The following is a 185,321-nucleotide window of genomic DNA, read 5'->3' as shown; positions in this document are numbered from 1 at the left end:
AGCGAATCCAGGGAGAAAGATAGTAGATGCCGAGCGTGATCAGCATCACGATCCATTTGAATCGCCGGAACCGACCCTGCGCCCGCTTTGGAAACACTTTCTTTCGTGCAGCATAGAGTGGCTGACGATTGCGCCGTGCATTGACCGCCTCGGCATCGAGCCGTTCGACATGAGCGTCCCGCGGGTCTGGAGCTGTATAGAGGTTCATCGCTCGGCGTCCTGTTGATGATCCTCATCTCGCATCCGGCTGACCAAACGTCCTTGACGTAGGTCAAGGAATGGCTGACCGGTCTTCAGCTCGGTCAAAAAACGAGAGCCACGCCCCGCAGGGACGTGGCTCAGAGGAACTACGGGGGAGCCCGTAGGGAACGTCCTCTACCTTTGAATGCTAACGGCTCGCGGTATTGTGATCTTTGAGCGAAATCAAACTGGCCATGGAATTGCCGAGCTTCTCCAGGCTGTCTTCCTCCCGCGTGGAAGGGAGCGGATGTGCCCGCGCGGCAACCCGCGTATGAACGATGGCTCGGGGGTTGCCGTACAAGCGGAGAAGGGGATTTTGGTCGTGGGCAGTCATTTCATTCCTCCTATTTTCCACCGCCCAGCGAATGAACAAACACGGACAGCTCCTTCACGGTGGTTTCGCCCAGCCGGGCCGACCAAGCCGGCATCACGCCATGTTTCGGCGCAGTCACCTGGCGGATGATCGCATCCTCTCCCCGCCCCTTTAACCAGATCGCATCGGCGAGATCCGGCGCTCCCATCTCCTGCTTGCCCTTGGCGTCCTCGCCGTGGCAAGCAGCGCAATTGTCGAGGAATACCTGCCTTCCAGCCTTCGCCAGCGCCGGATCGGAAGGTGTGTTCGTCAGTCCCCAGACGTAGGCGGCAACTTGCCGAATTTGCGTATGATCGAGCATATCGCCGAAGGCAGGCATTTCCGACGAATGCGTCTCGGGGTCGGCATCGAAGCGGATGCCATGCGAGACGGTCTTTTGGATCGCTTCGAGGTCGCCACCCCAGAGCCATTCGTCGTCGTTCAGATTGGGAAATCCCGGAGCGCCGGTGGCACCGGAGCCATGACACGGCGCGCAGTTGACCTTGAAGGCAGAGGCGCCGCCAGCGATGGCAAACTCGCGCAGCGTCGGATCGGCATCGATTTCTCTGACGGTTTTCGCGGCGATGAGATCGTGAAACCGAGTTTGTCCGACCTTGGCCTCTTCCACTTGCTGCTGCAGTTCGGCCCGGCTCGAAAAGCCGAGCAGTCCTTTGGTGGTATCTCTGATCAGGGGTATGGAGGGATAGGCGATGGCATAGCCGACGGCCCAGAGGATCGTGACATAGAATGTCCACACCCACCATCGGGGCATGGGATTGTTGAGTTCACGGATGCCGTCCCATTCATGGCCCGTTGTCTCGACGCCGCTGAGTTCGTCTATATGTTTGTCCGACATCTCAATCATCCTTCAGAGGTATGTCAGCGGCTTCGTTGGCGATCTTTTTGCTACCTGGCCGGAGCGTGAAGGCGATAGCCCCTACGAAAAACAAGGCCATTGCGAGGAGCCCCCAACTGTCGGCGAAGTGACGCATTGCAGTATATGTTTCCATGGAAGCACCTCAGCGATAACCGGTGGCATCGTCATAGGTCGAGAAATCAACCAGTGTTCCGAGCATCTGCAGATACGCGACGAGCGCGTCCATCTCGGTCAGCCTGGTGGGGTCGCCGTCGAAATCGCCGACCTTCGCTTTCGGATATCGCGCCAGCAGATCGGTCGTATTTGCGTTCGGATCGGCTTGCGCCCGCATGTCGGCTTCCGCATTCGCCAGCATGTCTTTGCTATAGGGCACGCCGACATCCTCGTTAGCCTTGAGATCCATGCCGATATCCTTAACCGTGACGTCCCTCTCTTTGAGGAAGGCATAAGTGGGCATGATCGACTCCGGCACGACCTCGCGCGGGTTGGACAGATGCTGGACGTGCCATTCGTTGGAATAGCGACCGCCGACACGCGCCAGGTCCGGTCCCGTGCGCTTCGAGCCCCACTGGAACGGATGGTCATACATGGACTCTGCGGCGAGCGAATAATGGCCGTAACGCTCCACTTCGTCCCGGAACGGGCGGATCATCTGGCTGTGGCAGAGGTAGCAGCCTTCGCGGATGTAGATATTGCGCCCTGCCAGCTCGAGAGGCGTATATGGGCGCATGCCTTCCACCTTCTCGATCGTGTTCTGGAGATAGAACAGCGGCGCGATTTCGACGATGCCGCCAATGCTGACCACCAACAGCGACCCGACGAGCAGCAGGGTGGCATTTTTCTCGAGGATCTGGTGTTTCTCTAGGATAGACATCTTGCTTTACCTCACTCGGCAGCCTGGGCGATGAAAGCGCTCGGGATCGCGGCTTCGTCGCGCTGGCGCCCCCGGATAGTCATTGCGACGTTCCAGGCCATGATCACTCCCCCCGCCAGATAGAGAGCACCGCCGACGGCGCGCAGGAGGTAGTAGGGGAACATCGCAGCCACGGTCTCTGCGAAGGAATAGACGAGGAAGCCCTGGCTATTGTATTCGCGCCACATCAGGCCTTGTTGGATGCCGGCGACCCACAGCACCGCCGCGTAGATAACGATGCCCAGCGTGGCGAGCCAGAAATGCCAGTTGACCATGCGGAGGCTGTAAAGCCGCTCACGTCCCCAGAGCTTTGGCGTCAGGTAGTAGATGGCGCCGAACGTGATCATGCCGACCCAGCCGAGCGCGCCGGAATGAACGTGACCGATGGTCCATTCGGTATAGTGACTGAGCGAGTTGACCGTCTTGACCGACATCATCGGGCCTTCGAAGGTCGACATGCCGTAGAAGGCGATCGCGACGATCATCATGCGGATGATCGGGTCGGTGCGGATCTTGTCCCAGGCTCCCGAAAGCGTCATCAGACCGTTGATCATGCCGCCCCAGGAAGGCATCCACAGCATCACCGAAAAGACCATGCCCAGCGTCTGCGCCCAGTCGGGCAATGCCGTGTAATGCAGGTGATGTGGGCCAGCCCAAATGTACATGAAGATCAGGGCCCAGAAATGGATGATCGACAGGCGGTAGGAATAGACTGGGCGGTTCGCCTGCTTCGGCACGAAATAGTACATCATGCCAAGGAAGCCCGCCGTCAGGAAAAAGCCGACAGCGTTGTGGCCGTACCACCATTGCGTCAGAGCATCCTGCACGCCCGAAAACAGCGAATAGCTCTTCGAGCCAAGGAAAGAGACCGGCATCGCCAGATTGTTGACGACGTGCAGCATGGCGATGGTGACGATGAAGCCCAGATAGAACCAGTTCGCCACATAGATGTGCGGCTCCTTGCGCTTCAGGATCGTCCCCAAAAAGGTGACAAGATAGGCGACCCAGACAATGGTGAGCCAGATGTCGACATACCATTCGGGCTCGGCATATTCGCGGGCCTGTGTGATCCCGAGAACATAGCCGGTCGCGGCCATGACGATGAAGAGTTGATATCCCCAGAACACGAACCAACCGAGATTGCCGCCGAAGAGCCGGGCTCGGCAGGTGCGCTGGACGACGTAGAAGGAGGTCATTATCAACCCATTGCCGCCGAAGGCGAAGATGACGGCAGAGGTGTGCACCGGGCGCAGACGACCGAAGTTCAGATATGGCGCAAAGTTCAGATCCGGATAGGCTAGCTGGAGAGCGATGACCACGCCCACCAGAAAACCGACAACACCCCAGAAGACGGTGGCGATAAGCCCATATCGAATGACTTCGTCGAAATAGGGCGTTGGCTCGCTTCTTATACGAGACGCCTCCGGCGAAAAGTCGACACGGCGAACCAGCAGGATCGTGCCTGCCAGAAGACAGAAGAATAACACCCACATATGGGCGGCAAAAAGCTGATCATGAGCGGCGCCGGCACCCACCAATGCCAGAAAAGCGCCGACCGCGACCAGCATGGTTTCAGCGGTGTAATTCATGTCGTCGTCCCCAGAGCGCAGATGACCGCACTTAGGAAGGTCATCTTTCTCGCACTTTGAGCGACAGGTCCCACGTGCGCGGCGACCGATCCTTGATCTAGGTCAACAAACACCGCGGATTCCTCATTGCCGGGCGCGTTGTTGCAAAAACACCGCCCGGCAAGACCACTCCGTGCCATACAGAGAATGCTCGCGGCAATTTGATCAACCTCAAAGAAGGTCCGCCCGCCGGCCCATAAAACCGAACCGACGGCTAATAAGGCTGTCGGTAAAGGAGATATGGAATGCGTTTCAAAATCGGTCTGGTCGTCGCAGCGGTGGCGCTAGCCACTTCGGCTGCGCCACTCTTGGCGGCGGACCACCAAATTCAAATGCTCAACAAAGGTGCTGATGGTGCCATGGTGTTCGAGCCGGGCTTTGTGAAAATCGCGCCCGGCGACACCATCACCTTCATTCCCACCGACAAGAGTCACAATGTCGAAACATTCAAGGGCCTGATCCCAGACGGTGCCGCCGAATTCAAATCCAAGGCGAGCGAGGAATATCAGGCAAAATTCGACATTCCGGGCTTCTATGTAGTGAAATGCACGCCTCATGCCGGCATGGGCATGGTGGCGCTCGTTCAGGTTGGCGATAACCCGACCAATCTTGAGGTCATCAAGACCGCGAAGGTTCCGAACCTGGCGCGCAAGCGCCTCGATGCCGACCTGGGGCAAATCACCCAATAGCGCTCGGCTGGTGCAAACTCGCAAACGAAAGCGGCCGAATTCGGCCGCTTTTCGTTTGTTTGGCGTTACTTGATAGCCATGGTCAGACGCAGGCTCTCCCTTGTTCCTCAAGCAGCCTTGCTATGCGTGCGTCCAGATGCGCCGAGATAAGCGTCGAAGGCCGCGGCAACAGCCCTGACCATGAATCGCGACTCCTGGCAAACCGTGACCTTGCCGCCGTCAATGGTTACGACTCCGTCCGCTGCGAGCTCCAGCAGTCTCTCATTGCCATCCAACAGAAGACCGGCATCGAAGCCCGACCCTTCCGCAACGCGGACCAAATCGACGGCAAAATCGCACATGAGCCGTTCGATTACGCGCGCGCGCAGCCTGTCCTCGTCGGTGAGCCGATAGCCTTTGACCGTTGCCAGAACACCCGCACTGATGCGGTCGGCATAGCTGCCAATGGGAACCTGGTTCTGGACATATCCCATCGGCAATTTTCCGATGGCGGACGCCCCGAGGCCTATCAACGTATCGCAGGTATCGGTGGTGTAGCCTTGGAAATTTCTCCGCATGCTGCCTTGCGATGCGGCAATCGAAAGATCGTCATCCGGCAGCGCAAAGTGATCAAGCCCGATGCGGACATAGCCTGCCGCCACGAGTTCCGATGCGATTGCTTCCGCCTGGGCATTTCTTTCTTCGGCGCGGGGAAGCACTGCGTCATCGATCAGCCGCTGATGCTTCTTAAAGGCTGGAACATGAGCATAGCCGAACACCGCGAAACGTTCTGGCCGCATCCGGATCGCCGTCCGGACGGTTTCGACGCAGGATTTTACTGTCTGATGCGGTAGTCCATAGATCAGGTCGAAATTGATACTGCCGACCGCCGCGCCCCGCAACAAAAGGACCGCCTCCTCTGTTTGTTCCGGGGTTTGCCTGCGATTGATAGCCGCCTGCACAACGGGATCGAAGCTTTGGACACCGAGGCTGGCACGGTCGACACCACTCTCGCCCAACGCCTCCACCATCGCCGCCGAAAGCGTCCGAGGATCGATCTCGAGCGCAACGCTGCTATCATCCCGGAAATCAAACACGCTTCTGAGTTTCTTCATGAGGGCCCGGAACTCGTCCGGCTTCATAATTGTCGGCGTCCCACCACCAAAATGCACGTTCTTGACCTGCGTCGGATGACGCGCGGCAAAGCCAACAAGCTCTATCTCCTGGTCCATCACATCCAGATAGTCGACGATGGGACGATCCTGCCTCGTGATGGTCGTGTGACAGCCGCAATACCAGCACATCGCGCGGCAGAATGGCACATGCAAATAGAGCGAAACAGGATCGTCCTCGGCAAGCTTTGCCAATGCTTCCGCATATGCATCAGGCCCGACCATTGAGGAGAAGGCAGGCGCTGTCGGATAGCTTGTGTAGCGGGGCAATCGCGCCTCACCATATTTCGCGACCAGACGATTGAACATGAATAATGCCCTCATTGAATCCTTGAGAGGTTCTGGCGGCGGCAAACGGTCTTGTCCTTGTCCTATGTCAATGACGGAGCGCGCGACCATCCAGAGAAACGGGGGAATTATTTGCTCCTGGTCAAAGTGTTCTGAACGCACCGGCTTTAAGTTCCGAGCATCTGGTGGCCAAGGCTGCAGTCATGCCAGGACCTCGAAGTCACGCAGCCGAAGGATTGATTCAATGAATGAAGGAGCAATTGAGTTCGTAGAAACGCCTGCCGGTGACGTGCGCATCCTCACATCCGGTGAAGGACATGCACGCATTTTCCGTGTCCTTCGAAGCCTTCCCCCCGGCGGCTTGCTGCGTATTAAGAGCGATCACGATCCTCGCCCGCTCCACTATCAGCTTGAGGCGGGCTACCCTGGAAAGTTCGCTTGGGAGTATCTCGAACAGGGCCCGAAAAATTGGCGTATTGAGATATCACGCCTGGATACCGGATGCGATTGCTGCTGCGGTGAGCATTGAAGGCGGGCGTCTGCGATGCTGGTCCCCGGTGCAACTCTGTCTCGATGGACGATGTCGTATTTCGCCGCTGCGCTCCTGTGTTTACTGCTGGAGCAAACGATGCTTGCAGCGGGCTGGTGGCAGCCGTCCGTCGATATTGGCGAGCCCCGGGTGCTCATCATCGTCCATTTCGTGACCATCGGTTGGTTCGGTCTTTTGATGATCGGAGCTTTGCTGCAGTTTTCACCGGTTCTCACAGGATTGGGCCTGCCGACCGAACGATTGAACCTCGTATGCCTCTTGGCGCTGATTATCGGCTTAGCAACCCTTTCTTTCGGCTTTGAAGCGATAGAACGCGAATGGCCGTTCGCGGGGACATTGATGGTGGCCGCCGTGTCCATGCTGGCGAGCGCGTTCCTCGCCATCGCCATGGTACTGTTCATAGGACTCTGGCGGGGCCGAAGCGTTCATACGGCATCCCCGTTTGTCATGATGGCGATTGTCTGTCTCGCCGCGACCGTTACGCTGGGCGCGATCTTCGCGCTGGTGATCTCCGGCGTGACGCAGACCCGCTACTTGGTCGAATTGGTTCTGGATGCGGTTCCGCTGCATATGAGCTTCGGCCTGGCAGGTTGGATGACATTCGCCGCTATCGGAGTGAGCTACAAGCTTCTTCCGATGTTCCTGCTTTCGCCCGATACTGGAAAATCCGGCCTCGTGCGAAACAGCGGCGCATCGGCCCTCGCCATCCTCTGCCTTGCCCTGGTCCTTTCGACCGCAGGCTCCGGGTTGGTTCAGCCGCTTATGCTCGCAGCCGCGATCACCTTCGCCATAACCCTTACGGCATATCTCGTCGACGTGACTGCAATGTACCGGCGCCGGCGACGCAAAATTCCGGAACTGAACACACTGGGGTCGATTCCGGCATTTGCGCTATTGGCCGCATCGGCTCTGGCCTTCGTCGTCTCGATCCCGCTTGGCCTCGGCCCAAACGTGCGTATCGCGCTGATCTACGTTTTTGCGTTCGGTTGGCTGACAGGGCTCGGTCTGGCGCAATTGCTCAAGATCGTCCCCTTCCTGACTTGGATCGAAGCCTTCGGGCCGCTGCTCGGCCGTCGGCCGACACCGCGCTTGAGCGAGCTGGTCAGAGAACGCCACGCGGCTGTCTGGCTCGCCCTCTTCTATCTCGGAGTGATCCTGGCCGGGGTCGCGATCGCAGGAAATTCCGATAGCGGCTTCCGTGCCGCGGCTGTCTTGCAGGCTTTCTGCACGGCAGCCTTGGCGTTCGAGCTGTTCCGTGCGCGTGCCCTCTTAAATATCGATGGCTCCGCAAAGACCGCACCCTTTCGTCAACCAGCGCTTTTGGTCGCAAAACAAATCCAGAGAGGTAACGCGAATGATGCCGCTTCGTGAACTCGATGTCCGCCAAATCCTGAGGGAAGGAGGGTTGCCGTTCCAGCTCATAATGGACACCATCGCATCGCTTGAGCCGGACGAAGGCCTTCGTCTGCTCGCAATTTTCGAGCCCCTGCCCCTCATCAGACAGCTCAAGCAGCGAGGCTACATCCATGCGAGCAGACAGATTGATGATGACGATTGGGAAATCGTTTTCACTCCGCAAACGGCATCGTCCACCAAAACGCAAGCGGATGCATCGCCGGCCTCGGCCGATATCTGGCCGGATCCGGTCTGGAACATGGATCTTACCGATCTCACGCCGCCGGAGCCGATGGAGCGGATACTCGCTCGGCTGGAGACGATGAAAGCGGGCGAGGTGCTATTTGCACTTCTTAGCCGTGAGCCGGTTTTTCTCTTCAACGAATTGAAATTGCGCGGCCATGAATGGGTTGGGAATTTCGATTCGACCGGAAGCGTTTTTCGCATCATGATCCGCTTCAATCCTTCGGAGGCGGCCGCATGAGCCAGGCGGGAACGATCACCATTCCGGCTGTTGTGCAGTGCCTTCGCGGCATAGAAGATCCGGAGATCGGCATCGACATCGTCGAGTTGGGATTGATATACCTCATCGAGATCCTGCCGATTGGCACCGTGCGGATCGTCATGACGACGACGACAAGGGCCTGCCCCGCCTCCGCCTTCATCATCGACGCCGTGAGGGAGCGACTGCAGGCGATCGAAAGCATCGGCAAAGTGGAGATAGACCTTGTCCACGAACCGCCATGGTCGCCTGACATGATCGGCAAAGCAGTCATCGACCGCTTACCGGCATCAAGCTGCGCGGAAATCTGAACGGGCATTTTTGTCGCGAGGAACAGTGCCGGTGACCGGGTTCGTGAACTTGATCGCCTTCGCCAGACTGGAGCCGGGCGCGTGGCCCGGCTCGCCTTTTTCACCGGAGGGGTTTTCTTTCCTTGCAAAGAAACGGGGCATGTTCGACCGCGAACAACCCGAATGCAGCAGTCCACCCCGCCGCAGCAAGCATCAATATTACGTCGGCATAAGGCGGCATCAATTCGGCGAGCGGCCGCACGACCGCAACCGTCACAAGGATTGTGTAGGACACGGTGGTGGTCAAACTGGCCTTCAGCTTCCTTCCCGTGTGGCCACGACTGGCACGGGTCATGACCGCCAGCATCATGAGGCTGACGACGCCGATCGCCAAAATGTGGAGGATCGCGATCTGCTCCAGGCCTACGGCACCAGCGGCAATTGCGGCAAACCCAATCGGAACGAACAGATAAGCAATATGCAGGACCACAAGCATTGGATCTCGCCAAGTCGTCCATCCCCGCCAGCGCCCGAGGCGTACCGCATTCAGGATTGCCGTACCGGCAGCGAGCAGGCCCGTCGCCACCGTCGTCGGTGCAAGTGTCCAAGACACCAAGGCCAGCATGCCTGCGGCGATCGAGACCGCATCGAAGCGATCGTGGGGCGCGGGAAAATCCATGCGGCCGGACCGGTTCAGCCAGTTGCGCGTGAAGCTCGGAAGAATGCGCCCGCCAATGATCGTCACTAGCAAAACATAGGCAGCTAGGCCAAACCGAATGGCAATGTCAGGTGTGACGCCCTTCAAGACTTGAAGGTGAAAGCAAATGTTGGCGACGGAAAGAGCCGCCAGGCCTGCGATAACCTTCAGATCTTTCCATTTCCTGCCGGCTATGACCTCCCGCGCGCAAAGCACGAGCAGGACCGGCAAGAATATGCTGTCGGCAGACACGGCGGGAATTGCGCCAATCCAGTCGATAAGCAGCAACGCTGCGCGGCCCGCGAGCCATATTGCGAACAAAGCCATGAGCGGCCGGCCCGAAATGGGTAAGCGGCCGGTCCAGTTCGGGATCGCAGTGAGGAGGAAGCCTGCGAGAATTGCAGACGCGAAGCCGAAGAGCATTTCGTGCGCATGCCAGTAGATTGCTCCATATGCTTCGGCGATAGGCAGGCCCCTCGAAAGAAACAGGACCCACAAATCGATGCTGATGATCGCCCAGACGGCCGCCGCAAGAAAGAACGGGCGGAAACCATAGGAAAAGAGAACGGGCCGCGAGCGCGACAATCCGCGAACAATATGTTCCCCGGATGTGGCGTGAGGATGCTGTTGCATAAGCGATATCTCCGAATTGGCCATTCAGCCATAAGGGAGCTCACAGCGACCGTCGTTGCGAATACGCAAGGATCGTGTCCCAGGACTTTGGCTGTCCCAATGCTGAATTTGCGCCATGTCAAAGAGGATCGGCACGGATCTTTTATTGTATCGTCGGCGGTCGAGGGGCACTGTCGACGTCAAAGGATCAAGCATGACGAATAATCCGGCCAGCCGCCTTTCCGACTTGTCCGTCAACCGGACCCCGATGACGGCATGCGGAAGCGGGGCTGGATGTTCACGCTTTGCGGCCTGCTTCATCACGCATTCGGAGCCGCCAATAACAGAGGCCCATTCCTGGTGAAAATCGACCCGACAGTACTGAAGTCTCTACCCTTGTTCGATCGGATGTCGGACCGTGACCTGAACGCAATGCTGGAACATGCCGTTTCGCGTCGCGTCATGCCGGGCGATGCCGTATTCGAACAAGGCGCCCCGGCCAAGTCGTTCTTTCTTCTTCTCCATGGGCGGCTCAAAGTGACCCAGGTCACTCCAGACGGCCAGCAAATTATCGTTCGGATGGTCCATCCGGGCGATTTGTTCGGTTTTGCGATGGCGCTCCAGCGCGCCGACTATCCCGGCACCGCCATAGCGGCGGCCGAAAGCCTCACTCTGGCGTGGCCCACGGAGATGTGGTCACGGTTCGTGGAGCAGAATCCCCGTCTCGCCGTTACTGCGATGCAGACCATCGGGCAGCGGCTGGAGGAAGCTCACACCCGCATCCGGGAAATGTCGACGGAAGAAGTCGAGAGGCGCGTTGCGCATGCGGTCCTGAGACTGTCAAGACAGGCAGGCAAGCAGGTGGACACAGGTATCCGTATCGATTTTCCAATCTCGCGGCAGGATATTGCGGAAATGACTGGCACCACATTGCACACGGTCTCCAGAATCTTGAGCGCATGGGAGGCGAGAGGCATCGTGGAAGGCGGCCGGCAGAAGTTGACGATCTGCGATCCCCAAAAGTTGCTCAATCTTGCCGATCGGGCGCGCAGTTGAACCGCGATTGAACGCCAGCTTCTGGACCGAAAAATGCATGAATTCATAACCGCCTTCGTGGCTTTCGTCACCTTTCACTCGATCCCCGCCATTCCGGCCATCCGCGGGAGCATTGTCCAGCAAATAGGCCGGCCGGCCTATTTGCTTGTCTATTCCGCGGCATCGATCGCGGCATTGATATGGGTATTCCGCGCCACACTGGCTTTGGACTATATCCCGCTCTGGGACTTTCAACCCTGGCATGCCGGAGTGACATTTGTTCTGGCTCCAGTCGGGTTGTTCCTGGTCCTCGGCGGGCTTCTGAGCCGCAACCCATTGTCGGTATCCATGCGCACAGCGGGACAACCCGGAGCGATCGTTCGCATAACACGCCACCCGGTCCTTTGGGGATTCGCTCTTTGGGCCATTGGCCATCTGGCCGCGAATGGCGACTTGCGCTCCCTCCTGCTTTTTGGAGGATTCGCGTTCTTTTCGCTCGGCAGCATTCCGATGGCGGAGATGCGCGCCAGGCGTCGCTTGGGAACGACATGGAAGAACGTGGCGGCTCGGACCTCTATCGTGCCCTTAGGCGGTCTTGCCCGCGGGAATAGGTTGAGTGTCGACGCGCCGATCCTGATTGGCGCGATAGCGGCGGCCGCCCTCACCATCTGGCTGCTCCTCTGGGGCCATCGCTTCCTTTTTGGCGCCGACCCGCTGTCGATTTTCATGTAAGGCGCTGGCCTTCGTAAACTGGGCGCTTACGAAGGACGAAAGGTCGCAACGATTGCCGGGTCAGTTTCGATGCGGCCGGCGCCGATCAAATCAAGACAATAGGGCACCGCCGGAAACACTGTGTCCAGGCAAAGGCCGATCGATGACGGTTTTCCCGGCAGATTGATGATCAGCGTGCTGCCGCGTATGCCGGCCGACTGTCGAGAGAGAATTGCCGTAGGCACGCTCTGGAAACTCGCCCGTCGCATGACCTCGCCGAAGCCCGGCAACTCCTTTGTGATCACGGCGCGAAAGGCTTCCGGCGTCTCATCCCGTGCAGACGGACCGGTTCCGCCGGTCGTCAGGATAAGATCGGTCCGCTCTTGATCGCAGAATTCGATCAGCGCCTCGCGGACGCTTTCGAAACCGTCGGGGATTATCTTCGAAATAGCTATCCACGGCGATGTGATCGCCCGATTCAGCCAATGCCGGATCGCCGGGCCCCCGAGATCGTCATATTCGCCGCGGCTTGCTCGGTCGGATACGGTGAGGATGCCAATGCGCACCATGGATCAGCCTCCAAGCGCGGACATATGACGGGCAAGCGTCGGCGTTCCGCGGCGATCAATTCTGAAATCATGGCCGCGCGGCTTCGCCTTGATGGCCGCGTCGATGGCCGTGTGCAGCGCTTGGTCAGATTCGAACCCGCGCAACGCTGGACGCAGATCAATCTTGTCCTCCTGGCCGAGGCAGGTATAGAGCACGCCGGTCGCGCTGACGCGTACGCGATTGCAGGTCTCGCAGAAGGAATGACTCATCGGCGTAATGAAGCCGATCCGTCCGCCAGTCTCGGCCACACGGACGTAACGCGCCGGCCCGCCGGTACGTTCGCGTATGTCGGTGAGCGTCCAGCGCGTCTCGATCAGCCGCCTAAGATCGGTCAGCGGCAAATATTGATCGGTCCGGTCCGCGCCAACATCCCCAAGCGGCATGGTCTCGATCAGCGTCAGGTCCATGCCGCGGCCATGAGCGAAGGCGATCAGGTCATGGATCTCGTCTTCCGTGACGCCTTTGAGCGCAACGGCATTCAGCTTGACGGCAAGGCCCGCGTCCTGTGCCGCCTGCAATCCGTCCATCACCACACCAAGGCTTCCTCGCCGCGTGATCTCCCGAAAGCGCGTCGCGTCAAGTGTGTCCAGGGAGACATTCACACGCCGAACACCCGCGCGCGCCAAAGCTTCGGCATACTTGGCAAGCAGCGTTCCGTTCGTCGTAAGTGTCAGTTCCTTGAGCGCTCCTCTCGTCAGATGTCGCGACAACGCTTCGAACAATGTCAGGATATCCTTACGCACTAAGGGTTCGCCGCCGGTGATGCGGATCTTCGAAACACCGCGCGCGACAAAGGCCGAAGCCAAACGATCCATTTCCTCCAGCGTCAGCAGATCCCTACGCGGCAGGAAGGTCATGTTCTCGGCCATGCAATAGACGCAGCGCAGGTCGCAGCGGTCGGTTGCAGACAGCCTGAGATAGGTGATCCGGCGACCGAAAAGATCGGTCAGTGGGCAGGACGAGGCATTGGTGACAAAAGATGCAGTCATGCCGCCGCCCCGGACAAAGCCTTTTCGAGAATGGCGCGAAGGGCTGAAAGACCCGGATCCTCGGCGCGGTTCATGATGCCGATCAATTGAACGAAATGATCGTCGGACGCCGTCTCCATGAAAGAACGGACGACCATGGCGAGATAGGCCGCCGGTTCCACTGCTTCCAAACTGGCCGCCTCTTTGAGCCGATCTGCGAGGCCCTCCATCCCGAGCGTCTCAATGACCGTCGCCGCGGTTTGAGGATTGTCGAGCGAGGCAATAAGTGTTCCGAACATGCTTTTTCCTCACTGCACCAAGGGTGTTGTGGCACCTTCAAGAGCAATCCCGCGGATATCGGCGCGCCCGATGAGCAGCGAAATATACTGCGCGGTCGCCTGTCGGAGTACATGCTCCTCCAGATAGCGGGCAATCCGATCCCTGACCGCCTCGAATGGTAGACGCCTGCCCTCGATCCTCCTCACCAGTCGGATGAGATGGACACCGTAGCGCGTCTCAACCGGGGCCGATATCTCCCCTGGGGTAAGCCCGGCTAGCGCTGCCTCGAATTCCGATGTCGTTTCCACGGGGCTGATCTGACCGAGGCTGCCGCCGACTTCCCTTGATGGGCAGTCGGAACAATCCCTGGCGAGGGCAGCAAAGCGCTCCGGCTGCTCCGCCAGAACGGCAGCAAGCGAGGCAGCCCTCTCACGGGCTTCACCAAAAGCGGCGCCATCCTCTCTTCTTGCGGCAATCAGGATATGATCCGCCTCGTAGAGCGGCGGCGTGACAAAGCGTTTGCGGTTGTTCTCGTAGAAACGAACCAGCATTTCATCGTCCGCCTTCGGAGTTTCCACTTCGCGTTCGACGAGCGCGCGCAGCAATGCATCCTCTTCGGTCTCCACCCGTCCGTCCGCGTCTCTTTGCGGTTCGGCGGTCATGCCGAGGCGACTTGCTTCCTGCATCAGCAACTGACGGATGACGAGCGCCCGCGTTGCCGCATACCAAGCCGCACCAGGATTGACGGCAGGAAAATTCTGCGTCTCCGCGGCGATGTCCTTACGGGAAATCGAAACGCCGTTGACGCTCACCGGCGGCATGGTGAGAGGTTCGGACGATCCATTGCGGGCCGGGGCAGACACATGCTCATGTCGATGGTTATGGCCCTCACGGGCGCGCGCTGCCGTGCGATCGATGACGATAGAAACCATGTTTGTCACTCCGCCGGATGTCTGTAGGAACGGGCCGGATGCCGCTCCCGCGTGAAACGGCTGCGCACGACCTGATACCCTGGGCGGCCGAGATACCAGACCGGTGCGCTCCAGACATGGACCAGCCGGGTAAAGGGAAACAGCAGAAAGATCGTCATGCCCAGCAACAGATGCATCTTGAAGATTGGATGCACGTCCGCAACGTAAGCGGCCGAAGACGGCTGTAACGTCAGGATGCCTTGCGCCCAATTCATGAACTTCACCATTTCATGACCGTCCATATGGCCGAGGGACACGAAAATCGTGGAGAGGCCGAGCGTCAGTTGCAACCACAGAATGAGCAGGATCGCCATGTCGCCGAAGCTCGAAGTGGCTCGGATGCGCGGATCGAAGAACCGGCGATGGGCTAGAAGGGATATCCCGACAAAGCAGGCGATGCCGGCGATGCCGCCGACGACGATCGCGAGCCCCTGCTTGAAGCTGTGAGCGATACCGAGCGCATCGAAGACGGCAATCGGCGTGAGCAATCCGCCGGCGTGACCGAAGAAGATCACCAGTATGCCGACGTGAAACAGGTTCGAGCCCCACCGCAACTGGCTGCGACGAAGCAACTGAGAGGAGCCTGTCTTCCAGCTATATTGTTCGCGGTCGAAACGGATCAGGCTACCGAGCAGGAACACGGTGAGGCAAAGGTACGGATACCAGCCGAAAAACACGGAATTGATGGTCTCGGACATCATCGTTCCTCCTTCAACGGGCATTGGCGCGCACGTCGCGACGTGCTGCACGGAGACGGGTCTGAAGCCGTTCGCTGGAACAGCTATCCATTCCACCGCTTCCAGGGCCAAAGGTGACAGCCGTCTCCTCCCATTCCGAGTCGAGCGCGGCGAGATCACCAACCAATGCTTCGCCGGCATCGGCGTTGGAGATTTCGGCAGATGCACCCGCCATCACACGGATCGCGGTCAGAACGGCAGCATATGGAGAATTCCGGGACAAAAGGCGTTCTTCGAGCGCTCCCAGAATGTTGGCGGTCTCGGCAAGAAGATTCAGTGCCTCTTTGCGTGGTCTCGTCGACAGATATTCCAAGAACAGCGGGAGATAGTCCGGCAGTTCGTTGGCGGCGAGTTCCAGCCCGCCTTTCTCATAAAGCGAGGCGAGATCGACCATAGCCTGACCCCGATCCCTGCTCTCGCCATGCACATGCTCGAAAAGATGCAGCGAGAGGCGGCGCGTTCTGTCGAAGAGTTCGACATAGCGCTCCTGCAACTCAAAAAGATCGAGCGAGACAAGGTCGTCGAGAAGCGGCCGAAGCGATTTTGCAGCGGGGGCCGGCAGGAGCCCTTCGGAGACGATCACGCCTTCGATCTCTGACACCGCCGCGCAAAGCTCCTCTGTCGGATAGGTTAGAAGAGCGGAAAGCGCCCGCAAAGTGAGAATTCCATGTTCTTCGGCCATCATGCGATCTCCATCGGGTTCGATGCCTTCTTCGTCTGCTTGGTGCCGAAGAGATTGGTTTCGCTCGTGCCGCCGGAGCAACCGTTGCCGAAGGAGAAGCCGCAGGAACCGCGCAGGTCATAGGCGTCTTCGCTCCATTCGCGGCGCGCGGTCGGGATGACAAAGCGATCCTCATAGTTGGCGATCGCCATGATCCGGTACATGTCCTCAATGTCGGCTCCGGTAAGCGCAACCTTCTCGGCAATGCGTTCATCGATACGGCCGTCGATGGACTTGGCTCGCATATAGGACCTCATGGCAAGCATGCGCTCGAGAGCCAGCGCCACGGGTTCCTCGTTGCCCGCGGTCAAGAGGTTGGCGAGATATTGCAGCGGGATGCGGAGGCTCCGCACATCCGGCATGTCACCGTCGAGGCCCATCTTGCCGGAGGCAGCAGCCGACTGGATCGGAGAAAGCGGCGGCACGTACCATACCATTGGCAGCGTGCGGTATTCCGGGTGCAGCGGGAACGCGACTTTCCAGTCCATCGCCATCTTCCAGATCGGCGACGTGCGGGCCGCCTCGATCCAGGTCTCCGGCACGCCGTCGGCGCGCGCTTGCGCGATCACCTTCGGGTCCTTCGGATCCAGGAACAGGTCGAGCTGTGCCTGATAGAGGTCCTTTTCGTCGGGAACGCTGGCCGCCTGCTCAATGCGGTCGGCATCATAAAGAAGGACGCCGAGATAGCGGATGCGGCCCACGCAAGTCTCCGAACAAACGGTCGGCTGGCCTGCCTCGATACGTGGATAGCAAAAGATGCACTTCTCCGATTTGCCGGACGACCAGTTGTAATAGATCTTCTTATAAGGGCAGCCGGAAACGCACATGCGCCAGCCGCGGCACTTATCCTGATCGATCAGAACGATGCCATCCTCTTCGCGCTTGTAGATGGCACCCGACGGACAAACGGCCGCGCAAGCCGGGTTGAGGCAGTGCTCGCAAAGCCGCGGCAGATACATCATGAAGGTATTTTCGAACTGCCCGTAGATATCCTTCTGGACCCCTTCGAAGTTCACGTCCTTAGAACGCTTTTCGAACTCGCCACCAAGAATTTCTTCCCAGTTCGGACCCCATTCGATCTTCTCGATGCGCTCTCCGGACACGAGCGACCGTGGCCGGGCTGTAGGAAAGGCCTTCGATTCCTTCGCCGTGTGCAGGTGTTCGTAGTCGAAGGTGAAGGGCTCGTAGTAGTCGTCGATTTCGGGCAGATCCGGATTGGCGAATATATTGGCCAAGATGCGCCATTTCGCGCCGATCTTCGGCTCGATCTTGCCGTTCCGCTTGCGCCGCCAGCCGCCGTTCCACTTCTCCTGGTTTTCCCATTCGCGGGGATAGCCGACGCCGGGCTTGGTCTCGACATTGTTGAACCAGGCGTATTCGACGCCTTCGCGGCTGGTCCAGACGTTCTTGCAGGTGACCGAACAGGTGTGGCAACCAATGCATTTGTCGAGGTTCAGCACCATCGCGATTTGTGCACGGATCTTCATTCTGCGGCCTCCTTCGGCGCCTTGGTTGAATGCAGCGGCTCCTCAAGCCAATCGATGTTGGACATTTTGCGCACAACGATGAATTCGTCGCGGTTGGCGCCCACGGTTCCATAGTAGTTGAAGCCGTAGGCGAGTTGGGCATAGCCGCCGATCATGTGGGTGGGCTTCAGCACCGCGCGCGTCACCGAATTATGGATGCCGCCGCGATTGCCGGTCATCTGCGAGCCGGGCGTGTTTATGATCTTTTCCTGCGCATGATACATCAGCATCATGCCCTGCTTGATGCGCTGGGAGACAACGGCGCGCGCGGTCAGCGCACCGTTTGTGTTGAACACTTCCACCCAGTCGTTGTCGACGATACCCGCAGACTTCGCGTCCAGTTCGGAAATCCAGACGACCGGCCCGCCGCGATTGAGGGTCAGCATCAGCAGGTTGTCGGTATAGGTGGAGTGAATGCCCCACTTCTGATGCGGCGTCAGGAAATTGAGGACAATTTCCTTGTTTCCGTTCGGTCGGTGGTCCTTGACGGCCGCGATCGTCTTCAGGTCGATCGGCGGCTTCCAGGTGACGAAACCTTCGCCGAAGGCCCGCATCCAGAGGTGATCCTGATAGAGCTGCTGACGGCCGGTAAGCGTGCGCCAGGGGATCAGCTCATGAACATTGGTGTAGCCGGCATTGTAGCAGACCTTCTCGCTCTCGATGCCCGACCATGTGGGCGATGAAATGATCTTGCGCGGCTGCGCCTGGATATCGCGGAAGCGGATCTTTTCGTCTTCCTTGGGAACGGCGAGATGGGCATGGTCGCGGCCGGTTGCCGCAGACAGGGCATCCCAGGCCTTCACCGCCACCTCCCCGTTGGTCTCCGGTGCGAGCATCAGGATGACCTCAGCCGCATCAATGTCGCTCTCGATTTTCGGCAGGCCCTTTGCCGCACCCTCCGAATGCACGCCGTTGAGTGCCCCAAGCGCTTCGACCTCGTGTTGCGTCTGCCAGTTGATGCCCTTGCCGCCATTGCCGACGGATGTCATCAGCGGCCCGAGCGCCGTGTATCGTGCATAGATATTGGGATAGTCGCGCTCGACGACGGCGACGGACGGCATCGTGCGGCCTGGAATGGCTTCGATCTCACCATGCTTCCAGTCCTTCACATCGAAGGCCTGGGCCATCTCGCCGGCACTGTCATGCTGGATCGGTGTGAGGACGACGTCCTGTTCGATGCCGAGCACCTCCGATGCAACCCGTGAGAAGGTTTTGGCGAGGCCCCTGTAAATTTCCCAGTCGGAACGAGCTTCCCACGCCGGGTCGACCGCCGCCGACAGCGGATGGATAAAGGGATGCATGTCGGATGTATTGAGATCGTTCTTTTCGTACCAGGTCGCGGTCGGCAAGACGATATCCGAATAGACGCAGGTGGTGGACATGCGGAAATCGAGTGTCACCAGCAGGTCGAGCTTGCCGCGCGGCGCGTCGTCGTGCCAGACGACCTCCTTGTTGCGCACCGCGCCTTCTGTCCCGAGATCCTTGCCCATGACGCCGTTTTCGGTTCCAAGCAGGTGCTTCAGGAAATATTCGTGCCCCTTGCCAGATGAGCCAAGCAGGTTCGAGCGCCAGACGAACATGTTGCGCGGCCAGTTCGCGGGGTCGTCGGGGTCGTGGCAGGACAGTTCCAGCTCGCCGGACTTGAGTGCGCCGGCGACATAATCCCTTGGCGCCAGCCCCGCGGCTTTCGCCTTTGCGGCGATGTCGAGCGGATTTTGCTTGAGCTGAGGCGCCGATGGCAGCCAGCCCATACGCTCAGCCTTGACGTTATAGTCGATGAAGCTTCTGCTCCAGTCGCCTTCCGGTGCCGTCGGCGAGAGGATCTCCTCCGCCGTCAGTGTCTCGTAACGCCATTGATCCGTATGCGCGTAGAAGAAGGAGGTAGAGTTCATATGGCGGGGCGGCCGGTTCCAGTCGAGCGCGAAGGCCAGCGGCGTCCAGCCGGTCTGTGGGCGCAGCTTCTCCTGCCCCACATAATGCGACCAACCGCCGCCCGACTGGCCTATGGCGCCGCAGAACACCAGGAGATTGATGATCCCTCGGTAGGTCATATCCATGTGGTACCAATGATTGACGCCCGCGCCGAGGATCACCATCGAGCGACCGTTGGTCTTTTCGGCATTGGTGGCAAACTCGCGCGCGACAGTAATGATCGCATCACGTTTCACCCCGGTGACACGTTCCGCCCAGGCCGGCGTAAACGGCATGTCCTCGTCATAGCTGCGAGCAACGTTGGCGCCGCCGAAGCCGCGGTCGAGACCGTAATTCGCCATCATAAGGTCATACGCGGTCGCGACCGTCACGGGCTCGCCATCCACACCGGCGATGGTACGGACCGGAACGTTGCGGGTCAGGATTTCGTCATGTGCAGTCGCAACGAAATGTTCGGTGGCACGTCCGCCGAAATAGGGGAAATCGACCGCCCTGATTTCCGCTCCGTCCCCTGCAAGCGTGAGCTTGAGGCGGATATCGCGACCGTGGCCATCCTTCTCCTCAAGGTTCCATTTCGCCTGTTCGCCCCAGCGGTAGCCGACCGAACCGAGCGGGGCGACCAGATCACCGGTATTCTCGTCGATGGCAACCGTCTTCCATTCCGGATTGTTGGTCTCTCCGAGCGCGCCTTTGAGCTCCGAGGCGCGAAGCAGGCGCTCAGGCACCAGCTTGCCGTTCCGCTCGGCAAGACGCACCAGGAACGGCATGTCGGTGTAGCGCCGCGTATAATCGTCGAAATAGGGAACCGAACGATCGAGATGGTATTCGCGCAGAATGACATGGCCCATGGCAAGCGCCAGCGCGGCATCCGTTCCCTGCTTTGGATTGAGCCAAATATCGCCAAACTTGGTCGCCTCGGCATAGTCCGGGCTTACGACAGCGCTCTTGGTGCCCTTGTAGCGGACCTCGGTGTAGAAATGGGCGTCCGGCGTGCGGGTCTGTGGTACGTTCGAGCCCCAGACGATGATGAAGCCGGCATTGTACCAGTCGGCCGATTCCGGCACATCCGTTTGCTCGCCCCAGGTCTGCGGGCTTGCTGGAGGCAGGTCGCAATACCAGTCATAAAAGGACATGCAGACGCCGCCGAGCAGCGACAGATAACGTGACCCGGCTGCATAGGAAACCATCGACATGGCGGGAATCGGCGAGAAACCAATGATGCGGTCGGGGCCGTGCGCCTTGATCGTATAGGCATTGGCGGCGGCGATGATCTCGTTGACCTCATCCCAGGTGGCTCGCACAAAGCCGCCATGGCCGCGGATCGAGATGTAGGACTTTCGCTTCTCAGTGTCTTCTACGATCGAGGCCCAGGCCGCTACCGGCGACATGGTTTTCCGTGCCCTGCGCCAGAGCTTCAGCAGCCGGCCGCGGATCATCGGATATTTCACCCGTGCACCGGAATAAAGATACCAGCTATAGGAAGCACCGCGGGCACAGCCCCGCGGCTCGTGGTTCGGCAGGTCGGGTCGCGTGCGCGGATAGTCCGTCTGCTGGGTCTCCCAGGTGACGATCCCGCCCTTGACATAGATCTTCCATGAACAGGAACCCGTGCAATTCACCCCATGGGTAGAACGGACGATCTTGTCGTGCTGCCAACGCTTGCGGTAGCCATCCTCCCAGGAGCGGTCCTCGCTGGTGACGATCCCATGCCCGTTGGAGAACTGACCAACATTCTTGCGAAAGAAGGTCAGACGGTCGAGGAAGTGCGACATATATTTCTCCCTGTTATTCGGCCGCGGCGGCTTGGCCGGCGGTGCGGCGCTTGCGCCGCTCGATGTCATGAAGAAGGCCGCCCTTGCGGGTGTAGACGACCCAGGTAAGGACAAGGCAGCTCACGTAGAAGACGAGAAAGGCCCAGAGCGCTGTCTCGGCGCTGCCGGTCAACGCGATCGAGGTGCCAAAGCTCTTCGGAATGAAGAAGGCTCCGAAAGCGGCAATCGCCGAGGTGAAGCCGGTGATGGCGGCCGCCTCCTTCTCCCCTTGACGACGACGCATCTCGGCGTCGGCACCGGGCATCAGCCGCTCCATCTCCCTGGCGCTGATCGCCGGTATCATCTGGAAGGTGGAGGCATTGCCGACGCCAGTGGCGAAGAAAAGGACGAGGAAGCTGGCAAAGAAGCCCCAGAAGGCGCCGGGCTGATCTCTCATGCCCGTGAACCACAGCACGCCCGCAACACCGGCCATCATCAACGCGAAGACCCAGAAGGTGACGCGCGCGCCGCCATAGCGATCGGCAAGCCAGCCGGTAGCTGAGCGCGACAGCGCGCCGACCAGCGGTCCGAGAAAGGCGAACTGCAACGCATTGATCTCCGGAAACAACATCTTCGACAACAACGGGAAGCCCGCGGAATAGCCGATGAAGGAGCCGAACGTACCGGTGTAGAGCCAGCACATGATCCAGTTGTGTTTCCGCTGGAAGATGATTGCCTGCTCTGCGAACGAGGCCTTGGCCGAGGCGATGTCATTCATGCCGAACCAGGAGGCGCAAGCCGACAGCACGATGAAGGGCACAAAGAAGAAACCGGCATTCTGCAGCCAGAGCGGCGCAACTCCGGCTGTGCTGGCTGCCATTTGAGGTGTACCGCCGAGCGGCCCGAAGAGACCTACTGCAATGACAAGCGGCACGGCGAACTGCACGACGCTGACACCAAGATTGCCAAGTCCGGCATTGAGCGCAAGCGCATTGCCCTTCTCCGATTTCGGGAAGAAGAAGGAGATATTGGCCATGGAAGAGGCGAAATTGCCGCCGCCGAAACCGCAAAGCAAGGCCAGGATCAGGAATACGACATAAGGCGTTTCGGGATGCTGCACGGCGTAACCGATGCCCACCGCCGGGATGATGAGTGACCAGGTGGTGAGCGTCGTCCAGAGCCTGCCGCCGAAGATCGGCACCATGAACGAGTAGAAGATCCGCAGCGTAGCACCCGACAGGCCCGGCAATGCGGCGAGCCAGAAGAGTTGGTCGGCGCTGAAGGTGAAACCCGCGAGCGGTAGCTTGGCGACCACGACCGACCAAACCTGCCAGACGGCAAAGGAGAGAAGCAGCGCCGGGATTGACAGCAAGAGATTTCGGCGAGCGACTGCCCGGCCGATCTTCTGCCAGAACACCGGATCTTCGGGGCGCCAGTCGGTCAGCACCGCCTTGCTCGGACGGGTCTGAACCACTGGTTCAGGCAATCCCTGCATTTCCGGGAAGGGCGGCAACCGAGAAAGGGGCACGCCGGCGGCCCCGCGCTCCATCTGGCGGATCGCAAGATGCATCCAGACGAGCGCACCGCCGACAAGCACGAAGAGCGCCATAAAGCAGCTCGTCCACAGACCCGTTAAGTCGAGCAGCACGCCGAAGAGGATCGGCAGGACAAAGCCGCCGAGGCCCCCGATCATACCTACGAGGCCACCGACCGAGCCGACATGGTTCGGATAGTAGGCTGGAATGTGCTTGTAGACGGCTGCCTTGCCGAGCGCCATGAAGAAGCCGAGCACGAAGATCGTGACGACGAAGCCGCCAAGGCCCATTTCAAGATGGAATGAGGTCGTACCGTTTGCGCCGTGGACCACATAGTCGGTCGGCGGATAGGAGAGTATGAAAGTCGCCGCTGTGCAGACAAGGAAAGTCCAATAGAGGACGCGGCGCGCGCCATAGGTATCCGACAGATGACCGCCATAGGCGCGCAACAGGCTCGCCGGCACCGAGAAGAAGGCAGCGATCATGCCTGCCGTCTCGATATTAAGGCCATAGACCTTGATCAGGTATTGCGGCAGCCAGAGTGCCAGTGCGACGAACGCACCGAACACAAAGAAATAGTAAAGTCCGAAGCGCCAGATCTGCACATTCTTGAGCGGTTCGAGTTCGAGCCAGGCGCTCGTCGGCCGGATGCCGGAGCGACGCCGCTCGGCGGTTACCGGATCATCCTTGGTGGTCAGCCAGAACAGAATAGCCATGACGGCAAGTCCGGCAGCCCAAATCTGCGCGACCGCCTGCCAACCGAAGGCGACGAGGACGAAGGGAGCAAGGAACTTGGTGACGGCCGCGCCGACATTGCCGGCGCCGAAAATGCCGAGTGCGGTTCCCTGTTTTTCGGGCGGATACCAGCGCGACACATAGGCAACACCGACGGCGAAGGAGCCGCCTGCGATGCCAATCCCAAGCGCGGCCACCAGCATCTGCGGGTAAGTGTGCGCATAAGATAGCAGGAAAGTCGCGGCCGCACCGGCGAGCATGGTTGCGGTGAAGACGAGCCTCCCGCCGTAAAGGTCGGTCCAAATGCCAAGCAGGACGCGGATCAGCGCGCCGGTGAGGATGGGTGTGCCGACCAGAAGCCCGAATTCAGTTTCGCTTAGTCCGAGTTCCTGTCGGATGCGGATGCCGATGATCGAGAAGATCGTCCATACCGCAAAGCAGGCCGTGAACGCGGCTGTGCTCATTCCCAAAATTTGACCGGCCTTGGGTCGTGCCGTTTCCTGTGTCATGGGCTGCCCTCGATGAAAAGTTCGCGCTTGGCGCGGTTGGGAGCTATCGACAGCAGGATGGCAACACAGTCAGTTGCACTCCTTGATCCACATCAATCATCGGCGTGATTTTTATCACATACTGTTTTGATGTGAGCCGCGTTGGGCGGCCGCCGAAGGTGAGCGCACGGGTCCCGTTCTGTTCTAAGAATCGCGGACCGTTGCCGGTGGGACGGAGATCGATGAGAAAAGGAGAGTACGGCGCATCATTCCGGGGCATGCTGGAAGAACTGCCATTGTTTCAGTCGCTGCCCGACGCAACACGAAAGGAGCTGCTTGGCAATTCGGTACAGCATAGCGTGGCGCCAGGCACCGTGCTTTTTGAGCAGGGTGACATACCAAACTTCCAGATCGCACTTCTTTCGGGGTCGGTCCAGTTGTTTGGCCAGTCGCGGGAGGGACGCGAGGTATTGATCGAAGCGGTGCGCGAGCCGGGGCTCCTCATTCCCGCTGCCGTCGCAACGGGCGCGCCCTACCTCATGCAGGCGCGTGTGCCGGAACTCTCGCGTTTTCTGCTAATCCATGCAGAAACATTCCGCCGGGCCGTGGCGCGCGAGCCGTTGCTTGCGCATGCCGTGATCGGAAGCCTTGCTCATCAGTTCCGCCGAATGGTGCGGCAGATCAAGAATCTAAAGCTGAGGTCTTCCACCCAACGCATTGGCTGCTACCTGCTCACCTTATCGGCGCGGCAGGGAACGCCCGACAAGGCCATCCTTCCTTATGAGAAGACCCTGATCGCCTCCGAACTCGGCGTTACCCGCGAATCCTTTTCCCGTGCTCTGTCCGGTCTCGAAAAGGCGGGGATCAGGGTCGATGGTCAGACGATCGCCATCCTTGATTCTGCCAGGCTTGCGGCCGAGTGCGGCTTTGATTCCTATATCGACGGCAGCGACGAATTTGACCTGACCCAACTTCCCTATCCACTTTAGCCGGTAGAAAACGCGAGGCCGAGGCTTGACCCTTCTCGTCGCCCAAAACTTTCCCTCAAGCGCGCTAAAGGCTTCCAGCCAACAGCCGGAAGCCTTTGCATAGCGCTTGAGAGGAGATCAGAAGAAGCCAAGCGCCTTCGGGCTGTAGCTCACCAGCATGTTCTTGGTCTGCTGGTAGTGATCGAGCATCATCTTATGTGTCTCGCGACCGATGCCAGATTGCTTGTACCCGCCGAAAGCAGCATGGGCGGGATAGGCATGATAGCAATTCGTCCAGACGCGGCCGGCCCGGATCTCCCGCCCGAAGCGATAGGCGCGGTTGCCGTCGCGGGTCCAAACGCCGGCACCGAGGCCGTAGAGCGTGTCGTTGGCGATTTCCAGCGCCTCCTTCTCGTCCTTGAAGGTGGTCACGGACACCACTGGGCCGAAGATCTCCTCCTGGAAGATGCGCATCTTGTTATGACCCTTGAAGATCGTCGGCTTGATGTAGTAGCCGCTTGAAAGCTCACCACCGAGATCATTACGACCGCCGCCCGTCAGCACTTCGGCTCCTTCCTGCCTCCCGATGTCGAGATAGGAAAGGATCTTCTCCATCTGCTCGCTGGAAGCCTGGGCACCGATCATCGTAGCGGAATCGAGCGGGTTGCCCTGCTTGATCTGCTCGACCCGCTTCACGGCCTTTTCCATGAAACGATCGTAAATGGATTCCTGGACCAACGCCCTGCTGGGGCAAGTGCAAACTTCGCCCTGGTTCAACGCGAACATGGCGAACCCTTCGAGCGCCTTGTCCAAGAAGTCGTCGTCTTCCGCCATCACATCCGCAAAGAAGATGTTCGGCGACTTGCCACCGAGTTCGAGCGTGACGGGTATCAGGTTCTGGCTAGCATATTGCATAATCAGCCGACCGGTCGACGTTTCGCCGGTGAAAGCAATCTTGGCGATACGCGGGCTGGTCGCGAGCGGCTTGCCGGCCTCCAGGCCGAAGCCGTTGACGATATTAAGCACGCCGGGCGGCAGCAAATCCCCGACGATTTCCGCCCAGACGAGCAGCGAAGCGGGCGTCTGTTCGGCGGGCTTGATAACGACGCAATTGCCGGCCGCAAGGGCAGGCGCCAGCTTCCAGGCGGCCATGAGGATCGGGAAGTTCCACGGGATAATCTGGCCGACGACGCCGAGCGGCTCATGAAAATGATAGGCGACGGTATCTTGGTCGATCTCGCCGATCGAGCCTTCCTGAGCGCGAATGCAAGAGGCGAAATAGCGGAAATGGTCGATCGCGAGTGGAATATCGGCGGCCATTGTTTCGCGAATGGGCTTGCCGTTGTCCCACGTCTCCGCCTCGGCAAGCGTTCCGAGTTTGTCTTCCATCCGCTGGGCGATCTTCATCAGAATGTTCGAGCGCTCAGCGGCTGATGTCTTGGCCCAATTGTCCTTGGCCGCGTGGGCGGCGTCCAGCGCCGCGTTGATGTCGTTCTCGTCCGAGCGTGGAATCTCGCAGATCTTGCCGCCGGTCACCGGCGTGATGTTGTCGAAATATCTGCCGCCGATCGGCTCGCGCCATTCGCCGCCAATATAATTCCCATATTTGAGCTTGAACGGAGATTCGACGATTTTCTGATGCAGCATGTCATCCTCCCTTGGTCGACAATTCCGGGCTGCAAACCCGATGGGAGAAATCTGCGCGTCTTTATCGCCGGACGACAGGGTGCGTGGTCCATACCGCAGCGCACAGTGTCGCAACTCTGCGACACTTTCGATCGGTCAATGCAGATCCAGCTTCCTCATCTTGCGATGAAGAGTGGCACGGTTCATGCCAAGGGAGAGTGCGGCTTGCGTCACATTGCCATTGGCGCGTGACAGTGCCCTGAGAAGAGCGGCACGTTCAGCCTCCTGAAGAGCTTTTCCATCGTCCAGATGCTTTTCCCGCAATGCATCGGTGGCTGGGACGCCAGCGGAAATGCGTTGGTCGTCGAGCTTCAACGCCACGCGCGCGGCTCTCGTCGCACCAAGCACCATGTCGTTCCGATCGACGGCGAGAAGCGCCGAGGTCGAACCGCTATCGGTCGGAACCAAAACAAAACGAGCTCCGGCAAAGGCGCTGCGGAAAAGACCGAGTTCGATACGCATGGCCGCCTCGCGAACCGTTTGGGAGATGATCGCCAGCGTCACCTCGTTGACATCCTCGCGGCATGTTGAAACGTCCAGCGCACCGGCCATCTGGCCGCGATGGTCGCGGATCGGCGCCGTGGTACAGCTCAGATTGATATTGGAGCAGAAAAAGTGCTGATCCCGAACGATCGCCACCGCCCGATCGTCAGCAAGCGCGGTGCCGATGCCGTTCGTGCCGATGCTCGCCTCGGTCCACACCGAGCCGGTCCAAAGGCCGAGATTCTGGAACTCCTTATCGTCGCCTGCCGTGCCGCGTCGCTCCAGCGCAATGCCGTCACGATCGGTCAGAAGCAGGCAGCAGCCAGCCTTTCCGACTGTCGAGAAGAGCCGACCGAGTTCATCAGCCGCTTCCACCAGCAGCCTTTCCGACTGTTGACATGCCGTTCGAAATTCCTGGTCGCTCAGACGAACAGGCAACCGCTTTTCCTCCGGTGCCAATCGATGCATGGTCATGCAGCGCCGCCAGGAGGCGACGATCGTAGAACTTGCAGCAACAGACTGCGCGGATGCATAAACCTGATCCGCATGCGCAGAATGCTCGTACATTGGGCTCCTCCCACCGAACGTCAGATCAATTCTTGCTAAAAAAGGGCGACGTGGCAATCCTGAGCATGCTGCCGCCAAGACCAGTTTCCGGCCCAATGGATCGCTGTGTCCCAGAGATCCGCCAAACATCTCGAGCGGCAGACAAGCACAGAGCACGTCATGTCAGCCGTATTCCTTGGCACGTCCGCTTATGCACAATTTTCCAAAATGTAGATCAGGCGATAGCGAATACCTTGATCCTCATCAATGTGCCCTTGATCAAATCTGATTTGGTAGAGAAGCCCCAGAGGCATAGTTCCAATGGGGCAGTCGAGCCGCCGCTTTCACCACGTTGGGGGCAAATGGGAAAGCGGCGGTTCGATTTGGGAATGACTGTCAGGAGCGGGAATCGATGCCGCGTCTCCGGATCCTACGCGGCCACGGCGACGGCAATCAGCTTCAAGCCGTTGAAATGGGGACGTCTCAGCGATGCTCCATCATCTCGTCCTACCATGGCCGCGATGACGAAATTTCGAAGCCGGCACTAAACAATAGCGCGCATGAAACGCGCCCTTCAGACCGAACGACGTCCATTTGGCATCAATCCCGATCAGACCTCAAGAACTGCGGCAGCTTCACGAATTCGGCTTTTGGCACGGGCTTGCTGTACAAGAACCCTTGTGCCGCGTCGCATCCGTTAGCCCTTAGGAACGCCGCCTGTTCGACCGTCTCGACACCTTCCGCCACGACGTTTTGCCCAAGGCAACGGGCGATCGAGAGAATGGCCTTGACTAGCTCTGCGCTGCGCTTGTCTCCACTGCTGATGAATGATCGATCGATTTTCAGGGTGTCGATGGGAAAGCGAGCCAAATAATTCAACGCCGAATAGCCGGTACCGAAATCATCGATGGCAATTGAGATTCCCATCGTCCGAAGGGCACAAAGAGTGGCCAGTGTCTCGTATTGTTGATCCAGCAGAAGGCTTTCCGTGATCTCAATCTCGATCCACTCAGGGTGGCAGGCGGTTTCATCGAGAATCTGGGTTACCATCTCCAGCAGATCAGATCGCTGGAACTGCCTGGATGAGACATTGATCGCCATTTTGTGAGACGCTGGGCTGTCGCCGTTCAATTCTGCCGCGGTTCGACAGGCTTCGCGAAATACCCATCTGCCCAAATCCGCGATTAATCCAGTGTCCTCGGCAATCGGAATGAACTGAGCCGGAGGAACCATGCCCATCTTTCCGTGATGCCATCGCAGGAGAGCCTCCGAGCCGACTATCCTGCCGTTTTCGACGAGTACCTTGGGTTGGTAGTACACTTCCAGTTCGCAGCGCTCGATGGCCCGGCGCAATTCCGATTCCAGCATCAGGCGGTGTTGCGCGTCTGCTGTCAGTTGCCTCGAATAAAATTGGAAGCCTCCCCGCCCAAGACGCTTTGCCAAATACATTGCGGAATCGGCATATTTGACGAGATCGTTTGCATCAGTGCTATGCTCGGGATGGAGCGCGATCCCGATGCTGCATGAGACGAAGACTTCCCTGCCGTCGAGCAGGAAGGGTTCGTCGAATGTTTTGAGCATCTTGGTGGCGATATCGCGCAAATCGTCCGCGTGCCGGATGTCTGGCAAGAGGATGGCGAATTCATCGCCGCTGAGACGGGCCACGGTGTCGGCGCTGCGCACGCTTGCCTGGAAGCGTCTGGCCGCCTGACAAAGCAGTTCGTCGCCGACGGGATGTCCCATCGTGTCGTTTACGGCTTTGAAATGGTCGATGTCCATCATCATGACGCCTACAACTTGGCGATGGGACTCAGCATCTGCCATCGCTTGCCGCAACCGCCCAAAGAACAGTTCCCGGTTGGGCAAGTCCGTAAGCGAATCGTAGAAGGCCATCCGATGAATTTTTTCGCGGGAGGCGTTCAACTCGGTAATGTCGCGGGCCACGCCGAGAACACCCGTTGTCTTTCCCTCGGCGCCAACGATTGGGACCTTTCGTGTTTCCAGAAGTATGCGTTGTCCACTGTCGTGGTGTGTGACCCATTTCTCATTGATCACGACGCCTCCGGCACGGATCGCTTCCAGCTCCCTTTCGCGGAAAAGGCGTGCGACGTCGGCGTCAAACAGGTCTAGATCCGTTTTGCCAACAATTTCGGACTCCGACTTGCCGATCAGACGCTCATAGGCGTGATTGCAAAGGAGATAGGCGCCCTCGATATCCTTCAACCATACCATGTCGGGTATAGTCTGAAGTACCGTGAGGAGGCGTGTTCGCGCTTCATCTAGAATATGCTCTCCCAGCTTCCGTTCGGTAACATCCCGTGACAGAACAAGAAACGTTTGGGAGGATGTTTCACTGCCCGCTTTCTTTGCAACATGATGCTCGAACCATCGGGACTCGCCGTTCTGTTGGACGATGCGAATGACGTGACAATCGCTGGCGCCTTTCTCGTCGGCCTCGCGGATGGCGCGCAACGCAGCCGCCGCGTCTTCAGGCGGGAGGACGTCGTTTACCGTTTTGCCCAGCAGTTGTTGTTTGGTCGCAGCCAGAAGTTCCGGATGCTTTGTCCATATCTGGAGATACCGTCCGTTTCGGTCCATCTCAAACAGAATATCAGGGATGGCGGCGATGATCGTTTCCGCGAATTCAAGCGCATCTTCAAGCCTCTGCTTCTCGTGCCGGCTAGACTCGTCCACGCGGGCAATCGCGCCGGGCTGAGCAACTGCATCGCTATCCGCAAACGAACCATCCGCCTGCCAGTTATGGGAGAGAGATAGCAGCATCACATGGATCCTCCTGCCGGCAAAGGGACAGGAGGTGTCATACATCCGGTCGAACTTTCATCGGGAAGAACCGCACAATTCATTCGAGCGGAGTTGAAGGCTCAGCGAATTCATCGATCAGGAAAGAAGATGAATAGGCGCAATGCAGTTTGAGTACAGAGTCCTTAACAAAGTACATCGCCGATTGCGGCAAACACAACTTGTTGCGCAATTTGGACTGCAGATCGTAAAATGGACAGCCTTGCGCAGGCAACCGCAACCATGCACAAGTGCGCGCTTGGCGGAAATTCCTTCTTCTATTGCTCCCTGAAGAAACGTCGTCTGTGCGCTCGCTGCTACAGCCGACAGCGCTGCAAGGTAGCCTAAGCCCCGACGGCGTGCTATTCTGTCACAAACTTTAGGGTGAAAGCTATGCGCCGGTTTCTTACATCGGTAGCGTTGTTTTTTGCAGCGACAATGGGGGCCGCGGGCGATCCCTTGTTCGATGCCGTTTCAGCGGGAAACACCGTTGCCGTGGAACAGTTTTTGGCTTCGGGCGCCGATGTCAACAGCCGCACTCACGACCAGGCGACACCACTCATCAACGCCGCGCTCGAAAATCAGCTTGCCGTAGCCGAGCTGTTGATAGGCAGAAATGCCGATGTCATGGCAAGGAATGCAGGCGGCTTTACACCCCTTCATGCCGCGGCATTTTCGGGTAGCCTACCCATCTGCAAGCTGCTCCTGGACCACGGAGCAATTCTCGACGATGCATCCAACAAAGCCGGTGTTACGCCGCTCATGGTTGCGGGCGAAGAGAACCACGTCCTCCTCGCGGAGTTTTTGCTTGCGAAGGGGGCTGACGTCACCCACGCCGAGGTTCACGGCTACGCGCCGATCACGAGGGCCATGTGGAAAGGCAATGTCGATATCGTCCGTCTGTTCAAGCGGCATGGCGTGACGTGTCCTCCGGCCAGCGTTCTCGGCGAGGATAATTACGCTAAGTGCATGGAAATCCACGATTAAACAGGAGGCGCAGATGCACTTTGGAAACGGGGGACAATGCATTGGTCACTCTTTGGCAATGATCGGTCTGGCTGTCGCAGGCGCTGTCAGTGGATCACCAGCCATGGCCGACGACTCGGTAAACACGGGGTACTTCGGCGGCGTCGCCATCATGGGATACGACACGGTCGCCTACTTTACCGAAGGCAAAGCGACGAAAGGCTCGGAAAAAATCTCCTACGAATGGATGGGGACGCCGTGGCATTTCGCCAGTGCTAAACATCGCGAGATGTTTATGAGCGAACCGCTTAAATACGCGCCTCAATACGGCGGCTATTGCGCGGGCGAAGTAAGCAGCGGGTCCGTCACGGTCAACATCGATCCAGAAGCCTTCAAGATTATCGAAGGCAAGCTTTACCTGATGTATGACCAGGCGTATGCGGAGGAGTTTGCCGCGCATCCGGCGGACACTGTGACCAGGGCCGATGCCAAATGGCCGAAGGTCGCGGCCGATCTCGAACTGGATCAGTATCACTGACCACTAAAAAGGCTCTATTGGGCAGGCGAAAAATAGAAGACCTTGGTCGAATTCACGTAAGCATAGCTGGTTTCGTCGGCCGGATTTGCATGTCTATAGACCGGGCCGCAATCGGGTCGGCCAAATGCATTTTCACTTTGCTCGCAAAGCAGGTCCCCTTTGACAGAAACCTTCTCGGTCATCATCTGGGATGCCGAGCGGAATGCGGCCTTGCCGTCCAGTTGGACTTGCATGAGCGCAGGGCTTTCGGTCGGCTCGGTCTTTCCCCGCAGAAGTTTGCCCATGACGGCGGCCGCGATCTCGGGACCCTTCAACCGATATTGCTCGTCGCCCTGGAAGCCGAACGGCCATTCCGGCAGCCCGGCCTCGCGCAGCGCGTCTAGGATAAATGCCAAATCCTCTTCCCTGAAATGGGCATTGCCGAGCCGCCAGGCCGCGATGCTGTCGCGCCCCCCGAGAAGACGTTCGGCTTCGGCGACAGTCGCTCGAGCCTCATCAATGCGACCGACACGGACATAGGCCATGGCGAGTGGGGTAACGAACTCGCCGTTGCCTTGAGAGCCGTAGCCCGCGCGTTTGAAACTATCTATCGCCCTCTCGTAATCGCGCTGCAGATAAAAAATCATGCCAGCCGTGTATCGATCGATGGCGGAGAGGTTCGGATCGAACCTGAGCGCCTTCTCGACGGCCGCAGCGGCGTCGGCGTGATTGCCCGAGATCATTTGAACATATGCGACCGCCATATGGGCTTCGGCATCGGCGGGGCCGAGCGACACGGCCTTCTGCGCCGAGGCGATAGCCTGCTCGTAACGTCGATCCACGACCTGCATGATGGCGAGGACCGCATACGGCGACGGTAGTTCAGGATCGAGGGCAAGAGCGCGACTTGCCTTGTCATAGGCCCTTTTTCGCGCCAGGGCGCTCTGGAGGACGTCATCATACGCGCTTCGCCAGACATAGGCCGTCGCGTGCGCATCGGACGCGAAGGCTTCGGCAAAGCCGCTGTCCAGTGCCTCAGCCTTGTCAAACAGCGCCAATGCCTCCAGCATCAGGGAACGACGTCCGGTACGGGCCGCCTGCTCGGCACGCAGATAATAATCATATGCCTCGAGATTGGCGGTCGGCGGACGCGCAATTCGCTCCGCCTCGGACGACGTCAGCTTCAGACCGAGTGCATTGGCGATCTGGCGGCTCATCGAGTCCTGCACGGCAAACACGTCCGCCCCGCTGCGGTCAAACCGATTGGCCCACAGATGGTCGCCGCTGTTAGTATCGATCAGTTGCGCGTTGACGCGCATCAGGTCGCCAATTCGCTGCACGCTGCCCTCCACAACAAAGCGCACGCCGAGATCACGGCGTATGTCTGCCAGAACGTGGGGCTTACCCTTGTAGGCAAAGACGGAATTCTGGGAGATGACGTCAAGTTTCGACAGCCTGGTTAGATCGGTAATCAGGTTGTCGGTAATACCATCGGCGAAATAATCCTGAGTTTGGTCACTCAAGTTGGCAAAGGGCAGCACTGCGATCGATGGGCGTTGCTTGTAAAGCCATTGCCATGCGACGACAGCCGCGGTGGTTGCGATCAATAGCGCTGCGAGAGCCAACAGCGCCATACCTCGCGACTTTGCCCGAGGGGCAAAGACGACCTTGCCAGTGTGGACTGGGTCAAGCAGAACGCGGTAGACGCGAACCCGATCCGCTATGTTCTTCAGCCGATGCTCGCCGAGCGCCGAAAAGCCGACATCGACCTTGTGTGCGACTTGGTCGAATGCGGCGCCGGATATGAAAATTCCGCCAGGTTCGGCAATGCCTTGCAGGCGGGCGGCTATGTTGACGCCGTCGCCATAGATGTCATCGCCTTCAACAATGATGTCGCCGAGATTGACCCCGATGCGAAACCGAATGCGCTGTTCCTCGGAAACTCCCTGGTCTCTGCTGGACATACTCCGCTGGATTACGGCCGCGCATTGAACCGCGTCCACAACACTAGCAAATTCGACCAGCGCGCCGTCGCCCATCAGCTTGATGATCCGGCCATGGTGCTCTTTGATGGCGGAATCGATGAGGTCCCGACGGCATGCCTTCAACCGCTCAAGCGTACCGCCCTCATCCACTCCCATGAGGCGACTATAGCCAACGACGTCAGCGGAAAGTATCGCGGCGAGACGCCTCTCCATTTCTCTGCCCACCCCTTCGATACAGAGAGCTGAGCATCCTACCACGGTCTTAGGCGCGCTGGCACCGGAGCCCGGTCGTTTACGGCATAACTGTCGTCTCTGAATAGAAGAAGCTGGCCCCAAACAAAGACCGGAAGCCTTTGCGCCCCTCGCTTTCTCAGTAACTCCGGAGATGCCAGGGGGACCGGAAACCGGTCAGGGGCCAAGAGGTTGAATTGATCAACTTTGGCCATGAATGCCGGTCCGCAGCGCGCACGGATCCACTTGCATTATCCGCCTTCGGGGCAGCCGGAAAGGGTATCGCAGTCCCGCCATCAAACATTTAGTTCGTTGACGGTTCTCAGCTTGATGCATCCGCTGTGGCGCTCTTGTCTTGATCAACGATAGTTCATATTGACTAACGTGCTGGCCACCTAAGAAACGAGTTGTTCATGACTTTCGTCTCCCGCCTTCGCGTGCTTGTTGGTCTCGGTTGTGGTCTTTTTTCGACGGTCTGCCACGCGCAATCTTTTGATTGCAGCAAGGCACAGACCGTTATCGAAAAGGCGATTTGTACTTCTCCAGCCCTAATTGCTCAGGATACCGCCTTGGCGGTCGCCTATCGTCAGGCGCTGATGGATCTAAGCGGAGACCCGACAAAACTGAACGACCTGCGCCAGCAACAGCGCCGCTGGTTGGCGGACCGTAATAAATCCTGTGTGGACACCGACCCGGTCCGGCTGTCGACATGCCTGGCAACAAGCTATCAGACACGTCTTGCGGCGCTGAAAGCTACGAGCGCTCCTCCAAGCCAGCAGCCTCCCGAAGCTGCCCAGGGCGTCGAACCTGCGGCATCAACAGCACCGGCGACACAGTCGGCGGCGGCACAAGATACACCCGCGCCATCGGTTGCCGCGGCATCTCAACCAGCGTCCCCCAAAGCCCTGCCCCGGCCCGTGTCGCAGCCGCATTTGGCGTTGGATCAATTGCCTGCCGATCAAGATGGCAGCACCTTGCTAACCGTCGACACGCCCGGCCATATCACCATCCGCACACAGAGCACGTCCGGTGTGGCACTGCAGCTTGTCGATATGATCGCGGGACCAGGGGACCGCATGGGCGCACCTGGCGTCAGCGACGGCCGGATCGATGCGCTGCTCGACAAAGGCATCTATAAGATCCGTGTGTTCGGAGCCAAGGGAGCCGCTGGCGAAGCCAAGCTTACCGCACAAGCCTACCAGGAGCTTGAACAGCCTGACGCCGCTTTGACCTCCATCACCCCCATCCATGCCGATCTAAGCGACCTGCAACAAAGATCCTACTGGATCGACATTCCCGAATCCGGGCGCGTCGATATAGAAGCGGTCGGACGCTCGCTTCAGGATCTGCGCTTGTGGCGAAACGGCACCGACATTGTCGATCTCTCTCCGAAAATGTCGATCTTTGAACTGAAGCCGGGTCTCCCCATGACCCGGGCAACGCTGACGGGAACGGTCGAGCCCGGGCATTACCTCGTGACGGCCTATGGCGGCCAGAAGCTTGTCTGGACCAACTCGGACATGGCTGAGCCATTCCATATCCGCACCGGCACGCAGAGGTCGCTGGCCGGAGGGATTGCCGAAGGCGACATCGGGCCTTTTGGGTCGATACGCTTTGACGCTCCGGCGGATCTCGATACCTTCCGGCTCGAGCTGCCGCAATCGGCACCGGCGGTGCTCCGGGCCGGTCGGATTTCCAGCACGGCGACTAGCTTTCAAAGTGCTGCAATCGGCAAATCGAATCGTGAACCGACCGCCACGCTTTCGCTATCGACGGACAGTCAGCCGAGCATTGTCGAAGTCTCCGGTTATGAAGGCCAGCATTTCCAGGTTCGGGGGCTGCGGTTCAGCAACCAGACCCAATTCGACGGCTCGGTGCCCAATCTCATCAGTCTCGACGTTGCTGGCGAAGGCGGCGATGAAATTCCGGCCACGGCTCTGCTCTTGCGCCAGGATGCCAGCGGCAAAGCCACCATCGTGGCCTCTGACACGCCTCATCTGGGTCCAGGCCAGGCTTGGCGGCGGCGCTTCAATTTGCGCGGGCCGACCTCGCTGCTGTTCGAGATGACACAAGCAGGCCAGATCGCGATCCGCACCTCGGGCGTTGCCGTGCATGCCGACATCAGCCCGATTCTGGTTGGCAATGCCCCGCGCGCCGATGGCCGCAATCCCGATCGTTTCGATCTAAACGCCGGCTACTATCTGCTGCGCCTGCTGCCCGACAATGATGCAATCGGCATCGTCGACCTCACCTTCGGCACACCGGGTCTTGCGCCGCCGCCACAACCCGCCGCCCCGGCTCGCACGACTATTTCGTTTGGCATCCGGGAAGCCGAAAAGGCCACGCGCTATGAGATCATCACCAATGCCGCGCCCGGCCTGCTGACCGGGCCTCGTGCCGTTGCCCTGCCCGCAGACCTGCAGGCGCGGCCCCTGGCGCTTTGGCAGCCCACAGATGCTTCTGCTCAGCCGCAGCCCCTGCAGAACCAGCCCAATTCGAATATCCCAGCGCCCGTGCCGCAGGTGAAAGGCAGCGCCTCCGATGATGCGAATGCCCTGTCGCGACCGGCATCACCAGCAGATTTGCGCATCGACGTCCATGTGCCCGCCGGGGGGACTATCGCCGCCGTCGACATGCACAATATGCCGGTCGCTTTTGCTACCAGCAACCAACGGGTAGATGCAAAAGGCCGGACGTTGACGCTGCGCTTCCCTGCTCCGGCCGCTGCCCGGTCCATAGTCGTCACCTGGCAGGCTGATGCCGCTGCGGCGCGGAAGAGCGTGCAGCCAGCACCCGCATCTCCGCTGATTGCCGGTCAACGCCTGTTTCTCGATCTCGCCGAAAACGCGCAGAAAACCTACCGGGTGGATGTTGCGGAAGGGGGGCTTTATCGCGTCGAGACCCTCGGCCGTTTGCAGACGTCACTGCGTCTTGGCACGTCATTCCTGCCGGGGCTGGGGGAAGCGTCCGATAATGGCGATGGCCACAACGCGCTACTGCAAACCTATCTGCGCGCGGGAACCTATCAGGTCGATGTGTCCGCGCAGAATTCTTCCGGGCATCTTGGCATTGCCGTTACCCCGGCTTCGCTTTTGACGGCCGCAACCCTGGTCGCCGACGGCACCAGCCGCGGAATTCTCTCCGGCGGACGCGGCGCCATCGTGCCGATCGAGATCGCGAGCGCGGGATCGTATCAGCTTGATCTCTATTCCCTTGGCGGCGATCTCACCGCTCGCCTGGAGGATGAGGAGGGTTGGCCACTCACCCCGCCAGGCCCACTCTCCAGCCTTAATGAGGATTTTACGCCCGGGCACTACCGCCTCGTGATCTTGCCGCGCGACGTCGACACGCGGTTTGTCGCGCGGCTGAGGCCCGTGATCGACCCGCCGCAGCTACAGGGCCACGGACCACACCCGCTAGCCTTCAATCAGCCCCAGGCATTTCAATGGCGCGAGCCTCAGAGCAAGGGCGACGCGCGGGTTCCCGATAGCTGGACTTTCGATCTCCTTGCCGATGCGGATATCAGCATCGATCTGACCGAAGGCATGATCGGCACCCTGTTTCGCGACGATAAGGAGCAGATCGCCCGCTTCGTCGCCGCTCCGCGGTTCACCGGCAAGTTGAAGGCCGGACATTATCGGATCGATCTCATGAGCCTCGCTCACGATGACCGATTGGATTACCAGATTTCCCTGAACACCAAGGACCTCCAGCCCGGCGAGGCGCGCTTCGTCAACCTTCCCGCCGAGCTTTCCTTCAATGTCGGGACGGACCGTGTCGTCAGCCTCGGTACGTTCGGCCACAGCGAAATCAAGGGCGTGCTGAAGGATGAACATGGCACCGTCCTGGAGCGGCTGACTGGGCGCAGTGATGACTGGAACATCGCGCTGTCGACCCGTCTACCGGCCGGATCCTATACACTCGCCCTCGATCAAGCAGCAGCCGCGGGCACGGGCAACCAATCGGATGACAATTCCGACAATTCGGAAGCAGACTCCAACGGCGATGGCCAAGAGGCAGCAGGCGACGATCAGGCCAATGCCTTGGACATCGAGGTTCAATTCGCCCTGCCGCAGGAGCAGCTACAGCCAGCGCTTGCCGAGAATGGCACAGCCGAAGTCACAGGCGCTTCCGTCTTTATATTTCCCCTGCCGGCCAATGGAAAGGACCAACTGGCGCTGGTGGCGGCTCAATCCACCAGCGACCTTGTTCTCTCCGTCGAAAAGCGGGACGGCGACGGCAATTGGAAGCCACAAGCCTTTGCCCGTGGCCGCTCGCCCGTTATCGCCTGGCCTGCATCCGAGAAAGAAGCACAATGGCGCGCATCGGTCTGGACCCTTGATGGCGGAACCGCACCCATCAAGATCGCCGCGCGCAGTATCGCCCGCGATATGCATGAGCCCGGCGATGTCTCTCTGGAGCCCACCACCATCGACGGCCTTGGGCTTTCGCTGAACGTCGGACTCGCGCATGCACCATCGGCAGGCATTGTAGACCTCGGCGCCACTGCGGATTTGCTTGTGGGCGCAAGCGCCGATCGCCCGCTTACGGCAGCCACGTCAGGATTGTTTGCTCCGCAGTCGGATCGTCTATGGCTAGTCTCGCGCGCAGCAGGACATGTGCAGGTCAGCCCTGCACAGACCAATGCCGAGATCGCGCTGACACTTGCGCCGGGAGATCAGGCGGTTGTTCCCGCCACATCTCCGATGCCAGGCAAAGTAAGATTGTGGCGCGCGGATTCGGCCTTTGGACAGCCGGGACTGACGGCCGGACGCGGTATGGGTGTCAGCCTCAACAGCGCTGTCGCCCTCGCCGATAACCGGGATCTGCGTGTCTGGAACGCGGCAAGCGACGAAAGCCTGCAGATGCGGCTTAGGCCAATCGATGCGGCGGAACTCGAGGTGGTGCAGCTAAATGGCACCTATACGGCGACCATTCCAGCCCTTAGCGCGCGGCCGGTGAAGCTGACGAATGGGGTGAAACGGCTCACGCTCGACCTGGCGCCCGGGATCGCCGTCGTTTCTGCCCCTTCAACCACTCAGTTGTTGAACGTCTGGTCCGGTGCGGCGCCCCTGTCGCGCAGCATCGCGACGTCAGCCGAAGAAATCTGGCTGGTCAACCTGACGAATGATGCAGCCTCCGCGCGCGTCAGCCTGTCGCCGGGACAGGCCATTACCCTCGGCAACGATCAGATCAAGCGCCGCTTCTTCGGCACGGTCGGATCGGAAGAAATCGCGGTTGATGCCATGAAGGGAGATGTCCTGAACGTCTCCGGCGGCGCGGCGACCTTTGTTGAGGCCGACGGTCGGGTCTTACGTGGCGACCACATCCCGGTGTCCGGTCCCGGCCAGTTGATCGTCGATCACAATGCCGGACTTGTGGCCCTGTGGCTGGAGCGTGGCGGCAAGTCGCCCTGGCCGAAGCCCGAGCCAAAAACGACGACCCTGCCGCAGAGCGTAACGCTTGAAGGCGAGGCCATGGCCTTCCGCCTCGATCCGGATCCGCCGATCGTGCTTGATGTCAGCACCGACGCCCCTGTCATTGTCGGATTGGAGCAAAATGGTCACCGAGACTTGCAGCTTTTTCCGACGGGCGCCGAATTCCACCGCTATCTCGCGGCGGGCGAGGCGGTCCTGACGCTCTATTCCACGCACGAAGGCCCCTTGTCGGGCAGTCTGGATATGACGGCAACACCGGTCGTCCCGGTGAATGACGGCGTCGGAGCCCCGGTGGTGCTAGCGCCGGGTGCGACGGCCTTGTTTGGCTTCGAGGTCAAGAATAGCGGCAATATCGGTGTCGGCCTGCGTTCCGATCCGGACCTTGCCATCGGCCGCCTGCTGGATGCCAAAGGCCAGGTGCTCGGCGAAGGCGTCAATCAGCTCAAGCAGCTAACGGCAGGCTATTACCTCCTGGAGGCGCGTGCACCGGCCGACGCACCGACGCTCGTCGTCAGGCCCTCGGTGGTTGGATTATCACCACCGCCAGCAGGTCCGCCGCCTGAAATTATCAATGATTATCTGCAGCGCGCCGGTTTGAAGCCCACGGGATTGAAGTGAAAACCAATGAAAAAGATTGTATTTCTCATTGCCCTCGCCCTTGCGTCTTCAACGCTGATCTCAAGCAGCCACGCGCAGCAAAGCGCTACTTCGCCGACGCTGGATGTTCTGCAACGCGCCGACGGCGTCAAAATCGTGCCGGAGAAGTTCCTTCGCGCCTATGATCCGGTAACGATCTTCTTTCCCACGGACACCGGCCCCGCAACCGGTGGCCCGGAAGACTCGCCCGAGCGTTTTGTGACGATGGAACCGGCGGCCGCCGGTGCCTGGCAATGGCTGGGCCCGCGCGCCCTGCAATTCAGGCCCGCCGACAAATGGCAGCCTCTCGCACGCGTCAAGATCAAGATGCTGGGTCACGAAAAGGACGCTGGCGGCGAGACGGAATTGATACCGCTGCTGCCGGTACCGGTATCCACCGTCCCGGCCGCGGCCGGTGATCCCATCAACGAGCTTGACCAGATCACGTTGACCTTTGCCGAACCCGTCGACGTAGCGGCGCTGAGCCGCCTTCTGTCGATAGAACTGCGGCCGGCGCCAGGCATCGGCGACGAAGGCGGTTTGATGTTGGGAGCGCAGGATTTCGATATCCAGCCGCTTGAACGCAACAGCCGCAGCGACCAGCAATCCTATATGGTGAAACTGCATGCGAGCGTGCCCGATGGCCGCATCGCCATTCTGCGGCTGAAGCTTGCCGATACGCCAGATTTCAGCGATCAGACCTTTGAGCTGCGTGTGCGCACCGCCGTGCCCTTCACCATGATCAGCTCCGATTGCGGGCGAGGCTTCGACGCCACCACAAGCGATGGCATCATGCGCTGCACGTCCAACGCCACCGTCAGCGATTCCGGCGGTGCAGTCGATGATAATGGCAACCCCGTCGACAATGCCGATGCGGCACCGGCCACGCGATCGGGCGAAGCTCGTGGGTTGATCTTCCGATTTTCCAGCAATCCAGTGGCTGGCGAACAATTGTCTGTGCGGGACTCGCTGCGCATTTCTCCGCCCGTGGACGATCTGACGGCAGATGCAAGCAACGGGCGTCTTTATATCCATGGCCGCTTTCTTACAGACAAGATCTATACACTCGATGTAGCCGCCGGTGCCCTGACCGACGACCGTGGCAGACCGCTGGCTACCGGCTTCAGCCGGAAATTCGCCTTCGCGCCGGAACAGGCCTCGCTTGTCTGGGACGCGTCGCAGGGCGTGGTCGAGCGCTTTGGCCCGCAACTCGTGCCGTTGCGCGGGCGCGGCTATGACAGGGCCGATGTGCGCATCCATGCGATTGATCCGCTATCCCGCGATTTTTGGCCTTTCCCGCAAGCCGGCCTCGATACGAACGACGACGAAGCACCACCCTTGCCTGGCAAGGAGCCGCAGAAATGGGCTGAAAGCGATGAGATCTCAGCCGACGCGATCCAGGCACGCGTCAAGGCCCTGGGTTCGCCCGCTATTTCCCAATTCATGGACCTGCCGATTCACAGAGGCGGCGTCGACACCAAATTCGGCCTGGATCTGAAATCCTCTTTTGCCAGGATTGCCGGAGCGGACCAACCCGGGACTTATCTCGTCGGCCTGCGCGCGGTAGACAGTCAGACCCGCCATTGGCTTCGCGTGCAGGTCACCGACCTGACCTTGAGTGCGGTCGAGGAGCAGGACCGGGTTCGCTTTGCCGTCACCTCTCTTGCCAAGGGCAATCCGATCGACGGCGCACAAATTCGGCTCGACGGCTTGAGAGACGGCAAGTTCGTCACACTCGCAACCGGCACGACGGACGCGCAAGGCTTCTTCTCCTGGGAGCTGCAGCAGCGCGCCGAGGCTAAGATCCGGCGTGTCGTCGTGACGAAGGGGCTCGATACTCTCGTCATCGACCCCGATAACGCGCCAGCCCAATATGCCCAGGATAATTGGACCAAGCCGTCGACCTCCTGGCTGGATTGGACCACCAATCCAGAGGAAAATCGCGCCGAGCAGGCCCGCACCCTATGCCACGTCTTCACAGAGCGGCCGATCTACCGACCAGAGGAACCGGTTCATATCAAGGGATATGTCCGCAGCTATCTCGGCGGCCACCTGACGCTGCCGACACAAGGCGGGCAGATCGTGATCACCGGCCCCGACAAGCAGGAATGGCGCGTACCCGTAAAGCTGGACGCCTTCGGTGACTTCTACCACAAATTCGACGCCGAGACGCCGGCGACCGGTGACTACAAAGTGCACTTCGAACCGGGTGACACGGCGCAGGCCACGGACCAGGCGCAACCGGAGCAAAAATCCGGTAATGACGACGAAAATGCAGACGATCAACCAAGCGACAGCAACGCAGATGATGGTCAGGCAGACGACGCTCAAGCCGATTCTGCGCAGACCGCCGATAGTGCCGATGACGCGGCTGACAACATGACCCAATGCGGCAGTATCTCCTTCAAGAAGGAAGCCTATCGCCTGCCGACGTTTGAAGTCGTGCTCAACAATCCGCAAACGGTGCCGCTCGATTCCTCCTTCAACGTTGACCTGATCGCGCGTTATTTTGCCGGCGGTCTGCTGGCAGATCGCCCCATTCGCTGGCGAGCCGTGCAGTATCCTTACAATTGGACGCCGCCGGGCCATGAAGGCTTCCTGTTTTCGACGGATTCCCGCTATTCCGGCGGCGATGAATTCAAATCCTCGCCGGCGCTTGAGCGAGATGGCAGCACGGATGCCGGCGGTGCCTCGCGCATCAGCTTCGACACGACGATCGAGCCTACGGCCCAACCGCGCCGCTACATGATTGAGGCGACCGTTACCGGCGACGACGATCTGCAGGTCCGCAGCATCACCAACGTCTATGCCGTCCCGCCCTTCGTGCTTGGTCTCAAGGTGCCACGCTATGTGCCAAAGCCCGGTGCCATCGAGCCTGAGATTCTTGCTGTCGATGGCAATGGCGATCCCGTCGCCGGGCTGGAGATGACGGCGCGCCTGATCCATCGCAACTGGACGTCGACGCTGCAGGCGAGCGACTTCAGCCAGGGCTCGGCGAAATACGTCACGCAGGAAATGGATGAGACCGTCCTGGAGCGCAAGATCACCAGCACGAAGGACATCCAGACCCTGGCGCTCGAGGCGAAGGATGCGGGCGTCTATATCATTCAGCTCGAAGCCAGCGACCGTATCGGTCGCCGCCAGCAGGTCAGCGTCGACTTCTTCGTCGGCGGCACCACGCCGGTCACCTGGGCTCAGGCGCCCGCTCGCACCGCGGTCGTCACCACGGACAAGGACAGCTACATTCCCGGCGAAACCGCCAACCTGCTGATCCAATCCCCCTTCCAGACAGCGCGCGCCCTGGCCGTCGTCGAAGAGCCCGAGGGGAAGTTCCGCTATGACTGGGTCGATATCGCCGATGGATACGGCCATTATGCGCTGCCCGTCCGCAAGGAATATATGCCGGAAATTCCCGTGCACTTTCTCATCATGCGCGGCCGGCTGGAGACCAGCATCCCATCGCCGAACGCGCCCTTCGACCAGGGCAAGCCTGTGACAATCGCCGCGACGAAGACGGTGACGGTGAAGCCGGTGAAGAACACCGTCACCGTTACCATGGATTATCCAAAGAAGGCCCGCCCCGGCGATGAAGTGGAGGTCACGCTGCATCTGGCCGACGACACGGGCCAGCCGATCGCTGGCGATGCCACCTTCTGGATGGTCGACCAAGCCGTGCTGTCGCTTGCAACCGAACAACCGCTGGACCCGCTGCCGAATTTCATCGTCAAGCGCCAATCCACCATGGCGCTGCGCGATACCCGCAACATGGCCTTCGGCATCATTCCCCTGGATGAGGTGCCGGGCGGCGACGAGCGCGAAGACTGGGGCACGGACAACAATATTTCCGTCCGCAAGAATTTTACGCCGGTGCCGATCTATCTTCCCGACGTAAAGGTCGGTCCGGATGGCACCGCCAAGATCAAGGTGAAGCTGCCGGACTCGCTGACTGTCTTCAAGCTGCGCGCCAAGGCCGTCAGCGGTCCCGACCGCTTCGGCTACGGTACGGGCGAGATGCTGATCCGGCAGGAAATAGTGGCCCAACCCGCCCTGCCCCGCTTCCTCCGGTATGGCGACCAATTCGAGGCAGGCGTCATTGCCCGTGTCGTCGAGGGCGGTGGCGGCACCGGCGCGGCATCCATCGTTTCCGATGGACTGACATTGGAGGGCAATAAGGATTTCTCGTTTAACTGGGAACAGAACAAGCCGGCTCATATCGGCGTTCTCGCATCGGTGCCGGAGCCAAAGCCCGGCAAGGACGACGTGCGGCTGCGTTTCGGAGTCGAGCGGGTGGCCGACCATGCCCGGGATTCAGTCGAAGTTGCGCTGCCGTTGAAATTCGACCGCGTGCCGATCAAGCATTACGAGATCGTCGAAATCCCGGCCGGCGGTTCGAAGACGCTGTCGACGCCGCAGGAAAACGTCCGCCCCGGATCGTTTCAGCGCGCGATCACGCTCGCTTCCGATCCGGCATTGGTCAAGCTGGTCGCCGGGCTCAACACTCTGGTGGAATCCCCTTACGGCTCCACCGAACAACGGATCTCCTTGGCCTCCTCCGGCGTGGCCTTCAAAAGTTTCGAACCCATTCTGGCGGCGGCGAAGCTTGACAAGCGCATCGACGGCGACGTGCACAACACGGTGTTGGCCATCAGCCAGGCGGTCGATGCCGATGGCCTTGTAGGCTTCTGGCCGCACAGCAAGGGCAATGTCTCGCTGACAGCCTGGGCCTATTCGTTCCTGGTCGCAGCCGAGAAGGCAGGCGAGCCCACCGACAAGGCGCTGACCGACCGCCTCGCGAGCGTGCTGAAACTATCGCTGCGCTCGGATTATCCGCATCTACTCACCGGCGACGAGATTCGCGAACGGGTCGAGGCTCTGACGGCGCTCGCCGAAGGCGGCAAGCTCGACCCTGCCTATACGGCGGAACTGGCCCGTTCGGCTGCCCTGATGCCGAATGTCAGCGTTGCCCGAATGACGGCGGCGGCCGCCGCCGCGCCGGATGCCGACCCACGCCTTGTCGGCGGTTTGGCCGACGCCATGTGGTCGCGCGTACGCATCCTCTCTCGCGATGGCCAGTTGGTTTACAATGGGCAGGCACAGGATGGGGGCAATCCCATTATCCTGCCTTCGGAAACCCGCAGCCTGGCCGAAATGGTGCGCGCGGCGGCTTTGACCTCGGAAACGGATCCGCGCTATCCCGCCTTGAAAACCGCCCTGTTGCGATTGGGCGAAGGTGACGGCTGGGGCTCGACCAACGCCACTTCGGCGGCAATCCGAGCACTTTCAGCCGCTTGGCAACGGCCGACGACGCCGTTGCCGTTGACGCTTAGTCAGAACGGCAGCGTCCAAACGCTGACGCTGGACGCCAACACACCCGTGCTGCGTCAGGTCACGCTGGATCCGGGCGCCATCACCATCAGCAATACCGGGTCTACATCTGCGCTTGCTTTGGTGGAAACCAGCTATCTGTCGGCCGAAGCCGGCTACAAGGCGCAGGTCCAGAGCCGGGGCTTTGCCCTTACCCGCACGCTCTACCGCGTCCCCGCAGGCAACGCACCGCTGGAAAAGCTGGCCCCCGATGCCAACGGTGCCATCCAGCTCAAGGTCGGCGATGTCCTGGAAGAGAGGGTCGAACTGGTCGTATCTGAAGATCGGACCCATGTGGCTCTCACTCTGCCGCTAGCGGCAGGGCTCGATCCTCTGAACCCCAATATAGCCACGGCCCCGGCAGAAGCGACGCCGGCAATAGCGTCGACCTTGCCGACCGATTGGGTTTCCTATGGCGACGACCAAGTATTCTGCGCTTCCGACAGGCTTCCGAAGGGTAACTATATCTTTGCCTACCGGACGCGCGCCTTGATCCCCGGCTCGTATACGCAGCCGCAGGCCTTCGCCGAAACCATGTACCAGAAGGGCGTGCAGGGAATGAGCGCGGCCGTGCAGATCGTGGTGGCGAAATAAGCCGCCACGATCGGATGGATATCAGACAAGGAGCCAGGCAACCGGGCAATGACATTTTTGGGAAGCCGCCGATCGAAGCTCGTTCTTTTCCCCCTGCTGATCCTCGCAGCTGGTGCCTCGGTCTTTGCCTGTCTCATCAATCAGCGCGCTCACCTGGATGCACCCGCCCCGACACCGATACTTTATGATCGCGGCGGCGCGTTCCTCGCCCAGATCGGCCATGCCGACAAGGAGAGCGGGCGCATCGATTATGGCTATTGGCCGTTGGAGCAACTGCCTGACCGCGTCGTGAAGGCAACGCTTGCACTCGAGGACAGGCGGTTCTACGGGCATGCTGGCGTCGATCCCTATGCCATCGGCCGCGCCGCCTGGCAAAATCTTGAGGGCATGGGACGCCGCTCGGGCGCCTCGACCATTGCCATGCAAGTGGCGCGGATGCAGCGGCCGGAATCGCGCACCTTCATGCACAAGATCCTCGAGGCCGGCACCGGTGTGTTGCTGACCCTGCGCTACGGCCGCGAGGCGATGCTGGCGCAATACTTACGGCTGGCACCCTACGGCAATGGCAGCCACGGCATCGCCCATGCGGCACGGCTCTATTTCGACAAGCCGGTGGCCGATCTTTCCTGGGCTGAGATCGCACTGCTATCAGCCATCCCGCAATCACCGACCCGGATGAACCCGCTGCGGCCGGAAGGCTTGCGCCGGGCGATTCAGCGCGGCCACCAAATGCTGAACACGCTGGCGCAGCAGAAGATCATCAATGCCGACGAGGCAGAAATCGCCCATCGCCAGCTCGCCGACATGCGCATGCCCGACCTGCCGCGCCGCCCGGATGCTCTGCATCTCATATTGCGCTATCACGACCTCATCGAGAACGGCCAGATAGCACCAGCCTCCGCAAATACGCCGCTGATCCACACGACCATCGACCTTGCGCTGCAGACAGACGTTACCGCTCTCGCACGCCAATATCTCGATGGCTGGCGCTCCGCAGGCGCACAGCAGGTCGGCGTCATGGTGGTGTCGCGTCAAACGGGCGAGGTCCTCGCCCAGGTGGGTTCGAGCAATTATTACGGCAGGCATGCCGGCGCGTTCGACTACACCCGGACACAGCGCTCGCCCGGGTCGACACTCAAGCCGTTCATTTATGCGCTGGCCTTCGAACGCGGCGTGCTGAAGCCGACCGACATGTTGCTCGATTTGCCGGAAGGCGCGTCGGGCATCGGCGATGCAGACCGCGAATTCCTTGGGCCAATGCTGCCGCGCCAGGCACTGGCCAATTCGCGCAACGTGCCCGCCACTAATCTGCTGCGCAGCATCGGTCTTGAGACGACATTCCGCTTTTTGCGCGATCTCGGCCTGCACGACCTTGAAACCCCAGCCGATCATTTCGGCCTCTCGATGGCGATCGGCTCGCTGCCGACACGCCTGGACAGGCTGATGCGGGCCTATGGCGCGCTGGCCAATGACGGCCAATTGCAGGATCTGCGCTGGGCGCGCGAGCAGCCGCAATCCCAATCCGTGCGGATCATTTCGCTCGATACGGCCCGGTTGATCACGTCCTTCCTCTCCGATCCGCAGGCCCGGCTGCCGAGCTTCCACCGCTATGGCACGCTGGAATATCCTTTCCCCGTCGCGATCAAGACCGGCACCTCCCAAGGCTACCGGGATGCCTGGGCGATGGCCTATTCCGAAAAAGTCATCGTCGGCGTCTGGATCGGCCGCGGTGATGCCGGCACCATGAGCAGGATGACCGGCGCCGGAAGTGCCGCCCGCCTCGCGCACGCGATCATCGACCGGGTTCATGGCAACAAGCCCGGAGACATCGCCGATGCGCGCTTTCCGACGCCGCCAGACCGCAAACCGATGGAGGTTTGCGTCGTCAATGGACAGTCAAATGACAACACCTGCAGCCAGACGCTGGTGGAATGGCTTAAGCCTGACGAGATGCCGAAGGTGGCAGCGCCGTCGCTTCGTCCGGACGCCAACCTCAAATCTTTGCCGATCAGTGCAGCAGCCGGGAGGAGCCATTCACTCGCCGGTGCCGATGCCTCCGACCCGCAGATCCATCTCGCCATATCAACACCTGCGCGCAACAGTCAGATTTGGCGCAATCCGGAACAGCCCGCCGCCTTCGACCGTCTGCCTCTGAAGGCCGATGTCCAGCCGCATGTGCCGCAAATCGTCTGGTATGTCGACGGCCAGCCCTTCGCCGTCACCGACCCCGACCGGCCTGTCTTCTGGCCCATCCAGAGCGGCGAACACCGCTTCCAAATCCGCCTGCCCTACCGCGACGAAACCTCTGCAGTCGTACCGGTGTATGTGCAATGAGACCGGTTGAAAACCAATCGCCTTAGCGCAGGTCCGCCGTCTGCGAGAGAAACCATTCCACTAGGATGTTGAGCTTATCCTGTTCGGTTCGACGCTCGTTGGCCACCAGAAAGAAGGCGCCTCCCGTCTTCACCGAAACGTCTAACGGCCTCACCAGAAGCTTGTTTTGAAGCAAGAGCTGGGCGGAGAAATTCCATCCAAGGGCAATCCCCTCCCCCGATAGGGCTCCCTGCATGACCAATTGATAGTCATTCAGCACCATGTTTGGTGCTGCATCTACCGATCCCGCCCCCACGAGGTTGAACCACTCTCCCCAACTGAGCCGCTTGCGGTGCGGATCGAACGAGTGAAGCAGGTGATGGTCGGACAAATCCGCCACAGCGGTAACGGGAGCATGGTTCGACAGATAGGCGGGCGAGCATACAGGGAACACCACCTCGTCAGAGACAAACCAGCGGGACGGCGGAACAGGCCATTCATTCAGAGAGCGTTCGATGGCCATATCTGCGGCCGCCTAAATCGTCGCTTCCATTCCTAAATGCCCGCTGCGGCGGGCCAAGATGAAGGACGCCGAGATCGTCCCACCTGCGATTAAAGCGTTCGGTGTACCTTTCGCAAAAGATAGCCCCCTTCACCGGCTCCAAGGTGGAACAACATCGTCGGCCCCTTCGCTACCCACCGCAATCCAGGTCCAGCCACATCGCCTTATCGAAATCCTCGACGGACGCGACGCCCGTCTTGATGAGGTGGATCGCGTTGACAAACCAGCTCAGAGGATATCTCCCATCGCCACTCCGCGAGGCTGGTGTCCTTGTTCCGAAGCAGCAAGATCCGTCAGAACGAAATCGATGAATTCCTGCACATGCGGCTTGTCCAGGGATGCTCGGTTCACCTTCAAATAATATCCCCGATCGACGCGAAGAGGGGCATCGAACAATGTGCGGAGCGCGCCTTCGTCCAGCAGCGATCGTACGAGATGATGCCACCCCAGAACGATTCCCTCGCCCTTGATCGCTGCGTTCACGAGAAGCGGATAATTGTTGCTGATCATGATGGGCGATAAGTGCGGCACATCGAGACCGTTCGCCCGAAACCAATCGTCCCAAGTGACTGGATGCCAGCCGATGGCATCAGAAGTCCAGTGCTTGCGATGCAGGTCCAGCAAATCGGCGTGCCCCAGGCTTAGGGGGTCCGGAAATGGCCCGTGGCGTTCGAGATAATTCGGGCTGCAAACCGGTTGAACAATATCCGGAAAGAGATAACGGAGATTTTCCCCGACCTCGCAGCGTTCGTTTCCACAAATCAGGGAAAGATCGACCTCGTCGAAGTTCCTCAATGTGTCGTCCTCGTCCGACGCCAGAAGAACGAACCTCACGTCAAGCCGCTCGGAACGGAACCTGTCCACAAGGGATTTCAGCCAGAAAGCGATCGCCGCATTGGTACCCGAACAGGTGATCATGGGAAGATCAGACGGAGCATTAATATCGTTGATCGCATCGCAAATCTTGTCCAGCCCGCCGCTGACGGCAGTCAAGAGCCGTTGGCCATCGAATGTCAGTTCGAGGCTGTTGTGCTTGCGGATGAACAAGGTAACACCCAGCGATTTTTCGAGGCCGCGGATCTGCTGACTAATGGCGGCCTGGGTCACGTTGAGCTCGTTCCCGGCGAGGGTAAAGCTGAGATGCTTCGCCGCAACTTCGAAAGTGGCGAACGAACCGAGGGAGGGAAGGTAACGGCGTTTGATTAGCATCCAATAACATCGTCGTCAGAGGGATCGTCGATAACAAAGTCGCATGTCTTTTCCGACACGCAAAGGCCGCTGCGACATTTCATAGTCGCGACAGAAGAACTATGTCGCGAGGCATCCGAATTGCGATTCAGCACCGATCTTGGGCTATTGAGACTTTCTGTGTGAGAGTGGGATGCGACACTCCACCTCACACAGAAGCCTATCACGCAATAGCCACTAACGGCTTTGAACACTTGCCAAAACAATCTGCCAGCTAGTGCGAATACCCCGCGGCCGTTTCACTAAGGCTTTTCCCTCTTGTCTCAGGCGCCCACAATTGAGACACCAGCGCGCCGCTGAAGACGACACCCGCCGCGACCAGCATGGCCGCCGAAACCCCGAATTTCTCCACGCCTATCGGCAACAGGAACGTACCCATACCCGCGCCGATCCGGCTGACAGCGGCGGCAAAACCGGTGCCGACGCCACGAACCTCGGTGGGGAACACCTCGCCGGGATAGATACTTGTCAGCGTCCCATTCATCGCATTCAAGAACGAGAAGACGAGGAAGAGGCCCAATACCACGGCTGGAGGCGCGCTCGACCACAGGCCAATGACGAGGAAGACGACCATCGTGATCCACTGCGGCGGGACTGTGAACAACCGGCGACCGGCCTTGTCGATCAGCGCCACCGTGACGGCGACCCCGATCACAGCAACCATCGACAGTCCCACACCACCGGCGAGCCCGCCGTTGAGGCCGTAGTGCTCCAACACATTGTCTGCGAAGGTCGCGATCGCGAAATATGGCAGGACGTTGCAGAACCAGAACCACGAAACGAAAGCAGTCATTCGCCAGTACTTCGCGGAGAAGAGTTCCGAGAACTGGCCATGACGAACCTCTTCGTTCTCCATGTCCGCCATATCCCCGGCGCTCTCCAGATATTTGCGCGCGATGGCGCGGGCCTCATTCTTGCGGCCCTTGCTCCACAACCAGCGCGGCGACTCCGGCAGGCCGAGCCGGGCGACGAACAAGACGACCGCGATAAGCGTGCTCGTGCCGATGATGAAACGCCACGGCAGCGGTGTCGGCAGGTTCAGAATGTAGCCCGCCGTGTACCCGATCATGAATCCGCCATACCAGGCGAGGATCGTGACGCCCATCAGCCGCCCCCGCAAACGGGCGGGCGCAAACTCCGACATCAGCGGCCAGCCGACCGAGTACTCCGCACCTATGGCAACGCCCATCAGCAGCCGCACCACAAACAACATCTCAACCGAATTGATGAAGAACTGCATCGCCGATGCGATCACGAACAGCGCCATGTCGATCATGAAGAGCGGCTTTCGGCCGAACTTGTCGCCAGCCCATCCGCCGAGCGGCGAGCCGATCAATATCCCGAACAGCGCAGCGGACGCGATCAGCCCCATGTCGGCCGTCGACATACCCATATCTTGCTTCATCACGGTGGTTACAGGGCCGATGACCCCGAGGATGTAACCATCGAGCAGCATTCCGCCCGTGAGAACGGCTATCATCCTTATCATGAAGCGTCTTTTGAACGCGGTGGATGTGTCCTCCCCGATGGTCACGCCTGCAACGGCTGCTTCCCTCTCCAGTAACATTGTCTCCTCCTTTGGCTAGCGATAAACATTTCCTATTGCTGCGGCTTGTCTCAGGGATGGGGATGCCACACCGGCCGATCCAGTGATCGCCAGAGGGGCTCTTCCCAAATGCACTGATTTCTCAAAGGCCGCGGTAACTTCGTGGACAGCGGCTACGTCGAAGCCATCGGTGCGCATAGGGTCGATGGCTGCCGCGGCAATATCCCGACAATCGAGGAACATGTCCGTGATGCCTGCTGGACATCGGTGCCGCCCCTTCGTCCAGGCAAGGAAACGTCGCCGATCGGCACGGTATGCGGTCAATCTCCGGACACGACGATGTCGTTCAGATCTCGGCAATGAGAATGGAATTGCGGATTACAGCCATGGGTATGATGTTGATGGCAAGGCCCGTCGCAATGTGATGCCTGATCATTGGCACTCCTCCGAGTGGTAAAATTCCTGATGAGCGACGGTCCGACAATGTTGCATTTTGGGTATTGGGGCCGGTTATGGCAAACGAGGATCTTCATGAGCGCGGCATAAGGCGCGCGTTATCCTGTCCGCTCCGGGCCAATGTTGATATTAGTGGGAATGTTCAAGCGTAATGAATAGGATTTAGCGCAGCCGCCTGATTATACAGTCCCGTAACAGGTTTGGCACCGCAACGGCAACGTTCGGTGCTTTCTTCGTAGGTTCTCTGCTATAGCCACGCGCCGGCAAATCCCGCCCGGCGCAGTCCGCGGACGACTGGCTCGCAATTGCGCGTCAGTTTCCAGAGGAAACCGGTTCTATAGTTCTCGATCATCAGCGCCACCGGACCCTGATCGATCCCAAAATGGTAAGGGCTGGTCCACCACCCCGTTGGGCTGTTCTCATCCTTGAACGTCTGATTGAAAGATGGCTTGAAACCATAGAGCCGCGTCATCCCCAGCTTCAGGGCAGCGAAATTGCGGACGGTTGGAATGACGATCTCAGGCGCAAACGGCAGGGACGCAACGACGACCCAGGGCGAGACGGTACCATCGTCCGGTCCGAAGGGTGCGCCACGCGCGACATAGTCGAAGAATTCGCGGCGCTGACCGCCAATATCCCTGGTCAGCCAGCCGGGGCCGTCGCTTGCGGTGAATCCCCAGCAGTGCTCGCCATATCCCTCGAACCCCAAGGGATTCCGGATCGCATATTCCTGCTGTACGAAGGTGGCTTGCCGACTGTTTTGGAAATAATCGCTGTCATGCTCCCGCATGAATTCATCGCGAATGTCTCGGAAATCGATCCACATATGCGAAAGCTGATGCGTGAAGAGAGGACCGGAATAAAGCAATTCGCGCCCGAAGATGTTTCGCCACTCGTAGCTTTCCGTGTAAGCTGCATAACTTTCCGGCGGTAGCGGATGGGTCGGCGAGCCAAGTCCGAGTATGTAGAGAAGCAAGCCTTCGTCATAGCCGCGCCAACGATAGGGAATGAAACCGTTTTCCGGTCGCCAGCCATGGGTCAGCGTCGCGCCGTGGTCGCACGCCCAGTTCCAATCCGCCCGCTCGTAAAGCGCCGTGGCGAGTTGCCTGACCTTCACCTCATCTTCCGAGTCCCCATCGAAATAGGTGGCGACGGTCAAAGCACCGGCAAACAGAAAGGTCGAGTCGATCGTCGACAATTCGCATTGCCACACCCGCCGCCCTGTCTCGATGTCGAGGAAATGATAGAAGAAGCCCTTGTAGCCCGAGGCATCAGGTTCCGGCCCCTGGTGGCAATGCATCAGAAATTCCAGTCGCCGCCGAGCGATCTTGGCGGCAAACTCGCGAATGACGACGCCGCGCTCAACCACGACCGGGATAGTGGCAAGCCCCATGCCGACAGCGGCGATGCTTGCCGGTGCGCCCGCTTGTGTCTTGTCGCGCACTAGCCCGTTGTCTGGGTTGGTGCATTGGAGATAGTAAAGCAACGTCGTGAACTGAAGGCGACCGAGATCCTCTTCGGTTGGCATTCGGTTCAGATCGGGATCGGTCGACTGTAGTTCCGACATGACCGACCCATCACCAAAACGCAATCGGAAGGCGGACGGCTGGTTGGCCTCCAGATGTTTCAATTGCGGTCGACCGCAACATATGTCCGCCTCCTTGTTTAACGGTCATCGGCTTATCGCCATTTAAGTATTGTCGCCTTCCGTGGACGTCGTTCCCTTCACCTGCTCCATACTCTTGACGCCCCATTTCCAGCCGCTGATCTGAGGCATGTCATCGCCATGCTCCTCGATGTACTGCCGGTGCTCAATCAGCTTCTCGCGGATCGCCTGCTTGAAGTAGGCCGCGCGAGCGCCGAGTTGCGGCAGTCGATCGATGACATCTTCGACAAGGTGGAAGCGATCGAGCTGGTTAAGAACGACCATATCGAACGGCGTCGTCGTTGTTCCCTCCTCTTTGTATCCTCGAACATGCAGATTGTCGTGGTTGGTGCGCCGGTAGGTCAGGCGATGAATCAGCCAGGGATATCCATGGAACGCGAAAATGATCGGCTTATTCTTGGTGAAAAGCGCATCGAAATCGCGATCGGGAAGCCCATGCGGGTGCTCGTTCGAAGGCTGCAGCTTCATGAGGTTGACAACGTTGACGACGCGCACCTTCAATTCGGGGATATGCTCACGGATGAGTTGGACTGCCGCAAGCGTCTCCAGCGTCGGCACGTCGCCGCAGCATGCCATCACGACGTCGGGCTCCGATCCCCGATCGTTGCTGGCCCACTCCCAAATACCGACACCTTCGGCGCAGTGCTTGATCGCCTGATCCATTGTCAGCCATTGCGGAGCCGGTTGCTTGCCAGCCACGACGACGTTCACGTAGTTGCGGCTGCGCAGGCAATGATCGGTGACGGAAAGCAGCGTGTTTGCATCCGGCGGCAGATAGACGCGGATGACCTCGGCCTTCTTGTTGACAACGTGATCGATGAAACCGGGATCCTGGTGGCTGAAGCCGTTGTGGTCCTGCCGCCAGACGTGCGAACTCAGGAAGTAGTTCAGCGAGCCGATTGGCCGTCGCCAGGGAATGTGGTTGCACACCTTCAGCCACTTGGCATGCTGATTGAACATCGAGTCGATAATGTGGATGAAGGCCTCGTAGCAAGAGAAGAAGCCGTGGCGCCCCGTCAGCAGATAACCTTCCAGCCAGCCTTGGCATTGATGTTCGCTCAGCACCTCCATTACACGACCGTCGGGCGACAGATGATCGTCCTCCGGATAAATCTCCGCCATGTAGCAGCGGTCGGTGACCTCCAGCACGTCCTGCCAGCGGTTGGAGTTGTTCTCGTCAGGGCTGAACAGCCGGAAGTTCTTGCTGCCCATGTTCAGCTTCATGATATCCCGCAGGAACTTGCCCATGACGCGAGCGGATTCCGTCGTTGTCGATCCGGGGCTCGGCACCGAGACGGCGTAGCTGCGGAAGTCCGGCATCTTCAAATCGCGCAGCAGCAGCCCGCCGTTTGCATGCGGGTTGTCGCTCATCCGGCGATGACCGCTTGGCGCCAAGGAGGCAAATTCGGCGCGCAACTTGCCATTCTCATCGAAGAGTTCTTCAGGCTTGTAGGTTTTCATCCAGTGTTGAAGGATCTGGATGTGCTCCGGTTTGTTCATGTCGCCCATCGGAACCTGGTGCGACCGCCAATAGTCTTCGCATTTCTTGCCGTCGATTTCGCTTGGGCAGGTCCACCCCTTGGGGGTGCGGAAGACGATCATGGGCCAAGCCGGACGGCTGACATTCCCTTTGCCTCTAGCTTCCGCCCAGATCCTCTTGATCTCCGCGATCGCCGTGTCCATGGCTGCGGCCAGTTGCTGCTGAACCTGGTCGGGCTCATGCCCTTCGACGAAGAGGGGGGCATAACCCATCCCCTCGAAGAATTTCCGCAGTTCCTGCTCTGGAATGCGGGCGAGGAAGCACGGATTGGCGATCTTGTAGCCGTTGAGATGCAGGATCGGCAGCACGCATCCGTCACGCGCGGGATTGAGGAACTTGTTGCTATGCCATCCCGTGGCGAGCGGCCCTGTCTCCGCCTCTCCATCCCCGACGACGCAAGCGACGATAAGATCCGGGTTGTCAAAGGCTGCGCCGTAGGCGTGGCTCAGGGCATAACCCAGCTCACCCCCTTCATGAATGCTTCCAGGCGTTTCCGGAGCGACGTGGCTCGGAATGCCGCCAGGAAAACTGAACTGCTTGAACAGCCGCTGCATGCCCTCCGCGTCCTGCCCGATATTCGGATAGACTTCGCTGTAAGTCCCTTCCAGATAGGCATGTGCGACGAGCGACGGTCCGCCATGGCCAGGCCCGATCACATAGATCATATTGAGGTCGTCGCGCTTGATCACACGGTTCAGATGCACGTAGAGCATGTTCAGGCCGGGCGACGTCCCCCAATGGCCGAGCAGACGCGGCTTGATATGCTCCCGCTTCAGCGGCTCTTTGAGCAACGGATTGTCGAGCAAATAGATCTGCCCGACAGACAGATAGTTCGACGCCCGCCAGTAGGCGTCCATCAAGCGGAGTTCCTCGGCTGATAGCGCACTTTCTACCTGGGACTTGCCTGAAAATTTCTCGTTTCTCACTGCGGTTTCAAGTGAAGTCATCTGAGCCTCCCATCAAAATGGCAATGCAGAATCTCTCCAGTTACTGTCACGCAAGCGAATGCAGCCTCACTACTCTACGATCATCGATCTTGCTGTTTCCATATGTGGAAAATGTCGTCGATGCTCTCCGGGCTCTCCATGGAATAGTGGGCGCTGCCGGCTTTAGCGGCCAATCATGGCTCGCCGCGTGCATGCCGTTAGAGGGACACCCATCACCTCATTTTTCACGGCTCATGTTCGGCTTGGGGAATTGGAACTTCCATGGCGAGTGGGCAGGGAACTGCCGAACGACATCGCCTCCATCACCCATACCATTTCGAATTGCCCCCATCCCGTTTGATTTCAGAGATATTTCTGCAACTTACCAAGCGTAAGCGGGGCGCGACAGAGGATGAGCCGAAGGCGGCGCCTGTATCATCGGAGCCAAGTGCCATGCTGGCCATTAACCCAACGCCCGATTGAAAAAATTCCACCTTCGGATCAGATCGCCCTCACTGATGAGCCCTGCCCTTCAGCGTTAATGACAGGAACGCCGCCTTCGTGATGATCGAACTTGAGCTTGGCCGCCTGTCTGACGCCGATGTCAGGCAGCGGTTTCAAAACCTTGATCGTCATCACATCTTAGGCGAGCATTCCAGTCTAGGCCAACCATACCCCACGTTGCGCCATTAGTGAAATCTAAAGTAAACCTGTTGGAACCATTCCGCAACTGCTTCCATGCCGGGTTTTTTCGTGTTGAGGGCCATTTCCCGCCGATCTGCCCGGCCCGCACTATGGATCGAGAGCGGCCGGCCGACCCCTCGCCGCAGTCATTTTGCAATTGAATTCGCCATAGTCTTCTCCTTATATAGGACGAATTCTAAAATCTCGGAGAGACCCATGCGGCAAGAAGATATCGAGGAAACCGTCGCCGAGAGCAGTTACAGGCAGATTCGTGCCGATATCATCTTCGGACGGCTTTCGCCGGGGCAAAAGCTGAAACTGGAAAATCTCAGAGGTGCTTATGGGACCAGCGTCAGCACGCTTCGCGAAATCCTCAACCGGTTGACCTCGGAGGGCCTCGTCGTCGCGGAGGGTCAGCGGGGCTTCGAGGTGGCGGGGGTCTCCGTTGCCGATCTCAGGGAGATTGCCGCACTTCGGCTTTTACTTGAGGAACATGCGCTGGAGCAATCCTTCGAACAGGGCGATGTGGAATGGGAGGCGCAGCTCGTGTCGGCCCATTACAAGCTGGCGCGCATGGAAGCGATGATGGCCTCTGGCGATACAGCCCGGGCCGAAGACTGGAAACGTTATGACTGGGAATTCCACCAGGCGCTGATAGCCGCTTGCGGCTCGCGGCTGTTGATGGAAACGCATTCCTCCGTCTTCGACAAATATCTGCGCTATCAGATGGTTGCGCTCTCCTATCGCGGCGGCGTTGCCGAAGAGGAGCACAAACAGCTATTGGACGCAGCACTCAGGCGCGACAGCAAGACGGCCAAGACGATCCTTCAGCGCCATATCCAAGCGGGCGTCGAGCATGCGCTCGGCAAGGGCCTGCTCTCCTCATCTGCCAGACTGACGAAATAACAATGGCTGCGCCGCGCAACATAGACAAACCGATGCTCAAGGCCACGGCCGAAGCCTGGGAGACCATCAGCGATGTTGTCTTCCGGCAGATCCGGCAGGACATCATTTCCGGGGCGTTGGCGCCTGGGACCAAGATCAAGCTGGAACAAGCCAAGGAGCATTATTCGATCAGCGTCTCCTCATTGCGCGAGATTCTCAGCCGCCTTGCCATGGAGAATCTCGTACTTGCCGAGGGCCAGCGTGGCTTCGAGGTGAGCCAGGCGTCGCGCAAAGAGCTGGAGGAGCTTGCCGATCTCCGCACCGTGCTCGAGACACATGCGATCGGGCTATCCTTCGCGTCCGGCACATTGGAATGGGAAGGTCGCATCGTCGCCGCCCATCACAAGCTCGCGGCGGCCGAACGCAAGCTGCTGGCGGGTGACGCTTCGCGCACCATCGACTGGGTGCGCTACGACTGGGAATTCCATCAGGCGATCGTCTCGGCCTGCAATTCGGCAACACTGATGGCCACACTTTCGTCCGTCTTCGACCGCTTCCAGCGGTATCACATGCTGGCGCAGAGCTTTCGCGGCAAGGCGGTGGTCGACGATCACAAACTGCTATTCGAGCTTGCACTGAAGCGTGATGTCGAGGGCGCAAGAGCGGTCATTCGCAGGCATATCCAGAGTGGTGTAGAGCACGTGCTGACCAGCGGCCGGATCGGCTGAGGTCACATCGCATCCTTCGGAACCCCCTCGGGCCGCATCTGCTTCTTCAGCGCCGCAATCCTGAAAATCGCATTTGGTGCCCCATAACCGCGGTAAGCACGACGTTGCACCACCTCGAAGAAGAATCCCTCGCCATAGGTGCCGCTATAGAGCTGGAAATACTCCCCCTCATCATCGCGGTCATACAGAATGTTTTCTTCCTTCAGCCGTTCGGTGAGCTCCGGCTCCAACCCGAAGCGGGCTTCGACGTCGTCGTAGTAATTGGGCGAGATCGGCAGGGGCTTAAAGCCATTGGCGCGCAGGCGTTCGGCGGTTGAAAAGATATCATCCGTCGAGAAAGCCAGATGCTGGATCCCGGAGCCGAATTTTTCGGCAATGAAGTGGCCGGCGAGTGTGCGGCGGTTTTCAGCGCCGTTCATGGTTATGCGCAAGCTGCCCGACTGGTTTTCGATTGCCTGGCTGCGCACCACGCCGGAGGGATCGATGATATCGACCATGGGGGTTTTGCGGGTCTCGAAGATCGAGGTGTAGAAGAGCAGCCAGGTCAGCATCTCGTCATAGGCGACGGTCTGGGCGATATGATCGATCTGCCGCAGGCCGGCGTCCGTGGTGGTCCCTTCTTCATTCACAGATTCAAAATCGATCTCCGAGAATCGCCCGAGCGGGCTCTTCTCATCGATGAGATAGATAAGTCCACCGCCGACACCGCGGATCGCCGGCAGTTGCAGCTCGCCCTCTGCGACGGCCTGGGCGAAGGGTTCGGCATCGAGCGCCAAGGCGCGGGCATAGGCCTGCCCGGCATCATCGACGATAAGCGCCATCGCGTAGGCAAACGTGCCATGAAGGGCATAGGCGGCATTGGCAAATCCGGCGGGATCGACATTGACGAGGATACGGATCTCGCCCTGCTGGAAGAGCGTCACCTTCTTGGAACGATGCACCGCCACCTTGCGGAAGCCGAGCGCCTCGAGGATGCCGACGAGCTCCACGGCCTCCTCGTCATCGGTCGCAAACTCGATGAAGCCGATGCCTTTGACAGCCGCACGCGCAGGCATCTCGATGCCGACAGGCGTCTCCACCTTCCGGCGGATTTGGTCGGCCAGGTAGATCAGTGAGCGATGGCCATCGGCGGCGATCGCCCGCGTCGAGCCGCCGCGGAACTGGTCGTTGAAGATCTCCAGCGAGAAGAAGCCGTCATAGCCGGTGGAGGCCACCGCCTCGGTGAATTCGGTAACGGGAAGATCACCCTCGCCCGGCATGTTGCGGAAATGCCTGCTCCAGTAGAGCAGTTCCATATCGATCAGCGGTGCATCGGCAAGCTGCACGATGAAGATCTTTTCCTTGGGGATCGAGCGGATGGAGTTGATGTCGATCCTGCGCGACAGCGAGTGGAAACTGTCGAGAATCAGCCCGACATTCTGGTGGTTGGCGCGGCGCACGATCTCCCAGGCATCGCGGTGGTCGTTGACAAAGCGCCCCCAGGCGAGCGCCTCGTAGCCCACTTTCAGCCCACGTTTTGCCGCCCGCTCTCCCAGCTCATGAAAGTCGGCGGCGGCCCGGTCGATGCCGCCAAGGGCTGCCTGCGAGACATTGGAACAGACGAGCACCATGTCGGTGCCGAGCTCCTGCATGATGTCGAACTTGCGCTCGGCACGGTCGAACGTGCGCCCGCGCAAGGTATCCGGCATGCCCTCGAAATCGCGGAAGGGCTGAAAGAGCGTAATCGTCAGGCCGAGATCCCGCGCCATCCTGCCGACATCGGCGGGACTGCCGTCAAAGGCCAGGAAATCATTTTCGAAAATCTCCACGCCGTCGAAGCCGGCGCGTGCAATCGCTTCCAGTTTTTCCGGCAACTCGCCTGAGATCGTGACAGTCGCAATCGAGGTCTTCATGGCTCTCAAATCCTCCTCGTTGGGCCGCAACGGACAAAATCATCGACCCTTATGATGGGCATTATGGTGAATGTCGTGAGGATTTCAATTCAATTGACTAAATCAAAAGTATCATATGATTTTAAAAAACTATGTTGATTTATGGGTTCTTCTCTGGCAAACATTATTGGGAACAGTCGGGAGAGGATGACTGTGAGGTCGCTTTCTACGACCGTCTAAGAGGGAGGATTTTATGCTGAAGTCTTTGCTGACGCGGCGTGGCGCCATGCTGGGCGCCGCCGCTCTCGTGGCCGCCATCGGGCTTGCAAACCCCGCTGCCGCCGTCACGCCCGAAGAAATCAAGGCCCGCGGCAAGCTGATCGTCGGCATCCAGGGCGATAATCCGCCATGGGGCTTCGTCACCAGCGCCGGAAAGCAGGATGGGTTTGATGCCGATATGGGTGCGCTCTTCGCCAAGGAACTCGGCGTTGAAGTCGAATTCGTTCCGCTCGAAGTCAATAACCGCATCCCGGCGCTGACAAGCGGCCGCGTCGATGTGCTGTTTGCGACCATGGCCATGCTGCCGGACCGCGCCAAGGCCGTCCAGTTCAGCCAGCCTTACAATGCCAATGCCATCGTTCTGATCGGCCCGAAGAACAAGTCGATCAAGACCAACGAAGACATGGCGAACCTGACCATATCCGTTGCCAAGGGTGCGGCGCAGGACACGCAGGTCACCAAGAATGCGCCGACTTCCGCCACCATCCGCCGCTTTGACGGCGATGCGGCCAGCGTCCAGGCACTTGTTTCCGGCCAGGTCGATGCCCTCGGCGGCAACATCTTCTACATGGACCGGGTGGAAAAGGCCCGCCCCGGCGAATTCGAAAACAAGCTGGAGTTCCAGAAGCTCTATAACGGCGCCTGCACGCGTCTGGGCGAAAAGGAAATCAACGCCGCGCTCAATACATTCATCGACAAGATCAAGGCCGATGGCGAATTGAAGAAGATCTACGACAAGTGGATGAAGGTGCCGGTTCCGGAATTCCCGAAAAGCCTCGACGGTATTCCGTTCGCGGCGAACTGAGCAACACGCTCCAGGCAATCCAAGCAATAAGGCGGGCATTGCAATGCCCGTCCACACCACCTTTTTGCCCAAGACCAAGAAACTAGGCTACCCCGGGTGAGGTGCATATGACCAGAACCATCTTCGTCCTCAACGGACCGAACCTCAACCTGCTGGGCGAGCGCGAGCCGCATATCTATGGCTCGACGACACTCGCAGACATCAAGCAGATGTGTCTCGCCAAAGCCGACAGCCTCGGCTTTACGATCGATTTCCGCCAAACGAATTTCGAAGGCGAGCTGGTAGAAAGCGTGCATCAGGCCCGGAAAGAGGCCTGCGGCATCATCATCAATCCCGCCGCCTATACGTTCACCTCGATCGCGCTGCTCGATGCGCTGAAAACCTTCGAGCCGCCGAAGATCGAGCTGCATATTTCCAATGTCCATGCCCGGGAGGAAATCTACCATAAATCCCTCGTCTCGCGCATCGCCACCGCCATCATGATCGGCTTTGGCGCCCGTGGTTACGAGCTTGCCATAGAGGCGATGGCCGGCATGGTGGTGGCAGCGAAAACATGAACTATCACCTGGATTTCACGCCCGTCATCGATGGCCTGCCGAGCCTGCTGCTCGGCTGTCTCGGCACATTCCTGCTTGCCATCTGCGGCATGATTCTCGCTGTCATCATCGGTATCGGCGGCGTGGCGCTCAGGGATTCGCCGATCAAACCCGTGCGCTGGCTGGTGATCGGCTTCGTGGAGCTTATCCGCAACACGCCCTTCCTGGTGCAGATCTTCTTCCTGTTTTTCGCCCTGCCGCTGATCGGCATCCGCCTCGACCCGACGCCGACGGCGATCATCGCGCTCGGCATCAATGGCGGCGCCTATGCAATCGAGATCATCAGAGGCGGCGTGCAATCCATTCCCAAGGGGCAGATGGAAGCGGGCCTGGCGCTCGGCCTGCACAAGGTCCAGGTCTTCCGGCTGATCATTCTGAAGCCGGCGCTGAGGGCGATCTACCCCTCGCTGACCAGCCAGTTCGTGCTCCTGACGCTATCGACCAGCATCGTCTCGGCGATCTCGGCTTATGAGCTCACCTCGGTGGCACAGCGCATCGAATCCGACAGCTTCCGCAGCTTCGAGGTCTATTTCACCATCACGGTCTTCTACCTCGTCATTTCCTGGCTGATGATGCGCCTCTTTGCGCTTTTCTCGGCCCGCTATTTCACCTATCCGGTCAATTGAGGGCACCATGGGCAGCGAAGAATTCATCTTCCTTCTGATCGGCCTGAAATGGACCGTGCTTCTCTCGGCCGTCGGCTTCGTCTGCGGCTGCATCGCGGGCCTCGGCGTGGCACTGGCGCGCACCTCGGGCATACCGCTTTTGGAGCGGGCGACGGCGACCTACATTGCTGTCTTTCAGGGCACTCCGCTCCTGATGCAGCTCTTCGTCACCTATTATGGGCTGGCGCTCATCGGCCTCAAGCTCGATGCCTGGGAAGCGGTGGCAATCGGCCTGACGCTGCATGCCAGTGCCTATCTCGGTGAGATCTGGCGCGGCTCGATCGCGGCCGTGCCGCGCGGCCAGACGGAAGCGGCAAAGGCGCTCAGCCTGAAATATGTCTCGCGCATGAAGGATGTGATCTTGCCGCAGGCAATCCGCATCTCGCTGCCGGCGACGATCGGCTTCCTGGTGCAGCTCATCAAGGGCACGTCGCTCGCCTCCATCGTTGGCTTCACGGAACTGACGCGCGCCGGCAACATCATCTCTAACCAGATCTTCCAGCCGCTGACCGTCTTCGGCATCGTCGGCGCCCTTTATTTCCTGATGTGCTGTCCGCTGACGATCCTCGGCGCGCGTCTGGAACGGCGCTTCAACGCCGCCCACGCGCGATAATGCAGCCACAGAGATCGATGGAAACCAGACCATGACGACAGCAACCGCCCCAGTATCGAACACGACCGCTGGCGAAACCATGATCACCATGCGCCATGTGGAAAAATGGTACGGCGCCTTCCAGGCTCTCCACGACATCAACATCGAGGTGCGCAGAGGCGAGCGCATCGTGCTCTGCGGCCCCTCCGGCAGCGGAAAATCGACCCTGATCCGCTGCATCAACCACCTGGAGACCTATGAGAAGGGCGAGATCCACGTCGGCGGCATCCTGCTCGGCAATCAGGCGAAGGCGATCGATGCGATCAGGCGCGAGGTCGGCATGGTCTTCCAGCAGTTCAACCTCTTCCCGCATCTGACGGTTCTGCAAAACTGCATGCTGGCGCCGATGCGCGCGCTTGGCGTTTCGAAGTCTGAGGCGGAAGAGCGGGCGCGCAGCCTGCTGGCCCGCGTCAAAATCTCCGAACAGGCAGCCAAATATCCCGTGCAACTATCGGGCGGACAGCAGCAGCGCGTGGCAATTGCGCGCGCGCTCTGCATGCGGCCCAAGGTGATGCTCTTCGACGAGCCGACCTCGGCACTCGATCCCGAGATGGTCAAGGAAGTACTCGATACGATGATCAGCCTCGCCGAAGAAGGCATGACGATGATTTGCGTGACGCATGAAATGGGCTTTGCCCGCCAGGTTGCCAACCGGGTGATCTTCATGGCGAGCGGCGCGATCGTCGAGGAGGCCTCCCCCGCCGAATTCTTCACCAATCCCCACCATGAGCGCACCCGCAAATTCCTCGGCGAAATCCTGCGCAACTAGGGTCGAAAGGAAGCTTTCATGCTAGATTCGTCGTGCACACGCCCGCTCGAAATTGCCGTAGTTGGCGCCGGGCTGATTGGCCGGCGCCATATCGAGGGCGTGTTGTCAGAGCCGCGCACGGCACTCGCCGCCGTCATCGACCCCTCGCCCGCCGCCCGTGACGAGGCGCGGACCAACGGCATCACCTGGTTTGCAAGCCTTGCCGAAGCGCTGGAAAAAGGGCGTCGCCCCGATGGCGTCATCGTCGCAACGCCGAACCAACTTCACGTCGCAAACACCACTGAGGTGGTTACCTCGGGCATTCCTGTTCTCATCGAAAAGCCAATCGCCGACGATAGCGAGGCGGCCGCCGGCCTCGTCAGCCTCGCCGAGCGGGCCGGCGTACCCATTCTCGTCGGCCATCACCGCCGTCATAACCCTTTGATTAGGCAAGCCAAACGCATCATCGACAGTGGCCGACTCGGGCAGATCCGCGCTGTTCACGGCAGCTTCTGGGTCGCCAAACCCGACGATTACTTCAATGTGAAATGGCGCCGAGAGCTAGGCGCCGGGCCGACCTTCATCAACCTCATCCATGACGTCGATCTCTTCCGCTATCTCTTCGGCGAAGTGGAAAGCGTGCATGCGGTGGAATCCAATGCCGCAAGGGGTCATTCGGTGGAAGACACCGTCGTCGTGCTCCTACGTTTTGAGAGCGGCATTCTCGCAACACTTACCGCCTCCGATGCCGTCGTCTCACCCTGGAGCTGGGAGATGACGGCGGGCGAAAACTCCGGCTTTCCGCAGCAGGACCAGTTCTGCTATCAAATCGGCGGCACGGAGGCCTCGCTTTCGATCCCGCAGCTTGCACTATGGCGTAACGCGCTGCGCCCCGACTGGCGCGAGCCGCTTGGCGAAGAGCGTCTTGCCGTGATGCCGGCCGACCCCCTGACCCTGCAGCTCCAGCATTTCTGCGATATCATTGAAGGCAGCGCCACGCCGCTCGTCAGCGGCCATGAGGGGCTTGCGACACTGCGCGTCGTCGAGGCTATCAAGCAATCCGCCCGCTCCGGAAAGACTGTGTTCCCTAGTCAAACGAGAAGTCATGCCCATGATTAGCGGAACCACGCGGCTGATCGCTCATCTCGGCTACCCGACGGAAAGCTTCAAGGCGCCGCTGATCTATAATCCCTTTTTCGAGGAACAGGGCATCGACGCCGTCGTCGTGCCCATGGGTTGCAAACCGGCGGATTACCCCGATTTCCTGAAGCTGATCTTCCGTCTGTCAAACGTCCAAGGCGCCCTCATCACCATGCCCCACAAGATCGCTACCATGGCGCTCTTGGACGAAATCTCCACCAACGCCCGCGTGGCCGGCTCCTGCAACGCCGTGAAACTCGGCCCCAACGGCAAACTGATCGGCGACATGTTCGACGGCGAAGGCTTCGTGCGCGGGCTGAAACGCAAGGGCCAGACGATATCAGGCGCCAAAGCCCTCATTATCGGCGCCGGCGGCGTCGGCTCTGCCATCGCGGCATCGCTCGCCAGCGCCGGCCTCGCCCACCTCGCCCTCCACGACGACAACAAGGCGTCCCTTGATGGCCTGAAAACCCGCCTCAACACCTACTACCCGGCAACCCAAGTCACGACAGGCTCAAACAAACCTGATGGCTTCGATATCGTCATCAACGCCACACCGCTGGGGATGCGCAAGGACGACCCTCTGCCGCTGGATGTGACGCGGCTAGCCCCCTCCACATTCGTCGGCGAAGTGGTGATGAAGGAGGAGATCACGCCGTTTCTGGCCGCGGCACGCGAGAGAGGATGCCGGTATCAGGTCGGGACGGACATGTTGTTTGAGCAGATACCGGCCTATCTTGAATTCTTCGGCTTTCCTACAACGACGGCAGACGAACTGAGACGAATTGCTCGGCTTTGAGAGCCATGACGATGATGCCAATTGGGAGCGTGTTGCTCCTTCCAGCTCGTCAAACGGTCAGATGGCGTCGGGCTTCCGGCGTCTCAAGCGTTTCCGCCTGCCCCTCGTGGACAATTTCGCCACGGTTCATGATATAAACGTAATCCGCAAGCTCCCGACAGAAATCAAGATATTGCTCGACTAGCAGAATTGCCATCCCGGTCGAGTCACGCAGATATTTGATCGCTCGGCCAATATCCTTGATGATTGAGGGCTGGATTCCTTCCGTCGGCTCGTCAAGGACGAGGATCTTAGGCCGCGTCACCAACGCTCGGCCGATCGCTAGCTGCTGTTGCTGGCCGCCGGAGAGATCGCCGCCGCGCCTGGAAAGCATCGATTTTAACACCGGAAAGAGCGTAAAAATCTCTTCAGGAACGAAGCGGTCCTTGCGGGCGATCGGCGCATAACCTGTTTCCAGATTTTCCTTGACCGTCAGTAGCGGAAAGATTTCCCGCCCCTGCGGCACATAGCCGATACCGAGCTTGGCGCGAGCGAAAGGGGCCATACCGTTCAGCGCAATGTCATTGAAATTAATCGTGCCATCGCTCAAGGGGTGCTGTCCCGTGACGGCGCGCAGCAGCGAACTCTTGCCGACGCCGTTGCGCCCGAGCACACAGGTGATCTTGCCCATCTCCGCCTTGATCGAGATGCCGCGCAGCGCCTGAGCGGCGCCATAATGCAGATTTGCGTTTTCGACTGTCAGCATCTCATCGCCCCAAATAATTTTCGATCACCTTCGGATCGTTGCTGACGAAATCGATCGAGCCTTCGGCCAGCACCGAACCTTCCGCCAGGCACGTCACCTTGACGCCAAGATCGCGGATGAAGCCCATGTCATGCTCGACGACTACGACGGAACGTGTCTTGGCGATCTCCTTTAGCAGCACCGCCGTCTCGGCCGTCTCAGCGTCGGTCATGCCGGCCACAGGTTCGTCGACCAAAAGCAGCTTCGGGTCCTGGGCGAGCAGCATGCCGATCTCCAGCCACTGCTTCTGCCCGTGCGAAAGATTGGCGGCCAGCTCGTCGCGCCGGTGGGAAAGGCGCACCGTGTCGAGGATTTCGTGGATGCGGTCGCGGTCTTTGGGCGTCAGACGATAGAAGAGCGTCGAAAAAACGTCGCGCTTGCGGTTGAGCGCCAGTTCGAGATTGTCCCAAACGGTATGGCTTTCGAAGACGGTCGGCTTCTGGAATTTACGACCGATGCCGAGCTGGGCGATATCGGCCTCGTCCTTCTTGGTGAGATCGATCTGGCCGTTGAAGAACACCTCGCCCTGGTCGGGCCGCGTCTTGCCGGTGATGATGTCCATCATCGTTGTCTTGCCGGCGCCGTTCGGGCCGATGATAGCGCGAAGCTCTCCTGGCTCGATGACGATCGACAGGGAATTAAGCGCCTTGAAGCCGTCGAAGGCGACCGAGACGTTGTTGAGATAAAGCATGCTGTTGGGCTTGATGTCCGGGATCATGGTCTCACTCCGCCGCCTGGATCGTCGTCTTGCCGGCTTCGGCTTCATCTTCGTCTGCTTCAGGCTTCGGGCTCACCGGTTTGCGACCACTACCGATATGCTGCGCTATCGTGCCGACGATGCCCTTGGGCAGGAACAGCGTCACCGCGACGAAGAGGCCACCGAGAGCAAAGAGCCAGAAATCGGGAAACAGACCGGTGAAAACCGTCTTGCCGCCATTGACGAGGATGGCGCCGATAATCGGGCCGATCAGCGTCGCCCGGCCGCCGACCGCCGTCCAGATGACCACTTCGATCGAATTGGCGGGCGCGAATTCGCCGGGGTTGATGATGCCGATCTGCGGCACATAGAGTGCGCCGGCAACGCCGGCCATCATCGCCGATACCACAAAGACGAAAAGCTTCATGTGCTCGACTCGATAGCCCAGGAAGCGCGTCCGGCTTTCCGCATCGCGCACGCCGACCAGTACCTTGCCGAACTTCGAGCGCACGATGGCCGATGACAGCATCAGCGCCAGCGCCAGAAACAACGCGGTGGCGGCAAAGAGCACGGCGCGGGTGCCGTCGGCCTGGATGTTGAAACCGAGAATATCCTTGAAATCGGTCAGGCCGTTATTGCCACCGAAACCCATGTCGTTTCGGAAGAAGGCGAGCAGCAGCGCATAGGTCATCGCCTGCGTGATGATCGACAGATAGACCCCGTTGACGCGGGAGCGGAAGGCGAACCAGCCGAAGACGAAGGCGAGCAGACCAGGGGCCGCCAGCACCATGATCATCGCAAACCAGAAATGATCGAAGCCGTACCAGAACCAGGGCAATTCCTTCCAATTCAGGAAAACCATGAAATCCGGCAGGATGGGATTGCCATAGGTGCCGCGCGAGCCGATCTGCCGCATCAGATACATGCCCATCGCGTAGCCGCCGAGCGCGAAGAAGGCGCCGTGACCGAGCGAAAGAATGCCGCAATAGCCCCAGACGAGGTCGAGCGCCAAGGCGAGCAGCGCGTAGGTCAGATACTTGCCGAACAGCGACATCAGGTAGGTCGGCACATGCAGCGGACTGCTTTCCGGCAGAGCCAGGTTCGACAGCGGCACGAGCACCGCGACGGCCAGCAGGATCGCGATGGCGATGCTGATACGCCGATCGAGCGAACGAAGGATAAAGGCCGTGATCATGCTTCCACCGCCCTTCCCTTAAGGGCGAAGAGCCCGCGCGGACGTTTCTGGATAAAAAGAATGATGAGGACAAGAACCAGGATCTTACCGAGCACCGCCCCCGCATAGGGTTCGAGGAACTTATTGAGGATGCCGAGCGAGAAGGCACCGACCAGCGTTCCCCAGAGATTGCCGACGCCGCCGAAAACGACAACCATGAAACTGTCGATGATGTAGCTCTGGCCAAGGTTTGGCGAGACGTTGTCGATCTGCGAGAGCGCAACGCCTGCCATCCCCGCAATGCCCGACCCCAGGGCAAAGGTGAATGCATCGACCCAGGGCGTCCGAATGCCCATGGAGGACGCCATGCGCCGATTCTGCGTCACCGCCCGCATCTGCAAGCCGAAGGCCGAGCGCTTCAGCAGCAACAGCAGGGCGACGAAGGCGCCAAGCGCGAAAACGATGATCCAGAGGCGGTTCCAGGTGATCGAGAGATAACCGAGATCGAAGGAACCAGACATCCAGGAGGGATTGCCGACTTCCTGATTGGTCGGCCCGAAGATCGAACGCACCGCCTGTTGCAGGATCAGCGAGATGCCCCAGGTGGCGAGCAGCGTTTCCAGCGGCCGGCCATAGAGGAAACGAATGACGCCGCGCTCGATGACGAGGCCGACGGCGCCGGTGACCAGGAACGCGACCGGCAAGGCGATCGCCAGCGACCAGTCGAAGAGTTCCGGATAAGAGCTGCGGATAACGCTCTGCACCATGAAGGTGGAATAGGCGCCCAGCATCACCATCTCGCCATGTGCCATGTTGATGATGCCCATGACGCCGAAGGTGATGGCAAGCCCGATGGCGGCAAGCAGAAGCACCGAGCCGAGCGACAGGCCGTACCAGACGTTCTGCACCGCATCCCAGATCGCCAATTGGCTTTGGATGCTGGCTATAGCAGCCGCGATATCGGGCTTCAGGCTGTCGTCCACGGAAACCGAGGAGAGAACCCCGATCGCATCGCGGCCGCCTTCGTTCCTGATCGTCTCGATCGCTGCCTTCTTCTGCTCCGGCGAACGATCGGAGCTTAGCACGGCAACCGCGCGCGCCCTCTCGAGCACGCCGCGGATTTCGCCATCCTTTTCGCCCTGCAACGCTGCTTCCAACGCGTCCAGCGAATCCGCGCTCGGCGATTTCAGCACGGATTGAGCCGCCTCCAATCTGACGCCGCGATCCGGGCTCATCAGCGTCAGGCCGCCGAGCGCCGCACGGACCGAGCGACGAAGATTGTTGTTGATCTTGATCTTGCTGAGATTGCCCTTGGCTTCCTGGCCGGCCGCCTGCCCGGTCAACGGATCGACCAAGGCCATGCCATCACCGGAAGATTTGGCGATGAAGACTTGATTGTCGGATTTGCGGACATAGAGATCGCCGTCCGAAAAGGCTTGCAGCGCCGGGACTACCTTGGGATCGCCGGTCTTGGCCAGGTTCTTCACGATCTCGTCGGCCTGCTGGAAGTTTGCCGGACCTAGCGCATTGATGAGGCTATGCGCATCCTCCTCGGCGCGCAGCGCGGTCGCCGCCAGCACCAGCATCAGGCAAAAGCCGGCGGCAAACGCCAAAGCCTTGCGGTAAATGAATTTGTCGAACATCGCACGTCCCCTCATGCTGTCGCGGGCAGAGGAGCCTGCCCGCGACGATCTGCGCGCATGATCCCGAAAAGTGCGAAGCGGTTTTCGGGATCATGCGACGTCAAGGAATTATTCGAGGCGGCTTATCGCCGCCTCGATATCGGGCGGAACTCAGGAACCCTTGCCGCCGCACTTGCCCGTGGAAACGTTGAAGTTGCCGCAGTTCATCGGCATGCGCCAATCCGAGATCAGGTCCTTGCTGTCAGGCAGGTAGTCCGACCATTCCTTGCCGACCACTGCGGGGGTTTGCGAAACGACGTCGAACTGGCCGTTTTCCTGCACTTCGCCGATCAGCACGGGCTTGGTGATGTAATGGTTCGGCATCATGGTGGCGTAGCCGCCGGTAAGGTTTGGAACGGAAACGCCGACGAGTGCGTCGATCACCTTGTCCGGATCGGTCGTACCGGCCTTTTCGACGGCCTTCACCCACATGTTGAAGCCGATATAGGCGGCTTCCATCGGGTCGTTGGTGACGCGCTTGTCGTTCTTGGTATAGGCATGCCATTCCTTGATGAATTCGGCATTGGCGGGCGTGTCGACGGACTGGAAATAGTTCCAGGCAGCGAGATGGCCAACCAGCGGCTTGGTGTCGACGCCGGCAAGTTCCTCTTCGCCGACGGAGAAAGCGACGACCGGAATGTCTTCCGCCTTGACGCCCTGGTTGCCGAGCTCCTTGTAGAAGGGAACATTGGCGTCGCCATTGATGGTGGAGACGACGGCGGTCTTCTTGCCGGCCGAACCGAAGGCCTTGATCTTGGAGACTTCCGTCTGCCAGTCGGAGAAGCCAAACGGCGTGTAGTTGATGATGATGTCTTCGGCCTTGACGCCCTTAGACTTCAGATAGGCCTCAAGGATTTTGTTGGTCGTGCGCGGATAGACGTAGTCGGTGCCTTCCAGAACCCAGCGCTGCACGCCTTCATTCTGCATCAGATAATCGACAGCGGGGATCGCCTGCTGGTTCGGCGCTGCGCCAGTGTAGAACACGTTGCGCTCGGACTCTTCACCCTCGAACTGCACGGGGTAGAACAGGATCGAGTCCAGTTCCTTGAAGACCGGCAGGACCGACTTGCGCGACACCGAAGTCCAGCAACCGAACACGGCCGAGACCTTGTCCTTCTGGATCAACTCGCGTGCCTTCTCGGCAAACAGCGGCCAGTCGGATGCCGGATCGACGACGACCGGCTCCAGCTTCTTGCCGAGAACACCGCCCTTCTTGTTCTGCTCGTCGATGAGCATCAGCATGGCGTCCTTCAGCGTCGTTTCCGAAATCGCCATGGTGCCCGAAAGCGAATGGAGAACGCCGACCTTAATGGTGTCGTCGGCGGCAAAAGCTCCGTGGAATGCGGTCGTCGACATGATGGCGCCCAGAAGCGCGCCGGAGACAAGAGTCTTCAGTTTCATGCGTAGTTCCCCTCTTTTTGTCTGCCCGCAACAGTTCGTAAACAAAGATTAACCGTTGCCTGCCGCGACTATCCGGCAGCGCCAGGGGATTCCACATACGTAATATGACGTAGGAGACGGGGCGAAATGTGCAGCATATCCGCAGTCCACGCACTTAAGGGCCGCTGCATTCCGTGTTACGACGTCGGTTAGATTTGAAGACTGCTGAAGGGTGGGCATGGCGGCGCGGCAACGCATCATTCCGGTGAGACGCGAATATAACCGCTGGGTGGCAAACCAGACGTTGGAAGACTATGCGCTGCGCTTCACCGCCAAAAGCGCCAGGCAATTTTCCTCGCAGCGCATTTCGCAGACGGCAATCGGCGCCATCTCCTTCCTGGCGCTGGAGGCAATCGGCGGCGCCACAACACTCTCCTACGGCACGACCAACGCCTTCTATGCCATCATCGTCGCTAGTATCGTCATGCTGGCGATCGGCCTGCCGATCAGCCGCTATGCCATCCGACACGGGGTCGATATCGATCTCCTGACCCGCGGCGCGAGCTTCGGCTATATCGGCTCGACGATCACCTCGCTGATCTATGCCGGCTTCACCTTCATGCTGTTCGCCATCGAGGCATCCATCATGTCGGGGGCGCTGGAGCTGACACTCGGCATACCCCTGTGGGTCGGCTATATCGTCAGCGCCGTCATGGTGATCCCGCTGGTGACGCACGGCGTCCGTCTGATCAGCCGGTTCCAGCTCCTGACCCAGCCGTTCTGGATCGTCCTCAACATCCTGCCCTTCGTCTTCATCGCCTTTTCCGATTGGGGGAAATTCGACCTCTGGCGGGCGTTCGCCGGTATACATCACGCGTCCGAGGCATCGGGAACGGCCGCTCCCTTCGATCTGGTGGAATTCGGCGCTGCTTCCGCCGTCATCCTGGCGCTGATGTCACAGATCGGCGAACAGGCCGACTTTCTGCGCTTCCTGCCGCCGGAAGGCCGCCGCAAATGGCGGCATCATCTGGTGATCTTTCTCGCCGGTCCCGGCTGGGTACTCATCGGCGCGCTGAAGCTGCTGGCCGGCTCCTTCCTCGTCGTGCTGACGCTAAGTTCCGGCGTGCCGGCCGATCGCGCCGCCGATCCGGCGCAGATGTATCTCACCGCCTTCGGCTACATGATTCCCTGGCACAACGCCGCGCTGCTGTTGATGGCCGCTTTTGTCATGATCTCGCAGCTCAAGATCAATGTGATGAATGCCTATGCCGGTTCGCTTGCCTGGTCGAATTTCTTTTCGCGGCTGACCCATAGCCATCCCGGCCGCGTCATCTGGTTGGTCTTCAACGTTGCCATTGCCCTGCTGCTGATGGAACTTGGGATCTACAGGCTGCTGGAGGAAACCCTCGGCATCTTCTCCATCATCGCCATGGCGTGGCTCTGCACGATCTCCGCCGATCTCTTCATCAACAAGCCGCTCGGTCTTGCCCCTCCCGGCATCGAGTTCAAGCGCGCCCATCTCTACGACATCAATCCCGTCGGCCTGGGGGCCATGGCGCTCTCGGCGGCGATTGCCCTCATCGCCCATTTTGGTGCGCTTGGCACCATCGCCGCCTCGCTCGCCCCCTATATCACCTTGGTCATTGCCCTCATCGCCTCGCCCACACTCGCCTGGGCGACCAAGGGAAAATTCTATCTCGCCCGCAAGCCGCGCCAAAGCTGGAAGAACCTCGCCACCATCACCTGCTCGGTTTGCGAACATCCTTTCGAGCCGGAGGACATGGCCTGGTGCCCGGCCTATGCCGCGCCGATCTGCTCGCTCTGTTGCTCGCTGGACAGCCGCTGCCACGACATGTGCAAACCGAAGGCGCGGCTTAACACGCAGATCGGCACGGTCGCCAAGACTCTGCTGCCGGAGACCGTCGTCGCCAAGCTCGCCACCCGTCTCGGCCGCTACGGCATCGCAGTCGCGGTGGCGTTGACGGCCGTGGGCGCCATCCTGGCAATGATCGCGCATCAGGTCGGCTCCGCCTCGCCCGAGACGGCGCAAGTGGTCGACCGCACCATCCTGATCGTCTTCTTCGTCTTCGCCGTCATCGCCGGCGTCGTCTGCTGGTTCTACGTGCTCGCCCACGACAGCCGCGTCGTCGCCGAGGAGGAATCCTCCCGCCAAAACACCCTGCTGCTCAAGGAAATCGCCGCGCACAAGAAAACGGATGCGGCTTTGCAGAGCGCCAAGGAGGCGGCCGAAGCCGCCAACCGCGCCAAGAGCCGCTACGTCGTCGGCTTGAGCCACGAATTGCGCACGCCGCTCAACGCGGTACTGGGCTATGCCCAGATCCTCGAGCATGACGAGACCATTCCCGCGCCCCGGCAATCCTCGTTGAAGGTCATCCGCCGCAGCGCCGAACATCTCTCCGGTCTGATCGACGGGCTACTCGATATTTCCAAGATCGAGGCCGGCCGGCTGCAGGTTTATTCCAACGAGATCAACATCCAGGACTTTCTCGACCAGATCGTCGACATGTTCCGCCCGCAGGCGCAGGCCAAGGGTCTTGCCTTCATCCATGAACGTTCCGCCGCCCTGCCCGATTATGTCCGCACCGACGAAAAGCGGCTGCGGCAGATCCTCGTCAACCTGCTCTCCAACGCCATCAAGTTCACCGATGCGGGCAGTGTGCGCTTCGAGGTCGGCTATCGCAGCCAGGTCGCGAGTTTCACCATCGCCGACACCGGGCGCGGCATCGCCGAGAAGGATCTCACCCGCATTTACGAGCCCTTCCAGCGTGGCGAGGCCGACAGCGTCCGCCCCATGCCGGGCCTCGGCCTTGGACTGACCATTACCCGGCTGCTCACCAATACGCTCGGCGGCGAGATCTCCGTCGCCAGCGAAAAGGACAAGGGTTCGGCTTTCAAGGTGCGCCTGATGCTGTCGGCGGTGATCCGGCCGATGAAGCCGCCGGCGCAGGAACAGCGGATCGTCAGTTACGAAGGGCCGCGCCGTACCATCGTCGTCGTCGACGACAATGAGGATCATCGCGAGCTGATGCGCGAAGTGCTGTCGCCGCTCGATTTCATCGTGCTGACGGCCACCGGCGGGCCGGACTGCCTGACGTTGATCGAGGGCATCAAACCGGATCTTTTCCTGGTCGACATCTCCATGCCCGGCATGAACGGCTGGCAACTGGTCTCGCGGCTGAGGGAGAACGGCCAGATGGCGCCGATCCTGATGCTGTCGGCCAATATCGGCGACCGCGCCGCCGCCAAGGACAGCGACGACAGCCATAATGATGCCATCGGCAAGCCGGTCGATATCCGCCAGCTTCGCGACAAGCTGGCGCTCCATCTCGGCTTGAAATGGATTTATGCCGACGGCTCCGCCCCGGTCGCACTGAGGCCGCCAGCGCCCTTGATAAGCCCGGGGCTGGAGCATGTACGCGAACTGATGCGGCTTGGCGAAATAGGCTATATCAGGGGCATCGAGGCAAAGCTTGCCGATCTCGCCAAGCTTGATGAAAACAAACCCTTTACCGACGCCATGCGCATTCATGTCCAGGCTTTCGATCTTGACGGCTTCCTGAATGTGCTGCGCACCTTCGACACTGAAAAGGTAGAACAGATTGGCTGAGCCCGCACTTCCCCGCGACATAGTCTTGCTGGTGGACGATTCGCCGGAAGCTCTTGGTTTCCTGACAGATGCGCTCGAGCAGTCCGGCTTCTCCGTGCTGATCGCCACCTCCGGATCGGCGGCGCTGAACATCGTCGAGCGCATCACACCCGATCTCATCCTGCTGGATGCCGTCATGCCGTCGATGGATGGTTTCGAGACCTGCCGCCGGCTGAAGGCCAATGCGGGCATCGCCCAGATTCCCGTCGTCTTCATGACCGGATTGACCGAAACCGAGCATGTTGTGCATGCGTTGGAATCCGGCGGTGTCGACTATCTCACCAAGCCGATCAATGTCGATGAACTGCGCGCCCGCATCCGCGTACACCTGCGCAATGCACGCTCCGCCCAGAGTTCTCGGGTGGCACTGGATGTCGCTGGAAGACATTTGATGGCGGTTCGCCGCGATGGCTCCGTTCTTTGGTCGACCCCGCAGGCAACTCGCCTTGTCAATGCCGCGTCCGGCACCGATGAAGGCTTGAACAGCCTGGCCGCACCGATTGCCGACTTCATATTGGCGCGTGAAAATGCCGGGGCTGTTTACGACACGACATTCGCCGTGAAAATCAAAGGAGAAGCGGCGCTGCAACTTTCGTTTTTGGGCACGATCGGAACCGACGAGTACCTATTTCGATTGACCGCTACGAAACAAGTGCCTGACAACGAGATCCTGCGGCAACGTTTCAAGCTCACGCAACGAGAATCTGAAGTGTTGCTTTGGATTGCCAAAGGAAAAGCCAACAAGGATATCGGAGAGATACTGGGTCTTTCCGCCAGGACCGTGAACAAGCATCTGGAGCAGATCTATATTAAGCTCGGCGTGGAAAATCGCTCTTCAGCAGCGGTGATGGCGGCATCCGCGTTTCACGAAAATTGAAATGTCAACTTTTGAGCTGATGGAACGCTCGTGCTCCCAACCTGCTTACCGCCGGGTGGGCCGGCCGGAAGACCAGTTCCATCGTCCACAGTATTCGCCCGAGTTGCGCGGCTATCCGGCAAGTGGTTTCGCTCACCGCAGCAGCGACGAAATTGGAAATGCAGTGTTAACGATTGCTCAAGCACAATGGTAAGCTATTAGAACCTTTCGCCACTTTGATTCCGATACCGCGAGCGGCATCACACGGATGATTGTCTCGACGTCTCGGGGAGACACCCGCATGCTCCCAAGATTTAGCATTTTCAAGCACCTCGGCTTCGCTGCCGTGGTGGCATCGTTCTGCGGTGCGGCTCCGGCATTTGCCTCGAGCAATGCATCAGCCATTCCAGGCTGGCTGGCGGGATATGTTGGCGAAGGGAACGGGCAGATTGCTCCGGTCGTGCTGGAACGGGCTCGGGCACTTTATCTGGAAAAGGTTGCAGAGGGACGTGTGAGAAACACATGCTATTTCGCGATGGACGCCACGCGTCCTAACGATCGTACCGGCGGAACGACAGGCGGCCGGTTCTACATGATCTGCGAAGCATCCCGGTCATTCCGCGTGATATCGTCAGGGCATGGTGGTGGCCGCAATCTGCAAGGGGTCGCCAACTTTTCCAATGGGCGGGAGTGTGCAAAAAACTTCGGCAACGCAATGGATTCCAATCTGACGGCCGGCGGAGCGTATCTGACGAATGAGATCAAGACGACCTTCAAAGGCTATTATCGTGCCTCTCCCAATCAGGATGCAGTTCTGACCCGCTCATTCGTCCAGTTCGACGGCATCGGCGACACTGCAAACGCCAGGCAGCGTGCCATTGGTGGCCATGCCGCGGCGCTCGTCTCGGGGATATGCATGCAGAAAAAGCCGGAAAGCCCCTACGCAAATCGTCAGGGGTACGTCCCATTCGGCAAACTGGTCACCTATGCGGGCGGCCGCAGCGATGGCTGTACCAGTTGGTCGCCGGAAGATGCCGCGCAAGTGCTGTCGATGGTCAAGGATAACCCGACGACCCTTTATATCTATCCGGAGGCCCGTGACATCAGCGCCGTTGCGCGTGCCATAGCATCAGGCCAATCGCCGGCCAAAAACGGTTCTTACTGGAACGCCTCTTGCCTCAGCGAGATCGGCGCGCCACAGTTCTGGCCGAAGGAGAAGCTCGAGCCAATCATCGCCCAATACAAGCAAGATCATCCAGCGCCGCCACCGCGCCCCATTCCCCTTTGCGAAGCTGTGTCCAACTGAGAAGCGGCACGTTCCGGGTAGGACGGCTCTCCATCGATGAAGTTTGCGTTTGCCGAGGCTTGGCGTGCGGACAGCAAAATCGTTCCAAGCAGTCTTCCATCTTTAAGATGATCTTGTTTGCCGCGGCTGATTGCGTCCTCTAGCGTCCCCGTTAGTGCTGGCCGCTGAGTTTGCCGCGTTTTGGCTTGCCCGCCCTGCCCTGCCTTTGAGGATAGTGAAGATAAACCATGACCGTCGCACAGTTACCAAACGAGACCGCACTGCCGACACTCGATCTCTCCCGCTTCTACGGCACCTCGGAGGATCGCCAGGCTTTCGTTGCGGAGCTGCGCGGCGTCCTCCACGACCATGGCTTCTTCTACCTGCAGAACCACGGCGTCGATCCGGACTTGATCCGCGATGTGGTGGCGACCGCGAAACGTTTTTTCGCGCTGCCGCTGGAAGAAAAGCTCAAGATCGAAATGGTGAAGTCGCCGCACTTCCGCGGCTATAACCGTGCTGGGCAGGAACGCACTCGTGGCCAACAGGATTGGCGAGAGCAGCTCGACATCAACACTGAAAGCAGCCCCTTCGAGATCGGTCCGGACACGCCAGCCTGGCGGCGTTTGCAGGGGCCAAACCAGTGGCCGGAAGCGCTGCCGGAACTCAAACCGTTGTTGCTTGCCTACCAGGCGGAGGTCACGCGGATCGGTATCGATATTCTCAAGGCGATTGCGGTGGCTCTCGGCCAATCTGAAAACGTCTTTGCGGAGATCTATCAACCGCAGCCTTCACAACTTTTGAAAATCATCCGCTATCCCGGTCGCGACGCTGCCGAGACGGACCAGGGCGTCGGCGCCCACAAGGACGGCGGCTTCGTGACCGTATTGCTTCAGGACACGGTTCCGGGCTTGCGCGTGCGCACGGAGGACGATCTTTGGATCGATGCTCCACCGGTTCCCGGCACCTTCGTGATCAACACCGGGGAACTGCTCGAACTGGCGACGAACGGTTTCGTGCGCGCGGATGTGCATGACGTCGTTGCGCCGCCGGCGGGCGTCGAACGCTTCTCGGTGGCATTCTTCCTCGGCTCGCGACCCGACGCGACAATTCCGGTCATCGATCTTCCAGATGATTTGAAGCTTGCCGAGCGAGGCGTCTCGGTCGATCCGCTCAACCCCATTTTTCGGGAGGTCGGTATCAATCAGTTGAAGAGCCGCTTGCGTTCACATCCCGACGTCGCCCTCGCCCACCATGCCGATTTGCTGACGACGGAGCAGCTTGCTGCCGGCAAATAGGCTGATCGTAATCTTACAAAAGCTTCACTCGCGACGGAGCGCAGTTTGATCTATTAACGTCATTGCTCGGTTGGCGCGAAGCCGAACTGCGTCTCATGAAGGACCATGAGGCGTGATGCGCCTTGTGTTTCTTCTGGAGGAACCGCTGATGCTGACGGACGACAAGACATCATCGATCCCATTTTCACTGTTGAATGTGACCGAGCGGCTGAATTGCATCGACTTCCTGACGACGACAATTACGGATCTTATCTACACCGTCGCGGCCGATACCGATTCAAACACCGTGTTGACGCTCCTTGAGATCAACTGGATGCTCACGGTGATGCGCGAGGAACTCGCGATGTTCGACAATCCGTCAAGCGCCGAGATTATCGACCGTGCCTTTGGCCTGATCCGCGCAATGCAAACGCTGGCAGACGATCGCCCTCTTCCTGGAACCTTTCATTAGCGATCTCGCCTCAGATTCCGTCGTTCGTTAGGTCTTACCACTGATCGTCGTAGGGTTTGGCGCTCGACGCTTGCGAGCCGTCAGGACCCTTAGTACAAATGTTCAGGATGTTCTTGCGTGAGTGATGATCATGGACGTCGAAAAGGCGATCGCGCTGATCTCTGCGGCCGGTATCGAACTAACGGACAGGCGCCGCATAGCCACCGATGAGGGCTGGTCCCTCAGCTTCTCAAACGGAACTGAACTCCAAATAAGCGATACCGGCAAGATGGCGGTTTCTGGCAAAGGCGCCGAGACCGTCGCCCGTCTGCTCGATCTGCCCAGCAAGCGGCATCGAGCAAAACACGACCGCTCACGTCCTCACTCCAACGGTTCGTAGCCATCGGTGAGTGTTCCGAGGAAAGATACGACATCGTCGATTTCGGCGGGAGAGAGCGCCGGCTCGTCGCCTGCCTTGCGGTCGAAAGGTGGGTCGGTGTTTACGTTGGCTTTTGCCGCCTCCGGCAGATCATCGTATTTATCGACGCTCCCGTCGGGTTTGCGGGGATACCAGCGCTCCGGACGGGTCTCCCGTTCCACGTAGAAGCGTACGGCGTCCCGCAAAGAATGAATGTCGCCATTGTGGAAGAAGGTCTTGCGAAGAGCGACGTTGCGCAGCGTTGGTGTGCGAAAGAGCCCGCAATAATCCTCGCGTCCAATGAAATCTGTGCGCAAGGGACCGCATAGGCCAAGATCGTAGAACGCCGGATCCTTATTCGCAGGAATGTCGCGATTACGGGGCACGCCGATGGCGATCAACCCATAGTCGGTGAACTGTGGCGGCGTGCCATCATTTCCACGCTGACTGACGTGACAGGAAGCACAGTTCCCCTTCTCGGCTGCATTGAACAGGTCCAACCCCCTTGCCTCCTGTGGCGTGAGCTGAGCCTTGCCGGCCAGTACTGCGTCATACTTGCTCGAATAGGGATAGAAGGTCCGATAGTCCTGCTGAAAGACTTCCAGTGCCTTAACCCCGGTGCGAAAGACAATCGCTGGATCATCGGCGGCCTTTGAGCGGGCAATATCGATGATTGCCTTGCCGTAGCCCGCCGCGAGTATGTGGCCGGCGACCTCGGCTTCGCTTTTATTGCCCATCTCGAAATCAGAAAGCAGGGGAATCCTGGCTTGCTCCCAGCCGCGATCGACCCGGCCGTCCCAGGTCAGACCACCCGTCGGCCCATTGTCGATGCTTTCGTCGGCTTCGTCCTCGGATTCGAAAAAATGCTCGGTGAAGGGCGGCACCACCTGCAGATATTTGAGCGAGGGCACCGCCCGCAGTCCGGCCCGATGCAAGTCGCCACCGCCAAGCTGCACCGCCAGGTCATTATTCGGCCCAAAGGCGTGGCTTGGGTCGTGGCAGGAGGAGCAGGCCATTTTGCCTGACGCTGACAGGGAGGGATCAAAGAAGAGGGTTTTGCCGAGTGCATACAAGGCCTGTGTTTTCAGCCGCACATCGGCCCGCGACAAAGCTTGGCCTGTGTGGACCGAGGTCATCATGAGCAACAATGAAGCGGCAGCACAGATCCCCACCCACTGTCTTATACGCAGTTTGGATTGCATCGCTGTGCTCGCGTCCCTTCACTGCAATCTCAGGTCTCCACCTCAAGATCGATAGCTGGGTTTTAGAATCATTTCAATTAGGACTTGCGTTAGCTTCTACCCCGGATAAGCTGCCGCGTCAGGTGGAGGCACGCCCACCCGAACCAGGGGAGATCAGTTCAAATGAAATCGATCACTGCTGCGGCCGTCTGCGCGTTAAGTCTTTCTGTGACGGCTTTTGACCCTGCCATCGCCGGCGCCTCTGGCGCAAAGGCGGGACCTGCGCGGAATTCCGCCAGTGATCTGAAGCTGATCGACACCGTGGTCGTGATCTACGCGGAAAATCGCAGCTTCGACAATCTCTATGGCAGCTTCCCAGGGGCTAACGGGATTTCGAAGGCGCCGGCAAGCGCACGCATCCAGCGCGATCGCAACGGCAAGCCTTTCCGTGAGTTGCCACCGATCTGGGAGGGTCTCACCGCCAAAGGCGTGACACCACCGGTGACCCAAGCGGAGACCGAGCATCTCCCCAATCGGCCGTTCCGCGCGGACGATCCCAAGGGGTTCAACCTCACCTCGAATACGATCACGCGCGACCTCTGGCACCGTTACTATCAGAACCAGATGCAGATCGACGGCGGACGCAACGACAAATTCGTCGCCTACGCCGATTCAGGCGCGCTGGCGATGAGCTTGTGGGATGGGTCGAAGACGGCAATGTGGAAGGTGGCCCAGAAATACGTGCTGGCCGATAATTTCTTCATGGGCGCTTTCGGCGGTTCCTTCTTCAACCATCAATGGCTGATTTGCGCCTGTGCGCCCTATTATGCCAATGCCGACACCAGTGCCGCCAAGCCTTCGATCGCAGTGGTCGAGCCGGACGGGGTGACGCTCAAGGCCGCCGCCAATTCGCCAAAATCGGCGATCGACGGCATTCCGAAATTCGTCGGCGACGGCAATCTCACGCCCGATTTCTACGCCGTCAACACTATGCAGCCGCCCTATCAGCCGAGCGGTAACGGTCCCGCGCCGGATGGCGACAAAACATTGGCAGACCCGAACAAGCCAACGACATTGCCGCCACAAACTGAGCCAACCATCGGCGATATGCTCAGTCTCAAGCACGTGACCTGGGCTTGGTATGGCGGGGCTTGGCAGGAAGTGCTCGACCACGGCAACAAGGAGCCAGTGCCGAATCTTCAATATCACCACCAGCCTTTCAACTATTATGCCAATTTCGCTCCCGGCACCGCAGCCAGGACCGAGCATCTGAGGGATGGCGGCTTGGCCGGCGCTGAGTTCATCAAAGCGATCGATGCCGGCACGCTGCCGCAAGTCTCTTTCTATAAGCCGCAAGGCAACCTTAATGAGCATTCTGGCTATGCCGATATTGAGGCTGGCGACGCCCATATCGCCGATCTGATTGGGCATCTTGAAAAGAGCCCGCAATGGCCGCATATGCTGGTCGTTGTCACCTATGACGAAAATGGCGGCCTGTGGGATCACGTGGCACCGCCTAAGGGCGACCGTTGGGGACCGGGTTCGCGCATTCCAGCAATTATCGTCTCGCCCTATGCGCGGCACGGCTATGTCGATCACACGCCCATGGACACGACCTCGATCCTGCGTTTCGTCACGCGCCGCTTCGAGCTTCCGACGCTGCACGGCATCACTGTGCGTGACGCTGCTATCGCTGCCCATAAGCAGAAGCCACTCGGCGATTTGACCAGCGCACTTGTGCTCGAGGACAAGTGAGATGTAGCGGCGGTTTTGGTTCCATGTCTCAGTGAAATGACGGTCCCGTGGCTTTCGTGCGACGTTTGCCTGTATCTCTTCGGTGAAGATCGTGGCTCAGACGTTATATATTGAAGAGGCATTGGACGAGCGTCATGGACTGGTAAGGCCCGCTTTCCTTAAGCGAGACATCAGCTTTGTCAGTCGCTGTTCTCTCCCGACTTGACTATCACCAGTCTGATCCGCGCAATGACTATCCATTTTACGAAAAAGCGCCCGAGTTGCCTCTGATTGAAGGCACTTTTTTACCTTTATGACAGCTTCATGACAGCCTGAGCGCGATCTAAGTCTCTGATACTCGCGCAATATTCGTTGACGCATTGCATGACGCTGCGCGCAATTTTCGCTTCTGCCGGTCCTATGATGGTAACTTGCAGATCATTTGAGTGATTACAAATGCTGTCGGCTATTTCATCCCGTATTGGCACAAAATTAGCGGTGCTTTCCGCAATCGGCATTCTCATGGTCGCGACCATGCTTCTCGTCGTCTTGTATGGTGGCCAGATGATCGGCGAACGCTCGGCGCTTCTGAAGGATCAGCTTATTGTTTCCCGCAATTTGGTTGATGCGAAAGCGTCGCTGCGTGGAATGCAGATCGGCGTTCGCGATCTCCGCTTGGCCTCGTCACCGGAAGACCTAGCTAAGGCCGTGGACTATTTGGCAGCGCGCCATCATTCGGTGATCAACTATCTCGATCAAGCGTCAGCCGAGGTAAAGCTACCCACTGATCGGGACCGAGTGCAGACGCTCAAATCCCTGAGTGAAAATTTCTTTGCCATGACAGCCGAACTCGTCGATGTCATGAAGACGAAATTACAGAGCCAAGATGCCTCCCCCGCCATCCAAGCCAAAACAGCGGAGATCCAGGCAAAACTTCTGCCCATCTCCGATCAGGCAGCGAAACTATTCGACGAAGGTGTTGAGGCGGCAAAAAAAGCGGCGAGCCAGGCTGACGACGACGCGAAAGCGGGTGCAACGCTGATCCTGGTGCTCAATCTTGGAATCGGATTGCTGGCGATTGTCACACTGATCGTCTCCGCCCTGTACGGTTCAAAGGCGATTGCACGCCCAATCAACGTTTTGACCAACAGCATGAGCAAGCTCGCCGCGGGAAATCTCGACGCAGGAGTTCCCTACGCCAACCGCCATGACGAAATCGGCGCGATGGCGCACGCGATCGAGGTGTTCAAGCAGAATGGGATCAAGGTTCGAGATTTGAACGCCCAGGAAGCCGCGTTGCAGACCAAGAGCGCCGATCTGCAGACGAGTATCGCTGCAGTTGTGTCCGCCGCTGTTGCGGGCGATTTCACGCAGCGGATCACGAAGACTTATGACAATCCGGACCTCGACCATTTTGCGGCGGGCGTCAACGAACTGGTGGCCTCCGTCGACAGTGGCATTGCCGAGACCCGCCGGGTTATTGCAGCCCTTGCAGAAGGAGATCTGACCGAAACGATGAGCGGAGATTTCCAGGGAGCATTTGGCGAACTGAAGGACAACGTCAACGCAACGATGATCAATTTGCGCTCCATACTTGGCGAGGTATCCCGCGCAATCGAAACGATCAACAGCAACGCCGGAGAGATGCGGACCGCATCTGACAGCCTGTCCAAGCGCACCGAGCAACAGGCGGCCTCGCTCGAAGAAACATCCTCTGCACTCGAGGAGATCACCGTTGCCGTGAAGAATTCCACCGCCCGGGCGTCGGAAGCCAGCCATATGGTCGACGAAGCACGCAAGAGCACGGAGCAATCAAGTTCCGTCGTCAAGGAAGCCGTTGCGGCGATGGGCAGGATCGAGCAAGCCTCAGGCGAGATTGGTCAAATCACCAATGTCATTGATGAGATCGCCTTCCAGACAAACCTGCTTGCACTAAATGCCGGCGTTGAGGCCGCCCGTGCCGGGGACGCTGGCAAGGGCTTCGCTGTCGTTGCTCAGGAAGTCCGCGAACTGGCACAGCGATCGGCAAATGCCGCCAAGGACATCAAGAGGCTGATCAATCGCTCCGGCGAGGAGGTCAGCTCTGGCGTAAAGCTTGTCACAGCGACGGGCTCGGCGCTCGCAGCGATTGAAAGTCAGGTCGTCAAGGTGAACGAGCATGTGTATTCCATCTCGACTGCCGCGCGGGAGCAGTCGACGGGTCTTTCCGAAGTCAGCATCGCTGTGAACCAGATGGATCAGGCCACGCAACAGAATGCGGCAATGGTGGAGGAATCGACTGCTGCCACCAACGGCCTGGCAGACCAAGTCAGAACGCTTCGCGATCTCATTGCACAGTTCAAGCTCGGACCAGCGATGGCGTCGCGTCTGGTTGTTGGGACAGCGAAACCAGTTGCGTCGCCGGCACGGGCACTCGGCCGTAAGCTAGCCAATACCTTCTCCGGCAACACGGCGGTTGCTCGCAAGGCCGATTGGGAGGAGTTTTGATGCAGGACTGGCTGCCCCCTAGTTTCGGCATCGCAGCGGGATACAGAAGTAGGTAGCCACAGACGAAACGGCGACTATATATTTGACAAACCCAACGGAATGAGCGATAACAAACTCAAGGAGTTATCACCATGTCCCTTTTGTCCCGTGCCTATTTCCATGATGAAGCCGCTGCTTTCGAGCATGTGGAAAGCATCCTGTGGCCTCAGGGTCCGGTTTGCCACCATTGCGGCTCCATGGATAAGCACTACAAACTGAATGGCGTTCGTACGAAACCTTCGAAGAAGAACCCGGAAGGTTTAGAGCGCCACGGCCTTTACAAGTGCGGTGCTTGCCGTTCGCAGTTCACGGTTCGTATGGGTACGATCTTTGAGGAAACCCATCTGCCACTGCATAAGTGGCTGCAGGCGATCCACCTGATGTGCTCTTCCAAGAAGGGCATTTCCGCTCACCAGCTCCATCGGGTTCTGGAATGCACTTACAAGACGGCTTGGTTCTTGGCTCACCGTATCCGCGAGGCTATGCGTTCCGACGACTTCACTCCCATGGGTGGCAATGGTAAGGCCGTAGAGGTTGACGAAACCTACATTGGTCGTCTTGCTGGGATGGAAAAGCAGAAAAGCAGCGCTGCTCATAAGAACGTGGTGCTGACGCTTGTTGAGCGGGGCGGCATTGCCCGTTCGTTTCATATTGATAGCGCATCGGTTGCCCGTGTCGTGCCAATTGTGAAGGCGAACATTGCCAAGGAAAGCATTCTGATGACCGACGAGGCCCGTCAGTATGTAACCGTTGGCAAGACATTTGCCATGCACGGCTCTGTCGAGCACAGCGCCAAGGAATATGGTCGCACCGAATATGTCGGCGCTGAAAAAGTGAAGATCAACACCAACACGGTTGAAGGTTATTACAGCATCTTCAAGCGCGGCATGAAGGGCGTATATCAGCATTGCGCGGAGCATCACCTGCACCGTTATCTAGCGGAATTCGACTTCCGCTATAGCAACCGTATTGCTTTGGGCATTGATGACGCAAGCCGCGCTCTTAACGCCTTAGTGGGTGCTAAAGGAAAACGGCTCACGTATCGCAGACCTGCTGAAGTCTAAGCAGGATCACTACAGGCGTCCGATGCAACTTTGGCTTCCTCATTGGAAAGGGATTCACAAACAGAAACGACGGTGATAGACTCACCGTCGCCTTAGTTTTCTAGCTCTGGCCCACTTTGAGGCTCTTCAACCCGCCCGGTTGTAGGGCCTCTTCGTTTATCCCGCGCCGTGTCCGTGAGCCGCGACACAGGCTAGGGAAACTCTTCTGGTCATCACCGAATCCTTTCCTTAACGACGCTGAACATGGAATCAATTTACGGGCCTGTCAACGGGTCTATTTTGACAGTGGCGTAAAACCATGTTCGGTCTCCTATTGACGTATCTGAGCGCAAAGGCCATATTCCAGCCGGTCAGAAGAATCGGGAATATGTTTATGGCTGAAGCTCAAAGCGCTGGTGCATCAAAAGAACGAAGCCCGTCCTATCCTTTTATTCCGCTTGGGATCGTACTCCAGCGGTTAACCGCTTTTGACCAGACGTTCGGGCGTCACGCCACGCCCGCGAATAAGGTCGGACTAGCTTGGGGGATGAAGGAAAAGAGCAGCCAAGCGGCTCAAGTCCTCGCCGCACTCAAATCATTTGAGCTCGTACGCTACGAAGGCGGCGGCGAAAATCGTATCGTGCACATGACAGATGAAGCGCGCACATATCTTCGTGCTCAACAGGAAAGCGTTAAGCAGCAGGTTGTTAAAGCTATCGCGCTTAAACCCAAGCTGCTTAACCAGTTTTGGAATATTTGGGGACAGAAGCGGCCGATAGACGCCGTTTGCCTTGATGCGTTAGTCCTTACGCATCGGTTTACGGAAAGTGCTGCTCAGAATTTTTTGAAAGTCTATGACGCTACTATTGCCTTTGCTGGGCTTAAGGATTCTGATACGGTCACATCGCTTTCCGAAGATGAGGATATCGATGACGCTCCCCTAGCATCCTCTGTTAAGGTTGGCGATCTTGTCCTGATCGAGATTGGAGGCATGCTTCAGTTCAAGGAACCGAGGCGTGTCCGAGCGATTCAAGAGTACCAAGGACAAGATTGGGTATTCATTGATGGGAGCGAGTCAGGTTTCGAAATGAGCCAGGTAGTTTTGCAAGATGCTGCGCCCGTGGCGAAGATACCCCCTCGTTTGGCAATCGAGACGGCATCAGAACCCCGTGGGGTTGTTCCTGATGGATGGAGTGAGGAAACCTTGATCGATGATGGCGGAGACGAAATTAAAATTCGCTATCTCGGGAAGGCTTCTGTGGACCGCTACAAATTTATCCGCGATTATCTGGACTTCAAGATATCGCGCTTGGAGACGCGAAAATCCAAGGCAGTTAATGAAGAAACCAAGTAGTACGTCTCAGGTCGACAAATTCCGCGAAGCCGCCCGCGAACTCGAAACGGACGATGATGAAGCGCGGTTTGACCAGCGGCTAGGCAAGATTGCCAGATCGCCGCCACCAAAAGACGAGAAACCGGAAACCAAGAAGCCCGCCAAATGAGCGGGCTTTTTTAATGGAGGAAATCATGGGTTCTGATTTCAAGAAGGCAGTCGTCTGCTACGGGCTTGAGGACGCTAAGCTCAAAATTCAAGACTTGCTCAGAATCTACGACGGTTCCGAGCCTTTGAATCTCCAGCTAAAAAGAGCTGATGCTTATTTTATCCTATGGATTCACGACAACTACGAAGAGCCTTCCTCTCCTACTTAAAATGTTCGTTCTGCTCGATATGTTGGGCTGGCCTTACAAGCTTAAATCGAGGATGCCTACATCCTCCGCATGGTGGGAATGTCTTTCCAAAAACACACGTAACCTCATGATTTTCGGCATGAGATGGATCGTGTGTCACCTGATAAATTCCAGAGCGCAATACCTTGTCGCCCGGTTTGAAAATGTCGCCAACTTTCGCAGTCTCAGCCATCCCGAATCTCCTCAACTAAATGGAGACTCACATATACCACAAATTCGCGTGGGTGTGTGAAGTATATAATCGCCGACGAAACACGACCCAACATAGCTCGGGTTGTGCTCGCTTTAGAGTTTTGAGGTGCGGCACGGGCGTCATCATACGTGCTGCAGAGGAATCCACAAAGAACAGATCCTCGGTTCCCTTCAGTGATGACGTTCCATGTTCTTGAAGGGTACCCGAACCGACGGCCTTCTCGTCTCAACGGCGGGTGTCTAAGCGTTGTGAATTCAACACGGTATCAGCATAAAACCCAGCCCCATGGGCTGCCCGATCCAGCTCCTCGCGGAAATCCGGGTGGGCCAGCGCAATCAGTGCCCTTGCTCGCTCGGCCACGGACTTGCCCTTGAGGTTCGTCCATCCATATTCCGTGACGACGATATGCGTGTCGTTGCGCGATGTCGTCACCGGCCCGGTCAGTGCCGGAACAATGCGCGAGAGCGTGCCCTTCGCCGCGGTGGAATGACAGGCGATGATCGACCGCCCTCCCCGCGAAGCATAGGCGCCACGCACGAAATCGACCTGACCGCCGGATGCACTGAACTGCCTGCCGTTCATGAATTCCGAATTGCATGCCCCATTCAGATCGATCTGCAGCGTCGCGTTGACTGACACAGCCCGGTCGTTCCGAGAAATGACGAAAGGATTGTTCACATAGTCGACAGGATGGGCTTCAATGTCCGGATTGTTGTGCAGGAAGTCGTAAAGCGACTGATCTCCCAGCGCAAAGGTGAAGATCGACCGCCCGACATGTGTCTGCTTGCGGCTATTGTCGACGACGCCCGCCTTGACCAGATTGGCAAGGCCCACCGTCATCATTTCCGTATGGATGCCAAGGTGGCGATGTTGCGAAAGCCGCGAACACACCGCATCCGGCAAGGCGCCGATACCCATTTGCAGGCAATCGCCGTCTTCCACCAGGCCTGCAACGATCGCACCGATGGCATCGTCCACTTCATTGCTCGGAGCGGCCGGCAGGATCGGCAGGCCGACGTCATTTTCGACCACCGCCGTGACGACCGATACGGGGATCATGCAATCGCCCCGCACGTAGGGCATCTTGGCATTGACTTCGAGGATCAGCCGAATTCCTGGCTTTCGCGATACCGTGAGCGCATAGTCGGTACTTGCGCCGAGGCTGAAATTGCCATCCGCGTCCATCGGCGCGACTATTGCAATCAGGGTATCTACTCCGACGTGCTCCACCAGAGAGCGCGGCACCTGGCTGAAATGGCAGGGCACCAGGTCGACAGCCGGCAATGCTTCCGCCGATCGCCTCTTGTCGAGCGCACGCTCCACGCCTCCGTGAAAGTAACTGATCGGAATGATCCGGTGGCAGAGGTCGAAATCGAAGACGCTGGTTCCCGCAACGCCAGTACAAAGAAGATAGTGGAGCCGCACATTGTCGACGGCTCCCGCCCGAGCTCGCTCGGCCAATGCCGCAAGAATTGCAGGCGGCTGACCGGCAGCTATCGGCATCGCCACCTTCGCGCCAGACGGGATCAGAGCGACGGCCTCCTTTGCGGATCTCAGCCGTTCGCGATACTGCATCTGATGGATAGTCGTCATTAGGCCCTCCTCCCGCTGCTATTTTTCAGAATAAATCAGCATCGATTTCCATGTTCACATCCTCACCGGCATTTACGACGGTTGCGGGCGTTTTCGTCTGCCGCAAAACACGCTTTATCAAAGCAGCGATCATGCCCTCATAGCAATTCCTGCACAACATCCAGCGAGGATACGGTTGAGCGCATGAAGGCGAAGAATTTCGCTCGATCCATGAGGTTTTCTTTCTTAAGAGGGATACGGCCGCGTGAAGAGCCAGCCATACCGCGATGTGTCTTCAGTTTGGTTTCATCTTGCGGTGGTATCAAACCCTGCGCGAACCAAACGCCCACCCGGTAAATTGTACGCGCAGCATGAGCCATAACCGGTGCTCTGGTCCTGCCTCACTGCCACGAGGCAGGACCTCTTCATTCGACTGCGTCTCTTCCGAGGGGACAGCTATTTCCGTCCCCTTGCCATACGTTGGGAGGCCGCTAGGTCACATTACCCAGGCCAGCACTCGGAGGGATAAGTTGGTGTATGATTGGAGCGGCGTCAGGACACGCCGGATAAAGGTACTGAAGGTGGGAATTTCACTTATGATCGCGGCCGCTGCTCTGGCAGGCCCGGCGATGGTGCTGCTTCGGTCGCATCATTGAAGCCCAAGTGCCACATGCCCATGGGCGGCCTGCACAGCCGCGATCCGAAACGGCACACGCCTCAGTGGATATTAATCTCTCATTTCTGACGCAAGGAGGTTTGCTCTGGTTTAAGCACGCAGCCGGCGATCTACTGTACGTGCTGAAGCGGGGCTCCCATGCGACGGCCGGGAGTCCCGAAACAACCTTGGTCGGGAATGCGGGACTCCCGTCATCGAGCCTGGAGTTTCGCGGCCGCTATTAGGAAGTCATCGATCTGCTGGGAGCGCCTAGTGTTGATGCCGTTTGAAGCCACGTACCAAGGTTAAGCTGCAATCGGCGCATCACCAGCAGATGCCTGAATGCCAATTGCTCCGATCACCGCTTGCGCACGAACTCGGTGCGCAGGACCAACCCCTTGATCGCGTCATGCCGGCAGTCGATCTCCTCCGGGTTGTCGGTGAGCCGGATCGACCTGATGACCGTCCCTTGCTTGAGCGTCTGGCCGGCTCCCTTTACCTTGAGATCCTTGATCAGAACCACGGAGTCCCCATCGGCCAGCACATTGCCGGATGCGTCGCGGACCTCCGCAGCTTTCGCGGCCTCCGCGGCGATCTCCGAAGCCGGCCGCCATTCGCCGCTCACTTCGTCGTAGATGTATTCATCGTTCTGGTCGCTCATGTCTGCCCGCCGGGTTGCCTTGTTAACTGTGTCAGTTGCCGTCACGCTCGTAGCATGGGCGGCCAAACTTGTGTGAGCCCTCTATCTTGCAAGCGCCATAAAATCAAATCGGCTAGCGTTGTTCGAACTCGGTCGGGTGGTTGCATCAGCCTCTGGAGTGCTTCCTGTTCGGTAACTCCTGTGGAACCTGGCCCTTGTCCCACACAAAAAGCCCCTATCCGGTTAGGGATAGGGGCCAGTTGCCATGAAGTGCTTGATTTCAATCGTCGGAGGCACGTCCGACCATTGAATTAGAACATGATAATGTCGTTTGTGATATACACCCTTTGGCCTGCGGATAGGGCCTGTTCGACATAGGGGCCCTATTCTTGATGGTGCGTGTCGACCGATTTTCGTAGTGAGAAACGCGACGACAGCACCCGTTAGCGAAATTCCGGATGAGCGCAATCAGCGCTCTTGCCCGCTCGGCTACTGCAGACCGAACTTCCGAACGGCAAAATCCAGAAAGCTTCGCAGCTTCGGCGTCATCCGCCTGTCAGGTGCATAAAGCACATGCAACGGGCGGGCAGGCGGTTCGTACTCTGGCAAGAGCCTCACCAGGCGCCCGGCCCGGATTTCTTCGACCACCAGCTCGTGCGGCTGCAGTAGTACCCCCATACCGGCAACGGCAGCGGCGCGTAGCGCTTCGCCGCTGTCGGTCGAAAACCTGCCAGCGATCGGGACGGATATGACGCCACCCGGTCCCTCGAACGCCCATTGCGTTCTAAGTGATGTGTGCGAAAACACCAGGCACTCGTGCTGTTGCAGGTCTTCCGGTTTCGTCAGTTTTTCGGCCGACTTTAGATAGGAGGGTGCGGCACACAAAACCAAACGAAGAGGCGCCAGCCCTCTCGTCAACAGTCGGCTGTCCGGGAGCTCTCCAGTCCGGAAGACAACATCGAAACCCTCCTCCACAAGGTCTACGGTGCGGTTGGTCAGGCTGAGGTCCAATGACACTTCCAGGTGCCGCTTCAAATATTCCGGTATTTCAGGCGCGAGCGCGTGACTGCCGAAAGTGATCGGTGCACTGACGCGAAGTCGTCCTCGCGGGATTGAGCGGGTTTCAGCAATCAGCGCCTCGGCCGCCTCCATCTCCGCCATGATGTTCTTGGCATGATCGTAGAATATGCGGCCACTGTCGGTGAGGCTTTGTCTACGCGTGGTGCGGTTCAGCAGCTTGATGCCGAAATCCTGCTCCAGCGCCCTTAGTTGCTTGCCTGCCAATTGGGATGACATACCGAGTTCCGCGGCGGCAGCCGAAATCGAACCTGCTTCGACGGCTTTCACAAAAACCTGCATGCAAGCCAGTCTGTCCATTTGAAACTCGTCGTTTGTTATCATGATCCCGTTCGAACATTTATTCCCAATATTTTCATATGTACAAGTGCCTTCCATCTGATCGCGTTGCCTTCCGCAAAGCCTGCGGTGGGCCCAATTCAAAGGAGCACTTGATGTCATCATTCGCGAAAAAAGCAGTTGTAGCCGCCGTCATGGGCAGCACTGCGCTGGCCTCAAACGCAGCACCCACCAGTGCGTCCGAGGTCGAAAAGCCTGTCGTTGTGCTTGTGCACGGCGCCTTTGCCGACGGATCGGCATGGAACAAAGTCATTCCACTCCTCCAAAAAGAAGGGCTGAAGGTTGTTTCGGTGCAGAACCCGCTTACGTCGCTGGCAGATGATGTAGCAGCCACACGGCGCGCGCTGGACACGCAGACCGGTCCGGTCGTTCTGGTGGGTCATTCCTGGGGCGGCGTCGTCATCACGGAGGCTGGCCAGCACGAGCATGTCAAATCGCTGGTTTATGTCGCCGCGTTCGCTCCCTCAGAAGGTCAATCGGTTGCGGATTTGTCCAAGGACTATCCGGTTCCCTCGGGTTTCGCCCACATCATTGCGGATAAAGAGGGTTTCCTGACACTCAGCCTCGAAGGGGTCGCACAGCACCTAGCCCAGGATCTTCCGGCGGATGAAACACGGCTGATGGCGGCCACGCAAGGTCCTGTCCGCGGCAAGAATTTCGAGGAGAAAGTAAGCGATGCTGCCTGGAAGACGAAACCTTCATGGTACATCGTCAGCGAGCAGGACCGCATGATTCAGCCGGATCTCCAGAAAGCGATGGCAAAGAAAATCTCGGCCCATGTCGTGAGCTTGCCGGCAGGACACACGCCGCAACTATCGCAGCCTGCGGAAGTAGCAAAAGTGATTCTGGCAGCGACGGCCGATCTGTCGAAATAGTAACATGATGCGCGCTAGCATCAGCGTGCCGCTGTTAATCCATGCCTTTCGTGAGCGCAGTGCAGTCTGCGCTCACAGAGCGCACGCTTGGCAGCGTTGCGACGACTTTGCCCATCGCCAACCGGGCGCCCTCTGACGGCCTTCTGTTCAAGCGTCCACTTAGATGCAGGCCTTGCAGGGATTTGGCTTCCGCTCTGATCATTCCGCTCCACTAACAAGCGAAAGCTATAGATGACCGCTCTTGAGGAACACGAACCGTGATCCCAAGATCAGCGATGCTGAAACAGCTTGAAGTGCTCGATTTAAGCGGACATTCGATTGCCGAGGACAAATTTGTATCGCTCTGGCCGGATGAAAAATTCCGACCACTCAGCGCAGGCACCATGATCGAAATAAGAGGTTCGTTCGAGGACAAGCAAGACCGCATTTGCGGCAACGCCGATCAAGGACGATATTCGAGATGGGACAGCGCGCGCGCCGATCGCTATCTCGGCGGAGCCAATATCGGCGCCCGCTTTGTCTTTGAGGAGGGCATAGGTCGGTCGTTGTTCGGCCGTTTCCAGATCCAGCTCGGCCATGACGGCGGGCATGAGGCTTCGGCCTAGGGCTATGGGCTCGTCATCTACCATGTGAAGGCGCTCCAACAGCGCGCATTTTGCTCCGAACAACGAGACAAACGCCGACGGTGTTTCAATCGCGGTCAGTTCGACGATCCGCATCGTGGCATCGAAACCCTGCACTTTCAGCGACTCGTGAAAGCTGCGCAGGGTATCGATCTGATGGCGGACCTGCTTGCCGGCGACGAAAGTGCCCTTGCCTTTCCTACGCTCGATCAGCCCGTCCTTATCGAGCTGCTCAAGCGCAAGGCGGACGGTGACGCGGCTGACGTCGAAGCGCACCATGATCTGCGATTCCGATGGCAGTCGCCCGGAGGGCTCATATGTCCCTTCAGCGATCTCGCGACGAAGGCGATCGGCGATCTGGAGATACATCGCCACCGGGTTGTTGCGTATCAGGCTCATCTATTTTCCATCGAGGTTAAAAAGACCACGGACTCTTACAGCTTTGGAATACCGTTCTCCTTTGCCGCCGGACAAGGGAAGGCTCCGCGTTGATAACTTGTATTATAATGTATTAAAAACTGGGGCAATTCCAACGTCGGATTATTCGAACGCGATATGGCATTTGTTTCCCCAGCACGGCAGCTTTCACGCGGCGCGACCTTTTCGGTGAATGGCATGGGTTTCGCCTATCCCGAAAGCCGACGCAGTATATTCGAACGGTTTTCCCTGGAAGCCCCTCCGGGAGAATTTGTCGCGGTCCTCGGTCCTTCGGGCTGCGGCAAGTCGACATTGCTCAATCTATTGTCCGGGTTCCTGCATCCACAAGCCGGTCATATCACCATAGACAGGGCGCCGGTTGTGCCGGAGCATCCGGCACTCGGATATGTGTTCCAGTCACCCAATCTTTTCCCCTGGCTGAGCGCCCTGGAAAATGTCCGCTTTGGCCTTCGTATGAATCGCAGGGGATCGCCACAGGAGCAAAAGGCCGTCGCCCTGCATTTTCTGCGGCTTGTCGGCCTGGGAGAACATGCGGACGAACCGCCTCACCGATTGTCGGGCGGCCAGCGTCAGCGCGTCGCGCTTGCGCGCTCGCTGGCACTTGAGCCGCGCCTTCTGCTCATGGATGAACCGTTCGCAGCACTCGACGCCATGACGCGCTCTTCCCTCAACGACGAACTGCTCCGCATCTGGTCGAGCTTGGGCCAGACCGTGCTGTTCATCACGCATGACATCGACGAAGCGATCTATCTGGCGGATCGCGTCCTGGTCCTCGGTCTGCCTCCGACCGGCATCACGGCAGAAGTGACAATCGATTTGCCGCGTCCTCGCGACCAGCGAGGCACGCGAGCCAATCCTTTGTTTGCGCAACTGCGCGAACGGCTCGCCGAGCAAATCGCCGCCGTCATGATCAGCAATCAACGCATTACCTGAAGGGAACCATCCGATGAAACGCATTCTACCTGCAGCTCTTCTCGCGCTTGCTGCTGCCTGGCCCGCTGGTGCGCAGGAACCCCCGCCGCTTCGCATCGGCTGGGTCCAAGCCATGGCAAATGCGCCGGCCCTCATCGCCGGGGAGAAAGGCTACTTTCGGGAAGAGGGATTGAACGTCGAGCTCAAGGGTTTTGGCGACGGCCCCGTCATTCAGCAGGCGGTAGCGGGAGGGGAAATCGACGTGGCCTATATCGGCGCCCCGCCCGTCTATCAATGGGCCGCGCGCGGGCTCGAAGCGAAGATCATCGCCAAAGTGAACTATGGTCAGGCAGCCTTGATCGCAAAAGCGGATGGCTCCATTCAATCGCTCTCAGACCTCAAAGGCAAGAAACTCGCTGGCGTCAACAGAGGAAGCGGCATGGACGTGCTGCTGCGCGGCTTCGTCCTGAAGGAGACTGCCGGCCTCAATCCGGACACCGACCTCCAATTATCGCAGATGCCCGTGGGCAACATGAACTCCGCCCTTGATACAGGCGTGGTGGATGCAGCCTTTTCATGGGAGCCATTCATCAGTCAGTCTGTGCTTCGCGGCGCTGGTCGGGTCGTATTCGACGTGAATGGCGCCCTGCCGGGCTATCCATGGTATGTCGTGGCAGCACCTGCAAAAACGTTGAAGGAGCGGCCGGACGACCTCGTCAAATTGCTGCGGGCCAATGCCAAGGCCATCGCATTTCTCCGGGAGAACCCCGAGGAGGCCAATCGGATCATTGCCCGGAGTTTCAAGCTGGAATCGGTGAACGCCGCGGACGGAAGCGTGGTTCCGCCGGAAGCGATCGTTGCGGAAGCCAGGAAACGCCTTGGCTGGTCCGCTGAAATCGAGCCGTCCGACCGCGCCTTCATCCAGCGCCTCATCGATTACTCAGTTAACCTCGGCATTCTCAATAAGCCGTTGAACGTCGATGACATCATTGACGACAGTTTTGCCGCGAAAGCGGCCGCTCAGCGGTGAGATCCGATCGATGAAGACATTGACAGCGCGGCGGCGTTTTCCGCAGCCGTCCTGGCGCTGGGCAGCGCTTCCCTTCCTGCTTGCCGTGTGGTGCCTCGCCGCCAGCAGGGTTCCGTCTTACGTGCTGCCACAGCCCTGGGAGGTGGCAGCCGAGGGATTGCGCTGGATCCAGTCCGGCGAGCTCAGCCGCCAGTTTCTAGCCAGCTTGTTGCGTGAGTTCGGCGGCTTCGGCGCAGCTATCCTGGCGGCTCTGCTCATAGGGGTGTCCGCCGGACTTTGGCGGCCGTTCCGGGAGTTCGCCCAGCCTTTGCTCGGTCTGTTCATGGCGATCCCTCCGATTGCCTGGGCGCCGCTCTCCCTGATCTTCTTCGGCCTCGGCTATCTCTCGATCGCCGTTGTCATATTCATAGCGTCGGCTTTTCCGATGGCTTTGACGATCCAGGAGGGCGTGCTTTCCATCGGCGGTGGGGAGATACGCGCAGCCCGCATTCTGGGTGCCAAACGGTTTCAACTGCTGGCCCACGTGTATTTTCCTGCCTCCCTCCCCTTCCTGATCGCCGCATTGCGCATCGGCTTTGCGCAGGCATGGCGCGCGCTCGTCGCCGCCGAGATGATCGGCGCCTCCCAAGGGATCGGCTGGATGGTCGCGATGGGCGGGCAGGTCGGCAATTCGGCGCAGGTGCTTCTCGGCATCGCGCTGATCGGACTCATAGCGTGGCTCATGGAGAGCCTCGTATTTCGACGGATAGAGCGCAGCTACGAAGGCTGGCGCGGACAATAACGGACTTCTCCCATGACAGAGACTTTGCAGCACAAGGCATCCGAGGCCACCGCCCATTCCCCGACGGGCCTTGCCGCCTATTTCGACACCCTCCCCTTCCTCGGCCGTCTCACCTGTCAAAGACAGACGCTGACCGCGGGCGAGTGGACCGAACTGGAACTCGTCTATGAAGTCGGCGCTGTCGGTCTTGCCGATGGGGCATGGCTGAAGCTCGCCTTCAAGTTCTATTCCGATTGGGCACTGTTTCAGACAACGGACCCGACTGGCGCCAACTACGTTTCCGCCGAATATCACGCCGGGCCACTGGCTCCTGGCCAGAGTCCGGCAACTGTGCAGGCGCTGAAGGTGCGTTTCGATCAGAAGGGACACGAGCGTCCTTTCCAGAAGGCCGTTATCGTCGATGTCGTCGATGGCTACATCAATCCCGGCGACAGGATCGTCATCCGCCTTGGAGATCGACGACAGGGCGGCGCCGGTACGCGAGTGCAGACGTTCGTGGAAAAGGCCTTCCGATTCCGGCTGTTCATAGATCCGCTGGGCAGCTCGAAATTCGCCGAAGTGCCGGGCGACTGCAAGCTCGAAATCCTGGCCGGCCAGCCCCACGCCCTTCAGGTCATTGCGCCGCGCCTTGTTGGCCTCGGCCAATCCTTCGATGCGATTGTGCGCGTCGACGACATATGGGGAAACACCTGCCGCGATCGCAATTTGCGGGGCACGCTCGTGATCACCGCTCCGGACGCGACCCAACGCACAGAGCCGATCGCGCTAGCCGCGGAGGACTGGACATTCGCGCGGATTTCCGGGCTTTCCTTCACCGAAGCCGGCGAGTGGAAACTGGAAGCATGGCTCGACGGCGAACCCTTTGTCGCAGCGGCCATCGCCTATGTCCAGAGTGAAGAAGGCGCATTGCGTCCTCTCTACGCGGATCTGCACGTTCATTCCGACGACACTGTCGGAACCAACGACGCGACTTACAATCTCACCTACGGACGAGACATCGCCGGGCTTGACGTAGTGGGCTACACCGTCAACGACTTCAACATCACCGAAGCGAATTGGAACAAGGCCGTGGAAATTATCCATGGCCTCAACGAGCCCGGCCGCTTCGTCTGCTATCCGGGAACAGAATGGTGCGGCAACTCTGCAGCCGGCGGCGACCGCAACGTCGTCTTCCTTCGTGATGGCAAGCCGCGCTTCCCCTTTGATGAAAAAGGGCAGTCCCTCCGCTCTTTCGAATGGAATGAGACGACGGCCGGAACGATCCGACCCGGCGTGTGGCCAGTAGACCGGCTCCATGCCGCCTATGAGGACGATCCGGAGGGCCATTTGCTGATCCCGCATGTGGGCGGCCGGCGCTGTATTCTGGATTGGAACCATCCGGAGCTGGAAAGGCTCATCGAGATCGGTTCCGCCTGGGGGCAATTTCACTGGCTCTACACCGAGGCGCTCGCACGCGGATACAGGGTCGGCGCCTCGGCCGCGAGCGACGAGCACCAAGGCCGATGCGGCGGCGGCGCGCCGGCAACCGGAACTTTCGGTTCGCGCGGCGGGTTGACGGGCGTCATCGCAGACCGTTTCGACAGGGCCGGCGTCGGCAGCGCACTCAGGGCACGGCGCACCTTCGCCACGACAGGCGAGCGGAGTTTCGCTGTTCTGTCCCAGGGAAAGCATTTCATGGGCGACGCGTTCAACGCGGAACCTGACGAGCCGCTCTCCTACCGTCTGCTCGGCCATGCCGGCTGGGAAGAGGTTCAACTCTATGATGGCGATCGCCTCGTGTGGAGCCGCGATCTGCATGCAGAGGCCGGCCTCAGCGAACGCAACGTCCGTATCTGTTTCGGTGGCGCTCGCATCAAGGATCGCTATCGGGCAGCCTATTGGAGCGGCGATGTCGCCGTGACTGGCGCGGCGCTCCTTGATCTGTATGGGGTCGGCTTTGACCATCCTGAACAGAGCGTGTGGCGCACCGGCCTCGGCAAGCTCGGCTTTAGAACGGCAACGCACGGCGATATTGACGGAATTGAGCTCACGCTTTCGGACCTAAACGACGCTCACATTACCATCGACGCCAAACTCCACGGCTACAGCAAGATCGGCGACCCGCTTCAGCCACCACCGCATGTGCATGCCCCCGAAGCAAGGCTGGAAGTCAGTGGGAAAGATCTGATTGCAAAGGGCTCGATCACACTCAATCTGCCGGGCGTCGAGCTGCGTCTGATCGTGGAAAGGGTTACAGACCAACCGCTACCAAGAGATCTTGCGGGCGAGATTTCGTTGCACAAACTTGAACTCGATCCGGGACGAGAACACCCGTTGTTCCTGACGGCGCGTCAGCGGGATCAATCTCGAATTTGGACGTCTCCGTTGTTCTTGAAGTCTCGGTAGTTGATGCTCCTAGTTGATGGTGCAGGTCATATTGGCATATTCGTCAGCGCCCCCGCCATGTGTTTGGCAGAGGCCGCCGTATTTGTTTCAGGCTTGCTTTGCCACGAGCCTTGAGGTCTCCCACACCGCTACGACGCGAGAGACCTCTTCGGACCGTCGTCAACTCCACGCATGCAGCGGGGGCTTTTCGCCATTCAGGAAATACCTTCCGAGAATGGCGTATTTCCAGCGCACAGGGTCATGGAGCGTATGGGTGCGCGCATTGCGCCAATGGCGATCGAGATTGTGCTCGGCAAGCGTTGAGCGGGTGCCTGCCAGTTCAAACAGCTTATTGGTCGCCGCAATTGCGATTTCGGTCGACAGGATCTTGGCCTCAGCCGTTACGATCTGCGCTTCGGCGACCGTCTCCGCATTGGGGTTCAGCACGGCGCGGTCGATTGCATAGCCGGCTTTTTCCAGAAGCGCTTGCGCGGCATGCAGGCGCAGCGTCAGGTCGCCGACGGCCTGGATTGTATAGGGATCCTCCCAGGCATGATCCTGGCCGCTATCCACCCACGCCCGACTCTTGGTGCGCACGAAGGCGACCGTCTCGTCAATGGCGGCCTGTGCGATACCCGTGTCGACGGCAACCTGGATGATCTGGAATATGGCGCCATCGGCGGTCGGCACTTCATAGCCCTTGTATCCGGGCACGAGATGGGTCTTCGGCACCTTGACGTTGTCGAGCAGCACGGTGCCGGAGAGCGTTGTTCGCTGCCCGAACGAGGACCAGTCATCGATGACAGTCAGCCCTGGCGCATCGCGCTCGGCAATCGCATACCAGGCCCGCCCCTCGTCATCGAGCGCGACAATCGGCACCAGATGCGCGAGCAGTGCGCCGGAGGAGTAGAACTTGCGCCCGTTGACGACGACGTGGTCGCCGGCATCGGTGAAGCGCGTCTCGAAATCGACCGCCCGTTTGGAACCGAATTCCGAAAAAGCGTTGCCGAAGCGGGTGCCCTTCAGCACCTCGGCAAACAGAAGTTTCTGTTGGGCGGGATCCGATGCGGTCCGGATGGCAGCAACGACACCCAGATGGTTCTGAGCGATCTGCCCGATCGAGGAATCCGCTGCCGATATGATCTCGATGACCTTTGCGAGCGTTGCGTACGAAACCTCCGGGCCGCCGAAGGCTTTTGGCACATTGATGGACCATAGGCCGCTTTGCGAAAAGGCATCGAGCTCGGCGACAGGCCAAATGCGTTCGCGGTCGCGCTTGGCCGAGTCCTTCACGAATTCGGTCGCAAGCCGGCGGGCAACGGCGATTGCCTCGGCATCGTCCTTGATGACATGGGCAGGCTCGGCCGGGCGAGGAACCGCCGGTACGGCCTTGGCGGCATTTTCGGTATTGACCTGTGAGAGCGTCATGATGGTTTCTCCTTGTTGAGGATGGCGGCCGATCAGGCCGGTGGGAGGTTTGTTGCAGCGGGTGTGGGTGCGGGTGTCGATTTCTGACCGAGATAAAATGCTTTGACGTCGTCGCGCCCGCGCAACTCGGCCGCATCTCCCGAAAGCACGGCGGCACCGTTTTCAAGGACTGTCGCGCGGTCGGCATAACGCAGGGCGATCGCCGAATTCTGTTCGGCGACGAGAATGGAAAGACCACTTTCAACATTCAGCCGCCGCAGCGTCTGGAAAATGTCCTGCACGACGATTGGCGCCAGCCCCATGGACGGTTCGTCGAGCACCAAAAGCTTTGGACGTGACATCAATGCACGGCCGATCGCCGCCATTTGCTGTTCACCGCCCGAGGCGAGGCCGGCCAATGCTCGGCGCTTCTCCTTCAGCCGGGGAAAAATTGCGTAGATTCTCTCCAGATCGGCGGCGATCTCAGCGCGCGAGCTGCTCCGTCCGAGACCGCCGGAAATGAGATTTTCCTCGATGGTCAAATTGCGGAAGCAATGCCGGCCCTCGAGGACCTGCACGAGACCGGCGCGCACCAATTCGGCCGGCGTTGCCGATGTAACGTCACGGCCATCGTATAAGACGCCTCCAGCGGTAATCTCGCCGCGCTCGGCCGGAAGCAGATTCGAAATCGCCTTGAGCGTCGTCGTCTTGCCGGCGCCATTGGCACCCAGCAGCGCCAGAATCTCGCCGCGGCGCAATGTGAAGCTGACGCCGTGAAGCGCCGTGATTGCTCCATTGTAGGTCGCTTTGATCCCGTCCACGCTCAGCAGAACGTCTTTTCCAGCCATGGTCCACCCAATCTCAGTGTGGTTTCGTATGCGAGCCGGGCACCGGCAAAAAGCAGCAGGGCCGCGCTGCCGATGCCCAGCCACCGGGGCTCAGTTCGTCACGGCCTGTGCGTCTTCAGACGTGCGCAACTTGATGCCCTTTTCCTTGGCGTAGGCTTCCGAGGATTTCTCGATGATCGGCCTCAACAGAGCCCAGTCCGGCGCAATCCAATCGGATACGACGTTCCACTTCTTGCCGTCCCACTGCTGGAAGGTCACGTAGCCGTTGCCCTCGTGATTGTCCCAGGTGACGTTGATGGAATGGAACAGGCCCTTGGCGCCGAGCGCCTCGACGCGAGCCGGATCAAGCTGCAGGTGCTCGAAGCCCCAGCGGACCTCGTCGCCCGTCAGAGTCCGATGTCCGAACTTTTCCTGGGCAATACGGATCGCCTCGACGTTCAGGATACCGTTGACGATACCGAGATTGTGGTAGACGGAGCCGATGCGCTTCTTGTCTTCCAGATTGCCCTTGCCGTTGTCATAGAGCGTCTTCACGATCTCTTGGACGATCGGATATTCCGTGCCGGAGGCTTGGGTCGTGATGGCGGTATATCCCTTCGCGGCGTCGCCTGCCGGGATCACGTCCTCTTCCGAGTTAGACCAGACGTTGCCGATGATATGGTCGGCAGGAAAACCGGTCTTGGCCGCGGTTTTCAGGGCGACCGGGTTCATGACACCCCAGCCGCGCAGCACGACGTAATCCGGCTTGGCGCGGCGGATCGTCAGCCATTGTGCCTGTTGCTCGTTGCCCGGATGCGGCACTTCGATCTGCTGCAGTTCGAAGCCATATTTCTGCGACAGGAGTTCATAGATCGGGATCGTTTCCTTGCCGTAGGGCGAGCCGTGATAGAGCACGACGATCTTCTTGCCCTTCAGCTTGTCGAGACCGCCGAGCTTCGAGGCGATGTAGTTCACGATGCCCGAGGTCTCGCTATAGGGATTGAGCAGCAGCGGAAAGACATAGGGGAAAACGCGGCCATCAGTGGAATCCGTGCGACCATGGTTGATGGTGATCAACGGCACCTTGTCCTGCGTGATGCGGTCGATCATGGCATAGGCGATACCGACGGAAAGCGGGTTCCAGGCGGCAATATTCGGATTGCTCTTGAGACGCTCGTAGGCCTCGACGCCGCGTTCAACCTCGTATTGCGTTTCCGCTTCCGACCAGGTGAGCTTGACGCCGTTGACGCCGCCATCCCGCGTGTTGATGAGGTTCAGGTAGTCGATAAAACCACCGAAGAAACCTGTGCCGCCGGCCGCATAGGGCCCAACGCGATAGCTTTGCAGCGGGAAATATTGTTCATCGGCATGGGCGGCCGGTATCGCGGCCGAGACGGCTAGTCCAGCCGCAATGACGGCAGCCTTCAATTTCGCAAGCATGGTCATGTTTGGATACACTCCGGGTATTGTCCGGTGTGATGGCCGGAACTGGGTTGAACGAGCAGTGGGTTTGGTATTTTCGGAGCTTGTGCCCCAGCTTGGTCAGGCCGGCCTGTCGATGGCAGAGCCCAACCGCCTTCGGATCTTGCCCCAGAGCGAGGAAAGCCCGTCCGGTTCGAGGATCAGAAACAGAATGATCAAGGCGCCGAGCACGATGCGCTGGCTCATGTCGAGCACGCCGGAATCGAAGACATCGCCGAGCAGGAACGAGCCCAGTCGGGATAGCACGAGCGGGAAGACGACGATCAGAGCGGCGCCGAGAAAGGCGCCCCGCGTCGAGGCAAGGCCGCCGATGATGATGATGAAAAGGATCTGGAACGATCGGTCGAGGTTAAAGCCGGCCGGCTCGACGGTCCTCAGATAGGCAAAGGCCCAAAGCGCTCCCGCAACGGCGATGATGAAAGAGGAGATAGCAAAGGCCAGCAACTTGGTTCCCAGCACGGGCACACCGATGATGCGCGCCGCTGTCTCATTATCCCGAACGGCGATGAAGTTGCGGCCGGTTTGAGAGGTCGTCAGCCGATGCGCCAGGAAGGTCAGCACCACCACGATCGTAAGTGAAAAGAGATAGCGACCTACCGGGCCTGTAAATTCCACGCCCGCAAGCGTCAGAGGCGGCGCATCGATGACCCCGGAGGCAGAGTCGTTGGAAAACCAGCTAAATTTGGTGAGAGCCCACTGCACGAAGAACTGCGCAGCCAGCGTCGACACAGCAAGATAAAAGCCCTTCAATCTGAGGCTAGGCAAGCCGAAGACGATACCGATCACCGCCGCCAGAAGGCCGGCCAGCAGGATGCTGATGATCAAAGGCAGGCCATCGACGCGCAGATTGAAATTGTAAGCAGCAAAGGCACCGACGGCCATGAAGGCGGCGCTTCCGAGCGAGACCTGGCCTGCATAGCCGGTAAGCAGATTCAGCCCGAGGCCGGCAAGGCTGAGCGCCAGGAACGGCAAAAGGATCGCCTCGAACAAATAGGTCGAACCGACAAAGGGAACCACGAGGTACGCGCTGGCAAGGATGGCAATCGGTGTCAGCCAGCGGCTGAAGAGCCATGTGGGATGAAGATCGACGGTGACGACAGCCATATCAAATCCTTTCCACGAGCTTTTGCCCAAACAGGCCGGAGGGGCGGATGAGCAGGAAGGCGAGTGCTGCGACATAGGCAATCCAGCCTTCGATGCCGCCGCCGAAATATTCGCCGATATAAACTTCCGCGAGCTTCTCGGTCGCGCCGATCAGCAGACCGCCGACGATCGCACCCAAAATGGAATCAAAGCCGCCGAGAACGAGGACGGGCAGCGCTTTCAGCACCACCAGCGACAGAGAGAACTGCACGCCGAGCCGCGCGCCCCATAGCAGGCCAGCCACCAGTGCTACGACACCGGCAGCCGCCCAGACCGTTGCCCAAATCCAGGGCAGTTTCAGCCCGACAGCAAGCGCGGCGAACTGATCGTCCGCTACAGCCCGGAATGCCAGCCCAATTCGGGTGTAGCGGAAGAAGGCGGACAGCGCCGCCACCATCGCGGCAGCGACCGCCGCCGCAAAAAGATCGAACTGGCTGATGAACACGCCGCCGATGTCGAAGGGAACATCCTCGATCCCGAGCTCCAGACCGTGGACCTGCGTGCCCCAGATGAGTTGAGCCGCCCCCTCGATGATATAGGAGAGCCCGAGCGTCGCCATGAAAAGCGTAATCGGCGGCTTGTTGGTCAATGGTCGCAGCACGGTACGCTCGATGGCAATGCCGATCAGCACCATGACAGCGAATGTAATGACGAGCGCCAAGGCAAAGGGAACGCCACGCTCAAGAAGGCTGACAAAGGTCAGCGCGGCAAACAGCAACATTGCCCCTTGAGCGAAATTGAGCACGCCCGACGTCTTGTAGATCAGCACGAAACCGATGGCTACGAGCGAATACATAACGCCCGAGAGCAAGCCGCCAACCAGCACTTCGATCAGAAACGGCCAGTCGAAATCTGCCATCAGATGCCCTCCCCATCCTCGTTTTCCGCAACGACGCCGAGATAGGCGTCGATGACGCGCTTGTCGGCACGAATTTCGCCCGGACTGCCGTCGGCGATCTTGCGGCCGTAATCGAGGACCGCGATCCGGTCGGAAAGCTGCATGACCACGCCGATATCGTGTTCGATGAGGATCACCGTGGTGCCATACTGATCTCGGGCAGCCCGGATGAAGTCGGCCATGTCGTTCTTTTCGCTCGCCGTCATCCCCGCCATGGGTTCGTCCAGAAGCAGTATCTTCGGTTCGGCCACCAGGGCGCGGGCGAGCTCGACGCGTTTTTGCAGCCCGTAGGGCAGCGTGCCTACGAGACGATGGCTGACCTGGTCCAGATGCAGGAACTCGAGAATACGGGCCGCCCGCTCGCGTGCATCCGCCTCTTCGCGGCGCGCGCGGCCAAGCCCGAGGATCTGTTCGGCAAAGGTCGAGCGTACGGTATAGGCTCGACCGGCGATGACGTTATCGGTGACGCTCAAGCCCTTGAACAAGGCGAGGTTCTGGAACGTGCGGGCAACGCCAAGCGATGCCAGCAGTTCCGTCGGCACATGGCGATAGGTGTTGGAGCCGATACGAATATGGCCATGGTTCGAGCGATAGACACCGCTGATGACGTTGATCAGCGAACTCTTGCCTGCGCCATTTGGACCGATGATCGCCCGGATCTCCCCCGGCTCAACAGAAAGGTCTACATCGACCAAGGCAGCGACGCCACCGAATGACAGGCTGATGCCATGCAAAGAGAGAGCATGGGTCTCTTCGTCATGCTGCGGGATGCCGCCGGTCTTGCCCGGTGGCAACGCGCGTGCAATCTGGTCGCCGGAGCCCCGCAGCGTACCGGGATCCAGCACGTCAAGGGAATAGGTCGCGGCAGGCATTCAGTGTCCTCCATTCGGCTCGGGCGCGGCTTGAACATGGCACGCCAATCCCGTTGGCGTGGACCAATCGGCCCACGCACCCATCATGTTTCACTTACGAGGTATTTTGCTGCAGCGAGCCTATTCGGCCGCCACTGGCTGGGTACTAGCAGCCTCTTCGAGCTCACGAACCAGCGGGATCACATGCTTGCCGAAATACTCGACCTCCTCTTGGAAATGCAGGAAGCCCAGCAGGATCAGATCCGCACCCGCCTGCCTCAGCGCCACAACCCGCTCGGCAACCTGCCGTGGCGTGCCGATGAGGTTCGAGCGGAATCCATCATTATATTGAACGAGGTCTTCGAAAGAGGATTTCGCCCAGTTTCCTTCGCCTTCCGGCGACGCCTTGCCGGCGTTCTTAACTTCATGCCCGAAAGCATTGACCGCCTCGGGATTGGCCTTCTCGATGATCTCGGCAAGCACTGCCTTGGCTTCTTCCTCCGTTTCGCGCACGATTGCGAAGGCGTTCACCCCGATCCGCACGGAATGGCCATTCTCCTTGGCCTTCGATTGGATGTCGTCAACCTGCTTGCGGATCTCGGCCGGCGTATTGCCGTTGGTGAAATACCAGTCAGACACCCGGGCCGCCATGTCGCGAGCGGCACGGGAGGAGCCGCCCTGGAAAATCTCCGGCTGCGGGTCGATCGGCTTCGGCTTCAGCGAATAATTGTTGAAGCGATAGAAATCGCCGCGGAAGGTGAAATTGTCCTCGGTCCAGATGCCGCGAAGTGCACGGATGAACTCCTCCGAGCGACGATAGCGCTCGTCATGATCGAGCCAATGCTCGCCAATGGCGGCGAATTCGCCGCGGAACCAGCCGCTCACGATATTGACCGCGACGCGCCCGTTGGTCAGGTGATTGATGGTCGCAATCTGCTTGGCGGCAAGGGCCGGATTCCAAGGACCGGGCAGGATCGCCGCGATCACCTTCAATGTCGTGGTCGATTCAAGCAGGGCGTGACTAAACGAGACGGACTCATGCTGAAACTCCGCTCCATAACCTGCCGTGAAACGGATCTGGCTCAAGGCATATTCGAAACCGCTCGCTTCGGCGATCTGCGCAAGCTTCCTGTTGTATTCGATCGTCCAGCTCGTACGCTGTTCGATATTCGAAATCACCAGGCCTCCCGAAACATTCGGCACCCAATAGGCAAATTTGACCGGATCGTTCGCGGCATTGGAAAAAGTCATGTAAAGCTCCCTCTTGAATTTCGTTCTATGGGCTAGGCTGCCAATCCGCTGTGTTTTCCCGGGGCGGCGGTCGCTCCGATGTCGAGCGCTGGCGTGATTGTCGCGACCTCTTCGACGGCTCGATCGATGCGCTCGAGGACGGCGGGATTCGTGAGTTCGTGATCGGCGAAGTCGGCCTCAAGCGCATAGATTGCGGTCGGGACGGTCAGCGCATTGAAGAAACCGAAGAGCGGCCGCAATTGGTGCTCAAGCATCAGGCCATGCAACAGTGTCCCGCCGGTTGCGGCGAGAATGACCCGTTTGCCCGCGAGTGCTCGATAATCGACGAGATCAAAGAGATGCTTCAGCGCGCCGCTGTAGGACGCGCGATAGACAGGCGATCCGACAACTATGATATCGGCGCCTTCCACCGCGGCGATGATCGCCTTGCCTTCGGTATCGAGTTGATCCGCTCTAAGCGCCCGAAAGAGCACGGGGGCCGCGTCGACAAGCTCGATGGACTGCACATCGCCACCAACGCGCTGCCGCAGCCGATTGGCGGCGACGTTCACCAAGGACGCCGTCCTGGATGGTCTTTTGACATTGCCACTCAGCGCAAGGATGTTCATGACGATGATCTGTCCGGTTAATTAGATAATTTACCCTATATATTTAGTAGATTTTTGATAGGCGAAGATGTTCTAATCTTCGAAGCAAAGTGGATTGAATTCCTATTTTCAGTGGCGGCTTATCGGAAGAATTTTCTCAAACCCAAAGCATCAGGGATAGCGGATGTGCTGAAGAATTGAGGCCAGAGCGCGACCAGGGAACTGAATGACATATGGAATTGGAAGCGCAATCGTCTTAAGAGGTCCGGCAACCTCTCAAGCGCCTGCTCGCGATCTGAACGCCACGGCCCTCAGATGTCGAATGCTTCTTTCAGATTGAAGCCCTTGCGTTCACGCATGTCGAGATCGGTCTCGATATGGGCGATGTGCTGCAGCATAAGGCGGCAGGCCCTGTCCGAATCCTTCTGCTCAAGGGCATCGACGATTTCGCCGTGTTCGTGATGGCCGCAGCTCGAGGCGGTCGACTGGCCATAGAGCGCGATCACCAGCGAGGAGCGGGCGACGAGTTCCTCCATGAAGCGCTGCATGATGGCGTTGCCTGATATCACCGCGATTGCCAGATGAAAATCGCCTGAGGCCTTGATCTCCGCGCGGCGGGCGGCCGATCCGTGCTCTTCGACCAGCCGACCTTCCAGCAACAGAAGCTGCCGCAGATGCTGGATGTCCGCCGGCGAGATCCTGGCTGCCGCCTCAAGCAGGATGCCTGGCTCGACGAGCCGGCGTGCGGCGAAGATCTGCCGTGCCTCCTCCGGGGACGGATAGGCGACGAAGGCGCCGCGATTTTTCTCGACACTGACAAGCCCTTCATAGGAAAGCGCCTGCAAGGCGGCACGCGCCAGCGTGCGGCTGACATTGAAGAGATTGCCGACATCTGCCTCGGAAAGCTTCGCGCCAGGAGCAAGGCGTCTTTCAACGATCGCGTCGCGAATGGCGTCGCGGATCTGCTGCGTGCTTGTTTCGGCTGAATCGTCGGCGGCTTGGAGGGCGCCCGCAGTTTGCTTCATGAAATACGACCTGATTTTCCCTGAACATACCCAGGTTCGTCGCAAAAATCCAATAGATTTGAGTGCAGTTACGACGTCAAATTGTATACAATCATGTGATTATTTTGTGTACGAAAGCCTATTTGATGTGCACTCGTCGAATTACCGATGATATCCATTCAATCTAAGAATTCCAAAAACTTCGATTGTTATCAATAGTTTGCTGCAATGCACCGAAATTGGCATGGCTCGTGCATTGTCTCTTTTAAACAGAGGAAGGCATGATGTCGAAAGCGGCAGAGATCGATATAGTATCCGTTTCGAAGATCTATGGCAGCACGACAGCCGTGCATGCCATCAGTCTGAAGATTCCTGCCGGTTCTTATTGCTGTTTTCTCGGTCCATCGGGCTGCGGCAAGACGTCGACCCTTCGCATGATCGCCGGGCACGAAAGCATTTCGTCGGGCGATATCCGCCTCGGAAACACCGTCGTCACCGACTTCCCGCCAGCCAAGCGCGGCACGGCCATGATGTTCCAGTCCTATGCGCTCTTTCCGCATCTCGACCTCATCGACAATGTCGCCTTCAGCCTGAAGATGAAGGGCGTGGACAAGGACGAGCGTCGGGCCAAGGCGCTTGAGATGCTGAAGCTGATGCAGATGGAGGCCTATGCCACACGGCGTCCGGCGCAGCTTTCCGGCGGGCAGCAGCAACGCGTGGCCCTCGCCCGCGCGCTGATTACCGATCCGGAAGCCCTGCTGCTCGATGAGCCGCTCTCGGCGCTCGATCCGTTCCTGAAGATCCGCATGCGCGCCGAGTTGAAGAAGCTGCAGAAGACGCTCGGGATTACCTTCGTGCATGTGACGCACAGCCAGGAGGAGGCCATGGCGCTCGCCGATATCATCGTCATCATGAACGATGGCCGGATCGAGCAGGCGGCGACGCCCCGTCAAGTCTTCGAGCGTCCTGCGACAGCCTTCGTCGCCCGCTTCATGGGAGACCATAACGTGCTTTCCGGCCGGGTGGCATCCAGCGAAAACGGCGTGCTGACGATGACAGTGCCCGAGGGGCAGAGTTTTTCTGTGTCAGGAACCGGTAGGGACGTGGGCGAGGCCATCGATATCGGCATCCGCACAGACCGCGTGCGCCTGCAAGTGGCTTCCGAAAAAACCCTCGGCTTCAACGGCATCGTCTCCAACATCGAATATCGCGGCGCGTCGGTGAAAATCACCGTCAACGGCGCGGGCAGCGACGACTTCACGGTCATCGCGAGCGACGGCGATTACTTCGCCAAACCCGTATCGGTCGGCGATGCGGTGTCTCTGAGCTGGGCTCCGGAGGACGTCGTCCTCCTTGGCCGGGTTTCCGCATGAATTCCAAGCATCACAACAGGGGAACTGACATGACGACTGAAACGAAGACCATTAAGGCGGCCAAAGGAATTTCCCGCCGCTCGCTTTTGAAGACCGGCGCTGCCGCCGCCGGTGCGATCGCCGGCTCCGGCCTCATCACCGGCTTTCCGACCATCTGGGCGCAATCGAACATCACGCTTCGCCAGTTCGGCACCGGCGTTTCGAACATCAATGCCATTGCCGAAAAGTGCAAGGCCGATCTCGGCATCACACTGGAAATGACGGCAACCGACTCCGACGCCGCCGCCCAGCGCGCCGTCACCCAGCCTGACAGCTATGACATTGCCGACATCGAATACTGGATCGCCAAGAAGGTCTTCCCGACCGGCGTTCTGCAACCGATGGACGTCAAGAAGCTCAAATATTACGACAAGATCGTGCCGCTGTTCATCAACGGCAAGCTGAAATCGGACAGCGTCATCGCCCAGGGCACGGCGCCGCACACGGTCGGCTTCGTCGAAGCGCAGGGCTCCAAGAAATTCGCCAAGGAGCCGACGCAGTGGATGACGATGGTTCCGACCATCTACAACGCCGACACGCTCGGCATCCGTCCGGACCTGACCGGTCGTCCGATCACAAGCTGGGCCGACATTCTCGATCCCGCTTTCAAGGGCAAGACCGCGATCCTCAATATCCCGTCGATCGGTATCATGGATGCCGCGATGATCATGGAAGCGGCCGGCAAGATCAAATATGCCGACAAGGGCAACATGACGAAGGCGGAGATCGACAAGACGATCGACTTCCTGATCAAGACCAAGGGTGACGGCCAGTTCCGCGCCTTCTGGAAGTCATTCGACGAAAGCGTCAACCTGATGGCGTCGGGCGAAGTCGTCATCCAGTCGATGTGGTCGCCGGCCGTTGCTGCTGTGCGCTCCAAGGGGATCGCCTGCACCTTCCAGCCGCTCAAGGAAGGCTATCGCGCCTGGGGCGGCGGCCTTGGCCTCGCCTCGCATCTGAAAGGCGCGCAGCTCGACGCCGCTTACGAATACATCAACTGGTACACCTCCGGCTGGGTCGGCGGCTACCTCAATCGCCAGGGCTACTACTCGGCCTGCATGGAAACGGCCAAGCAATTCATGTCGGCCGACGAATGGGGCTACTGGATCGAAGGCAAGCCGGCGCAGGGCGATATCCTGTCTCCGGAAGGCAAGGTCATGGAGAAGGCCGGCGCCGTTCGCGACGGCGGCTCGTTCGAAGCCCGCATGGGCGCGGTCGCCTGCTGGAACTCGGTGATGGACGAAGACCGCTACATGGTCCGCCGCTGGAACGAGTTCATCGCCGCCTAAGCACCATCCTCAAATCAAATCCTCTCCCCGCAAGCGGGGGGAGGAAGCCGCTAACGGAGAGACCGGGACATGGCGACGATCGCCTCCTCAGAAACAGATCAGGCACCACGGAAAGCAGGTGGCCATTTCGGCGTGCCGCTATGGCTCGTCTCCTATCTGCAGGCAGCGCCGCTCTTTCTGATCCTGGGTTTCTTCTTCCTGCTGCCGATCGCGATGATCGGTGTCGTCAGCTTCTGGGACTATGATTTCGCCGGTCTCTATCCCGCCTTTCTGACCACGAATTACACCGATACGCTGGGTTCCTGGGTCACTTGGAAGACCTATCTCAATACGCTGAAATTCACCGCCATCGTCTGGGTATTGACGCTGGTGATCGGCTTCTGGGTTGCCTATTTCCTCGCCTTCCACATCCGCCGCACATCGACGCAGATGGTGCTTTTCCTCGTCTGCACAGTGCCTTTCATGACATCGAACATCATTCGCATGATCTCCTGGATTCCGGTGCTCGGACGCAATGGCCTCGTCAATTCGACCCTGATCCAGATGGGCCTCATTCCGAAGCCAATCGAATGGCTGCTCTATTCCGATTTCGCCGTCGTGCTCGCCATGGTGCATCTCTATACGCTGTTCATGGTGACACCGATCTTCAACACGCTGATGCGTATCGACCGCTCGTTGTTCGAAGCGGCGCGCGATGCCGGCGCCAGCGGCTGGCAAATCCTCTGGAACGTGGTGATCCCCCTTGCAAAGCCCGGCATGGCGATCGGCACGATCTTCGTCGTCACCTTGGTCATGGCCGATTTTTCGACCGTGCAGGTCATGTCCGGCGGCCAGAGTGCTTCCATCGCTCTGATGATGAAAAATCAGATGTCGCTTCTGCAATACCCAGCCGCAGCGGCAAATGCGGTGGTGCTGCTGGTCCTCGTCCTGCTGATGGTCTCCGCCATCCTGCGGGTCGTCGATATCCGCAAGGAGCTTTGAGATGAACGGCGAAAAGCGCGGCCTGGAATTCTATGTCCTGGCGATCTTTTTCATTGTCTTCGTGCTGTTTCTCTACGGCCCTCTTTCGGCGATCCTCATCCTTTCCTTCCAGGGACCGGATGGCGGCCTGACCTTTCCGCTGAACGGTGTCTCCTTGCATTGGTTTGCGAACCTGTTCGAGAAGCAGGCGGTCGGCGATTTCGGCGCCTCGTTCCGCCGATCCCTCATGCTCGGGCTGATGGTGATGGTCGTCACCGTCGTCGTGTCGCTGCTGGCAGGCCTGGCCTTTCGCCGCCGCTTTCGCGGATCTTCATTGCTGTTCTACGCGACGGTCGCCAGCCTGGTGGTTCCGTCGATCATCATCTCGCTCGGCATCGGCGTCGTTTTCCAGCAGGGCGGTCTTGCTCCGACCTGGTATTCCTCGGGCTTCGGCGCGCATCTGACCTGGACGCTGCCCTTCGGCGTGCTGATCATGTTCGCCGTTTTCAACCGCTTTTCACCGGCTTACGAGGAGGCTGCGCGCGATCTCGGGGCGACCTCATGGCAGACCTTCCGCCATATCGTGCTGCCGATGATCACCCCGAGCCTGATCGGCGTCGGCCTATTCGGCTTTACGCTGTCCTATGACGAGTTCGCGCGCAGCCTGATGACATCCGGCACCTACAACACGCTGCCGCTCGAAATCTACGGCATGACCACCAACGTCACAACGCCCGTGCTCTATGCATTGGGAACGGTAACGACCCTCTTTTCCTTCACCATCATTCTCGTGGCGCTCGGCATCATGGCCATGCTTGGCCGCCGGCAGGCCAAGAAAAGCTGAGATCATGCGTTTATTGCTCATCAATCCGAATACCAGCGCGTCGATGACCGAAAAGGCTGCGATTGCCGCCCGCGCCGTCGCTGCGTCCGGAACGGACATCATTGCCGCCACGTCACGGATGGGACCAGCTTCCATCGAGGGATATTATGACGGCGCGCTCGCCGTTCCCGGCCTGTTGAGCGAACTCAGGGAACGACTGACGATGGGCTATGATGCGGCGATCATCGCCTGTTTCGATGATACCGGCCTCGAGGCCGCCCGGTCGTTTTGCGATGTCCCCGTTCTGGGGCTTTGCGAGTCCGCCGTCGCGATCGCTGGCTTTCTCGCCCAGCGCTTCACGGTCGTGACGACGCTGGAGCGTTCACGCGTACTGATCGACAATCTCGTTCAACGCTACGGCATGGGCGGTCGGGCGAAGGTGCGTGCTTCCGATATCGCCGTGCTGGAACTCGAACATGCCGCATCCGGGGCGATCGGCAAGTTGCGAGCGGAAATCGAACGAGCGCTGGAAGAAGACGGGGCGGAGGCGATCGTGCTCGGCTGCGCCGGCATGACTGATCTTGCGCACGAGTTGCAGGCGATCTACGGCGTCCCGGTGATCGACGGCGTCGCGGCGGCGGTGAAACAGGCGGAAGCACTGGTGTCGCTCGGCCTCTCCACCAGCAAACGCGGCTCCTATGCCTCGCCGCTGCCGAAGCCCTTTAGCGGCGCGATGAGCGATTTCGCGCCAAGGAAACTAGCTGTCTGAAGGCCGGCACGAAGATCATGCCCTGCTCGCTCAATCAGTAAAGTAGAGCGGCAGTTTCTCACCAACAAAGCGCAATGCGTTATTTTCCGATGCAGCTCTTTGGCGGAGCCATACTCTCGCGCGGGATCAGCCTGCTGCGGATGACAACACGCCTGTCCCGCTCCTTCTTTTCCTGTCCGATGGCATCAAGCAGGCGCGCCACGGCAACCTGTCCCATCTCCTCGAATGGCTGTTCGATCGTCGAGAGCGGCGGAAAGCAAAACTCGCATACCGGTGCGCCATCGAAAGAAACCACCGACAGATCCTCGGGAATTCGCAACCCCGTGTGCTGTATGCGACTGATGAAAGAAATCGCCATGTCATCGCTTGTCGCAATCACCGCTGTCGGCTTGTCCTTCAGCCGCGCGAAGTCGGCCGCCGCCTGAATGCCGATCTTGAAGCCTTCCTGGTAGTCGAGGTTACCGCCGGATCGCGACACCGCCTCCTCAGAAAGCTCGGCATCGCGCAAGGCTTCGATCACGCCGCCATAACGTTCAACGTCGTGATAATTGCCCTCCGGACCGGCGATGTAGAGAAACCGTTTATGGCCCAGTCTGATCAGCTCGGTTGTCACGTCCCGTACCGCCTCACGATCATTCGTCACGACACTCGGCACCCCGGCGCCGCTCATATCGAGCAACATGGAGACGATCGGCAAGCCCGCATTGGCTAAGGAGCGTCCATCGACCTCAGGCAGTTTCGACGACAGGATGATGGCGCCGCGAATGGTGCCGCCGAAGGCCAGGTCGAGAATATGTCTTTCCGATTCCGCATCGCGGCCCAGATTGGCGATCATCAGATTGTAGCCATTCTGCAGCAAGGCCTTGTTGATGCTTTGCAGAACTTGGGGAATGACTTGGGAAACGCCGTAATAGAGTGATCCGGGAAGGATGATCATGATGGTGCTGGATTTGCCGACCCTGAGGCCGCGGGCCATAGCATTCGGCGTGTAGCCCAGTTGCTTGGCGGCCGCATCGATCTTGACGCGAGTCTTCTCGTTGACGCGCCCGGGATTGGCAAGTGCGCGGCTGACCGTGGAAATTGCCACTCCAGCCAGCCGCGCGACATCCGCCATTAAAGGCCCTGATTGCTCCTCCACCGGCATATCTTTGTTTTTTTTCAATTTTTCCTTCCTTCCCGATGCCTGCTGCGCCGGATGCTACGGTAATCGCAGCCATATAGCAAACGATTGCCAAAAACCGCTTGCATAAAAAAACGACTTGTCTACTATCTGGGCATGGCAAACGATTGCCAATGACAGCGCATTGAAATCATTATGGATTATTCGTTGTGGACCTCAACTCCACAACCGATCCCCCATGCCCGGAGAACAGATAGCGTCATGACCTCAACCGAACGGCTTCGCTTTGGCGTCGATCTCGTCACCTTTTTCCACCCCGGTTTCTGGGGCGTGAAGGATTACGACAGCATCATTGCACTCTCCCGAAGCGAACCCCGCGTTTTTTGGGACAAGATCCTTGATGCCGTGCAGGCTTCCGGCGTTAGCGGCGTGGAGTTGACCTTTTCGCCGTTCAACTGGCAGGACGCGACGAAGACCTACGGCTCGGTGGAGGCTTTCGCCGCCGAGCTTTCCAGGCGCGGACTGACACTGGCGAGCGGCTTTTTCGCAGAGCTGGAAGCGGCGGGCGATTTTACGGAGGCGAACGCACAGGCTGCCATCATCGAAAAGGCGGAGAAATACGCTGAATTCCTCAAAGCCTGCGGCAGCGATATCATGGTCATCGGCGCGCCGCTGCGTCAGACGCTCGGCGCCCAGCCGGTGCGGTTCTTCGATTTCGAGCAGGCGCGCAAGATTGCCGATTTCCTCAATCGCCTTGGCGCAGTTCTTTATGCGAAGGGCGTGCGGCTGGCCCTTCACACCGAGGCGCACTCGATCTTCGCTGCTTCCCGCGATGTCGATCTGCTGATGCTGCTGACAGACCCGGCTTACGTGCATATGTGCCCGGACACAGCCCATATCATCGTCGCCGGCTCGGACCCGCTGCAGGTCGTCGAGCGTCATCACGAGCGCATGATCATCGCCCACTGGAAGGATGCACTCGGACCTATGCCGGCCGATACCCCGATCGACGAGCACATCCATGATCGCCATCATCCCTATTTCTGCGGCTTCGGACTCGGCCGCGTCGATTGGCCGGGCTGGATCAGGCTGTTGCGAGACCGCGGCTATGAGGGCTGGGCCATTCTCGAGCTCGATGCCGCACCGGATCCGGTCGCCGACATCGCAAATGGGCTCAAGCTCGTGCGGCAGGCGCTTTTGCCGACCTATCGCTGATTTTCATGACCCGAAAACCAAAAGCCCCGCCAAGAGGGCTTTCTTGAAGAGGTGGAACGATGAAAAATACAATGAAGCTCCTACTGGTGGGAGCCGCCGTGCTCTCGGCAGCCATTTCCTCGGCCCGTGCCGAAGACAAGCCGAAAGCCGAGGTGATGACCTCCTGGACCTCCGGCGGAGAAGCGGCAGCTCTGGACGTCATTAAACAGGAGTTTGAAAAACGCGGCGGGATCTGGAAGGATTCGTCCATTGCCGGTTTCGGCGCGGCCGATGCAGCGTTTCAGAACCGCTTGGTCGCTGGCGATCCGCCGGCCGCCAAGCAGACCGTGCTCGGTCTCGCCAATGCGGACTTCGTCAGTCAGGGCCTTCTGAGCCCCATCGATGGCATCGCGAAAGCCGGAAAATGGGCGGATGTCCTGCCGAAATCGATCGCCGACCTCATTTCATACAACGGCCAGGTCTATCTTGCGCCCACCGGCGCCCATGGCGAAAGCTGGGTATTTTATTCCAAGGAGACCTTCGCCAAGGCCGGCGTGAGCGAAGAGCCCAAGAGCTGGGACGAATTCTTCGCGGCTCTCGACAAGCTCAAGGCCGCCGGCGTACAGCCGGTCGCCTGGGGCGGCCAATCCTGGCAGGAATCCAAGGTCTTCAACATGATCCTGCTGACACAGGTCGGCATCGACGGCTTCCTGAAGATCTATGTCGGCAAGGACAAGGGCGAGGCATCGACGGAAGGCGTGAAAAAGACGCTCGATATTCTCGGCAAGCTGCGTGCCTATGTCGATGAAGGTGCCGCAGGGCGCAACTGGAATGACGCAACTGCCATGGTCATCACCGGAAAGGCCGGCGTGCAGTTCATGGGCGATTGGGCCAAGGGCGAATTCGTTGCCGCCGGCAAAGCGCTCGGCAAGGACTATGGCTGCATGCTCGCCCCGCAATCGCCGGGGATGGTCTATGTCGCCGATTCCTTCTCATTCCCGAAGATCGCCGATGCGGCTTCACAGAAGGGTCAGACACTGCTCGCGGAGGTCGCCATGGATCCTGCCATCCAGGTCGAATTCTCGCTCAAGAAGGGTTCCGTGCCGATGCGCACCGACGTCGATAAGTCGAAGCTCGATATATGCGCGCAGAAAGGACTGGAATTGATGAGCGCGGGCAAGATCGTGCCGGACCAGGCTCTGATCCTCTCCCCGCAGCAAGCCGGCGCACTCAACGACTTTGTAGACGAGTTCTGGACCAACCCTTCGGAAGATAGCGCCTCCGGCGCCGAGAAATTCTTCGCGATCTTCGAATAGGGCCTCGTCAGGCGCCGACCGGCAGGGACGCCGGTCGGCTCCGCCTATTCCTTTTGAGAGAATTTGTTGAGAGAGTTTGCCGATGCAAGCCAAGCGCAGACGTTCCCTTGCTGCGACCTGTGCGCTCCTGCCGACATGGCTCGCCGCGATTTTCGTCTATATCGGCACCATGGTCTGGTCGGTGCGGCTGTCCTTCACGGATTCGACGATCTTCCCGTCGTCCAATTATGTCGGCTTTGCCCAATATACCAGGCTGTTTAAGAATTCGCGCTGGCTCGCCTCATTGGAAAATGTGCTGATCTTCGGCGCGCTCTATGTCGCAGGCTGCCTCGTCCTCGGCTTCGTGCTGGCAGCCGCCCTTGACCGCAAGGTCCGCTTCGAAAGCGTATTCCGCACTATTTTCCTCTATCCCTATGCCATGTCCTTCGTGGTCACAGGCCTCATCTGGCAGTGGATGCTGAACCCGACCCTCGGCATTCAGGCCACCGTCCGGGCGTTTGGCTGGCAAGGCTTCGTCTTCGACTGGATCGTCAATCGTGACATGGCGATCTATACCGTCGTCTTCGCCGGTGTCTGGCAGGGGGCTGGCCTTGTCATGGTCATCGCGCTCTCCGGCATGCGCGGCATCGGCGAAGAGCAATGGAAAGCCGCCCAGATCGACGGAATACCGATCTGGCGCATCTATCTCTCCATTATCCTGCCGCAACTTGGGCCGGCGCTTGCGGCATCGGGCATGCTGCTCTCCATGGGCGTGATCAAGACCTATGATCTGATCGTGGCGCAGACCGGCGGCGGACCCGGCTATTCGACGGAAGTGCCTGCAAAATTCATTATGGACAATCTGTTCGAACGCCAGAACCTCGGACTGGCGAGCGCGGGAGCCACGGTCCTGGTGCTCTCCGTCATCATCGCCGTTGCACCGTTTCGCTATGCGCTTGCCATGCGCGCCAGAAGAAGGGGAGCGCATTGATGGCAGCCCTTCACGCCCGCGGCCCGAAACCTTCGCGACTGACAGCCGGCCAGATCGGGCTCTATGCCTTCCTGATCCTTTCGGCGCTGTTTTTCCTGTTGCCGCTCTACACGATGCTCGTCACCTCCTTGAAAACGATGGAGGAAATCCGTCAGGGCCGTATCTTCGCCTGGCCCAGCGCGGTCACTTTCGATGCATGGAAGACAGCATGGTCGGGAGCCTGCATGGGCACGCAATGCCTTGGCGTGCGCATCGGGTTCTGGAATTCGGTGAAGATCACCGTACCGGCCGTGGTGATTTCCGTCTTCATCGGTGCGATCAACGGTTATGCCCTATCCTTCTGGCGGCCGAGGGGATCGGGCCTGCTCTTCGGACTTCTGATGGCCGGCGGCCTCATCCCCTATCAGATCTTCCTTTATCCGCTGGTGCGCCTGCTCGCCAATCTGAGCCTTTATAACTCGGTGGCAGGTGTCGTCCTGGTTCATGTCATTTTCGGACTGCCGCTGGTGACACTGTTGTTCCGCAATTATTTCGTCGCCATCCCCGAAGAACTCTGCAAGGCGGCGCGCGTCGACGGCGCCGGTTTCTGGCGAATCTTCGTCGAGATCATGCTGCCCATGTCGATACCGATGGTGGTCGTCGCCTCCATCTTCCAGTTCACCGGCATCTGGAACGACTTCCTGATCGGCCTGGTCTTTGCTGGGCGTGACAATCTGCCGATGACGGTGCAGCTCAACAACATCGTCAATACCACAATGGGCGAGCGCGCCTACAACGTGAACATGGCCGCCACTATCCTGACAGCCGTCGTTCCACTCGCCATCTATTTCTTCTCCGGCCGCTGGTTCCTGCGTGGTGTCGCCGCCGGCGCCGTCAAGGGATAACGCCATGCAGCCTGCCGTATCCGTAAAAGACCTCAAGATTGCCTATGGCGACCATACTGTCATCGAGAAGCTCTCCATCGACATTGCTCCGCGCGAGTTTCTTGTGCTTCTGGGGCCGTCCGGCTGCGGAAAGTCGACGCTGCTCAACTCCATCGCGGGTCTTCAGGACATCAGCGATGGCGAAATCTGGATATCGGACAAGAACGTCACCTGGGCCGAACCGAAGGACCGCGGCATCGGCATGGTGTTCCAATCCTATGCCCTCTACCCGCGCATGTCGGTGCGCAAGAACCTGTCCTTCGGCTTGCGCGTGGCGGGCCTTCCCAAGGCCGAGATCGAGGCGCGCATTGCCCGAACCGCTTCGCTTCTCCATCTCGACACACTGCTCGATCGCCGCCCTTCGGAACTGTCTGGCGGCCAGCGCCAGCGCGTCGCAATCGGCCGCGCCCTGGTGCGCGAGGTCAACGTCTTCCTATTCGATGAGCCGCTTTCCAATCTCGATGCCAAGCTACGCAACGAATTGCGCGTCGAGATCAAAAAGCTGCATCAGAGCCTGGGCAACACGATGATCTATGTGACGCATGACCAGGTCGAAGCGCTGACCCTGGCCGACCGCATCGCCATCATGAAGGACGGTGTAATCCAGCAGCTTGCCAGCCCATCCGAGATCTACCATCGCCCCGCAAACCTTTTCGTTGCCGGTTTCATCGGCGCACCGGCGATGAACTTCATCAAGGGCGAGATCGCCATCAAGGCGGAGACCCCGGTCTTTGAAAGCAACGGCCTGACCATCGACCTGACCGATTATCCATTTCTGGCACCCGTCACGCCAGGTCCTGCTACGCTCGGCATCCGGCCGGAACACATCGCGCCGGACGGCGCTGCAAGCGGTTGGCCCACCATTCCCGGCATCGTCTCGGTCGTCGAGCCAATGGGAGCTGACACCGTGCTGTGGTTCGACTGGGCGGGACAAAGCCTCTCCTACCGCATCATGGGGGATGCCGCACTCCAGCCGGGCACGACGATCAACCCAGGGCTCGATGTCACCAAAGCCTCCCTCTTCGACGCTGATGGCGCCCGCCTCTAAAGCCACTTTCACCTCATACGGAAGCTACCCATGTCTCAGACTGTCTACGACGCGCTGGTGATCGGTTCCGGCGCCGCCGGCTCCTTCGCCGCCAAAGAATTGACCGCTCAGGGGCTTTCAGTGCTTTTGCTCGAAGCTGGTCCCGCAGTAAGCCAGAAGGATTTTGATCCGACTCGCAAGAAACTGCCGGCCAGCAGCATCAACATATGGGAGCGCGCACGCGCGACGATAAAGGGCCAGCCCATCCAGGCGCGCGCCGCCTTCTTCACCGAGCGTTTCAGCCATTTCTTCGTCAATGACCGAAAGAACCCTTACACCACGCCAAAGGATGCGCCGTTCCTCTGGATCCGCGGCAGGCAGGGCGGCGGTCGCCTGCACAGTTTCGGTCGCGTGCTGCTGCGCTGGACGGATGACGACTTCAAGATCCAGTCGCGAACAGGTAAAGGCGTGGACTGGCCGGTCAGCTATGACGATCTCGTGCCTTACTACGAGGAGGTTGAAGCCGGCCTTGGGCTCTACGGCAATCCTGATGGTGTAGAGACGCTGCCGGACGGCATCTATGCGCGCCCGGCAAAACTCACACCGGCCGAACAAATCTTCAAGAGCGAAGTGGAAGGTCGCTGGCCGCAGCGGCATGTCGTGTCCTGGCGCTATATCGCGCCGGACGCAGAGCGTACGCCGAAACCCTTGAGGGAGGCGCTCGCGACCGGGCGGCTGACCATCCGCCACGATGCGATCGTCCGCCGCATCGCGACGGACGAGCGAGGCACCCGGGCAACCGGTGCCGAGTTCATCGATCGCGTCACCGGCAAGGTCGAGACCGTGCATGCTGCCCTCGTGGTGCTGTCGGCTTCGCCGATCGAAAGCGTGCGGCTGCTTTTGAATTCGGCATCCGCCAGGCACCCAGAGGGACTGGGCAACAGCTCTGGTGCGCTCGGGCGTTATTTCATGGATCAGTTGCCATGCCTTGCCTTCGGCTCCTTCGGCAAGGCAAAAGGATGGGCGACCGACGATTCCGCCCCGACCGATCCTTTCTACAATCCCTCGGGCGGCATCTTCGTGCCGCGCTTTGGAACCGGCGATGCCGGTCGCGGCGATTTCGACTACCAGGGCAGCATCGGCCGGACGCCGACGCCCGATGACAAGCCGTCGCGGCTGGCATTCTTTGGCTTTGGTCGCATGCTGCCCTACGCGGACAATCGCATTACCCTCAACGCGCGACGCAAAGATGCCTGGGGGATCCCCGTTCCCCATATCCGCTGCCTCATGGGCCAAGAAGAGCACGCGCTTCTCCGCCAGCAGGAAGAGGTGCTCATCGACATGGTGCGAAGCGTCGGCGGCGATCTCGAGTTCATCGGCTCCCCCACCGGCCTCATGGAAATGGGACGCGGCGCCTTCCCCGACGCCGATCCGTTCAGCCGCTTCATGTTCCGAAAATGGTTCCGCAAGACTATGTGCATGGGAGCGGCAATCCATGAAACCGGCGGAGCGCGGATGGGGAGCGACCGGGGGAGTTCGGTGCTGAACCCTTACAACCAGCTTTGGGATGTTCCTAATGTCATCGTCACCGACGCCAGTGCCTTTCCCGGCAGTGGCATCGCGGGCACGACACTTACCGTCATGGCGTTGACGGTCCGCGCCTGCCGGAATCTTGTCAGCCGACACTCAGCAAATGATACGTGAGCCCCGTACGTCAGATCGGGTCAGGTGACCGCAAGCGTCTCGAATATCATCGAGCGGATCCACCGATGGCGCGGATCGCTATGCGTTCGTTCATGCCAAACCGCGATCTTCGAGAATCCAGGAATGCTGACTGGCGACTCCTTCACCAAAATGCCCTCGACGCCTTCAACAAGACGTCGAGGAACAACGGCGATCAGGTCAGTACTGCGTAAGATTTCGGCAAGGATAAGGAAGCTGGTTACGGAAAGCGCGACCCGCCGTCGGCGGCCAAGGGAGGCCAAAGCGTCGTCGGTGACGCCCCAGAAGCGCTCGCCGGAATAAGATACGAGCGCGTGGTCCAGTGCGCAAAACCGGTCGAGATCGATCGGCCCACAAGCGTCTGGATGTCCCTCGCGCATGGCGCACACGTAGGTCTCGTCGAAGAGATGGCGCGCATGCAGGTCCGGCGGCGCAGTTTCCGGCGTCACGAGCGCCAGATCGAGATCGCCACGCTCGAACTGCATCTGTGCCCTATCGTGCTCCAAGGGCCGCACGGCCACGCGTACACCTGAGGAGACTGCCCTTAGCTTCGGCAGGAAAGGGAGGACAACAGCATGCAGCGCGTAATCTGTCGCCGCGATAGACATTGTGAACTCCGCCGTAGCAGGATCGAATGTCGGCGGCTGAAGCAATGCTTCTACGTCGCCCAGGACTTGTTTAACCGGCCCAGCGAGTTCCATCGCTCTCAGCGTCGGCACAACCCCGCGCTGGGTTCGGACAAAGAGCGGATCATCGAAGCTCACTCGCATTCTCGTGAGCATACCGCTGACCGCAGGCTGAGTAAGGCCGAGCCGTTCGGCGGCGCGAGTAACACTGCGTTCGTCCAATAGGGCGTCAAGCGCCTTGAGGAGATTGAGGTCCAGGGATCTGATATCTCGCATTCTTATATCCATCATCATAAATGCCAATTTCCCTTATGTCTGCATATTTGGCATTACGGAGCAATACGAAACGAGCACGACCTCCAGCAGGCCGCGGTATGAGGAACTTCCGAATGATGAATGCAATTCAATGGCCGGAAGGCTATCTTCCAGGCTTCACCGAAAACTTCTCCTCCAACGAGGTCATCGCCGCCGATCTTCAGGTTGCTGATGTCTGGCCACAGCTCAGTCAAGCCACGCTCTGGCCAAGCTACTATCCCAATTCCGCGAATGTCCGCTTCTACGACGGCAAAGGGCCGGAACTGGAAGAAGGCGTGCGCTTTTATTTTGAGACCTTTGGATTTCCCGTCGAAGCTGAGGTCGTCGAATACGTGCCTCCAACGAAAGGAAAGCCGGGTCGTGTCGCCTGGCATGGCTGGGCTGGTGAAGGCGAGACCCGTCTTGACGTTCATCACGCATGGCTGATCGAGGAACTGCCGGGCGGGCGGGTTCGCGTTCTCACCCAGGAGACACAAAAGGGCAAGCCTGCCGAAGATCTGGCAAAGACCAAGCCCAACCCCATGATCAACGGCCACCAAGACTGGCTGGATGGTTTGATCGCTGCCGCTCGCACGGCCACGAGATAGTGGCAAGACAGCGCCTATAAGAAGCGAATGCCAAGATCCACCCCCCGCTCGATGGCGCGGATCGATTCATCGTCATCGCTGACGGCCGCCGAGCAACAGGCGGCCGACGTCGACGATGCGCTCAAGACCAATCCAAAGTCGCAGCCGCTGACCCAGTAGCCCATCCCGATTTACGTCTTCTGTTACGTCCGCAACGTCCGCGTTTACCGTAACGTACTTCCACGGGAACCTTATCGGGAGAAGTGTGGCGTGGTCGAATACGACATCCAGTTTCGGCAGCGCCAGACACTGCCCGACCAAAGGAGACCGTAATGTTGAACGACCACGACATGGCGAGGAGGACGTGATGAACACGGCCTTCTCTCGACGCCTCCTCGGTGCCACCGCGGCTCTCGCTATGACGCTCGGCGCAATTTCGCTTGCGTCATTCCCGGTCCATGCACAGCAGGCTGCACCGTCTGCAACAACGCCGGCGACGGACAATGCCGGCTCGAAGCCCAACATTCTCGTCATCTTCGGCGACGATATCGGCCAGACGAACATCAGCGCCTATTCCTTTGGCGTCATGGGCTACCGGACGCCGAACATCGACCGCCTCGCCAAGGAAGGGACGATGTTTACGGACTACTACGCCGAAAACAGTTGCACGGCAGGGCGCTCGACCTTCATCACCGGTCAGGTCTGCCTGCGCACAGGCCTTTGCAAGGTCGGTATCCCGGGCGCAACGGTCGGCCTCCAGCCGCGCGACATCACGATCGCGCAAGCCCTGAAGCCGCTCGGCTATGCAACGGGCCAGTTCGGCAAGAACCATCTCGGCGATCGGGACGAATTCCTGCCGACCAACCACGGGTTCGACGAGTTCTATGGCAATCTTTACCATCTCAATGCCGAGGAGGAGCCGGAACGGCCCTACTATCCGAAAGATGACCAGGAATTCGTCCGCACGAACTCTCCGCGCGGCGTTCTCAAGGCGTCATCGGACGGCAAGATCGAAGACACTGGCGCTTTGAACCGGAAACGCATGGAGACGGTCGATGACGAAACGACGGCGGCCGCCATCGATTTCATGCAGAGGAAGGCAAAGGAGGGTAAGCCCTTCTTCACCTGGATGAACACGACCCGAATGCATGCTTTCACCCACGTCCGGCAATCAATGCAGGGCCAAAGCGGCATGCCCGGCAACGACTATGCCGACGGGATGATCGAGCACGACGGCGACGTCGGCAAACTGCTGAAAGCACTGGACGATCTCAACATCGCCGACAATACGATCGTGCTATACACGACCGACAACGGCCCGAACCAATGGTCATGGCCGGATGCCGCAACGACGCCGTTCCGAAGCGAAAAGGATACCAACTGGGAAGGCGCTTTCCGGGTACCCGCGATCATCCGTTGGCCCGGCCATGTAAAGGCGGGTGAAACATCCAATGAGATGGTATCCGGACTTGACTGGTTCCCGACGTTGCTCGCGGCTGCCGGCGATCCCGACATCAAGGACCGCCTTCTCAAGGGAACGGCGATTAGCGACAACCAGTTCAAGGTCCATCTCGACGGCTATAATCAGCTTCCATATCTGACAGGGCAACAGCCGAAATCGGCCCGTACCGAATTCTTCTACTTTGATGACGACGGTCAGCTTGTCGCCTATCGCTTCGGCGACTGGAAGCTCGTCTTCTGCGAACAGCGTCAGCCGGGCGGTTTTCAGGTTTGGGCCAATCCGTTCACATGCCTTCGCGCTCCGAAAACCTTCAATCTTCGAATGGACCCTTATGAGCGGGCGGATATCGTTTCCGACCAGTATTATGACTGGTACGCCAAGAATGCCTATCTCGTGCAGTATGGCGTCTGGCGGGTGGCTCCATTCCTGCAAACTTTCCGCGAGTATCCGCCCAGCCAGCGGCCGGCCAGCTTCAGCGTGGACCAGATGATCGACGCACTGATGAAATCGCTGGAACAAAGTCCGGCGACAGCCAAGTAGTTCGGCGAACCCCATCGACGGGCGTGGCCTGAAGGCCTCGCCCGCTTCCAATATGGACGGGACGAGCATGACCGCACGTGACGACATTATCGCGCTGAGCGCACGGATTGGCCGGTCGATCATCGGCCAGGAGGCGATGGTCGAGCGGCTTCTCCTTGGGCTGCTCGCCAATGGCCATCTTCTGGTCGAGGGCCTGCCGGGGTTGGCGAAGACGCGCGCCATCAAGAGCCTGGCGAGGAATCTCGACGCCGAGCTCTCGCGCATCCAGTTCACACCGGACCTGCTGCCGGCCGATATCACCGGCTCGGAGATCTATTTCAGCGAGGGCGGCAGGGGCGAGTTCAAGTTTCAGCAGGGACCGATTTTCGCCAGCCTGATCCTCGCCGACGAGATTAATCGCGCGCCCGCAAAGGTGCAGTCGGCCTTGCTGGAAGCGATGGAGGAGCGGCAGGTAACCGTCGGGGGCAAGAGCTATCCTCTGCCCGCGCTTTTCATGGTGATGGCGACGCAGAATCCGATCGAGCAGGAGGGTACCTATCCCCTGCCCGAAGCGCAGCTCGACCGCTTCCTGATGCATGTGGAGGTCGGCTATCCCAACGAAACATCCGAAGGAGCAATCATGCGGCTCAATCGCGATGAGGAAAACGAAGCGCATGGAGAGGGCAAGCCCACGCCGCAGCAAAGGCTTGATCCGCAAGCAATATTCGAGGCACGCAAGGAGATAGGAGCGGTTGCCGTCTCCGATCCCATCGAGAAATACATCGTCGCTTTGGTCTTCGCCACGCGATACCCCGACAGATATGACAAGGACCTCGCCAAATTGCTGCAGGTCGGTGTCAGCCCGCGCGGCGTCATCGGTCTCGACAAAGTTTCCCGCTCCTATGCCTGGCTGAAGGGTCGCGACTATGTCATCCCCGACGACGTCAAGGCTGTTGTCAGCGACGTTTTCCGCCATCGCCTGATCCTCTCCTACGAGGCTCATGCCTCCAACACCGCGCCGGATCAGGTCATCGACCGCATCGTCGAACTCGTGGCGGTTTCATGAGGAACGGCCATGGCTCGCAACGAAGGCAGCACAGGCGTCCATGTCAGCACCGAGCAGCTCGTCGCTCTCGAGCGCCAGGCTCGCGACCTGACCTTCGTCCAAAAGGCGCGGAGCCATCGTCAACTTTCCGGCCGGATGCGCTCGTCGATGCGTGGCCGGGGCCTGAGTTTTGAGGAACTGCGCGACTATCTGCCGGGGGACGACATCCGCACAATCGACTGGCGGGTCACGGCACGCACCAGCAGGCCGGCAGTCCGCGTCTACACGGAAGAGAAGGAACGGCCAGCGCTGATCGTCGTCGACCAGCGCATCAACATGTTCTTCGGCAGCCGACGGTCGATGAAATCGGTGACCGCAGCGGAGGCGGCCATGCTCTGCGCCTGGCGGATTCTCGGCTCCGGCGACCGGGTCGGCGGCTTCGTGTTCAACGACAGCGAGATTGTCGAGCTCAGGCCGCACCGCAGCCGGGAAGCCGTCATGGGCCTTGCCGACAGGATTGCCCGCCAGAATACAGGGTTGAGCGCTGCCTATGCCGGAACGCCCGGTCTCGCCGCGCTCGACGCCGTTGCTGCCCGCGTCGCGAACATCGCTCATCATGATCATCTCGTCGTCTTCATCAGCGACTTCGATGGTCATACGGCGGCGACACGCAACACGCTGCTGCGCCTCTCGGCACATAACGACGTGATCTGCCTCCTCGTTTACGATCCCTTCCTTCTGCAGTTGCCGCAATCGGGCAACATCGTGATCAGCGGCGGCAGTCTTCAGGCAGAACTGATACTCAGACAAGGCGACGTCCGGCAAGCGATCGATCGCTTCGCACGTGAGCGCGGCCGGGAACTGCGGTCCTGGCAACGAGAGCTTGGCCTTCCAATGCTGCCGATTTCAACCGCGGAAGAAACCGCGCCGCAGCTCCGCCGCCTGCTGGAGCAATCCGCCTGGCGGCAACGGAGGCGATGACCATGGGACCAGCCACTCCGACGACCGATCCGATGACCGAGATCGCCCTGCGATCCCTCAGGGACATCGCCGTGCCACCGCCGATCTCGTGGATGCCGCAGACCTGGGGATGGGCCGTATTGGCGACAATTCTCGTCGTCGTTCTCTTGGTCGTCTTTCTGCGCTGGCTGAAGGCCTATCGCGCAAACGCCTATCGACGCGAGGCGCTCGCCCGGCTCGCCGAGATTGAAGAGAAAATCCGCGATCCGGTCGCGCGAGGAGACGGGCTGCGCGAACTCGCCGCCCTTCTGAAGCGCGTCATGCTGGCCGGCTGGGGCCGGCCGGCCGTGGCAGAGATCGCCGGCGCGGCCTGGGTTCGCTTCCTGAGCGAACATGGCGACGGGGAAGCGAGTACCGCCCTGGAAAGACTGCTCGACGATCTTGAATACCACGGCAATGCAGAGCCGCCGCCGGATGTCGTCGACCAAGCGGTCCCGGCCGCACGAAGCTGGATCGGACACCATCATGTATCAGCTTGACCATCCGTGGCTGCTGTTTCTTCTTCCCGTGCCGCTGTTCGTCTGGTGGCTTCTTCCAGCGCATCGGCAAACGTCGGAGGCCGTTCGCATCCCCTTCTTCGAGCAGGTTGCAGACGCCGCCGGCATCCGTCCGACGGAAGGTTCGGTCATCCCGCGCCGGACTTGGCTACAGTTGATCGTCGAGACGCTCGCTTGGTGCCTGATGCTGCTCGCCCTCGCGCGTCCGCAATTCGTCGAGCCGCCGATCGAGAAGGTCGAGCCGCAGCGAGACATCATGCTCGCACTCGACCTATCGCAGTCGATGGATACGAAGGATTTCCGCGCCGCGGACGGAAGCACTGAGGCACGCGTCGATGCCGTTAAGAAGGTCGTCTCCGATTTCGTATCGAAGCGACCCGGCGACAGGATCGGCCTCGTCGCCTTCGGCGATGCGCCATATCCGTTGGTCCCCTTTACCATGGACCATGCCACCTTGCAGACGATGATCGCCGAGATCGTGCCGGGCATCGCAGGTCCCCGCACGTCGCTCGGCGACGCCATCGGGCTGGCGATCAAGATGTTCGAAAAGACGACCGTTCCGGAGAAGGAATTGATACTGCTGACCGACGGCAACGACACCGCCAGCAAGATGCCGCCTGCCAAGGCTGCCGGAATCGCCAAGACCAAGGGGATCGTTGTTCATACCGTCGGAATCGGTGATCCGGCCGCGACCGGCGAGGACAAGCTCGATACGGAAATGCTCCGAAAGATCGCCACAGGCACCGGTGGGCGCTACTTCTTTGGCGAAGATCAAACCGCGCTCGCCGCCATCTACGACGTGCTCGACCGGATCACGCCGGTGAACCAGAAGACGCTCTCCTGGCAACCGCGCATAGAACTCTTCTATTGGCCTCTTGGTGCATCGATCGCACTCATCGTGGTCTATTATGGACTGTGCGGCATCCGCAGCCTCCTGCATAGAGAGGTGGCGGCATGATAGAGGACTTCCATTTCCTGCGTCCATGGTGGCTGCTGGCGCTTGCGCTTCCGGTCGCGTTGCTCTGGCTGTCCTCCCGCTCCGGCGATGCCCGCAACCGATGGAAAGGGATCATCGCGCCGCACCTGCTCGACAGCCTCGTCGTCAGGGGAAGCGGCGGCTCCCGGTTCCGACCTTCCTGGCTCCTTGCCGCCGCGATGGCGGCGGCAGCGATCGCGACATCAGGACCAACCTGGGAGCGGGAGGTTCCACCGTTCGTCGAAAATACGGCGCCACTCGTCATCGCCGTCGACCTGTCGGCGACGATGAATGCGATCGACGTTACGCCTTCGCGGATCGAGCGCGCCAAGCTGAAGATCAGGGACATCATCGCAGAGCGGCAAGGTGCAAGGACGGCTGTCGTCGCTTATGCGGGAACGGCACATCTCGTCCTTCCTTTCACAGAGGACGCCTCTCTCACCGAAACCTACACGGATGCCCTGGCGACGCGCATCATGCCCGTCCCCGGCAAGGATTCGACCAGGCCGCTCCAGCTTGCCGAAGAGCTCCTCTCGAAGGAGGAGACGACCGGCACGATCCTGTTCATGACAGACGGTATCGAGGAGAGAGCATTTGAAGCTTTCAAGCGCGGAGCGGGCAGCAGCATTGTCGTACTCGGCGTCGGCACGGCGGCAGGCGGTCCCGTCAAGACACCGGACGGTGGCTTCGAGACGGATGCGGGCGGCGGACGCATCTTCGCCAAGCTCGATGTCGAGGGTCTGAAGCACCTGCATACGCAGACGGGCACGGAGGTCGCGACGATCACCGACGACGACACGGACGTGCGCTGGATAATGCAGCGCATCCGGACGAATTTCGAACAGAAGCAGGCTAAGGAAGGCGATCGCTGGCGCGATATGGGATGGTGGGCGGTCATCCCCCTCGTCATTCTCTACGCGGTATCGTTCCGGCGCGGCTGCGTCGTGCGCTTTGCCGGCATCGTTCTTGCTGGGAGAATGGTGATACCCACCGAGGTCGATGCCGGCAGCCTTGCGGACATGTGGTTGACATCAGACCAGCAAGGCCGGCTTGCCTACGAGCGCAGCGATTATGCAGCGGCATCGGCGCATTTTCTCGATCCGATGTGGGAGGGCGCCGCGCTCTATCGCGCCGGCAAATACGCGGAAGCCGTCGACGCCTTCGCCGCCGTCGACACAGCCGAGAGCTGGTATGATCAGGGAAACGCGCTGCTCCACCTTGAAAGGTTCGACGAGGCGGTCGCGGCTTACAAGAGGGCGCTGGATGGACGAAAGGGCTGGCCGGACGCGCAGGCGAATCTCGCAATCGCCGAAGCGCTGCTAAAGGCGAAGCAGGAGGAGGAACAGGACGAGCAAGGGGAGCCGAACGAGAAACCCGATCAGGTGCAATTCGACGACAAGGGCAAACAGGGCAAGCAAGGAAGGATCGACATCGCCGAACAGACGTCGGAGATGTGGATGAAGAATATCCAGGTGAGCCCGGCGGATCTCATGGCACGGAAGTTCTCCCTCGAAACGCGGGAAAAGACGCCATGAGATCGGCAGCCATGGGCCTTGCCCTCTCTCTGTTGGCCGCCACTTCCTGCTTGGCGGCGGAACCTTTCGCTCGTGCAAGCGTCGATGACGACGGCCAGATTGTGCCTGGCCAGCAGGTGCACGTCATCGTCGACGTCTTCGTTCCGGATTTCTTTACCTCGCCTCCGCAGTTCCCGCTGTTCGACCTTCCCAACGCCGTCGTCACGCTCGCGAACGAGCGCCCGCAAAATCTGCTGCAGACCATCGATGGCGTTCAATATTCCGGAATTCGCAGGACCTATGCCGTCGTTCCGGAGGTGTCGGGAACGTTCACCCTGCCGTCGGTGCCGATCGAGCTCGGCTATTCGGAAGACGGGAGATGGGTCAAGGGAACGGTGCAACTCCCCTCCATCGGCTTCAATGTCATCGGTTCGGTATCCGGACAACGGACACCGGTCTTCGCCGCCCGCCAGATCGCGCTCACCCAGTCCTTTGACCGGAATCCCTCACAGCTCAAGGTCGGCGATGCGGTCGTGCGGACCGTGACCGTCTTCGGCGAGGATACACAGGCCATGATGATACCGCAGGTCGTCATCGGCGAGGCTGCCGGTCTCAGGCAATATCAAAAGCCACCGCAGATCGCGGATAACATCGTGAGCGGAAATACGACGGGAAGCAGGCGCATAGAGACCATCGTCTACACGGCGGACAAGGCCGGCACCTTCCGCATCCCCGCGGTTTCCTATCCATGGTTCGATGTCGACGCGCATCAGGCCAGGACCACCACGTTGCCGACTGTGGCCGTCACCGTCATCGATGCACCGGCATCGTCCGACATCATCGCGCCCGAGCTTCGGCAGGAGACGGCGCCGAGCCGTTCCCGAACCTTGACGGCCGCGGCACTGGCCTCGGGCTGCGCTCTTTGCGTTGCCGTCCTATGGGCGGGTCGGCGCTTCCTGCCACGGTTTTCAAACGGAATGCGAGCCTGGCGTCGCCCGCGCCCAAACTCGGAACACGTGGAATTCAAGCGGCTGATGAACTCAATCGCCGGTGATGAAGAGAGTGCCGTCTATCAGGCTTTGATGCGCTGGACACGAGTGGTCGGCTATTCCTCGATTTCGACATGGATGACCGCCTCGTCCGATCCCGACTTGCGATCGCAGATAGAGGCCATAGAAAAAGCCCTCTTCGGTTCCGGAACCGATGGCGCTCCATTCGACCGGCAGGCGTTGGCGGATGCTGTTCGCAGGTCGCACATCGCAAAACCTGCTCCAGGCAGCTTGCGGGGCGGTGCCCTGCCACCGCTCAATCCAGGCGCGGCTTCGCCCACTTCCGTAAATTTACGCCGGTGGTAACATTTGCCGCCGGGCATTTACCGTAACGTACTTCCGAACAGCCGCATCGAAGGCAAAGCTGTTCTTTCAATTTCGGAGGCAAGGATGGCTTTGGCATTCGAAAACGAGCGGACAGCGGACGGCGGCCCCGAGGGCATGGTCTGGATCCCCGGCAGGACCTTCACGATGGGATCGGACAACCACTATCCGGAGGAGGCCCCTACCCATCCGGTAAGGGTCGACGGCTTCTGGATCGAGGAAACGCCGGTGACGAACCGGAAGTTCATGGCATTCGTCGACGCCACCGGCTACGTGACTTTCGCCGAGAAGGCTCCCGATCCCAAAGACTATCCGGGCGCACGCCCCGAAATGCTGAAGGCAGGATCGCTCGTCTTCTTTCAGCCGAAGAATGTTGCTGGCCCGGACATAACGCAGTGGTGGAAATTCAAGTTCGGCGCGAACTGGCGCCGTCCGCTCGGCGGACTGAGTGACCTGCGTGGGAAGCTGGACCATCCTGTTGTCCATATCGCCTGGTGCGATGCCAAGGCCTATGCGGACTGGGCAGGCCTCGATTTGCCGACCGAGGCGGAGTGGGAACTTGCCGCCCGCGGTGGCCTTGACGACACCGAATTCGCCTGGGGGGATGAACTCATGCCCGACGGTCGCCCGATGGCCAATACGTGGCAGGGAACATTTCCGACGCTCAGCACCAAGCCCGCGGGAAAAGAACGGACCTCGCCCGTGCGCTCTTTCCCCCCGAACGGCTACGGCCTTTACGACATGATCGGCAATGTATGGGAGTGGACCTCCGATTATTGGTCAGCGCGGCACACCGAACCTGCCGCCAAATCCTGCTGCATCCCGAGCAATCCCCGCGGCGGACCGGCAGACGCGAGCTACGACCCCATGCAACCGCAGATCCGCATCCCTCGGAGGGTGCTGAAGGGCGGCTCGCATCTTTGTGCGCCCAACTATTGCCGTCGTTATCGCCCCGCCGCCCGCCATGCCGAGCCGGAGGATACGTCCACAAGCCATGTCGGCTTCCGCTGCGTGAAAAGAACGACCGCGTGACAGGAGATATCCGATGAGACCGATCCGGAACACCGAAACGATCCTCGCCTCGCTGATTGTTGCCGTGTTTACGCTGGCGGCGGGCTTCGTCAGTCCCGCCTTCTCGCAGGAGTCGCTGCCGTCATGGAACGACACGGCCGCGAAGAGCCGCATCATGGCCTTCGTCAAGGCAACGGTGACGGATGGCGGCGAAGGCTACGTCGCGCCTGAAGATCGCATCGCCGTCTTCGACAATGACGGTACGCTCTGGGCCGAACAGCCCTATTACGTCCAACTCGGCTTCATGCTGGACCGGGTGAAGACATTGGCGCCGCAACACCCGGAATGGAAGGAGAAAGAACCGTTCAAATCCATCCTTGCCGGCGACCTGAAAGGGATCGCAAAGAGCGGCGAGAAGGGCATCGTCGAACTCGGCATGGCAACGCATGCCGGAATGACGACCGACCAGTTCGCCTCGATCGTCACGGACTGGTTCGCAACGGCGAAACATCCGAAAACAGGCAAGCCGTATACCGAGATGACGTATCTGCCGATGCGCGAACTGCTCGACTATCTGCGCGCCAACGGCTTCAAGACCTACATCGTCTCCGGCGGCGGCGTGGAGTTCATGCGGCCGATTACGGAAAAGGCCTATGGCATCCCGCCGGAACAGGTGGTGGGAAGCACGATCACCACCGAATTCGATATCGTCGACGACGTACCTGTCCTGAAGCGTCTGCCGGAGATCGACTTCATCGACGACGGCCCTGGCAAGCCTGCCGGTATCAACAAGTTCATCGGGCGCAAGCCGATCTTTGTTGCAGGCAATTCCGACGGCGATTACGAGATGATGCGGTGGACGACCGCGGCGAAGAGCCCGGGCTTTGCGATGCTGATCCACCATACGGACGGCGATCGCGAATATGCCTACGACCGCCAGTCCGCGTTTGGGAAGCTGGACAAGGCGCTCGACGAAGCCGGACGCCGCAACTGGCTGGTCGTTGACATGAAGAATGACTGGAAGAAGATCTTCGCTTTCGAATAGTCAGGGCTGATGGCGGCAAGCCGGGGGCCGGGCCTGCCTGCCCTCCCCCGGTCAGAAGTGGAATACCGCACCCACCATCGGGCCGTGCTCCACGATATCCTCGGTGAGGCTGCCATTGCTGTAGTTGACGCCAAGCGCTCTGTAACCGGCAATCGCGGAGCCATGGCAGGCAACAGGTCGGCGGCGTGAGAAGCCACCGGAATAGTAAGAGCCACTGCCGACAGGCGGCCTTTCTCCGACATCCCCCGCCTCTAGGATGCGCTGGCAAGCCGGTCGGCGGCTTTGAAGTCCGCACCGGCCTTCGTCAGTCCGTCCTTGAGCTTTGCAGTAATGGACGGGTGATAATGTCTCTGCTCCATTCTTTGATGAAACAGGCGAATGAAATCCGGATCCTGATTCTGCATGGCTGCGAGCCGCGGGGCAGCCTGGCTCGATCCGAGCTGAGCCAGTGCGGCGATCCTCAGCACCTTCAGCACATAGTCGCCGCGATGCACCTGCTCGGCCAGCAACGAGGCCTCGGACCAGTCGGACCTGCGATAGGCGTCGAGAGCGAGAACGATAACCGCATCGCCTGGCACGGTGTCGACATTGCGCCCGGCATCCCGTGCCAGCGAGACGCCTGCGTCGAAATAGCCGGAGGCAAAAAGAACCGTGGCGAGCGTTGCGCCAACATCCGGATTGTTCGGATTGAGGGACATGGCCCTGTTGCCTGTGTCTATTGCTGCCGTGTTCCAGCCCGCGGCAAACTGCGTCATCATCAGGGCGACTTGCGCCCGGTCGGAACGCGGCGCAAGCGATACGGAGCGGTTTGCGAGTTTATAGGATCTGGCGAGCGTCGCCTGGTCGATCACACCCTCTTCTCCTGTCAGCAGCGCCCTTGCGAGCGTTGCGCCGGCGTCTGCATCGTCCGGACTTTTCGCTATTGTCCGCTCCAGACAGTCCATCGATCTCGCAATCACCGCTGAGTCTCGGTCCTCGAGCGCGCGCTCTGCGCGGAGCACGCAAGCGTTTCCAAGCGAACCTGCAGCGCTTCCATAGGTCTCCGCGTTATTGATCACGCTATCGCTCGAGGCAAACCTTCGGGCTAGAGACGCCGCGAGATTCATGCTAACGGCCGCGGGGCTCTTGCCTGCCGTATCCTCCCTTTCGACCCCGGACCGAAGCACTTCGCCGGTCGCGAGGTTCGCTATCTGCCACCAGATGCTTCTATCGTTCCCGTCGCCATAATACTTCATCTCGATCCGATAGGCATTTGCGTCGGAAGAACGGTGGGCCGCAAACTGCAGTCTGTCCGAGGGCAAAGCCTCTGTGACAGTCAGCGTCCGAAACTGGGTCAGGGCGGTCAGCAGCATCTCACGCGTCGCGTTTGCCTCTCCGCTCCATGCGGCGTCGGCAGCTACCATCTCGACCGAGACCGCCGGGCGGACAGTGATTGCCGGAGCAATCTCAGACATTCCCCACATGAGCGCCGTCCCCATGCCAAGGACTGCCGCAATCGCTGCCCATGCCTGCCACCCTGCAACCGGAGAACGTTTCGAACGCGAAGTTCGGAGGGGGCCGATGTATTCCTCCAGCTCCCTCCTCGCTGTTTCGGCCTCTGCCGCTTCACCGCCGATCTCATATTCCGGCAAGGATGATGCGGAAAAAATCGTGACATAGCGCCCCTTTGGCAGGTCGATCATGATTCCGCGCGGCGAGCCGTATGCTTCGTAATACTGGCTGAGCGCAGTACGAAGCCGGCTAACCTCGATACGGACGATAGGATCGAGGGAGGCATCGAAACTGCTGGTGCGTCCAAGCACATCGATTGCTATGGAATAGGCTTTGACCCCTTCCGCACGCCCGCTTAATCCCTGCTCGGCAATATATCCGAGAATTGCCTTCGCCCGATCCGTCGCATGAAACCTTGGGTCGGAGAGCAGCCTGTCGAGCTCGGCTCTGGCGTCTGCTTCGGAAACTTCGCAAGCCCTCGTGTCGTGTTCTTCAGCGTCCATGGCGGCCCCCGCACACATTGGTCCAGCTAAAGTAGAACAGACGAATTTATCGCTCAGAAAACAAACGGTTGCAATACGAGTCTCTAACAAAACCAAAACGTGATTGATTTTAACGCGAGTTCGCGGGTTATTTCGGCACGCTCGAACCGCGTTCGAGGCAATATTGTATGACTTCGGATTCAATTTCCGCGCAGATGTCCGTGTACTCTTCGATCATGGGCGAGCGGTCGCCGGTGGATTCGCTACGAAGCCGGTCCAGCGTGGAGCACGCGTCGTCATAGGCTTCGAACAGATTTCCAAGCGAAGAGGGCTTCGTGGCAAGAATCTGAAGGCGGCCGCGAATTGACGGCAGCTTCAACATCAACCGCCACATGCCGCGTTCCCGCGTACCTACCGGGGCTCTTTCGTTGCCGCTCCCCTTGTCCATCAGACCATTCAGACTCCCGCCGGCACCTTTTTCAGGAGTATGATCCGGCGCCCACTTTCAGGAAGTACGTTACCGTAACAAGGACCGTAAATACCCTGCACGATAGTTGTTACGCCGAGTTTACCGTAACGTACTCCCCTGTAGGGAACTTGTATGCTCCATTTGAGGACCGACAGAGGAGCATTCCATGAAGCCTGCATATCTTGCCGTCGCCACGGTCTTCATTCTCGGCCTGCTTCTCCTCGCACCCATGGCGCATGCCCAGCAGCAAACCTCGGATGCCAAGGTCGATGAACTCGTCCGCTTGCTGCAAGATCCCGACGTCAAAGCCTGGCTTGACAGCCGCAAGGCCGGCTCCGCAGCCGGGCCGGCTGCGGAGCAGGATGCTTCTGCGCTTGCCGACTGGGACAAGCGAGCGCGCTCGCGGTACGGTGGCATTATCGCCGCCATACCGACGATTCCCGGTGAAATCGCCGCGGCCATGCGCCGAGGGCGGGCCGATGCAATCGACCACGGATATGCTCCGATCGTCGTGCTGCTGGGAGGGCTCGTACTGCTCGGCGCGGCGGTCGAAGCCGTATTCCGGCGACAATGGTCGCATCGCGCCTCGTCGTCTCCGGTCGCCGCGGAATTCCTGCCGATTGCCGTTTTTACCGCAGCCATGGCGATCGTTTTCTTCGTGGTCGACTGGCCGCCTCTCGTGCGCATCGTCCTGTTGACCTATCTCATCGCTTTCGTGGCCTATCGTTGCCTCTCGGCGGCAGTGGCGCTTGCAACCCCGGACATAGGCCTGCGTCGGCGAATCAAGGCGTTCGCAGGCCTGCTTTTCTTTGCAATAGCGACCGCAACCCTTGGGCCTCCACTCGGCGTCCCGCCACCTGTCAACCAGGCGATTTCCTTCTGCTTCTCGATCTTCCTGTTCGCGCTCGCCCTGGAAGCCGTCTGGACCCGCAATTCATCGTCGCGTTCGCGAAAACTTGCGCTATCGCTCTGCCTCTTTGCCGTCTGGCTGCTTTGGCTGCTGAACTTCAAGGGTCTTGCCTGGCTCGGGATCTTTGCCATGATCCTGCCGCCCCTGCTTCGCCTCGTCGGGCGCGCCGTCGAGCGTGCAATGGGAGACAACCGGAAAGATCTCAAGGCCGTTATCGCTGCCAGGGGTAGCCGGGCCGTCGTCATCGCGATCGCGGTCGCATGGCTTGCAATGGTGTGGCACCTCAATCCAGATTCGCTGGCGCATCAGGATCCCACCTTGAGCGCCATTACGTACGGCCTGCTGAAGAGCGCCGTCGTTCTTCTCGTTGCCGATCTCGTTTGGCATATCGCCAAAGCCTTCATCGACAGCAAGCTGCAGACTTTCTCCGCCGATCCTTCCGCGCATGGCGGCGAAGCCGCGAGCGAGCACCGCATCGCCACGCTGCTTCCGATCTTCCGCAATGCGCTGGCCGTCTTCGTGCTCGCCGCGACGGCACTGACCGTGCTCGCCGAACTGGGAGTTCAGATCGGCCCCCTCATTGCAGGCGCGGGTATCTTCGGCGTCGCCCTCGGCTTCGGCTCGCAGACGCTTGTGAAGGATGTCATCAGCGGCATCTTCTACATGCTCGACGACGCATTCCGCGTCGGCGAATACATCCAGAGCGGCAGTTACAAGGGCACTGTCGAATCCTTCAGCCTTCGTTCGGTACGCCTGCGCCATCACCGCGGGCCGATCTTTACCGTGCCCTTCGGGGCGCTAGGTGCGGTGCAGAACATGAGCCGGGACTGGGTGATCGACAAGTTCATGCTGCGTGTTGCATTCGACACCGACATCGCCATGGTGAAAAAGCTGGTAAAAGCCATTGGCGCAGAGATGAAAGAAGATCCTGAGCTTGCCCCATTCATCATAGAGCCGGTGAAGATGAAAGGCGTCGAGCAGATCGGCGAATTCGGGATCGAGCTCAGCTTCGCATTCAGTACCGTGCCCGGCCATCAGTCCGCCGTGCGCCGTCGGGCTTATACGATGATCCGCGATGCGTTCCGATCGAACGGGATCGAGTTCGCCCAGCCGACCGTGCAGGTCGGCGGCGAAGAAAAAGCCGAGGGCAGCGCAGCGGTGGCGGCGCTCCGGTCGGTCCAGCTCAAGCAGCAGGCCACCGAGGTCCCGAAGTAACGGCCATGTCATCGTATTAGGAAGAGCTGTGGCTACGGATCATGCGTGGCGGTCTTTTCGATACGCTGATGACTGGATTGAGACTCACAAAACGACGTGGCGCCCTCGTCTTGGGCAGTCCTGTGTTGGGGAACCCTGATCCTGTTGCTCCTGGGCTCCGGGCGACTACAGCGAACTGGAATTTTCCAGGCTTTTTAGGTGGTTACGCACCAATCAATAGCCTCATTCCGCCTTCTCGGAACCCGCAAACATCGAGCCCGGAGGTCGGCTCGAGCGCAATGCGCTGCTTTGCGCAAAATGCACCACATTCTGTTTATTGGTTGGTAGTGCTTTTGATTTATCGGGATAATCAGAGGTTGATAGCCGCCATGCATGGCACAAGCGAAGCCGTCAGCCACGATATGAGTCTTATCCATTTGCCAGCGAGGCGCGTCACTTGAACCACCGCCTCCTCCAATTTTTAGGCTATATGATGAAAACAAAAATCCGTTCTTGCGCCATTTCCGTAGTCACTGTTGCGGCATTGGCAGGGTGCCAAACTGCAAAGCCTATCGCGATGAGCGTTGTGGCCACACCGACCGCGAAAGGCGTGCAGTACGGCGATGTGCTGTCACCACAGCGCGCTGCCGGTCAGGACATCCCGGCCCTCAAAGGCCAGAAGATTGTTACGGTGCGAACCTACGAGGATGTCCGGAAGAAGGACGCGCAATTTTCCACCAGAACCGAATTGGAAGGCATCGACTGCGCGTTGGATAGCGAGGGGTATCGTGCCTCTGTGAAGACCCCCGCAGAAATTAGAGTGCCTGACTACGGCTACGCCTCACGCCCGGTTTCCGTCCACTGCCAAGCCCCGGGCTACAGGACCGGTTATGCAAGCGCTCAGCCTTTCGATGAAACATCCCATGACCGCATGGCGGCAGCAAGCAACAACGGTCTTGTAACAATGGTGGCAGTCGCCTTAGTCGATGCCGCGACAGACAAGAAAAAGCATGACTACAGCTATCCGCCCGTATTCGTGACGATGAACCGGATTGGATGTGAAAAGGACAAATCAGGATGCCACTAGCGCATAGCTAGCTTTCACTTGCTTTGGCAAAGACCGCGCTAACGTCGCTGACAATTTCCACATGGGAATATGCAGCCTGCGCAGCGCCGGCGCCATCCGCTCGCATGATCGCCGTCACGATTACGTCGTGCTCGTCATAGGATTTCGCCAACCGGCCGGGTAACCGAAACTGCGCGCGACGGAACGGTGCAAGCCGCGCTCTGCTTTGCGTGACCAGTTCGTAGATGTGTTCGTTGTGCGCGCCGCGATAAAGCCGAGTATGAAACTGGGTATTATGGGCGGCATAGTCTTCCTCCGCACCCAGATGCACAAGGCGCGCGGAAGCGTGATGCTCGATTTCCAGCATGCGCCGTTCTTCGACTGTCATTCGCTCGGCCGCAAGCCGCGCGCAGATTGCCTCAAGCTCCGCCATCGCCTCGAACATCGAATGCAGATAGGTCTCGGTCACGTTGGTGACGAGGGCGCTGCGGTTCGGCTCGCGTTCGACAAGCCCCATTGCCCCGAGTTCGCGCAGCGCCTCGCGCACCGGCGTGCGCGATACTTCGAAACGGGCGGCCAGCGAAATTTCGTCAAGCTTTTCGCCCGGTAGCATCTGCCCGGTCACGATCATGTCGGCTATTGCCCGCACCATCTGCTCGACGGTCGTTCCTGCCCGGATGATCTCTCTGCGTCTGACCTGTTTCAAGGATCGATTCTGTTTTGTTGCGTGCTGCATACACATGTAGCGCCGGCTGATCAAAGTCAAACACTGGCAATATTATATTGTTTATATTGAATAATATCTCGCGCGAATCCAAGCCGGCGTGCACTCAATCGCTATTGCTCATATGATTATACGGCTATTTTATAGGCTATGCACAATCTTTGGCCTGATTGAGATTAAAATTGCATACACTTTAACATCTTCCCTAAACAACCCCGGAAATTTTTATGTAAAATCAACGCAATAAAATCTGGCACGGGCATTGCATACACTTTTCTGCAATCAGTTGAACCGGCAAAACCGCCGCACGGGGAGCATTCCGATGACCAGACTCCTTTCCATGAACCGCCGCCGTTTCCTTCAGGCTTCCACCACCACCCTCTTCGTCGGCACAGCACCCGGCTTTTTCTCCTCCCAGGCCCTTGCACAGACAGCCCTCACCGTCGGCTTCATCTATGTCGGCCCGAAGGATGACTATGGCTATAACCAGTCGCATGCCGAGGGCGCAGCCGCCGTCAAAGCGCTGCCGGGCATCACAGTTGTCGAAGAAGAGAACGTGCCCGAGACGGTCGACGTCCAGAAGACGATGGAATCGATGATCAATCTCGATGGCGCGACCCTGCTTTTCCCAACCTCCTTCGGCTATTTCGACCCCCACATGCTGGCCATGGCCGCCAAATACCCCGATGTCCAGTTCCGCCACTGCGGCGGCCTCTGGCAGGAGGGCAAGCATCCGGCCAATACGGGTTCCTATTTCGGCTACATCTTCCAAGGTCAGTATCTGAACGGCATCGCCGCTGGCCATGCAACGAAGAGCAAGAAGATCGGCTTCGTTGCCGCCAAGCCGATCCCGCAGGTCCTGCAAAACATCAACGCCTTCCTGCTTGGGGCTCGGTCCGTGGATCCGACCATCACCTGCCAGGTGATCTTCACCGGAGAATGGTCGCTCGCGGTCAAGGAGGCCGAAGCGACCAACGCACTGATCGACCAGGGCGCCGACGTCATCACCTGCCACGTCGACAGCCCCAAAGTGGTGGTCGAGACGGCCAGTGGCCGCGGCGCCTTCATTTGCGGCTACCACGCCAACCAGAGCCCGCTTGCTCCTGAAAAATATCTCACCGGTGCCGAATGGGCCTGGGGCAACGTCTACAGCAATTTCGTCAAGAAGGCGCAGGCAGGCGAAAAGCTCGGCAACTTCGTACGCGGCGGCCTGAAGGACGGCTTCGTAAAGATGAGCGCACTCGGCCCAGGCGTTTCCGAAGCAGGCCGCAAGGCCTTCGAGGCCACGCATGCTGAGATGATGAAGGGTGGGTTCTCGGTCTTCAAGGGGCCGCTGAAGGACAACAAGGGCAACATAGTCGTGACCGCCGACAAGAGCTACGCCGAAGACGCGATCGAGCTTGAAAGCATGAATTACCTGGTCGAAGGCGTCGTCGGGTCCACGGCGTAAACCGCAAAGGGAGAAGCGCCATGACTGTCCAGGCCAACGATCCCGCAATATCAGTCGCTTCCGAAAAACCGGCTTCGCTGCGCCCAACCCTTGAATGGATCGCGCGGCGGGCCGAGCCGATTGTCATCGGCCTTGCGGCTATCGTGATCGGTCTTGCGCTCTTCTCCCTCTTCATCCTGGCGATCGGCAAATCGCCCGCAATGCTCTTCCAACTCATGTACACCGGCGGCTTCGGCAGTTGGTTTTCCGTGCAGAACAGCCTCAGCCGTGCGGCACCCCTTCTCCTGACGGCACTCTGCGTCGCCCTACCTGCCCGTCTCGGCCTCGTCATCATCGGCGGAGAGGGCGCGGTCGTGCTGGGTGGCGTAGCCGCCGCGGCGATGGCTCTGCCACTCGTCGGCTCGGCACCGGTCTTCCTGACCTTCATTCTCATGGCGATCGCTGCCATGCTGGTTGGCGGCGTCTGGATCGGCCTCGCCGGCTTCCTGCGCCATTACCGCGGCGTCAATGAGACCATCTCGTCGCTGCTGCTTTCCTATATCGCCATCGCCCTGATGAACCAATTCGTCGAAGGGCCGCTGCGTGATCCTGCAAGCCTCAACAAGCCCTCGACCAAGCCGTTGCCGCAAGACTACATGCTTGGCCATATCCCGGGCATGGACGTGCATTGGGGTCTCGTCATTGGCGTCATCGCCTGCATCGTTTCATGGGTATTGATCGAGGTGACGAGCTACGGCTTTGCGGCCCGCATCGCCGGTGGCAATGTCCGCGCCGCGCAGATTCAGGGCCTGCCGATCGGCCGGCTGATTGCCGGCTTCACGGCGATCGCCGGCAGTTTCGCCGGGCTTGCCGGCATGATCGAGGTCACAGCCGTGCAGGGCAGCGCTAACGCGTCGCTTGCCGCTGGCTACGGCTACACCGGCATTCTCGTTGCCTTCCTCGCTCGGCACAATCCGCTGGCCATTATCCCGGTCGCGATCCTGCTTGGCGGCATCAATGCCGCGGGCGGCCTCATCCAGCGCCGCATGGGCCTGCCGGATGCCACGGTGCTGGTGCTGCAGGGCACGCTCTTCATCGTCATCCTCTTCTGCGAGACCTTTTACGGCCGCTTCAAGATCTTCAATCCCGACCTCTGGAAAAGGAGCGAATGATGGACGACACCGCAATCGGCCTCTGGGGAGTGCCCCTCGCCATCTTCGCCGGCGCGATCCGCGTCTCGACGCCCTTCATCTTCGTCAGCCTCGGCGAGACGATCACCGAGCGTTCGGGCCGCATCAATCTCGGCCTTGAAGGCACGCTCGTCTTCGGTGCCATGACCGCTTACGCTGTCGCCGTCATGAGCGGCTCCCCCTGGCTCGGCGTACTCGCTGCAATGGCGACCGGCGCAATCTTCGGCGCCGTGCATGGCTGGATCTGCAAATGGCCGAAGGTCAACGATATCGCGATCGGCATCGCCATGATGCAGTTTGGCCTGGGCCTCGCCTTCTTCCTCGGAAAACCGTTCATCCAGCCGGCGGCGCCACACCTGCCGGCAATTCCGTTCGGATTCTGGTCCAGCCTGCCGCAGATCCAAGCGGCGCTGAGTATCAACGTGCTGTTCATCCTCGGCGCGATGCTCGCCTTCGCCCTCCGGTGGGCGTTCAAGAATACACGTGTCGGCCTCATTTTGCGTGTCGTCGGCGATAGCACGGATGCTGCACGCGCCATGGGCGTCAATCCGGATCGCGTGCGCCTGATCGCCACCGCCGTCGGCGGCTCGCTGGCGGCGATCGGCGGCGCCTATCTCTCGCTCTACTATCCAGGCTCGTGGAACGAACGCATCTCCTCCGGCCAAGGCTTGATGGCCGTGGCGCTCGTCATCTTTGCGCGGTGGAATCCGATCGGTTGCTTCCTCGCAGCATTGCTCTTCGGCGGCGCTGGGGCGCTCGGCCCGGCGTTGCAGTCGGTCGGAGTGACCGAAGGCTATTATCTTTTCTATGCCGCCCCTTACGTGCTCACGCTCGTCATCATGATCATTACCTCGTCGCCCACGCGCTCGCTCGCCGGTGCGCCGGGTGCACTCTCGCTCACCAAATAGGAGAGATCATCCATGAACAGTCTGGCAACAGCCGTCATCCCCGGGAAGCCGACCTATGTCGACGCCGACCCCTATCCCTGGCCCTATAATGGCGCGCTCCGGCCGGACAACACCGCCCTCATCATCATCGACATGCAGACTGATTTCTGCGGCAAGGGCGGCTATGTCGATCACATGGGTTATGATCTGTCACTGGTCCAGGCGCCTATCGAGCCAATCAAGGCGGTGCTGGCGGACATGCGCGCCAAGGGCTACCACATCATCCAGACCCGTGAAGGTCATCGGCCCGACCTTGCGGACCTTCCGGCCAACAAGCGCTGGCGCTCGCGTCGCATCAATGCCGGCATCGGCGATCCCGGACCTTGTGGGCGCATCCTCGTGCGCGGCGAACCCGGCTGGGACATCATTCCCGAACTTTATCCCCTTGCGGGCGAGACCATCATTGACAAGCCCGGCAAGGGCTCCTTCTGCGCCACCGATCTGGAACTGATCCTCAACCAGAAGCGCATCGACAATATCATCCTGACTGGCATCACCACTGACGTCTGCGTGTCCACCACGATGCGCGAGGCCAACGATCGCGGGTTCGAATGCCTGCTATTGGAAGACTGCTGCGGCGCGACCGACTACGGCAATCACCTCGCCGCCATCAAGATGGTGAAGATGCAGGGCGGCGTCTTCGGTTCTGTCTCCAATTCTAAGACGCTGATCGAGGCTTTGCCATGAGCACGGTCCGCGATACGCCCCTTCCGAGGGCCGGCAAGGCCGTCGGCATCGACACGATCGACATGACGATGTGCTTCGGCAGTTTCACCGCCCTTGACCGTGTCTCGATCAAGGTGCCTGCCGGCAGCTTCCATGCGCTACTCGGCGAAAACGGTGCCGGCAAGTCGACGCTCGTCAAATGCATCATGGGCTTCTATCACGCCACGTCGGGGTCGCTTTCCGTCGACGGCCGCGAAGTGGCGATTACCTCGCCCAAAGACGCCGCTACCTATGGTCTCGGCATGGTCTACCAGCACTTTACGCTGGTCCCCTCGCTGACGGGTTCTGAAAACCTCGTCATCAGCCGCGCGCAAGTGCCTGGTATCATCAACTGGGCGAAAGAGCGGAAGGATCTGGCCACCTTCATGGAGCGCATGCCGTTCAAGATCCAGCTTGATCGACCGGTGAGCGAGCTTGCCGCCGGCGAAAAGCAGAAGCTGGAGATCGTCAAACAGCTCTATCTCGGCCGCTCCTTCCTGGTGCTGGATGAGCCAACGTCGGTGCTGACGCCGGCCGAAGCCGATGAGATGCTTGGCCTCGTGCGCGGTATGACCGAGCGCGGTGAACTGACCGTGCTGATGATTTCGCACAAGTTTCATGAGGTCACAAAGTTCGCCGATGCTGTCTCGATCCTGCGGCGTGGTAAGCTGGTCGGCGCCGGCAAGGTCGGTGAACTCTCCACCGCTGACATGGCGGCGATGATGATTGGCGACGTCAAGCTTGCCGAACTCGATACACGCGTTCCCGTTTCAGAAAACGCCAAGCCAGTGCTGACGATCGAGCAGGTCAAGGCACCGGACCGCTCCGGTCTCAAGAGCATCGAGATCGATAAGCTCCTGGTGCGCTCGGGCGAGATCGTCGGCATCGCCGGCATATCCGGAAACGGCCAGAAAGAGCTGACGGAAATCCTCGCCGGACAGCGGCCGACGGATAGCGGCCATGTGAGCGTCAACAGCGAGGCTTATGGCGCAACCCGCCCCGAGACACGCAAGAACAATGTTCGTTTCATCCCCGAAGAACCGCTGCAGAACGCGTGCGCCCCTCGTATGACCGTTAGCGAAAACCTCGCTTTCCGCACATTCGATCTGAAAGCGGACGGCAAGGATGCGATCTGGCTGAACAAGGGCAAGATGAAGAAGCGCGCCAGCGCGCTGATCTCCGACTTCAAGGTGAAAACGGCATCCGCCTCCTCACCGATTGCAGCGCTTTCAGGCGGCAATGTGCAGCGCGCGGTACTCGCCCGCGAGCTGACGGGCAAGGTGGACCTGCTCATCGTCTCGAACCCCTGTTTCGGCCTCGATTTCTCCGCTGTCGCCGAGATCCGTGCCCGCATCATGAAGGCGCGCAATTCCGGTACGGCCGTTTTGCTGCTGTCCGAAGATCTCGACGAGCTGCTCGAAATGTCGGACCGCATCGTGGTGATTTCCGAAGGCAAGCTGGTTTACGAGACACCGGCGCGTTCGGCGGATATCGGTGTGATCGGCGCGCATATGGCGGGGCATCACTGATGGCGGAGATCAAGGCAGAACCCTTCGCCTTTCCGGTGAAACACGACCAGCTTGCCCTTATCGTCATCGACATGCAGCGCGACTTCGCCGAACCCGGTGGCTTTGGTGCTAGCCTTGGCAATGATGTCAGTCGCATCGTCAGAATCGTCCCCGATGTCAAACGCCTCATCCAGGGCTTCCGCAACGCCGGCCTGCCGGTCATCCACACTATGGAATGCCACAAGCGCGATCTCTCCGACCTGCCGCCGGCAAAACGCGACCGCGGCAATCCGATGTTTAGGATCGGCGACAAGGGTCCCATGGGTCGCATCCTCATCTCCGGTGAGCCTGGCACGGCGATCCTACCGGAGCTTGCGCCGATCAAGGGCGAGGTCGTCATTGAAAAACCCGGCAAGGGCGCCTTTTACGCCACGAAACTTGGCGATGTCCTGCATGAGAAGGGTATCAAGCAGCTCGTCTTTGCGGGTGTAACGACAGAAGTCTGCGTGCAGACGACGATGCGCGAGGCAAACGACCGCGGCTATGAATGCCTGCTCGCCGAGGAGGCGACGGAAAGCTACTTCCCCGAATTCAAGGCCGCCGCCATTGCCATGATCCGCGCCCAGGGCGCCATCGTCGGCTGGACGGCTCGTGTCGACGATATCCTGGAAAGCATCGCCCATGCCTGAAACGACCCGCGAACTGCTCACATCAGGCGGCTGGAAGGATCTGGAATTCGGGCCGTTCCGTGAAGAGGTGACAATCCATTGGATTCGCCCCTTCGAAGGCGACCAACCGGGCGTGGCGCTCCTGAAATACGAAGCCGGCGCGTCCGTTCCCCGCCATCGCCATGAGGGGTTGGAAACCATTTTCGTTCTCGATGGGGTGCAGTCCGACGAGGCCGGCGACTACGGCCGCGGCAGTTACATCGTCAATGCCCCCGGCACAGAACATTCGGTCTGGAGCGATACCGGCTGTGTCGTGCTTATTCAGTGGGACCGGCCAGTGAAAATACTCGGAGAGGAAACGGCATGAAAGCACGGTCAGCTTTCGAGGTCGCCCTACACGAATTCTACCGCAATGGCGGCAGCGCCAAGATGAACGATCCGGGCATCTTTATTCAACTGACGAAGAAGGACTCCGCGGGAACGCCGGCAGAAATTCTGGGCAGCATGATCAAAATAGCGGCATTGAATGACGTCGCTGCCGTTCGCGATTATGCTTCAGACCGCATCTATCATACATATTTGGGAGTGGCATGGACCTTGCTTCTTTATCCGCAGAGTTGGTGGCTAGGGTTCCGGCGCTCCTCTTCGGAGCGTGCTGGTCCGAGAGCCACCACCGGCTGGGGGAGAAATCCCACCGGATGCACGGCGGGATAAAAGCCCGGGAGACCTCGTAAGCCAAGGGATTGGCGGCGCGATGGTCTTTGCCGATCCCTTTTTGAAAAAAAGCAAAAGGGGAATTTCTATGCAGACTTTTTCGAAGATCCTTTCCGTAACGGCTCTTTCGGTATCGCTGGCTTTCGGGCTTGGCTCTGCCGCAAGCGCCGCGCCGAAAACCAGTTTCAAGGTCGCCTGGTCCATCTATGTCGGCTGGATGCCCTGGGGTTATGCCGCCGATCACGGTATCGTCAAGAAATGGGCCGACAAATACGGCATCAACATCGAGGTCACCCAGTTCAACGATTACGTCGAGTCGATGAACCAGTATACGGCCGGCGCCTTCGATGCCGTGACGCTGACCAACATGGACGGCCTCTCGATCCCGGCAGCCGGCGGCGTCGACACGACAGCCGTTATCGTTGGTGACTTTTCGAATGGCAATGACGCCGTCATTCTTAAGGACAAGGCAAGCCTCGCAGACCTCAAGGGCCAGAACGTCAATCTGGTTCAGTATTCGGTTTCGCATTATCTGCTCGCCCGCGCGCTCGACAGCATCAAGCTTACCGAACGCGACGTGAAGGTGGTTAACACCTCCGACGCCGATATGGTTGCGGCCTACAAGACGCCGGATGTCTCCGCCGTCGTCACCTGGAATCCGCTGGTCTCGACCATTCTCGAGGAGCCTTCCGCCAAGAAGGTCTTCGATAGCTCGCAGGTGCCGGGCGAGATCATCGACCTGATGGCCGCCAACAGCAACATCCTGAAGGACAATCCGAATTTCGGTAAGGCGTTGGCCGGCATCTGGTATGAAACGGCGGCGCTGCTGAGGGCAGACACACCGGAAGGCAAGGCTGCCCGCGAGGCGATGGGGGCCGCATCGGGCACAGACCTGAAGGGTTTCGAGGCGCAGCTCGCCGCAACCAAACTCTTCGATAAGCCTGCCGACGCGGTTGCCTTCACCACCTCGCCGAACCTGCCGAAGACGATGGATCTGGTGCGCAGCTTCCTGTTCCAGAAGGGTCTGCTCGGCAATGGAGCGCCTTCGGCTGACGTCATCGGCATCGAAATGCCCGATGGCAAGGTTCTCGGCGACAGTGCGAACGTCAAGTTGCGCTTCACGGAGACCTATATGAAGGCGGCCGCCGACGGTTCGCTCTGAGCGATACCTTCACTGGCGGCGCCGGCGCGCCGCCCGATCCCTTCATCCGCGGAGCCTTTCATGCGTTGGATCAATACCAGGCCTAGCCGGGGTGCGCAGCTTGCCTTGACGCTGTTGCCCTTTTTGCTGCTGATCGTCGCGTATGCCGTCGGTTCAGCCGCACGGCTTGCCGAAAACGCCAATGACAAGTTGCTGCCCAATCTTGCCGGCTTTGCCGACGCCATCAACCGTATGGCCTTCATCGCCGATCCGCGCACGGGAGAATACCTGCTGTGGTCGGACACCTGGGCGAGCCTGGTACGGCTCCTGTCGGGCCTCAGCATATCCACGGCTATCGCGCTTTGCATCGGCATGCTCATCGGCATGCTGCCCTATCTCAGGGCTCTGCTGTCGCCCTTCGTCGCAGTCATTTCGATGGTGCCGCCGCTCGCGTTGCTGCCGATACTGTTCATCGTCATGGGCCTTGGCGAGACCTCCAAGATCGCCCTTATCGTGATCGGCGTTGCACCGACGATGATCCGCGACCTGGCGCTGAAGGCGCTGGAATTGCCGCGCGAGCAGATCGTCAAGGCCGAGACGCTCGGCGGCTCCTCCTGGCAGATCGCGCTTCGCGTCGTGTTGCCACAGATCCTGCCGCGGCTGATCACCTGCCTGAGGCTCCAGCTCGGGCCGGCCTGGCTGTTCCTGATTGCCGCCGAGGCGATCTCCTCCGATTCCGGCCTTGGCTACCGTATTTTCCTCGTTCGCCGATATCTGTCGATGGATGTGATCTTTCCCTACGTCGTCTGGATCACACTGCTCGCCGTGCTCATGAATTATCTTCTCGATCGCCTCCGCATCGCCGTCTTCCCCTGGTCCGAACTGGAGAAGCAGGCATGAGCGAACTCAGGATAGAAAAGGTCTGGAAGGAATACGGTGACCAGATCGTGCTCGAGGATGTGTCGCTGACGGTCGCCTCCCGCGCCTTTGTCGCACTCGTCGGTCCCTCCGGCTGCGGTAAGTCGACCTTCCTGCGTATGCTTTTGGGACAGGAACAGCCCACCAGAGGCGCGATCTCTCTCGATGGCGCGCCGCTGCCTAGCGAGCCCGACGCCGACCGCGGCGTGGTCTTTCAGCGCTACTCGGTCTTTCCGCATCTGACCGCACTCAACAACGTGCTGCTCGGCAAGGAGCTTGCCGGCTCGCGCTACAAGGCCAGGCTTTTCGGCGCGGCGCGGCGCAACGCGATCGACGAGGCGCGGCAACTCCTCGCGGAGGTCGGCCTTGCCGGCGCCGAAAACAAGTATCCAGCCCAGCTTTCCGGCGGCATGCAGCAGCGCCTGGCGCTGGCGCAGGCGCTCATCATGCGCCCCAAAGTGCTATTGCTCGACGAGCCTTTCGGCGCGCTCGACCCTGGTATCCGCGCCGAGATCCACACGCTGATGAAACGGCTTTGGCACGAAACACAGATGACCGTCGTTATGGTCACGCATGACATGCGCGAAGCCTTCACGCTTGCCACAAGGGTAGTCGCCTTCGAGCGCCGCCGCGACCGGCCGGAAGAGAAGGAGCGCTACGGCGCGACGATTACCAAGGACATTTCCATCTGGCCGCCGCGTACTGCCGGCGCAGCCTCGATCTTCAGCTCCGACCGGGACGGCCCGATCGCTTCAAAGGGGCACCGCCGGGACGACCTGGCACCGTCGGGAGACATCTAGCCATGCAGCACGTCAGACGTTCGCCGGAAGAAATCGCCGCCAACCGCGCCCGTTATGAAGAACATCAGAGAAAGGGTCTGGAATTCGCACCCAAGGCCTTGCCGACACCGAGCCCCCTACCCGCCCCGCCGATCGATGCGGCTTTGATCGTCCATCAGGAAGTCATACCCGGCGGCTGGTACTGGTCGACACGCGTCAAGCGCGGTGAGACGCTGCGCGTTGCCCAGGAACAGGGCTTCTCGACCATCTCGCTCGCCGCCTGGAATGCGGCCGATACGAGCGAGCGGCTGAATCTGCCCGATACGGTGAAGATGCAATGGACCACCGCCCTTTCGAAAGGCCGGGTGATCTTCTCCGACATGGGACGCGTGATGTTCTCCGTCACCGAGGATTCTTCCGGCGCACATGATTGCCTGATGGGCAGCTCGACTGCCGCCTCAAACCTGGCGAAATACGGCGAAGGCACCCGCAACAGCCGCGACAATTTCATCAAGCTTGCGACCAAGGCCGGATTGGACAAGCGCGACATTCCCGCCGTGCTCGCGCTCTTTGCTCCCGTTCGCGTTGATGTGGACGGCAAGTTCGCATGGCAGTCGGAGCTGCCGCATGACGGTGACTATGTTGAGCTGCGCGCCGAGATGGACATGATTGTCGGCTTTTCCAATTGCCCTCATCCACTCGATCCGAGCCCGACATACGCACCGAAGCCGGTGACCGTGACGCGGCTGGCTGTCCGGCCCACCAGCTCCGACGACCTGTGCCTCACCGCCACCGCCGAGGCAGTACGCGGCTTCGAGAACAACGCATCCGCCGACCTGTGAGCAGTGGAGAGACGATCATGACCGACTTTATCCAGACCGCTCCGTTCCGCACGCTCGAGAACGCCGTGCAGGATCACTTGATTGCCGCAGAAGCGCCGTTCTCGACGGTGGTTCGGAAAGGCCAGACATTGCGCATCGAGGATAGCTATGGCCAGCAGGCGATCGACACGCTGTTCTACAAAGCAGAAGATCATTCCGAACGCTATTCCAGCCAAGACACCATGCGCGAGCAGGGTGCGGCCTATATCACAACGGGCACCGAGATCATGTCCAACGAAGGTCGCGTCATGTTGAGGATGACGGCCGACAGTTGCGGACGTCACGACACTTCAGCCGGCGCATGCTCCTGCGAGAGCAACACGGTGCGCTTCGGCCACGGCACCAGATATCTCCATGCCTGCCGGGACAATTTCGTTCTGGAGGTCGCAAAACATGGCATGGGCAAGCGCGACGTCGTGCCCAACATCAACTTCTTCATGAACGTGCCGATCGAGCCGACCGGCGAGATGACCATCGTCGACGGCATCTCCGCACCGGGCGATTATGTCGAGCTCAAGGCCGAGATGGACGTGCTGATCGTCATTTCCAATTGCCCGCAAATCAACAATCCCTGCAACGGCTTCGATCCGACGCCGATCCGCGTCCTCGTCTGGGACGGTGAGGCTTGAGATGTTCAGGAAGATATTGATCGCCAATCGCGGCGAAATCGCTGTCCGGATCATCCGGACGCTGAGGCGCATGGGCATCGCCTCCGTCGTCGTCTATTCGGACGCCGATCGCTTCGCCAAGGCATCGCTGATGGCCGACGAGGCCGTCAGGATCGGTCCGGCGCCGGCCGCCGAAAGCTATCTCGATGTCGACGCCGTCATTGCGGCTTGCAAGGCTACCGGCGCAGAAGCCGTGCATCCCGGCTACGGTTTCCTTTCGGAAAACATCGGCTTTGCCAAGCGGCTGGCGCAGGAGGGCATCGCCTTCATCGGCCCGACGCCGGATAATATCGCCGCCTTCGGGCTCAAGCACACGGCCCGCGAATTGGCGCGCGCAAGCGGCGTACCGCTGCTACCGGGCAGTGGTCTCGTCGAGACGGGCGACGCAGCGCTCGCTGCGGCGGTTGAGATCGGATATCCGGTCATGCTGAAATCGACGGCCGGCGGCGGCGGCATCGGCATGCAGCTTTGTGAGGATGCCGATAGTCTTAAGGCCGCCTTCGAAAGCGTGCAGCGCACGGCCAAGGCCAGTTTCGGCGATGCGCGCGTCTATCTCGAACGCTTCGTATCGAAGGCACGGCACGTCGAAGTCCAGATCTTCGGCGACGGCAAGGGCCGCGTGATCGCGCTCGGCGAACGCGATTGCTCGTTGCAGCGCCGGAATCAGAAGGTGATTGAGGAGACGCCCGCTCCCGGTCTTTCGCCTGAGATACGCGAGCGCCTGCATGCCGCGGCCATGGCGCTGGGCTCTTCCGCGCGCTACCAGTCCGCCGGAACCGTGGAGTTCATCTATGATCCTGCCCGCGAGGAATTCTATTTCCTCGAGGTCAATACCCGCCTGCAGGTCGAGCACCCGGTTACGGAAGCCGTCTACGGCATCGATCTTGTCGAATGGATGATCCGTCAAGCCGCCGGCGAGGATGTCATTTCCGGCAGCGAAATCCTCGTCCCTAAAGGCGTGGCGATCGAAGCGCGCCTCTACGCCGAGATGCCGCATGCCGGCTTCCGGCCGAGCGCCGGCCTGCTGACGGAGGTCGTCTTTCCGGCGGGCACGCGCGTCGACGGCTGGATTGAGACGGGCACCGAAGTCACCCCTTTCTACGATCCGATGCTTGCCAAGGTGATCGTGGCAGCCGAGGACCGGCCGGCCGCGATCGAGAAGCTGAAGCGCGCGCTGGCGGAAAGCTCCATCTCCGGCATCGAGACCAATCTGCAATATCTCCAGGCCATAGCAGGATCCAAGCTGCTGGCGAGCGGCGACGTGGCGACGACGGCGCTCAGGGACTTTCCTTTCGTGCCCGATGTGATCGAGGTGCTGGCGCCGGGTGCGCAGTCGAGCATTCAGGAGCTGCCCGGCCGGCTCGGCCTCTGGCATGTCGGCGTGCCGCCGAGCGGCCCGATGGACGAGCGCTCGTTTCGTCATGCAAACAGGCTCGTCGGCAATGCTGACGAAACCGCGGCGCTGGAACTTACTGTTTCCGGGCCGGTGCTTAAAATCTTTTCCGACATTACGATCGCGCTCGCAGGCGCCTGCATGCCGATGACCCTCGACGGCGTACTGCTGCCACATGGCGAAGCCGTCAGTGCGAGGGCGGGGCAGACACTGGCCATTGGTGCGATAGAGGGGCCGGGCCAGCGGTCTTACCTCGCCGTTGCCGGAGGCCTTTCCGCGCCGGTCATGCTCGGCTCCAGGGCGACCTTCGGTCTCGGACGGTTCGGGGGCCATGCCATCGGCACGCTCCAGACCGGCCATGTTCTGAGGCTGGCACGCACGCCACAGCAGCAAACGACGGCGGCAGGCCGGCCCGCCCCTTTGACCCGAGCCTGGGAGGTCGGTGTCCTCTACGGCCCGCACGGTGCGCCCGACTTCTTTCTCGAAAGCGATATCGAGACGTTGTTCTCGACCGAATACGAGGTGCACTTCAACAGCGCCCGCACCGGCGTGCGCCTGATCGGTCCTGCGCCAAAATGGGCACGCAGCGACGGTGGTGAAGCCGGCCTTCATCCCTCCAACCTGCATGACAATGCCTATGCGATCGGCGCGATCGACTTTACCGGCGACATGCCGATCATTCTCGGGCCCGATGGTCCGAGCCTCGGCGGGTTCGTCTGCCCCGCCGTCATTGCTCGCGACGAGCAATGGAAGATGGGCCAGTTCAAGCCCGGTGACAAAATCCGGTTTCGTCCTGCTGAACGTGCCGAAGACCCCGTCGCCGGTCCGAGGCTGCAGCACCTCGGCAATGCAGCAGGGTCGGGGATCGTCGGCCAGGGCCAAGAAGGACCCGTGCCCGTCGTCTATCGCCGCCAGGGCGACGACAATCTGCTGGTCGAATATGGGGCGATGACGCTTGATATCGCGCTGCGTCTGCGCGTGCAGCTTTTGATGCAGGCGATCGTCCAAGCTCGCCTGCCGGGCATCATCGATCTGACGCCCGGCATCCGCTCGCTGCAAATCCATTACGATGGCACGACCTTGACCCGCAAACGCCTGCTCGGCCTGCTCACCGAGATCGAGGCGGGCTTGCCGGCCGCGCAGGATATCAAGGTCCCCAGCCGCATCGTGCACCTGCCGCTGTCCTGGAACGATCCGGATGCCGAGCTTGCCATGCGCAAATATCAGGAACTGGTGCGCCCGAACGCGCCCTGGTGCCCTTCCAATATCGAGTTCATCCGTCGTATCAACGGCCTGCCGGATGAACAGGCGGTGCGCGACGTCGTCTTCAATGCCAGCTATCTGGTGCTCGGCCTCGGCGATGTCTATCTCGGCGCGCCGGTCGCAACCCCGGTCGACCCGCGCCATCGGCTGGTGACGACGAAATACAATCCAGCTCGTACCTGGACGCCGGAAAACGCCGTCGGCATCGGCGGCGCCTATATGTGCATCTACGGCATGGAGGGGCCTGGCGGCTACCAGCTTTTCGGCCGCACCATCCAGGTCTGGAACAGTTGGCGGCAGACTGCGGTCTTCGCCAAGGACAAGCCATGGCTGCTCGACTTCTTCGATCAGATCCGCTTCTTCCCCGTCAGTCACAAAGAGCTGACAGAAGCCCGCGCCGCCTTCCCACACGGGGGTTATCCGGTCAGGATAGAGGAGACCGAATTCTCCTATGCCGCCTATGAAGCCGGGCTTGCCCGCGAAGTCGCCGCGATAGGCGCCTTCAAATCAGGGCAGCAGGCGGCTTTCGAAGCGGAACGGCAACGGTGGAAGGAACTCGGTCTCGACAGCTTCACCGTCGAGGAAGGCGCAGGCGCCGGCCTCGACGGCGACATACCGGAGGGTTGCTTCGGGATAGAAAGCGCCGTGCCCGGCAACGTCTGGAAGATACTGGTCGAAGAAGGCCAGCCAGTGGCTGCCGGCGATACATTGGCGATCATCGAATCCATGAAGATGGAAATCAACGTAACCGCACATGCCGCCGGACGCGTCCGCGATCTGCGCGCCGGCCCTGGGCGCAATGTCAAAGCCGGCGATGTGCTGGTCATTCTGGAGGAAATCTGATGCTTCCCACCATTCTCGATCTTGCTTCGCTGAGGCACGCTTATGCGGCCGGCCTGTCGCCGCTCCAGCTAATGGAAGAGATCATCGCAAGATGCAGGGCATCGGACGATCCGGCCATCTTCATCACGATGACGCCCGAGGACGACTTGCGAGCTGCGGCCCGTGAACTGGTGGCGCGTGCGCCAGAATCCAACAGCCTGCCGCTCTGGGGCATTCCCTTCGCGGTCAAGGACAATATCGACGTAGCGGGCTTGCCGACAACGGCCGCCTGCCCGGCCTTCGCCTATCACCCGCAGGCGGATGCGACGACAGTCGCGCGATTGAGGGCTGCCGGCGCCATCGTGATCGGCAAGACCAATCTCGATCAGTTCGCGACCGGACTGAACGGCACGCGCTCGCCGCATGGCGCGCCGCGCTCGGTGTTTGATCGTAATTACGTCTCCGGCGGCTCCAGCTCAGGCTCGGCGGTCGCCGTTGCGGCAGGTCTCGCGAGCTTTTCGCTCGGCACCGACACCGCCGGTTCGGGGCGCGTGCCGGCAGCATTCAACAATCTTGTCGGCATCAAGCCAACGCCGGGGTTAGTGCCCAATGTCGGCGTGGTGCCCGCCTGCCGCAGCGTCGACGTCGTCACTATCTTTGCCGCGACGGTGGGCGACGGCATTGCCATCCGCAAGATCATGGAAGGCTACGACGCCCGCGATCCGTTCTCGCGGCAAGCCGCTCCAGCAAGCTTGCCGTCGATACGCCCGCGTATCGGCGTTCTCGACGCTGCGGAACGGGAGTTCTACGGCAACAAGGATGTGGAGGCGCTTTATGACGCCGCCATCGAACGGGCGCGATCGCTGGGCGCTGTGATCGTGCCCTTCGACTACGCTCCTTTCCGGCAAGCGGCCGAACTGCTCTATAACGGCCCCTGGGTCGCCGAGCGGCTGGCGGCGGTCAAGGAGTTCCTGGCGACGAATGGCGACGACTTCGATCCGACGGTGCGCGCCATCATCGAAGGGGCAAAGGCCTACGACGCAGTCGACGCCTTCGAAGGCCGGTACAAGCTGGAAGCATTGCGGCAGAAAACCAGGGCCGAATGGGAGAAGGTGGATTTCCTGATGCTGCCGACGTCCCCCACCACTTACACGGTCGAAGAGATGCAAGCGGACCCGATCGTCAGGAACAGCCACTTTGGCCGCTACACCAACTTCGCCAACCTGCTCGATTGCGCGGCGATTGCCATTCCCGCCGGATTTGACGCCGACGGCCATCTGCCCGCAGGTGCGATGCTGGTGGGACCCGCCTTCACCGACGATGCGCTGGCCCCCTTCGCCGATGCCATGCATCGAGCGCTGGACACCGGAATGGGCAAGGACCGCAAAGCCGCGCTGCCGGAGGCAAGCCGCGTGGCGCCTTCGGCCGACGACTTCGTGCCGATCGTGGTGGTCGGCGCGCATCTGACGGATATGCCTCTGAACCACGAGCTGACGCGATCGGGCGGATATAGAGTGCGAACCGGACGGACGGACGGCAGCTACCGGCTCTTTGCCCTCCCCGGCACGATCCCGCCCAAGCCGGGGCTGCTGCGCGATCCCGGCTTTACGGGTAACGGCGTGGAGGTCGAAGTCTGGGCCTTGCCACCTGCGGCATTCGCCCGTTTCGTCCAGAACATTCCGGCGCCGCTTGGCGTCGGCAAAGTCACGCTTGACGACGGCAGTTACGTCACCGGTTTTCTCTGCGAGGCCCACGCGGTCACCGGCGGTCGAGAGATTACCGAGTTCGGCGGCTGGCGCAATTATATCCGCGCCTCCGGCCCGACAGTGTGAGCAAGGAGGGGCGGAATGCGAAAACTTCTGTCAATGGCAGCGCAGCTCGTTCTCAGAGGCCTGATCGCCAGGACCTGGGCGATTGGCGGCCGCTGCGCAGCCAGACATGGTGCTCGCTTGCGAGAGGCTCACACGGGAGATCCTTGACCGTCTGTCGCCATATTTGCTGCAGTCCACCTTGAAAGGATACGAGCTGGCGCGCAGCCCGACGGTTGACGAGGTCATGCCTCGAACGCGCCAGACGTTCCTCTTTTCGCAAACTCTTCAAGCAGCTATTCTACCAGCCTGATATCAAGCAAGGGCCATTTGCAGATGCCACGACAGGGTGAGTTTCGAGAACACATGACCATCCTTGGCGACGTCAACTCGACCTCATTCGTCCCGTGGATCCAACGCCACGCCAATAAGCTTGGACTTTCGCAGACATTCTTCCATTTTGGCGCAGATAGGATCGAGCTTGAGGTTGCCGGCCCCGTGGAATTGATCGATATGCTGGAAATGGGCTGTTCACTCGGTCCTTTCGACGTCTGGGTCGAGGAGATCCAGCGCAGAGTCATTGAGCGCCCCGAAAAATCGCGTCTTAGCAATCCCTGATTTTCTGCCTTTTATTTAATCAATGTTGCCAATGCGAATTATTTATGCAAGCTTCCGAGGGCTGAGGGGATGCAGGGATCGGCGCCTGCCTATGACCGGTGGCGCTAAGTCATTGGTAAAATTGAGAGAGTTAAGGCTATGCCATTTGATGGGGCCGGATCTTGGGCGCCAGTTGCCCTTTCCTCTGATCTGCCACCAGGAACGGTCATACCGGCCTGGACAGCGGCCGGCCCAATTGCCCTGTGGCGCAGCCAGTCGGGCCGCGTAACCGCATCCGTGGATCGCTGTCCACATCGCGGAATGCGATTGTCGCATGGTTTTGTCCGTGGTGAGGCGCTGTCCTGCATTTATCATGGATGGAGCTATTCCCCGTCGGGCGGATGCATTCGCATTCCGGCTCATCCCGATCTGGCCCCTCCGGAAACCATCCGTGTCGCTGTCCAGCGGGTCGAAGAATCGGGCGGTATTTTATGGATAGCCGCCGGACAACCGGCGACACAGCCCCCACGCTTCGACAAGCTCATACCGTTGCGCTCGCTAACAATGGAAGCGGATGTTGCGGCAATCGAGATCGTAGCAGGAGCAAAGACCGACGCAAACGGGCTGATCCACCTGCCTGATTTCCCCTGGATCGTGCTGCTGCTCGCGCCCCAGGATAAGCATACGCTCCTTCATCTCATGATCGAACATGACCGCAGCCCGGCAAACCGCCTGACGGCTTCCCGTATTGCCGAATCTCTCCGCCGCCGGGCGGAAGAACGCCAAAGGGAGAATGCGGAATGACAGGCGGCGCGATGATCGACGAATGGTATCCGGTCGGCCTTTTCAGCCAGCTCAGCGAAAAGGGAAGCAAGACCTGTCTGATGGGCGAGGCGATCGAAGTCGCGCGCGATCGCGACGGGAATGCGCGGGTGGTGACCGACAATGGACGCTCCCTTCCCGTCCGCGTCCGGTATGGTCATGTCTGGTCCTCCCTCGGAAAGCCGGACAAGGAGCTATTCGCCATTCCGGAAGCCGATCAGCCAGGCCGCCGCTTCGTCGATGTCGGTGTAGTCCGCGTGCGCTGTTCACCGCTTCGTGCCGTGGAGAACTTTCTCGACATCGCGCATTTTCCCTTCGTTCACACCGATATCCTCGGTGCAGAACCGCATACGGAGGTCGAAAATTACAAGGTCGAGATCCGCGAGAGTGAGGATGAAGTCTGGGCAACGCAGGTGAAATTCTACCAGCCGCAGGCAGCAAAATCGGCGTCCGGCGGCATTACGACCGAATATATTTACCGCGTGCCGGCACCGACCTGTTCGGTGCTCTACAAGACGTGTCCTCCGCGACCGAACGAATGGGACGTCATTACCTTGTTCGTACAGCCTCTTGCGGAAGACCTTTGCGACGTATGGCCATGGATGGCTCTCTTCGACGACGATACACCGATGACCGATCTTATCCACTTTCAGCAGACGATCTTCCTACAGGATCGCTCGATCCTCGAAAACCAGATACCCACGCTTCTTCCGCTTGATCCGGGCATGGAAATTCCGACAAGGGCCGACCTCACCTCGGTCGCCTATAGGCGATGGCTCAAGCGCCATAACTATACCTACGGCGCACAGTTGGTCGCACAATGAAGCTCTACGACTATATTTTATCGCCGAGCTGCTACAAAGTACGGCTGATGGCCGCCCTCTTGGGCATCAAGCTCGAAATCCGGCCAGTCGATTTCCATCCCGGTGCGGAGCATCGCGGACCGGAGCTTCTGGCGCTCAATGCGGCGGGGTCTATTCCAATCCTCGAGGATGGCGATCTTGTGCTCACCGAGTCCACAGCAATGCTCGCCTATCTCGCTGCCAGTGGTGCGCCGGAATGGCTGGGCCATAGTTCGCCGCAGGAGACGGCGCGCGTGCAGCAATGGCTCTCCTTTTCGCATCGCCTGACCGCAAACCTTGGAGGCGCGCGGCTCCACGAAATGCTGCTGCGACCGGGAGATATCAAGGCATTGCAGGCTCAGGGGATTGCGGCCCTGCGCGAGCTGGAGGCTGGCCTCTTCGAACAGGGCGAGCGCGGCATGCGGTTCCTTGCGGCAAGCCAGCCGACGATCGCAGACATCGCCTGCTTTCCCTATGTGGCGCTTGCACCCGACGGCGGCGTCTCGCTCGATCCCTATCCCTTGATCCGGCTCTGGTTGCGCGCCATCCGCAGCCTGCCCGGTTTCATCGAAATGCCCGGCATTCACCGCCTGCACGAGCTGAAACTCGATCCGCATCCGGCTGCGGAGAAGTGATGGAATGACCGGCTATCTTCTGAAGAATTGTGCGGCTGTTATCATCGACGAGGGCAACGGGCCGAGCGTGCGCCGGAATGTCGACCTGCTCACCAGGGGTCCAGCGATCCAGGCGATCGGGGAGAACCTGTCGCTGAACGCCTTGCCCGAGGGCATCGTTGCGCAGGACGCCTCCGGCTGGTTCGTCTATCCGGGGCTCGTCAACACCCATCACCACTTCTTTCAGTGCTTCGTACGCAATCGAGCCGACCTCGACTGGACCAAGCTTTCGGTCATCGAATGGCTCGACCGGATCTATCCGATTTTCTCTCGACTGACGGAGGACTGCTTCTATCACGCTTCGGTCACCGCGATGGCGGAGATGATCAAGCATGGCTGCACCACCGCATTCGACCATCAATATTGCTTTCCCCGCCATGCGGGAAAGCGCCTGATCGATCGTCAGTTCGAGGCGGCCGAACTTCTGGGCATGCGCTTTCACGCAGGCCGCGGCGGCAATACCCTGCCGAAATCCGAGGGGTCGACGATCCCGGATGCCATGCTCGAAACCACGGATGAATTCATCTCCGATTGCGCGCGGCTGATCGATAGCTATCACGATGCCAGCCCCTTCAGCATGCGCCAGGTGGTGGTCGCCCCCTGCCAGCCAGTCAATTGCTATCGCGAAACCTTCGTCGAGTCGGTCGCGCTGGCGCGAGATCGCGGCGTGCAGTTGCACACGCATGTCGGCGAGGGCGAAAGCCCCGTCATCAAAGCGCGGCATGGAATGCGCACGGTCGACTACTGCGCCGAATTGGGTTTTGCAGGCCCCGACACATTCTATGCTCATTGCTGGGAACTGACGCACGACGAATTACGCAAAATGGCAGCGAGCGGCACGGGCGTCTCCCATTGCCCCGAGCCGGTTTACCTGGTCGGCGCCGAAGTGACCGACATCCCAGCGATGCAGGCCTTCGGATTGCGTATCGGTCTTGGTTGCGACGGAGCCGCATCGAACGACAACTCGAACCTGATGCATTGCGTCCATTCCGCCTACATGCTGCAGTGCCTGACAGCCTCGACGCGTCAGCATGCCGTCCCCGCCCCGCTTGACTTTCTCCAGTACGCGACAGGCGGAGGCGCGAGCCTGCTGGGGCGCACGGATATCGGGCGTCTTGCCCCGGGCATGGCGGCCGACCTTTTCGCAATCGATACGCGACGGATGGACTATGTCGGGACGCGGCATGACCCGCTGAGCCTCATTGCCAAGGTCGGGATCGGCATGCCGACGGATATGACCATGATAAACGGACGGATCGTCTGGCAGGGCGGTGAATTCACCGGACTGGATGAGGCCGCCCTGTTTGCGGCCGCCGAGGCAACACTTGCAACAGTAGAATTCTGAAAAACCAAAAAGGGGAACTGGGATGCAGAAGAATCTGACCCGCAGAACATTGATGAAGAGCGCGGCCGTCGCAGGCCTCGCAACGGCCTTCACCGGTCGCTCCGCCTTTGCCGCCGACGAACCGCTCGGCATCACGCTCGTCGTGCCCTCGCCGATCGGCGATGTCGGCTGGGGGCATGCGCTGGCTGCCGGCCTTGATCCGATCAAGGCCGCCTATGGCGACAAGGTCAAGGTGACCGTGATTGAGAACATCGCGGAAGGCCCGGATGCCGACCGCATCATGAACAAGACGGTCGCCGACGGAAATCACTTCCTGATCGCCGGCTCGTTCGGCTATCAGAACGGCGCGCTTCAGATTGCCCGCCGCAACCCCAAGGTTACCGTCCTGCATGCCTCCGGCTTCCAGGTCGCACCGAATTTCTCGCCCTTTGCCGCCAAGTATTTTCAAGGGACCTACCTGCTTGGTATGGCGGCGGCCGCTGTCTCCAAGACGGGCAAGCTCGGTTCAGTCTCCGCCTTTGCCATTCCCGAATTGATCACCTCCATCAACGCTTTCACGCTGGGAGCACAGGCCGTGAAGCCGGACATCGAGGTATCGGTCGTTTGGGTCAATTCCTGGTTCGATCCGGCCAAGGAGCAGGAAGCAGCCAAGGCATTGATCTCGCAGGGCTGCGACGTGATCTTCTCGAACGCCCAGGATACGCCCTCGGTCATTTCTGCCTGCGAGCAAGCGGGTGTCTACGCCTTCAATCTGAACTCCTCGATGAAGAAATATGCGCCGAAAACCTATCTCGGCTGCATCTCCACGGACTGGTCGCCGTTCTTCAAGGCATCGGTCGATGCCCATCTCGCCGGTACCTTCAAAGGCGCCAACGCGTTTCTCGGCGTCGCCGACAAGGTCGTCGAAGTCGTCGACTGGAGCCCGGCGATCCCGGCCGACACCATGGCGAAGATCAGGGAGATTGAAGCGAAGATCGCCAGCGGCGGCTTTTCGCCGTTCGCCGGTCCGATCGCCAAGGCAGACGGCAGCGAAGGAGCGGCCTCGGGCACAACCTTGACGGATGCCCAGATCGTCGCGATGGACTGGCATGTCAAAGGTGTGAAGACGCCTTTGCCGAAGTAAGTCAACCATGACCATCCCGCTGCTGTCGCTGCGCGGCATCTCCAAAAGCTACGGCCAGGTCCATGCCAACCAGCATATTGATCTGGACGTAGTCCCCGGCTCGATCCATGCCATCCTTGGAGAGAATGGCGCCGGCAAATCGACCCTGATGAAGTTGATCTACGGCGTCGAACAACCGGACGACGGGACTGTTGCCTGGTATGGACAGCCCCTCAGCCTTGCCTCCCCCGCGGAGGCGAGGCGTGCCGGCATCGGGATGGTCTTTCAGCATTTCTCGCTGTTCGAGAGTCTCACGGTTGTCGAAAACATCCGGCTGATCGTGTCAGGCCGAACGGCCGAACTTGCGAAGCGCATCCGCACATTGGGGGATGAATTCGGACTTGAAGTCGATCCGCTGGCCCACGTGCATGAACTGTCGGTCGGCGAGCGGCAGCGGGTGGAAATCATCCGATGCCTGATGACCGATCCAAAACTGCTGATCCTCGACGAGCCGACATCGGTCCTGCCGCCGCAAGCCGTCGGGAAGCTGTTCGACACGCTGCGCCGACTTCGCGACGGCGGCGTGTCGATCCTCTTCATCTCGCACAAGCTGGAGGAGATCCAGTCCCTGTGCGACCGTGCCACTATCCTGCGCGGCGGACGCGTGACCGGACATGTGGATCCGCGCGAGCATGACGCCCATGATCTCGCCCGCATGATGATCGGCCGCGATATGCCGGAGCCGATGGCCGCATTGCCTATGGCCGAGGGCGAAAAGCGCCTAGAAATCATTGGCCTCGATTACCGGCCAGGCGATCCTTTCGCAGTGCCGCTCTCCGCTGTCAGCCTGAGCGTGCGCCGCGGCGAGATTCTCGGCATTGCCGGTATTTCCGGCAATGGACAAAAGGAACTTGCCGCGCTGATTTCGGGGGAAACGACCCTGCCGCGGGACAAGCGCGACCAGATCTTCATGATGGGACGGGATGTGGGTAGCCTCGACGCCGCCAGCCGTCGAAAACTGGGCTTTGCCTTCGTCCCGGAAGACCGGCTCGGTCACGGCGCAGTTCCCGAGATGTCGCTAATGCTCAACAGCCTGCTGACAGCTCATCCCTTGAGGCTCGTGAGACATGGTCTCCTCAACAGCGCCAGGGCCACCGCCTTCGCAAACGAGTGCATCCGGGATTATGACGTGCGCACGCCAGGCCCGGATGCGGAAGCCGGCTCACTTTCCGGCGGAAACCTGCAGAAGTTCATCGTCGGACGCGAAATCATGCTGGCGCCGAAACTGCTCTTTCTTGCACAGCCAACCTGGGGCGTCGACGTCGGCGCGGCCTCTGCCATTCGCAAGCGGCTGATCGAGCTGCGCAATCAAGGCATGGCCATTCTCGTCATATCCGAAGAGCTCGAGGAATTGTTCGAGCTCAGCGACTTCATCCAGGTCCTGTATCATGGCACGCTGAGCCCGCCGCTCGTCACACGCGATACAAAACCGGAAGAGATCGGTCGATACATGATCGGCGCACAGGCCCAACGGGAAAAGCTATCCGCATGAGCAGTTCCTTCTCCGCCGCCCTACCCACCTTCGTTCGCCGGGAACGGGCCTCGTTCACCGCGAAGTTGCTTGCGCCGCCGATCGCCCTCATCGTCACTATCGCTCTTAATTTGGGCCTCTATGTCGCCATGGGTCGTGATCCGGCAGCGGTGATCTACGCCATGTTGATCGAGCCATTTTTCTCCTGGGCGTCATTCTCCGAAGTATTGCTGAAAACCGGCCCACTGCTTCTCATCGCTCAGGGTCTGGCGATCGGCTTTCGGGCGAAGGTCTTCAACATCGGTGCCGAGGGTCAATTCATTCTCGGCGCAATCTTCGCCTCCGCCATACCCATCTGGATGCCGCAGGCGACAGGCCAATGGATCTGGCCGACGATGCTGCTGCTCGGCACCATCGGGGGTGCGGTATGGGCCTCCCTCACCGCCTTCTGGCGCGTCAGGCTCAATGCCAACGAAATTCTCGTCTCTCTGATGCTAAGCTTCGTCGCCGCACAATTGCTCAATTACCTGCTTCTCGGGCCATGGAAAGATCCGAACGGTTTCAATTTCCCGCAGTCGGTCATGTTCCAGTACGATGCCATGGTGCCGATCCTGTTCGAGGGGACGCGCGTCAATGTCTCGCTTCTCCTCGCGGTCGGCCTATCGATCGCGGCATGGATCTTCATGCAGAAAAGCTTCGCCGGATACAAATTGCAGGTTGGCGGACTGGCTCCCCGCGCGGCAAGCTATGCCGGCTTCAAGGAGAGTTGGGCAATTTGGCTCTCGCTGATCATCGGCGGTGCGGCGGCCGGTCTTGCGGGCGCTGCCGAAGTTGCCGGCCCCCTTGGTCAGTTGCAGCGCTCCATCTCGACGGGATATGGCTACGCGGCCATCATCGTTGCCTATCTTGGCGGCCTCAATCCGATCGGCATCGTTATTTCCTCGATCGTCATGGCCGCGCTCTACATTGGCGGCGACAATGCCATGGTTTCCGCCAATCTACCCATCGCGGCCGTCCGCGTCTTCCAGGGCAGCCTGCTCCTCATCTATCTTATCGCCGTGGCTTTCGTGCGCTATCGCATCGTATGGCGCCCCATGTCCGCCCGGAGCGCATCATGAGCGCTGTCGAGTTCATTCTCGCGGGCATGCTGGCGGCCGCAACCCCGTTTCTGCTAGCGGCTTTAGGTGAGCTTGTCGTCGAGCGCGCCGGCGTCCTCAATCTCGGCGTCGAGGGTTTGATGGCGCTTGGTGCCGTCATCGCGTTCATTGTCGTTTATCACGGGGGCGGTCATTTTCTGGCTTTCCTCGCGGCCGGTCTCGGAAGCGCTCTCCTCTCGATGATTTTTGCCGGTATCATTCTGGGGTTTAACGCAAACCAGGTCGCGGCCGGTCTTGCGCTCGGGATTCTCGGTCAGGGCCTCTCGGCGCTGTTTGGCAAAAGCTATGAAAGCCTGACCGTCACCACGCTGCCGAAGATCGCGATCCCCGGGCTTTCGGAGATTCCCGTCGTCGGCGAGCTCTTCAATCAGGATATCGTCGTCTGGATCTCCCTTGTCTTGACCTTAGGCATCTGGGCGCTGTTTGCCTACGGCAAGATTGGCCTGGTCCTGCGCGCTGTCGGTGAAAATCCGAAAGCCGCCCATGCCATTGGCTACCCCATCATCGCGATCCGTTTCGCCGCGGTTGCGTTCGGCGGCATGATGGCAGGCTTTGCCGGTGCCTACGCCGCGACGATCTACACGCCGCTCTGGGCGGACGGCATGATCGCCGGTCGTGGCTGGATTGCCATTGCTCTTGTTGTCTTTGGCACCTGGCTGACATCAAGGATTTTCTTAGGCGCCTGCCTGTTTGGCGCGGTATCGCTGATGGGTCTTGCCGCCCAGGCAAGCGGGCTTGCCGTTCCCTCACAACTGCTGGCATGCCTGCCCTATCTCGTGACGATCATCGTCCTCGGCATCATCTCGGCAGATCGCCGCCTACTGAAGCTCAACGGTGTCGCCTCACTCGGCGAGCCGTTCGAGCGGTGACTGTATTTGCGCCGAGGGTTACAGGACTCGGTGTTTGCATAAGCCATGACGTTCGCCTCGCAGCGCTCTGAAGGGCGTCGTCGTCGATGCCATCGCAAAAGTCTTCGAGACTCGCCGGAATTTCCTACATGGATAGACAGGCTTAAAAAGTGCAAATCTATAACCTTGGTCGTTTGCTTCGGACGCTCCCCTGGCGCGGCAAGGACAGAACGACGGCAAGCCGCCGCCGTGCGGTCCATCCGCATGTGTAGGCCGAGTGCTCCTCCTCCGGCCGCCGACGGAGTCCATTTGGTTCGGGCAACGTCAATATTGGCTAGGCAATGAAGCCGATTCCAATTCACGGAATTCCGCCGTCTCTCGCAGAAGCCATTCTCGAAATGCTTTGACAGGCTTGGGAGGCTCCAGCCCTTCCGGTGACACAAGATAGTAATTGCTTCTGCTTCGCACCCGATGATGTGAGGCAACAATGAGTTGCCCGCTGTCCAATTCAGGTTTGATGAGAAAAAGAGGCATCAAGGCTACGCCGAGACCTGCTATGCAAGCTTGAGCAACACCGAGAAATTGCTCGAAACCCATATTTGCTAGCGGCTTGCCTTCAATTCCCAGGCTCGAAAACCAGTCTTCCCAAGCAAGGGGTCTCGAGCGCATTTGGAGAAGCGGTAAGCGTAGAAGATCCTGCTCCGAGACAATTGCACTGTCTTTCAAGAACGCAGGGCTGCAAACCGGTGCGACGATCTCTTCCATAAGAAACGTACACTCGCCGTTCGGCCAGTCATCGCCGCCGATGTGGATCGCCGCGTCAATGCCTTCACTTGCGAAATCAAAGACTCCGATACGCGTTGCAAAATTGAGTGTCACTTCCGGATGCTCAGAAACGAAATTTGGAATGCGAGGTAGAAGCCACCGCGTTCCGAACGTCGGTAGAATGGCAAGGTTCAGCGTTGCCGACGGCGAGCCCGTTATAGCGTGCAACGAGGCTGTTCGGATCAACGCAAGAGCCTCTTGAATCGATTTGTGGTAGACGACGCCTTGAGGCGTCAACGCCACGCCGCGCCCGCCGCGTATGAAGAGCGTCGTGTTAAGCCGCTCCTCGAGCGTCAGAATCTGGCGGCTTATCGCCGCCTGAGTCAATGTCAGCTCAACGGCGGCGGCGGAAAAGCTTCCGAGGCGGACGACGGAATCGAATGCCGCCAGAGCGGTTGTCGAGGGCAGCAGACGACGTTGTAGCGGATCCATCAGCTATAACTATACCTCATACCTCGATGAGTAAACATCGTTTCTCACCGCGCAGATTTGCTGACATCCTACAGGAAGTCCAAATGTGAGATACGACGATGACGTTCGCCTGGAACGACCCTTTTCTTCTTGATGAACAGCTTGCGGAAGACGAGCGAATGATCCGCGACACTGCAGCGGCTTTCGCCAAAATAGAATTGCTGCCTCGCATTCAGGAGGCCTATCTTGATGAAGTTACGGATCCGGAGCTGTTTCGCCTCATGGGTCGAGCCGGGCTTCTTGGAATAACATTGCCAGAGGAATACGGCGCCGCGAATGCGAGTTATGTGGCATACGGCCTTGTTGCCCGTGAGGTCGAACGCATCGATTCCGGATACCGCTCTATGATGAGCGTGCAGTCCTCACTGGTCATATATCCAATCTTTGCCTACGGCTCGAGCGATCAGAAAAAGAAATACCTTCCGGGCCTTGTTTCCGGCGACTTGATTGGCTGCTTCGGCCTGACGGAGCCGGATGCGGGCTCAGACCCGGGCAGCATGAAAACCCGCGCGGAAAAGATCGAAGGCGGCTATCGTCTTCGCGGTGCGAAAATGTGGATTTCCAATTCGCCAATCGCCGATGTTTTCGTCGTGTGGGCGAAATCCGAGGCCCATAACAATGAGATCCGCGGCTTCGTGCTCGAAAAAGGCATGAAGGGCCTTTCGGCTCCGAAGATCGGCGGCAAATTGAGCCTGCGTGCCTCGATCACCGGCGAGATCGTCATGGACGGCGTCGAGGTCACAGAGGACGCACTGCTTCCGAATGTCTCAGGCCTCAAAGGCCCCTTCGGGTGCCTTAATCGAGCGCGATATGGCATCTCATGGGGCGTCATGGGTGCGGCGGAGGACTGCTGGATTCGCACCGTGCAATACGGCCTTGATCGCAAGCAGTTTGGCAAGCCGCTTGCAGGTATGCAGCTCTATCAGAAGAAGCTCGCCGATATGCAAACGGAGATCGCACTCGGGCTTCAGGCATCGCTGCGTGTCGGACGGCTCCTCGACGATCATAAGATGGCGCCGGAAATGATTTCCATCGTCAAGCGTAACAATTGCGGCAAGGCCCTCGATATCGCTCGGCAAGCCCGCGACATGCACGGCGGCAACGGCATTCAGATCGAGTATCATGTCATGCGTCACGCGCAGAACCTTGAGACCGTCAATACGTACGAGGGGACACATGATGTCCATGCTCTCATCCTCGGCCGCGCTCAGACCGGCATTCAAGCCTTCTTCTGATCCCCATCATCGAGGACATATAATGTCGCAAGCACCCCTCGCCGGACTGAAGGTTGTGGAACTTGCTCGCATCCTGGCAGGTCCGTGGATCGGCCAAACGCTGGCAGAACTGGGGGCCGATGTCATCAAAATCGAAAGTCCGGACGGTGACGACACCCGCCATTGGGGTCCGCCGTACATCGACGAAGGCGAAGGCAAGCGCTCGGCCGCCTATTTTCACGCGTGCAATCGCGGCAAAAGATCGATGATCGCAGATTTCAACTCAAGCGATGACATGAGAGCCGTCCGGGCGCTGATCGCCTCCGCTGATATAGTCATTGAGAACTTCAAGGTCGGGGGGTTGAAGAAGTTCGCCCTCGACTACCAGAGCCTCCAACCGACACATCCGCGCTTGATCTATTGCTCCGTGACCGGCTTCGGCCAAACTGGCCCATATGCGCACCGGCCAGGCTATGACTTCATGATCCAAGGCATGAGCGGCATCATGGATTTGACGGGAGAGCCCGATGGGTCGCCGCAAAAAGTGGGTGTCGCGTTCGCCGATATCTTCACAGGCCTTTACGGCGTCATTGCTATTCAAGCCGCTCTGAGAGCACGCGAAAACAGCGGTTGCGGCCAGCACATCGACATGGCGCTTTTCGACTGCATGGCTGCGGTGTTGGCCAACCAAAGCATGAATTTCCTGGCTTCGGGAGTTACGCCGAAGCGCATGGGCAATGCCCATCCGAATATTGCGCCGTATCAGACCTTTCCCGTTGCTGAAGGCTATATCATCGTCGCCTGCGGAAACGACGGCCAATTTTCCCGTTTGTGTCAGGTGTTGGCCATGCCTGAGCTGCCTGTTAGCGAGGCGTTCGCGACAAACGCTCAACGTGTCCAGAACCGGCTTGTTCTTGAACGAATGTTGGCCGCGAAGACGGCTTTGTGGAGCCGAGACAGTCTTTTAGAAGCCCTCGAAAAAGCCACCGTGCCGGCGGGGCCGATCAATACGGTTGGCGACTTGTTTGCCGACGAGCAGTTCCATCATCGCCAAATGCTCGTCGAACTCGATGGTGTGCCGGGCTTACGAACGCCGATCAGATTTTCGGGGGCCTCGTTCAACCCGTCCCGCCGCTCGCCCCGGTTAGGTGAGCACACTGCAGAGATCCTGGCCGAAATCGGTCTTGGCGATCATGTTGAAGGAAGGTTTCCATGAAGATTCTCGTCCCGGTGAAGCGGGTGGTTGATTACAACGTGAAGATCCGTGTGAAGGCGGATGGCACGGGTGTCGAGCTTGCGAATGTGAAGATGTCGATGAACCCGTTCGACGAGATCTCGGTCGAGGAAGCGCTGCGGCTGAAGGAAGCCGGCAAGGCCGAAGAGGTGGTGGTGGTGTCGATTGGCCCGGCCAAGGCCGAGGAGACGCTGAGGACGGCGCTCGCCATGGGGGCGGATCGCGCCATCCTGGTCGAGACCGACGATCAAGTCGAGCCGCTGGCGGTGGCGAAGATCCTGAAAGGGGTCGCCGCGGCCGAACAGCCGGGGCTGATCATCGTCGGCAAGCAGGCGATCGATGATGACTCGAACCAGACCGGCCAGATGCTGGCGGCCCTTTTGGGCTCGGCGCAGGCAACCTTCGCCTCGAAGATCGAGATCGGCGATGGCAAGGCGACTGTCACCCGCGAGGTGGATGGCGGCCTGCAGACGATCGAGGTCAAGCTGCCGGCGGTGGTCACCACGGACCTGCGCCTCAACGAGCCGCGTTATGCCTCGCTGCCGAACATCATGAAGGCAAAGAAGAAGCCGCTCGACAAGAAGGCACCTGCCGACTTCGGCGTCTCCACCGAACCGCGTCTGAAGGTGCTGAAGACCGAGGAGCCGTCGGGCCGCAAGGCGGGCGTCAAGGTCAAGTCGGTGGCCGAGCTGGTCGAAAAACTCAAGACCGAAGCCGGCGTGCTTTAATCCAGTCCGAACGAGGAGTTAGACACCATGGCCATTCTTCTTCTGGCTGATCATGACAGCAACCATCTTTCCGACCAGACCGCCAAGGCGCTGACGGCGGCAAGGCAGATCGGTGGCGATATCCACATCCTCGTCGCAGGCAGGGACGCCAGGCCGGCTGCCGAACAAGCGGCAAAACTTGCCGGCGTTACCAAGGTGCTGCTCGCCGAAAGCGACGCGCTTGCCAACAATCTCGCCGAACCGCTTGCCGATCTCATCGTGTCGTTGGCGGCGAGTTATCACACAATCGTTGCGGCGGCCACCTCGGTCGGCAAGAACGTCATGCCGCGTGTCGCCGCCCTGCTCGATGTCGCTCAGGTCTCGGAGATCATCGAGGTTCTTTCGCCCTATATGTTCAAGCGGCCGATCTATGCCGGCAATGCCACCCAGACGGTGCAGTCGACTGATGCCAAGAGGGTGATCACCATTCGTACCTCTTCTTTCGCCGCCTCAGGCGAAGGAGGATCGGCCGTTATTGTGAAAAGCGACTCGGTTACGGCCGGTCCCAGTCTTTCCACCTTCGTCGCCGATGCGCTGTCGACTTCGGACCGTCCGGAACTGACGTCTGCAAAGATCATCATCTCCGGTGGCCGGGCCCTCGGTTCGGCGGAAAAGTTCAAGGAAGTCATCCTTCCCGTTGCCGACAAGCTTGGGGCTGCCGTCGGCGCATCCCGCGCTGCCGTCGATGCCGGTTATGCCCCGAACGACTGGCAGGTCGGCCAGACCGGCAAGGTGGTGGCACCGCAGCTCTACATCGCCTGCGGCATCTCCGGTGCCATCCAGCATCTCGCCGGCATGAAGGATAGTAAGGTCATCGTCGCCATCAACAAGGACGAAGAGGCACCGATCTTCCAGATTGCCGACTATGGCCTCGTCGCCGATCTCTTCGAAATCCTACCACAGTTTGAGCAAGCAATATCATGAACGATCAAGGTCCAATTCCAATCCGGTCGGTCGGCATCATCGGCGCCGGACAGATGGGGCTCGGCATTGCCCAAGTCTCCCTCCAAGCTGGGCTTAGCGTACGGCTTTACGATGTCTCGAACGAGCGCGTCTGCGAGGGTATAGAGAAAGTTCGCCATTCGCTGAGTCGAAAGGTTGGTGAAGATCGGCGTCTGGAGGGAACGTTCAGCGGTTCGGACTCCATCGGTGACTTGGGCAACTGTGATCTCGTGGTAGAGGCAGCGACAGAAAACGAGAATATTAAGAAAAATATTTTTGAAGGGCTATGTCCGATCCTGAAGCCCGAGGCGATCCTCGCCACCAATACCTCATCTCTTTCGATCACTCGTCTTGCAAAATCGACGGACCGGCCAGACCGTTTCATGGGCATTCACTTTATGAACCCGGTTCCGGTGATGAAGCTCGTTGAGCTGGTAAGAGGAATGGCCACGTCGCAACAAACATACGAGGCGGCCAAAAGCTTCGCCGCACAGCTCGGCAAACAGGTGACGACCTCAGAAGATTCCCCCGCGTTTATTGTGAATCGAATAATCTTGCCGATGATCAACGAGGCCATTTTTGCGCTTTACGAGGGTGTCGGAAGCATTGAAGCCATTGATACAGGGGTAAGACTTGGCGCTAACCACCCCATGGGACCGTTGCAATTGGCCGATTTCATAGGTCTCGATACGTGCCTTGCGATCATGCGAGTGCTGCACGAAGGTTTGGCAGATCCAAAGTACCGGCCTTGTCCTCTCCTCGTGAGATATGTTGAAGCCGGCTGGCTTGGACGTAAGGCAGGTCGGGGATTTTATGACTATCGCGGTAAATAGATTGTTCGGGCAGATCAGGTCGATCCTGTCAATGACTCCTTAGGGTTTGCATAAAGGATCGTGCGCTCTATAATTTATCCTAACGTTAGCATAAATTTAATGATCGCAACGTCGAGCTATCGATGCGGCGACGCTGGATGCATCCGCGCTCCGAAACAGTTAGTGACAGCCTCCTACCGATCACCAATTTTCCTTGACTCAGATAGCACGCCTGCGCTAACGTTCGCATAAACAGGAGGATCTTTCATGACTCGCACCGTGTTGCTGACCGACTACGCATGGCCGGATGACAATGTGGAACGGGAGGTCATTGAACGAGCCGGATTTACCCTCGTGAGCGGACCCGCAAAACCATCCTCGGCCGCCGAAATTGATGCGTTGGCGGTCCAGCATCTGCCGGATGCCATTTTGACCTGCTGGGCCCAGGTCAGCGAAACCGCGATCGCGGCATCTCCAAATCTCAAGATCGTTGCTCGTCTGGGCGTTGGACTGGATAACATCGCTGTCGACGCAGCCTCGGAGCGCGGCGTCTGGGTGACGAACGTTCCGGACTATTGTGTCGCGGAGGTTTCGGATCACGCGGTCGGCTTTGCCATCGCTTGGGCCCGTGGTCTGATCCATTTCGATCGTGAGGTTCGTAGCGGTCATTGGGACCCCGCCTCCGCCAACCTCCGTCGACTGTCCGAACTAACCTGCGGCATCGTCGGATTTGGCCGGATTGGCCGAGCAACCGCAGCGAAGATGCAGGCTCTAGGCTGCAAAGTATTGGCGCACGATCCCTTTGCATCCAATCTCCCCGAAAATATCGAGCTGGTCGATTTTGAAGCCCTTCTTGGCAACAGCGACATCGTCGTGGTTCATGCGCCGCTTTCCCCATCGACCCACCATCTGATCGATCGGGACGCAGTTTCGAAAATGCGTCGAGGCAGCTTGTTGATCAACGTCAGCCGAGGCGGGGTTGTCGACACTGCGGCCGTGATCCATGGACTGGAATCCGGCATCCTGAGCGGCGTCGGCCTTGACGTTTTGGAAGATGAGCCGCGCGTTCCGCAAGAATTGATCAATCACCCTGGCGCGATGATCACCCCGCACGTCGCTTTTTCTTCCGACGCATCGCTCATCGAGTTACGCCGCCGCGCCGCGGAAGAAGTCGTCAGGGTTCTCTCTGGAGAAATGCCTGCACAGCCCCGTAACACGCCCCGCCGCTAGATCGCACAGGACACTCAATTCATGTCTGTATCTGAGATGACCATTTTCGATGTGTTTTTGCAGAAGAGCGGGCTAAAAGAACCTTCAGAGGAAGCAATATACAAGCCTCTGACGGGCGGCGTCTCTTCTGATATCTATCGAGTTGAGCTGCCCGGGCGGGCCCTCTGCGTAAAACGGGCCCTTCCCAAGCTAAAAGTCGCTACCGACTGGCAAGCCCCGGTATCGAGAAATGAGTACGAATGGAACTGGATCTCCTTCGTCGCCCAACATTTCCCATCCGCTGTTCCCAAGCCGCTCGCCCACGACCCATCGTCGGGCGTGTTTGCGATGGAATTTCTTCCTGGCGACGAATACCCGCTATGGAAAGCAGAGCTTCTTCAGGGGCGCGTTGATCTGAAGGCCGCGGAAATTATCGGTCGACGGATCGGGCAGATTCATTCGGTGAGTGCGCGTATGCCCGGGCTACCCGAACAGTTCGATTCAACTCGCAACTTTTACGCCCTGCGGCTTGAGCCTTATCTGGTCGCTACCGCGGCCAAACACCCATTCATCTCCGATCGTCTATCAGCATTGGTCGACCGTACCGCTAATACAAGGCACGCACTCGTTCATGGGGATGTAAGCCCCAAAAACATTCTCTTGGGCAAGATCGGCCCCGTCTTCCTGGATGCAGAATGCGCGTGGTTCGGCGATCCGGCCTTCGATTTGGCTTTCTGCCTGAATCACTTACTGTTGAAGAAGCTCATTGTAGAGAATGCAGCACCTGAGCTTGCGGCGTCCTTCGAGGCGCTGACTTCTGCGTACCTCAATGAGGTAGATTGGGAAGATCGGGAAGCTGTCGAAGCCCGGACATCGAGCCTTTTACCTGCCCTCTTTCTCGCTCGTGTCGATGGCAAATCGCCGGTCGAATACGTGACAGAGGAAAGCCAACGAATGCTCGTGCGCAAAGTCGCCGTCCCGTTGATCGCTTCGCCGCGCAGGAAACTGGCTGAAATCGCGCAAGCTTGGTTTTCCTAACGCCAGATAATGCACTATCTGGCTGGCGCAGCTTGCGTCAACGCGACGAACGCCTGCCATCGTGGCAGCGAAATTTTCTTCCAAGATTTGTTGGATTTCGGACCGGCATCACGCGCCGAAGCAGTCAGTTCTGTAACCGGCTATTAAAGAAAAGCCACCGCCCCTTTTTTGGGAGCGATGGCAGGCGGGGAACGAATATTTGCTTGATGTGCGGGAGCCTCTGCTTACATGAACCGAGCGACCCATACCTCGAACGCATCGAGAAAACTTTCGATGAACTTCTGAGTTCCTTCGTTTAAGAATTCGCCGCTATCCCCCACCAGCTTGCTGCGGTGCTAAGATAAACTTCCGGCTGCGGCAGCGTAGGAACGTTGATGTTGGTGAGAATTACGCGGAGTTGAAGCGCCGCTGCCGCACCTCCTATGAGACCTGGGGAAGCCCCGGTCACCGCACCGGGCTTGTGATCCCACACGCTCTTCCCGAACGGCCGAGAACCGACTTCGATCGCATTCTTCAATGCCGCTGGTACGGATCGATTGTACTCGGGCGTTACGAAGATTGCGCCATCGCAAGCCTTGATGCGTTCGCGGAAGGACGTCCACTCCACCGGCGGCGTCTCCGTCTCCAAATCTTGATTGTAGAGCGGAAGATCGCCGATCGGTACGATTTCCAGGTTCAGCCCGCCGGGCGCCACTTTCTGCATCGCACGGGCGAACTTCAGGTTGATCGAAGCCTGACGAAGGCTTCCAACCAAGACCGCGATATCTTTCTTGGACATGTTCTCTCTTTTCGCGTGAGGGAGGCGTCGGCGATAGCCGGCGCCGGTGATTGTTATTGATAAGCGGCAGGGACCGGAGGAACGACCACGTAGTTGCTGAAGCCGCCATCGCGTTCGCCGATGCCGGAGATGGCTTCGTTCACCCGCTCGAGCGGATAGATCTTGTGCTCGAGATACGAGAGGTCGAGCGCACCGGTGCGGACCATGTCGGCCATTTCCTGCCCCTGGGCAGCGCTGAACCAGTTGGAGCCGATGAGCTGAACCTGCTCGTCCATCAGCCACTTCACGTCGACGGGAACATCTTCCGCGACGCCGCCAACGACAACCACACGACCGCCCCGGCGAACCCCGCGCATGGAGTCGACCACGGTCGCTGCCGGGGCTCTCGCACCCAGCGCACTGATAACGAAGTCCACTCCCTCGCCGCCAGTTTGGGCCTTTGCCCATTCTCCACTCGAGCCTTCGCCGAGCATGATTGTGTCGATGCGGTCGGGAGCGATGGCCTTTATGCGGTCCATCAATTCTCTGTTTCTGCCGGTGCCCAGAATTTTGGAGAGGCCCATTGCAAGACCGAGCTTGGTGGCCGCGACGCCGAGTGTGCCGGTAATCCCATCGATGAGGCAAACCTGGCCGGGTCCGGCCTGTGCGTTCTTCAGGGCACCGTATGATGTACCGAGGTAGCCGAAGCGACCGGCCTGTTCGAAGCTGAGATTATCCGGCAGGCATACGAGGGAATATTCCGGGGCAGTCATGTACTGGCTGAAGCCGCCGTACGGATAAAGATCAAAGATTCTTTGGCCATCGCGGCTGGTGCTGAAGTACCCATTCAAGGTGTAGTAGCGGCATTGGCTGCGATTGCCGGACCGGCACGCCTTGCAAGAACCGCAGGATCTGAGAGGGCTGACATAGACACGATCGCCAATTTTGACATTGGTAACCGCCTCGCCGACTTCGGCGACGACCCCGGCTGGGTCCAAGCCAAACACTGCCGGAAACTTCGGTAGTGGCTGGTGGGGAAACCAGGTTGGCCAATTATTGATGACGTTGGCCATGTTGGGCACGATACCGCAAGCCCTGACCTGCACCAGGACGTCGTTGGGCCGGGGCGTGGGAACCGGAATCTCATCCAGCGACATCGGCTGATGCAGAGCATGCAGCCGAGCGGCGATCATAGTTTTAACCATTAACTCCTCCATAGGGACATCGGTCGGACCGTGCCCGACCGAATGCATTTTTTCAGTTTCAGACAGGTGGGCGGGAGTGCCGGGCGGCATTCGTCAGGGGGTCAGGAACTCCTTCCCAGCCGGTCGGAAGTCCGCAGGCCAGACAGTCACCCAATCCTTTCCTTGAATTTGCTTGAGCTTCGTCGATGGCTTTCCGGCATTGAACTTGCCGTCGAAAGTCCTTGGCCCGACGACCGTCTTGACGGTATTCGAGCGCAACCACGCAGCCATCGCGGCGTCGTCCAACTTCCCTGCACCTTCTGCTGCCGCTGCAAGGATTTGCCACGCAGCATATTCCACGGCGGCCTGATACTCGGTGCGCGGATACGGGAAACCCGCCGCCTTCGCCTTGCTGTCATATGCGCTTACGAAATCCTGAGCGCCGTCATACTTGAGGAACGGCTCGTGCTCTTCAAACCAGGTCAGCGAGGTCAAGCCATTCGCTTTAGGGTGAGCTGCTGTCGGGCCGGGTGCCGGGAACAGGTAGAACTGGTTCTTTGGCTGGTAATCGATCCGGCTCATTGCATCGAGAAGCTGCACGGCCTCCATTCCGATCGCACCGGACCATAGCAGGTCCGGATCAGCCGCCTTGATGCGGTTGGCGATTGCGCCGAAGTCCTTCGTGCCGAACTCGTATTCAAGATCCAGCACGTTCTTGATGCCACGCTTCTCAGCGACTTGCTGGCCGCCCTTGGCAATCGTCAGAGCCGACGGAAATTTGCTGGTGACAAACGCGATCGTCTTGGGAGGGGTCGGCAGGCTCGCATAGGCATCGAGAACGATCTCGGTGTCCGTCAGTTGCGGTTCGGCCCCGATCGGAAGAGACGGGAACTGCAGCGGATACGGTGCGAGACTCGGGTCCCCAAGGCTGCTCTGAACAAGCATCTTCTTAAATCGAGCGGCAACGCCCATTGCTGCGATAATCGAGGACGTGCCATAGGGGCCCATCAGGAGGTCGACCTTGTCGGCCGTCACAAGGCGCTCATAGAGCGTTCGAGCATTGGCGGGAACCGATTGGTCGTCGAGAAGGACAAACTCCACCTTTCGTCCCAGAATACCACCTTTGGCGTTGGTCTGTTCAACGAACACCTCTGCCGCGAGTTTATGGATTGCGCCTACGCCCGCAAGCGGACCCGTCAACGGCAGCGTTCCGCCAACGCGGATCGGCCCCTCTTGGGCAAAAGCCCTCGGCATCGCGCTGAAGGCAGCCACGGCGGCGGCAGACCCGAGGAATGCTCGTCTGTTCAGTATAGTGGAATTCGCACTCATCTTTTCCTCCCAAGTGCCTCCAGCATGTCATCGCGCTCATGACTCTCGCAGCGCGTCAGTCTCCTGCCGCTGGTGGCAGGCTCACCTCTTCGCCAGCTCTCCTGCGTAGCGTTCCAGCGTCATGGGGTTCGGCATTTTCTCGGGGTGCTCCAACGGTACCCCCGTAAATTCGCTGGCCTCGAAGAACCACGTCGAGACGGCCGGCATTCCCCAATGCACATTGGTGCTAAGGGACGCCGCGTCCCAACGAATGGGCTCCAATTCCGCGTCTATCGTGGTGTAGTGATTGTTGAAGAACTCCACCCGATGTCCATCGGGATCGCGCAGATAGACGAACAGGACTCCCGAAGGACCATGGCGCCCGGGCCCGCGCTCAACGCTGTCTCCATATCCATAACGGCTGGCAAAGTCGCACACGGCGAAGATGTCGCTGCTTTCCGGAACCGTATAAGCAAAATGATGCAGTTGCGGGCCGATGCCAGGCACCAACGCCAGGTCGAGGCAGACACCTTTGCGATACAGGAAGTTCGCAATGAGAGTGTCGCCTGCCGCAATATATTCCGAAGTCCGGAAACCGAGTTCGCCGTAGAATGCACTTAGACCCAGCGGATCGGCAACCATGACCTGGCAATGGTCGAGGCCCTGGGCTCGCGCGCCACGATGCTCATGCACCTCGAGAAACTTGCGAGGATGGACGCTCATGCTGGAGCAAAGCTCGATGCGGGCGCCCGACGGATCGCTGACAAGCAGGGTCCGTCCTTGATTTCGAACTTCGACCCATTCCGTCGGAAGCCCCTTCTCTTCAAAAAAGACCTTGGCCTTGTCGAGATCCTCCTCCAGGAACACCCGGTAACCGATCCGCCTGCACGCCGGCTTCCCGCCGGTAGGTGCCAGAACAAGACTGTGATGGCAGGCCTCGGACAATCCGCGAAGGTAGGAAACACCGTCCGCGAATTCTGTTTCGACCAGGCCGCCGACATTGACATAGAAATCTCGGCTGCGCTCCACATCATTGACCTCAAGCATGACATGGCTGAAGCGCGTGATGTTGAAGGGAGGTTTCAAATTAACAGCCGGAAGCATCTCATCCTCATTCATTTTGCTAACGTTAGCATAAAAGGGCCGGATCTTTTGTCAACGCCTGTTTTTGAGCGAGACCCGCAGCCGGCCCATCGAAATTCTAACCTACAGCGGCAGCCGCGGCTGGCTTTTCAGCCAAGTCCAGCGCCGACCATCCGGCGAACGAAGCCTCTTTTCCAAGGGCCTCCTCGATCCGGAGAACCTCGTTCCACTTGGCCATCCGTTCGGAACGGGAGAACGATCCGACCTTGAGCTGCTTGGCATCCCACCCGACCGACAGATGGGCGATCGTTACATCTTCCGTCTCACCGGATCTGGCCGAAACGATCGTCCGAAAACCCGCCTTCTTGGCGACGGAGAGCGCATCGAACGTCTCTGTGATCGTGCCCGCCTGGTTCGGCTTGATCAGAACCGCATTGGCGCTTTTATCCTTGATCGCTTCGGTTACCCGCGCCGCGTTCGTCACGAAAAAGTCGTCGCCGATGATCTGGCATCTGGAGCCGTAGCGGGCGGTAAATTCCTTGAACCCATCCGGATCGTCCTCGGCGAGCGGATCCTCGATGGAGACGATTGGATAGGCCTTCAACCAGTCGCCAAGCATGTCGATCATCTCGGCCGTATCGAGCTGCCGATCTTCCAGTGCCAGCGAATACTTGCCGCCGCGACCGAATTCGGAGGCCGCAATGTCCAGAGATATCGCAACTTGGCCGCCTGGCTTCAGACCGGCAGCCTCGATCGAACGCACCAAGGCATCAAGAGCCTCTTCATTGCTGGTAAAGGCAGGCCAGTAGCCTCCCTCGTCCGCCACGCCCTGGAGCTTGCCGGTGCGTTTCATGATGTCGCCTGCCGCGCGGTAAACTTCAGCAGTCCACTCCAAAGCCTCCGAGAAAGTCGAGGCAGCAGGGCACATGATCATGAAATCCTGGACGTCTACCCGGCGCGCTGCGTGCGCTCCGCCTCCGAAAATCTGGATTTCCGGGAGCGGCATGGTAATTCCCGTGTCGGAGCCCGCGAGATACCGCCAGATCGGTTGATCGGCCGCGGCCGCTGCCGCGTGAAGCAGCGCCATCGACGTTGCTACCGACGCATTTCCACCCAATCTGCTCCGGTTTGGGGTGCCATCCAGCTCGATGATTGCACGATCCAGCTCGACTTGATCTTTGGCATCTCGGCCAACCAGCAACTTGGCGATTTCACCGTTGACGGCGCCCAAGGCCTTATTGATGCCCAAGCCAGCAAGGGCGCTGCCGCCGTCACGAAGGTCTAGAGCTTCGCCGGTGCCGGTCGATGCGCCGGCAGGTGCGATGGCCCTGCCGATCGCGCCAGACGCCAGCTCGATCTCTACCTCAACGGTGGGCCTGCCACGGGAATCCCAGACGCGACGGCCCTGCACTTTTCTGATTTCGGTGTTGGTCATGTTCAGTTGGTCCATAAAGTCAGATTGAGATTTTGGATCATTGAGGCTCACAGGCCGTCGTCGTAATCCGCTGTTTCAGGGGTTCTTGCGCCAACCAGCACCACGGCGATGCTTGCCGGTTTGTCGCTTTTATTTCGCCAGGCGTGACGCGTTCCGTTCTGCACGAAGGCGTCGAACTGACCCAAGCGGGTCTCATTGCCATCGTCGAGTTCCATCCAGATTTCGCCGTCGAGAACGATGCCATAATCGACGGTGGGAGTTTGATGTTTGCCATCCGGCTGGAAGCGTTCGGCCAAACCTGGGCTGACCGCCAGATTCTCCGCCCTGGCCGCCGGGCCATCGAAATCCGGAGACATAAAAACAGCATCTGGCGGGAACGTTAGCACTAAAAAGCGCGTTTCGCCGGGCTGAGGAACGAAGCTTGTCACCAGCGGAGTTGGATCGTGTCCGTTAAATGGGACGGCCGTGGAAGTCGATGTCGACCAGACCATCCGCGACACCAATCCAGGGATCGTTCTGAATATGTCCGTACGCGGAACGGCGCCGTCTTGGGCGAACCTGGCAACGCCCTGACTGCAATGCTCCGTCACGACGCGTCGAACATGCACGGGAACTCCCCCGCTCGAATTTTCAGATACCAAGATACGCCTCCCTGATGCTTGAATCATTGATGAGAATCTCAGGCGCTCCGGATGCCGTCACGCGACCTTGCTCGATCACGTAGGCCTGATGGGCAATTTCAAGCGCCTTGTTCACGTTCTGCTCGACAAGCAGCACGGCTACGCCTCGCTCATTGATCATCTGGATGATTTTGAACATTTCTCCGACGATCAAAGGCGACAGCCCGAGCGACGGCTCGTCCATGAGCAGCACGCGCGGCTTGGCCATCAGGCCACGGCCGATCGCAACCATTTGCTGCTGCCCACCCGACAAGGAGCCCGCTAATGAATCCTGGCGCTCTTTCAGAACAGGGAAAAGCTGAAACACCTCAGCGAGCGTAGCATCGCGATCCGCCCGAGCGATCGAGCGGTACGCACCGAGCAACAGGTTGTCGAGGACCGTCATCGCCGTGAAGAGACGGCGCCCTTCCGGGACGACTGCTATGCCGTAGTCGCAGACCCGATGGCTGGGCACTTTGGAAACGTCGTTACCCTGGATAACGATCTTTCCCTTGTGCGGCCGAAGAATTCCGGCGATGGCATTTACCAGCGTGCTCTTCCCTGCTCCGTTCGGGCCGACGACGGAAACGATCTCGCCTGGCCTTACACTGATAGACAGGTCCCACAGAGCGATCGCATCTCCGTAGCCAACCTCGATCTTATCGACCTCAAGCAGCATAACTGCCTCCCAGATATGCGCTGACCACTGCTGGATCTCTCATCGTTTCGCTTGGATGCCCAAGCGCCAGAACTTTGCCTTGATCCAGCACCGCGACACGGTCCGCCAGCGCGACAACCGCACGCATGAGGTGTTCAACGAAGATGATCGTCGTACCGCCAGCCTTGATGCGCTTGATCATTTCGACGGCGTGGTCGACCTCGGCTGGGTTCAAGCCACAAAGCACCTCATCAAGCAGGAGCAAGCGTGGTTTTGCGGCCAGCGCTCTGGCGAATTCGACAAACTTTCTATCATGCAGGTTCAAGGCCTCGGGAAGCACGTTGGCCTTGTCAGCCAGGCCAGTGAAGGCGAGCGCTTCCCTGGTGACTGCGTCGACCGCAGCCACGCCCATGCGATCCGCGCTGCCAAATTTCGCGCAGAGCCGAATGTTTTCGAGGACGGTGAGATTATCGAACAGGCGCGGGATCTGGTAAGTTCGCGCCACGCCCTGTTGCGCGATCAGATGCGGTGATCGACCGGAAATCTCCTCGCCTTCCAGTGTGATCTTACCGGAGGTCATGGTGTAGTGGCCGCTGATCATGTTGATCAGTGTGGACTTGCCGGAACCATTTGGCCCAACCAGGGCCAGAATTTCACCCCGCTGGACGTCCAGGGTGACGCCGGTCAAGGCACGGATGCCGCCAAAGGATTTCGTGACATCTTCGCACTTCAGAAGCACCGAACCGGAATCTGACGCCGTTGAAGGCGGGAGCTCAATAGCAGCCTGAGCGGCTGCCTCCGGTGCTCCAGTTTCGTTGCGATTGGCGGCGAACTTGCGAATAAGGCTGGGAACAATGCCAGACGGCAGCACCAGGATTACAACTATCAGCGCAAGAGCCACGCCCGCGCGGCCGAATTCCGCACGGGCGCCGCTGACGATAGCGCTCTGCAACACAGTGATGATGACCGCGCCGATCGCAGGTCCAGCCCAATGGCGAGCGCCGCCAAGAATGCTCATGAGCACGACATAGAGAGGAACGGTCACCGCAAACGTCTCGCCAACCGTGACGTAGCCTACATATACGGCGTGGATCGCACCCATTCCGCCGGCAAGTGCCGACGAGACGGCAAACGACATCAGCTTATAGCGAAACGTCGGAACGCCTTTCACCTCTGCAACGTCTTCATCGTCGTGGATTGCAAGCAAGCCCTGACCGAATTTGCTGTGAAAGATGATGTAGGACGTCGCCAGCGCAGCAAGAGCCGCGATAAGCCCGAACATGTAGAGGGAGCCAGACGCCGTCACGCCGATCATCGGGATTTCGATCCCTGAGAGGAATACGCCCGTGCCCGAGTCCAGCGCGGTGTTCGACACAATGGCCGCGATGACAAACGTTACCGACAGCGTCAGCAGCGCGAAGAACTCGCCGCGCAAAGCTCCGGAGCGAAAGACAACCAAGCCAATCAGCACGGCAATTGCGGCCGCAAGCAGTGCCGCAGCAGGTATCGTCGCGACGAAGGGCCATGACAACTGCGTCGCCAGCGTGGCTGTTGTGTAGACGCCAATCCCGAAAAATGCGGCGTGGCCAAAACTCCAGTAGCCCGTGTAACCGCTCAGGATGCCCCAGCTCGTTGCCAGCACGACCCAGAAGAAGATAATGTACAGGTAGGACAGGTAGTAATCCGCCATTCCCAAGTAAGGCAGCGAGGCCAAAATCGCCACGCCCAGCGCTGTGATTAGAAGCTTTTTCATGGTCAAATCACCGGTTTGCGCAGGAGGATGACGATGAGCACGCTGAATGCGACGAGCGGCGCCCAAGCGGGATTGACGACGGACATGGTAAGGCTCTCGGCCACGCCAATCAGCATACCGGCACCCAGCGCGCCGATGGGGCTGCCCAATCCTCCAATGATGGCGACGGCAAATACGACCCCAATCCAGGCTTCGATTTGAGATGGAGCCAAAGTTCCAATCAGGGCAATGAAGACACCCGCGATGCCGGCCGTAGCTGAGCAAAAGCCGGCTAGAATGTATGAGACGCGGGTGGAATTGATCCCAAAAGCCGACGCTACGGGGGCGTCATGGGCAGCGGCACGCAGGGCCTTGCCGAGCATGGTCTTGTTCAATGCGTACCAGGCCATTGTAGCAAGCACCCCTGCGCAGACAAACGCTGAGAGATCCAATACGGGCACGAAGATCGGTCCGAGCCGGATGGTGCTCTGGGCATAGGGTGTTTCATAGCGAAGAAAGTCAGCTGACCAGATCCATTGGATCAGCGACTCGATCAGGATCGTGACGCCGAACGTCACCAAGAGAGAGGCGAATTCCTTCACCTTGAAGCGCACGAACAAGCTGTGCAACGCAACTCCGAGCGCGAAGAACAGCGGCGCGATCAGAAGAGCGCTCAAATATGCCGGGATGCCATAGACGGTCCCGAGCTGGTAGGTCAGGTAAGCGCCAAGGAACGCCAGCGCGAAATGGCTGAGGTTCACAAGCTTCAACAGCCCCCAGCTCAGGCTGAGGCCCATCGCCAGCAGGCCATAGATCCCACCCAGCAAGACGCCACCGACAGCGGATTGCAAGAAAAGAGCAAGGGTCATCGGGATCCACGTCCTTCTGTGGACACGATGGTCGACTCCAGGAACACCAGAACATCCATACGTTATGCCTCCTCCCGATTGCGCTAACGTTAGCATAGATATTCATCCCACAGCGAAGCCTCCGTGTCAACGGCGTTCAAGAGGCTAATTCGCTGCCTCTTCGCTGCGGGCGCATCGAAGCGGGA

Annotated in this window: 152 protein-coding genes, 2 pseudogenes and 1 riboswitch; of the genes and pseudogenes, 92 read left to right on the top strand and 62 right to left on the bottom strand. The window is 59.5% G+C overall.

What is annotated here, in order from left to right:
* From ACXHXG_RS16535 to ccoN, 6 genes and pseudogenes are all read right to left on the bottom strand, one after another.
* A pseudogene (locus ACXHXG_RS16535) lies at positions 1–208 on the bottom strand (cytochrome c oxidase accessory protein CcoG); the annotation flags it as partial.
* Between the two features lie 180 nt (positions 209–388).
* Complete coding sequence (locus ACXHXG_RS16530; protein WP_457899996.1) at positions 389–574, bottom strand: hypothetical protein; 186 nt, start codon at positions 572–574, stop codon at positions 389–391.
* 10 nt (positions 575–584) lie between these two features.
* Entirely contained in the window at positions 585–1,448 is an 864-nt protein-coding gene (gene ccoP, locus ACXHXG_RS16525) for a cytochrome-c oxidase, cbb3-type subunit III (protein ID WP_457899995.1), read from the bottom strand.
* A 1-nt stretch (position 1,449) separates the two neighbouring features.
* Complete coding sequence (locus ACXHXG_RS16520; protein ID WP_104827539.1) at positions 1,450–1,602, bottom strand: cbb3-type cytochrome c oxidase subunit 3; 153 nt, start codon at positions 1,600–1,602, stop codon at positions 1,450–1,452.
* 9 nt (positions 1,603–1,611) lie between these two features.
* A complete protein-coding gene (gene ccoO, locus ACXHXG_RS16515; protein ID WP_104827540.1) occupies positions 1,612–2,343 on the bottom strand; it encodes a cytochrome-c oxidase, cbb3-type subunit II in 732 nt (243 codons plus the stop codon).
* A gap of 11 nt (positions 2,344–2,354) precedes the next feature.
* Positions 2,355–3,971 carry a cytochrome-c oxidase, cbb3-type subunit I gene (ccoN, locus tag ACXHXG_RS16510; protein ID WP_260304403.1) on the bottom strand — a complete coding sequence of 539 codons (1,617 nt, stop codon included), beginning with the start codon at positions 3,969–3,971 and terminating at the stop codon, positions 2,355–2,357.
* Between the two features lie 284 nt (positions 3,972–4,255).
* Between ccoN and ACXHXG_RS16505 the strand changes: the two genes are divergently transcribed.
* Positions 4,256–4,699, top strand: coding sequence for a pseudoazurin (locus tag ACXHXG_RS16505; RefSeq protein ID WP_457899994.1), 444 nt, complete (start codon positions 4,256–4,258; stop codon positions 4,697–4,699).
* Positions 4,700–4,806: 107 nt separating this feature from the next.
* Here the strand turns inward: ACXHXG_RS16505 and hemN are convergent, their stop codons facing one another.
* Positions 4,807–6,159 carry an oxygen-independent coproporphyrinogen III oxidase gene (hemN, locus tag ACXHXG_RS16500; RefSeq protein ID WP_457899993.1) on the bottom strand — a complete coding sequence of 451 codons (1,353 nt, stop codon included), beginning with the start codon at positions 6,157–6,159 and terminating at the stop codon, positions 4,807–4,809.
* Positions 6,160–6,382: 223 nt separating this feature from the next.
* On the opposite strand from hemN, the gene ACXHXG_RS16495 reads away from it, so the two are divergent.
* From ACXHXG_RS16495 to ACXHXG_RS16480, 4 genes are all read left to right on the top strand, one after another.
* Positions 6,383–6,667 (top strand): DUF2249 domain-containing protein, encoded by a 285-nt coding sequence (locus ACXHXG_RS16495; RefSeq protein ID WP_457899992.1) that lies wholly within the window; start codon positions 6,383–6,385, stop codon positions 6,665–6,667.
* A 99-nt stretch (positions 6,668–6,766) separates the two neighbouring features.
* On the top strand, positions 6,767–8,059 hold the full coding sequence (locus ACXHXG_RS16490; RefSeq protein WP_457899991.1) for a hypothetical protein: 1,293 nt from the start codon (positions 6,767–6,769) through the stop codon (positions 8,057–8,059).
* A complete protein-coding gene (locus ACXHXG_RS16485; RefSeq protein ID WP_457899990.1) occupies positions 8,043–8,567 on the top strand; it encodes a DUF2249 domain-containing protein in 525 nt (174 codons plus the stop codon). Before ACXHXG_RS16490 ends, ACXHXG_RS16485 begins: the two co-directional genes overlap by 17 nt.
* Positions 8,564–8,896 carry a metal-sulfur cluster assembly factor gene (locus tag ACXHXG_RS16480; RefSeq protein ID WP_283052491.1) on the top strand — a complete coding sequence of 111 codons (333 nt, stop codon included), beginning with the start codon at positions 8,564–8,566 and terminating at the stop codon, positions 8,894–8,896. Before ACXHXG_RS16485 ends, ACXHXG_RS16480 begins: the two co-directional genes overlap by 4 nt.
* A 100-nt stretch (positions 8,897–8,996) precedes the next feature.
* Here ACXHXG_RS16480 and ACXHXG_RS16475 read toward each other — a convergent pair whose 3' ends face one another.
* A complete protein-coding gene (locus ACXHXG_RS16475; protein WP_457899989.1) occupies positions 8,997–10,205 on the bottom strand; it encodes an NnrS family protein in 1,209 nt (402 codons plus the stop codon).
* A 339-nt stretch (positions 10,206–10,544) separates the two neighbouring features.
* Between ACXHXG_RS16475 and ACXHXG_RS16470 the strand changes: the two genes are divergently transcribed.
* Positions 10,545–11,240 carry a Crp/Fnr family transcriptional regulator gene (locus ACXHXG_RS16470; protein WP_457900026.1) on the top strand — a complete coding sequence of 232 codons (696 nt, stop codon included), beginning with the start codon at positions 10,545–10,547 and terminating at the stop codon, positions 11,238–11,240.
* Between the two features lie 33 nt (positions 11,241–11,273).
* A complete protein-coding gene (locus ACXHXG_RS16465) occupies positions 11,274–11,951 on the top strand; it encodes an NnrU family protein (protein WP_457899988.1) in 678 nt (225 codons plus the stop codon).
* A 26-nt stretch (positions 11,952–11,977) separates the two neighbouring features.
* On the opposite strand, the gene mog is transcribed toward ACXHXG_RS16465, so the two are convergent.
* Genes mog through ACXHXG_RS16420 form a run of 9 tightly spaced genes read right to left on the bottom strand, consistent with a single transcriptional unit; the run spans position 11,978 to position 24,203 of the window.
* Positions 11,978–12,496: a molybdopterin adenylyltransferase gene (gene mog, locus ACXHXG_RS16460; protein ID WP_283054307.1), complete on the bottom strand. Its 519-nt coding sequence runs from the start codon at positions 12,494–12,496 to the stop codon at positions 11,978–11,980.
* Between the two features lie 6 nt (positions 12,497–12,502).
* Positions 12,503–13,528, bottom strand: coding sequence for a GTP 3',8-cyclase MoaA (gene moaA, locus ACXHXG_RS16455; protein ID WP_457899987.1), 1,026 nt, complete (start codon positions 13,526–13,528; stop codon positions 12,503–12,505).
* A complete protein-coding gene (locus ACXHXG_RS16450; RefSeq protein WP_457899986.1) occupies positions 13,525–13,806 on the bottom strand; it encodes a hypothetical protein in 282 nt (93 codons plus the stop codon). The genes moaA and ACXHXG_RS16450 overlap by 4 nt, the downstream gene beginning before the upstream one ends.
* Positions 13,807–13,815: 9 nt before the next feature.
* Complete coding sequence (locus ACXHXG_RS16445) at positions 13,816–14,718, bottom strand: peptidylprolyl isomerase (RefSeq protein WP_457899985.1); 903 nt, start codon at positions 14,716–14,718, stop codon at positions 13,816–13,818.
* A 5-nt stretch (positions 14,719–14,723) separates the two neighbouring features.
* Positions 14,724–15,455: a respiratory nitrate reductase subunit gamma gene (narI, locus tag ACXHXG_RS16440; protein ID WP_457900025.1), complete on the bottom strand. Its 732-nt coding sequence runs from the start codon at positions 15,453–15,455 to the stop codon at positions 14,724–14,726.
* Between the two features lie 13 nt (positions 15,456–15,468).
* Positions 15,469–16,179: a nitrate reductase molybdenum cofactor assembly chaperone gene (narJ, locus tag ACXHXG_RS16435; RefSeq protein WP_349254308.1), complete on the bottom strand. Its 711-nt coding sequence runs from the start codon at positions 16,177–16,179 to the stop codon at positions 15,469–15,471.
* The gene (gene narH / locus ACXHXG_RS16430; RefSeq protein ID WP_283052497.1) at positions 16,176–17,702 is read right to left on the bottom strand and encodes a nitrate reductase subunit beta; all 1,527 of its coding nucleotides are present in this window, start codon (positions 17,700–17,702) and stop codon (positions 16,176–16,178) included. The genes narJ and narH overlap by 4 nt, the downstream gene beginning before the upstream one ends.
* Complete coding sequence (locus ACXHXG_RS16425) at positions 17,699–21,445, bottom strand: nitrate reductase subunit alpha (RefSeq protein ID WP_457899984.1); 3,747 nt, start codon at positions 21,443–21,445, stop codon at positions 17,699–17,701. Before ACXHXG_RS16425 ends, narH begins: the two co-directional genes overlap by 4 nt.
* Before the next feature lie 13 nt (positions 21,446–21,458).
* Positions 21,459–24,203 carry a nitrate/nitrite transporter gene (locus tag ACXHXG_RS16420; RefSeq protein WP_457899983.1) on the bottom strand — a complete coding sequence of 915 codons (2,745 nt, stop codon included), beginning with the start codon at positions 24,201–24,203 and terminating at the stop codon, positions 21,459–21,461.
* Positions 24,204–24,424: 221 nt separating this feature from the next.
* Between ACXHXG_RS16420 and ACXHXG_RS16415 the strand changes: the two genes are divergently transcribed.
* Positions 24,425–25,171 carry a helix-turn-helix domain-containing protein gene (locus tag ACXHXG_RS16415; RefSeq protein ID WP_457899982.1) on the top strand — a complete coding sequence of 249 codons (747 nt, stop codon included), beginning with the start codon at positions 24,425–24,427 and terminating at the stop codon, positions 25,169–25,171.
* Positions 25,172–25,288: 117 nt separating this feature from the next.
* On the opposite strand, the gene adh is transcribed toward ACXHXG_RS16415, so the two are convergent.
* The 3 genes from adh to ACXHXG_RS16400 form a co-directional block, all read right to left on the bottom strand.
* Positions 25,289–26,797 (bottom strand): aldehyde dehydrogenase, encoded by a 1,509-nt coding sequence (gene adh / locus ACXHXG_RS16410; RefSeq protein ID WP_457899981.1) that lies wholly within the window; start codon positions 26,795–26,797, stop codon positions 25,289–25,291.
* A gap of 135 nt (positions 26,798–26,932) precedes the next feature.
* Positions 26,933–27,886: a GAF domain-containing protein gene (locus ACXHXG_RS16405; RefSeq protein WP_104827559.1), complete on the bottom strand. Its 954-nt coding sequence runs from the start codon at positions 27,884–27,886 to the stop codon at positions 26,933–26,935.
* 579 nt (positions 27,887–28,465) lie between these two features.
* Positions 28,466–30,646, bottom strand: a complete 2,181-nt coding sequence (locus ACXHXG_RS16400) for a putative bifunctional diguanylate cyclase/phosphodiesterase (RefSeq protein WP_457899980.1) — start codon at positions 30,644–30,646, stop codon at positions 28,466–28,468.
* Between the two features lie 411 nt (positions 30,647–31,057).
* Here ACXHXG_RS16400 and ACXHXG_RS16395 point away from each other — a divergent pair, with 411 nt between their 5' ends.
* Together ACXHXG_RS16395 and ACXHXG_RS16390 are read left to right on the top strand one after the other, a co-directional pair.
* Positions 31,058–31,651: an ankyrin repeat domain-containing protein gene (locus ACXHXG_RS16395; RefSeq protein ID WP_457900024.1), complete on the top strand. Its 594-nt coding sequence runs from the start codon at positions 31,058–31,060 to the stop codon at positions 31,649–31,651.
* Positions 31,652–31,664: 13 nt separating this feature from the next.
* The gene (locus tag ACXHXG_RS16390; RefSeq protein WP_457899979.1) at positions 31,665–32,168 is read left to right on the top strand and encodes a YHS domain-containing (seleno)protein; all 504 of its coding nucleotides are present in this window, start codon (positions 31,665–31,667) and stop codon (positions 32,166–32,168) included.
* Between the two features lie 14 nt (positions 32,169–32,182).
* On the opposite strand, the gene ACXHXG_RS16385 is transcribed toward ACXHXG_RS16390, so the two are convergent.
* Positions 32,183–34,345, bottom strand: a complete 2,163-nt coding sequence (locus tag ACXHXG_RS16385; RefSeq protein ID WP_457899978.1) for an adenylate/guanylate cyclase domain-containing protein — start codon at positions 34,343–34,345, stop codon at positions 32,183–32,185.
* Positions 34,346–34,776: 431 nt separating this feature from the next.
* On the opposite strand from ACXHXG_RS16385, the gene ACXHXG_RS16380 reads away from it, so the two are divergent.
* From ACXHXG_RS16380 to ACXHXG_RS16370, 3 genes are read left to right on the top strand one after another with little or no spacing between them, the layout of a single operon-like run.
* The gene (locus ACXHXG_RS16380) at positions 34,777–40,419 is read left to right on the top strand and encodes a lysozyme inhibitor LprI family protein (protein ID WP_457899977.1); all 5,643 of its coding nucleotides are present in this window, start codon (positions 34,777–34,779) and stop codon (positions 40,417–40,419) included.
* 6 nt (positions 40,420–40,425) lie between these two features.
* Entirely contained in the window at positions 40,426–46,395 is a 5,970-nt protein-coding gene (locus tag ACXHXG_RS16375; RefSeq protein ID WP_457899976.1) for an alpha-2-macroglobulin, read from the top strand.
* Positions 46,396–46,443: 48 nt separating this feature from the next.
* Entirely contained in the window at positions 46,444–48,729 is a 2,286-nt protein-coding gene (locus tag ACXHXG_RS16370; protein ID WP_457899975.1) for a transglycosylase domain-containing protein, read from the top strand.
* Positions 48,730–48,751: 22 nt separating this feature from the next.
* Here the strand turns inward: ACXHXG_RS16370 and ACXHXG_RS16365 are convergent, their stop codons facing one another.
* The 6 genes from ACXHXG_RS16365 to ACXHXG_RS16340 all read right to left on the bottom strand — a co-directional run bounded on the left by ACXHXG_RS16365 (position 48,752) and on the right by ACXHXG_RS16340 (position 57,288).
* Positions 48,752–49,231, bottom strand: coding sequence for a LysR substrate-binding domain-containing protein (locus ACXHXG_RS16365; RefSeq protein ID WP_104827567.1), 480 nt, complete (start codon positions 49,229–49,231; stop codon positions 48,752–48,754).
* Positions 49,232–49,498: 267 nt separating this feature from the next.
* Positions 49,499–50,479: a LysR family transcriptional regulator gene (locus tag ACXHXG_RS16360; RefSeq protein ID WP_457899974.1), complete on the bottom strand. Its 981-nt coding sequence runs from the start codon at positions 50,477–50,479 to the stop codon at positions 49,499–49,501.
* Between the two features lie 253 nt (positions 50,480–50,732).
* Complete coding sequence (locus ACXHXG_RS16355; protein ID WP_457899973.1) at positions 50,733–52,052, bottom strand: MFS transporter; 1,320 nt, start codon at positions 52,050–52,052, stop codon at positions 50,733–50,735.
* A gap of 715 nt (positions 52,053–52,767) precedes the next feature.
* Complete coding sequence (locus ACXHXG_RS16350) at positions 52,768–54,087, bottom strand: glucoamylase family protein (protein WP_104827979.1); 1,320 nt, start codon at positions 54,085–54,087, stop codon at positions 52,768–52,770.
* 123 nt (positions 54,088–54,210) lie between these two features.
* On the bottom strand, positions 54,211–56,673 hold the full coding sequence (locus ACXHXG_RS16345) for a phosphoketolase family protein (protein WP_457899972.1): 2,463 nt from the start codon (positions 56,671–56,673) through the stop codon (positions 54,211–54,213).
* A 480-nt stretch (positions 56,674–57,153) separates the two neighbouring features.
* On the bottom strand, positions 57,154–57,288 hold the full coding sequence (locus ACXHXG_RS16340) for a CBS domain-containing protein (protein ID WP_283052530.1): 135 nt from the start codon (positions 57,286–57,288) through the stop codon (positions 57,154–57,156).
* Between the two features lie 264 nt (positions 57,289–57,552).
* Here ACXHXG_RS16340 and ACXHXG_RS16335 point away from each other — a divergent pair, with 264 nt between their 5' ends.
* On the top strand, positions 57,553–58,242 hold the full coding sequence (locus ACXHXG_RS16335; protein WP_104827575.1) for a GntR family transcriptional regulator: 690 nt from the start codon (positions 57,553–57,555) through the stop codon (positions 58,240–58,242).
* 2 nt (positions 58,243–58,244) lie between these two features.
* Positions 58,245–58,949, top strand: a complete 705-nt coding sequence (locus ACXHXG_RS16330; protein WP_245464128.1) for a GntR family transcriptional regulator — start codon at positions 58,245–58,247, stop codon at positions 58,947–58,949.
* Between the two features lie 2 nt (positions 58,950–58,951).
* On the opposite strand, the gene ACXHXG_RS16325 is transcribed toward ACXHXG_RS16330, so the two are convergent.
* Positions 58,952–60,841 carry a bifunctional sugar phosphate isomerase/epimerase/4-hydroxyphenylpyruvate dioxygenase family protein gene (locus ACXHXG_RS16325; RefSeq protein ID WP_457899971.1) on the bottom strand — a complete coding sequence of 630 codons (1,890 nt, stop codon included), beginning with the start codon at positions 60,839–60,841 and terminating at the stop codon, positions 58,952–58,954.
* A 232-nt stretch (positions 60,842–61,073) separates the two neighbouring features.
* On the opposite strand from ACXHXG_RS16325, the gene ACXHXG_RS16320 reads away from it, so the two are divergent.
* The 7 genes from ACXHXG_RS16320 (at position 61,074) to ACXHXG_RS16290 (ending at position 66,504) form a co-directional block, all read left to right on the top strand.
* Positions 61,074–61,904, top strand: coding sequence for a transporter substrate-binding domain-containing protein (locus ACXHXG_RS16320; protein WP_104827577.1), 831 nt, complete (start codon positions 61,074–61,076; stop codon positions 61,902–61,904).
* Between the two features lie 107 nt (positions 61,905–62,011).
* Positions 62,012–62,461 carry a type II 3-dehydroquinate dehydratase gene (aroQ, locus tag ACXHXG_RS16315; RefSeq protein WP_457899970.1) on the top strand — a complete coding sequence of 150 codons (450 nt, stop codon included), beginning with the start codon at positions 62,012–62,014 and terminating at the stop codon, positions 62,459–62,461.
* Positions 62,458–63,126, top strand: coding sequence for an amino acid ABC transporter permease (locus ACXHXG_RS16310; RefSeq protein ID WP_457899969.1), 669 nt, complete (start codon positions 62,458–62,460; stop codon positions 63,124–63,126). The genes aroQ and ACXHXG_RS16310 overlap by 4 nt, the downstream gene beginning before the upstream one ends.
* 7 nt (positions 63,127–63,133) lie before the next feature.
* Positions 63,134–63,778 carry an amino acid ABC transporter permease gene (locus ACXHXG_RS16305; protein WP_104827580.1) on the top strand — a complete coding sequence of 215 codons (645 nt, stop codon included), beginning with the start codon at positions 63,134–63,136 and terminating at the stop codon, positions 63,776–63,778.
* Between the two features lie 79 nt (positions 63,779–63,857).
* Complete coding sequence (locus ACXHXG_RS16300; protein ID WP_457900023.1) at positions 63,858–64,586, top strand: amino acid ABC transporter ATP-binding protein; 729 nt, start codon at positions 63,858–63,860, stop codon at positions 64,584–64,586.
* A gap of 18 nt (positions 64,587–64,604) precedes the next feature.
* Entirely contained in the window at positions 64,605–65,684 is a 1,080-nt protein-coding gene (locus tag ACXHXG_RS16295; protein WP_457899968.1) for a Gfo/Idh/MocA family protein, read from the top strand.
* Entirely contained in the window at positions 65,677–66,504 is an 828-nt protein-coding gene (locus ACXHXG_RS16290; RefSeq protein WP_457900022.1) for a shikimate dehydrogenase family protein, read from the top strand. The genes ACXHXG_RS16295 and ACXHXG_RS16290 overlap by 8 nt, the downstream gene beginning before the upstream one ends.
* 49 nt (positions 66,505–66,553) lie before the next feature.
* On the opposite strand, the gene urtE is transcribed toward ACXHXG_RS16290, so the two are convergent.
* From urtE to urtA, 5 genes are all read right to left on the bottom strand, one after another.
* The gene (gene urtE, locus ACXHXG_RS16285) at positions 66,554–67,249 is read right to left on the bottom strand and encodes an urea ABC transporter ATP-binding subunit UrtE (RefSeq protein ID WP_285169449.1); all 696 of its coding nucleotides are present in this window, start codon (positions 67,247–67,249) and stop codon (positions 66,554–66,556) included.
* Position 67,250: 1 nt separating this feature from the next.
* Entirely contained in the window at positions 67,251–68,006 is a 756-nt protein-coding gene (urtD, locus tag ACXHXG_RS16280) for an urea ABC transporter ATP-binding protein UrtD (RefSeq protein WP_457899967.1), read from the bottom strand.
* A 4-nt stretch (positions 68,007–68,010) separates the two neighbouring features.
* Positions 68,011–69,180, bottom strand: coding sequence for an urea ABC transporter permease subunit UrtC (urtC, locus tag ACXHXG_RS16275; protein ID WP_104827584.1), 1,170 nt, complete (start codon positions 69,178–69,180; stop codon positions 68,011–68,013).
* Positions 69,177–70,802, bottom strand: a complete 1,626-nt coding sequence (gene urtB, locus ACXHXG_RS16270) for an urea ABC transporter permease subunit UrtB (protein WP_457899966.1) — start codon at positions 70,800–70,802, stop codon at positions 69,177–69,179. Before urtB ends, urtC begins: the two co-directional genes overlap by 4 nt.
* A gap of 150 nt (positions 70,803–70,952) precedes the next feature.
* Positions 70,953–72,242, bottom strand: a complete 1,290-nt coding sequence (urtA, locus tag ACXHXG_RS16265; RefSeq protein WP_260304408.1) for an urea ABC transporter substrate-binding protein — start codon at positions 72,240–72,242, stop codon at positions 70,953–70,955.
* Positions 72,243–72,459: 217 nt separating this feature from the next.
* On the opposite strand from urtA, the gene ACXHXG_RS16260 reads away from it, so the two are divergent.
* The 6 genes from ACXHXG_RS16260 (at position 72,460) to ACXHXG_RS16235 (ending at position 80,157) form a co-directional block, all read left to right on the top strand.
* Positions 72,460–75,849, top strand: coding sequence for a hybrid sensor histidine kinase/response regulator (locus tag ACXHXG_RS16260; RefSeq protein ID WP_457899965.1), 3,390 nt, complete (start codon positions 72,460–72,462; stop codon positions 75,847–75,849).
* A complete protein-coding gene (locus tag ACXHXG_RS16255; RefSeq protein ID WP_457899964.1) occupies positions 75,842–76,765 on the top strand; it encodes a response regulator in 924 nt (307 codons plus the stop codon). Before ACXHXG_RS16260 ends, ACXHXG_RS16255 begins: the two co-directional genes overlap by 8 nt.
* Positions 76,766–77,045: 280 nt before the next feature.
* Positions 77,046–78,050: a hypothetical protein gene (locus ACXHXG_RS16250; RefSeq protein ID WP_457899963.1), complete on the top strand. Its 1,005-nt coding sequence runs from the start codon at positions 77,046–77,048 to the stop codon at positions 78,048–78,050.
* 227 nt (positions 78,051–78,277) lie between these two features.
* Positions 78,278–79,327, top strand: a complete 1,050-nt coding sequence (locus ACXHXG_RS16245; RefSeq protein WP_260304411.1) for an isopenicillin N synthase family dioxygenase — start codon at positions 78,278–78,280, stop codon at positions 79,325–79,327.
* A 115-nt stretch (positions 79,328–79,442) separates the two neighbouring features.
* Positions 79,443–79,778, top strand: a complete 336-nt coding sequence (locus ACXHXG_RS16240; protein ID WP_104827591.1) for a hypothetical protein — start codon at positions 79,443–79,445, stop codon at positions 79,776–79,778.
* Positions 79,779–79,908: 130 nt separating this feature from the next.
* The gene (locus ACXHXG_RS16235) at positions 79,909–80,157 is read left to right on the top strand and encodes a hypothetical protein (protein WP_457899962.1); all 249 of its coding nucleotides are present in this window, start codon (positions 79,909–79,911) and stop codon (positions 80,155–80,157) included.
* On the opposite strand, the gene ACXHXG_RS16230 is transcribed toward ACXHXG_RS16235, so the two are convergent.
* Positions 80,139–81,377: a cytochrome-c peroxidase gene (locus ACXHXG_RS16230; protein ID WP_457899961.1), complete on the bottom strand. Its 1,239-nt coding sequence runs from the start codon at positions 81,375–81,377 to the stop codon at positions 80,139–80,141. The genes ACXHXG_RS16235 and ACXHXG_RS16230 overlap by 19 nt on opposite strands.
* 162 nt (positions 81,378–81,539) lie before the next feature.
* Between ACXHXG_RS16230 and ACXHXG_RS16225 the strand changes: the two genes are divergently transcribed.
* The 5 genes from ACXHXG_RS16225 (at position 81,540) to ACXHXG_RS16205 (ending at position 88,369) form a co-directional block, all read left to right on the top strand.
* A complete protein-coding gene (locus ACXHXG_RS16225; RefSeq protein WP_457899960.1) occupies positions 81,540–83,111 on the top strand; it encodes an acid phosphatase in 1,572 nt (523 codons plus the stop codon).
* Between the two features lie 435 nt (positions 83,112–83,546).
* On the top strand, positions 83,547–85,577 hold the full coding sequence (locus ACXHXG_RS16220; protein ID WP_457899959.1) for a methyl-accepting chemotaxis protein: 2,031 nt from the start codon (positions 83,547–83,549) through the stop codon (positions 85,575–85,577).
* Positions 85,578–85,708: 131 nt separating this feature from the next.
* On the top strand, positions 85,709–86,680 hold the full coding sequence (locus ACXHXG_RS16215; protein WP_457899958.1) for an IS1595 family transposase: 972 nt from the start codon (positions 85,709–85,711) through the stop codon (positions 86,678–86,680).
* A 373-nt stretch (positions 86,681–87,053) separates the two neighbouring features.
* Positions 87,054–88,013, top strand: a complete 960-nt coding sequence (locus ACXHXG_RS16210; RefSeq protein ID WP_457899957.1) for a hypothetical protein — start codon at positions 87,054–87,056, stop codon at positions 88,011–88,013.
* A gap of 173 nt (positions 88,014–88,186) precedes the next feature.
* Complete coding sequence (locus ACXHXG_RS16205) at positions 88,187–88,369, top strand: hypothetical protein (protein WP_457899956.1); 183 nt, start codon at positions 88,187–88,189, stop codon at positions 88,367–88,369.
* Positions 88,370–88,826: 457 nt separating this feature from the next.
* Here ACXHXG_RS16205 and ACXHXG_RS16200 read toward each other — a convergent pair whose 3' ends face one another.
* From ACXHXG_RS16200 to ACXHXG_RS16190, 3 genes are all read right to left on the bottom strand, one after another.
* Positions 88,827–90,194: an acetyl-CoA hydrolase/transferase family protein gene (locus ACXHXG_RS16200; protein ID WP_457899955.1), complete on the bottom strand. Its 1,368-nt coding sequence runs from the start codon at positions 90,192–90,194 to the stop codon at positions 88,827–88,829.
* A 992-nt stretch (positions 90,195–91,186) separates the two neighbouring features.
* The gene (locus ACXHXG_RS16195) at positions 91,187–91,489 is read right to left on the bottom strand and encodes an alkylphosphonate utilization protein (RefSeq protein WP_283052551.1); all 303 of its coding nucleotides are present in this window, start codon (positions 91,487–91,489) and stop codon (positions 91,187–91,189) included.
* Between the two features lie 468 nt (positions 91,490–91,957).
* Positions 91,958–92,845 (bottom strand): LysR family transcriptional regulator, encoded by an 888-nt coding sequence (locus tag ACXHXG_RS16190; RefSeq protein WP_457899954.1) that lies wholly within the window; start codon positions 92,843–92,845, stop codon positions 91,958–91,960.
* A gap of 173 nt (positions 92,846–93,018) precedes the next feature.
* Here ACXHXG_RS16190 and ACXHXG_RS16185 point away from each other — a divergent pair, with 173 nt between their 5' ends.
* Entirely contained in the window at positions 93,019–93,759 is a 741-nt protein-coding gene (locus tag ACXHXG_RS16185) for an alpha/beta fold hydrolase (RefSeq protein WP_457899953.1), read from the top strand.
* Positions 93,760–94,061: 302 nt separating this feature from the next.
* On the opposite strand, the gene ACXHXG_RS16180 is transcribed toward ACXHXG_RS16185, so the two are convergent.
* Positions 94,062–94,781 carry a GntR family transcriptional regulator gene (locus ACXHXG_RS16180; protein WP_457899952.1) on the bottom strand — a complete coding sequence of 240 codons (720 nt, stop codon included), beginning with the start codon at positions 94,779–94,781 and terminating at the stop codon, positions 94,062–94,064.
* 156 nt (positions 94,782–94,937) lie between these two features.
* On the opposite strand from ACXHXG_RS16180, the gene ACXHXG_RS16175 reads away from it, so the two are divergent.
* From ACXHXG_RS16175 to ACXHXG_RS16160, 4 genes are read left to right on the top strand one after another with little or no spacing between them, the layout of a single operon-like run.
* Positions 94,938–95,753, top strand: coding sequence for an ABC transporter ATP-binding protein (locus ACXHXG_RS16175; RefSeq protein ID WP_457899951.1), 816 nt, complete (start codon positions 94,938–94,940; stop codon positions 95,751–95,753).
* 13 nt (positions 95,754–95,766) lie between these two features.
* The gene (locus ACXHXG_RS16170) at positions 95,767–96,762 is read left to right on the top strand and encodes an ABC transporter substrate-binding protein (RefSeq protein WP_457899950.1); all 996 of its coding nucleotides are present in this window, start codon (positions 95,767–95,769) and stop codon (positions 96,760–96,762) included.
* A gap of 10 nt (positions 96,763–96,772) precedes the next feature.
* A complete protein-coding gene (locus ACXHXG_RS16165) occupies positions 96,773–97,543 on the top strand; it encodes an ABC transporter permease (RefSeq protein ID WP_457899949.1) in 771 nt (256 codons plus the stop codon).
* Between the two features lie 12 nt (positions 97,544–97,555).
* Positions 97,556–99,928 (top strand): hypothetical protein, encoded by a 2,373-nt coding sequence (locus ACXHXG_RS16160; RefSeq protein WP_457899948.1) that lies wholly within the window; start codon positions 97,556–97,558, stop codon positions 99,926–99,928.
* A 159-nt stretch (positions 99,929–100,087) separates the two neighbouring features.
* On the opposite strand, the gene ACXHXG_RS16155 is transcribed toward ACXHXG_RS16160, so the two are convergent.
* The 9 genes from ACXHXG_RS16155 to ACXHXG_RS16115 all read right to left on the bottom strand — a co-directional run bounded on the left by ACXHXG_RS16155 (position 100,088) and on the right by ACXHXG_RS16115 (position 109,378).
* Positions 100,088–101,335, bottom strand: coding sequence for an SfnB family sulfur acquisition oxidoreductase (locus ACXHXG_RS16155; protein ID WP_457899947.1), 1,248 nt, complete (start codon positions 101,333–101,335; stop codon positions 100,088–100,090).
* Between the two features lie 32 nt (positions 101,336–101,367).
* Positions 101,368–102,162 carry an ABC transporter ATP-binding protein gene (locus ACXHXG_RS16150; RefSeq protein ID WP_457899946.1) on the bottom strand — a complete coding sequence of 265 codons (795 nt, stop codon included), beginning with the start codon at positions 102,160–102,162 and terminating at the stop codon, positions 101,368–101,370.
* Positions 102,163–102,252: 90 nt separating this feature from the next.
* Complete coding sequence (locus tag ACXHXG_RS16145; RefSeq protein WP_457899945.1) at positions 102,253–103,587, bottom strand: ABC transporter substrate-binding protein; 1,335 nt, start codon at positions 103,585–103,587, stop codon at positions 102,253–102,255.
* A 96-nt stretch (positions 103,588–103,683) separates the two neighbouring features.
* Positions 103,684–104,727, bottom strand: coding sequence for a branched-chain amino acid ABC transporter permease (locus ACXHXG_RS16140; protein WP_457899944.1), 1,044 nt, complete (start codon positions 104,725–104,727; stop codon positions 103,684–103,686).
* A 1-nt stretch (position 104,728) separates the two neighbouring features.
* Complete coding sequence (locus tag ACXHXG_RS16135; RefSeq protein WP_457899943.1) at positions 104,729–105,625, bottom strand: branched-chain amino acid ABC transporter permease; 897 nt, start codon at positions 105,623–105,625, stop codon at positions 104,729–104,731.
* Positions 105,625–106,536, bottom strand: coding sequence for an ABC transporter ATP-binding protein (locus tag ACXHXG_RS16130; RefSeq protein WP_457899942.1), 912 nt, complete (start codon positions 106,534–106,536; stop codon positions 105,625–105,627). Before ACXHXG_RS16130 ends, ACXHXG_RS16135 begins: the two co-directional genes overlap by 1 nt.
* A 120-nt stretch (positions 106,537–106,656) precedes the next feature.
* Entirely contained in the window at positions 106,657–107,766 is a 1,110-nt protein-coding gene (gene sfnG / locus ACXHXG_RS16125; protein ID WP_285169931.1) for a dimethylsulfone monooxygenase SfnG, read from the bottom strand.
* Between the two features lie 32 nt (positions 107,767–107,798).
* Positions 107,799–108,374, bottom strand: a complete 576-nt coding sequence (gene msuE / locus ACXHXG_RS16120; protein WP_457899941.1) for an FMN reductase — start codon at positions 108,372–108,374, stop codon at positions 107,799–107,801.
* 290 nt (positions 108,375–108,664) lie between these two features.
* Positions 108,665–109,378 carry a GntR family transcriptional regulator gene (locus ACXHXG_RS16115; RefSeq protein WP_457899940.1) on the bottom strand — a complete coding sequence of 238 codons (714 nt, stop codon included), beginning with the start codon at positions 109,376–109,378 and terminating at the stop codon, positions 108,665–108,667.
* A gap of 263 nt (positions 109,379–109,641) precedes the next feature.
* Here ACXHXG_RS16115 and ACXHXG_RS16110 point away from each other — a divergent pair, with 263 nt between their 5' ends.
* The 5 genes from ACXHXG_RS16110 (at position 109,642) to ACXHXG_RS16090 (ending at position 114,610) form a co-directional block, all read left to right on the top strand.
* Positions 109,642–110,730 carry an ABC transporter ATP-binding protein gene (locus tag ACXHXG_RS16110; RefSeq protein ID WP_104827612.1) on the top strand — a complete coding sequence of 363 codons (1,089 nt, stop codon included), beginning with the start codon at positions 109,642–109,644 and terminating at the stop codon, positions 110,728–110,730.
* A 29-nt stretch (positions 110,731–110,759) separates the two neighbouring features.
* Complete coding sequence (locus tag ACXHXG_RS16105; protein ID WP_457899939.1) at positions 110,760–112,058, top strand: ABC transporter substrate-binding protein; 1,299 nt, start codon at positions 110,760–110,762, stop codon at positions 112,056–112,058.
* Positions 112,059–112,127: 69 nt separating this feature from the next.
* Complete coding sequence (locus tag ACXHXG_RS16100) at positions 112,128–113,039, top strand: ABC transporter permease (protein WP_104827614.1); 912 nt, start codon at positions 112,128–112,130, stop codon at positions 113,037–113,039.
* 1 nt (position 113,040) lies between these two features.
* Positions 113,041–113,862, top strand: a complete 822-nt coding sequence (locus tag ACXHXG_RS16095; protein ID WP_457899938.1) for an ABC transporter permease — start codon at positions 113,041–113,043, stop codon at positions 113,860–113,862.
* 4 nt (positions 113,863–113,866) lie between these two features.
* A complete protein-coding gene (locus tag ACXHXG_RS16090) occupies positions 113,867–114,610 on the top strand; it encodes an aspartate/glutamate racemase family protein (protein ID WP_457899937.1) in 744 nt (247 codons plus the stop codon).
* A 79-nt stretch (positions 114,611–114,689) separates the two neighbouring features.
* Here ACXHXG_RS16090 and ACXHXG_RS16085 read toward each other — a convergent pair whose 3' ends face one another.
* The gene (locus ACXHXG_RS16085) at positions 114,690–115,772 is read right to left on the bottom strand and encodes a LacI family DNA-binding transcriptional regulator (RefSeq protein WP_457899936.1); all 1,083 of its coding nucleotides are present in this window, start codon (positions 115,770–115,772) and stop codon (positions 114,690–114,692) included.
* A gap of 219 nt (positions 115,773–115,991) precedes the next feature.
* On the opposite strand from ACXHXG_RS16085, the gene ACXHXG_RS16080 reads away from it, so the two are divergent.
* The 6 genes from ACXHXG_RS16080 to ACXHXG_RS16055 all read left to right on the top strand — a co-directional run bounded on the left by ACXHXG_RS16080 (position 115,992) and on the right by ACXHXG_RS16055 (position 122,864).
* Entirely contained in the window at positions 115,992–116,945 is a 954-nt protein-coding gene (locus ACXHXG_RS16080) for a sugar phosphate isomerase/epimerase family protein (protein WP_104827618.1), read from the top strand.
* 59 nt (positions 116,946–117,004) lie between these two features.
* Positions 117,005–118,240, top strand: a complete 1,236-nt coding sequence (locus tag ACXHXG_RS16075) for an ABC transporter substrate-binding protein (RefSeq protein ID WP_104827619.1) — start codon at positions 117,005–117,007, stop codon at positions 118,238–118,240.
* 82 nt (positions 118,241–118,322) lie between these two features.
* Positions 118,323–119,210 (top strand): carbohydrate ABC transporter permease, encoded by an 888-nt coding sequence (locus ACXHXG_RS16070; RefSeq protein WP_457899935.1) that lies wholly within the window; start codon positions 118,323–118,325, stop codon positions 119,208–119,210.
* The gene (locus ACXHXG_RS16065; protein ID WP_457899934.1) at positions 119,210–120,094 is read left to right on the top strand and encodes a carbohydrate ABC transporter permease; all 885 of its coding nucleotides are present in this window, start codon (positions 119,210–119,212) and stop codon (positions 120,092–120,094) included. Before ACXHXG_RS16070 ends, ACXHXG_RS16065 begins: the two co-directional genes overlap by 1 nt.
* Before the next feature lie 4 nt (positions 120,095–120,098).
* Positions 120,099–121,181 (top strand): ABC transporter ATP-binding protein, encoded by a 1,083-nt coding sequence (locus ACXHXG_RS16060; RefSeq protein ID WP_457899933.1) that lies wholly within the window; start codon positions 120,099–120,101, stop codon positions 121,179–121,181.
* Positions 121,182–121,211: 30 nt separating this feature from the next.
* Entirely contained in the window at positions 121,212–122,864 is a 1,653-nt protein-coding gene (locus tag ACXHXG_RS16055) for a GMC oxidoreductase (RefSeq protein WP_457899932.1), read from the top strand.
* A 20-nt stretch (positions 122,865–122,884) separates the two neighbouring features.
* Here the strand turns inward: ACXHXG_RS16055 and ACXHXG_RS16050 are convergent, their stop codons facing one another.
* Positions 122,885–123,784 carry a LysR family transcriptional regulator gene (locus tag ACXHXG_RS16050; RefSeq protein WP_104827986.1) on the bottom strand — a complete coding sequence of 300 codons (900 nt, stop codon included), beginning with the start codon at positions 123,782–123,784 and terminating at the stop codon, positions 122,885–122,887.
* 113 nt (positions 123,785–123,897) lie between these two features.
* Between ACXHXG_RS16050 and ACXHXG_RS16045 the strand changes: the two genes are divergently transcribed.
* From ACXHXG_RS16045 to ACXHXG_RS15995, 11 genes are all read left to right on the top strand, one after another.
* Positions 123,898–124,410, top strand: coding sequence for an SRPBCC family protein (locus ACXHXG_RS16045; protein ID WP_285169916.1), 513 nt, complete (start codon positions 123,898–123,900; stop codon positions 124,408–124,410).
* 27 nt (positions 124,411–124,437) lie between these two features.
* Complete coding sequence (locus ACXHXG_RS16040) at positions 124,438–124,569, top strand: hypothetical protein (RefSeq protein ID WP_260304416.1); 132 nt, start codon at positions 124,438–124,440, stop codon at positions 124,567–124,569.
* A gap of 187 nt (positions 124,570–124,756) precedes the next feature.
* The gene (locus ACXHXG_RS16035) at positions 124,757–126,391 is read left to right on the top strand and encodes an arylsulfatase (RefSeq protein WP_457899931.1); all 1,635 of its coding nucleotides are present in this window, start codon (positions 124,757–124,759) and stop codon (positions 126,389–126,391) included.
* Between the two features lie 67 nt (positions 126,392–126,458).
* On the top strand, positions 126,459–127,436 hold the full coding sequence (locus ACXHXG_RS16030) for an AAA family ATPase (protein ID WP_457899930.1): 978 nt from the start codon (positions 126,459–126,461) through the stop codon (positions 127,434–127,436).
* 9 nt (positions 127,437–127,445) lie between these two features.
* On the top strand, positions 127,446–128,396 hold the full coding sequence (locus ACXHXG_RS16025; RefSeq protein WP_457899929.1) for a DUF58 domain-containing protein: 951 nt from the start codon (positions 127,446–127,448) through the stop codon (positions 128,394–128,396).
* A gap of 2 nt (positions 128,397–128,398) precedes the next feature.
* Entirely contained in the window at positions 128,399–128,914 is a 516-nt protein-coding gene (locus ACXHXG_RS16020) for a DUF4381 domain-containing protein (RefSeq protein ID WP_457899928.1), read from the top strand.
* Positions 128,901–129,890: a vWA domain-containing protein gene (locus ACXHXG_RS16015; RefSeq protein ID WP_283052584.1), complete on the top strand. Its 990-nt coding sequence runs from the start codon at positions 128,901–128,903 to the stop codon at positions 129,888–129,890. Before ACXHXG_RS16020 ends, ACXHXG_RS16015 begins: the two co-directional genes overlap by 14 nt.
* Positions 129,887–131,443 carry a VWA domain-containing protein gene (locus ACXHXG_RS16010; protein WP_457899927.1) on the top strand — a complete coding sequence of 519 codons (1,557 nt, stop codon included), beginning with the start codon at positions 129,887–129,889 and terminating at the stop codon, positions 131,441–131,443. Before ACXHXG_RS16015 ends, ACXHXG_RS16010 begins: the two co-directional genes overlap by 4 nt.
* The gene (locus tag ACXHXG_RS16005; RefSeq protein WP_457899926.1) at positions 131,440–132,777 is read left to right on the top strand and encodes a BatD family protein; all 1,338 of its coding nucleotides are present in this window, start codon (positions 131,440–131,442) and stop codon (positions 132,775–132,777) included. Before ACXHXG_RS16010 ends, ACXHXG_RS16005 begins: the two co-directional genes overlap by 4 nt.
* Positions 132,778–132,861: 84 nt before the next feature.
* The gene (locus tag ACXHXG_RS16000; RefSeq protein ID WP_457899925.1) at positions 132,862–133,827 is read left to right on the top strand and encodes a formylglycine-generating enzyme family protein; all 966 of its coding nucleotides are present in this window, start codon (positions 132,862–132,864) and stop codon (positions 133,825–133,827) included.
* Positions 133,828–133,840: 13 nt separating this feature from the next.
* Complete coding sequence (locus ACXHXG_RS15995) at positions 133,841–134,851, top strand: HAD family hydrolase (RefSeq protein ID WP_283052589.1); 1,011 nt, start codon at positions 133,841–133,843, stop codon at positions 134,849–134,851.
* 251 nt (positions 134,852–135,102) lie between these two features.
* On the opposite strand, the gene ACXHXG_RS15990 is transcribed toward ACXHXG_RS15995, so the two are convergent.
* Both ACXHXG_RS15990 and ACXHXG_RS15985 read right to left on the bottom strand, forming a co-directional pair.
* Positions 135,103–136,845 (bottom strand): tetratricopeptide repeat protein, encoded by a 1,743-nt coding sequence (locus ACXHXG_RS15990; RefSeq protein WP_457899924.1) that lies wholly within the window; start codon positions 136,843–136,845, stop codon positions 135,103–135,105.
* A gap of 127 nt (positions 136,846–136,972) precedes the next feature.
* On the bottom strand, positions 136,973–137,272 hold the full coding sequence (locus ACXHXG_RS15985) for a hypothetical protein (protein ID WP_283052593.1): 300 nt from the start codon (positions 137,270–137,272) through the stop codon (positions 136,973–136,975).
* Between the two features lie 187 nt (positions 137,273–137,459).
* Here ACXHXG_RS15985 and ACXHXG_RS15980 point away from each other — a divergent pair, with 187 nt between their 5' ends.
* A complete protein-coding gene (locus ACXHXG_RS15980; RefSeq protein ID WP_457899923.1) occupies positions 137,460–139,418 on the top strand; it encodes a mechanosensitive ion channel family protein in 1,959 nt (652 codons plus the stop codon).
* Between the two features lie 436 nt (positions 139,419–139,854).
* Positions 139,855–140,484, top strand: coding sequence for a hypothetical protein (locus ACXHXG_RS15975; RefSeq protein ID WP_104827635.1), 630 nt, complete (start codon positions 139,855–139,857; stop codon positions 140,482–140,484).
* A gap of 7 nt (positions 140,485–140,491) precedes the next feature.
* Here the strand turns inward: ACXHXG_RS15975 and ACXHXG_RS15970 are convergent, their stop codons facing one another.
* The gene (locus ACXHXG_RS15970) at positions 140,492–141,199 is read right to left on the bottom strand and encodes a GntR family transcriptional regulator (RefSeq protein WP_457899922.1); all 708 of its coding nucleotides are present in this window, start codon (positions 141,197–141,199) and stop codon (positions 140,492–140,494) included.
* 310 nt (positions 141,200–141,509) lie between these two features.
* On the opposite strand from ACXHXG_RS15970, the gene ACXHXG_RS15965 reads away from it, so the two are divergent.
* The 23 genes from ACXHXG_RS15965 to ACXHXG_RS15855 all read left to right on the top strand — a co-directional run bounded on the left by ACXHXG_RS15965 (position 141,510) and on the right by ACXHXG_RS15855 (position 166,960).
* Entirely contained in the window at positions 141,510–142,637 is a 1,128-nt protein-coding gene (locus tag ACXHXG_RS15965; RefSeq protein ID WP_104827637.1) for a BMP family ABC transporter substrate-binding protein, read from the top strand.
* A 20-nt stretch (positions 142,638–142,657) separates the two neighbouring features.
* Positions 142,658–143,788 (top strand): ABC transporter permease, encoded by a 1,131-nt coding sequence (locus tag ACXHXG_RS15960; RefSeq protein WP_457899921.1) that lies wholly within the window; start codon positions 142,658–142,660, stop codon positions 143,786–143,788.
* Positions 143,788–144,714, top strand: a complete 927-nt coding sequence (locus ACXHXG_RS15955; RefSeq protein ID WP_457899920.1) for an ABC transporter permease — start codon at positions 143,788–143,790, stop codon at positions 144,712–144,714. Before ACXHXG_RS15960 ends, ACXHXG_RS15955 begins: the two co-directional genes overlap by 1 nt.
* A 12-nt stretch (positions 144,715–144,726) precedes the next feature.
* A complete protein-coding gene (biuH, locus tag ACXHXG_RS15950; protein ID WP_457899919.1) occupies positions 144,727–145,440 on the top strand; it encodes a biuret amidohydrolase in 714 nt (237 codons plus the stop codon).
* Positions 145,437–146,987 (top strand): ABC transporter ATP-binding protein, encoded by a 1,551-nt coding sequence (locus ACXHXG_RS15945; protein WP_457899918.1) that lies wholly within the window; start codon positions 145,437–145,439, stop codon positions 146,985–146,987. Before biuH ends, ACXHXG_RS15945 begins: the two co-directional genes overlap by 4 nt.
* Entirely contained in the window at positions 146,987–147,655 is a 669-nt protein-coding gene (locus ACXHXG_RS15940) for a cysteine hydrolase family protein (protein ID WP_104827641.1), read from the top strand. Before ACXHXG_RS15945 ends, ACXHXG_RS15940 begins: the two co-directional genes overlap by 1 nt.
* Positions 147,648–148,001, top strand: a complete 354-nt coding sequence (locus ACXHXG_RS15935) for a cupin domain-containing protein (protein ID WP_104827642.1) — start codon at positions 147,648–147,650, stop codon at positions 147,999–148,001. The genes ACXHXG_RS15940 and ACXHXG_RS15935 overlap by 8 nt, the downstream gene beginning before the upstream one ends.
* 246 nt (positions 148,002–148,247) lie before the next feature.
* Positions 148,248–148,361: riboswitch (guanidine-I (ykkC/yxkD leader) on the top strand.
* A gap of 75 nt (positions 148,362–148,436) precedes the next feature.
* Positions 148,437–149,510, top strand: coding sequence for a putative urea ABC transporter substrate-binding protein (locus ACXHXG_RS15930; protein ID WP_104827991.1), 1,074 nt, complete (start codon positions 148,437–148,439; stop codon positions 149,508–149,510).
* Positions 149,511–149,570: 60 nt separating this feature from the next.
* Entirely contained in the window at positions 149,571–150,389 is an 819-nt protein-coding gene (locus ACXHXG_RS15925) for an ABC transporter permease (RefSeq protein WP_260304419.1), read from the top strand.
* Positions 150,386–151,207: an ABC transporter ATP-binding protein gene (locus ACXHXG_RS15920; RefSeq protein ID WP_104827645.1), complete on the top strand. Its 822-nt coding sequence runs from the start codon at positions 150,386–150,388 to the stop codon at positions 151,205–151,207. Before ACXHXG_RS15925 ends, ACXHXG_RS15920 begins: the two co-directional genes overlap by 4 nt.
* Before the next feature lie 2 nt (positions 151,208–151,209).
* Positions 151,210–152,028: an urea amidolyase associated protein UAAP1 gene (locus tag ACXHXG_RS15915; protein WP_457899917.1), complete on the top strand. Its 819-nt coding sequence runs from the start codon at positions 151,210–151,212 to the stop codon at positions 152,026–152,028.
* Positions 152,029–152,045: 17 nt separating this feature from the next.
* Positions 152,046–152,696: an urea amidolyase associated protein UAAP2 gene (locus ACXHXG_RS15910; protein WP_457899916.1), complete on the top strand. Its 651-nt coding sequence runs from the start codon at positions 152,046–152,048 to the stop codon at positions 152,694–152,696.
* Position 152,697: 1 nt separating this feature from the next.
* Complete coding sequence (gene uca, locus ACXHXG_RS15905; RefSeq protein ID WP_457899915.1) at positions 152,698–156,234, top strand: urea carboxylase; 3,537 nt, start codon at positions 152,698–152,700, stop codon at positions 156,232–156,234.
* A complete protein-coding gene (gene atzF, locus ACXHXG_RS15900) occupies positions 156,234–158,045 on the top strand; it encodes an allophanate hydrolase (RefSeq protein ID WP_457899914.1) in 1,812 nt (603 codons plus the stop codon). Before uca ends, atzF begins: the two co-directional genes overlap by 1 nt.
* A gap of 342 nt (positions 158,046–158,387) precedes the next feature.
* Complete coding sequence (locus ACXHXG_RS15895) at positions 158,388–158,639, top strand: acylphosphatase (protein WP_457899913.1); 252 nt, start codon at positions 158,388–158,390, stop codon at positions 158,637–158,639.
* A gap of 138 nt (positions 158,640–158,777) precedes the next feature.
* Positions 158,778–159,422 carry a Rieske 2Fe-2S domain-containing protein gene (locus tag ACXHXG_RS15890; RefSeq protein WP_457899912.1) on the top strand — a complete coding sequence of 215 codons (645 nt, stop codon included), beginning with the start codon at positions 158,778–158,780 and terminating at the stop codon, positions 159,420–159,422.
* On the top strand, positions 159,419–160,264 hold the full coding sequence (locus ACXHXG_RS15885) for an aromatic ring-hydroxylating dioxygenase subunit alpha (RefSeq protein WP_457899911.1): 846 nt from the start codon (positions 159,419–159,421) through the stop codon (positions 160,262–160,264). Before ACXHXG_RS15890 ends, ACXHXG_RS15885 begins: the two co-directional genes overlap by 4 nt.
* Positions 160,261–160,917: a glutathione S-transferase family protein gene (locus tag ACXHXG_RS15880; protein WP_457899910.1), complete on the top strand. Its 657-nt coding sequence runs from the start codon at positions 160,261–160,263 to the stop codon at positions 160,915–160,917. The genes ACXHXG_RS15885 and ACXHXG_RS15880 overlap by 4 nt, the downstream gene beginning before the upstream one ends.
* 4 nt (positions 160,918–160,921) lie before the next feature.
* On the top strand, positions 160,922–162,301 hold the full coding sequence (locus ACXHXG_RS15875) for an amidohydrolase (RefSeq protein WP_104827655.1): 1,380 nt from the start codon (positions 160,922–160,924) through the stop codon (positions 162,299–162,301).
* Positions 162,302–162,323: 22 nt separating this feature from the next.
* Positions 162,324–163,424, top strand: a complete 1,101-nt coding sequence (locus tag ACXHXG_RS15870) for a BMP family ABC transporter substrate-binding protein (protein WP_457899909.1) — start codon at positions 162,324–162,326, stop codon at positions 163,422–163,424.
* 7 nt (positions 163,425–163,431) lie between these two features.
* The gene (locus ACXHXG_RS15865; protein WP_457899908.1) at positions 163,432–164,955 is read left to right on the top strand and encodes an ABC transporter ATP-binding protein; all 1,524 of its coding nucleotides are present in this window, start codon (positions 163,432–163,434) and stop codon (positions 164,953–164,955) included.
* Positions 164,952–166,052: an ABC transporter permease gene (locus ACXHXG_RS15860; protein ID WP_457899907.1), complete on the top strand. Its 1,101-nt coding sequence runs from the start codon at positions 164,952–164,954 to the stop codon at positions 166,050–166,052. Before ACXHXG_RS15865 ends, ACXHXG_RS15860 begins: the two co-directional genes overlap by 4 nt.
* Entirely contained in the window at positions 166,049–166,960 is a 912-nt protein-coding gene (locus ACXHXG_RS15855) for an ABC transporter permease (RefSeq protein WP_457899906.1), read from the top strand. Before ACXHXG_RS15860 ends, ACXHXG_RS15855 begins: the two co-directional genes overlap by 4 nt.
* Positions 166,961–167,263: 303 nt before the next feature.
* Here ACXHXG_RS15855 and ACXHXG_RS15850 read toward each other — a convergent pair whose 3' ends face one another.
* A complete protein-coding gene (locus tag ACXHXG_RS15850; RefSeq protein ID WP_285169885.1) occupies positions 167,264–168,196 on the bottom strand; it encodes a LysR family transcriptional regulator in 933 nt (310 codons plus the stop codon).
* 98 nt (positions 168,197–168,294) lie between these two features.
* On the opposite strand from ACXHXG_RS15850, the gene ACXHXG_RS15845 reads away from it, so the two are divergent.
* The 7 genes from ACXHXG_RS15845 to ACXHXG_RS15815 all read left to right on the top strand — a co-directional run bounded on the left by ACXHXG_RS15845 (position 168,295) and on the right by ACXHXG_RS15815 (position 175,451).
* The gene (locus ACXHXG_RS15845) at positions 168,295–169,470 is read left to right on the top strand and encodes an acyl-CoA dehydrogenase (RefSeq protein WP_104827661.1); all 1,176 of its coding nucleotides are present in this window, start codon (positions 168,295–168,297) and stop codon (positions 169,468–169,470) included.
* Positions 169,471–169,492: 22 nt separating this feature from the next.
* Positions 169,493–170,665 (top strand): CaiB/BaiF CoA transferase family protein, encoded by a 1,173-nt coding sequence (locus ACXHXG_RS15840; RefSeq protein WP_457899905.1) that lies wholly within the window; start codon positions 169,493–169,495, stop codon positions 170,663–170,665.
* Positions 170,662–171,411, top strand: a complete 750-nt coding sequence (locus ACXHXG_RS15835) for an electron transfer flavoprotein subunit beta/FixA family protein (protein WP_457899904.1) — start codon at positions 170,662–170,664, stop codon at positions 171,409–171,411. The genes ACXHXG_RS15840 and ACXHXG_RS15835 overlap by 4 nt, the downstream gene beginning before the upstream one ends.
* Before the next feature lie 27 nt (positions 171,412–171,438).
* Positions 171,439–172,374, top strand: a complete 936-nt coding sequence (locus ACXHXG_RS15830) for an electron transfer flavoprotein subunit alpha/FixB family protein (protein WP_457899903.1) — start codon at positions 171,439–171,441, stop codon at positions 172,372–172,374.
* Positions 172,371–173,225 carry a 3-hydroxybutyryl-CoA dehydrogenase gene (locus ACXHXG_RS15825; protein WP_104827665.1) on the top strand — a complete coding sequence of 285 codons (855 nt, stop codon included), beginning with the start codon at positions 172,371–172,373 and terminating at the stop codon, positions 173,223–173,225. The genes ACXHXG_RS15830 and ACXHXG_RS15825 overlap by 4 nt, the downstream gene beginning before the upstream one ends.
* A gap of 258 nt (positions 173,226–173,483) precedes the next feature.
* Positions 173,484–174,434, top strand: a complete 951-nt coding sequence (locus ACXHXG_RS15820; protein WP_457899902.1) for a C-terminal binding protein — start codon at positions 173,484–173,486, stop codon at positions 174,432–174,434.
* A 21-nt stretch (positions 174,435–174,455) separates the two neighbouring features.
* Positions 174,456–175,451 (top strand): phosphotransferase family protein, encoded by a 996-nt coding sequence (locus ACXHXG_RS15815; RefSeq protein WP_457899901.1) that lies wholly within the window; start codon positions 174,456–174,458, stop codon positions 175,449–175,451.
* 224 nt (positions 175,452–175,675) lie between these two features.
* Here the strand turns inward: ACXHXG_RS15815 and ACXHXG_RS15810 are convergent.
* The 9 genes and pseudogenes from ACXHXG_RS15810 to ACXHXG_RS15770 all read right to left on the bottom strand — a co-directional run bounded on the left by ACXHXG_RS15810 (position 175,676) and on the right by ACXHXG_RS15770 (position 185,118).
* Positions 175,676–176,229, bottom strand: a pseudogene (locus ACXHXG_RS15810) (NADPH-dependent FMN reductase).
* A gap of 53 nt (positions 176,230–176,282) precedes the next feature.
* On the bottom strand, positions 176,283–177,401 hold the full coding sequence (locus tag ACXHXG_RS15805) for an alcohol dehydrogenase catalytic domain-containing protein (protein WP_457900021.1): 1,119 nt from the start codon (positions 177,399–177,401) through the stop codon (positions 176,283–176,285).
* A 105-nt stretch (positions 177,402–177,506) separates the two neighbouring features.
* Positions 177,507–178,721, bottom strand: coding sequence for an amino acid ABC transporter substrate-binding protein (locus ACXHXG_RS15800; RefSeq protein WP_457899900.1), 1,215 nt, complete (start codon positions 178,719–178,721; stop codon positions 177,507–177,509).
* A gap of 81 nt (positions 178,722–178,802) precedes the next feature.
* Entirely contained in the window at positions 178,803–179,804 is a 1,002-nt protein-coding gene (locus ACXHXG_RS15795; RefSeq protein WP_457899899.1) for a VOC family protein, read from the bottom strand.
* A gap of 97 nt (positions 179,805–179,901) precedes the next feature.
* On the bottom strand, positions 179,902–181,218 hold the full coding sequence (gene eno / locus ACXHXG_RS15790; RefSeq protein WP_104827993.1) for a phosphopyruvate hydratase: 1,317 nt from the start codon (positions 181,216–181,218) through the stop codon (positions 179,902–179,904).
* Between the two features lie 47 nt (positions 181,219–181,265).
* On the bottom strand, positions 181,266–181,859 hold the full coding sequence (locus ACXHXG_RS15785; RefSeq protein WP_457899898.1) for a cupin domain-containing protein: 594 nt from the start codon (positions 181,857–181,859) through the stop codon (positions 181,266–181,268).
* A complete protein-coding gene (locus ACXHXG_RS15780; protein WP_104827672.1) occupies positions 181,849–182,556 on the bottom strand; it encodes an ABC transporter ATP-binding protein in 708 nt (235 codons plus the stop codon). The genes ACXHXG_RS15785 and ACXHXG_RS15780 overlap by 11 nt, the downstream gene beginning before the upstream one ends.
* Positions 182,546–184,288 carry a branched-chain amino acid ABC transporter ATP-binding protein/permease gene (locus ACXHXG_RS15775; protein ID WP_457899897.1) on the bottom strand — a complete coding sequence of 581 codons (1,743 nt, stop codon included), beginning with the start codon at positions 184,286–184,288 and terminating at the stop codon, positions 182,546–182,548. The genes ACXHXG_RS15780 and ACXHXG_RS15775 overlap by 11 nt, the downstream gene beginning before the upstream one ends.
* Before the next feature lie 2 nt (positions 184,289–184,290).
* Positions 184,291–185,118, bottom strand: a complete 828-nt coding sequence (locus ACXHXG_RS15770) for a branched-chain amino acid ABC transporter permease (RefSeq protein ID WP_457899896.1) — start codon at positions 185,116–185,118, stop codon at positions 184,291–184,293.
* Positions 185,119–185,321 lie beyond the last annotated feature (203 nt).

It is taken from the genome of Rhizobium sp. LEGMi-198b (genome assembly GCF_054114205.1).
Note: the sequence above shows the minus strand (reverse complement) of the source record. Positions and strands in the feature narration are given on the sequence as shown.

Coding starts and splice junctions, on each gene's coding strand:
- ACXHXG_RS16245 (WP_260304411.1), top strand. CDS start 78,278: ATGACCGTCGCACAGTTACCAAACGAGACCGCACTGCCGACACTCGAT.
- narH (WP_283052497.1), bottom strand. CDS start 17,702: ATGAAGATCCGTGCACAAATCGCGATGGTGCTGAACCTCGACAAATGC.
- ACXHXG_RS15825 (WP_104827665.1), top strand. CDS start 172,371: ATGAACGATCAAGGTCCAATTCCAATCCGGTCGGTCGGCATCATCGGC.
- ACXHXG_RS16250 (WP_457899963.1), top strand. CDS start 77,046: ATGCTCCCAAGATTTAGCATTTTCAAGCACCTCGGCTTCGCTGCCGTG.
- ACXHXG_RS16190 (WP_457899954.1), bottom strand. CDS start 92,845: ATGGACAGACTGGCTTGCATGCAGGTTTTTGTGAAAGCCGTCGAAGCA.
- ACXHXG_RS15895 (WP_457899913.1), top strand. CDS start 158,388: ATGACCATCCTTGGCGACGTCAACTCGACCTCATTCGTCCCGTGGATC.
- aroQ (WP_457899970.1), top strand. CDS start 62,012: ATGACCAGAACCATCTTCGTCCTCAACGGACCGAACCTCAACCTGCTG.
- ACXHXG_RS16025 (WP_457899929.1), top strand. CDS start 127,446: ATGGCTCGCAACGAAGGCAGCACAGGCGTCCATGTCAGCACCGAGCAG.
- ACXHXG_RS16105 (WP_457899939.1), top strand. CDS start 110,760: ATGACGACTGAAACGAAGACCATTAAGGCGGCCAAAGGAATTTCCCGC.
- ACXHXG_RS15805 (WP_457900021.1), bottom strand. CDS start 177,401: ATGATCGCCGCTCGGCTGCATGCTCTGCATCAGCCGATGTCGCTGGAT.
- ACXHXG_RS16165 (WP_457899949.1), top strand. CDS start 96,773: ATGAAGACATTGACAGCGCGGCGGCGTTTTCCGCAGCCGTCCTGGCGC.
- ACXHXG_RS16215 (WP_457899958.1), top strand. CDS start 85,709: ATGTCCCTTTTGTCCCGTGCCTATTTCCATGATGAAGCCGCTGCTTTC.
- urtB (WP_457899966.1), bottom strand. CDS start 70,802: ATGTTCGACAAATTCATTTACCGCAAGGCTTTGGCGTTTGCCGCCGGC.
- ACXHXG_RS16420 (WP_457899983.1), bottom strand. CDS start 24,203: ATGACACAGGAAACGGCACGACCCAAGGCCGGTCAAATTTTGGGAATG.
- ACXHXG_RS15910 (WP_457899916.1), top strand. CDS start 152,046: ATGACCGACTTTATCCAGACCGCTCCGTTCCGCACGCTCGAGAACGCC.
- eno (WP_104827993.1), bottom strand. CDS start 181,218: ATGACCAACACCGAAATCAGAAAAGTGCAGGGCCGTCGCGTCTGGGAT.
- ACXHXG_RS16290 (WP_457900022.1), top strand. CDS start 65,677: ATGATTAGCGGAACCACGCGGCTGATCGCTCATCTCGGCTACCCGACG.
- ACXHXG_RS15875 (WP_104827655.1), top strand. CDS start 160,922: ATGACCGGCTATCTTCTGAAGAATTGTGCGGCTGTTATCATCGACGAG.
- ACXHXG_RS15840 (WP_457899905.1), top strand. CDS start 169,493: ATGTCGCAAGCACCCCTCGCCGGACTGAAGGTTGTGGAACTTGCTCGC.
- ACXHXG_RS15935 (WP_104827642.1), top strand. CDS start 147,648: ATGCCTGAAACGACCCGCGAACTGCTCACATCAGGCGGCTGGAAGGAT.
- ACXHXG_RS15890 (WP_457899912.1), top strand. CDS start 158,778: ATGCCATTTGATGGGGCCGGATCTTGGGCGCCAGTTGCCCTTTCCTCT.
- ACXHXG_RS16155 (WP_457899947.1), bottom strand. CDS start 101,335: ATGACGCTCTCACAGGTCAATACCGAAAATGCCGCCAAGGCCGTACCG.
- ACXHXG_RS16195 (WP_283052551.1), bottom strand. CDS start 91,489: ATGAGCGACCAGAACGATGAATACATCTACGACGAAGTGAGCGGCGAA.
- ACXHXG_RS16110 (WP_104827612.1), top strand. CDS start 109,642: ATGTCGAAAGCGGCAGAGATCGATATAGTATCCGTTTCGAAGATCTAT.
- ACXHXG_RS16075 (WP_104827619.1), top strand. CDS start 117,005: ATGAAAAATACAATGAAGCTCCTACTGGTGGGAGCCGCCGTGCTCTCG.
- ACXHXG_RS16295 (WP_457899968.1), top strand. CDS start 64,605: ATGCTAGATTCGTCGTGCACACGCCCGCTCGAAATTGCCGTAGTTGGC.
- ACXHXG_RS16130 (WP_457899942.1), bottom strand. CDS start 106,536: ATGCCTGCCGCGACCTATTCCCTTGACGTGCTGGATCCCGGTACGCTG.
- ACXHXG_RS15850 (WP_285169885.1), bottom strand. CDS start 168,196: ATGGATCCGCTACAACGTCGTCTGCTGCCCTCGACAACCGCTCTGGCG.
- ACXHXG_RS16465 (WP_457899988.1), top strand. CDS start 11,274: ATGCATGAATTCATAACCGCCTTCGTGGCTTTCGTCACCTTTCACTCG.
- ACXHXG_RS15960 (WP_457899921.1), top strand. CDS start 142,658: ATGACTGTCCAGGCCAACGATCCCGCAATATCAGTCGCTTCCGAAAAA.
- ACXHXG_RS16415 (WP_457899982.1), top strand. CDS start 24,425: ATGAGAAAAGGAGAGTACGGCGCATCATTCCGGGGCATGCTGGAAGAA.
- ACXHXG_RS16115 (WP_457899940.1), bottom strand. CDS start 109,378: ATGAAGCAAACTGCGGGCGCCCTCCAAGCCGCCGACGATTCAGCCGAA.
- ccoN (WP_260304403.1), bottom strand. CDS start 3,971: ATGAATTACACCGCTGAAACCATGCTGGTCGCGGTCGGCGCTTTTCTG.
- ACXHXG_RS16185 (WP_457899953.1), top strand. CDS start 93,019: ATGGGCAGCACTGCGCTGGCCTCAAACGCAGCACCCACCAGTGCGTCC.
- ACXHXG_RS16370 (WP_457899975.1), top strand. CDS start 46,444: ATGACATTTTTGGGAAGCCGCCGATCGAAGCTCGTTCTTTTCCCCCTG.
- ACXHXG_RS15800 (WP_457899900.1), bottom strand. CDS start 178,721: ATGAGTGCGAATTCCACTATACTGAACAGACGAGCATTCCTCGGGTCT.
- ACXHXG_RS16375 (WP_457899976.1), top strand. CDS start 40,426: ATGAAAAAGATTGTATTTCTCATTGCCCTCGCCCTTGCGTCTTCAACG.
- ACXHXG_RS16140 (WP_457899944.1), bottom strand. CDS start 104,727: ATGGCTGTCGTCACCGTCGATCTTCATCCCACATGGCTCTTCAGCCGC.
- ACXHXG_RS16505 (WP_457899994.1), top strand. CDS start 4,256: ATGCGTTTCAAAATCGGTCTGGTCGTCGCAGCGGTGGCGCTAGCCACT.
- ACXHXG_RS16150 (WP_457899946.1), bottom strand. CDS start 102,162: ATGGCTGGAAAAGACGTTCTGCTGAGCGTGGACGGGATCAAAGCGACC.
- ACXHXG_RS16260 (WP_457899965.1), top strand. CDS start 72,460: ATGGCGGCGCGGCAACGCATCATTCCGGTGAGACGCGAATATAACCGC.
- ACXHXG_RS16095 (WP_457899938.1), top strand. CDS start 113,041: ATGAACGGCGAAAAGCGCGGCCTGGAATTCTATGTCCTGGCGATCTTT.
- ACXHXG_RS16005 (WP_457899926.1), top strand. CDS start 131,440: ATGAGATCGGCAGCCATGGGCCTTGCCCTCTCTCTGTTGGCCGCCACT.
- ACXHXG_RS15995 (WP_283052589.1), top strand. CDS start 133,841: ATGAGACCGATCCGGAACACCGAAACGATCCTCGCCTCGCTGATTGTT.
- ACXHXG_RS15845 (WP_104827661.1), top strand. CDS start 168,295: ATGACGTTCGCCTGGAACGACCCTTTTCTTCTTGATGAACAGCTTGCG.
- ACXHXG_RS15865 (WP_457899908.1), top strand. CDS start 163,432: ATGACCATCCCGCTGCTGTCGCTGCGCGGCATCTCCAAAAGCTACGGC.
- ACXHXG_RS16205 (WP_457899956.1), top strand. CDS start 88,187: ATGGGTTCTGATTTCAAGAAGGCAGTCGTCTGCTACGGGCTTGAGGAC.
- ACXHXG_RS16035 (WP_457899931.1), top strand. CDS start 124,757: ATGAACACGGCCTTCTCTCGACGCCTCCTCGGTGCCACCGCGGCTCTC.
- ACXHXG_RS16070 (WP_457899935.1), top strand. CDS start 118,323: ATGCAAGCCAAGCGCAGACGTTCCCTTGCTGCGACCTGTGCGCTCCTG.
- ACXHXG_RS15990 (WP_457899924.1), bottom strand. CDS start 136,845: ATGGACGCTGAAGAACACGACACGAGGGCTTGCGAAGTTTCCGAAGCA.
- ACXHXG_RS16520 (WP_104827539.1), bottom strand. CDS start 1,602: ATGGAAACATATACTGCAATGCGTCACTTCGCCGACAGTTGGGGGCTC.
- hemN (WP_457899993.1), bottom strand. CDS start 6,159: ATGTTCAATCGTCTGGTCGCGAAATATGGTGAGGCGCGATTGCCCCGC.
- ACXHXG_RS16055 (WP_457899932.1), top strand. CDS start 121,212: ATGTCTCAGACTGTCTACGACGCGCTGGTGATCGGTTCCGGCGCCGCC.
- ACXHXG_RS16000 (WP_457899925.1), top strand. CDS start 132,862: ATGGCTTTGGCATTCGAAAACGAGCGGACAGCGGACGGCGGCCCCGAG.
- ACXHXG_RS16380 (WP_457899977.1), top strand. CDS start 34,777: ATGACTTTCGTCTCCCGCCTTCGCGTGCTTGTTGGTCTCGGTTGTGGT.
- ACXHXG_RS16060 (WP_457899933.1), top strand. CDS start 120,099: ATGCAGCCTGCCGTATCCGTAAAAGACCTCAAGATTGCCTATGGCGAC.
- ACXHXG_RS16030 (WP_457899930.1), top strand. CDS start 126,459: ATGACCGCACGTGACGACATTATCGCGCTGAGCGCACGGATTGGCCGG.
- ACXHXG_RS16495 (WP_457899992.1), top strand. CDS start 6,383: ATGAATGAAGGAGCAATTGAGTTCGTAGAAACGCCTGCCGGTGACGTG.
- ACXHXG_RS16490 (WP_457899991.1), top strand. CDS start 6,767: ATGCTTGCAGCGGGCTGGTGGCAGCCGTCCGTCGATATTGGCGAGCCC.
- ACXHXG_RS16485 (WP_457899990.1), top strand. CDS start 8,043: ATGATGCCGCTTCGTGAACTCGATGTCCGCCAAATCCTGAGGGAAGGA.
- ACXHXG_RS16310 (WP_457899969.1), top strand. CDS start 62,458: ATGAACTATCACCTGGATTTCACGCCCGTCATCGATGGCCTGCCGAGC.
- ACXHXG_RS16080 (WP_104827618.1), top strand. CDS start 115,992: ATGACCTCAACCGAACGGCTTCGCTTTGGCGTCGATCTCGTCACCTTT.
- ACXHXG_RS16445 (WP_457899985.1), bottom strand. CDS start 14,718: ATGGTTTCTATCGTCATCGATCGCACGGCAGCGCGCGCCCGTGAGGGC.
- ACXHXG_RS16365 (WP_104827567.1), bottom strand. CDS start 49,231: ATGGCCATCGAACGCTCTCTGAATGAATGGCCTGTTCCGCCGTCCCGC.
- ACXHXG_RS15885 (WP_457899911.1), top strand. CDS start 159,419: ATGACAGGCGGCGCGATGATCGACGAATGGTATCCGGTCGGCCTTTTC.
- ACXHXG_RS16170 (WP_457899950.1), top strand. CDS start 95,767: ATGAAACGCATTCTACCTGCAGCTCTTCTCGCGCTTGCTGCTGCCTGG.
- urtE (WP_285169449.1), bottom strand. CDS start 67,249: ATGCTGACAGTCGAAAACGCAAATCTGCATTATGGCGCCGCTCAGGCG.
- ACXHXG_RS16015 (WP_283052584.1), top strand. CDS start 128,901: ATGTATCAGCTTGACCATCCGTGGCTGCTGTTTCTTCTTCCCGTGCCG.
- ACXHXG_RS15780 (WP_104827672.1), bottom strand. CDS start 182,556: ATGCTGCTTGAGGTCGATAAGATCGAGGTTGGCTACGGAGATGCGATC.
- uca (WP_457899915.1), top strand. CDS start 152,698: ATGTTCAGGAAGATATTGATCGCCAATCGCGGCGAAATCGCTGTCCGG.
- ACXHXG_RS15940 (WP_104827641.1), top strand. CDS start 146,987: ATGGCGGAGATCAAGGCAGAACCCTTCGCCTTTCCGGTGAAACACGAC.
- ACXHXG_RS15985 (WP_283052593.1), bottom strand. CDS start 137,272: ATGGACAAGGGGAGCGGCAACGAAAGAGCCCCGGTAGGTACGCGGGAA.
- ACXHXG_RS16100 (WP_104827614.1), top strand. CDS start 112,128: ATGGCGACGATCGCCTCCTCAGAAACAGATCAGGCACCACGGAAAGCA.
- ACXHXG_RS16010 (WP_457899927.1), top strand. CDS start 129,887: ATGATAGAGGACTTCCATTTCCTGCGTCCATGGTGGCTGCTGGCGCTT.
- narI (WP_457900025.1), bottom strand. CDS start 15,455: ATGTCCGAGACCATCAATTCCGTGTTTTTCGGCTGGTATCCGTACCTT.
- ACXHXG_RS15970 (WP_457899922.1), bottom strand. CDS start 141,199: ATGCAGCACGCAACAAAACAGAATCGATCCTTGAAACAGGTCAGACGC.
- ACXHXG_RS15920 (WP_104827645.1), top strand. CDS start 150,386: ATGAGCGAACTCAGGATAGAAAAGGTCTGGAAGGAATACGGTGACCAG.
- narJ (WP_349254308.1), bottom strand. CDS start 16,179: ATGATGGCCGAAGAACATGGAATTCTCACTTTGCGGGCGCTTTCCGCT.
- ACXHXG_RS16530 (WP_457899996.1), bottom strand. CDS start 574: ATGACTGCCCACGACCAAAATCCCCTTCTCCGCTTGTACGGCAACCCC.
- msuE (WP_457899941.1), bottom strand. CDS start 108,374: ATGAACATCCTTGCGCTGAGTGGCAATGTCAAAAGACCATCCAGGACG.
- ACXHXG_RS15930 (WP_104827991.1), top strand. CDS start 148,437: ATGCAGACTTTTTCGAAGATCCTTTCCGTAACGGCTCTTTCGGTATCG.
- ACXHXG_RS16360 (WP_457899974.1), bottom strand. CDS start 50,479: ATGCTAATCAAACGCCGTTACCTTCCCTCCCTCGGTTCGTTCGCCACT.
- ccoP (WP_457899995.1), bottom strand. CDS start 1,448: ATGTCGGACAAACATATAGACGAACTCAGCGGCGTCGAGACAACGGGC.
- ACXHXG_RS16050 (WP_104827986.1), bottom strand. CDS start 123,784: ATGCGAGATATCAGATCCCTGGACCTCAATCTCCTCAAGGCGCTTGAC.
- moaA (WP_457899987.1), bottom strand. CDS start 13,528: ATGACTGCATCTTTTGTCACCAATGCCTCGTCCTGCCCACTGACCGAT.
- urtD (WP_457899967.1), bottom strand. CDS start 68,006: ATGATCCCGGACATCAAGCCCAACAGCATGCTTTATCTCAACAACGTC.
- ACXHXG_RS16225 (WP_457899960.1), top strand. CDS start 81,540: ATGAAATCGATCACTGCTGCGGCCGTCTGCGCGTTAAGTCTTTCTGTG.
- ACXHXG_RS16350 (WP_104827979.1), bottom strand. CDS start 54,087: ATGTCGGAACTACAGTCGACCGATCCCGATCTGAACCGAATGCCAACC.
- ACXHXG_RS15945 (WP_457899918.1), top strand. CDS start 145,437: ATGAGCACGGTCCGCGATACGCCCCTTCCGAGGGCCGGCAAGGCCGTC.
- ACXHXG_RS15880 (WP_457899910.1), top strand. CDS start 160,261: ATGAAGCTCTACGACTATATTTTATCGCCGAGCTGCTACAAAGTACGG.
- ACXHXG_RS16145 (WP_457899945.1), bottom strand. CDS start 103,587: ATGACCATGCTTGCGAAATTGAAGGCTGCCGTCATTGCGGCTGGACTA.
- ACXHXG_RS16395 (WP_457900024.1), top strand. CDS start 31,058: ATGCGCCGGTTTCTTACATCGGTAGCGTTGTTTTTTGCAGCGACAATG.
- ACXHXG_RS16385 (WP_457899978.1), bottom strand. CDS start 34,345: ATGGAGAGGCGTCTCGCCGCGATACTTTCCGCTGACGTCGTTGGCTAT.
- ACXHXG_RS15795 (WP_457899899.1), bottom strand. CDS start 179,804: ATGCTTCCGGCTGTTAATTTGAAACCTCCCTTCAACATCACGCGCTTC.
- urtA (WP_260304408.1), bottom strand. CDS start 72,242: ATGAAACTGAAGACTCTTGTCTCCGGCGCGCTTCTGGGCGCCATCATG.
- adh (WP_457899981.1), bottom strand. CDS start 26,797: ATGCTGCATCAGAAAATCGTCGAATCTCCGTTCAAGCTCAAATATGGG.
- ACXHXG_RS16335 (WP_104827575.1), top strand. CDS start 57,553: ATGCGGCAAGAAGATATCGAGGAAACCGTCGCCGAGAGCAGTTACAGG.
- ACXHXG_RS16200 (WP_457899955.1), bottom strand. CDS start 90,194: ATGACGACTATCCATCAGATGCAGTATCGCGAACGGCTGAGATCCGCA.
- atzF (WP_457899914.1), top strand. CDS start 156,234: ATGCTTCCCACCATTCTCGATCTTGCTTCGCTGAGGCACGCTTATGCG.
- ACXHXG_RS16425 (WP_457899984.1), bottom strand. CDS start 21,445: ATGTCGCACTTCCTCGACCGTCTGACCTTCTTTCGCAAGAATGTTGGT.
- ACXHXG_RS16160 (WP_457899948.1), top strand. CDS start 97,556: ATGACAGAGACTTTGCAGCACAAGGCATCCGAGGCCACCGCCCATTCC.
- biuH (WP_457899919.1), top strand. CDS start 144,727: ATGAACAGTCTGGCAACAGCCGTCATCCCCGGGAAGCCGACCTATGTC.
- sfnG (WP_285169931.1), bottom strand. CDS start 107,766: ATGACTTTTTCCAATGCCGCGAACGATCCGGTCAAATTTGCCTATTGG.
- ACXHXG_RS16325 (WP_457899971.1), bottom strand. CDS start 60,841: ATGAAGACCTCGATTGCGACTGTCACGATCTCAGGCGAGTTGCCGGAA.
- ACXHXG_RS15955 (WP_457899920.1), top strand. CDS start 143,788: ATGGACGACACCGCAATCGGCCTCTGGGGAGTGCCCCTCGCCATCTTC.
- ACXHXG_RS16040 (WP_260304416.1), top strand. CDS start 124,438: ATGCCAAGATCCACCCCCCGCTCGATGGCGCGGATCGATTCATCGTCA.
- ACXHXG_RS15965 (WP_104827637.1), top strand. CDS start 141,510: ATGACCAGACTCCTTTCCATGAACCGCCGCCGTTTCCTTCAGGCTTCC.
- ACXHXG_RS16220 (WP_457899959.1), top strand. CDS start 83,547: ATGCTGTCGGCTATTTCATCCCGTATTGGCACAAAATTAGCGGTGCTT.
- ACXHXG_RS15925 (WP_260304419.1), top strand. CDS start 149,571: ATGCGTTGGATCAATACCAGGCCTAGCCGGGGTGCGCAGCTTGCCTTG.
- ACXHXG_RS16330 (WP_245464128.1), top strand. CDS start 58,245: ATGGCTGCGCCGCGCAACATAGACAAACCGATGCTCAAGGCCACGGCC.
- ACXHXG_RS16320 (WP_104827577.1), top strand. CDS start 61,074: ATGCTGAAGTCTTTGCTGACGCGGCGTGGCGCCATGCTGGGCGCCGCC.
- urtC (WP_104827584.1), bottom strand. CDS start 69,180: ATGATCACGGCCTTTATCCTTCGTTCGCTCGATCGGCGTATCAGCATC.
- ACXHXG_RS16180 (WP_457899952.1), bottom strand. CDS start 94,781: ATGAGCCTGATACGCAACAACCCGGTGGCGATGTATCTCCAGATCGCC.
- ACXHXG_RS16405 (WP_104827559.1), bottom strand. CDS start 27,886: ATGTACGAGCATTCTGCGCATGCGGATCAGGTTTATGCATCCGCGCAG.
- ACXHXG_RS15830 (WP_457899903.1), top strand. CDS start 171,439: ATGGCCATTCTTCTTCTGGCTGATCATGACAGCAACCATCTTTCCGAC.
- ACXHXG_RS16240 (WP_104827591.1), top strand. CDS start 79,443: ATGCGCCTTGTGTTTCTTCTGGAGGAACCGCTGATGCTGACGGACGAC.
- ACXHXG_RS16475 (WP_457899989.1), bottom strand. CDS start 10,205: ATGCAACAGCATCCTCACGCCACATCCGGGGAACATATTGTTCGCGGA.
- ACXHXG_RS16345 (WP_457899972.1), bottom strand. CDS start 56,673: ATGACTTCACTTGAAACCGCAGTGAGAAACGAGAAATTTTCAGGCAAG.
- ACXHXG_RS16020 (WP_457899928.1), top strand. CDS start 128,399: ATGGGACCAGCCACTCCGACGACCGATCCGATGACCGAGATCGCCCTG.
- ACXHXG_RS16045 (WP_285169916.1), top strand. CDS start 123,898: ATGATGAATGCAATTCAATGGCCGGAAGGCTATCTTCCAGGCTTCACC.
- ACXHXG_RS15835 (WP_457899904.1), top strand. CDS start 170,662: ATGAAGATTCTCGTCCCGGTGAAGCGGGTGGTTGATTACAACGTGAAG.
- ACXHXG_RS16210 (WP_457899957.1), top strand. CDS start 87,054: ATGGCTGAAGCTCAAAGCGCTGGTGCATCAAAAGAACGAAGCCCGTCC.
- ACXHXG_RS15775 (WP_457899897.1), bottom strand. CDS start 184,288: ATGAAAAAGCTTCTAATCACAGCGCTGGGCGTGGCGATTTTGGCCTCG.
- ACXHXG_RS15870 (WP_457899909.1), top strand. CDS start 162,324: ATGCAGAAGAATCTGACCCGCAGAACATTGATGAAGAGCGCGGCCGTC.
- ACXHXG_RS15860 (WP_457899907.1), top strand. CDS start 164,952: ATGAGCAGTTCCTTCTCCGCCGCCCTACCCACCTTCGTTCGCCGGGAA.
- ACXHXG_RS16400 (WP_457899980.1), bottom strand. CDS start 30,646: ATGCTGCTATCTCTCTCCCATAACTGGCAGGCGGATGGTTCGTTTGCG.
- ACXHXG_RS16480 (WP_283052491.1), top strand. CDS start 8,564: ATGAGCCAGGCGGGAACGATCACCATTCCGGCTGTTGTGCAGTGCCTT.
- ACXHXG_RS15980 (WP_457899923.1), top strand. CDS start 137,460: ATGAAGCCTGCATATCTTGCCGTCGCCACGGTCTTCATTCTCGGCCTG.
- ACXHXG_RS16390 (WP_457899979.1), top strand. CDS start 31,665: ATGCACTTTGGAAACGGGGGACAATGCATTGGTCACTCTTTGGCAATG.
- ACXHXG_RS16230 (WP_457899961.1), bottom strand. CDS start 81,377: ATGCAATCCAAACTGCGTATAAGACAGTGGGTGGGGATCTGTGCTGCC.
- ACXHXG_RS16065 (WP_457899934.1), top strand. CDS start 119,210: ATGGCAGCCCTTCACGCCCGCGGCCCGAAACCTTCGCGACTGACAGCC.
- ACXHXG_RS16300 (WP_457900023.1), top strand. CDS start 63,858: ATGATCACCATGCGCCATGTGGAAAAATGGTACGGCGCCTTCCAGGCT.
- ACXHXG_RS16090 (WP_457899937.1), top strand. CDS start 113,867: ATGCGTTTATTGCTCATCAATCCGAATACCAGCGCGTCGATGACCGAA.
- ACXHXG_RS16450 (WP_457899986.1), bottom strand. CDS start 13,806: ATGTTCGGAACACTTATTGCCTCGCTCGACAATCCTCAAACCGCGGCG.
- ACXHXG_RS16135 (WP_457899943.1), bottom strand. CDS start 105,625: ATGGCAGATTTCGACTGGCCGTTTCTGATCGAAGTGCTGGTTGGCGGC.
- ACXHXG_RS16235 (WP_457899962.1), top strand. CDS start 79,909: ATGGACGTCGAAAAGGCGATCGCGCTGATCTCTGCGGCCGGTATCGAA.
- ACXHXG_RS16305 (WP_104827580.1), top strand. CDS start 63,134: ATGGGCAGCGAAGAATTCATCTTCCTTCTGATCGGCCTGAAATGGACC.
- ccoO (WP_104827540.1), bottom strand. CDS start 2,343: ATGTCTATCCTAGAGAAACACCAGATCCTCGAGAAAAATGCCACCCTG.
- ACXHXG_RS16340 (WP_283052530.1), bottom strand. CDS start 57,288: ATGACGATCAAGGTTTTGAAACCGCTGCCTGACATCGGCGTCAGACAG.
- ACXHXG_RS15915 (WP_457899917.1), top strand. CDS start 151,210: ATGCAGCACGTCAGACGTTCGCCGGAAGAAATCGCCGCCAACCGCGCC.
- ACXHXG_RS15855 (WP_457899906.1), top strand. CDS start 166,049: ATGAGCGCTGTCGAGTTCATTCTCGCGGGCATGCTGGCGGCCGCAACC.
- ACXHXG_RS15815 (WP_457899901.1), top strand. CDS start 174,456: ATGTCTGTATCTGAGATGACCATTTTCGATGTGTTTTTGCAGAAGAGC.
- ACXHXG_RS16175 (WP_457899951.1), top strand. CDS start 94,938: ATGGCATTTGTTTCCCCAGCACGGCAGCTTTCACGCGGCGCGACCTTT.